The 230686-nt window shown below is 67.8% G+C and carries 171 protein-coding genes, 1 tRNA gene and 2 pseudogenes (1 of these 174 running past the window's edge); 85 read left to right on the top strand and 89 right to left on the bottom strand.

What is annotated here, in order from left to right:
• The first annotated feature begins 75 nt into the window (after positions 1–75).
• Together DAT37_RS41070 and DAT37_RS41065 are read left to right on the top strand one after the other, a co-directional pair.
• Positions 76–1233 carry an acyl-CoA dehydrogenase family protein gene (locus DAT37_RS41070; protein WP_109530337.1) on the top strand — a complete coding sequence of 386 codons (1158 nt, stop codon included), beginning with the start codon at positions 76–78 and terminating at the stop codon, positions 1231–1233.
• Positions 1230–2348 (top strand): acyl-CoA dehydrogenase family protein, encoded by a 1119-nt coding sequence (locus DAT37_RS41065; protein ID WP_109530336.1) that lies wholly within the window; start codon positions 1230–1232, stop codon positions 2346–2348. The genes DAT37_RS41070 and DAT37_RS41065 overlap by 4 nt, the downstream gene beginning before the upstream one ends.
• A gap of 66 nt (positions 2349–2414) precedes the next feature.
• On the opposite strand, the gene DAT37_RS41060 is transcribed toward DAT37_RS41065, so the two are convergent.
• The 9 genes from DAT37_RS41060 to DAT37_RS41020 are packed head-to-tail and all read right to left on the bottom strand — an operon-like array spanning position 2415 to position 11581.
• Positions 2415–2972: a tetratricopeptide repeat protein gene (locus tag DAT37_RS41060; RefSeq protein ID WP_157978962.1), complete on the bottom strand. Its 558-nt coding sequence runs from the start codon at positions 2970–2972 to the stop codon at positions 2415–2417.
• 13 nt (positions 2973–2985) lie between these two features.
• Entirely contained in the window at positions 2986–4266 is a 1281-nt protein-coding gene (locus DAT37_RS41055; RefSeq protein ID WP_109530334.1) for an MCE family protein, read from the bottom strand.
• Positions 4263–5372, bottom strand: a complete 1110-nt coding sequence (locus tag DAT37_RS41050) for an MCE family protein (RefSeq protein WP_109530333.1) — start codon at positions 5370–5372, stop codon at positions 4263–4265. Before DAT37_RS41050 ends, DAT37_RS41055 begins: the two co-directional genes overlap by 4 nt.
• Entirely contained in the window at positions 5369–6472 is a 1104-nt protein-coding gene (locus DAT37_RS41045; RefSeq protein WP_109530332.1) for an MCE family protein, read from the bottom strand. The genes DAT37_RS41050 and DAT37_RS41045 overlap by 4 nt, the downstream gene beginning before the upstream one ends.
• Entirely contained in the window at positions 6469–7509 is a 1041-nt protein-coding gene (locus tag DAT37_RS41040) for an MCE family protein (RefSeq protein WP_232840304.1), read from the bottom strand. The genes DAT37_RS41045 and DAT37_RS41040 overlap by 4 nt, the downstream gene beginning before the upstream one ends.
• A gap of 20 nt (positions 7510–7529) precedes the next feature.
• Positions 7530–8567: an MCE family protein gene (locus DAT37_RS41035; protein WP_109530330.1), complete on the bottom strand. Its 1038-nt coding sequence runs from the start codon at positions 8565–8567 to the stop codon at positions 7530–7532.
• The gene (locus DAT37_RS41030) at positions 8564–9859 is read right to left on the bottom strand and encodes an MlaD family protein (RefSeq protein WP_109530329.1); all 1296 of its coding nucleotides are present in this window, start codon (positions 9857–9859) and stop codon (positions 8564–8566) included. Before DAT37_RS41030 ends, DAT37_RS41035 begins: the two co-directional genes overlap by 4 nt.
• Before the next feature lie 4 nt (positions 9860–9863).
• Positions 9864–10718, bottom strand: coding sequence for an ABC transporter permease (locus DAT37_RS41025; protein WP_109530328.1), 855 nt, complete (start codon positions 10716–10718; stop codon positions 9864–9866).
• Entirely contained in the window at positions 10718–11581 is an 864-nt protein-coding gene (locus tag DAT37_RS41020; protein ID WP_109530327.1) for an MlaE family ABC transporter permease, read from the bottom strand. Before DAT37_RS41020 ends, DAT37_RS41025 begins: the two co-directional genes overlap by 1 nt.
• Positions 11582–11974: 393 nt before the next feature.
• Between DAT37_RS41020 and DAT37_RS41015 the strand changes: the two genes are divergently transcribed.
• Positions 11975–12835 (top strand): mycofactocin-coupled SDR family oxidoreductase, encoded by an 861-nt coding sequence (locus tag DAT37_RS41015; RefSeq protein WP_109530326.1) that lies wholly within the window; start codon positions 11975–11977, stop codon positions 12833–12835.
• Between the two features lie 54 nt (positions 12836–12889).
• Here the strand turns inward: DAT37_RS41015 and DAT37_RS41010 are convergent, their stop codons facing one another.
• Positions 12890–14179 carry a TetR/AcrR family transcriptional regulator gene (locus tag DAT37_RS41010; protein WP_109530325.1) on the bottom strand — a complete coding sequence of 430 codons (1290 nt, stop codon included), beginning with the start codon at positions 14177–14179 and terminating at the stop codon, positions 12890–12892.
• A gap of 278 nt (positions 14180–14457) precedes the next feature.
• Positions 14458–15744, bottom strand: a complete 1287-nt coding sequence (locus DAT37_RS41005) for an amidohydrolase family protein (protein ID WP_109530324.1) — start codon at positions 15742–15744, stop codon at positions 14458–14460.
• Between the two features lie 171 nt (positions 15745–15915).
• On the opposite strand from DAT37_RS41005, the gene DAT37_RS41000 reads away from it, so the two are divergent.
• The 11 genes from DAT37_RS41000 to DAT37_RS40950 all read left to right on the top strand — a co-directional run bounded on the left by DAT37_RS41000 (position 15916) and on the right by DAT37_RS40950 (position 29201).
• Entirely contained in the window at positions 15916–16731 is an 816-nt protein-coding gene (locus DAT37_RS41000; protein WP_198654689.1) for a CbbQ/NirQ/NorQ/GpvN family protein, read from the top strand.
• Positions 16732–16832: 101 nt separating this feature from the next.
• Positions 16833–17951: an ABC transporter substrate-binding protein gene (locus tag DAT37_RS40995; protein ID WP_109530323.1), complete on the top strand. Its 1119-nt coding sequence runs from the start codon at positions 16833–16835 to the stop codon at positions 17949–17951.
• Positions 17948–19090: a spirocyclase AveC family protein gene (locus DAT37_RS40990; protein WP_232840303.1), complete on the top strand. Its 1143-nt coding sequence runs from the start codon at positions 17948–17950 to the stop codon at positions 19088–19090. Before DAT37_RS40995 ends, DAT37_RS40990 begins: the two co-directional genes overlap by 4 nt.
• On the top strand, positions 19087–20163 hold the full coding sequence (locus DAT37_RS40985) for an SDR family oxidoreductase (protein WP_109530321.1): 1077 nt from the start codon (positions 19087–19089) through the stop codon (positions 20161–20163). The genes DAT37_RS40990 and DAT37_RS40985 overlap by 4 nt, the downstream gene beginning before the upstream one ends.
• Entirely contained in the window at positions 20156–21640 is a 1485-nt protein-coding gene (locus tag DAT37_RS40980; protein ID WP_198654688.1) for an aldehyde dehydrogenase family protein, read from the top strand. The genes DAT37_RS40985 and DAT37_RS40980 overlap by 8 nt, the downstream gene beginning before the upstream one ends.
• 11 nt (positions 21641–21651) lie before the next feature.
• Positions 21652–22878 (top strand): cytochrome P450, encoded by a 1227-nt coding sequence (locus tag DAT37_RS40975; protein ID WP_109530319.1) that lies wholly within the window; start codon positions 21652–21654, stop codon positions 22876–22878.
• Positions 22875–23777 carry an SDR family NAD(P)-dependent oxidoreductase gene (locus tag DAT37_RS40970; RefSeq protein WP_109530318.1) on the top strand — a complete coding sequence of 301 codons (903 nt, stop codon included), beginning with the start codon at positions 22875–22877 and terminating at the stop codon, positions 23775–23777. The genes DAT37_RS40975 and DAT37_RS40970 overlap by 4 nt, the downstream gene beginning before the upstream one ends.
• A 35-nt stretch (positions 23778–23812) precedes the next feature.
• Positions 23813–25072, top strand: a complete 1260-nt coding sequence (locus tag DAT37_RS40965) for a cytochrome P450 (RefSeq protein WP_109530317.1) — start codon at positions 23813–23815, stop codon at positions 25070–25072.
• 11 nt (positions 25073–25083) lie between these two features.
• The gene (locus DAT37_RS40960; protein ID WP_109530316.1) at positions 25084–26832 is read left to right on the top strand and encodes a nitric oxide reductase activation protein NorD; all 1749 of its coding nucleotides are present in this window, start codon (positions 25084–25086) and stop codon (positions 26830–26832) included.
• Positions 26833–26864: 32 nt separating this feature from the next.
• On the top strand, positions 26865–27854 hold the full coding sequence (locus DAT37_RS40955) for an SDR family NAD(P)-dependent oxidoreductase (RefSeq protein ID WP_109530390.1): 990 nt from the start codon (positions 26865–26867) through the stop codon (positions 27852–27854).
• A 90-nt stretch (positions 27855–27944) separates the two neighbouring features.
• Complete coding sequence (locus DAT37_RS40950; protein WP_109530389.1) at positions 27945–29201, top strand: PucR family transcriptional regulator; 1257 nt, start codon at positions 27945–27947, stop codon at positions 29199–29201.
• On the opposite strand, the gene DAT37_RS40945 is transcribed toward DAT37_RS40950, so the two are convergent.
• Both DAT37_RS40945 and DAT37_RS40940 read right to left on the bottom strand, forming a co-directional pair.
• Positions 29144–30526: an ABC transporter substrate-binding protein gene (locus DAT37_RS40945; RefSeq protein ID WP_109530315.1), complete on the bottom strand. Its 1383-nt coding sequence runs from the start codon at positions 30524–30526 to the stop codon at positions 29144–29146. The two genes, DAT37_RS40950 and DAT37_RS40945, sit on opposite strands and share 58 nt — an antisense overlap.
• 25 nt (positions 30527–30551) lie before the next feature.
• Positions 30552–31382, bottom strand: a complete 831-nt coding sequence (locus DAT37_RS40940) for an enoyl-CoA hydratase-related protein (RefSeq protein ID WP_232840302.1) — start codon at positions 31380–31382, stop codon at positions 30552–30554.
• Positions 31383–31914: 532 nt separating this feature from the next.
• Between DAT37_RS40940 and DAT37_RS40935 the strand changes: the two genes are divergently transcribed.
• The gene (locus DAT37_RS40935) at positions 31915–33024 is read left to right on the top strand and encodes a thiolase C-terminal domain-containing protein (RefSeq protein ID WP_232840301.1); all 1110 of its coding nucleotides are present in this window, start codon (positions 31915–31917) and stop codon (positions 33022–33024) included.
• 21 nt (positions 33025–33045) lie between these two features.
• Here DAT37_RS40935 and DAT37_RS40930 read toward each other — a convergent pair whose 3' ends face one another.
• Genes DAT37_RS40930 through DAT37_RS40920 form a run of 3 tightly spaced genes read right to left on the bottom strand, consistent with a single transcriptional unit; the run spans position 33046 to position 41618 of the window.
• A complete protein-coding gene (locus tag DAT37_RS40930; RefSeq protein WP_109530313.1) occupies positions 33046–33732 on the bottom strand; it encodes a hypothetical protein in 687 nt (228 codons plus the stop codon).
• Between the two features lie 52 nt (positions 33733–33784).
• The gene (locus DAT37_RS40925) at positions 33785–35188 is read right to left on the bottom strand and encodes a condensation domain-containing protein (protein ID WP_109530312.1); all 1404 of its coding nucleotides are present in this window, start codon (positions 35186–35188) and stop codon (positions 33785–33787) included.
• A 28-nt stretch (positions 35189–35216) separates the two neighbouring features.
• Entirely contained in the window at positions 35217–41618 is a 6402-nt protein-coding gene (locus DAT37_RS40920) for a type I polyketide synthase (RefSeq protein WP_109530311.1), read from the bottom strand.
• 264 nt (positions 41619–41882) lie between these two features.
• On the opposite strand from DAT37_RS40920, the gene DAT37_RS40915 reads away from it, so the two are divergent.
• Positions 41883–44138, top strand: coding sequence for an MMPL family transporter (locus DAT37_RS40915; RefSeq protein ID WP_109530310.1), 2256 nt, complete (start codon positions 41883–41885; stop codon positions 44136–44138).
• Between the two features lie 25 nt (positions 44139–44163).
• On the opposite strand, the gene DAT37_RS40910 is transcribed toward DAT37_RS40915, so the two are convergent.
• Positions 44164–45177 (bottom strand): alpha/beta hydrolase, encoded by a 1014-nt coding sequence (locus DAT37_RS40910; RefSeq protein ID WP_109530309.1) that lies wholly within the window; start codon positions 45175–45177, stop codon positions 44164–44166.
• A gap of 366 nt (positions 45178–45543) precedes the next feature.
• Between DAT37_RS40910 and DAT37_RS40905 the strand changes: the two genes are divergently transcribed.
• From DAT37_RS40905 to DAT37_RS40895, 3 genes are all read left to right on the top strand, one after another.
• On the top strand, positions 45544–46020 hold the full coding sequence (locus DAT37_RS40905; protein ID WP_198654687.1) for a GyrI-like domain-containing protein: 477 nt from the start codon (positions 45544–45546) through the stop codon (positions 46018–46020).
• Positions 46021–46068: 48 nt separating this feature from the next.
• The gene (locus tag DAT37_RS40900) at positions 46069–47022 is read left to right on the top strand and encodes an alpha/beta hydrolase (protein ID WP_109530308.1); all 954 of its coding nucleotides are present in this window, start codon (positions 46069–46071) and stop codon (positions 47020–47022) included.
• A 223-nt stretch (positions 47023–47245) separates the two neighbouring features.
• A complete protein-coding gene (locus DAT37_RS40895; RefSeq protein ID WP_157978961.1) occupies positions 47246–51253 on the top strand; it encodes an nSTAND1 domain-containing NTPase in 4008 nt (1335 codons plus the stop codon).
• A 107-nt stretch (positions 51254–51360) separates the two neighbouring features.
• Here DAT37_RS40895 and DAT37_RS40890 read toward each other — a convergent pair whose 3' ends face one another.
• From DAT37_RS40890 to DAT37_RS40875, 4 genes are all read right to left on the bottom strand, one after another.
• Entirely contained in the window at positions 51361–52401 is a 1041-nt protein-coding gene (locus tag DAT37_RS40890) for a hypothetical protein (protein ID WP_109530306.1), read from the bottom strand.
• A 157-nt stretch (positions 52402–52558) separates the two neighbouring features.
• Entirely contained in the window at positions 52559–54112 is a 1554-nt protein-coding gene (locus DAT37_RS40885) for an acyl-CoA carboxylase subunit beta (protein WP_109530386.1), read from the bottom strand.
• Positions 54113–54292: 180 nt separating this feature from the next.
• On the bottom strand, positions 54293–55294 hold the full coding sequence (locus DAT37_RS40880) for a methyltransferase (RefSeq protein ID WP_198654686.1): 1002 nt from the start codon (positions 55292–55294) through the stop codon (positions 54293–54295).
• A complete protein-coding gene (locus tag DAT37_RS40875) occupies positions 55291–56568 on the bottom strand; it encodes an MFS transporter (RefSeq protein ID WP_109530304.1) in 1278 nt (425 codons plus the stop codon). Before DAT37_RS40875 ends, DAT37_RS40880 begins: the two co-directional genes overlap by 4 nt.
• Positions 56569–56634: 66 nt before the next feature.
• Between DAT37_RS40875 and DAT37_RS40870 the strand changes: the two genes are divergently transcribed.
• Positions 56635–57015 (top strand): MerR family transcriptional regulator, encoded by a 381-nt coding sequence (locus tag DAT37_RS40870; protein WP_109530303.1) that lies wholly within the window; start codon positions 56635–56637, stop codon positions 57013–57015.
• Between the two features lie 32 nt (positions 57016–57047).
• On the opposite strand, the gene DAT37_RS40865 is transcribed toward DAT37_RS40870, so the two are convergent.
• Positions 57048–57887 carry a hypothetical protein gene (locus DAT37_RS40865; protein ID WP_157978960.1) on the bottom strand — a complete coding sequence of 280 codons (840 nt, stop codon included), beginning with the start codon at positions 57885–57887 and terminating at the stop codon, positions 57048–57050.
• 875 nt (positions 57888–58762) lie between these two features.
• Here DAT37_RS40865 and DAT37_RS40860 point away from each other — a divergent pair.
• Both DAT37_RS40860 and DAT37_RS40855 read left to right on the top strand, forming a co-directional pair.
• On the top strand, positions 58763–76984 hold the full coding sequence (locus tag DAT37_RS40860; RefSeq protein ID WP_408637492.1) for an amino acid adenylation domain-containing protein: 18222 nt from the start codon (positions 58763–58765) through the stop codon (positions 76982–76984).
• Positions 76985–77192: 208 nt separating this feature from the next.
• On the top strand, positions 77193–78134 hold the full coding sequence (locus DAT37_RS40855) for a PaaI family thioesterase (protein WP_232840299.1): 942 nt from the start codon (positions 77193–77195) through the stop codon (positions 78132–78134).
• Between the two features lie 140 nt (positions 78135–78274).
• On the opposite strand, the gene DAT37_RS40850 is transcribed toward DAT37_RS40855, so the two are convergent.
• Together DAT37_RS40850 and DAT37_RS40845 are read right to left on the bottom strand one after the other, a co-directional pair.
• Complete coding sequence (locus DAT37_RS40850) at positions 78275–78583, bottom strand: hypothetical protein (protein WP_157978959.1); 309 nt, start codon at positions 78581–78583, stop codon at positions 78275–78277.
• Between the two features lie 200 nt (positions 78584–78783).
• Positions 78784–79761 carry a TIGR03557 family F420-dependent LLM class oxidoreductase gene (locus DAT37_RS40845; protein ID WP_109530384.1) on the bottom strand — a complete coding sequence of 326 codons (978 nt, stop codon included), beginning with the start codon at positions 79759–79761 and terminating at the stop codon, positions 78784–78786.
• A 192-nt stretch (positions 79762–79953) separates the two neighbouring features.
• On the opposite strand from DAT37_RS40845, the gene DAT37_RS40840 reads away from it, so the two are divergent.
• Positions 79954–81672 (top strand): hypothetical protein, encoded by a 1719-nt coding sequence (locus DAT37_RS40840; RefSeq protein WP_109530299.1) that lies wholly within the window; start codon positions 79954–79956, stop codon positions 81670–81672.
• A gap of 233 nt (positions 81673–81905) precedes the next feature.
• A complete protein-coding gene (locus DAT37_RS40835) occupies positions 81906–83450 on the top strand; it encodes a sensor histidine kinase (protein WP_408637495.1) in 1545 nt (514 codons plus the stop codon).
• Positions 83451–83512: 62 nt separating this feature from the next.
• On the opposite strand, the gene mbp1 is transcribed toward DAT37_RS40835, so the two are convergent.
• The 3 genes from mbp1 to DAT37_RS40820 all read right to left on the bottom strand — a co-directional run bounded on the left by mbp1 (position 83513) and on the right by DAT37_RS40820 (position 85668).
• Positions 83513–83758, bottom strand: a complete 246-nt coding sequence (gene mbp1, locus DAT37_RS40830) for a microaggregate-binding protein 1 (RefSeq protein ID WP_109530297.1) — start codon at positions 83756–83758, stop codon at positions 83513–83515.
• Between the two features lie 426 nt (positions 83759–84184).
• On the bottom strand, positions 84185–84505 hold the full coding sequence (locus DAT37_RS40825; protein WP_109530296.1) for a LapA family protein: 321 nt from the start codon (positions 84503–84505) through the stop codon (positions 84185–84187).
• Between the two features lie 116 nt (positions 84506–84621).
• Complete coding sequence (locus tag DAT37_RS40820; RefSeq protein WP_232840297.1) at positions 84622–85668, bottom strand: NAD(P)-dependent alcohol dehydrogenase; 1047 nt, start codon at positions 85666–85668, stop codon at positions 84622–84624.
• A gap of 100 nt (positions 85669–85768) precedes the next feature.
• Here DAT37_RS40820 and sthA point away from each other — a divergent pair, with 100 nt between their 5' ends.
• Both sthA and DAT37_RS40810 read left to right on the top strand, forming a co-directional pair.
• Positions 85769–87169, top strand: a complete 1401-nt coding sequence (gene sthA, locus DAT37_RS40815) for a Si-specific NAD(P)(+) transhydrogenase (protein ID WP_109530382.1) — start codon at positions 85769–85771, stop codon at positions 87167–87169.
• An 81-nt stretch (positions 87170–87250) separates the two neighbouring features.
• Complete coding sequence (locus DAT37_RS40810) at positions 87251–88288, top strand: alpha/beta hydrolase family esterase (protein WP_109530295.1); 1038 nt, start codon at positions 87251–87253, stop codon at positions 88286–88288.
• Between the two features lie 92 nt (positions 88289–88380).
• Here DAT37_RS40810 and DAT37_RS40805 read toward each other — a convergent pair whose 3' ends face one another.
• A complete protein-coding gene (locus tag DAT37_RS40805) occupies positions 88381–88971 on the bottom strand; it encodes a TetR/AcrR family transcriptional regulator (RefSeq protein WP_232840296.1) in 591 nt (196 codons plus the stop codon).
• Between the two features lie 63 nt (positions 88972–89034).
• On the opposite strand from DAT37_RS40805, the gene DAT37_RS46595 reads away from it, so the two are divergent.
• The 7 genes from DAT37_RS46595 (at position 89035) to DAT37_RS40775 (ending at position 94401) form a co-directional block, all read left to right on the top strand.
• Complete coding sequence (locus DAT37_RS46595) at positions 89035–89115, top strand: putative leader peptide (RefSeq protein ID WP_353853518.1); 81 nt, start codon at positions 89035–89037, stop codon at positions 89113–89115.
• 108 nt (positions 89116–89223) lie between these two features.
• Positions 89224–89745, top strand: coding sequence for a DUF4242 domain-containing protein (locus DAT37_RS40800; protein ID WP_109530293.1), 522 nt, complete (start codon positions 89224–89226; stop codon positions 89743–89745).
• Entirely contained in the window at positions 89742–90752 is a 1011-nt protein-coding gene (locus DAT37_RS40795; RefSeq protein WP_109530292.1) for an acyl-CoA dehydrogenase family protein, read from the top strand. The genes DAT37_RS40800 and DAT37_RS40795 overlap by 4 nt, the downstream gene beginning before the upstream one ends.
• On the top strand, positions 90728–91459 hold the full coding sequence (locus DAT37_RS40790) for an ABC transporter ATP-binding protein (protein WP_109530291.1): 732 nt from the start codon (positions 90728–90730) through the stop codon (positions 91457–91459). Before DAT37_RS40795 ends, DAT37_RS40790 begins: the two co-directional genes overlap by 25 nt.
• Complete coding sequence (locus DAT37_RS40785) at positions 91456–92610, top strand: ABC transporter substrate-binding protein (RefSeq protein ID WP_109530290.1); 1155 nt, start codon at positions 91456–91458, stop codon at positions 92608–92610. Before DAT37_RS40790 ends, DAT37_RS40785 begins: the two co-directional genes overlap by 4 nt.
• A complete protein-coding gene (locus DAT37_RS40780; RefSeq protein WP_109530289.1) occupies positions 92607–93371 on the top strand; it encodes an ABC transporter permease in 765 nt (254 codons plus the stop codon). Before DAT37_RS40785 ends, DAT37_RS40780 begins: the two co-directional genes overlap by 4 nt.
• A gap of 424 nt (positions 93372–93795) precedes the next feature.
• On the top strand, positions 93796–94401 hold the full coding sequence (locus DAT37_RS40775; RefSeq protein WP_109530288.1) for an SLATT domain-containing protein: 606 nt from the start codon (positions 93796–93798) through the stop codon (positions 94399–94401).
• Between the two features lie 17 nt (positions 94402–94418).
• Here DAT37_RS40775 and DAT37_RS40770 read toward each other — a convergent pair whose 3' ends face one another.
• A complete protein-coding gene (locus tag DAT37_RS40770) occupies positions 94419–95366 on the bottom strand; it encodes a hypothetical protein (protein WP_109530287.1) in 948 nt (315 codons plus the stop codon).
• A 236-nt stretch (positions 95367–95602) separates the two neighbouring features.
• Here DAT37_RS40770 and DAT37_RS40765 point away from each other — a divergent pair, with 236 nt between their 5' ends.
• The gene (locus DAT37_RS40765) at positions 95603–97099 is read left to right on the top strand and encodes a serine/threonine-protein kinase (RefSeq protein WP_157978958.1); all 1497 of its coding nucleotides are present in this window, start codon (positions 95603–95605) and stop codon (positions 97097–97099) included.
• 45 nt (positions 97100–97144) lie between these two features.
• Here the strand turns inward: DAT37_RS40765 and DAT37_RS40760 are convergent, their stop codons facing one another.
• From DAT37_RS40760 to DAT37_RS40745, 5 genes are all read right to left on the bottom strand, one after another.
• Positions 97145–98455 carry a hypothetical protein gene (locus DAT37_RS40760; RefSeq protein WP_109530285.1) on the bottom strand — a complete coding sequence of 437 codons (1311 nt, stop codon included), beginning with the start codon at positions 98453–98455 and terminating at the stop codon, positions 97145–97147.
• A 77-nt stretch (positions 98456–98532) separates the two neighbouring features.
• Positions 98533–98709, bottom strand: coding sequence for a hypothetical protein (locus DAT37_RS44645; RefSeq protein WP_157978957.1), 177 nt, complete (start codon positions 98707–98709; stop codon positions 98533–98535).
• An 82-nt stretch (positions 98710–98791) separates the two neighbouring features.
• On the bottom strand, positions 98792–101032 hold the full coding sequence (locus DAT37_RS40755) for a hypothetical protein (protein WP_109530284.1): 2241 nt from the start codon (positions 101030–101032) through the stop codon (positions 98792–98794).
• Between the two features lie 3 nt (positions 101033–101035).
• Positions 101036–101107 (bottom strand) — tRNA-Gly (locus DAT37_RS40750).
• A 67-nt stretch (positions 101108–101174) separates the two neighbouring features.
• A complete protein-coding gene (locus DAT37_RS40745) occupies positions 101175–102875 on the bottom strand; it encodes an MFS transporter (RefSeq protein ID WP_109530283.1) in 1701 nt (566 codons plus the stop codon).
• 67 nt (positions 102876–102942) lie between these two features.
• Between DAT37_RS40745 and DAT37_RS40740 the strand changes: the two genes are divergently transcribed.
• On the top strand, positions 102943–103305 hold the full coding sequence (locus DAT37_RS40740; RefSeq protein WP_109530282.1) for a MerR family transcriptional regulator: 363 nt from the start codon (positions 102943–102945) through the stop codon (positions 103303–103305).
• A 94-nt stretch (positions 103306–103399) separates the two neighbouring features.
• Here DAT37_RS40740 and DAT37_RS40735 read toward each other — a convergent pair whose 3' ends face one another.
• From DAT37_RS40735 to DAT37_RS40725, 3 genes are all read right to left on the bottom strand, one after another.
• A complete protein-coding gene (locus tag DAT37_RS40735; protein WP_109530281.1) occupies positions 103400–103867 on the bottom strand; it encodes a hypothetical protein in 468 nt (155 codons plus the stop codon).
• A gap of 129 nt (positions 103868–103996) precedes the next feature.
• Positions 103997–104500 carry a cupin domain-containing protein gene (locus DAT37_RS40730; protein ID WP_109530280.1) on the bottom strand — a complete coding sequence of 168 codons (504 nt, stop codon included), beginning with the start codon at positions 104498–104500 and terminating at the stop codon, positions 103997–103999.
• A 28-nt stretch (positions 104501–104528) separates the two neighbouring features.
• Positions 104529–105401, bottom strand: a complete 873-nt coding sequence (locus tag DAT37_RS40725) for a LysR family transcriptional regulator (protein WP_109530381.1) — start codon at positions 105399–105401, stop codon at positions 104529–104531.
• Positions 105402–106014: 613 nt separating this feature from the next.
• On the opposite strand from DAT37_RS40725, the pseudogene DAT37_RS46635 reads away from it, so the two are divergent.
• The 4 genes and pseudogenes from DAT37_RS46635 to DAT37_RS40710 all read left to right on the top strand — a co-directional run.
• Positions 106015–108603: pseudogene (locus tag DAT37_RS46635) on the top strand (type I polyketide synthase); the annotation flags it as partial.
• Entirely contained in the window at positions 108601–113988 is a 5388-nt protein-coding gene (locus DAT37_RS40720; RefSeq protein WP_456320133.1) for a type I polyketide synthase, read from the top strand. The pseudogene DAT37_RS46635 and the gene DAT37_RS40720, both read left to right, overlap by 3 nt.
• 69 nt (positions 113989–114057) lie before the next feature.
• Positions 114058–122424: pseudogene (locus tag DAT37_RS45960) on the top strand (SDR family NAD(P)-dependent oxidoreductase); the annotation flags it as partial.
• A 5-nt stretch (positions 122425–122429) separates the two neighbouring features.
• Positions 122430–128627 (top strand): type I polyketide synthase, encoded by a 6198-nt coding sequence (locus DAT37_RS40710; RefSeq protein ID WP_109530277.1) that lies wholly within the window; start codon positions 122430–122432, stop codon positions 128625–128627.
• Between the two features lie 54 nt (positions 128628–128681).
• On the opposite strand, the gene DAT37_RS40705 is transcribed toward DAT37_RS40710, so the two are convergent.
• From DAT37_RS40705 to DAT37_RS40675, 7 genes are all read right to left on the bottom strand, one after another.
• Positions 128682–129104, bottom strand: coding sequence for an ester cyclase (locus tag DAT37_RS40705; RefSeq protein WP_109530276.1), 423 nt, complete (start codon positions 129102–129104; stop codon positions 128682–128684).
• A 56-nt stretch (positions 129105–129160) separates the two neighbouring features.
• Positions 129161–129952, bottom strand: coding sequence for an SDR family NAD(P)-dependent oxidoreductase (locus tag DAT37_RS40700; protein WP_109530275.1), 792 nt, complete (start codon positions 129950–129952; stop codon positions 129161–129163).
• Positions 129949–131763: a dipeptide ABC transporter ATP-binding protein gene (locus DAT37_RS40695; protein ID WP_109530274.1), complete on the bottom strand. Its 1815-nt coding sequence runs from the start codon at positions 131761–131763 to the stop codon at positions 129949–129951. The genes DAT37_RS40700 and DAT37_RS40695 overlap by 4 nt, the downstream gene beginning before the upstream one ends.
• Positions 131760–132614, bottom strand: a complete 855-nt coding sequence (locus DAT37_RS40690; protein WP_109530273.1) for an ABC transporter permease — start codon at positions 132612–132614, stop codon at positions 131760–131762. The genes DAT37_RS40695 and DAT37_RS40690 overlap by 4 nt, the downstream gene beginning before the upstream one ends.
• Positions 132611–133570, bottom strand: coding sequence for an ABC transporter permease (locus DAT37_RS40685; RefSeq protein WP_109530272.1), 960 nt, complete (start codon positions 133568–133570; stop codon positions 132611–132613). The genes DAT37_RS40690 and DAT37_RS40685 overlap by 4 nt, the downstream gene beginning before the upstream one ends.
• Positions 133555–135249 carry an ABC transporter substrate-binding protein gene (locus tag DAT37_RS40680; RefSeq protein ID WP_109530271.1) on the bottom strand — a complete coding sequence of 565 codons (1695 nt, stop codon included), beginning with the start codon at positions 135247–135249 and terminating at the stop codon, positions 133555–133557. The genes DAT37_RS40685 and DAT37_RS40680 overlap by 16 nt, the downstream gene beginning before the upstream one ends.
• 299 nt (positions 135250–135548) lie before the next feature.
• Complete coding sequence (locus DAT37_RS40675; RefSeq protein ID WP_157978956.1) at positions 135549–135866, bottom strand: hypothetical protein; 318 nt, start codon at positions 135864–135866, stop codon at positions 135549–135551.
• 42 nt (positions 135867–135908) lie between these two features.
• Here DAT37_RS40675 and DAT37_RS46170 point away from each other — a divergent pair, with 42 nt between their 5' ends.
• Together DAT37_RS46170 and DAT37_RS40670 are read left to right on the top strand one after the other, a co-directional pair.
• The gene (locus DAT37_RS46170; protein ID WP_269814835.1) at positions 135909–136043 is read left to right on the top strand and encodes a hypothetical protein; all 135 of its coding nucleotides are present in this window, start codon (positions 135909–135911) and stop codon (positions 136041–136043) included.
• Between the two features lie 163 nt (positions 136044–136206).
• The gene (locus DAT37_RS40670) at positions 136207–136686 is read left to right on the top strand and encodes a nuclear transport factor 2 family protein (RefSeq protein ID WP_109530269.1); all 480 of its coding nucleotides are present in this window, start codon (positions 136207–136209) and stop codon (positions 136684–136686) included.
• Here the strand turns inward: DAT37_RS40670 and DAT37_RS40665 are convergent.
• Positions 136683–137393 (bottom strand): TetR/AcrR family transcriptional regulator C-terminal domain-containing protein, encoded by a 711-nt coding sequence (locus tag DAT37_RS40665; protein WP_109530268.1) that lies wholly within the window; start codon positions 137391–137393, stop codon positions 136683–136685. The two genes, DAT37_RS40670 and DAT37_RS40665, sit on opposite strands and share 4 nt — an antisense overlap.
• Positions 137394–137545: 152 nt before the next feature.
• Positions 137546–138724 carry an acetyl-CoA C-acyltransferase gene (locus DAT37_RS40660; protein WP_109530267.1) on the bottom strand — a complete coding sequence of 393 codons (1179 nt, stop codon included), beginning with the start codon at positions 138722–138724 and terminating at the stop codon, positions 137546–137548.
• Between the two features lie 351 nt (positions 138725–139075).
• Between DAT37_RS40660 and DAT37_RS40655 the strand changes: the two genes are divergently transcribed.
• The gene (locus DAT37_RS40655; RefSeq protein WP_109530380.1) at positions 139076–139912 is read left to right on the top strand and encodes an amidohydrolase family protein; all 837 of its coding nucleotides are present in this window, start codon (positions 139076–139078) and stop codon (positions 139910–139912) included.
• Positions 139913–139961: 49 nt separating this feature from the next.
• On the opposite strand, the gene DAT37_RS40650 is transcribed toward DAT37_RS40655, so the two are convergent.
• A complete protein-coding gene (locus DAT37_RS40650) occupies positions 139962–140417 on the bottom strand; it encodes an ML domain-containing protein (protein WP_109530266.1) in 456 nt (151 codons plus the stop codon).
• A gap of 365 nt (positions 140418–140782) precedes the next feature.
• Between DAT37_RS40650 and DAT37_RS40645 the strand changes: the two genes are divergently transcribed.
• Positions 140783–141385 carry a hypothetical protein gene (locus tag DAT37_RS40645; RefSeq protein WP_109530265.1) on the top strand — a complete coding sequence of 201 codons (603 nt, stop codon included), beginning with the start codon at positions 140783–140785 and terminating at the stop codon, positions 141383–141385.
• Positions 141386–141422: 37 nt separating this feature from the next.
• Here the strand turns inward: DAT37_RS40645 and DAT37_RS44635 are convergent, their stop codons facing one another.
• Complete coding sequence (locus DAT37_RS44635; protein ID WP_157978954.1) at positions 141423–141989, bottom strand: TetR/AcrR family transcriptional regulator; 567 nt, start codon at positions 141987–141989, stop codon at positions 141423–141425.
• A gap of 162 nt (positions 141990–142151) precedes the next feature.
• Here DAT37_RS44635 and DAT37_RS44630 point away from each other — a divergent pair, with 162 nt between their 5' ends.
• Positions 142152–142298, top strand: a complete 147-nt coding sequence (locus DAT37_RS44630) for a hypothetical protein (protein WP_157978953.1) — start codon at positions 142152–142154, stop codon at positions 142296–142298.
• 94 nt (positions 142299–142392) lie between these two features.
• Positions 142393–143214: a class II glutamine amidotransferase gene (locus DAT37_RS40635; protein WP_109530264.1), complete on the top strand. Its 822-nt coding sequence runs from the start codon at positions 142393–142395 to the stop codon at positions 143212–143214.
• A 16-nt stretch (positions 143215–143230) separates the two neighbouring features.
• On the opposite strand, the gene DAT37_RS40630 is transcribed toward DAT37_RS40635, so the two are convergent.
• From DAT37_RS40630 to DAT37_RS40560, 15 genes are all read right to left on the bottom strand, one after another.
• Positions 143231–144583 (bottom strand): diacylglycerol/lipid kinase family protein, encoded by a 1353-nt coding sequence (locus tag DAT37_RS40630; RefSeq protein WP_109530263.1) that lies wholly within the window; start codon positions 144581–144583, stop codon positions 143231–143233.
• 89 nt (positions 144584–144672) lie between these two features.
• A complete protein-coding gene (locus DAT37_RS40625; RefSeq protein WP_109530262.1) occupies positions 144673–146379 on the bottom strand; it encodes a SulP family inorganic anion transporter in 1707 nt (568 codons plus the stop codon).
• 8 nt (positions 146380–146387) lie between these two features.
• Positions 146388–149156 carry a cation-translocating P-type ATPase gene (locus tag DAT37_RS40620; RefSeq protein WP_109530261.1) on the bottom strand — a complete coding sequence of 923 codons (2769 nt, stop codon included), beginning with the start codon at positions 149154–149156 and terminating at the stop codon, positions 146388–146390.
• Positions 149157–149185: 29 nt separating this feature from the next.
• On the bottom strand, positions 149186–150028 hold the full coding sequence (gene ppk2, locus DAT37_RS40615) for a polyphosphate kinase 2 (protein ID WP_109530260.1): 843 nt from the start codon (positions 150026–150028) through the stop codon (positions 149186–149188).
• A 10-nt stretch (positions 150029–150038) separates the two neighbouring features.
• Entirely contained in the window at positions 150039–150281 is a 243-nt protein-coding gene (locus tag DAT37_RS40610) for a three-helix bundle dimerization domain-containing protein (RefSeq protein WP_109530378.1), read from the bottom strand.
• Positions 150282–150381: 100 nt separating this feature from the next.
• The gene (locus DAT37_RS40605; protein ID WP_109530377.1) at positions 150382–151542 is read right to left on the bottom strand and encodes a carboxylate-amine ligase; all 1161 of its coding nucleotides are present in this window, start codon (positions 151540–151542) and stop codon (positions 150382–150384) included.
• A gap of 28 nt (positions 151543–151570) precedes the next feature.
• Entirely contained in the window at positions 151571–152002 is a 432-nt protein-coding gene (locus DAT37_RS40600) for a DUF7144 family membrane protein (protein ID WP_109530376.1), read from the bottom strand.
• Between the two features lie 428 nt (positions 152003–152430).
• On the bottom strand, positions 152431–153837 hold the full coding sequence (locus tag DAT37_RS40595; RefSeq protein ID WP_109530259.1) for an MFS transporter: 1407 nt from the start codon (positions 153835–153837) through the stop codon (positions 152431–152433).
• 4 nt (positions 153838–153841) lie between these two features.
• Positions 153842–155686, bottom strand: a complete 1845-nt coding sequence (locus DAT37_RS40590) for a glycoside hydrolase family 15 protein (RefSeq protein WP_109530258.1) — start codon at positions 155684–155686, stop codon at positions 153842–153844.
• A gap of 205 nt (positions 155687–155891) precedes the next feature.
• On the bottom strand, positions 155892–158237 hold the full coding sequence (locus DAT37_RS40585; RefSeq protein ID WP_109530257.1) for a glycoside hydrolase family 65 protein: 2346 nt from the start codon (positions 158235–158237) through the stop codon (positions 155892–155894).
• Positions 158234–158980: an HAD family hydrolase gene (locus DAT37_RS40580; RefSeq protein ID WP_109530256.1), complete on the bottom strand. Its 747-nt coding sequence runs from the start codon at positions 158978–158980 to the stop codon at positions 158234–158236. The genes DAT37_RS40585 and DAT37_RS40580 overlap by 4 nt, the downstream gene beginning before the upstream one ends.
• A gap of 111 nt (positions 158981–159091) precedes the next feature.
• Positions 159092–159268 (bottom strand): CDGSH iron-sulfur domain-containing protein, encoded by a 177-nt coding sequence (locus tag DAT37_RS40575; protein ID WP_109530375.1) that lies wholly within the window; start codon positions 159266–159268, stop codon positions 159092–159094.
• 10 nt (positions 159269–159278) lie between these two features.
• The gene (locus DAT37_RS40570) at positions 159279–159959 is read right to left on the bottom strand and encodes a HemK2/MTQ2 family protein methyltransferase (protein WP_109530255.1); all 681 of its coding nucleotides are present in this window, start codon (positions 159957–159959) and stop codon (positions 159279–159281) included.
• Complete coding sequence (locus DAT37_RS40565; protein WP_109530254.1) at positions 159952–160950, bottom strand: iron-containing redox enzyme family protein; 999 nt, start codon at positions 160948–160950, stop codon at positions 159952–159954. The genes DAT37_RS40570 and DAT37_RS40565 overlap by 8 nt, the downstream gene beginning before the upstream one ends.
• An 87-nt stretch (positions 160951–161037) precedes the next feature.
• Positions 161038–161880: an RNA polymerase sigma factor SigF gene (locus DAT37_RS40560; RefSeq protein ID WP_109530374.1), complete on the bottom strand. Its 843-nt coding sequence runs from the start codon at positions 161878–161880 to the stop codon at positions 161038–161040.
• Between the two features lie 154 nt (positions 161881–162034).
• Between DAT37_RS40560 and DAT37_RS40555 the strand changes: the two genes are divergently transcribed.
• The 5 genes from DAT37_RS40555 to DAT37_RS40535 all read left to right on the top strand — a co-directional run bounded on the left by DAT37_RS40555 (position 162035) and on the right by DAT37_RS40535 (position 165085).
• Positions 162035–162223, top strand: coding sequence for a hypothetical protein (locus DAT37_RS40555; RefSeq protein WP_157978952.1), 189 nt, complete (start codon positions 162035–162037; stop codon positions 162221–162223).
• Positions 162224–162611: 388 nt separating this feature from the next.
• The gene (locus tag DAT37_RS40550; protein WP_109530252.1) at positions 162612–163025 is read left to right on the top strand and encodes a phage holin family protein; all 414 of its coding nucleotides are present in this window, start codon (positions 162612–162614) and stop codon (positions 163023–163025) included.
• Complete coding sequence (locus tag DAT37_RS40545) at positions 163022–163420, top strand: DUF3618 domain-containing protein (protein WP_109530251.1); 399 nt, start codon at positions 163022–163024, stop codon at positions 163418–163420. The genes DAT37_RS40550 and DAT37_RS40545 overlap by 4 nt, the downstream gene beginning before the upstream one ends.
• Complete coding sequence (locus DAT37_RS40540) at positions 163417–163674, top strand: DUF4235 domain-containing protein (RefSeq protein ID WP_109530250.1); 258 nt, start codon at positions 163417–163419, stop codon at positions 163672–163674. The genes DAT37_RS40545 and DAT37_RS40540 overlap by 4 nt, the downstream gene beginning before the upstream one ends.
• Before the next feature lie 196 nt (positions 163675–163870).
• Positions 163871–165085, top strand: coding sequence for a phospholipase D-like domain-containing protein (locus tag DAT37_RS40535; RefSeq protein ID WP_109530249.1), 1215 nt, complete (start codon positions 163871–163873; stop codon positions 165083–165085).
• Positions 165086–165114: 29 nt separating this feature from the next.
• Here the strand turns inward: DAT37_RS40535 and DAT37_RS40530 are convergent, their stop codons facing one another.
• A complete protein-coding gene (locus DAT37_RS40530; RefSeq protein ID WP_109530248.1) occupies positions 165115–165789 on the bottom strand; it encodes a phosphate signaling complex PhoU family protein in 675 nt (224 codons plus the stop codon).
• 354 nt (positions 165790–166143) lie between these two features.
• On the opposite strand from DAT37_RS40530, the gene DAT37_RS40525 reads away from it, so the two are divergent.
• Positions 166144–167253, top strand: coding sequence for an acyl-CoA dehydrogenase family protein (locus DAT37_RS40525; RefSeq protein WP_109530247.1), 1110 nt, complete (start codon positions 166144–166146; stop codon positions 167251–167253).
• A gap of 12 nt (positions 167254–167265) precedes the next feature.
• Here DAT37_RS40525 and DAT37_RS40520 read toward each other — a convergent pair whose 3' ends face one another.
• Positions 167266–168171, bottom strand: coding sequence for an SGNH/GDSL hydrolase family protein (locus DAT37_RS40520; protein WP_109530246.1), 906 nt, complete (start codon positions 168169–168171; stop codon positions 167266–167268).
• A 284-nt stretch (positions 168172–168455) separates the two neighbouring features.
• On the bottom strand, positions 168456–169094 hold the full coding sequence (locus DAT37_RS40515; RefSeq protein WP_109530245.1) for a peptide deformylase: 639 nt from the start codon (positions 169092–169094) through the stop codon (positions 168456–168458).
• A 168-nt stretch (positions 169095–169262) separates the two neighbouring features.
• Here DAT37_RS40515 and DAT37_RS40510 point away from each other — a divergent pair, with 168 nt between their 5' ends.
• The 10 genes from DAT37_RS40510 (at position 169263) to DAT37_RS40470 (ending at position 178336) form a co-directional block, all read left to right on the top strand.
• Positions 169263–169958, top strand: coding sequence for a type 1 glutamine amidotransferase domain-containing protein (locus DAT37_RS40510; protein ID WP_109530373.1), 696 nt, complete (start codon positions 169263–169265; stop codon positions 169956–169958).
• 167 nt (positions 169959–170125) lie between these two features.
• On the top strand, positions 170126–170998 hold the full coding sequence (locus DAT37_RS40505) for an aldo/keto reductase (protein WP_109530244.1): 873 nt from the start codon (positions 170126–170128) through the stop codon (positions 170996–170998).
• A 202-nt stretch (positions 170999–171200) separates the two neighbouring features.
• The gene (locus DAT37_RS44625; RefSeq protein WP_157978951.1) at positions 171201–171344 is read left to right on the top strand and encodes a hypothetical protein; all 144 of its coding nucleotides are present in this window, start codon (positions 171201–171203) and stop codon (positions 171342–171344) included.
• A gap of 399 nt (positions 171345–171743) precedes the next feature.
• Positions 171744–172328, top strand: coding sequence for a biotin transporter BioY (locus DAT37_RS40500; protein ID WP_232840295.1), 585 nt, complete (start codon positions 171744–171746; stop codon positions 172326–172328).
• Positions 172321–173439, top strand: a complete 1119-nt coding sequence (locus tag DAT37_RS40495) for a class I adenylate-forming enzyme family protein (protein WP_109530243.1) — start codon at positions 172321–172323, stop codon at positions 173437–173439. The genes DAT37_RS40500 and DAT37_RS40495 overlap by 8 nt, the downstream gene beginning before the upstream one ends.
• Positions 173436–174557 (top strand): thiolase family protein, encoded by a 1122-nt coding sequence (locus DAT37_RS40490; RefSeq protein WP_109530242.1) that lies wholly within the window; start codon positions 173436–173438, stop codon positions 174555–174557. The genes DAT37_RS40495 and DAT37_RS40490 overlap by 4 nt, the downstream gene beginning before the upstream one ends.
• The gene (locus DAT37_RS40485; RefSeq protein ID WP_109530241.1) at positions 174554–175234 is read left to right on the top strand and encodes an energy-coupling factor ABC transporter ATP-binding protein; all 681 of its coding nucleotides are present in this window, start codon (positions 174554–174556) and stop codon (positions 175232–175234) included. Before DAT37_RS40490 ends, DAT37_RS40485 begins: the two co-directional genes overlap by 4 nt.
• Positions 175231–175833, top strand: a complete 603-nt coding sequence (locus tag DAT37_RS40480) for an energy-coupling factor transporter transmembrane component T family protein (protein WP_109530240.1) — start codon at positions 175231–175233, stop codon at positions 175831–175833. The genes DAT37_RS40485 and DAT37_RS40480 overlap by 4 nt, the downstream gene beginning before the upstream one ends.
• Positions 175826–177229 carry an AMP-binding protein gene (locus DAT37_RS40475; protein ID WP_109530239.1) on the top strand — a complete coding sequence of 468 codons (1404 nt, stop codon included), beginning with the start codon at positions 175826–175828 and terminating at the stop codon, positions 177227–177229. The genes DAT37_RS40480 and DAT37_RS40475 overlap by 8 nt, the downstream gene beginning before the upstream one ends.
• A gap of 294 nt (positions 177230–177523) precedes the next feature.
• Entirely contained in the window at positions 177524–178336 is an 813-nt protein-coding gene (locus DAT37_RS40470) for a response regulator transcription factor (protein WP_109530238.1), read from the top strand.
• A gap of 51 nt (positions 178337–178387) precedes the next feature.
• On the opposite strand, the gene DAT37_RS40465 is transcribed toward DAT37_RS40470, so the two are convergent.
• Entirely contained in the window at positions 178388–179035 is a 648-nt protein-coding gene (locus tag DAT37_RS40465) for a TetR/AcrR family transcriptional regulator (protein ID WP_109530237.1), read from the bottom strand.
• A gap of 180 nt (positions 179036–179215) precedes the next feature.
• Between DAT37_RS40465 and DAT37_RS40460 the strand changes: the two genes are divergently transcribed.
• Genes DAT37_RS40460 through DAT37_RS40435 form a run of 6 tightly spaced genes read left to right on the top strand, consistent with a single transcriptional unit; the run spans position 179216 to position 187506 of the window.
• On the top strand, positions 179216–181024 hold the full coding sequence (locus DAT37_RS40460; protein ID WP_109530236.1) for a multicopper oxidase family protein: 1809 nt from the start codon (positions 179216–179218) through the stop codon (positions 181022–181024).
• The gene (locus DAT37_RS40455; protein ID WP_109530235.1) at positions 181021–182172 is read left to right on the top strand and encodes an alpha/beta hydrolase family protein; all 1152 of its coding nucleotides are present in this window, start codon (positions 181021–181023) and stop codon (positions 182170–182172) included. The genes DAT37_RS40460 and DAT37_RS40455 overlap by 4 nt, the downstream gene beginning before the upstream one ends.
• A gap of 32 nt (positions 182173–182204) precedes the next feature.
• The gene (locus DAT37_RS40450; protein WP_109530234.1) at positions 182205–183494 is read left to right on the top strand and encodes an oxygenase MpaB family protein; all 1290 of its coding nucleotides are present in this window, start codon (positions 182205–182207) and stop codon (positions 183492–183494) included.
• Positions 183495–183537: 43 nt separating this feature from the next.
• Positions 183538–184602, top strand: coding sequence for a lipocalin-like domain-containing protein (locus tag DAT37_RS40445; RefSeq protein ID WP_109530233.1), 1065 nt, complete (start codon positions 183538–183540; stop codon positions 184600–184602).
• Positions 184603–184642: 40 nt separating this feature from the next.
• Positions 184643–185983 (top strand): homogentisate 1,2-dioxygenase, encoded by a 1341-nt coding sequence (gene hmgA / locus DAT37_RS40440; RefSeq protein ID WP_109530232.1) that lies wholly within the window; start codon positions 184643–184645, stop codon positions 185981–185983.
• Between the two features lie 44 nt (positions 185984–186027).
• A complete protein-coding gene (locus DAT37_RS40435; protein WP_109530371.1) occupies positions 186028–187506 on the top strand; it encodes an aldehyde dehydrogenase family protein in 1479 nt (492 codons plus the stop codon).
• A gap of 46 nt (positions 187507–187552) precedes the next feature.
• On the opposite strand, the gene DAT37_RS40430 is transcribed toward DAT37_RS40435, so the two are convergent.
• Positions 187553–188350: a CPBP family intramembrane glutamic endopeptidase gene (locus DAT37_RS40430; RefSeq protein WP_109530231.1), complete on the bottom strand. Its 798-nt coding sequence runs from the start codon at positions 188348–188350 to the stop codon at positions 187553–187555.
• A 197-nt stretch (positions 188351–188547) separates the two neighbouring features.
• On the opposite strand from DAT37_RS40430, the gene DAT37_RS40425 reads away from it, so the two are divergent.
• Positions 188548–189099, top strand: a complete 552-nt coding sequence (locus DAT37_RS40425; protein WP_109530230.1) for a dihydrofolate reductase family protein — start codon at positions 188548–188550, stop codon at positions 189097–189099.
• Between the two features lie 44 nt (positions 189100–189143).
• On the opposite strand, the gene DAT37_RS40420 is transcribed toward DAT37_RS40425, so the two are convergent.
• The 3 genes from DAT37_RS40420 to DAT37_RS40410 all read right to left on the bottom strand — a co-directional run bounded on the left by DAT37_RS40420 (position 189144) and on the right by DAT37_RS40410 (position 192306).
• Positions 189144–190472 (bottom strand): family 1 glycosylhydrolase, encoded by a 1329-nt coding sequence (locus tag DAT37_RS40420; RefSeq protein ID WP_109530229.1) that lies wholly within the window; start codon positions 190470–190472, stop codon positions 189144–189146.
• A gap of 362 nt (positions 190473–190834) precedes the next feature.
• Positions 190835–191638, bottom strand: a complete 804-nt coding sequence (locus DAT37_RS40415; protein ID WP_109530228.1) for a class I SAM-dependent methyltransferase — start codon at positions 191636–191638, stop codon at positions 190835–190837.
• Between the two features lie 185 nt (positions 191639–191823).
• On the bottom strand, positions 191824–192306 hold the full coding sequence (locus tag DAT37_RS40410) for a GNAT family N-acetyltransferase (RefSeq protein WP_157978950.1): 483 nt from the start codon (positions 192304–192306) through the stop codon (positions 191824–191826).
• Between the two features lie 72 nt (positions 192307–192378).
• Here DAT37_RS40410 and DAT37_RS40405 point away from each other — a divergent pair, with 72 nt between their 5' ends.
• Complete coding sequence (locus DAT37_RS40405) at positions 192379–194646, top strand: molybdopterin-dependent oxidoreductase (RefSeq protein ID WP_109530226.1); 2268 nt, start codon at positions 192379–192381, stop codon at positions 194644–194646.
• Positions 194647–194732: 86 nt separating this feature from the next.
• Positions 194733–195185, top strand: a complete 453-nt coding sequence (locus DAT37_RS40400) for a DUF4231 domain-containing protein (protein ID WP_198654682.1) — start codon at positions 194733–194735, stop codon at positions 195183–195185.
• Between the two features lie 44 nt (positions 195186–195229).
• On the opposite strand, the gene gndA is transcribed toward DAT37_RS40400, so the two are convergent.
• Positions 195230–196675, bottom strand: a complete 1446-nt coding sequence (gndA, locus tag DAT37_RS40395) for an NADP-dependent phosphogluconate dehydrogenase (protein WP_109530224.1) — start codon at positions 196673–196675, stop codon at positions 195230–195232.
• 276 nt (positions 196676–196951) lie between these two features.
• Between gndA and DAT37_RS40390 the strand changes: the two genes are divergently transcribed.
• A complete protein-coding gene (locus DAT37_RS40390) occupies positions 196952–197479 on the top strand; it encodes a TspO/MBR family protein (RefSeq protein ID WP_109530223.1) in 528 nt (175 codons plus the stop codon).
• A gap of 41 nt (positions 197480–197520) precedes the next feature.
• Here the strand turns inward: DAT37_RS40390 and DAT37_RS40385 are convergent, their stop codons facing one another.
• Positions 197521–197985, bottom strand: a complete 465-nt coding sequence (locus tag DAT37_RS40385) for a PRC-barrel domain-containing protein (RefSeq protein ID WP_109530222.1) — start codon at positions 197983–197985, stop codon at positions 197521–197523.
• A gap of 277 nt (positions 197986–198262) precedes the next feature.
• On the opposite strand from DAT37_RS40385, the gene DAT37_RS40380 reads away from it, so the two are divergent.
• Entirely contained in the window at positions 198263–198739 is a 477-nt protein-coding gene (locus DAT37_RS40380) for a nitroreductase family deazaflavin-dependent oxidoreductase (RefSeq protein WP_232840294.1), read from the top strand.
• A 10-nt stretch (positions 198740–198749) separates the two neighbouring features.
• Here DAT37_RS40380 and DAT37_RS40375 read toward each other — a convergent pair whose 3' ends face one another.
• The 4 genes from DAT37_RS40375 to DAT37_RS40360 form a co-directional block, all read right to left on the bottom strand.
• Complete coding sequence (locus DAT37_RS40375; protein WP_109530221.1) at positions 198750–198938, bottom strand: hypothetical protein; 189 nt, start codon at positions 198936–198938, stop codon at positions 198750–198752.
• Positions 198939–199019: 81 nt separating this feature from the next.
• Positions 199020–201122 carry an amylo-alpha-1,6-glucosidase gene (locus tag DAT37_RS40370; protein ID WP_109530220.1) on the bottom strand — a complete coding sequence of 701 codons (2103 nt, stop codon included), beginning with the start codon at positions 201120–201122 and terminating at the stop codon, positions 199020–199022.
• Between the two features lie 56 nt (positions 201123–201178).
• Positions 201179–202369: a glycosyltransferase family 4 protein gene (locus tag DAT37_RS40365; protein WP_408637491.1), complete on the bottom strand. Its 1191-nt coding sequence runs from the start codon at positions 202367–202369 to the stop codon at positions 201179–201181.
• A 322-nt stretch (positions 202370–202691) separates the two neighbouring features.
• On the bottom strand, positions 202692–203435 hold the full coding sequence (locus DAT37_RS40360; RefSeq protein ID WP_109530219.1) for a lysophospholipid acyltransferase family protein: 744 nt from the start codon (positions 203433–203435) through the stop codon (positions 202692–202694).
• A gap of 96 nt (positions 203436–203531) precedes the next feature.
• On the opposite strand from DAT37_RS40360, the gene DAT37_RS40355 reads away from it, so the two are divergent.
• Both DAT37_RS40355 and DAT37_RS40350 read left to right on the top strand, forming a co-directional pair.
• Positions 203532–203984 carry a hypothetical protein gene (locus DAT37_RS40355; protein WP_109530218.1) on the top strand — a complete coding sequence of 151 codons (453 nt, stop codon included), beginning with the start codon at positions 203532–203534 and terminating at the stop codon, positions 203982–203984.
• An 88-nt stretch (positions 203985–204072) separates the two neighbouring features.
• Positions 204073–204789: an oxygen-binding di-iron domain-containing protein gene (locus tag DAT37_RS40350; RefSeq protein WP_109530217.1), complete on the top strand. Its 717-nt coding sequence runs from the start codon at positions 204073–204075 to the stop codon at positions 204787–204789.
• An 18-nt stretch (positions 204790–204807) separates the two neighbouring features.
• On the opposite strand, the gene DAT37_RS40345 is transcribed toward DAT37_RS40350, so the two are convergent.
• Both DAT37_RS40345 and DAT37_RS40340 read right to left on the bottom strand, forming a co-directional pair.
• A complete protein-coding gene (locus DAT37_RS40345) occupies positions 204808–206016 on the bottom strand; it encodes a site-specific integrase (protein WP_109530368.1) in 1209 nt (402 codons plus the stop codon).
• A gap of 71 nt (positions 206017–206087) precedes the next feature.
• Complete coding sequence (locus DAT37_RS40340) at positions 206088–206504, bottom strand: winged helix-turn-helix transcriptional regulator (protein WP_232840293.1); 417 nt, start codon at positions 206502–206504, stop codon at positions 206088–206090.
• A gap of 85 nt (positions 206505–206589) precedes the next feature.
• On the opposite strand from DAT37_RS40340, the gene DAT37_RS40335 reads away from it, so the two are divergent.
• Positions 206590–207417 carry an NAD(P)H-binding protein gene (locus DAT37_RS40335; protein WP_109530216.1) on the top strand — a complete coding sequence of 276 codons (828 nt, stop codon included), beginning with the start codon at positions 206590–206592 and terminating at the stop codon, positions 207415–207417.
• 5 nt (positions 207418–207422) lie between these two features.
• On the opposite strand, the gene DAT37_RS40330 is transcribed toward DAT37_RS40335, so the two are convergent.
• Positions 207423–208319 (bottom strand): RNA polymerase sigma-70 factor, encoded by an 897-nt coding sequence (locus DAT37_RS40330; RefSeq protein ID WP_109530215.1) that lies wholly within the window; start codon positions 208317–208319, stop codon positions 207423–207425.
• A 216-nt stretch (positions 208320–208535) separates the two neighbouring features.
• Positions 208536–209732 (bottom strand): NAD(P)/FAD-dependent oxidoreductase, encoded by a 1197-nt coding sequence (locus tag DAT37_RS40325; RefSeq protein WP_109530214.1) that lies wholly within the window; start codon positions 209730–209732, stop codon positions 208536–208538.
• A gap of 344 nt (positions 209733–210076) precedes the next feature.
• Between DAT37_RS40325 and rox the strand changes: the two genes are divergently transcribed.
• Positions 210077–211504 carry a rifampin monooxygenase gene (gene rox, locus DAT37_RS40320; RefSeq protein ID WP_109530213.1) on the top strand — a complete coding sequence of 476 codons (1428 nt, stop codon included), beginning with the start codon at positions 210077–210079 and terminating at the stop codon, positions 211502–211504.
• 45 nt (positions 211505–211549) lie between these two features.
• Here the strand turns inward: rox and DAT37_RS40315 are convergent, their stop codons facing one another.
• The 3 genes from DAT37_RS40315 to DAT37_RS40305 all read right to left on the bottom strand — a co-directional run bounded on the left by DAT37_RS40315 (position 211550) and on the right by DAT37_RS40305 (position 214039).
• On the bottom strand, positions 211550–211900 hold the full coding sequence (locus DAT37_RS40315; protein WP_109530212.1) for a hypothetical protein: 351 nt from the start codon (positions 211898–211900) through the stop codon (positions 211550–211552).
• Positions 211897–213090, bottom strand: coding sequence for a hypothetical protein (locus tag DAT37_RS40310; RefSeq protein WP_109530211.1), 1194 nt, complete (start codon positions 213088–213090; stop codon positions 211897–211899). Before DAT37_RS40310 ends, DAT37_RS40315 begins: the two co-directional genes overlap by 4 nt.
• Positions 213091–213232: 142 nt before the next feature.
• Complete coding sequence (locus DAT37_RS40305; protein WP_109530210.1) at positions 213233–214039, bottom strand: hypothetical protein; 807 nt, start codon at positions 214037–214039, stop codon at positions 213233–213235.
• Between the two features lie 729 nt (positions 214040–214768).
• Here DAT37_RS40305 and DAT37_RS40300 point away from each other — a divergent pair.
• Entirely contained in the window at positions 214769–215701 is a 933-nt protein-coding gene (locus DAT37_RS40300; protein WP_109530209.1) for a coiled-coil domain-containing protein, read from the top strand.
• Positions 215702–215831: 130 nt separating this feature from the next.
• On the opposite strand, the gene DAT37_RS40295 is transcribed toward DAT37_RS40300, so the two are convergent.
• Positions 215832–216653 carry a class I SAM-dependent methyltransferase gene (locus tag DAT37_RS40295; protein WP_109530208.1) on the bottom strand — a complete coding sequence of 274 codons (822 nt, stop codon included), beginning with the start codon at positions 216651–216653 and terminating at the stop codon, positions 215832–215834.
• A 71-nt stretch (positions 216654–216724) separates the two neighbouring features.
• On the opposite strand from DAT37_RS40295, the gene DAT37_RS40290 reads away from it, so the two are divergent.
• Genes DAT37_RS40290 through DAT37_RS40280 form a run of 3 tightly spaced genes read left to right on the top strand, consistent with a single transcriptional unit; the run spans position 216725 to position 220462 of the window.
• Entirely contained in the window at positions 216725–217327 is a 603-nt protein-coding gene (locus DAT37_RS40290; protein WP_109530207.1) for a TetR/AcrR family transcriptional regulator, read from the top strand.
• Positions 217328–217350: 23 nt separating this feature from the next.
• The gene (locus DAT37_RS40285; RefSeq protein WP_109530206.1) at positions 217351–218943 is read left to right on the top strand and encodes an FAD-binding oxidoreductase; all 1593 of its coding nucleotides are present in this window, start codon (positions 217351–217353) and stop codon (positions 218941–218943) included.
• Positions 218944–218968: 25 nt separating this feature from the next.
• The gene (locus tag DAT37_RS40280; protein ID WP_109530205.1) at positions 218969–220462 is read left to right on the top strand and encodes a S8 family peptidase; all 1494 of its coding nucleotides are present in this window, start codon (positions 218969–218971) and stop codon (positions 220460–220462) included.
• 153 nt (positions 220463–220615) lie between these two features.
• Here DAT37_RS40280 and DAT37_RS40275 read toward each other — a convergent pair whose 3' ends face one another.
• Positions 220616–221230, bottom strand: a complete 615-nt coding sequence (locus DAT37_RS40275) for a TetR/AcrR family transcriptional regulator (RefSeq protein WP_157978949.1) — start codon at positions 221228–221230, stop codon at positions 220616–220618.
• Between the two features lie 239 nt (positions 221231–221469).
• On the opposite strand from DAT37_RS40275, the gene DAT37_RS40270 reads away from it, so the two are divergent.
• Together DAT37_RS40270 and DAT37_RS40265 are read left to right on the top strand one after the other, a co-directional pair.
• Positions 221470–223401 (top strand): linalool dehydratase/isomerase domain-containing protein, encoded by a 1932-nt coding sequence (locus tag DAT37_RS40270; protein ID WP_109530203.1) that lies wholly within the window; start codon positions 221470–221472, stop codon positions 223399–223401.
• Positions 223398–224315: an oxygenase MpaB family protein gene (locus tag DAT37_RS40265; RefSeq protein WP_109530202.1), complete on the top strand. Its 918-nt coding sequence runs from the start codon at positions 223398–223400 to the stop codon at positions 224313–224315. Before DAT37_RS40270 ends, DAT37_RS40265 begins: the two co-directional genes overlap by 4 nt.
• A gap of 90 nt (positions 224316–224405) precedes the next feature.
• Here the strand turns inward: DAT37_RS40265 and DAT37_RS40260 are convergent, their stop codons facing one another.
• The gene (locus DAT37_RS40260) at positions 224406–225260 is read right to left on the bottom strand and encodes an aldo/keto reductase (protein ID WP_109530201.1); all 855 of its coding nucleotides are present in this window, start codon (positions 225258–225260) and stop codon (positions 224406–224408) included.
• A gap of 80 nt (positions 225261–225340) precedes the next feature.
• Positions 225341–225601 carry a hypothetical protein gene (locus tag DAT37_RS40255; protein WP_157978948.1) on the bottom strand — a complete coding sequence of 87 codons (261 nt, stop codon included), beginning with the start codon at positions 225599–225601 and terminating at the stop codon, positions 225341–225343.
• Positions 225602–225769: 168 nt separating this feature from the next.
• On the opposite strand from DAT37_RS40255, the gene DAT37_RS40250 reads away from it, so the two are divergent.
• The 3 genes from DAT37_RS40250 to DAT37_RS40240 all read left to right on the top strand — a co-directional run bounded on the left by DAT37_RS40250 (position 225770) and on the right by DAT37_RS40240 (position 230233).
• A complete protein-coding gene (locus DAT37_RS40250) occupies positions 225770–227623 on the top strand; it encodes a hypothetical protein (protein WP_232840292.1) in 1854 nt (617 codons plus the stop codon).
• Positions 227624–227908: 285 nt separating this feature from the next.
• Positions 227909–229282 (top strand): three-helix bundle dimerization domain-containing protein, encoded by a 1374-nt coding sequence (locus DAT37_RS40245; protein ID WP_232840291.1) that lies wholly within the window; start codon positions 227909–227911, stop codon positions 229280–229282.
• A gap of 117 nt (positions 229283–229399) precedes the next feature.
• The gene (locus DAT37_RS40240) at positions 229400–230233 is read left to right on the top strand and encodes an alpha/beta fold hydrolase (protein WP_109530199.1); all 834 of its coding nucleotides are present in this window, start codon (positions 229400–229402) and stop codon (positions 230231–230233) included.
• A 4-nt stretch (positions 230234–230237) separates the two neighbouring features.
• Here DAT37_RS40240 and DAT37_RS40235 read toward each other — a convergent pair whose 3' ends face one another.
• On the bottom strand, positions 230238–230686 hold the 3' portion of the coding sequence (locus tag DAT37_RS40235; protein WP_109530198.1) for a dienelactone hydrolase family protein. 313 nt of this gene lie beyond the right edge of the window; the window shows 449 of its 762 coding nt (coding positions 314–762); its start codon lies beyond the right edge, outside the window — the gene reads right to left on this strand; it ends in the stop codon at positions 230238–230240.

Genomic DNA, 230686 nt, shown 5'->3' with positions numbered 1-230686 from the left:
TCTACCGTGCGCGACATCGCGATCGGAGATCGAGTGGGAATCCGGCGACGACAGCGAATCGAGTAGGCGGTGCCCATGGAGTTCTCGTTCCCGGCAAGAGTGGAGGCGTTCCGCGAAGATCTCCGGAACTGGCTGGCCGAGCACCTGACCGACGAGATCGTCTCGGCGGGACAGCGCACGTCGAGTGATCCCGCGGCATTCGAGGTGGCGAGGCGGTGGAGTCGCACCATGGCCGACGACGCCTGGGCGGCGGTGTCCTGGCCGGTGGAGTACGGCGGCAGGGACGCGACCCTGCTGGAGCAGATGGTCTATGTCGAGGAGACCGTCCGTGCCAGGGCGCCGATGCCGATCAACATCATCGGCATGAACAACATCGCGCCCGCGATCATGCAGTACGGGACCTCGAGCCAGAAGCAGTCACTGCTGCCCGGCATGATGCGCGCCGACGAGATCTGGTGTCAGGGTATGTCGGAGCCGGACGCCGGATCCGATCTGGCGTCGTTGCGCAGCCGTGCGGTGCGTGACGGCAAGGAATTCGTGATCACCGGCCAGAAAGTGTGGACCTCGCTCGGGCATCGGGCCGACCGGTGTCAGCTCTTCGTCAGGACCGACCCCGAAACTCCTGGTCACCAAGGTATTTCGTGTTTCGTCATCGATATGTCCCTGCCCGGGATCACGGCTCGGCCGCTGGTGACGCTGACCGGTGACGCGGATTTCGCCGAGGTGTTCTTCGACGAGGTCCGCGTGCCGGAGCAAGCGCTGCTCGGCCCACTGCACGGGGGATGGAAGGTCGCCACCACGACATTGAGTCACGAGCGTGCCAATGCCGCGCGGCTCTACGTGGAACAGCAGCTGAGGTTGGGCGATCTCATCGTCGACTCGGCCGAGGGGGGTGCGGAAAGTGCGGCCGCACTGGAAGATCCGGTCATCCTGTCGCGAATCGGCGAGGCGGCCGTTCGGGCCGATCTGCTGGAGATCCTCTGTCAGCGGTCGATCTCCTCGGCGCTGGCAGGCGGCGACAGCTTCCGGACGGCGAGCCTGTGCAAATCGGTCTGGGGCGAACTGGGCCAGGACATCGCCGCGCTCGGCTTCGACGTACTCGGTCCCGGCCACGCGGACGGTCGATGGTTGCGGCACCGTTTGGCCTCCCGCGCGCTCACCATCGCCGGTGGGACGACCCAGATCAACAAGAACATCACCGCACGCCGAGTCCTGGGGCTGACGAACCGATGAATCTCGAATACACACCCGAACAGATCGCGCTGCGGGACTCGGTCCGCGGCTACCTGGCCTCGGTCGCCGAGAGCACACCGTGGCTGCCGCCGAAGGACAGAACCGACGGCTCCGAGACGACGTGGCGCGGCCTCGCCGAACTCGGCGTCACGGGTTTGCTGGTTCCGGAGGAATTCGGCGGGGCCGGGGGCGACATGGTCGATGCGGGAGTGGTCCTGGCCGAACTCGGGCGGGTACTCGACCGTGGTCCGTGGATATCGTCGGCGATCGCCGTGCCTCGCACGCTCCAGCGTCTCGGCGGGAGCGACGCGTCGGCCGAATTGCTCTGCGGCATCGCCGATGGCTCGACCGTCGTCGGGCTCGGCCTGCACCGGGCACACGATCCCGTCGTCACCGCGACCCGACGCGACGGCGCGGTGACGGTGCGCGGCTCGACCGCCGAGGTGCCGGACGCGGACGCGGCCACGGTGCTGTTGGTCCCTGCCCACGACGGTGACCGGATTTCCCTTTTCGCGATCGACGCCACCGCGCCGGGTGTCTCGCGCGTGGCGATTCCCACCGCGGATCGAACCCGCAGGCGGTTCCACGTCGAGTACACCGACACCCCTGCCCGCCCGCTCGGAGAACTACGGGCAGAAATGGTGGACGCGGTCATCGACGACGTGCTGATCGCCACCGCGGCGGACGCGGCGGGCGCGGCCGAACGAATACTCGAACTCACCGTCGCGTATGCCAAGGCGCGCAAGCAGTTCGGCACACCGATCGGCGGGTTCCAGGCGGTCGCGCATCTGTGCGTCGACATGTTGGAGACCGTGGAATTGGCGCGCGGCGGCGCGATGCACGGATTGTGGGTAGCCGACGCCGGTACCGATGAGCAGCGGCATCTGTCGGCGATGCGGGTCAAGGCGTTCTCGGGCCGGCTGGCGACGGTCGGTGACACTGCCATCCAGATATTCGGCGGCATCGGGTTCACATGGGAACACCAGGCGCATTTCTATCTCGAACGGCTCCTGGAGTGGAGCACCTTCCTCGGTCGGCCGGATCGGTATCTGCGTGAGGTGGGCGCGCATCTGGTCCGCACCACCTACCCGGGACTGTCAGCGGTCGACGGGTAGGAGCGCCGCGTGGTCCGCACCCGGGGGTGCGGACCACGCGGGGCGCTATCCCGCTGACTTACGGCATCAGAGGATTTCGACGTTGCTGGTCAGCCAGCGCCCGTCGACGTCGTCCAGCGTCATCAGGATTCGACTGCGGTCCACCCGTGGTCCGCTGGTGGTCGTGTTGGTGACCTCGGCGTCGACGAACATCATCAGCACCACGCGTTCGCGCGACGCGGATTGCACACTCGCGCTCAGCACTCGTCCCTTGCTCACCGACTGTGCCTGCACCAGCAGCGGCTGTAGCTGGACCGCGGACTGGGCGTACATCTGTTTGAACGCGCCGGTGGCTCCCGCGTCGATGGCGGCGAAATCCCGATCGATGTGGGCCGCGTCGATACTGGTCAGTGTCACGGCATACTGTTGACCGACGGCGAGCGCCTGTGTCGCGGCCTGGTCGATTTCATTGTCCCGCTGTACTTTCCATCCGAGAAATCCCGCCGCCGCCATCGCTGCGACGAGTAGCGTCGACAGGCCGATGATCACGGCCCGGTGGGGGCGTGTCGAGGAGACGGTCGGACTGTCATCGGCCGATACCGGGCTCGGCTCCTCGGGCGATTCTGCTGTCTTCTGTGTGGTCACCGTGCGTGGCCCGTCATTTGGGGGGAATGTAGGACGGAGCGGGCGCGCCACCGTACGGCGTCGGAATGCTCAGTGGTCCGGTGGGCGGTGGATCGGCCGTGGCCAGCGGATCGGCGCCGGGCGGTACCGTCGGAACCGGCCAACCCGGTGGTCGAGGCGCGTTGCGGGCACCGCGTGGAATCAGTGTGGGATCGGGATTCCTACAGTCGGAATACAGGTAGGGCGCGGGAAAGTTCGGCACCGAACCCGGTCGTCGCGGTACGTCGTAGTCGCACTGGTAGCGCGGGTAGATACTCGCCAGTGCCCAGACGCCACCGTCGTGGAATGCCGAGGCCACCGCGTCGAGTGTGGAACCGCCGCGCTGCTGCGGGAAGAAGAACTCGTTGAACGCGGGCACCCGCAGGTATGTCATCTGCCCCACCGTGGCCAGATTGCCGAGCAGTTGCACCATCGTGGGGGAGTTCGTAGCGATGATCGCGTCCATGGTGGCGAGGGTGTCGGGGGTGCGGGTCACCAGTTCCTCGAACCCGCCGCTCATCCGGGCGACGCCGCCCAGAGTCGCGGACAGATCCCGCGCCGTCTCCCGCAGTTCCGGCTCGGCGTCGGAGAACGTCGTGAGTACCACCTTGCTGTTGCGGAGGAGGCCGACGGTTTGCGGCAGCACCCCGTCGAGCGTGGAGATCATGAAGATGCCGCCGTCGACGATGTCGGCCAACTTCTCCGGTCCCGCCGCGGACACGCCGAGTTCGTCGGTGATGGTTCGCAGTTTGTCGGGATCGACCTGTATGAGGGTGCTGCTCAGCGATTCGAGCATGCGTGACATCGGTATCGGGCTCGAGGTGCGATCGGACCTGACCACCGACCCATCGCTGAGGTAAGGGCCGTTGTCGGCATCGGGAAGGAAGTCCAGATACTGCTCACCCGCCGCGGACAGTGCCGCGGTGCGCACCTTCCCGCTGTCCGGAATCCGAACCCGCGAGTCGATGGCCGCGACCGCGACCACTCTGTCATCGGCCACCTCGACCGAGGCCACCCGCCCGACCCGCACGCCGCGCAGAGTGACGTCCTGGCCTGGTAGCAGACCGCCGGATTGGTCAAGTTCGACCCGTACCTCGTACGGCGAGTCGAACGGGTCGAATTCCAGGGTCCCGATGCTCAGGTAGCCGCTGCTCGCGACCAGGATCACCAACAGTCCGAATACCGATGTCGCCAAGCGGTGCGCGCGGACGCGGCGGACCCCGCCGACGATCACCTCGGCGGGAAGGTCCCGAATGCGCGGGCCCGGTCGTCTCATCGCGGCGCCCCGTTCAATCGTCCGCCGAGTCGCTCCAGCATGTAGTGCAGTGAACCGGCGAAGGCCGCCAGATCGGTGCCGTCGGGCAACCTGGCGCCCGGGGTGCCGGGGAAGCCGGGATCGGGAACCGCTCCGACGGCGAGTTGCGCGACGTCGACCACGACATGTGCCGAGGAGGAGGTAGTCAACTTCATCACCGTCGCGATGATCGCGTTGAGCGCGTCGAGTTCCGCGTCCGGATTGTGCGCGGCGTCGGCGAGTCCCTTGGCGAGCAGGTCGATGTGCGCGGCCATGCTGCCGTTGTTGGTGCCCTGGATGGAGGGAAACTGCGCCAGCTGTTCGGTGATCGCGTGCACGCGATCGACCAGGTCGATGAGGCCGACGGTGTTGGAACCGACGACCTCGAGCGCGGGCCCGGCGGCGGCGACGGCATCGTTGATCGAATTCTGTTGCCTCGCGACGGTATCGCTGAGGTCCGCGGCTCCGCTTATAACGCCTTGTATCTGTTCGGAGCGCGTGGCGAGGCTGTTCAGCAGCTGTCGAGTGTTCTCGATCAAGCCGGCGAGCCGATCGCCGCGCCCGCCGACGTACTCGCCCAAGGCGGTCACGACCTGCGTGAGATTCTCCAGGGTGCCGCCGCTGACCAGCAGGGACGCGCGGCTGAGCGCTTCCTCGATGGTCGAGGCCGCCGAGGTGTCCCCGATCGGGATGGTCGAGCCGTCGTGCAAGGTGCCCCCGGCGGGGTCGGGCGTCTTCGGCGGGCTCACCGCGACGAAGACGTCGCCCATCGGTGTGGCCGAACGTAGTTCGGCGGTAGACCCGACCGGTAATTCGACGCGGGGCCGTATCCGCATGGTGACCACCGCGGCGTAGTTCCGCGCGACCATCGATTCGACTTCGCCGATATCGGCGCCGTTCATCTTGACTTTCGCCTTCGTCGGCAGATTCAACGCGTTGGCGAACGTGGCGGTGAGTGTGTACGCGTCGGAGTCGAGTCCCGGGGAGGGCAGCGGGATGCGATCCAGGCTCACCGTGCAGCCGGTCGCGGTCAGTGCCGAGGCGACGGCCAGAGCCAGGAGCGGGCCGGTCGTTTTCCGATACTTCATTTCGTCTGCGCCAGTCCTTGCAGTATCGCGGTGATGCCGAAGTCGGGGCCCATGTCACGCATGTCTCCGGTATTGCAGCCGAGGTTCGTCAGATTCAGCAGATTGCAGACCTCTTTGACCATCTGCCCGTCCAGCAGAAGCCGATTGAGGTCGACTGTGGCGCGCAACGCGCCGACATTCTGGTCGATAGCGTTATAGGTGTTGCTGGTGACCAGCGGAAAGACATCCAGGAACTCGGCTATGTTGTTGTTGTAGTCGGCCAGCGAGGTGAATATCGTGTCGGCGTTGCCCGCCAGGTTCGCGAGCGTCTGCTGATTCTTTTGCAGGAGTTCGGTGACCGCGACGAGAATCCGATTGACGGTGGCGCCCGTGTTGCCGCCGCCGATGTCCTGATCCGCCAGTAGGTCACTCAATCGGTATATGCCGGAACCGAATTCGCGCAGCGTCCGGTCGTTGCGCGCGGCCAGGTCGGTGAGCGAGTCGAGGTTGGTGACGACCTCGGTGATGGCATCGCGGGTGGCCGCGCCGTTGTCGTCGCCGGTTCTCATGGCCCGGGCGAGTTCGCTCAGCGCCGCGCGCATATCGTCGCCGTTACCCGAGGTGACCGCGGTACCCAGGTCGACGAGGTCGGCCACCGGCCCTTTGCCCGCGCCGTCGCCACCGAGTGCGCCGGTGAGCTTTTCGACCATTTCCAACAGGCTGTCGAATTCGATCGGCGTATTCGTACGGTCCAACCCGAGGGCGGCGTTCCCACTCAACCTCGGTCCACCCCGATAGACGGGGGTGAGTTCCACATGCCGGTCGGTGAGAATGGAATCGGAGACGGTGACCGCCCTGACATCGGCGGGGATCGCGACATCCCCGTTCACACGGAGCTCGACATCGACACCGGTGCCGTGCGCCCGGACGTCGACCACCTCGCCGACTTTCATCCCCAACACCGCGACCACATTGCCGACATAGATGCCGTTGGCGTTGTCGAAGGTCGCGGTGATCGTCGTGTCGGCGGCCAGCGGACCGATATCGGTCGAACAGCCGCCCAGCGCGGCGCCGAGTGCGACGACCACGGATAGTTTCACCCACGGTGGTACACGGCTCATTTGCAATCCTCGAGGTAGGGGGCTTTGCCCATTTCGATGGCGCGCTTGCTCAGCGCGCACATGAACGAGTCGACGAACGCCCCGTCCGGCGCGGCGGCCGACAACTCCATACCGGTTCCGGTCGCGTTGGCGAACAATCTCCACGGCACGGGCAGGATTTGCAGGATATTGCGCAGCAGCGCGTCGTTGCTCGCGATCATGGTCGTCATCGAGTGCAGGTCGTCGAGCAGCCCCTGCAACTGCGGGCGATCCTCGACGATGATCGGTTCGAGCTGATGGACGAGCGCTGTCGTGGCGGCGAGCAGCCGTCGCAGCGCGTCCTGGCGGGAGTTGATCTCCTGTAGCACGGTGCGTCCCTGGCTCACCAACGACGCGAGATCGCCCTGCTGGTCACGGATCACGCTCGTGACCTGAGCGGTACTCGTCACCAGGGTGCCGATCTGGCCGCGGCGCTGGGCGATGACCGCCGACAGCGCCTGCACGTTGTGCATCACCTCCGGTACCACGGGCGGCAGATCCCGCAGTTTGTCGGAGAGCGTGGTCATCGAGTTCGCGATCTGCTCGGCGTCGAGTTCGCCGAAGGTTCTGGTCGCGTCCTGGAGGGCGGTCTCCAGGTTGTAGGGGACTTCGGTCTGTGACAGGGGAATGTCGTTGTCGCGCAACCGGCCGGTCCCGTTCGAGCGCAGCTCGACATAGCGCGACCCGAGCAGGGTCGTCAGCTTGATCGACGCACGGGTGTCGGCGCCCAGTTTCGCGTCCCGGTCGATTTTCATCGTCACGGTCACGTGGTCGCCCGTGAGTCGGGTGCCGGTGACGGTGCCGATCGGGATCCCGACGTAGGTCACCGCATCGCCCGGGGCTATTCCGGCGGCCTGGACGAAATGCGCCTGATACGTGGATTTCCCGAGATGCAGCGAATTGACGAAGACGGTGGCCGCGAGCACCGTCGCCAAGAGCGCGACCGTGATCACGCCGACGCGCAACGGGGCTGCCGTCCCGGTCGGTCCCGCGACGCGAAGTTTCCGGAGTGTGGGCAAACGTGGTCTTCTCATAGCGATCACCGACAGATCGGGGAGTGTTCGGGTGTGCCGCTCGGACTGGCGATTCCCAGGATCGAGGCGATCAGCGGGTCGATTCCCGGAACCATGCTGAAGCCGATATCGCAGACATAGGCGGTCAGATACGCCCCCTGGTCGACGATGCGTCCCAGCGTCTGGAGCAGCAGCGGAAGGTTGTAGGCGAGATAGGCGAAGGACGCCTTGTTGTGCACGAAATGCGCGGCGAAGCCGGATGGACGTTCGACGAAGCGGTTCATCGAGGGTGCGGCCCCCTGTACCACCCGCGAGGCCCGATCGACCACCGCCGCGATCGCGGTGGTCTGGTCGAGCAGGGTGTCGCGCCGCTCGTACAGGCCGTCGAAGATCTTACGGGTCTGTCCGATCGTGGTCGCCAGATCGCCGCTCTGCTTCGCGAGGTCACCCACCACGCGGCTCAGGTTGTCGATGATCGAGCCGAGGATCTCGTCCGGGCCGGCGAAGGATTGTGCCAGCGTGGCTGTTCGGGCGATCAGGGTGGGAATCGCGCTGTCTTCACCCTGGAGCGCGCGAATCAGCGCGGAGGTGATGTCATCGACATCTTCGGGATCGAGCAGGCCGAACAGGGGCTGGAAACCGTTGAGCAGTCCGGACAGATCGAAGGAGGGTTCGGTGTGTTCGAGCGGGATCCGCGCCCCCGGTTTCAACGGTTCGGGCTCGCCGAAATCGGCCATCGAGAGTCCGAGATAGCGTTGGCCGATCAGATTCTGGTAGGTCACCGCCACTTGGGTGTTGCCGTAGAGAATCTGATCGCGCTGCACCTCGAACGTGACTTCGGCGGCGGTTCCCTCGATCTCGACGGCCTCGACCCGGCCGACCTGCACGCCCGCCATGCGCACGTCGTCACCGACCCGTAGGCCCGACACATCGGTGAACAGCGCCGAATAGCTGTGGGTTCGGCCGGGAACACCCCGTTGCAGAGTCGCACCGACCATCCAGGTCATGACGACCGCGATCACCAGGAACAGCGTCACTCCGACCAATGGCCGTCGGTAACTCATCGGGGTCCTCCCTCGGTCGGAGCGGGTGTGACCTGCACGTCGTTGCCGCGCACGAGCGGCCCGAGCAGGAGTGTCGACAACGCGTCGGGCGTCGTTCCCAGGATTCGCGCGATCTGCGCGCGATCGTCGACGCTGCCCGTCGGCTCACGTCCGCGGGTGGCCGCCGCGGGCGTCGGGCCGGTGTTCGCGGTGCCGAGGACACCGGGGCCCGGTGGTCCGGTGAGGCAACTGGGCCCGGCCAATTCGCCGTAGCGGGGACAGTCTTCGCGCGTGTACTGCTTGTGCGGGGTGAGTTCGACGATGATCTTCGGAACGGCGCTCTGACTTTCCGGACGCCAGAGCACCTGGGTGACCTTCTCCGCGACATTGCGCTGCGAGGTGGTCATCTGCGTGAAGTTCTGGCTTCCTGCGCTGAGTACGTCGAGCACCGGTCCGAAGTCGGCGGTGATGTCGAGCAGCGTGTCGGTGTGGTTGTTCATGGCCTCGGCCACCGTCGCGGTGGTCACCAGTCCGCCGCTGACGAGTTCGGTCAACCCCGCGCGTTGTGCCGCGACGGTGCGCAGGGGGATGACCGCCTGATTGACCGCGTCGAGCAGATCGGGGGAGGAGGACTGTAACCCGTTCAGCGCCGCGGTGAGCACGCCCAGGGTGGATCGGCTGCCGTCGGAGGCGGTCACTTCGCTCATCGCTGCCACGATCCGTTCGAGTTGGGCGCCCGCGCGCAACGCGTCCGATCCCCGGCCGCTGGTGGCGGTTTGGACGGTTTCGAGAATGCCGACCGTCGGGTCGGTGCGTGATCGGCCCGCGGCCGCGGCGATTCGGCTCAACGCCGTCAACGAGGTCTGCAATTGCACCGTCGCGAGTCCGTGATCCTCGTGAATCTCGGTGCCCGCCTTCAACGGTGAGCCCGCGCCGTTGTCGACCAGTTGGATCGATGGGACGGCGAAGACATTGCTGGGCACGACCCGTGCGGTGACCGTGCTCGGTATACCGGGCACGCGTTCGGGCTTCAGGTCGAGCCGGACCCGGGTCGGCGCGCCGTTGGCGGGCGCGACGACCTCCGACACCGAGCCGACGAGTACGCCGCGATACTTCACATCGGATTTGGGCGGCAGCCCGTCTCCGATATCGCTCATCAGCGCCGTCACGGCCACCGAATCCTCGAAACCGCCCTGTGAGCGCACGATGCCCGCGGTGACCACCGCGGCGGCCACGATGGTGAAGGCGATGCCGCGCAGCAGCAGTTTCGTGTTGGTGAGATCTCTGTCGTCGGATTCGAACAGGATGGGCATCGGGTCACCCGCTCAATCTCGAACCGGAGTCGAAACCCCAGAGCGCAAGTGTCATCAGTAGATTCACCGAGATCATCACGGTGATGGCGGCACGCATCGCGCGCCCGGCCGCGACGCCGACACCCTGCGGGCCGCCGGAGGCGTAGTAGCCGTAGTAGCACTGGATCGTCGTGGTGATGACGACGAAGACCAGTCCTTTGAGCAGCGAATAGAAGATGTCGGTGCCGCTGAGCACCAGGTTGAAGTAGTGCGCGTAGGTGCCGAACGAATCACCGCCCGCGACCCAGACGAATGCTTCGACGGCGAGGTAGTCGGCGGCGAGCGCGGCGAGATAGAGCGGAACCAGAGCCACCATGGACGCGAGCAGCCTCGTGGAGACCAGGTAGGGGATCGGTCGGATCGCGATCGATTCGAGCGCGTCGATCTCCTCGGCGATCCTCATGGCGCCGAGTTGCGCGGTGAACCGGCATCCGGCCTGTGAGGCGAAGGCGATCGAGGCCATGATCGGGGCGAGCTCGCGTGTCGCGGCGGTGGCCGCGATCATGCCGGTGGCCGGTTCCATGCCGAGGAGTTTCAGTGCGCTGTAACCCTCGATGCCGACGATCGCCCCGGCGGACGCGCCGAGAACGATGATGACGCCTGCGGTACCGCCGCCGACGACCAGTGAGCCGTTGCCCCAGGTGACATCGGACAGGATTTTGACCGATTCCCGGCTGTAATGCCGTATCGCCAGCGGAATCGAGGTGAAGGCCCGCAGGAAGAAGGTGATCATGTGACCGAGTTGGATGAGGATGTTCACCGGTCCCCGGGTGACGGTCAGTAGCGGTCGGATTCCCGGCGGGAGGTACGTCGCCGCCATCAGAGCGTCGTCCTCGGGAACAGGATCGTGTACATCTCGGTGAACCCGACGTTCACGACCATCAGCAAGATGATCGACGCGACCACGGTGGCGTTCACGGAATTGGCGACCCCGCCCGGCCCGCCCTTGGTGTTGAGGCCCTTCTCGCAGGCGACCACCGTCACGATGGTGCCGAACACCGCGGCCTTCACCATCGCCAGATACAGGTCGCCCGCGGTCGCGAACGACGAGAACGTCGCCATGAAACTGCCCGGCGTTCCGTCCTGGACGTAGACATTGAACAGATATCCGGCGAGAAAGCCGATGAAACAGCTGAATCCGGTCAACGCCATCGCCACGATGATTCCGGCGGCGAGCCTCGGAACCACGAGCCGACGCAGTGCCGAGACGCCCATGACTTCCATGGCGTCGATCTCGTCGCGAATCGTGCGCGCGCCGAGGTCGGAACATATCGCCGAGCCGACAGCGGCGGCCAGCAGAATCGCTGTCACCAGTGGCGCCGATTGCCGGATCACCGCCAGGCCGCTGGCCGCACCGGCCAGTGAGGTCGCTCCGACCTGGCCTGCCAGCAATCCGAATTGGATCGATAGCGTCGCGCTGACCGGGAGCGCCACGGCGACCGTCGGGACGACCGAGGTCTTGACCATGAACGCCGCTTGGTGGACGAATTCACCGAACGGGAATTTCCCGGTCCAGGTATCGGCGACCAGGTAACGGACGGCTCGGCCGCCCAGGAGGACCTGCCTGCCGAGCGTTTCCAGAGACGCCGCCGGATGCCTGCGAACATATCCGCGAGACCAGACCGCGATTTCCTCGCCGGCCGAACTCCGGGCGGGTTCCACGCCGACGGGGTCGACGCTCACGTGCGACACCGATCGCCAGGACGAAACGGGATCATCCGGTAGGTGACACTGTCGCCGATCGTGGTATCGATGAGCGATTCCACGCAGCCTCCTAGGTTGCGACCGAATATTCGTTCCGCGCCACCATAGAGGCGTGACGCTCGGACAGTCAACAGTTGAAAACATGACGGGGGCGGGGGATTCGGAGCGGTCGGGGCTGTCGCTTCCGGGGATTCTCCTGTGGCGTATCCGGTGCGACGGAGAGCCCGTCGGCTCGCACGGCCCCTTGTGAACCGAATTTTCGTTCCGTACTCTGCACACTAGTCGGGGCGTCCGGTCGAGGCGGCGTTACAGCCCTTCTGCTGATGGCCTTTCGGCAATCGCCGATCGCACAATGGTTGAAAGGAAGTCGAGATGGGGCGTGTGGAAGGGAAGGTCGCGTTCATCACGGGCGCGGCCCGAGGTCAGGGACGCAGCCACGCGGTGCGGCTGGCAGAGGAAGGGGCCGACATCATCGCGGTCGATCTGTGCCGGGATGTCGAAACGCTCAGGTACGCGCTGGCGCGGCCCGAGGACCTCGCCGAGACGGCGCGACTGGTGGAGAAGGCAGGCCGTCGGGTACTGACGCGAGAGGCGGATGTGCGGTCCGCCGATCAGATGGAGGCCGCGGTCCTGGCGGGGATAGCCGAGTTCGGCAAACTCGACATCGTCGTGGCGCAGGCCGGGATCGCGGGTATGAAGGGAGAACCGAAAGACCAAGCCTGGTGCGATGTGATCGCCACCAATCTCGTGGGCACGATCAACGCCATCCAGGCCGCGCTGCCGCATCTGAGCGACGGCGCGTCGGTCATCGCGACCGGATCGACCGCGGGTCTCATGCAGACCAAACAGCTGGACAATCCGGGGACCGATCCGGGCGGCATCGCCTACCCGTTGTCCAAACGCATGCTGGCCCAGTATGTTCACGAGTTCGCCGCGCAGTTCGGGCCGCGCAACATCCGGGCCAACGTGATCCATCCGACCAACTGCAATACCCCGATGTTGCACAGCGAGCCGATGTATCAGGCGTTCCGACCCGATCTGCCGAATCCCACCAGGGCGGACGCGGAACTGGCTTTTCCGGTGCAACAGATCATGCCGGTTCCGTACGTGGAACCGGAGGATATCAGCGATATGGTGGTCTTCTTGGCCTCGGACGAGGCCCGCTACGTGACCGGCATGCAGATGCGTGTCGACGCGGGCGGCTATCTGCGGTGGTACGACTACCACCTCTGACCGAACCCTCGGCGGCGAGACGCTGTGGCGTCCGCCGCCGTGCGGTCGGGTCGATCAGTGCGCCACGACGCCGCGCAGCGACGTGTCACGGACCAGTTGCAGCGCGCGGCGGGGGCCCACCTGCCTCAAGATGTTCTCGGGAATCCATTGGACGCCGATGAAACATCTCGCGAGCATCTCGGTCGACCGGCTTTCGACCGAGATGTCACCCGCTCGGATGCCCGCGGTGAGCATCGACTTCATCTGGCGGACGCGAGCGGCGAACGACCAACCGGGATTCGGTGTGTCGGGTGGGGACTGGCGCATCCACGCGAGCTGGATCCGGAACTCGTCGGGAAACCGTTCCAGGGCCATGATATTGATCCAGCTCAACGCGTCCAGCTTCTCCAGCACGCTGGAATCGGAATTCAGCGCGGCGATCCAGCCCGCCCCGACCTTCTCTCCGAATTCCTGCATGATCGACGCCAGTAACTGGTCTTTCGAGCCGATCAGCCGGTACACCGTGCCGGTCGCCATCCCCGCCGCCGCCGCGATATCGCGGGCGGTGGTGGCCTCGTAGCCGCGCCGGCCGAAAACGGCCCGTCCCGCGGCGCGTACGTGCCGCGCCTTGTCGCTGGCGTCCACATCGACCTCGGCCCAGGAATCGATGACCTCCGATACCGCGGCGAACGCGGCGGAGCGATCCAGTTCGGCATCGCCGAGAGGTCCGGAAGCAATACCTTCCAACAGAATTCGGCACAACAGGGTGGCCACGCGAGCGGGCGTCGCCTTGTGCCTGATCACATCGAGGCCCACGTGCAACATCGACTGGCAGATACGATCGGCGAGCACCGGGAGATCGATGTCGGAACGGATGTAGCCACTCCACCGGCCCGCCCGCAGAGTCTGCAACATCGCCTCGTTCAGCCGCACCGGCCGAAGTTGGGTCAGCGCCGTCAGTTCTGTCGTGGCACTTGGCCCTTCGAAGAACGACATCTGTAGCGCCGCCCGATTGCGGACGGCGCATTCGGCGATGGCCGTACCCAGTTCCACGATTCTGTCCGAGGCCGACCGCTCATCGGACTCGTCGAGTTCGGCGACGGCCGCCTCGGCCACCCGGTCGAGGTCGGCGTGGTAGCGCCGCATCAACTCGACGAGGATGGCCTCTTTCGAGTCGAAATGGTGATAGAGACTGCCCGGGAGTATGCCCGCCGCGTCGGCGATCTCCTGTAACGAGGTGCGCAGGCCGGAGGTGGCGAAGAGGGTCTCCGCGGTCATCAGGATCTCTGTCCTGCGCGTACCGTCGTCGGAGGATTCACCGCCCCGGGGCTTCGTCACGGCGGTGGCGCGCTTGGCTGCTGTCATCGCCGTGATCCTCTCGCCGAGGGGTGCCGCGGCGACTCGCCCCGGCGCGGCCGGTCGACGGCCAGCGGAAGGCGCGCACGGCTGGGCGCGGGCGTGCGTAGGTTCATGGTCGGGGCCGACTCGAAACCGAGTCGCCCTGGTCACCGCCGGACATTGTTCTCCCGTCGTCTCGTGTGATCATTCGACAATACCGTCCCGAGACATAAATTTGTTTTCCGGCATCCGAGTGCGGACGAGAGGCGATCCACATCGTGCCGACTCGGCGGCACGGTTCCGGATTACGACGAGGTAGGCAACTTCGCGGCGAGGTCGAGTACGGTGACGGTATCGGTTCCGGTCTTACGCAGCCGTTCCGACGAACGGAAGCCGAGGTCCACGTCCTTCGCGAGGGCGCGCAGCGCGCCGACGTTCGCCTGGTCCTTCGAAATGTGTCGGAACGGATCGAAGGAGAAGAGGCGCAACGCGTTCTGATGGGTTATCCGATCGATATCATGATCGGATACTCCCCGGAAATGATCGGCCAGCCCCTCCGGCGCCAACGGCCAGGTCGAGTCCGAATGCGGATAATCGCATTCCCAGGTGACCATGTCGAGGTTGAGTTTGTTCCGGCTCTCGATACCGAATCCGTCGTCGATGAAACAGGTGACGATACGTTCGAGAAAAACCTCGCTGGGCAGTTTGCCTTTGAAATCCTGGTGCGTCCAGGCGCGGTGCATGGTGTAGACACGGTCGATTCGTTCGAGGAAGTACGGGATCCATCCGATCCCGCCCTCGCTGAGGGCGAAGGTGAGGTCGGGGAATTTCCGCAACACCGGTGACCACACCAGATCGGCCGCGGCCTGCACGATACTCATCGGTTGCAGGGTGATCATGGTGTCGACCGGGGCGTCCAGTGAGGTGATCACGACCTGTGACGACGAACCGATATGCAGGCAGACGACGGTGGCGGTGTCGCTGCACGCCTGCCAGAACGGATCCCAGTGCGGATCGTGCAACGAGGGGTAGTCGAGTTTCGCGGGATTCTCGGAAAAGGTGACGGCGTGGCAACCCTTCTTCGCGACCCGCCGCACTTCCTCCGCCATCAACTGTGGATCCCAGATCGGCGGGAGCGAGATGGGGATCATTCGTCCCGGGTAGGTGCCCGCCCATTCGTCGATATGCCAGTCGTTGTAGGCGCGCAGCACCGCGAGGCCGAGCTCCTTGTCCTTCGCGCGGGCGAAATACTGGCCGCAGAATTGCGGATAGGACGGGAAGTTCATCGCGGCGAGCACCCCGTTGGCGTTCATGTCGCGGATTCGTTCGTGGATGTCGTAGCAGCCCTCACGGATCTCGCTGAGCTTGGTCGGCTCGGCGCCGTACTCGTCCGGGGGGCGCCCGGCGACGGCGTTCAGTCCGACATTGGTGGCTTCCTGACCTTCGAAGACCCACGCGTCGGTTCCGTCGGCGCGTTGAATCAACTTCGGGACATCGTCCTTGTATTTGGCGGGGATGTGATGCTCGAACATGTCCGGCGGTTCGACGAGGTGATCGTCCACCGAGACCAGGATGAAATCGTTCATGTCCATGAGGCGCGCTCCTTCGCGTACAGCAGTTCGAATCCCGTGCGGGTGTGAGAACTTCACATGATTCGTGTCCGGAGATTGACTTGATGTCCCGCCCGACCTTACGTTGGAACAGAAATTTGGTCAATCAGCGCGGAAGCGGGTGGACATGTTCGACCACGAGGTGACTCGACGATGAGCACGATGATCGAGCAAGGAAGGCGGAGCCGGCCGTTCTACGTACCGGTCTCGACGGAGGTCGCCGTCTTCGAGGCGGCCTACCGGCTGGGACTGTCCATCGTGCTCAAGGGGCCGACGGGATGTGGCAAGACCCGCTTCGTCGAAGCCATGGCACACGATCTGGACCGGCCGCTGATCACGGTGTCCTGTCACGACGACCTGACGACCGCCGACCTGGTGGGGCGATACCTGCTTCGCGGGGGTGAGACCGAATGGGTCGACGGTCCGCTGACCCGGGCCGTCCGCGAAGGCGCGATCTGCTACCTGGACGAGGTGGTCGAGGCGCGTCAGGACACGACGGTGGTCCTGCATCCGCTCGCCGATCATCGTCGTCAGCTGCCGATCGAACGTCTCGGCGTCACGGTGGACGCGGCCCCGGGTTTCGGTCTCGTCGTGTCCTACAACCCGGGCTATCAGAGCGTCTTGAAGGATCTGAAGGACTCGACCCGGCAGCGCATGGTGGCGATCGAATTCGGTTACCCGGCAGCACATGTGGAAGAGAACATCGTCGTGGCGGAAGCGGGGGTCTCGGCGGCGTGCGCCACGGATCTGGTCAGACTGGCGCAGGCGGTCCGGCGGCTGGAGACCGGTGGTCTGCGCGAGGTCGCCTCCACCCGGGTGCTGATCGCGGCAGCGCGATTGACGGCCGAAGGTCTGCCGCCACGGGTTGCCGCGCGCGCGGCCATCGCGGGCCCGTTGACCGATGACCCCGTGGTGTCGCGGGGGCTGGTCGAGATGATCGACATCTATCTACCGGAATCGCTCGCCTGAATAGGTGATTGACGGGTCAGGAGACCTGTCGCTACAGTCTGAACAAATCTTAGGTCTGCTCGTGTGCTTGCTGCCGCGAGTGAGAATCATCGGAAGGCGCCATGTCCTACGAAAGCGCAGCACAACCGATCAAAATTGGCTATCTCATGGACTTTCGGCTGCCCGAGAGTTACCCGCAGGAGATGCTGGACGACTTCACGCTCCCGTTCGAATTGGTCTTCGACGAGGCCCTCGCGGCCGGTGAGATCGACCGGCCGGTCGAGGTCGTCTACAAAGAAGTCGAAGGATTGCCGAAGGGCTCGGTCAAGGCGGTGATCGACGGATTCGCCGAACTCGTCGACGAGGGCTGCCTCGCGGTCTTCGGGCCCAACATCACCGACAACTGCGTCGCGGTGAAGGAAGCCATCGAGCAACGATTCCGGGTGCCCGCGATCTCGGTCACCGGAACCGACGACTGGCTGGGGGAGTGGACCTTCTCGTTCCCGCAGGGATCCATGACCGACGAGCCCATCTTCTGGGCGGATCTACTGGCGAAACAGGGCTATTCGACGGTCGGGCTCCTGGTCGAGCAATCGCTGATCGGGCGCAGCTACCAACAGAACTTTCATCGGGCCGCCGCGGCGAAGGGTATCCGGGTCGTGGCCGAGGCTTCGATCGCGCAGACCGCGCAGGATATCGGCGAGGCCGTCCGGGCCCTGCACAAAGCCGAGCCCGAGGCGATCATCCACTGCGGCTTCGGATTCGGCATCGTATTCATCAATCCCGTGCTCCAAGAGCTCGGCTGGGATCCTCCCAGGTACACCAGCACGGCGTTCCAGAATGCCTGGGTCAATCCGGTGATGTGGAAGGCGTTCACCGGCTGGATCGGGGTCGATCAGTACGACGAGGCCAACACCGTCGGGCAGGCGTACCTCGATCGCTTCGAGAAGCGCTACGGGCGTCGACCGCAGTATGTCCTGCCGATGGTCAATCACGATGTCGCGCAGACTCTTCTGCGCGCATTCATAGACGCGCGGCCGCTGAGCCCGCGCGGAGTCAAAGACGCGCTCGAACGAGTCAAGATGCTTCCCGCCGCCTCCGGTGCACCCGGCACCCGGGTGTCGCTGGGCAAGTGGACCAGGCGGGCCTGGATGGGGGCGGGTTACCTCGTCGCCCGTCGGCTCGACACCGACGGGGTCAACTCGCACCTCGTCGATCGCTTCGGAGAGGACCGGTCATGACCATGGACGAGACGATCGCGCAGGAGCCCCCGGGGAGGCGGGCAGCCGCGGACAGCGGCGCCGCGACGACGAAGAACTACCTGGGGTGGGGACTGCTCGCGCTGGCGATCCTGGTGGTCGGGCTGATCGCGGCGAACGCGCGCCGCGGCGCGGTGTCGGACCGCATCCGAAATCCCGAGGTGACCGGTGCGCCCCGGCCGGTGGAGCCGTTGTTCGGGTTCGATCACTGGATCGCCGTGATCCATATCGGGACGCTGGTCGCGGTACTGCTGGTGATCGCGATATGGGTACGCATGTTCCGTCGCAACCCCCGCGATCCGGTCCTGATCATGGGATTCATGACGACCATGATCGTCTGGCAGGACCCGATCATGAACTGGGCTCCCTTCGCCGTCTACAACCCGGAACTGTGGCATTGGCCCGAGGATTGGCCGCTGGTGTCGCTGTCGCCGACGGTCGAGCCGTTCGTCGTCATCGGCTATGTGATGTTCTACCTCGGCCCCTATTTCCCGGCGATCAGGATTCTGCGCAAGTTGCAGGCCGATCGTTCTCCGGACGCTTTCGTGTGGAGACATCCGCTGATCAGCCTGGCCCTGCTCATCTTGCCCATCGGGTTCGTGTTCGACATGATCCTGGAGGTCTCGCTGGTCCGCACCGGGATGTACATCTACTCGCAGGTGATCCCGTTCGGATCCCTGTTCGCCGGTTCCACCTTCCAGTTCCCGCTGCTGTGGGAGTCGCTGTCGGTCACATTCGTGATGATCCCCGCCGGGGTACTGATCTTCCGAGACGACACCGGGCGGACCGTGGCGGAGAAACTCGCGCAACGGGCCAAGATTTTCGCCGGTCGGCCCTTCGTCGGCATGGTGATCGTGATGTTCGTGACCATGAACGTGTCGTACTTCGTCTACGGCGGATGGTTCGCGGTCATCAAGTGGACCCGTACCGCCACTTCCGTAGCCTGCCCGTGGCCGTATCCGGAGGCGAAAGTGTATGACCCCCAGGGCTTCTACGAGGAGAACGGCGCCGAGGGGCCGTACTCGGTCGGGATCTGGTCGGAGTGGATGAGCGCGCAACCCGACGGCAGGCCCGACGTCGAGGCGCCGGCCGACGGCGGCCGATGCGGGGTGCCCGAATGAGCGAGTCACGCAGTGTCGTCATCACCGGCGCCTCGCGCGGCCTCGGCCTGGCGTCCGCGAAATATCTGTATCACCGCGGCTGGCGCGTGGTCGCCGCGGTGCGGTCGGTGGACAAGGGAATGGCCGCGCTGCGCGAGGCCACCGGCGCCGCCGAGGACGACCCCCGCCTGCTCGGGGTGCGTCTGGACCTGTGCGATCCGGATTCGGTCGCCGCGGCGGCCGTCGCGATAGGTGAGCTGGTCGGCGTGCCGGACGCGGTGGTGCACAACGCGGGCATCGCCGCCGCCGGGGCGGTCGAGGAGACGCCGATGGAGCTGTGGCAGACGATGTTCGCGACGCACCTGTTCGGTCCGGTCGCATTGACCAGGGATCTGCTTCCCGGGATGCGCGAGGCCGGACGCGGGCGCATCGTCCTCATCTCGAGCGCGGGCGGCGTTCGAGGCATGCCGGTGATCGCGGCCTATTCCGCCGCCAAGGGCGCACTGGAGCGGTGGGGCGAGTCGCTCGCGGGCGAGGTAGCGCCGTACGGACTGGGGGTCACGGTCCTGGTGACGGGTGTCTTCGATACCGAGATCATCACCGACGACGGAACGACGAGCTTCCGCGACTTCGAGGGTCCGTACGGGCAGCACCACCGAACCATCGACAAGCGCGGCCGCGCGGCGATGAGAATCGCCAGCCCTCCCGAGAAGTTCGCGGTACGGCTGGGACGCGCGCTCGACGGGAAAGCGCCCTACACCCGTCGGTCGGTCGGGCTCGACGCCACGGCACTGCTGGTGTCGAACCGGTTCCTGCCGACGAAGGCGATGCATCAGATCGTCCGGGTCGCGATGGGGCTGCCCGGGTACAAGAGCATGCGCCCGCCGACGACGCGACTGAGTCCGACAGCACGCACCCTGATCATGCTGGCGAAGGTGCTTCCGGCGCCGGCGATGCAGCGAATCGGATTGTTCGTCATGAAGATTCGTCCACCTACCCCGCCCCCCGCGAATTCCTCGGCGGAAATCGAGGAGCCTTCGGATTCGCCGGTGCGGGAAAGCGATCGCAGCCAGGAGAACTCGATCCATGACTGACACAACGACATCTCGGTCCGAGTCGAGGATGCTGATCGACGGCAGACTCGTGGAGGGCGGGACCGGAACTTTCGTCAATATCAACCCGGCGACCGAGGAAGTCATCGGGCAAGTCAGCGATGGCTCCGTGGCCGATATGCGTCGTGCGATCGGTGCGGCCCGCAACGCCTTCGACAACACCCGATGGTCGCGGGATCACGCTTTTCGGCGGCGTTGCCTGCTGCAACTCCACGACGCGGTGGAGGGCGAGAAGGAACAGTTCCGCGAGGAACTGATCCTGGAGGCCGGTTGTCCGCGAGCGATCACCTACGGCCCGCAGCTCGACGCGCCACTGGCCGAGGGGTTCACCTATCCGGCGAAACTCATCGAAACCTACGCGTGGGAAACCGATCTCGGCGACGCGTTCGTGCCGCTGACCGGCATACAGACGACGCGGAAAGTGCTGCGCGAACCCGTGGGTGTCGTCGGTGCGATCACCCCGTGGAATTTTCCCTTCGAGATCACCGTCCACAAGCTGGGGCAGGCCCTGGCCACCGGTAATACGGTCGTCCTCAAGCCCGCCCCCGACACCCCGTTCACTGCCACCAGGCTCGGGCGTCTGATCGCCGAGCAGACCGATATCCCGGCAGGGGTTGTCAATGTGGTGACAGCGTCGGACCACCTGGTCGGTGAGGAGCTCACGCTCTCGCCCGAGGTCGACCTGATCTCGTTCACCGGCTCCACCGCGGTCGGTCGTCGGATCATGGAGAAGGGCGCCGCGACGATGAAGCGGCTGTTCCTCGAACTCGGAGGCAAGTCGGCCACGATCGTCTGCGACGACGCGGACCTGAATTTCGCGTGCGCCATCGGGATCGCGCCGTGTATGCACGCGGGCCAGGGCTGCGCCAACCCCACCCGAATGTTGTTGCCGCGCAGTCGATATGACGAGGGTGTCGCGTTGTTGAAGGCGATGTACGACAACATCGCCCCGGGCGACCCGCAGGATCCGTCGACGCTGTGCGGTCCGGTCATCTCGGCCCGGCAACGCGACCGGGTACTCGGATACATCCAGCGGGGTATCGATGAGGGGGCCACTCTGCTCTCGGGCGGCAAGGAACAACCGCGGGGATTCGACCGTGGATTCTGGGTCAAGCCCACCCTGTTCGTCGACGTCGACAATTCGATGACGATCGCCCAAGAGGAGATCTTCGGCCCGGTCCTGTCCGTCATCCCCTACGACGATGACGACGACGCGGTCCGGATCGCCAACGACAGCCGCTATGGCCTGGCGGGCAATGTCATGGCCGGTTCGCTCGATCGCGCGCTGTCGCTGGGTCGCCGCCTGCGGGCCGGATTCATCGGCCTCAACGGCGCGGCCGGATACAGCGCCGACGTCCCCTTCGGCGGATACAAGGCCAGCGGTATCGGTCGACAGAACGGCACCGCCGGATTCGACCAATACACCGAGATCAAATCCGTCGCCTACCCGGCCTCGTAAAAGGAGTTACCATGCAGTTGTTCGATGATCTGGAGGACTTCGGGTCCTTCGACGACGTGGTGTCCGGCGACGTTCGCGACCCCTACACCGAGCTGGCGCGCCTGCGCCGCGAGGAGCCGGTTCAGCGCATCGAGTTGTCCACGATGCCGGGCGACAACACCAAACCCCTCTTCATCGTCTACCGGTTCGAAGACGTCCAGCAGATGCTGCGCGACAATCGGACGTTCTCCTCGGCGATCATCATCCAGGCGTTCGGCGACGTCCTCGGTCGTCACGTGATGCTCGGTATGGACGAGCCCGAACACGGACGTCACCGGGCGCTGGTGTCACGGGCCTTCGCGCAGAAGGCGCTGGCGAAATGGGAGGACTCCCTCGTCGGTGGCGTCGGCAACGAATTGATCGACCGGTTCGCGAGCAAGGGCAGCGCCGATCTGGTCACCGACTTCACCTTCCCGTATCCGACCCAGATCATCGCGGGACTGCTCGGTCTGCCCCGTGAGGACTATCCACAGTTCCAGCGCTGGTCGATCTCGCTGCTGAGTTTCACGATCAATCCCGAGCGAGGCAAAGCCGCATCGCTCGCCCTCGAGGAGTACTTCACCCCGATTCTCGCGGCCAGGCGCGTGGAACCCCAGGATGATCTGATCAGCAGACTCGCTGTCGCCGAGATCGAGGGCGAGCATCTGAGCGACGACGAGATCTTCTCGTTCCTGCGACTGTTGTTGCCTGCGGGGGTCGAAACCACCTACCGGGCCCTGGGAAACCTGTTGTTCGGCCTGTTCAGCAATCCCGAACAGCTCGAGGCCGTGCGCGCCGACCGGTCGCTGATCCCGCAGGCGATCGAGGAAGCGGTGCGGTGGGAGCCGCCACTGCTCACGATCACGCGTATCGCGACCGAGGACACCGAACTGGGTGGCGTCGCGATACCCGAAGGTTCCTCGGTCATGCCGATGCTGGGTGCGGCCAACCGACAGGAAGATCGCTACGAGGATCCCGACACTTTCGATATCTTCCGGCCCGCGCGTCCCAATATCGGGTGGGGCTACGGAACCCACGTGTGCCTCGGCATGCATCTGGCGCGGCTGGAAATGCGCGTCGCGATCAATCTGCTGCTCGACCGGTTGCCGAACCTGCGGCTGGACCCGGACGGCAAAGATCCGCACATCCGCGGACAGGTGTTCCGGTCGCCGACCTCGCTGCCGGTACTGTTCGATGCCGATCCGGGGGCACGGTCGTGACCGGGGAACTGCGTTTCGACGGGCGGGTCGCGATCGTCACCGGAGCGGGCAGAGGTGTCGGCAGGAGCCACGCACTGCTCCTCGCGGCCAGGGGCGCTCACGTGGTCGTGGCCGACTACGGTGTCCGGCTGGATGGTTCGGGTTCGTCGAGCGAACCCGCGGCGGCCGTCGTCGCGGAGATCCGCGCCGCGGGCGGACGGGCGGTCGCGTGTTTCGCTTCCGTGGCGGACGAGGAAGGGGCCCGGTCCGTCGTCGACACCGCGGTCGACGCGTTCGGTCGGGTCGATATCGTCGTCAACAACGCGGGGATCTCCGATCCCGACGGTTTCGAGGCGCTGACGGTGTCGCAGTTCCGCGCGATGGTCGATGTCCACTATTTCGGCAGCCTGTTGGTCACCCGGGCCGCGTGGCCGCATTTTCGTCGGGCCGGATACGGCCGCGTCGTGAACACCGTGTCCGAGGCGATGCTCGGCAATATCCCCGAGATGACCAGTTACGGGCCCGCGAAAGGCGCGGTATGGGGGCTCACGCGCAGCCTGGCGACCGAGGCGGCCGGTTCCGGGATACGGGTCAACGCCGTCGCGCCGCGGGCGTTCACCCGAATGTCGGATGCTCAGAGCGCGAAGATCGCCGGTTCCCGCGGTCTGACACCCGAGATGATGGACCAGATCAACGCGGCGATGCCACCGGACATGGTCGCCCCCGCGGCCGCCTTTCTGGCCCACGAGAACTGCGAACTCAACGGCGAGGTGTTGCGTGCCGGACTGGGAGGTGTGGCACGTATCGCGATCGTGGCCTCGCAGGGCATCTACAAGACGCCGCTGACGGCCGAAGACATCGCCGAGAACCTCACCGAGATCATGGACATTCGCGACAGCGCCGCTGTCGAGATCGTCTGATCCGAATCGAAACACGCTACTGCTGAGGAGGATTCGTGTCCGAATTCGAGTCGGTCGACTACTTCACCGACCAGAGCCTGATCCCCGATCCCTATCCCTACTTCGACTATCTGCGAGATCGGTGTCCGGTACTTCCCGACGGCCCGGCGGGCGTCGTCGCGATCACCGGGCACCAGGAAGCGCTCGCGGTATACCGCGACCCGGCCATGTCCTCGGCCAACGCCGTCGTCGGCCCGTTCGCGCCGCTGCCTTTCACCCCCGAGGGCGACGACATCAGCGATCTGCTCGAGGAGCACCGAGGTTCCATCCCGATGGCAGAGCACGTGGTCACGATGGACGCCGACCAGCATTGGCGAACACGTGCGCTGCTGAGCAGCCTGCTGACGCCGAAACGGTTGCGGGAGAACGAGGATTTCATGCTCGAACTCGCCGACCGACAACTCGACTCGTTCCTCGCGGCGGGCCGTGTCGAGTTCATGTCCGGTTACGCGAAACCGTTCTCGACGCTCGTCATCGCGGACCTGCTCGGCGTGCCGACCGAGGATCACGAGGAATTCCGCCGCGCGCTGTCGGATCAGATCGCCGGTCGGCTGGACGGGGAACTGGCATTCAACCCGTTGGAATGGCTCGAGCAGAAATTCACCGACTACATCACGACTCGACGCGAGACACCCCGCTCGGATGTGCTCACCCAACTGGCGCTGGCGCAGTACCCCGACGGGTCGACGCCGGAGGTCGACGAAGTCGTGAAACTCGCGACATTCCTTTTCGCCGCGGGACAGGAGACCACGACAAAGCTTCTGAGTGCGGGGATTCGTAATCTCGCCGAACAATCGGACCTCCAGACGCGAATACGGGGCGACCGGACACTGATTCCCTCGTTCCTCGAGGAAACGCTGCGGTTGGAGAGTCCGGTCAAGAGCCACTTCCGGCTGGCCCGGACGACGACATCGGTCGGTGACTGTCCGATCTCCGCGGGTGCGACGGTCATGTTGCTGCCGGGTGCGAGCAACCGCGATCCGCGGAAATTCCCGAATCCGAACGACTTCCAGGTCGATCGGCGCAACGTCCGCGAACATGTGGCGTTCGGACGAGGCGCGCACACCTGCCCCGGTGCCCCGCTGGCGCGGACCGAGGGACGGATTTCGATGAATCGCATTCTCGACCGGATGGCGAACATCCGAATCGACGAGACCCGGCACGGCATAGCGGAGAATCGCACCTACCAGTACGAACCCACCTTCGTGATGCGCGGATTGTCCGAACTGCATATCGAATTCGATTCCGCGTCCTAGTCGCCGACACCATGGACAACGACGTCGCCACGAACGACGACCCGAGCCGCCTCGCGATGCTCGCCTCCGCGATCGCGGGCCGCACGCTGCGGGTGGCACGGTCGGCGCCGGGGGAACCCGCCTGGACCGATGGCGTCACGCTGTTTCTCGACGGGGCCGCGGACCCACGTCGCGACCTCGAAGCACTGTCGGTTCAGGCGTCGTTGCTCGCCTGCGGCAGCCTGGACCCCGCCATCGTGCGCAAACTCGGCCGGCGCCCGAAATCGGCGGCCCGGTATCTCGCCGTCGAAGCGCATCGCGCTCTGCTGGCCAACGAGGTGCTCTTGCCGCCCTCGGTCCTCGACATCGTGGATCGTGAGTTGGCGCGGTCGGTCGATTCACCGGAGGCGTCGCTGTCGGCCGCCGCCGGTGAGTCGCCGCGCGATCCACCGCGGTGTTTCGGGGTGATCCGGCCACGCCGGGTGGTCGTCGCCGTCGAGAGCGAACAGCGTTCCGGGTCCGCGGCCGCGCACGCCCCGCGTCGAGCGTCATCACAGGAATTGGTGGATATCCCCGATGAATCCTCCGACGGCGACGAGACGGACGGATTCACGAGCCCGATCGGCGGTGGCGGTGCGCTGGGACGACTGTTCCAACGGATGCTCGGGGTCGCCCGTCGCACGGGCGGCAACGGACAACCCGGAGCTGATTCGGCCACCCACCGCATGCGCGGCGGCATCACGGGCGGCGGCACCGTCGTGTCGACCGCGACCGCCGACAGTTCGGATCCGGGTCACGACGACGTGGCCGCGGGAGTCAGCTATCCGGAATGGGATGTGCATCGGGGCCGCTATCGTCCGGCGTGGTGCACCGTGCACGAGGTCGCGGCGACAACCGAATCGGCGGAGTCGGCGTTCCGATCGAACGGCGGGCAGCTCCGACGCCCGCTGTCGCGGCTCGGACTCGGGCTCGGCCGGTACCACCGACAGCCGCAGGGTGACGACCTGGACCTGGACGCGGTCGTCGAGGCCCGCGTCGAGGCGATCGTCGGCGCGACACCCGACGAATCGGTCTATCTCGACAGTCTGCGGCGCCGTCGTGACCTCGCGGTGTTGGTGTTGCTCGACATCTCCGGTTCGGTCGCGGAAGCGGGATCGACCGGACAGACGATTCACGAGCAGCAACGCGCCGTGGCCGGGGCGCTGGCTGTCGCGCTGTCCGAACTCGGTGATCGGGTGGCGCTGTATGCCTTTCGGTCGCAGGGGCGCGCGGCGGTGCAGCTACTGCCCGTCAAGAAATTCGACGAGCGGCTCGACACCACGACGATGCGGCGACTGAGCGGATTGACTCCCGGTTCCTACTCGAGGCTGGGCGCGGCGATTCGGCACGGCACGTCGATCCTGCGCACCGGGGGCGGAACGCCTCGTCGGCTGCTGGTCGTCCTGTCCGACGGCTTGGCCTACGACCACGGGTACGAACGCGCCTACGGCACAGCCGATTCGAGGCGCGCGCTCGCCGAAGCGCGACGGGAGGGGATAGGTGCTGTATGCCTGACGGTCGGCGCCCGGACGGCCGACGACGAGCTCCGTCGCGTGTTCGGCAGTGCAGCGCACGCGCGTATCGAGAATCCCGACCGCGCGAGCGGGGTCATCGGACCCCTGTTCCGTTCGGCCCTTCGGTACACGAACGCACGTCGCAGGGTTGCCCGCAGACCCGCGAGCACGCGCGCCGGAGCCGCCGCGACCGCTCGAATTGCTTATCCGGCTGGCCGGATGACGTGAAGATTCAGTCACGAAGCGACGAGGAGCACAGTGTGATCGACTTCGATGGACAGGTCGCCGTGGTGACCGGAGCGGGGCGGGGCCTCGGGCGGCTGTACGCGATCGAGATGGCCCGCCGAGGGGCGGCCGTCGTGGTCAACGACCTCGGCGGCAGCATGCGCGGTGCGGGCACCGACGACACGGTGGCAGATCAGGTGGTCGAGGAGATCGTAGGAGCCGGTGGCCGCGCTGTCGCCTCGTACGACTCCGTCGATACCCCGGAAGGTGGTCGGGCGATTGTGGATATCGCCGTCGAGACCTTCGGCCGGCTCGACGCGGTGGTCAGCAACGCGGGTATCTTCAGCAGCGTCGCGTTCGACGAGTTGTCCGTCGATGACTGGAATCGGATGCTCGCCGTCCACCTGAGCGGTGGCTTCCACCTGAGTCAACCCGCCTTCGCGGCGATGAAAGCGCAGCGCGACGGTGGTCGTTTCGTCTTCATCTCGTCCTCGGCGGGTCTGTTCGGCCAGCCACTGGAGGCCCATTACGCCGCGGCGAAGGCCGGGCTGCTCGGGCTGAGCAACGTCATCGCCGTCGAGGGTCAGGAGCACGGAATTCTCGCCAATACCGTGCTGCCGACCGGATTTTCGCGAATGGTGACCGAGACGGTCGGCGACGAGAAATTCCTCGCCGAGTCCGGATTCCTCCGAGCCATCCGCCCGGAACTGGTGGTGCCGCTCGTCGTATTCCTGGCGAGCAGGCGATGCGATTTCACCCACCGGAACTATTCGGCGTCCGCGGGGAGGTTCGCCCGTGTGTTCGTCGGTCTCGGCCACGGCTGGCTCGCCGCAGCGGACAGCAGCCCCACCTGCGACGATATCGCGGAACACCTCGACGAGATCTCCGAAACGCAGCCGTTCATCGTTCCCACTTCGATTTTCGACGAGGTAGTGGACGTCTGCGATCGCCTCGGCATCTCCGCGATGCCGGACAATGCCGAGATCGCGATTCCCGAATCGGCGAGATCACGGAGTGCGACGTGAACGCGCACGGCAGGGGAGTCGAGTCATCGACGTCTATCGCGTCGGGCTGTCGGAGAACCTCGGTCGACCCATGAGCGCGGATGGATGTCGATGACTCGGTCGGACCGGGATCTCGTGATCTCCGGGAACCCCGCCTCGGTCCTGCTGCGCGATTCCCCCGCCATCTCTCGGCAGATAGCCCAGCACCTCGTCCGGCATGTCGCCCCCTGCCGTGCCCTGGCCGGTGACCTGATCGATGCGGAGATCGTCGCGGTGACCGGAATCTGCTTGGACATCGCCGTCGCCATGCTCGACGGCGCGGATCGCCCCCCGAGTTCCGGGCGGCTCGAGCTGGCGGCGGCGATGTGGGCACGCGAGGGGGTGCCGATCGAGGCCGTCCACCGTGCCGTCAATGTCGGGCTCGGGATCGCTTTCGACCTGATCGCGGTGCGCGCCACCGTCGATGACTACTCGGCTCTGCTCGAGGTGGCCCGCCGGTTCGTCGACATCAGTGACCACCTCACCGCTGCTGTCGGGGTGGCCTTCATGCGGGAACTTCGGACAGTGGTCGATCGGCGCCACGCTGCCAGACGCACGCTCGCTTCCGCGTTGTTGTCCGGTCACCGCGCCTCGCCCGTCGCCCGTGAATGCGGGGTCACCATCGCGGCCGCCTACTACGTGATGGCGCTCGCGATCTCCCCGCGAGGCGGTAGGGACAAGAACGACGTCGCAGACCCGCCTCCCGCCGCCCGCCGCGCACTGGAGCGGATCGGGACCGAACTCGACGGGCACCGTGACGATCAGGTGCTGGCACTGCTCGGTATCCACGGTGGTGCGGTCTTGATCCCGGTGGGACATCCGGCCGGCGGGGACCTGAACGCGTTCATCTCCCGACTGTCGCGCGCCGGCCGAGTGTCCATCCGTGCCGCGGTCGTCGAGTCGCCGGCCGCCGACATCCCCGAGGCGACCCGGCGAGCACACGACCTGCTGGATATCGTCGACCGCCTGGAACTGATCGATGGGATCTACCACTTCGGAGATCTCGCCGTCGAGTACCAGTTGACCCGCCCCGGGCCGGCACTCGAGCGTCTCGGGGCGATACTGGATCCTCTCGACGAGTACCCGGAACTGATGGAGACGCTTCGAGTGCACATCAGCAACAACCTGATCCGTCAACGCACCGCGCGCAAACTACAGGTGCACGTCAACACCGTCGACTATCGGTGCCGACGCATCGGCCGGATCACCGGCTTCGATCCGAGCGAAGCGAATGGGCAGTGGTACCTGCGGTCCGCGTTGATCGCGCGCACCTATCGGAAATCCGTCATCGACTTTCCGACATCGGCCAGTGTCAGGGGCGCGCCGTAGTCCTTGGTGAATCGGTAGCGTTCGACGTTGCACCGGTAGAGCCCGTTGTCCGGGCCGAAGTCGGCGGGAACCCATCCGTCGGGAGTCGCGCGTTCGATATTGAAACAGGAGATGGGGACCTCGCGGTTGCTCAGATCCACCGGTGCGTGCAGTCCGCCCGCCGTCCAGGATGTCTGCGTCCGGGCGGCTTCGTAGACGCAGCGCCGGGTCAATTCGTCGCCGCAACGAGTGGCGGATTCCGCGAACAGCAGCCAGGACGATATCGCCCGCAATTGCGGGAATGTCATCTCCGAGCCCGGCGCGTACTCGGCGAACATCGCCTCGATCTGACGCAGCGCCGGGACCGTGCTCGATTTCTCGAAGGGCGCGACGCCACCCAGATCCACCACATTGTTCTGGAATTCGAGAGAACGGCCCAGATTCTTCAGGAAGGATTGCGTGTAATTGTTGTTGGTGGCGTCGATCCAATCCGGGCGGTACCCGATCGCGGTCAACGCCTCTTCGAGTTTCGGCAGCTGCGCGGGCTCACCGTTGAAGACCAGGCCGCGAACCTGCTTCTCCTTGATGGTCTGGGCGTAGGGCGTCCAGTTCGAGACACCCGTGATCGGATAGAGATCGTGGTAGATGACCGTCGCGCCCTGGGCCCGGAGACTTTCCTCGGTCTTCTCCCCGAGTGTCTTGGTGATCGGCGAATCGGCGTCGATGATCCCCACCTTGTCGATCGAGGTCGGATAGCCTTCGCGGACGAGCCACCGGCGGAATCCGGTGTAGACATCGTGGCGCGCCAGCACCGAAGGCGATCCGCTGATCTCGAGATCCGCCGCGACACTGCCGGGTTGGGATATCTGCGCGGGGAAGCTCGGCAGCAGACAGCTGAGCCGATCCTTGACGCCGAGGCCGTCGAATCCGGTGCCGCCACCGACCAGGGCGAAGTCGTCCCGGCACGCCTCACGCATCCGCGCGCGGACCTCGGTGAGATTCGTGTCGTGGACATTCACCTGTATCCGGCGGCCGGCGATTCCACCGTGGTCGTTGCACCACGACGCGAATACTTTCGCCGCGTCGACGAATTCGGGATTCTTGTTGAATCCGAAGTCGGTGAAGACACCGACGACGATCGCGTCGGCTGTCACGCCCTGGGCCGAGGCCTTCGTCGGTGCGCCCTTCCCGCATACGGTGCCCAGGTCACCGAATTCGCTGGGAACCGACGTGCCGGAGGATTTACCCGCCGGGGGGTCTTCGGTGCCCGCTACGTCGCGACCGCAGCCGACGAAAAGCATCAGCGAGGCCGCCAGCACGGTGACCGGAATTCGAATGGATCTCATGGTTGTCTCACTTCCTCGTGGACGGTCAGCGGCCCTGCCACACCGGCTTGCGCTTCTCGATGAATGCCAGCGCGCCCTCGCGCGCGTCTTCGCTGTCGAATACGGTTTTCCGCCAATCGCCGAGGCGTTCGGTGGCCTCGGCGGCATCGGTCACCGCGAGCCGGACCAACTCCTTGCACGCCGTCAATGCCAGCGGGGCGTTGTCGGCGATCTGTCGTGCCAGCGACAGCGCCGTGGCGAGCACGTCCTGCGGTGGTACGACGGAATTGATCAGGCCCACCTCGTACCCGCGTTGCGCGGTGATCGGATTGCCGGTCAGGTTCATCTCCAACGCGATGCCGAGTGGCAATCGAGTACCGATGAACGTTCCGCCGGAGGCGGGAAACAGTCCGCGTTTGGCCTCGGGAAAACCGAATTTCGCCGTGGCGGAGGCGACGATGATATCGGCGCCGAGCAACAGTTCCAGGCCACCACCGACCGCGGTGCCGTTGGCCGCGGCGATCACCGGCACGGAGAGCTCGCCGCGGACCAGGCGTTGGTAGGCGGCGCCTTCCTCGCTCGCGGTGTCGAATCGCGCACCGTCGGTGAACGATCGCAGATCCATGCCCGAGCAGAAGGCCCGATCCCCGGCCCCGGTGAGCACCAATACCTGGATCTCGGGGTCGGTCTCGGCCGCCGCGGCCGCCGCGCCGATGCCGCGCAGCATGGAAGTCGTCAACGCGTTTCTGGCGTCGGGCCGAGCGAGTTCGATGACCGAGACCGGGCCGTGCCGGTGTATCGCGAGTTCCTCGGCGATGCTCATCGATTGCTCATCGGACGGGGCGGGATCGGGTGGGTTCGCGGAATTTCGCGTCATGTCGGCTCCTTCGCGTTTCTGTCTCGGTTGTCTCGGTGTCGCCGGTCGAATCGGCCGGCACGTGCGCTCGGCGTGCAGACCCGGGGGCCTCGCGGGTGCTCGTGTATTCGCCGGAATGCACGCGGCAGCGACTCGGTGGTGGTCGCGCCGCGTCGACGAGTGAAATAAACAGTGCGGCAACGTATCCGGAGTTTCGATCGGGACGGACGTCCGCTCGGTGACGAGCTGGAATCGAACCGGATTCGGTCGACCGGTCGGTGTTCGCGGCCGGCGGGGTGATGAAGCGGATGGTTGGTGACAACGGCTTGACGCCGCTGTAGCCGATCGCTACCGTTCACGGAACGAATATTAGGTCATGATCGAGGAGGTTACACGTCGAACGTGGGTGTGGGAATAGGGTCGGCCGCCCACATCTCCGCTCCGACGGGGCGTTTCCGCATGACTTCGGGCGTACTTCTGCGTGAGCGCGAAAGGCCGAGCCGATCGATGAGAAATGTATCGGCGGGCCGATCCGCCGACCGGGAAGGCCTCTGTGTCCGACACGACCCGACGTCCGCTTCCATTGCTCACCCTCGACAACGAGTTCTTCTGGACCTCCGGTGCCGACGGCACGCTCCGATTCCAGCGATGCGACAGTTGCGATGCCTTCGCTCACCCGCCCGCGCCGGTATGCCGGTACTGCCACGGCGACAGGCTCACCGTGGTTCCGGTGTCCGGGAAGGCGACCCTTGTCGGGTTCACGGTCAGCTACGGTTTCCACTGCCCGGGCCTGTCGTCCCCGTATGTGGTCGCGCAGGTGGCGATCGCCGAAGATCCCCGGGTGCGCCTGACAACCAACGCCGTGGAATGCGATCCCGACGAGCTGTGGCTCGGCCGTGGCATGGAAGTCGTCTTCGCTGGGATCGAGGACGTATGGCTGCCGCTGTTCCGTCCCGCCGTCGACAGCATCGAGTATCCGGCACCGTTACCGGAGGACGACGCGGCGGTCGCGATCACCCCGCATGTCCGAGTCCCGTTCCGCGAGGACAAGTTCGAGGACAGGGTCGTGATCAGCGGCATCGGAATGTCGCCGATCGGACGTCGGCTCATGGTCTCGCCCCTGTCGCTGACGATCCAGGCGAGCCACGCCGCGATAGCCGATGCGGGACTCGACTTGGCCGATATCGACGGGGTGGCTTCCTATCCGGGTTTCGGCGATGTCGGGGGCTACGGGGAAGGTATCGATCGCCTGGACTGGGATCAGGGCACGATGACCCACGTGCCACAGGTGCTGGGGCAAGCGGCGCACATGTGGAGCAGAACGTCGTTGCGTCCCGACGATGTGGACGTCGCCGAACTCTATGACGGCTTCACGTTCAATTGCCTGTCCTGGATGGAGGCCCTGGGTTTCTGCGGAATCGGTGAAGCCGCGGAATTCCTCGACGGCGGGCGCGCGATCGCCAGGGACGGCGTGCTCCCGGTGAACACGCACGGCGGTCAACTGTCCCATGGTCGAACGCACGGGATGGGTCTCGTCCACGAGGCCGTCAGCCAGCTTCGCGGCCAGGCGGGTGCCCGTCAGATCGCTGGAGCACGTGTCGGGGTCGTGAGCAGTGGTGGCCTCACACCCAGCGGCGTCCTGCTGCTGCGCGGCGACGGATAGTGACGGGCGAGGCAGGCGTCCTCAGGTCACCAGTTCCATGAGTCCGCGGGCGTCCCACGGCATCGGACCGGTCGGGAATTCGAATCGCACCATCCGATGCGGTGGGGCCGCCTCGATGTGCACGACGGCCGGGGGAAGGAACCCGCTGAGCATCTTCTCGAGGAGGGAGTTCAGACCCGCCAGGCGGGGGCGCAGCCGGAGTTGCCAGCTGTCGAAGGTGCCCGCCGGTACGTCCACCACGGTGCGGTGTTCGACCCGTGCGCTCAGCGGGATGTGTATCGAGAAGGCGAGCCACAGGGGGATATCCGCTTCGGCGTCCTCGGTGAACTCCAGTCCACGTAGCAGGGTAAGGCCGCCCGCGAGCGGCATGAGATCGGTGGGGAAGGGTGCGACCCCGTCGCCGATCTGTAGATGACTGGTGCCGCGGAACTGCGCTTCCTCGCGGCTGACTATCGCGGTGCCGGAACGGGTTTCGGCGCGATAGTCGGCCGCGAGGAGACGGTCGCCCGCCCGCTGGAATCGCTGCTCCACCGTGATCGTGAAGTCACCGTCGCCCGAACCGGCCCGGATGATCGAACGGTAGCCGTCGCTGTCACGGCCGGTCACGCTGACCAGATCGATCGTCGGCGACCGGTCCGCGACGCCGACGGTGTAGACGCATTTCTCTCCGTCGGGAATCCCGGGGTCACGAAAGATGCTGTCGATCATCGCTGTTGCCTGCCCGGTCGGGGATCTTCGTGTGGTCCTCCGCGAGGAATTCTCATCGGTCCTGCTCCCGTGCCGCCGCGTGGAACACCCGGCGTAGGAGCTCGACGTACCGTTCGACGGATCGGTGCGCCACCGGGGTGTCCGGGTAGATGACGCTCAGCGTGGTCTCGGTCGACAATCGGTTGATCCAGATCAGAACCTGTTCCGACGCCGCGCGATTGGCGTAGAGCCCGCATGAGGCCAGGTCGAAGAACTCGTTGCCGAGCAGTTCGCGCGCGTCCACGTAGGAGATCATCGGGCAGGACCACCCGGGTCGCAGGTCCAGATCGGAATCGGCGGGCAGCAATTCGACGACCCGCTGGAACGAGGTGGGCGCGAGTCGCAGGCCGTTCTCGTAGGAGTGCTGCGCGAGGGTGACGACCCGATCGAAGGAGGTGGTGGACCCGAGCGGGAACGCCACCGGCAGCAGCGTCACGTACCAGCCGACCGAGGCGCGCTCGGCGGCGGTGGCCCGGGTACTGACCGGCGTCATGCCGAAGTAGTAGTCGCTGTCGAGGAGTTCCTGTTCGGTCAGGGCCGCCGCCGCGAAGATGCCGCCGACGAACTCCGCGCCGTTCGCACGGCAGCGCCGTTCGAAATCCGATGCGGTGTGCTCGTCGAACAACGTCACCGTGCGGTGCGCGCTGCGGTTGTAGACATCGGTGCGCCTGCCCAGATCCAGGGGGAACGACGGGAGTCGGCCCTCGTTGCCTCGGAGCAGTTCCAGCCACTTGCCTACACCGGGCGAGGTGAGCGACATCTGCCCGGTGTAGGTCCGCTCGACGGTGCAGTAGTCGAGATAGCCGGCCGCGGGGGACAGCATGTCGGGTGCGTCCGGCCAGATCTCGCGGGTGTAGAGCATCGCGAGATCGAAACCGGACAGGTACTGTCCGAAGCCGTCGGTGTGCAGGTGATCGACCGCGAGGTAGACCGTGGTCGAATCCCCGCGCTCGATTGTCCCGAAGGTGAAACAGTCCCAGTCGAACGGACCGGGCGTCGTCTTCTGCACGTGATCGCGGACGGTGCGCGGATCATCGACCCGCCCGCAGTCGACCGGCACGAATTCCACGTCGGCCTCCGGCACCAGGTGCCGTTCGATGGTTCCGTCCGCTCCGGTGCGGAACCAGGTGCGAAAGGTGTCGTGCCGCAACAGGAACGCGTTGACCGCGCGGGTCATCGCGTCCCGGTTCAGGTCACCGGTCGGGATCTCGGCGGTGACCAGGCACAGGCCCGAGTATCGGAATTCCGCCGCCGCGTGGCGGCTCGCCAGACGCAGGTACTGTTCTTGCTGATGCGAAGGCGGGGCCGGGTGGACCGGCGCCAGCCGGGCGCGCGCCACCGATTCCGGTGACGCCACCCAACTGGTCAACCGGCCGGGGGCCGGTTCCCATTCATCGATCAGGCCGAAATCGACCATGGTGCACCCTCGTTTCGATGACGGCCGGTCACGATGTCGCTCCCACCGGAACCGGTTCGGGCGCGCCGTCGCGCGCGTCGTCCACGACCGGGGCGGCCGGGTCCGGCAGCGACCGCCCGTTCGCGGATTCCGCCGCGAGGATCAGCTCCGCCACCTTCGGGCCCGCCTGTTCCAGGCTGAACGACCGGCCCATCTGCAACGACATCAGGTCGATGCCCAGGGTTTTGGTGACCCGGGCGCCGAGTTCCACCGCCATCAACGAGTCCAGGCCCAATTCGGGGACGGGGACCGTCATATCGATGGATTCGACCGGAACCCCCATGACCACGGCGAGTTCCTCGGCCATCTTGCGGGCCACGAAGGCCCCCCGTTTGCCCTCCTCGATCGCGGCCACCTCGGCGCGCAATCCGGCCAGTTCCGAGGTGTCCTTCGCCGAGACCCGCGCGAGCGCGATCGTGCGGCCGGTGCGGGTGAGCTGCGGAAAGGTGCCGGTCAGTTTGGCCCAGTCGGTCGGGATGACGCCCGCGCGCGAAATACCCAGCCGCAGTGTCTGTTCCAGGTAGGCGGTGGCGTCGGCCATGTCGATCGGGTCGAAGCCGACCAGATCGAGGTATTTGACCGCCGTCCGGTCGGCGGCCATACCGCCGGTGGCGCCGGACAGGTGCCCCCAGCCCACGCACAGTGCCCGCTCGCCCGCCGCGGCCCATTGCTGGGCCATGGTCTCCACCGCGACATTGGCCGCGCAGTAGTTGTACTGGCCGTAGATGCCGTACATGGAACCGCCGGAGGAGCAGAGCACGAACATGTCCAGCGAGATCCCGGCATCGGCGACCGCCCGGTGCAGGACCCTTGCCCCGTGCACCTTGGGCCGGTACACGACGTCGAGTTCCTCGAAGGTCATCGCGGACAGGCGATTGTCGGCGACCGAACCGGCCGCGTGGAACACCCCGCGCAAGGGATGTTCGGCGGTATGCGCGCGTCCGACGATCGCGGCGATCGCCGCCGGATCGGTGACGTCGGCCCGTTCCACGATCACCTCGATATCGGCGGCGCGCCACACCTCCAGTTGCCGCCGCGCCTCCTCGGTATTCGCGCCACCCCGGCCGATCAGCACCAGCCGCCGCGCTCCGCGCAGCGCCAGCCACCGACCGATCGCCATACCGAAACCGCCGAATCCGCCGGTGACCAGATACGTTCCGGCCGAATCGATCTCGACCTCGGCCAAGTAGGGACGCACAGACGGCAGCGGTGAGTCCATCCGCAAGGCGATCCGGCTCAGGCCGGTCGAGCGAATGGTCTCCTCGAACGCGCTCGCGACGTCGTCGGTGTCGAACAGTCGATAGGGAAGTGGCTGGTAGGTGCCCGCGAGCACCTTCTCGTAGACCCGTCGCAAGAGCGTGATCAGCCGTTGGGCGTCCACCGCGACCAGGCGATCGAGATCCATCGAGAAGTACGCGACGTTCTTGTCGAAATTGGCCAGCTCCAGCAGACCGCCGGTGTAGATGTCGGCCTTGCCCACTTCGACGATGCGCCCGAATTCGGCGACGGCGTTGAAGTTCTGGCGCAGGATCTCACCCGGCGCGCTGCTCAGCACCACCTCGATGCCTTTGCCGCCGGTCAGTGCCAGTACATCGTCGACGAAGTTCAGCGAGCGCGAGTCGATCGCGTGGTCGGCGCCCAGGTCGAGCACGTGCGCGCGACGTTCGTCGGTACTCGCGGTGCCGATGATGCGCGCCCCGCGATCCTTCGCGACCTGGATCGCGGCCGTGCCCACGCCGCCCGCGGCCCCGTGGATCAGCACCGTCTCACCCGGTTGCAGCCGGGCCAGATCATGCAGCGCGTATTCGGCGGTGCCGAAAGCGATGGTGCTGGTGCAGTATCCGGGATCGGCGTCGGGCGGCAGCGGGATGGCGCGCGCCCGGTCGACGATCACGTAGCGCTGCATCATGCCCTTGGCGGCGATGGCGACCTGATCGCCGACCGCGAGATCGGTGACTTCCGCGCCGACCCGCACCACTTCGCCGACGCCCTCCATGCCGGGCACGGTGCCGAAATAGGTCGGGGCCAGTTCGCGTTCGCCGAGCAGACCGATGACCTTGAGCGGGTCCTTGTAGTTCAGCCCGACGACCTTCATCCTGACCTCGATCTGCCCCGAGCCGGGATCGGGGCGCGGGCACTGCCGCCACGCGAGCGCGGACAGCACCCGGCTGCGCGGCATCTCCAGCCCGAAATTCGCCTCCGCGTCGGCCAGCGGCTCGGCGGTGTCGAGAGCCTCGAGTCGATCCGGCAGCGGCTTGGTCAGCAGCGGGGTCCAGCGGGTGCCCGAACGCAACGCGACCTCGTCGGAATTGTCGGTCCAGAACGCGCCGGGCACCGCGAGCTCGGTGATGAGATCGGTTGTCTCGGTGCCGGATTCGACGTCGATCAGCCGCCACCGCAGCGCGGTCTGCTCGTTGAGCAGCACGCGGTGCGCACCCGCGAGCGCGGCATGTCCGGAATTCGTCGGCGCCGGATGCTCCGGCACCGCGAACGCGTGCTCGGTCACCAGGGTGACGTGGCATTCGCCGTCACCGAATACGCTCTCGGCCCCCTGATCGCCGCTCTCCGGATGTGCGAAGGCGTCGACGGCGACCGCGACCTGCTCCAAGGTCCACAGGGCGGCGATATCGTCCTCGACGCGACCCGCGACCACGACCACGTGCAACCGGTCCGCACCGTCGGCCTTCGCGGCCTCCAGTGTCGCGGTCAGACCGGCGGCGGGCTCCTCCCCGGGCAATCCGACCAGGTGCAGCCTGGCACCGGGGATCGCCTCCGCCAACGCTTCCGCGCGGCTGTCGGCGCCACCGAGCGCGAGGACGACCGTACTCACCGAATCCCGTGGCAGTGCCGTGGGATCGAGCGGGTCACGCCGTTCCATGGTCTCGGTGTAGAAGAAGTCGGCCATCCGGCGCAGCGGGTCCTGCCCCGGTGTGAGCGCGCCGATCTGTAGACCGCTCAGCCGCATGACGAGATTGTGATCATCGTCGAGCAGATCCACGTCGGCCCGCAGCCGGGCACCCCGCGCGCGACGGGCGACGACGGTGATCCGCTCGGGCAGCGGGGCGACCAGCCGCACGGCGGCCACCCCGACCGGTACCAGAGTGCCTTCGTCGACCCGTGATTCGGCGAACAGCAGCGCCGCGGTCTGCATCGCAGCGTCGACCACGGCGGGATGGGCGAGATGGCCCGAGTCCACGGCGATGCTGCCGTCCACGGTGGCGACCACGGTGTCCTGGCCGACCCGCGCGCTGCGCACCCGCTGGAAGGACGGGCCGTACCGCAGACCCGCCGCGGCGAGGCCGGTGTAGAACATCGTCGGGTCGATATCGACGCCGACCTCGATCTCGGGCACATCGACCCGCGTCTGTTTGTGACTGCCGGTCAGCGTGCGGCCCGAGGCGTGCAACGTCCACGCGGTGCCGGTGGCCGAGCGGGACCGGATCGAGAAGCGGCCACTTGCCTCCTCCACGGTCAGCGCGACCAGCGGGACATCCGGTGCACCCATGATCAACGGCGCGACGAAGCGGACCTGTTCCAGCGCGACGCGTTCCACGCCGAGTCGTTTCGCGGTGGCGCTGAGTGCCGCGTCCAGATACGCCGCGCCGGGCATGATCTTGATCCCGTTGACGACGTGGTCGGCCAGCCACGGCAGCAGCTGGGTGCCCACCTGGAGCAGCCAGTCCGGCCTACCCTCGACGTCGGGGTCACCGAGCATGGCGTAGCCGCCCGGACTGCCGAGTCTGGCCTGTTCGAACAGCGGCAGCGCGGAGTGCAGCCGGGTCCGCTGCCACGGGTAGCGCGGCAGCGGCACGTGCGGAGCAGCAGGTCGATCGTCCGGGAACAGCGTGTCGAGATCGAGCACCCCCGCGCCGTACAGGCCGATGACGGTGCGCCTGATGCTCTCCGAGTCGGGCTGTTTGCGATCCAGGGTCGGCACCGTGGTGCCGTTCACGTCGGCGCCGAGCATGGTCTCGCGGATATTGCCCGACAGCACCGGGTGCGGCCCGACCTCCAGGAACACCCGGCGTTCGGCGACGAGTGTCGATATCGCATCGGCGAAGCGCACCGGCTCACGGACGTTGGCGCACCAGTATTCGGCGTCCCAGTCCGGTCCGAACACCTGCTCGCCGGTGACCGAGGAGAACAGCGGGACGGTCGGCGGCTGGGGTTCCAACCTCGCCAGCACCGCGCGCAACTCGTCCAGTATCGGATCCATCAGCCTGCTGTGATAGGGCACTTCGACCCGCAGTCTGCGCGCGAAAACACCGTCCTCGGTGAGCTTCTCGGCGATCTCGTCGAGCCGGTCGACATCGCCGGACAGGGTCAGCGAACTCGCGCTGTTGATCGCGGCGATATCCACCCGGGGATCGTCGGCGACGAGTTCGCGGGCCTGCTCGGGCGACATGCCGACGGCGAGCATGCCACCGGAACCGGCGGTGCTCGCCTGCAACCTGGCCCGGTGATACGCGACGAGCACCGCGTCGCGCAGCGACAGCATGCCGCTGACATAGGCCGCCGACACCTCACCGACGCTGTGCCCGACGATGGCCGCGGGCTCGACGCCGTATCGCGCGAGTTCGCGCACCAGCGCCACCTGCACCAGGAAATTGGCCGGTTGCGCGACTTCGGTACTGGTGACCCGCGATCGCTCCTCGGGTTTGCGCAACTCCTCGATGATCGACCAGCCCGCGATCGCGCGGAACTCGGTGTCGATCAGATTCGCGGTGTCGGCGAAAACGCCTTCGGTGGTGAGGAGTTCGCGCGCCATACCCCACCACTGCGGTCCCATCCCCGAGAAGACGAAGACCGGCTCGGTGGTGCGTGCCACGATGGTGCGCACCGCCTCGCGGCCCTCACCCCCGGCGAAGGCGCGCAGTTCGTGGACCAGATCGTGGGTGTCGCCGAGCAGCATGCCGGTGCGGTACTGGTGATGCGCCATCCGGGTCCACGCCGCTTCGGCGAGCCGCTCCGGGTCCGCGCCCGCGCTGATCAGATCGGCGAATCGGCCCGCCAGCGCGCGGGCCGCGCCGGTGCCGCGCGCCGAGATCGGCAACACACCCAGGTGTTTCGGGGCCGACGCCGGTTCGACGACCGTGGTGGGCCGGTACTCCCGCAGGATGGCGTGCGCGTTGGTGCCGCCGTAGCCGAAACCGTTCACCGCGATGGTCATCGGCTCGGCGTCGGCGGGCAACGGCTCGGCGTCGGACTGGACGTGCAGGCCGAGTTCGTCGAACGGGATATCCGGGTTGGGCTTGTCGATCCAGCCCTGCGGCGGGATGGTGCGGTGCCGGATGGCCAGTGCCGCCTTGATCACGCTGGCGATACCCGCGGCAGCCTCGGTGTGTCCGAGTGTCGATTTCACCGAACCGACACCCAGCGACCCCGACCGCCCGGTCGAAGCACCGAAAACCTTTCCGAGCGCACGTAATTCGACCGGGTCGCCGACCAGGGTTCCGGTGCCGTGCGCCTCGACGTAGGTGATCGACTCCGGTGGCAGCCCCGCGCGGGCGCACACCGAACGCGCCAGCGATTCCTGCGAATCGGCGTTGGGCACGGTGATCGCGGTGGTGCGGCCGTCCTGGTTGGCGCCGGTCGCCTTGACCACGGCGTAGATCCGGTCGCCGTCGCGCACCGCGTCGTCGAGTTTCTTCAGCGCCACCATGCCCGCGCCCTCACCGCGGCCGTAACCGTCGGCGGCGGCATCGAAGGATTTGCAGCGCCCGTCGGCGGCCAGGAAGCCGCCCTTGCACATCAACACGAAGGTTTCCGGCTGGAGCATCACATTGACGCCACCCGCCATCGCCACCTCGCAGTCGCCGTTCTCCAGCGCCTGACAGGCGAGGTGGAACGCGACCAGCGATGACGAGCACGCGGTGTCGACCGTGAGCGCGGGGCCGACCAGGTTGAGCGCGTAGGCGATCCGGTTGGACAGCATCGTGTACGACGCGCTCGCCGGGGTGTGCATATCGGTGTGGAACAGCGCCGGGCCGACCACGCCGATCACCGACTGGTCGACCACGAAACCGCCCACGTACACCCCGACCGGCCCGCCCGCCGCGTGGCGCGCGATCCCCGCGTCGTCGAGCGCCTCCCAGGTGACCTCGAGCATCAAGCGCTGCTGCGGGTCGAGCACGGTGGCCTCACGCGGCGAGATGCCGAAGAAGTCCGGGTCGAATGCCCACGGATCGGTGGTCATGAACGCGCCGCGTTTGGTGTAACTGCGGCCCGGTGTGCGGGGTTCCGGGTCGTAATAGCGGCGGAAGTCCCAACGATCGGCCGGCATGTCGACCACGCCGTCACGTTTGTCCAGGACGAATTCCCAAAAGGTGTCGGGAGATTCGATTCCGCCTGCGAATCGGCACCCTATGCCGACAATAGCGATATCCGACATGCACATCCTCCAGAGCCGGATCGGGTTGAGCGCCATCGATTTCCGGCGACTCGTGATTTGGCCTGCGCAGCTGGCGACGGCCACAGCGTAACGGCCGTCACACGGGGTGATACATGCTTCAGGGACACTTCACAATTCGCGAACGACTCGATTGTGGAATCTCGAACCTGTCCGATCAGGTGGTGTGTAACCAATTGCGGTTGCCTATGTTTCAAGTGTCCGGCGACCTGGGCCAGATCAGGATTTCTCGGTTGGGAGGCGGCATTGTTCGGGGAGTTCACCGGCTGGATCGATCTGATCGTCCGGCGGCGATTCACCGTCGTCGCGGCCGTGGTCGGCGGCCTGATGGCACTGGGCGTCTACGGCCTCGGACTACACGAGCACCTGAGTGTCAGCGGGTGGGACGACCCGGGGTCGGAATCGGCGCGGGCGGCGAAGATACGTGACGAGGCGTTCGGCCACGACCACATCGCCGACGTGATCCTGCTGTTCCACGCGCCGACCGGCAAGACCATCGACGACCCGGAATTCGCCGCCACCGTCGTCGACCACCTGAACGCGCTGCCGCAACGTTTTCCGGACCGGATCGAGAAGGTGAACGGCACCTACTGGACCACCGAGACAGGGCTGGCCGTTCCCGATATCTTCGGCACCGAGCGGGGCGATCACGCCTTCGCCTCGGTCGCCATCCGCGGTGACGACGACACCACGGTGCTGAACAACTACCGCGCCGTCGCCGACGAGTTCCCGATACCCGGCATCGATATGGAGGTCGCGGGCGGCCAGCCCGTCGCGCTCGCGCTCAACGACACCATGGCCCACGATCAGCGACGGATGGAGTTGATCGCGATCCCCGCGGTGGCGGTGCTGCTGTTCTTCCTGTTCGGCGGTGCGGTCGCCGCGTCGCTGCCCCTGATCGTCGGCGGGCTGACCGTGCTCGGCGCCTGGGGGATCGTCCGGCTGCTGACCTCGTTCATGGAAGTGAATTCCTTCGTCTCCCCGGTGGTTTCGATGATCGGACTCGGTCTGGCCATCGACTACGGACTGTTCATCGTGAGCAGATTCAGGGAGGAACTGGCCGCGGGCCGCGACGTGCCCGACGCGGTGCGGCGTTCGGTGGCGACCGCGGGCCGCACCGTCATGTTCTCCGCGACGATCGTGGTGATCGCCTCGGGCGCGATCCTGCTGTTCCCGCAGGGATTCCTGCGCTCGTTCGCGCTGGGCGCGATGGTGACGGTGGCGCTGGCCGCGGCGGTCTCGGTCACCGTGCTGCCCGCGGTGCTGGCGATACTCGGCCCACGAGTGGACCGGCTGGGGTTCAACCGGTTCCACGCGCGCCGGGCCGACACCGATCAGCGCAACAATCCGTGGGGCCGCGTCGCCGGGTGGGTCATGCGCCGACCGATCCTGGTCGCGGTACCGGTGGTCGCGTTGCTGGTCGTGCTCATCGCCCCGGTACGCGACGTCGCCTTCGGCGGTATCTCCGAACGTTTCCTGCCGCCCGAGCATCCGACGCGCACCGCGCAACAGCATTTCGACGAGATCTTCCCGTTGCGCCGGATCAATCCGATCGACCTGGTTGTGATCACCCGCGACACCGCCGATATCGACGCGGTGGTGACCACGGCGAACGGCGCTCCCGCGCTGGAAGCGCCGTTCCCCGACGCCGTGCAGGCGCAATCGGAGCTGGGCGTGTTCACCACCTCGACCGTCGTGCGGGACGCGCACGACGCCGGGCCGACCATCGACTACCTGCGCGCCATGCCGCTGCCGAAAGGGACGATCCTGCTGGTCGGCGGTCAACCCGCGGTGGAGCGCGACAGCGTCGACGCGCTGCTGGACCGGATGCCGTGGATGATCGCGCTGGTCTTCCTGATCACCACGGTGCTCATGGCGCTGGCCTTCGGGTCCCTGATACTGCCGTTGCAGGCCGGATTGCTGAACCTGCTCGGGCTCGGCTCCACCCTGGGCATCCTGACCTGGATCTTCGTCGAGGGGCACGGCGCCGGACTGCTGAATTTCACACCGCAGCCGATCATGGCCCTGGTTCTGGTGCTGATCATCTCGGTGATCTATGGGCTGTCCACCGACTACCAGGTATTCCTGCTGGCCCGCATCGTCGAGGCGAGGGCCGAAGGCGCGACGACCACCGAGGCGGTGCGCACCGGCATCGCGCGCACGGGGTGGATCATCACCGCCGCCGCCCTGGTCCTGCTGGTGGTGTGCGGCGCTTTCGCACTGTCGGAACTGGTCATGATGCAGTACATCGCGATCGGCATGGTGGCGGCGTTGTTCATCGACGCCACCATCCTGCGCGTGGTGCTGGTGCCCGCGACCATGACACTGTTCGGCGAGGCCACCTGGTGGGCACCTGGGTCGGCGCGCCGCGCGGGTCGGGGCGACAAGCCGAAACGGGGAAGCGGCGAATCCGATGATCGAGCGGAATCGGAGGCGCGCCGGGACGAACCCGAACAGTCGGCGATCGAATCCGAGGCGCGACTCGTCGGAGAATTCCGGTAGCGCCCGACACGACAGTCGAGGCGGGCTACCTCGGCTTCTCCTCGGGCCGGTTCAGTGCCGCTTCGAACATCGGCCACGACCTGTGTAGATCCTCTTGCCAGTAGCCCCAGGAATGGGTGCCGGTCGGCCGGAGATCGAAGGTCGCGGGAATTCCCGCCGCACCGAGCCGGTCCCGTAACTGTCGCGTGCACGCGTTCGCGACCATTTCCAGCGGGGCCCCGAACAGGAGTTGGTAGAGCAGATCGACCACACTGCCGCGCGCGCCCGCGAGATTCTCGTTCGGACCGGGCAGGCCGGTTCCGGTGGAGACGTAGACGGCGGTGCCGCGCAACTTGTCGGCCTGGAGATACGGGTCGTTGGCCCGCCAGGCCGGATCACCCGGCGGCCCCCACATATTGGCGACGGTTCCGCGCTGGGTGGTGACCACGGTCTGGACGATGGCCTGGCCGGCGGGGTCGCTGGTGCGCACGCAGCCGCTGTAGGAGCCGATCGCCCGGTAGAAACCCGGCACGGCCAGTGCGAGCTGGAACACGGCTGTCCCCGCCATCGACACCCCGGCGATGGCGTTCGCCCCGGTGCCGTCGAACTCCCGGTCGACCATCGGTGGCAGTTCCTCGGTCAGGAAGGTGGCCCAACGCTGCCTGCCCAGGACCGGGTCGTCGGCGCGCCAGTCGGCGAAATAGCTGCCCGCCCCGTCCATCAGCACCACGACGTTCACCTGTTCGTCGGCGAAGAAATCGGTGAGATCGGTCCGGTCGAGCCAGTTGCCGTCCGTGCCGCCGCTCGACCCGTTGAGCAGATACAGCGTGGGCGCGGGCGAATCGGGGTTCGCCGCGCGCAGCAGCGTCATGTCGACGGTGCGGTCCATCGCGGGCGAATACACCTCGAGTTGGGTCTGCCTGCCAGGTCCCGTTCGCAGCTCCGCGATCCGTGAGACCTGCACCTCGGCGGGCTCGGCGTGCGCGCTCGTCCATGCACAGGTCAGAGAAAGGCATGCGGCGAGCAGTGCCGCACTCGTGCGCCGAAGCTGTTCGGACATATCGACTCCTGGTCCCGGTGGGACGGTTCCGATTCGCAGTCAAGAACATTCGCGGGGTGCGCGATCGATTTCGGAGCGATCCTGTGGACGTTACCAATCGGCCGTGGCGTGCGTTGGTTCCCGAGCCAGCACGTCGGTCGAAGAACTCGGCACCCGGGCCGGTTAGGCGTCGGGAGTGCGGGTATGTCGAGTGCAGCGCACGCTCGGTCGGTGAGCGCGCCGCACGGACGAATCGGCGTCGGTGATGCTCGGTCTCGGAAATCCGGGAACCGGCGCACACCTTGTCGGCACGTGCGTGGAAACCGATGCCGAATGGGGCATCCGCAGCGGAAGAATCTGGGTGTCGGCATGAATTGCACTGCGAATATGGTCGAGCCGCAACTGGTGACGGTACGACCGTGGACAACGGCGGTCGTCCACGATGTCGTCCCGCTGACGGGGCTGCGAGATTTCTACGACGTGTCGTTCCATTCGGTGGTCCAGACGATCGCCGCCCAGCAGCGCGCCATCATGAGCCCGGCATTCGGGCTGTACCGAGGCGAGCCCGGCGACCTGCTCGACGTCGAGGTGGGGTTCGCGACCGAGCGTCCGGTGATTCCCCAGGCCCGCGTCGTCGCCGGATCCCTACCCGGCGGCGCGGTCGCGCGGACGACGCATTTCGGCGGTTTCGACGGCATCGCCGAGGCGTGGGATCGGTTGGGCGCATGGCTCGCCGAACAGAATCTGAGGCCCGCCGCGCATCGGTGGGAGGTCTACGTCACCGACCCCGCCCCGGATATCGATCCCGCCGACCTGCGCACCGAACTCAACTGGCCATTGGTCCTCGCCGACGGCGACCGATAGCCGAAGGTTCCACGTATCACGAGCACACGTGCGGGGCAGGAGAATTCGATGAGCGTTCGCGCACGACCGCGCCCGGTCGGCTTGGTCGCCCTGGTCGCGCTGGCGGCGGCGACGATGCTGTCCGGCGGCACCGGCCACGCCGACCCGGGACCCCGGCACGAATCGCTCACGGTGTACTCGGCCGCGATGGGCCACGATATCCACCTCGATGTCCTGCTGCCCCCGCGGCCGAAGGCAAGTGCGGTGCTGGTCTTGCTCGACGGCGCCGACGCCGCGAACGACAGCGGTAACCGCACCAGCGATTGGATCACCAAAACCGATGCGGCCCAGTGGTTCAGCGACAAGAACATCACCGTCGCGCTTCCGGTCGGCGGTCGCGGCAGCTACTACACCGACTGGCAGCGGCCCGATCCGGTACTCGGGGTCAACCGGTGGGAGACCTTCCTGACCGAGGAACTTCCCGGGGCGATGGTGGCGAACTACGCCGTCGATACCACCCGAACGGCTATCGCGGGCACGTCGATGGGGGGTCACGCGGCACTCACCCTGGCCGCGCGCCACCCGGGCGAGTACCGGTCCGTGGCGGCGTTCAGCAGCTGCCCCTCCACCGCGGATCCGCGCGCGCAGCAGTCCATCCGGCTCACCGTCGCCTCCCGAGGCGGCAACCCCGATCTCATGTGGGGGCCATCCGATGATCCGCAGTGGCGCGACCACGATCCCCTGTTACTGGCCGAGAACCTGCGCGGCACCGACCTGCTGATCACCGTCGGCGCCGGTCGACCCGACCCGAGGGATTCGCCGGGGGACACCTTCGGCGGCGCGCCACTGGAATGGGGTGCGAACATGTGCACCCGAGAATTCGAGGGACGCCTACGCGAACTCGGAATACCCGCGACTTTCGCCTATCGCCCCACCGGACTGCACGCCTGGCCGTCCTGGGAAACCGACCTCCACAACGCCTGGCCGCAACTGGCCGACTCCCTCGACATTCCGGACTCCTGAGCCGACGATCGAAGGCTTCGCACGCCCGCGAATCCCGTTGAGCGGGTGAGCTCTCCACCGACACCGGCGTCCGTGCGGTGTGTCGTGACGGATCCGGTCCGGACACCGATTCGACGGGTACGACCTGCGATTATCCCTCCGCGCCGATACCTTGTCGCCGTGATCGTCCTACTGTCGATGCGAACCGGGGGGTTGCGCTCCGGGGTGGTCGCAGGAGGGGCGGATGGATACGAATTCAACGGAATCACGGTGGCGGCCGTCGCCGCGGGCGGTGTTCTCGCGACAGTTCGCGGCACTGTTCGAGGCGGCGGGCAATCCGACATTGCGGCGGGTGGCAGCGGCGGCCGAGGCGCGGATGCGTGGCGCGCGGGCGGCGGGACAGAAGGGCGCGGTCTCGGTTCAGCGGATCAGCGACTGGAAAGGTGGTCGCAATGTTCCCGCCAGGTTCGAATCCCTGATTCCCGTACTGCTGACGCTCATCGGGGAGGCACGTAAATCCAGTGGGCCGGTGCCCCCGGCGCTGCTGGATATGCAGGAATGGAAGCGGTTGTGGACCGCGGCCGACGATTGGGATCCCGATTCCGAGATGTCCGAATGCCCGTACCTGGGGTTGACGTCCTACCGCCGACGCGACGCGGAGTTGTTCTTCGGCCGGTCCCGGCCCACGGGGGAGTTCACCGAGTTGGTGCGCCGCACCGTCGACGCCGATGGTGGCATCGTCGTGCTGGTCGGCGCTTCCGGTGCGGGCAAATCGTCGCTGCTCGAGGCCGGAGTGATCCCGGAATTGACTCGCGCGGGACAGGATTGGGAGGTGTGTGCGCTGACACCCGGCGTCGACCCGGTGCGCGCACTGCTCGACGCCCTCGCACGCGCGCAAACGGAACCGGACGTTTCGGCGGGCGAGCCGGAACCCGGCGCGGCGTCGGCCGAGACCACCCGTGATCCACGGGGGACCGAAATCGATGAGGTTTCCGCCGAATCGGTGGCCGCGGTCATCGCCGGGTGGGCCGTGGGGCGTCGGCGGCTGCTCGTCGTCGACCAGTTCGAGGAACTCTTCACCCTGTGCGGCGACGAGACCCGACGCGAGATCTTCCTGTCCGCGCTGGAACATGCCGCGATCCGAGGGGAGCGTGAACCGGCCGCCGTGGTGATCGCGATCCGGGCCGACTTCTACGCGCGCTGCCTCGACGTGCCCGTACTGGCGGACGGTCTCAAACACCGCAGCTATCTGCTCGGCCCGATGCGCCTGGACGAACTCGCCGCCGCGATCACCCGTCCCGCCGAACTCGCCGGCTGCAAACTCGACACCGGGTTGGAAGAATTGGTGATCAGCGAACTGTGCGGGCTCGGCGGCCTCGGTGTTCGGCGCGGCTACGATCCCGGGGCGCTGCCGCTGGTCTCGCATGTGATGGAAGCGGTGTGGCGGTGCCGTGACGGCACGCGGTTGACGATCGAGGGCTACCAGAGGGTGGGCGGTGTCCTCGGTTCGGTCGCGGCGACCGCGGAGAAGGCGTGGGGTGAACTGTCGGAATTCCAGCAGTCGGTCGGCAAGCAGGTGCTGCTCGGACTCGTCGCCGTCGGTGACGATTCGCGTGACACCCGCCGCAAGGTGGCGCGCGCCGAACTCGTGCGTCAGACCGTCGAGGCCGCCGAGACCGCGCTCGACGTCCTCGCTCGCACCCGGCTGGTCACCCTCGACGCCGACTCGGCCTACCTCACCCACGAAATCGTGCTCGACGCCTGGCCGCGGCTACGCGGATGGATCGACGAGGACCGGGTCGGATATCTGGAAAGGCAACGACTGCAAGGTGATGCGTCCGACTGGGCCGCGAACGGCCGCGACTCGTCCCTGCTGTATCGGGGTGCGCGTCTGACGACGATGCGCGAGCATGCCGGGCACGGCGCCATCGGACCGGTCGCCGCGGAATTCCTGGGGGCGGCCGAGACGGCGAGGCGCCGCGCCGAACGGCGTGCTACGGGGACGAGGGCCGCCCTGGCACTGCTCGGGGTGGTCGCGCTGGTGTTGGCCGGAGTCGCGTTCGCGCAGAGCAGCACGGCGAAGGAACAGCGTGACGCGGCGGTCTTCACGGCGGTCATCGCCGAGGCCGACCGGTTGGAGACCATCGACCCGTCGCTGTCGGCGCAGTTGAATCTGGTGGCGAACCGGATCAGGCCGGGGGATCCGGATGTCGCCGCACGTCTGGTGAATACCGCGAACATGCCACTGAACACTCCGCTGGCGGGCCACACCGAGTCGGTGGGCGATGTCGCGCTGCGCGCGGACGGCAAATTCGCCGCGTCCGGCGGTTACGACGACACGGTACGGATCTGGGATCTCTCGGATCGGAGAAATCCGCACGCGGTCGGTCCACCGCTCACCGGGCATACGGATTTCGTCACCGATGTCCGGTTCACTCCCGATGGCACCGTGCTCGCCTCGGCCGCCGCCGATGACACCGTGCGCCTGTGGGATGTTCGCGATCCGGCGAATCCGCGCTTCGCGAGCGCGCTGGCGATCGGATATCCCTCCGTGGTCGAATTCGGTTCGGACGGTAGGACGCTCGCGACAACGAACACCGACGACGGAATCTCCTACTGGGATATCGCCGATCCGTTCGCTCCGAAGTTGATCGGCAACCCGGTCGCTGAGAGCCGCGGCAAGGAAAGTATCTCCATCTTGGCCTTCGCGCCGGACCTGCGCACCGTGCTGAGCATCGAACTGGACAGCGTTCGACTCTGGCGGGTAGCCGATCCACGAGTCCCGGCCACATCGTCGATCGTTCCCGCTCACGACGCGGTCTCGGCGGCATTCACCCGCGACGGTTCGCTGGTCGCGGTGGCCGAACAGGACGTCATCAGGCTGTGGGATGTCCGCGATCCGGCCGCGCCGCGTGTGATCGGCGAGCCGCTGCCTTTCACCGAACCGGTGATGGGAGCCGCGCTGGAGTTCGACGCCGCAGGCAGGATACTGGCCGCACGATCCGATCAGGGTGACGTCACGCTGTGGAATGTCGCCGATCCGGTATCGCCGACGCCGTACGGTGCGCCGTTGACCACGGACGCCGCGTCGGTCAGCGCGATCGAATTCGGTGTCGACGACCGGACGGTGCTGACGGCCGGTTCGGACGGAATCGTCCGGGTCTGGTCGTTGCCGGAAACGGTGCTGCCCGAACATGCCGACTGGGTTTACGCTCCGATCTTCGACGCCGCGGGACGGCGGATGGTCGCGGCCACCGAGGGCGCGATCGAGGTCTGGGATATTTCGCATTCGCAGGGGAGTCGGCGAGTCGGCAGGTTCACCATGCGGCCGGGGCAATCGAGTACGGCCGCGGTGAGTCCCGACGGACGGACGGTCGCGGTCGTCGATGCCGACACCGATTCGACCCGATTGCTCGACATCACCGATCCCGCTGCGATCCGTGCGGTTTCGGAGTTGCCACGCGACCGTACGGGATGGGGCGTGGCAGCAGAGTTCTCTCCCGATTCGAGATATCTGGTGACCGGCGGGATTCGGCCGATGTCCGTCGAGAATCCCCGCCAAGGCGACATCGTTCAGATCTGGGATGTGGCCGATCCCGGGCAACCACGCCCGGTCGGTCCCGCGCTGCTGACCGGAGACGAGTACGTCCTCGATCTCGAGTTCGGAACCGACGGCAGGTCGCTGGCGGTGTTGCGTACGAACCAACCGGTGACCATCTGGGATGTCTCCGATCCGGCGAGTCCGCTTGTGAGCGGGACGATTTCGGCGGAACCGAACGCTTCCATCGCTTCGATGGTCGGGCAGCCGGGTGGTTCGGTGCTGGTCACCGTCGGGCAAGATCACGCCCTGCGGGTCTGGGATACCCGCGAGCCGAGCCGACCCGTCCTGATCGCCGGTCCGCTGACCGGTCATACGTCCTACGTCACCTCGGCGTCCTTCAGCGCCGATGGACGAATGCTGGCCACCGCCGAGCGAGATTCCGTGCGGCTGTGGGATTTCTCCGATCCCGCAGCGCCCGTAGCGATTCGGCACGCGGTCGTGCGCTACCCGGATTCCCAGAGTCGGGTCTCGGCGACCTTCTTCGGCAACGACGACCTGTTCGGGGTCGGCACGGGCGCGCAAGCCCACCATTGGAATCTGGATCCCGCGCCCGCGATCAGCCGGATCTGCGATATCACCCGGGTGGTGTTGACCGCGCAGGTGTGGCGTGACCACCTACCGGGATTACCGTACGACCCACCCTGCGATTAGCGGTGGGACGAGCGGAAATGCCCGCCGCCGTCGTGTTCGGCGACGGCGGGCACTCCAGCACCGCGCGGCCCGAGCGTGTCCACTCGGCGGACGCGATCCGGATCCGATCACCATTTCCCGTCCTGGACCGGTTTGTCGCCCAACTGTATGACCGGAAGCGGCTGGTCCGGGACCGGATTGTGGCCCTCGTCGGTCAGCCAATCGCCGGTGGGGCGGACGGCGGCGAGATCGTCGGAGGGCGGGAGGTCTTCGGCGTCGCTGTCGTAGTAGTCGAACCAGGGGAGGCCGTGTTCGGCGTAGGAATGGGCCGTCACGGGGGTGCTCGGCGCCGGTTCGCCGGTGATCTCGTGCCATTCGGCCGCCGAGACGAGGTGGACGAAGATCCGTCCGTCGGCTTCGGATCGATAGTCGGTGACGGGGCGGGGGTCGGTGTAGATCTCCTGGCGCATCGTGCCGCCCGCCCCGAGTCCCATCGCGCGCGCCTTACGCGCGGTCGGGGCCGAGCCCGGACGCGCGGGCGCCGCGCTGTATGCGGGGGACGGCGCTGCTCCGGCGGGTGCGGGCGGCGGGACCGCACCGTAGGCGACCGGGGTCGGTCGCGCGGAGCGGGCCCGCTGTTCGGCCTCCCACGCGGCACGTGCCGTCTCGGTGAGGGTGTGCACCGCGACCTGGATGCCACCCCACTGTTCACTGCCGGTGACCTGGCCTTCGACCGTGGCGCCGAGTCCCAGCGGCATCGCGACGAACTGCCGGACGGTGCCCTTCCCCGAATTGATGCCGTCCAGCCACGGCTGCTGCGGCAGGGGGACATAGTTCTGGGGTTTGCCGACGAGTGTGTCGCTCCATGGTTTGCCGGAGATCGCGCACACCTTCCCGACGCCGACCTTGAGCGCCGCCGGGGCGTGCGCGGAGAACCTGAGCCACATGGCTTCGCGCTGATACACCGGCAACATCACCCCGCCGCGCTCGCGCCACTGTTCGGGGACCGTCTCGGGATAGTCGGCGACCCGGCGCAGCGGGAACGACCCCAGGCCGGGAGGCAACGGGTAGGTGCCGGTTTCCGGCAGTCGCAGGGTGCGGATGAATGTCACCCGGACCTGTCCCGGTAGCTTCAGCGCATCGCCGACCAGTTCTACTTCCGTGGCCATACTCGCACCTCTCGATCGTCGCGGACGGGACTCGACCGGTCGGCCCCCATGCGCGCCCGTCCTCCGTCGGGCACGCGCGACCGCCATGGTGCCCGCGAACGCGATGGCGCGCAAACACCCTCGGCGACCGGTGCGAATGCCGACCTTCGGCCGAGGATCACATCGGGTAGATGGGGTGCTTGCGCGGATTGAATTCCGGCCGGACCGACTGCTTGTCGCGCAACAGGCGCAGCGCGTGCCGGATCTCCAAACGGGTGGTCGACGGTTCGATCACCGCGTCGATGTATCCGCGTTCGGCGGCGATCCACGGGGTGGCGATCGTCTCGTTGTACTGGTTGACCATGAACTCGCGGGCCGCGGCACGGTGTTCCTCGGGGACCGCGGCCAATTGTCGCTTGCCGATGAGGTCGACCGCGCTCTCGGCGCCGATCACCGCGATCCTGGCGGTCGGCCAGGCGAAACTGACGTCGGCGCCGACCTGCCTGGCGGCCATCATGCCGTAGGCGCCGCCGTAGGACTTGCGGACCACCAGGTTGATGATCGGCACCGTCGCCTCGATGATCGCGCGCGGAACCCGGCCGCCGCGAATGATCACGCCGTTGGCCTCCTGCTCCAGGCCGGGCAGCACACCGGGGGTGTCGACGACGAACACCAGCGGGATGTTGAACGCGTTGCAGAGCCGGATGAAATAGGTCGACTTGTCCGAGCAGGCGGCGTCGATGGAACCGCCGAGTACCAGCGGCTGGTTGGCGATCACGCCGACCGGATATCCGTCGACCCGGGCGAATCCGGTGATCAGATTCGGCGCGAACGCGGCGCGGATCTCGTGGAATTCGCCGTCGTCGAAGATCCGCAGCAGGATCTCGTGCATGTCGTATCCGGAACGATCGGAATCCGGGATGATCGAGTCGAGTTCGCGGTCGCTCGCGGTGATCTCCGGTTCGAGGCCGGGGTTGACGATCGGCGGCTGTTCGATGCAGCTCGTCGGCATATAACTGAGGTAGTTGCGGGCCCAGTCGTAGGCTTCCTGCTCGGTCTCGGTCACGTGGTGCAGGGTGCCGCGAGTCGCCTGCACCTCGGCGCCGCCGAGCGCCTCGGCGGTGATGTCCTCACCGTTGACGGCTTTGATCACGTCCGGACCTGTGACGAACATGTACGAATCCTTGGTTCCGATCAGCACATCGGTGTTGATCGGTCCGTATACCGACCCGGCGGCGCATTTGCCGAGAATGATCGACACCTGCGGCACGTATCCGGACAGCTTCTCCAGCACCCGGGAGATATTGCCGAACGACGCGATCGAGCCGACCGCGTCCTGGATGCGCGCGCCACCGGAATCGTTGATGGTCACGACCGGGCAGGCGTTGTCGAACGCGAGTTGCAGCGCGCGCATGAATTTGCGGGCCGAGGTCACCCCGACCGACCCGCCGTACACCGTCTGATCGTGGGCGATCACCACCACCGGGCGACCCCCGATCATCCCGCGTCCGGTGACCAGTCCGTCACCGTAGAGGGCGTCCGGCTGGTCGGGCTGGCGAGCCAGCGCGCCGAATTCGACGAGGGTGCCGGGATCGAGCAGCATGTTCAGACGCTGGCGGACGCTCGGAACGCCCTTCTTCTCCCGCTTGGCGATACCGGCCTCACCCGCTGGCTCCTCTGCGATCGAGAGGATCTTGACGAGTTCATCGAGCTTTGCCTTGGTATCGACCACGCCTACTGCCACCTTCCAGACCAACTGTGTGCTGCTGGCGATGGTAAGCGGTATTTACGGAGATTCGGTCATCGTGCTGGAAGCCCTAGACAGATCACAGTCATCGAGGGCGTGATATCGCGTTCCGAACAATGTGGGCACAAGTGGGGGCACCGCACTCGGACCCGATCGGTTGTCCGGTCAGGTGCCGACGGCGCGGAATTCGAGCAGGCAGCGCTGGTCGGTGAGGTCGACCACGGCGTCGAGTACGAGGCCGTGGGCGGCGGCGAGGGCGCGGAACTCGTCGACGCGGCGTTCACGTCCCGCGAAGGTCACGAGCATGGCCAGGTCGAATTCGGTGTTCGCGCGACGCCCGCCGACGGGTTCGACGACGAGAACGCGGCCGCCGCGACCGAGGGCCTCGACACAGCGCGCGAGTATCCGGTGCGCGTGGTCGTCGTCCCAGTCGTGGAGAATGTCACACAGCAGATACGCCTGTGCCCCCGCCGGGAGCGGATCGAAGAAGCTCTGCGCGCTCACCCGGGCCCGGTCCCGCACCCGGTACGCGATGAGGGTCCGGACCGCCTCGGTCACGGTCGGTTCCAGGTCGATCAGGTGGCCGCGAATCCGCGGATGGGCGGCAAGGATCGCGGCGAGCAGGCTGCCGTGACCGCCGCCGACGTCGACGATGGTGGAGAAGCGGTCCCAGTCGTAGCCGGTGACGATCCGCGGGATCTGGTCTCGGAATCGGTGGGTCATCTGCCGGTCGAACGACTCGCGCAGGTGCGGATACCGGGTGAGGTCGGCCCAGAAATCCCGCCCGTAGCGCCGCGAGTAGCCCGCCTCGCCGGTGGTGACACTGTGCAGGAGTTCGACGAAGGCCAGCTCGGCTCGTCCGCCCGCCATGTCCAGGTGCAGGAAGTTGGTCAGGCCGTTGTCGGCGTCGGCGCACAGTGTCGCGCCGTAGTCGGTGGTCCGGTAGCCGGTGGATGTGCCCTCGACGATCCCGAGGGTTTCGAGGTGGCCGAGCAGCAGGTGCAGCGCCACCGGTGCCACGTCCAGTTCGTGCGCGACGCGGTCGACGGTGGCGCCGTCACCGCGCAGCCGGTCCGGCAGGCCGAGGGTCACCGCGACCCGCAACGCCATCGGTGTGGCCAGGCCCGCGAGGTTTCGGATCGCGGCGACAGGGTTGTGCTCGTTCACCTGTCGAGGGTGGCACGTCCGGCGCATTCGTCTCGAACCGAATCCTGTTCGGCGAGCGCGGGTTCGGCGGCAGCCTCGAGTAGGCGCCGGTCCGCGAAGCCGTGGGCTCTGGCGGCGATGACCACGACGAGTGTCGGGATGAGCAGTGCCAGGACGGTCCACGGAAACACCTCGGGCCCGAAGGCGTCCAACAGCACACCGCCGACCACGCCGCCGCCCGCCATCGCCACGTTCCACAGCGTGACCAGCATGGCCAACGCGGTGTCGGCGGCCTCGCCGCCCGCGATCGCGACCGCGGTCTGCAACAGGGTCGGCACACCACCCCAACCGAGCCCCCACAGGGCGGCCGCGACATACACCGGGACGATCTCGCCGGAGGACACGGCCAGACCCGCGACCGCCACGGCGACCAGAACCGTTGCGGCGATGGTCGATACGCGCAGTCGGCGATCGATGTGCGCGCCGACGAACCAGATGCTCACCAGTGAGGCGATCCCGAAGACGAGCAGTACTTCGCCGACCGCGTCGCCGAGGCTCCGCTGCTCGAGGAAGGTGGACACGTAGGTGTAGAGGATGTTGTGGGCCAGCACGAACGTCAGGGTCACGAACAGCACCGCGCCCACTCCGGGCACCTTCGCGGTGGCGACGAGGGGGATCCGGCCCGCGCGGCCCGGCCCGTCGAAGTCGGGCACGGTCACCGTGATCCAGCCGATCAGCACCACCGCGATCACCGACATCACCCCGAAGGCGACCTGCCAGCCGAGTGCGTCGCCGAGGAAGGTCCCGACCGGAATCCCCAGCGACAACGCCAGCGGAATACCCGCCATGACGATCGCGATCGCCTTGCCCTGCAATGCTTTCGGAGCCATGCGGACCGCGTAGCCCGCCAGCAGTGCCCACACGATGCCCGCGCCGACCCCGGCGACGAATCTGGCGGCGAGGGTGAGGGTGAACACCGGCGAGACCGCGGTCACCGTATTCGCGACGAGGAAGCCGATCACCCCGGCCAGCAGCAGTCGTTTGCGCCGCCATCCGGCCGTCGCGATCGACAGCGGGATCGCCGTGGCGGCGGTGCCGATGGCGTAGACCGTCACCAATTGTCCGGTCGCCGATTCGCTGACGTCCAGGTCGGCGCTCATTCCCGGCAGCACCCCCGCGGGCAGGGCCTCGGTCAACACCGTGAGGAAGGCGGCGGTGGTCAGGGCGAGCAACGCCGCGATCGGCAGCTGTGCGCCGACCCCCGGACTGCTCGGGCTGTCTGTGTGTTCGACCATTTTCGTATGCTCGAACCTTCACATTGATGTGAAGGTCAAGGCTCGTTGGACTGTGAGGTAGGGCACATGCGAATCGGTGAATTGGCGGACAGGACCGGCACGTCCCGCCGTCTCCTGCGGTATTACGAGGAGCAGGGACTGATCGTCTCGCAGCGGGCAGCCAACGGGTATCGCGAATACGACGCCGCGTTCATCGACCGGGTCCTACAGATACGCGGCCTGCTCGACGCCGGTCTGCCGACCCGGATCATCAAGCAGATCCTGCCCTGCCTGAACAAGCCGCGCGTCATCCATTTCTCCGACGCGACGCCGGAGATGATCGCGACCCTGGAACACGAGCGCGACCGGATGACGCGACGGATCGAGGTGCTCGTCCGCAACCGGGACGCCGTGGCCGAATACCTCGAAACCGTCCTCGAAGGTGACCGCATCGCCGCCGAATCCTGACCGGCTCGGTGCCGCGAGGGCCGAACCTCGGCTCAGCCCGCGGGCGGCGGCGGATCGAGCGGTGCGTTCCAGCCGTCGACCGCGCCGACACCCGCGCCGATCACCGCGCCCGCGAGCACCGCGGGCACGGCGACCAGCGCCGCGACCATGGTCGCGCCGACAACCGGCCCCACGACCAGCCCCGTCGGCAGGAACGGGATACCGAAGACGAACCCGGCCACGCCTCCGACGACCGCGCCGACCGCCGCGGCGACGGGGGCGACCACCACGCCGCCGATGACCGCGCCGACCGCGGCGTCGCCGACCATCCGCGCCGCCATCTCGTCGGAGCGCGCCTGATCGACGCCGTTGCTGTCGAGCACATCCGACACCACGTCCTCGACCTCGGCCGCACCCGCGTTGATCTGGGCGGCCTGCTCCGCGGGCACGATACTCGGCCGGGAGAGTTCGATGTTGCCGACGCGGATCTCGTTCGCCTGGGGCAGCGCGTTCGGCTCGGGCTCGTCGACCGCTGTCATGGCGGGCATCGGCTCGGTCGAATCGGTCCATGCCGCCGGTGCCGGTGCGGCGACCTCGGGTGGCATGCCGAGCGCGTCGGTGATGATCCGCGTGATCTCCTCGGCGGGGGCGAGAGGTTGTCCGGCGTCGGTCGGCGGGGCGCCGAACGGGATGGCGCCGATCAGACCGGTGTCGAAGGCGGGCACGGCGAAGGAGAAGGGGAGCTGTCCGGCCGATGCGATGCCCGGCTGGTCGTCGGCGACGGCGGGTGTGGTGCCCGCTACCGCCGCGCAAACGGCACCGCCGAGCACGACGATGGCGGGGCGTAAGAGGGAGGAGCGGTGCGAAGCGGTGGGCCTGCGGTATGTGCCCATGGGCTACCTCATTCCTCGGTAGGACCTACGTTTCTGATTCGGCGGTTCTCGGTTCACGCACGGTGGGGATTGCGGCGTTGCCGAAACCCGATACGACGCCGAGTATCGCGTCGTATCCCACTTCGTCGAGACGACTACCCGGCTGCGCAGTTTACCAACCGTGCGTTCGACGGTCGGTGGATTCATTTATTACCGGCTCCGGGGATGAATTATCGTCGGTAACCGACCGGGCATCCGGTCGCGTATCCCTATATAGTGAGCGTCGCATACCGGGTGCCGTTAATGATCATTGCGGACGGAGTTGCTCCCCGATATGATTACTGATTCAAGCTGTTCGCCGACACAGCTAGCGTGATTCGGCGACTGCCGGTCGGAATGTTTCGGCCAACGGGGTTCGGCAAGTCGGGGAGAAGCGTCCCGCTTGTCAGGGGTGCGACGAATCCGTTGCGCAAAATCGACGACAGAGCTGTCGTTCGATTCGGCACAAATTGGTGCAAGACCCTACTTCTCAGATCTGTGCGGTGCAACCGATGAATCATAACGATATCTGCTTTCCGTCCGACGCATCCCACGGCGATCCGCACGACCGGGGTCGGGCGTCGACCGCCGACGGTCGCCGCTGGAATCGCCGCATACGACTCAAACATTCGGATTCGTGACGATCCGACGCGAGTGACGGCCTCCGGCCGAAACCGCCGACGGTCGCCGCGCGCTCTCCAGCCACCGAGGCCCTGACCTCCGGGTGGCGTCGCGAGCTCTCGAATCGTGCTGATTCCGCCCTCGGCCTGCGCAGATGACGCATCCGGGGCGGTCCGGGGTCGTCAGCGACTCCCGAGGGCCGTTCGCTCCGCAAATGATGAATGCATGGAGGTCAGATGACCACGTCCCAGCGTAACTTCGACAGCCGTTCCGGGCGGTCCAACTCATCGCAGGTCGGTTCATCCGAATTTTCCGGTCAAATGATTTCCGGTAACGGTTCCGAAGCGCGCAGCGGCAATGGATTCATGAACGATGCATCCTTCGATGTGCTTCGTCTGTCCGCGGCGCAGCGGGGAATATGGTTCGCGCAACATCTCGCGGGCGCCTCCCCGATATCCGTTGCACAATATGTCGAGATCGTTGGCGAATTGAAACCTGAATTACTTGTCGAAGCATGCAAGACCGCTGGTCGAGAATTCGGGTCGGGACATCTGCGCCTCATCGAAGTCGACGGCGAACCGCGTCAGTTCGTCGATCTGACACAGGAGCCCGACGTTGCGGTCACGGATTTGCGTCGGTACGTCGATCCGGTGGCGACCGCGCATCGGCTGATGGTAGAGGATTATTCGAAACCGCTGGATTTACTGAGCGACCGTCTCATGACCTGCGTCGTGTACCGGATCGGCGAGAATCATTTCCTGTGGTACCAGCGCGCGCACCATATCGCTCTGGACGGCTACGCGGCGGTCACGATGATGCACCGGATTCGCGAGCTGTACAACGCTTGGGTAAACGGCGAAGAAGTTCCGCCGACCACGGCGAACGATCTCGCCGATGTCATCGATCAGGACCTGACCTATCCGGGGTCGACACGGTTCGAGAACGACCGCAAGTACTGGACCGAGCATCTCGCGGGCGCGCCGCCGGTGGTGAGCCTGGCCGGTCGGGTCAGCAAACCCACGATTCATCCGACCCTCGTCAGCGTTCCGCTGCCGGAGGACACCGCGAAACTGCTCGACGCCACCGTCCTGGACCGCGGCACGAGCGTCGCGCCGATCATCGTCGCGGCCTTCGCGACCTACCTCGCCCGCATGACCGGTAGCGACGAAGTACTGCTGAGCCTGCCGGTCTCCGGTCGGCATTCGGCGGTGCTGCGACGGTCGGGGGGCATGGTCGCCAATGTCGTCCCGTTGCGCGTGCCGGTCGCGGGCCTCACCGTCGGTGCGGTGGTCGCCGCCGCTCAGAGCGAGCTGACCAGTGCGCTTCGTCGCCAGCGCTACCGCCAGGAGGACATCTTCCACGACATGGGGATCGCGCGCGACGAGGCCGCGTCCTTCGGGCCCGCCGTGAACCTCATGATGCTCGAGAACGAGATGGTGCTCGGTGAGACGACCGGCCGCCTGAACGTCCTGACCTCGGGACCCACCGCCGATCTGTTCGTCAACATCTACCCGGGCGGGGGCAAGGACAGCACCCATATCGATTTCCAGGGGAATCCGAACGTCTACAGCCCGGACGAGCTCGCGGGACACCACCGGCGCTTCGTGATGTTCCTGCACAACTTCCTCGCGGGCGGCGCGGACCACCAGGTCAGCCGGCTGCCCCTGCTCGAGCCCGAAGAACGGTCGGCACTGCTGCCCGTGCGCGGTCCGCGCAGCATCGGAACCCGGCTGCTCCCGGACATCCTCGCCTACAGCGCGCAGCGCGATCCGCGCGCGATCGCGATCGCGTCGAGCGGGCGCTCCGTGACCTACGGCGAGCTCGACACCAGATCCTCGCAACTGGCGCGGCGGCTGATCGCCGAGGGAGCGGGACCGGACACGGTGGTGGCGATCGTGCTGCGACGTTCGGTCGAATCGGTCACGGCGGTGTGGGCGGTCGCGAAGGCCGGGGCCGGGATCGTGCAGGTGGATCCGGAGTATCCGCGCAAGCGCATCGAGCACATGATCGCCGACAGCGGCGCGCGAGTGGTGATCACCATCGGCGCCTACGGTGAACGTCTACCGGATTCGGTGCACCGGATGGTTCTCGACGACATCGACACCGTGCGGATCTGCGCCGACGCCGCGGCGGGCCCGATCCGCGACGAGGAGCGGACCCGCCCGCTACGTGCGGCCAACCTCGCGTACGTGACCTACACCTCGGGATCGACCGGAGTGCCGAAGGGTGTCCAGGTCACCTACACCGGCATCGCCAATCTCGTCGCCGATCGCACCGAGGCCTACGGTCTCGACGCGTCCTCGCGGGTGTCCTACGCGCTCTCGCCCAGCTTCGACGCCTCGATGGAACAGTTCCTGACCTGCTTCGCGAACGGCGCGACGCTGGTGATCGTGCCGCCCGAGGTGATCGGTGGTGAGAAGCTGACCGAACTGCTCGCCGACGAGGGCGTGACCCACCTGACGCTGACGCCGGCGATGCTGGCCACCGTGGATTCGAATCGGCTGACGGATCTGCGCGTGGTGGTGGTCGGCGGCGACGCCTGCCCGCCGCATGTCATCGAGCGGTGGGCACGCACATGTGCCATGCACAACGAGTACGGGCCCACCGAGACGACCGTGACCGCCGCCGGCGCGGTCATGGAACCCGACGGCGAACCGACCGTCGGCACCCCCATCCGTGGCGTATCGGCGATGATCCTCGACCGCACCCTGCAACCGGTGCCGAAGGGCACCGCGGGGGAGCTGTATCTGTCCGGCCCCGGCTCGGCGCGCGGTTACAGTCACCTGGTCGACCAGACCGCGGCGCGATTCGTCGCGAATCCGTACGGCGGTCCGGGGGACCGGATGTACCGGACCGGCGATATCGCGCGCTGGGCGGGCGAGGATTCGGCGATGACGCTGGAGTTGATGGGCCGCACCGACTTCCAGGTGAAGATCCGCGGCTACCGGATCGAACCGGGCGAGATCGACGCGGCGCTCGCCGGACACGAGGATGTGGATCTCTCGGTCACCGTGCCGGTGCGCAACAAGGCGGGCGTGACCGTGCTCGCCTCCTATGTGGTGGCGGTGCGCGGCCGTTGGGTCGATCCGACCGAACTCGAGCGGTTCGCGCGCGAGTCCCTGCCGCCGCATATGGTTCCCGCGGTGATCCTGCCGATGGACAACCTCCCGGTGAACGCGTTCGGCAAGGTCGATCGAAACGCGTTGCCCGAACCTGTTTTCGGCTCCGAAGCGGCGAGCAGGCCGCCCGCCACCCCCGGGGAGACCGTGCTGGCGACGCTGTTCGCCGAGATACTCGGAGTGGAGCGGGTCGGCGCGGACGACAGCTTCTTCGCGCTGGGCGGCGACAGTATCCTGTCGATCCAACTGGTGGCGCGCGCCAAGGCCGCCGGTCTGGCGTTCTCCACGCAGGATGTGTTCTCGCACAAGACCGTCGCGGCGCTGGCCGCCACCGCCACCGACGCGGGAGCCGACCAGCGTCTGGTCGAACTGCCCGGCGGCGGTGTCGGGCCGATGCCGCTGTCGCCGATCATGCACGCGATGCTCGAACGGGGTCATTTCGACCGGTTCACCCAGGCCGCGCTCATCGAACTCCCGGACGGAATCGAGCGCGCGGAACTCGTGCGCGCGCTGACCGCGGTGATCGACCACCACGACATTCTGCGTGCGGTGCTGTGCGGCGTCGACTCCGACGACCCGCACCTCGAGGTGGGCGAACCGGGATCGGTGGACGTCGACGCCGCCCTGGTCCGCGTCGACCTCGACCGGCGCGACGCCGCGGAAATCGACGCGCATCTCCAGGCGGGCGCCGACCGGCTCGATCCCCGTGCCGGTGTGCTCGCGCAATTCGTCTGGATGACCGATCGCGACGGCGCCGCACCCGATCTGTTGTGGCTGGTCGTCCACCATCTCGCGGTCGACGCGGTGTCGTGGCGCGTCATCCTCACCGACCTCGCCCAGGCGTGGCAGCAGATCCACGAGGGCGACGACCCGCGTTTCGCCGCCGCGACGACCTCGGTCCGCCGGTGGGCACACGGTCTGGTCGAACAGTTGCCCGAGCGGCGCTCAGCGGAACTCGAACGGTGGAAAGCCGTTCTCGCCCAAGGTGATCAGCTTCTCGGAGCGCGACCGCTCGATCCGGATCGTGATACCGGGGAAACGGCGGGCAAGATCCGGCTGCGTCTCCCGGCCGAGGTCACCGAGACGGTGCTCACCACGATTCCGGCGCGTTTCCACGGCGGCGCCAACGACGCGCTGCTCGCGGCGCTCGCGTTGGCCCTGGCGCGGTGGCGGCGGACGCGGGATATGACCGTCGGCGGTGAGGTCATCTCGCTGGAGGGACACGGGCGTGAGGAACAGGCCGTTCCGGGGGCCGATCTCGTCGGCACCGTCGGCTGGTTCACCACCCGGTTCCCGGTCCGGCTCGCCCTGCGCGACATCGACCTGGACGACGCGTTCGCCGGCGGCGAGGCCGCGGGACTGGCGATCAAGCAGGTGAAGGAACAACTGCGTGCGGTGCCCGACAACGGCATCGGTTACGGGATGCTGCGCGCCCTGGATCCGCGGGGGCACGCCGAACTCGGGAGTTCACCGGAACCCCAGATCAGCGTCAACTACCTGGGACGCGTTGCCGCGCGCGAACATTCGGGACCGTGGGCCCCGACCGCCGAATTCGACGCGCTGACCGCGACGAGCGATCCGCGGATGGCGCTGGCCGCCGTACTCGATATCAACGCGATCGCCGAACAGGGCCCCGACGGGCTCGAACTCGACGCGACCTGGGAGTACGCCGCACAGGTGCTCCCCGCCGCCGATGTCGAGGAACTCGCCGACCTGTGGGTGCGGGCGCTGGGCGCGCTGGCCCGGCACGCGCGATCCGATTCCGCGGGTGGGTTCACCGCCTCGGACTTCCCGCTGGTCGAGGCGACGCAGGACGATATCGACCGCTGGCTGCGCGAATACCCGTCGATGGTCGACGTGTGGCCGCTGACCGCGTTGCAGTCCGGACTGCTGTTCCACGCCATCTACGACGGCGACGGCGTCGACGGCTACATCGTGCAGGCCGCGCTCACCCTCGGCGGGAAGGTGCACGCCGAAAGGATGCGCCAGGCCGCCCAGGCACTCATCGACCGGCACGACAGCCTGCGGGCCGCGTTCGTGGAGAGCAGCGATGGGCCGCGCCAGATCGTGCTGCGCGATGTCCGGGTCGATTGGCGGCAATCGGATATCACCGATATCGGCGATGCCGGAGACCGCGAGCGCGAACTACGACGACTGGCAGGCGCGGCGACGGAGGCGTTCGATCCGGCCCGTCCGCCGCTGGTGCGTTTCCATCTCATCCGCGTGGCCGACGAGGAGTTCCAGCTACTCATCACCAACCACCACATCGTGCTCGACGGCTGGTCGATGCCGCTGATCGTGCACGATCTGCTCGCGTACTACATATCCGACGGCGAGACACCCGAACTCGCGCAGACGCGCTCCTACCGGGACTACCTACAGTGGCTGCACGCACAGGACGGTGAGGCCGCGACGAACGCGTGGCGGCAGACGCTCGCGGAGATCGAGAGCCCGACGCGGGTCACGGGCAGACCGGATCGCACGGTCACCGCCCGCAACGGCGAAGTCGACCTGAGCCTCGATCCGGAGACCACGGCCGCGGTGTTCGGCCTCGGCCGCTCCCACGGCGTCACCGCCAACACCTCGCTACAGGTGGCGTGGTCGCTGCTGCTCACGGTCATGACCGGACGGTCGGATGTGGTCTTCGGCAATACCGTGTCGAACCGCCCGCCCCAGATCCCCGGTATCGAGCGCATGATCGGTCTGTTCATCAACACCCTGCCGGTGCGGGTCCGGCTCGACCCCGACGAAACCGTGGCCGAACTGCTCGTGCGCGCGCAATCCGAGCAGGCCGCCATGCTGGATCACCTGCACATCGGTCTGTCGGAGTTGCAGCGCGCCACCGGGATCGCCGACATGTTCGACACGGTGACGGTGCTGGAGTCCTACCCGCTCGACCGGGAGGGATTGAAGCGCAGTCTCGCCGACGCCGGACTGCAATTCGTCGATCTGGTCGCCCACGATGCCACGCCGTATCCGCTGAGTTTGCAGGTGACCCCGCCGCGCCCGGTGCGCGCGGGCCGGTCCGACCCGGGCGAGCCCGGCTGCTACCTGGTGACCTTGCGATTCGCCACCGACCGGCTCGGGCAGCAGGAGGCCCGCACGCTGCTCGAACGGTACGAATTGATCCTGCGGCAGATCGTCACCGCCCCCGCCGAGAAGGTCGCGGCCGTCGCCTCGTGCTGGGATTCCGAACGCGCCGAACTGCTCTCGACCGAAAGCGGCTCGCCCGCGGCCGAACTCACCCTGCGCGACATCCTGTCCGCGACCGCGCGCCGGTATCCGGACGCGCAGGCGGTGCGCTGCGGTGATATCGCGCTGACCTATCGCGAACTGGAACACCGCGCGGACCGGGCAGCCGCCGAATTGATCGACCGTGGCGCCCGTCCCGAGTCGTTCGTCGCCTTGGCCGTTCCGCGCTCGGTCGAACTGGTCGTGGCGATCTGGGCCGTGGCGAAGACCGGCGCCGCCTTCGTCGCGCTCGATCCGGGCAACCCGCCCGAACGGATCGCGGAGCTGCTGTCCGACTCCGGGAGCAAGCTGGGGGTGACGGTCGACGCCGTCGCCGCGCGCCTTCCGGAATCGGTCGACTGGTTGTACCTGGACGACATGCCCGCGGTGCACCGCTCGACCGGCGAACCGGTGGTGGCGGGCGCGATCCGGCCCGACAACGCGGCCTACATGATCTACACCTCCGGATCGACGGGCAAGCCGAAGGCGGTCGAACTCAGTCACCGAGGTCTGGCCGATCTCGTCGCCGCGCAGGCCGAAGCCTTCGGCGCGGACGCCGATTCGGCGGTCCTCCAGGTCGCCTCGCCGGGGTTCGACGCCTGCTTGTCGGAGGTACTGCTCGCCCACAGCAGCGGCGCCTGCCTCGTGGTGGCGCCGCCGCACGTGTACGCGGGCAGTGATCTCGCGGAACTGATTCGGGCGGAGAAGGTTTCGCACGCCATCATCACCCCGTCGGCGCTGAATACGATGGATCCGTCCGGACTGCCGTCGCTGCGGGCCATCGCGGTCGTCGGTGAGGCCACCGGATCGGACACCGTGAACCGGTGGGCGCCGCGGCGCAGGCTGATGAATCACTACGGACCCACCGAAACCACCATCTGGGCAACCGGTTCGGAGATGCTGCGGCCCGGTGAACCGGTGACGATCGGGCGTCCGATCCGCGGTGTCACGGCGGCGGTCCTCGATATGTGGATGCGTCCGGTGCCGGTCGGGGTGGTCGGCGAACTCTATCTCGGCGGACCGGGACTCGCCCGCGGCTACTTCGATCGCCCCGGGGTGACCGCGTCGCGATTCGTCGCCGACCCGCGCTCGGCAGGCGGTGAGCGGATCTACCGCACCGGCGATTCCGTGCGCTGGGTGCGTGGCCGGGACGGATTGGAACTGGATTACCTGGGCCGCAACGACCAGCAGGTCAAGATCCACGGCCTGCGGATCGAGCCGGGCGATGTCGACGCCCACCTGGCACGACACGGCGCGGTGTCCAGTGTCGCCACCGTCGCCCAGCGGGGACCGGCGGGTCAGCCGGTCCTGGTGTCCTACATCGTCGCCGCGTCGGGCGCCACGCTCGACGTGCGAGCACTGCACGAAGACCTCGCCGACACCCTCGCTCACTATATGAACCCGACGGCGATCGTGGAACTGGATTCGATGCCGCTCACGCCGACCGGCAAGATCGACCGTAAGGCATTGCGCGAGCGCGCCTTCCGCTCGGAGAGCGAGGGCGGCAGGCCGCCGTCGACGCCCGCCGAACATCTCATGGCGCAGTTGTTCGCGGATGTGCTGCATCTGGAGAACGTCTCGGCCGACAGCAACTTCTTCACCCTCGGCGGCGACAGCATCGTCTCGATGCGGTTGGTGGCGCTGGCCAGGTCCGCCGGACTCACCATCACCCCGCGCAATGTGTTCGAGGGCAAGACGGTCGCCGCCCTGGCCGCGATCGCGCGCGGCGAACCGGCCCCCGTGCCGATCGAGGAACGTCCCCTGCATCGGACCGGCCACCGCGGCGAGGCACGCGCCTACCGACCCTCGGATTTCCCGCTCGTTGCCCTCGCGCAACCCGATATCGAACGACTCGAGCAGCAGTATCGTGCGCTGGCCGACGTGTGGCCGCTCTCGCCGATGCAGTCCGGCATCCACTTCCACTCGATGTTCGACCAGGACGCCGTCGACAACTACACCGTGCAGACGATGATCGGTTTCTCCGGCGAGGTCGACGGTGAGCGCCTGCGCCGCGCCGCCCAGGCGCTCGTGGACCGGCACGACATCCTGCGGGCCGCGTTCACCGAGACGGCCGCCGGGCCGTGCCAGATCGTGCTGAACCACGCCGACGTCCCGTTCCACGATGTCGATCTGACCGAGGTCGGCGATGCGGAATCTCCCACCGACATCGCCGCTTTCGCCGCCGCGGACGCCGCGGCGGGCTTCGACCTCGCGGCCCCGCCGCTGATCCGGTTCACGCTGATCCGTGTCGATGCCGGTACGTTCCGGCTGCTGGTCACCAATCATCACGTGATCCTCGACGGCTGGTCGATGCCGCTGCTGATGCGGGAACTACTCGAGTACTACGGGTCTCCGTCGCAGATCGAGGCGACCGGCCCCGCCCCCTCCTATCGGGACTACCTCGCCTGGTTGCGTCGACAGGATGCCGCCGCTTCCAGGGCCGCGTGGGCGCGGGCCTATTCCGATATCGACTCGCCGACCCGCGTCGCCCGTCGCGGCGCCGCCGGAGGTTCGACGGCGGCGGGCGAGATCGTCGCCGAGCTGTCGGCGCAGCGGTTCGGACAGTTGCGCGCGGTCGCGGCCGAAGCGGCCGTCACCCTCAACACCGCCCTGGCCGCGGCCTGGGCACTGAACCTGCGGGTGCTGACCGGTGACACCGAAGTGATCTTCGGCTCGGCGGTATCGGGCAGGCCGCCGGAGCTGCCGAGGGTCGAGCAGACGCTGGGCATGTTCCTGAACACGGTGCCCGTCCGGGTGCGGCTCGAACCGGATCTCTCGTTGCGGCAGTTGCTGGTTCACATTCAGGAACAGCACGCCGCCATGTTGGACCACCACTACATCGGTCTGCCCGATATCCATCGCAGCGTCGGGGTGTCCGAACTCTTCGACACCGCGCTGGCCTATCAGTCGTTCCCCCTGCACCAGGGCGCGCTACAGCACCTCGTGGAATCCGCGGGTCTGCGTATCGACGACATCACCGGCATCGACGCCACCCCGTATCCGTTGAGCCTGGTCGTCGCCCCGCAGCCCGCCGACAACGGCAACGCGCAGGGTTTGCAGATCACCCTCAGGTTCCTCGTGGACGAATTCGACACGGCGCGAGCGCGGAAGATACTCGACCGGTTCGTCGAACTGCTGAACAGGGTCGCCGCGGAACCGGCCACCCGGCTCGGTGCGATCACACTGGAGGAACCGGGTCCGTCGTGGCCTACCGCGGTCGAACACGTCTACCCCGTACCGCTGCCCGACATCCTCACCGGTTCCGCCTCCCGCGAACCCGCCGCGATCGCGGTGACATGCGGTGAGGTCGCGACCACCTACGGCGAACTCGACGAGCGCTCCAACCGCCTCGCCCGAATCCTGCTGCGGCGCACCGGTGGACGTCCGGCGGTCGTCGCCTGCGCGTTCCCGCGCTCGCTGGAGGGGATCGTCACGATCTGGGCCGCCGCGAAGGCGGGTGCCGCGTTCGTGCCGATCGACCCGAATCTGCCCGCCGAGCGCATCGGATTCCTGCTGTCGGATTCCGGCGCGTCGATGGGGCTGACCGTCACCGCCTCCAGGAAATCCCTGCCCGATGTCGTCGACTGGCTGATCGTCGACGACGAGGACACCCTCGCCGTCATGGCGTCGGTGTCCGACGCCGCGATCACCGATGCCGATCGCGGCGGCCCGATCAGGATCGATCGCACCGCGTACGTGATCTACACCTCCGGTTCGACCGGAACACCCAAGGGCGTGCTGCTCGGTCATCGAGGTCTGGGCGATGTCGTCGCGGCGCAACGCAAACTGCTCGGTGTCGACCGCGCGTCGACGGTACTCCAGGTCGCCTCGCCCAGCTTCGACGCCTCGATCTTCGAACTGCTGATGGCGCACGGCTCCGGCGGCAGGCTGGTGCTGTCGCCGCCGGAGGTCTTCGGCGGTCGCGAACTCGCGGATCTGATCCGGCGAGAACAGGTTTCACACGCCGTGCTGACACCGTCGGCGCTGGCCACGGTCCCGCGCGAGGGCCTGGACGGGTTGCGCGTACTGGCGACGGCCGGTGAAGCGGTCGGACCGGAACTGGTCGATCGGTGGGCGCCGGACCGGACCATGGTCAACCTCTACGGGCCGACCGAGTCGACCATCTGGGCCACCGCGAGCGAAGCGCTCAAGCCGGGCGCGCCGATCACCATCGGCGGGCCGGTCGGACCCGTCGCGACCGTCGTGCTCGACACCTGGCTGCGTCCGGTGCCGCTCGGTGTCGCGGGTGAGCTGTATCTGTTCGGGCCGGGACTGGCCGAGGGATACATCGATAGGCCCGGGCTCACCGCAGCGAGGTTCGTCGCCTGCCCGTTCGGCGAGCCCGGACGTCCGATGTACCGCACCGGCGATATGGTCCGGCGAAACGCCGACGACCAATTGGAATTCTTGGGGCGCAACGATTTCCAGGTGAAGGTACGTGGCACCAGGGTCGAGCTGAGCGAGATCGACGCGGCGCTGGGCGCGCACGCGAACGTGGCGTTCGCGGTCACCGTGCCGCGCAGCGACGATCGCCGCCCGTCGATCCTGGTGTCGTATGTGACACCGTCGCCGGGCACCACCCTGTCCGGTGAGCAGTTGCGCACGGCGCTGACCGAGGTGCTGCCCGGTTACATGGTGCCCGCCGCCGTCATGGTGCTCGACGAGGTTCCTTTGACCCAGACCGGGAAGCTGGATCGGGACCGTCTCCCGGAACCGGTCTTCGCCGTTCGGGAGTTCCGGGCGCCGTCGACGTGGCTGGAAGCCGTCGTCGCGACCGCCTTCGAGCAGGTGCTCGATGTCCATCAGGTCGGCGTCGACGACGATTTCTTCGCCCTCGGTGGTGACTCGCTGACCGCGTCGCTGGTCGCGGCGCGGGTCGGCGCCGCCTTGGACGTCCGGGTTCCGGTGCGGTCGCTGTTCGAGTCACCGACCGTCAAGGATCTGGCCGAACTCGCCGAATCGCTCAGCGGGGGTGGCCGGGTGCCGTTGACCGCGACGGTGCGGCCCGATCCGGTGCCGCTGTCGCTGGCGCAGCAACGGATGTGGTTCCTGAACCGCCTGGAGCCGGAATCGGCCGCGTACAACATTCCGGTGATGCTGCGGCTGTCGGGTCAATTGGACACCGCGGCCCTGGAAGCGGCGCTGGACGACGTGATCGGACGCCACGAGGTGTTGCGCACGATCTATCCGGAGACGGCCGGTGAGCCGCGACAGTCGGTACTCGACGATCCGCAACTGGTGGTGGAGACCACGCGTGTCTCGGCGAATTCGGTCAGGGAGGTCGTCGGCGAATTCGTGCAGCGCGGATTCGACGTGACCACCCAGGTGCCGATGCGGGTCGGGCTGTTCGAGGTCGACCAGGAGACCGACGGCGGCATCGGACAGTTCATGCTGGTGCTCGTCGTCCATCACATCGCCGGTGACGGCCAGTCGATGGGTCCGCTGGCACGGGACGTGATGGCGGCCTACGCGGCGCGTCTGGCCGGACACGCGCCGGTGTGGGAGCCCCTCGAGGTGCAGTACGCCGACTACGCGCTGTGGCAACGCCAGGTGCTCGGCGCGGACGAGGATCCGGAATCGTTGATGCACGCGCAACTGGCTTTCTGGCGTTCGACGCTGGACGAGGCCCCGGATCGACTGGACCTGCCCGCGGACCGGCCTCGCCCCGCGGTGGCGTCGCTGGCGGGCGGCCGGGTGCCGGTGGAGATCGGGGCGAGACTGCACGGTCGACTGCTCGCACTGGCACGTTCGCGCGGATCGTCGCTGTTCATGGTGGTACACGCCGCGCTGGCGGTGGTCCTGGGGCGTTTGAGCGACAGCGACGACGTCGTGATCGGCACGCCGGTCGCGGGCCGGGGTGAACCGGGGCTCGACGCGCTGGTGGGAATGTTCGTCAACACGCTGGCACTGCGGACTCCACTGCGCGGTGACGAAGCCTTCGCCGACCTGCTGGAACGGATCAGGGAAACCGACCTACTGGCGTTCGAACACGCCGATGTGCCGTTCGAGCGGGTGGTGGAGGAACTCAATCCGGTGCGCTCGAAGGCACAGCATCCGCTGTTCCAGGTCGCGCTGGCATTCCAGAATCTGTCGACCGTCGAGGTCGTACTCCCCGACGTCGCGGTGTCGCGGGCCGATTTCGACTCCGGGATCTCGCAGTTCGACCTGCAATTGATCGTCTCCGATTCGTACGCGAAAGCCGGTGTGACACAGGGAATCTCGGGCATGATGATGTTCGCTCGGGATCTGTTCGACGAGGCGACGGTGGTGGGATTCGTCGCGCGGTTGCTGCGGGTACTGGAAGCTGTCGCCGACGACCCGACGGTCGCCGTCGGGGATATCGACTGGCTCGACGACGACGAACGGTCCGCGCTGCTGTCGCGGTTCGGTCCGCACGCGGCGACCGCGCCGACACTGTTGCCGGAGGTGTTCGCCTCGGCCGTGCGGGACAATCGTGACGGTCTCGCGCTGGTGGCGGGAGATGTCGAACTGTCCTACGCCGAACTCGACGAGCGGTCGAATCGATGGGCGCGGATGCTGATCGGTGCCGGGGCCGGACCGGATCGCCCCGTCGTCGTGGCCGTCGCGCGGTCGCTGGAATCGGTGGTCGCGTGGTGGGCGGTGGTGAAATCGGGTGCGGCCTACGTGCCGGTCGATCCTGGCTACCCGGCCGCCCGGATCGAGCAGATGGTGGCGGATTCGCACGCGGCACTCGGGGTGACGGTGTCCTCCGCGCGCGCCGCGCTGCCCGATTCGATGGAATGGATCGTCGTCGACGACCCCGAGGTGTCGGCGCGGGTCGACGCGCTGGACGGCGCGACGGTCGAACAGGGAGAGCGGTTGCGCCCACTGCGGGCCTCGAACGTGGCCTGGGTGATCTTCACCTCGGGATCCACCGGTGTGCCCAAGGGCGTCGTCGTGAGCCATGCCGGCATCGCCGACTACCTCACGGCACAACGCGCGGATACCGAACTCGGGCCCGACTCGCGGGTACTGCATTTCGCGTCGCCCTCCTTCGACGCCTCACTACTGGAGATCCTGCTCGCGGTCGGTGCGGGCGCCGCGCTGGTGGTGGCGCCCTCGGAGATACGCGGTGGCGACGAACTGGCCGAATTGCTGCGCGCGCGGCGGGTCACGCACGCCTTCGTCACTCCCGCCGCGCTCGCCTCGGTGGATCCGGCCGGGCTCGACGAGCTGCGGGTCGTGATGTCCGGTGGTGACGAGGTCCCGACCGACCTGATCAACCGCTGGGTGCGCACCGACAGCGCGGGAGCCAGACAGTTCCGGGTGCTGTACGGCCCGACCGAGACCACGATCGTCGCCTCGGCGACCGAACCGCTCCGCCCGGGTGAGCCGTCGACGATCGGCGCTCCGTTGCCCGCGATGCAGGCCCTGGTACTGGACAACCGGCTACGGCCGGTCCCCGCGGGGGTGAGCGGCGAGCTGTATCTGGCAGGCCCCGCGCTCGCCCGCGGATATCTGAACAGGCCCGGCACGTCGGCCACGCGGTTCGTGGCGCACCCCTTCGGCGCGCCGGGACGGATGCTGTACCGCACCGGTGACGTGGTCCGCTGGAATACCGACGGCGACCTGGAATTCGTGGGACGCAACGATTTCCAGGTGAAGATCCGCGGCTTCCGAGTGGAACTCGGCGAGATCGACGCGCTGCTCGGCGCGCACGCGGACGTGGGATTCGCGGTGACCGTGCCCCGGCGCGACGGGGCGGCGCCGCTGATGTTGGTGTCCTACGTGGCGCCGGTCGCGGACGCGACGATCTCGGGTGAGCGATTGCGTGCCGAACTGGCCGAGTCCCTGCCCCCGTACATGGTGCCCGCCGCGGTCGTCGTCCTCGACGAGATCCCCCTCTCACCCAGCGGAAAACTCGATCGCAAGGCGCTGCCCGCCCCGATCGTCGCGGTCAAGCAGTTCCGCGCCCCGGCCTCGCCGGTGGAGGAGATCGTGGCCGGAGTGTTCTCCGAGATGCTGGGCATCGGCCGCGCGGTCGGCGCGGACGACGACTTCTTCGACCTCGGCGGCAACAGTCTGGTGGCGACCCGGGTCGCCGCGCGGATCGGCGCCGCGCTCGACACGAATGTGCCGGTGTCGATGATCTTCGAGGCGCCGACCGTCGAGAAATTGGCGGCGCGCGCCGAAACCCACACCGACACCGCCCGGCTCGCGCTGACCGCCCAGCCGCGCCCGCGACACATCCCGCTGTCGTACGCCCAGCAGCGGATGTGGTTCCTGAACCGGTTCGAGCCCGAATCACCCGCCTACAGCATCCCGATCGTGCTGCGCCTGTCCGGTCGGTTGGAGATCGACGCGCTGCACAGTGCGGTCGGTGACGTCGTCACCAGGCACGAGGTACTCCGGACCGTCTATCCCGAGATCGCGGGCGAACCCGTCCAACTCGTCCTCCCCGCCGCCGAAGCCGTCGCGCCGGCGATGGCCGTGACCGGGGTCGCCGAGATCGAACTGGCGCAAGCGGTCTCGGACCTGCTGGCGACACCGTTCGATGTGACCACCGAGGTGCCGTTCCGGGTCCACCTGTTCGAACTCGGCGCCCAGGAGTGGGTGCTGGCCGTGGTGATGCACCACATCGCCGGTGACGGGTCCTCGCTCGGGCCGCTCGCGCGGGACATGATGGTCGCCTACGAGGCCCGGCTGCTGGACGAAGCGCCCGGCTGGGAGCCGCTCACGGTGCAATACGCGGACTACTCGATCTGGCAGCATGCCGTGCTCGGCACCGAGGACGACCCCGAATCGCTGCTGCGCGCCCAGATCGACTACTGGACGCGGCAATTGGCCGATATGCCCGCGCTGCTGGAACTTCCGGCGGACCGGCCGCGGCCGCCGAGCCCGTCCTACGCGGGTGTGAGTATCCCGATCGATATCGGCGCCGACCTGCACGCCGGATTGCAGCGGATCGCGCGGGCGCACAACACGACGCTGTTCATGGTGTTCCACGCCGCGTTGGCCGCGACGCTGGCGCGGCTGGCCGACACCGACGACATCACGATCGGCACCCCCTACGCCGGCCGTGGCGAGCCGGAACTCGACGGTCTGGTCGGCATGTTCGTCAACACCCTCGTGCTGCGGACCCGATTGCGTCCGGGGATGTCGTTCAGCGAACTGCTCGAGCAGGTGCGTGAGAACGATCTGGCCGCCTTCGGCCACGCCGACGTGCCGTTCGAACGGCTGGTTCAGGAGTTGAATCCGGCCCGGTCGCACGCGTACCACCCCCTGTTCCAGGTGATGCTGGCATTCCAGAATCTCGCCAGGACCGACCTCGAACTACCGGGACTGTCCATGTCCGGACTCGACGCCGACACCGGTACCTCGCTGTTCGACCTACAGGTCACGGTGTCGGACACCTACGACGAGACCGGCGCTCCCTCGGGCATCACGGGCGGATTGACCTACGCGACCGACCTGTTCGACTCGGGTACCGCCGCGAAACTGATCGCCCGCCTGCTGCGGTTGCTCGACGCGCTGGTGACCGACCCCGCTCGGCCGGTGCACGACGTCGACCTGCTCGACGCCGCGGAGCGGGACACCGTGCTGGTGCGGTGGAACTCGACCGACCACCCGCTCCCGGACGAGACACTGGCCTCGGCCTTCGCCCGCGCGGCGCAGCGCTACGCCGACCGCACCGCGGTGCTGTTCGGTGACCAGTCGCTGACCTACGCCCAGTTCGCCTCGCGCGTCAACCGATTGGCGCGCTGGCTGATCACGCGCGGGGTCGGTCCGGAGTCGTTGGTGGCGCTGCGGATGCGGCGTTCGCTGGATCAGGTGGTCGCGATGTACGCGGTTCACGCCGCGGGCGGCGGATACGTGCCGATCGACCCGGACCACCCGGCCGAGCGCATCGAGTACATGCTGGCGACCGCGGGCGCGGTGGTCGAACTGTCGACCCTGGACGGGCTGGATCTGTCCGGATTCGACGAGGCGCCCGTCACCGACGACGATCGTCTCGCCCCGCTGCGCCCGTACAACCTCGCCTACGTGATGTTCACCTCCGGTTCGACGGGCAGGCCGAAAGGCGTGGCCGTGCCGCATCATTCGGTGCTCAACCAGTTGAGCTGGGTCAGCGGGACCTACGCGCTGACATCGCGGGACGTGGTGTTGCAGAAGACACCGGCGACCTTCGACGTCTCGGTGTGGGAACTCTTCGGCACCCTCGCGGCGGGCGCGCGGCTGGTGATCGCCCGTCCCGACGGCCATACCGATCCGGCCTACCTCGCGGAAACCATCGCCGCACACGGGGTCACGCTGACCTCGTTCGTGCCGTCCATGCTGGCGGTGTTCGCGGACGCCGCGCCGACGCATTCGCTGGATACCCTGCGGGCGGTACTCGTCGGCGGCGAGGCGTTCGGCGCGGAAGTCGTGGCGGCGGCGCGGCCGGTGATGCCGGAGACCGAGTTGCACAATCTGTACGGTCCGACCGAATTCACGCTGCACGCGACGGCACATCGGGTGAGCGAGACCGACACCGGGAGTATGCCGATGGGCGTGCCGGTGTGGAACGCGCGAGCCTATGTGCTCGACTCCAGGTTGCGGCCGGTTCCGCCCGGTGTCGCGGGCGAACTGTACCTGGCGGGCACCCAGATCGCGCGCGGCTATACCGCACGGCCCGGCCTGACCTCGGAACGGTTCGTGGCCGACCCGCACAGTCCGGGTGGACGGATGTACCGCACCGGTGATCTGGCGCGCTGGCAGCACAGCGGCGAACTGGAATACCTGGGCCGCACCGATTTCCAGGTGAAGTTGCGCGGCCTGCGTATCGAACTCGGCGAGATCGAGGCGGTATTCGCCGAGCACAACGCCGTCTCCCGCGCCGTGGCCGCGGTGGTCGCCACCGACACGGTGGACTACCTCGTCTGCTATCTCGTCCCGATCGCGGGCGCGACGGTCGACACCGAGGAAGTACTCGCGTACGCGGCGACCAAACTGCCGAAATACATGGTGCCGACCACCGTCATGGTTCTCGACACGGTGCCGCTGACCATGTCGGGCAAGCTGGACCGCTCGCGGCTGCCGAAGCCGGTGCTCGCGGTCGGCGAGTTCAGGGCGCCGTCCTCCCGGCTCGAAGAGGAGGTCGCGCGCGCGTTCGAGCATGTGCTCGGTGTGGCGCGGGTCGGCGCCGACGACGATTTCTACGCGTTGGGCGGCAACTCGCTGCGATCGGTGCAGGTGGTGAGCGAATTGAAGAAGGAACTCGATGTCGAGATCCCGGTTCGCTGGATGTTCTCCGACCCGAGTCCCGCCGATCTCGCCAAGCGGATCGAGGCCGGGGTCCCTTCCGGTCACGATGGCTCGACCGCGAACGCGCTCGGAATCGATGTCCTGCTTCCGATCCGAACGTCGGGCGAACGCGCGCCGCTGTTCTGCGTGCATCCCGCCTCCGGTCTGGCCTGGTGCTACCACGTACTCGACCAGTACGTCGCCGACGGCAGGCCGATCTACGGGTTGCAGGCGCCCCAGATCGGCGGGGAGGATCCCGGCCCGACGACGATCGGCGATATCGCCCACCGGTACTTCGAGGAGATCCGAAAGGTCCAGCCGCACGGCCCGTACCACCTGCTGGGCTGGTCGCTGGGCGGGCTGATCGCCCACGCCATCGCCGCCGAGATGCGCGCCGAGGGGGAGGAGGTCGCGCTGCTGGCCATGCTCGACGCCGAATCCAGTGGTATCGACGCCTCGTCCGTCTCGACCATCACGGCCGGGGAACTGATCAGCAATCTCGGCCCCGTCCTCGGCATCGATTTCGTCAGTGCCGACGCGACAGCGGAGGAAGCCGCCGAACAGATCGCGCGGCATATGGGTGACGGCATCGATATCGACGCCGCGACGATCGAACGCCTGACCGCCGCCTACAACCTCTCGATCCGGGCGGCCGCCGCCTGGCGACCCCCGGTCGTGGATACCGACCTGGTGTACTTCACCGCGACCAGGGACCGACGCTCCGATGCCGAGGGACATCGGGGATGGACGCCCTTCGTCGACGGCCGGATCTCGGACTTCGATATCGACGCCGAGCACCTGGAGATGACCGCGCCCACGGCGATCGCCGAGATCGCCGGGATCCTCAACGCCCGACTGGAATGATCGGGTTCGGCGCGAAGGATCACTCGTCCGCCGACCCACCGCACCGCATCCGACAGAGCCGCCCACTCCGGGCGGCTCTGTCGGCGTCACGCGATCCGACCGAGCAGTGTGGAGAATGTTATTCTCGCAAATGGAAGTGATCTTTCTATAGGTGTTCGAAACCAGGAGGCCCGGTGCGCTTCGCTTCAGCCGACAGTCGTGACCTCGCATGAGCGATCCCGCGAACCGGAACGGAATCGCGTCGACCGACAGCGTGGCCACGTCGACCCAGGGCGTGCAGTTGCTGGTGTCGGAGACGAACAGTTTCATGTCCGACTTCGGCCTGGTGTCGGTACAGCTGGACCGGACGCGTTCGTTGCTGCGATGCGATCTCACCGACAAACTCCGGTCCCACGCCGGGACCGCCCCCGTCGGACTCCAAGCCACCGTCATGGATTTCGTGACGTCCGACCCGGCCCTGGTGGCCGCCGCTCCCGATTGGACCGCGACACAGGACCTTTCGCTGCACGGCGCCGGATGGGTGACCGTGGGTCCGATCGTGGTGGACAGCACACTGGTCCGGGTCGGTAAGAAGGTCGTCGTGGTGGCCGCCGATGTCTACGACGGAAACGGCTGCGAGGATCTGCACGAACTGGCGGCGGCGATCGACGCGGCGGATCCGCGGTCGCGGCCGACCCTGGCCGCGCGCGGTCTGGTCACCTTCGCCCGGTTGCCGCGCGCCGCCGCCCACGGCGCCGACGAGTACACCCCCGATCGGTGGATCGGGCAGATCCGCAGCCGTCCCATGGTGCCGATCGAGGACGCGCTGTATCCGCGCCTCGGCATCCGGGTGATCGACGCCGCAAGGGGCGAACTCGAACTCGACCGCACGCCGTTCGTCGCGAATCAGATCGGCACGATCATGGGTGGGGTGCAGGCACTGCTCGCGGAGTACGCGGCCAACGCCATGCGCCCCGAACTGGTCGCCTCCGATATCCAGATGAATTTCCTCGCGCAGGTCCGTGTCGGGCCCGCGCGCACCTACGGCACTGTGATCCGCGACGACGCCGATCACAGTGTGGTCAGCGTCCGGCTCGTCGACGCCGGGGCCGACGAGATGATTCTGGCGCTGGCGACCGTCACGCTGAGAAAGCCTCCCGCGCACCACTGATCGTCGGGTCGTACCCGGCGTCGACCGTCGCACGTGACGACGGTCTCGGCCGAGTCGACCGCGCATCCGTCCCGGTCGGGGAGCGGTCACCGTCGCGTGACGGCTACCGGCTCACCTCGTGTCGGGACGGGCCGTGTCCGTCAGGGCGCTTTGGTGCACGGACTCGGCAGCGCCGACAGGGTGGCGAGATCGCACACGCCACCGGTCAGGATCGCGAACGGCGTGGTGATCAGAAGTACGAGAACTCCGATGACGTCGCCGTGTCCGAGAAAGTACAGGGCCGAATTGCCCGCCGCGGACCCGGTGTCCACCGCCGAGGATCCGGTTCCGGCCACGGCTGTCGCGGGAACCGGGGCGGATCCGGTCGGCTCGGCCGTCGCTCCGGCCGCGGTGACGACGAGAGTCGCCGCGGCTGCGGAGGCGGCGGCGAGACGAAGTGGGGTACGCATCATTGCGCTCCTCTGTTGAAGAATAGTCGGTAACATCTTAGCGAGATGTGTACCACTACGCGGAGGATCGCGATAGATCGGGAGCCCATGATGCACCACTGATAACGATATGTATCTGCGTTCGGCGGCTGCACGAACAGGATGGAATGGTTGGTTACATAGAGTGATGTCCACGTCGGCCGGGAGCCGAGCAGAGCGGATCAGTTCGCGGCGGGCGTGAGGGAAGCGCGCAGTTCGCGGTCGAGTTCATCGCGGTAGAACTCGAGGAAACCGTCGGGGTCCGGCCCGGCGTTCTGGAGCACGAGGTGGTCGTATCCCGCGTCGGCGTAGGTGCGCACGGCCCGGATGTACTCGGCGGGATCGGTGCCGCAGGTGAAGTGATCGCGGATGTCCTCTTCGCGAACGGTGGCGGCGGCAGCGGCGAAATTGACGGGATTGGGAAGTTCGCTCATGACCTTCCACCCGGTCAGCGCCCAGCGCGTCGTCTCCAACGCGGCCCGCGCTCCGGTGTGTTCGTCGCGGGCCCAAGCCACCGGGATCTCGGCGTAACACGGGCCCTCGCCGCCTCGTTCGCGGTAGCGCCGCACGATGGCGGGATCGGCGTCGGTCGCGAAGAGACCATCTCCGAGGTCCGCGGCGATCTCGGCCGCGTCGGGCCCACCCGCCGCGACGGCGATCACCGGGAGTTCGTCGGGGAGATCGAAGATCCGCGCGTCCGACAGGTTCAGATACCGGCCGGAGTACGACCGATAGCCGCCCCGCCACAGCAGCCGGATGATCTCGATGGCCTCGCGCAGCATGTCGTGGCGCACCCGCACGGCGTCGGGGAATTCCAGGCCGACGACATGTTCGTTGAGTCGTTCCCCGGAACCGACGCCGAGGGTGAAACGTCCGTCGGAGACCAGGGCCATGGTGGCGGCGGCCTGGGCGACGATGGCCGGGTGATAGCGCAGGATCGGACAGGTCACGCCGGTGGCCATGCCGATCCGCTCGGTGGAGGCCGCGATCGCGCCGAGCACCGTCCACGCGAACGGCGAATGGCCCTGATTGTCGAGCCAGGGATGGAAATGATCGCTGATCTCGACGAAATCGAACCCCGCCTGCTCCGCGGCTTTCGCCTGTCGAATCAGTTCGGCAGGGCCGAAACCCTCCGCTGCCAGTTTGTACCCGATCTGCATCGTTACCTCCATGGCCGAGAGCCCCCGCGGACAACCGACGCCTACCCCTGTCGTCGGTGTGCAAACAGTGCGCGCGGTCCCGACTCGAACAGGTCCGAATTGTGAGGTGTGCCAGAGTCGGGCCGAACCACCGGCCGGGACGCTCACCGAGCGGTTCGATGAGCGCGATCGGCGGTGTGAAGGGATGGGCGGATGCGACTGCGGCGAAACGGTCTCTTCGCGGTGTTGGTGGTGTTGGCGGGTACGGGGGTGGGGGTGTCCTCGGCGACTCCGGTAGCGGGCGGTGGCGCGCCGGGCCGGACGGAGTCGGTCTACGAGTCGTCGTCGCCGGTGACATCTGTCGTCTCCTCGGTGGTGACCCTCGCCGCGCCATTACCACCGGGGAGTCCGCCTCACCCCGCGGCCTGCGACACGGTGTCCTATCTGCGGTGGCGCTCTGTCGACGGACCGCGTGACTCCGCCGACGCCGATCGCGTCCTGGTCGCCCAACCCGGTGTCTTCGAGGGTGCGGGCGCGTTCGAAAGCGTTGCCCGCAACACGGTTTCGCGGGCCGCCGAATCGGGGAGCCATATCGAGTTCTGGGCGCTGGACCGTCGGTCGAACTGCCTGGAGGACCATACGGGGGTCCGCGCGGCCCTGCGCAGCGGTTCGTTCGACACCGCCGCGGACTACTACTTCCACGGCGCCGAGGCGGTGGGGCGCCGCTTCGCCGGTGTCGCTGAGGGCGCGGCGACGGCATGGCTGCGCGATCAGGGACTCGAGCAGACACTGCGCGACGAATACGACGTGCTGCGCGCGGAATTCCCGGACCCGGCGGTGCGCAAGCGCAAAGTCGTCTGCGGCGGACACTCGCTGGGCGGATTCGTCACGGGCTATTTCGCGGAATGGGATTTCGACGGCGACCCGGCGACCACCGATGACGCCGGATACAACCAGTGCTCCGGCTATTTCGCGCTCGACACCACCATCTCGGCCGGATTGAGTCTGCGCGGCCTGCAAGTCCCCGACCTACCCGCGCCGATCGCCGCGGTGGTGGAAGGCGTTTCGCTGCGACTTGATACCGCCGCGCCGGTCCTTCGGCTGCCCGCCGTCATCAACCCCGAGACCACCAACCTGCTGGCACTGGCCGGGCTCGCGGCCAGACTCAACCCCGACGGTGTCAATGATCTCGTCCGACGGCTGCCTGACAATCCGAATATCACCGCGACATTGCGGACACTGCTCTCACAGAACGCGGGCATCTTCGCCACCGGAGTTCCGGATGTGCGGGATCTGAACGCCACCAACGAAGCCGTGCTCGGGGCGATTCTCGACGACAATTCCCAGCCGTTCGGATTCCTGCAGACCAGTGCGGGATTCGTCGGCGGCGGACCGGTCGGTCCGAAGACCTTCCCGGTTCCCGACGCGGTCGCGCGCAGCCCGCTCGCGATGGGCATGTTCGGTGACGCGCCCAAGGTATCGCCGACGGTGTTCGACCCCGGCACGGTCTACCGGTGGCTGGACTACGACGACATCGCGGCGCTGACGACGCCGGAGGCCCGCCCGTACACCGACCCGGGCAGCGAAGTGACCGCCATCGCCGAACTCGCTCGCGATCTCAGCGAACCGCCGCTGGATTTCACCGAATGGTATTTCCCGACGCGGTTGTCACTGGACCTGCAACAGACCGCGGCGCCGTCGTTCGCGCGCAACCACATTCATCTCGACGGGGTGGACCGCAACCCGATACTGACCTTCCGCGGCAGCGGCGGAATTCCGGTCGCCGATTCGGGTAGTCCGCGCGACGAGGTCATCGAATTACCCGGTTACAACCACATCGACGTGCTCACCGCCGCCGCGCGACAGAACAACGGACAACCCGAGGCGGTGTCGACCGGGCTCGCCGAATTCGCGACACGATCCGGCGACTGACGCGGCGTCGAATCGAGCGCCCCCCGCGAGCGAACGGTCGGTTACGCTATCGGCGCCTCCGGTCCGATTCGTGCGACCGCGTGGTTCGAGGGGCGGTCCGTGCCGAGCGCGCGCCGCATGGGATGGAGGCGTCGGTGTCGGAGACGGAATCCGCGGTGGCCGTGGTGCGGAACGGGACTCACGGCGTCGGACGCTTCACCGTGCAGACCTGGTTCCAGCTGGTGCTGGCGGCGATGGCGATCGTGGTGCTCATCGGCGCGGCGGCGGGCGCGCAGGTCATCGCCAACACCAACAGCGCCACCGACCGGGTGATGAACCACACCCAGCCCGCGCTGACCCGGGCGTACCAATTGCAGGCGGCGTTGCTCAATCAGGAGACCGGAATCCGCGGCTACGCCATCAGCGGCGACCGGCAATTCCTCGACCCGTACAACGAGGGACAACGAATCGAGGTTCAGGCCACCGACCGCATCGCCGTGCTGTTGGCCGAGCGTCCCGAACTGCTGACCGATCTGGACGCGGTCCGGGCCGCCGTCGAGAAATGGCGCACCGACTACGCCCGCCCCGTCGCGGCGGGCCCGTCGGCCTCGGTCTCAGCCGCGTCCACGGCACAGGGCAAAGCGCTGTTCGACGAGGTACGTGCGAGTCTGGCCGCCCAGAACACCGACCTCGTCGCCGCGATCGCCGCCGACCGCGAGTCGCTCGACCAGGCCCGCACGTTGCGCAATATCGTGCTGCTGGTGATGGTCGTGCTGTTCCTGACGACCGGGGTGGTATTGACATTGCTGGTGCGCCGGCTGGTCGCCGGCCCGCTCTCAGCGCTGACGAAAGCGTCGCTGCGGGTGGCCGACGGCGATTTCGACCACCACATCGACGTCGCCGGACCGGCCGACGTCGCCACCGTCGCCGCCGCGGTGGAGAGCATGCGCAGGCAGGTGGTCTCGGAGCTGGAATCCTCGCGCGGACAGGAAGCGGTGCTGGCCCGGCAGAAGGCCGAGTTGGATGTGCAGACCGAGGAGTTGCGCCGCTCCAATACCGAACTCGAGCAGTTCGCCTACGTCGCCTCCCACGACCTCCAGGAACCGTTGCGCAAGGTCGCCTCGTTCTGTCAGCTGTTGGAGAAACGCTACGGTGACCAGCTCGACGCGCGCGGCAAGCAGTACATCGACTACGCCGTCGACGGTGCCAAACGCATGCAGATCCTGATCAACGACCTGCTGACCTATTCGAGGGTCGGGCGGTTGTCGGAGACCACGGCCAGGATCGGCCTGGGCACGACGCTGGATTCCGCGCTGTCCAATGTCTCCGCCGCCATCGATGACACCGGCGCCCGCCTCGAGTTGCCCGCGCGGCTGCCCGAGGTGGTCGGCGATCCGACCCTGTTGACGATGCTGTGGCAGAACCTGATCGCCAACGCGATCAAATTCCGTGCCCCCGACCGCGCCCCGGTGGTCCACGTCGACGCCGAACTCGACGCCGAATCCGGCCGATGGCAATTCGCGGTGGCCGACAACGGGATCGGGATCGAGCCGGAGTTCGCCGAGAAGGTGTTCGTCATCTTCCAGCGTCTGCACAATCGGGAGGAATACAGCGGCACCGGAATCGGTCTGGCGGTGTGCAGGAAGATCGTGGAGTATCACGGCGGCAAGATCTGGATCGACACCTCCTACCGCGACGGAACGTGTTTCCGGTTCACCCTGCCCGCGCCCGCGCCCGCGCCCGCCGAGGACGACCCCGGCACCACCGCCGATACGGCGGTCGAAGGAACGTCGGTGTGACACGACCGAGGGGCCCAGGCGGTTTCGCCTGAGCCCCTCGAAGGTCGTCGTAGACCTATCCGTCAGCGGTCGTGCTGATACGCGGACTGACGCGCTTCGTCGACATCGGCCTCCGCGCGAGCCTTCTCCGCCGCGGCTTCCTTGCTCGCGGCCTCGCGCTGGGATTCGGCCTTGTCCTGCTGGGCACGCCCCTCGCTCTTGAAGTTCTCTTTGCCGGTGACGATGCCGACAGCTTCCTTGGCTTTGCCTTTGACGTCCTCGACGACGCCTTCGACACCTTCACGGATTCCGCTACCATGCTTGGGCACTTGTGTGACCTCTCGTCGGAAATGGCTGACAACAGAGGCCTACCCGGACTCGGTCGGCTCAATCAGCACGGTCGGCGAATCGCTTGTCCGCCGCACGAATTCCCCCGACGACCGCATGAGTTCCTCGATAACGGGTAGCCGGTCACTGGGTGCGCCACCACGTGATGGGCGCCTTCGGGCCGGCAAGTCGGCGCCGCGTTGACACGCGGTCTCAGACCCGCGCCCGGTGTCCGACCTCGGCCGCTGATCCTGGGACCGGTGACAGGCCGGGGTCGGACACCCGTCACCGCGGTCTCGCGGACCGTCATCGGTGAAATCGAAATGTCTTTCCTGCCTCCTGTTTCAGCGCATCGCGCGGTGGCAGGACGGGCTCGGCCCGGTGCTCGCGCGCGGAGGACGCGCGCGGTCGGACAGGTGAACGTGAACCTAGCGCTTCGCGACGCGGCGCAACTGGATGATGCGCGCACCACCGACCAAAGCCATGACGAGTGCGCCGCCGAGGGCGGACAGCAGGACCGCGACGCCGGTGGGGAGCCCGAAATCCCAGAAGAACAGGCTGACCTGGATGGTTTCCAGGTTCTGCAGGATGAAGATCAGCAGGACGACGAGGATGACGATGCCGACGACCAAACCGTCCCAGGCGCGACCGGTACGTGAGCCGGTCGACTTTCGGGTCGACGCGGCAGGCACCGGCTGCTGCGGCGGGGTCGATTCGGATCCGGGCAGATCTTCACTGTGTGTGGACATATAGGGGCGATAACCCCAGAAGCAGCAAAGAAACCCGTCAGCCGGATTGTTATTGGGCTCGAGCGGCGATTCTCCGCCGAATCGCCGCCCGAACATCCCGACCGCCTGACGCGAGCTCAGGGGCCCTGGACCGTGAGGACGATCTTCGCGCGCGCGTGCTCGGTTTCCAGGTGGCGGATGGCCGCGGCGGCCTCGCCGAGCGGGTAGGCGCGCTCGATCACCGGCCTGAGTTTTCCCGCTTCGGCCAGCTCGCCGAGCACGGTCAGGTTCTCGGCGGACTGTACCGCCTCCAACACCTCGACCCAGCTGACGAAACGGGCCGCCAGCTTGCCCGCGATGATGAGCGCCATCGGCCCGAAGACCGAGCCACCGCGATACACGCCGCCGCCGGACAGTACGATTTTGCCGCCCGGTGCGAGAACTCCTCGCATCCGGGTCAGCGAGTGGTTGCCGACGAGATCGAAGATCAGGTCGTAACGTGCTGCGCCGGTCGTGAAGTCGTCGTCGGTGTAGTCGATGACGTGGTCGGCCCCGAGCGCGCGAACCTGGTCGACATTCCTGGTGCTGCACACCGCGGTCACCTCGGCGTCGAAGGATCGGGCGATCTGCACGGCGAAGGTGCCGACGCCGCCGGACGCGCCGTTGATCAGCACGCGGTGGCCGGACCGGATCTGCCCGAGATCTCCCAGCCCCATCAGCGCGGTGTTGCCCGCCAAGGGAATCGCGGCGGCCTGCTCGAAACTCAGGCGGGCGGGTTTGCGGGCGAGCGCGTTCTCGGGGGCCGCCACATATTCGGCGAAAGCGCCGTCGGCCTCGCCGAACACCTCGTCACCGGTTTCGAACCGCTCGACGCCGGGGCCGACCGACTCGACCGTGCCCGCGAAATCGCGGCCGCGGATCGTGGCCCGTGGCGCGCGCAGACCCATCATCGGTCGGGCCAGGTAGGGATCGCCGCGCATCATGTGCCAGTCCAGGGCGTTGACGGCGGCGGCGTGCACCCGTACCAGTACTTCACCGCGAGCGGGTACCGGCCGTGCGGTGTCCCGGAATTCGAGAGCCTCCGGTGATCCGTACCGCTCCTGCATGATCGCCTTCATGGTCTCTCCCGTTCGCGCCGTCCGCTCCTTGCCGAAACCGTAGATCCGCACCCCCGGCACCCACATCGGGGAAATCCCTGAAACAGCGCGGCGGCCGCGTCGCGCCGCTTTCGGATGTTGACCGAACAGCCCTGTGGATTTCACATTCCACTGTCAGGCTCGGTATGTGTACGACTTCGATGTGCTTGTGCTCGGATCCGGTCCCGGCGGACAGAAGGCCGCGATCGCCACGGCCAAACTGGGCAGGCGGGCCGCGGTGGTGGAGCGGCGGGACATGGTCGGTGGGGTGTGTATCAATACCGGCACCATTCCGTCCAAGACCCTGCGCGAGGCGGTGCTGTACCTGACCGGCCTCAGTCAGCGCGAGATGTACGGCCGGAGTTACCGGGTCAAAGAGGACATCACGGTCGCGGATCTGCTCTCGCGCGCGAACCACGTGATCGGCCGAGAGGTCGATGTGGTCCGAAATCAGTTGTCCCGCAACCGGGTAGCGATGCTGCCCGGTATGGGCGCCTTCGTGGACGAGCACACCGTCGAAGTGCTCGACGGTACCGGCCGCGAGACCGAGGTCACCGCGGACAAGATCGTGATCGCCACCGGCACCCAGCCCGCGCGTCCGGACGCGGTGGATTTCGACGGCACCACCGTCATCGACTCCGACGGCATCCTGCGCCTGGAGCGCGTACCGCAATCGATGATCGTGGTCGGAGCGGGCGTCATCGGCATCGAGTACGCGTCGATGTTCGCCGCGCTCGGCTGCAAGGTGACAGTGGTGGAGTCGCGGGACCGGATGCTGGATTTCTGCGATATCGAAGTGGTGGAGGCGCTGAAATACCATCTGCGTGATCTGGCGGTCACCTTCCGTTTCCGTGAGACGGTCGCCGCCGTGGAACGCCGCCCGTCCGGGGCCATCGCGATCATGGAGAGCGGCAAGAGAATTCCGGCGGAGGTGGTCATGTATTCGGCCGGTCGGCAGGGGATGACCGCGAGCCTGCGGTTGGAGAAAGCGGGACTGAGCGCGGACCGGCGCGGTCGGGTCGCGGTGGACGAATTCTTCCGCACCGAGGTTCCGCATATCTACGCGGTCGGCGACGTGATCGGTTTCCCGGCGCTGGCGGCGACGTCGATGGAACAGGGACGGCTGGCCGCCCACCACGCGTGCGGGGAATCGGTGCAGGCGCTGTCGTCGTTGCAGCCGATCGGCATCTACACCATTCCGGAGATCAGTTTCATCGGAAAGACCGAGGACGAACTGACCGCGGCGCGAATCCCGTTCGAGGTGGGCGTTTCGCGTTACCGGGAATTGGCCAGGGGGCAGATCATCGGCGATTCCTACGGTGTGCTGAAACTGCTCGTCTCGTGCGCGGACAGGTCGATTCTCGGTGTGCACGTGTTCGGCACCGGCGCCACCGAGTTGGTGCATATCGGCCAGGCGGTCATGGGATGTGGCGGCACGGTCGACTATCTGGTCGACGCGGTGTTCAACTACCCGACGCTGGCCGAGTCCTACAAGGTCGCGGCCCTGGACGCGATGAACAAGATCCGCCAGATCGAACGCATGGACTGAATTCCGGACCGAGGGTTGGAGATCTCCACAAAGAGTGTCCGATTTCCGAGAATGACGCTTCCGCTGTGAGAATGTCATTTCATGTTCGAGTTCCTCTCCACCGACCGGAATCGCCGCTCGCGGCTGATGCGACGCCTGATCGGTTCGGCGGCGGCCGTGGCCTCGCTGACCGCCGCTGTCAGCGCCGTCGAGACGACAGCGCAGGCCGCGCCCACCGCCCTCGCCTCTTCCGGATGCTCGGCCCCCGCGCCCGCCGAAGGTGAGTCCACCCTGGAATTCGCCGCGGCAGGCAAGGCGGGTACCTACATCCGCGACATCCCGCCCGCGACGGGTGCGCCATTGCCGGTCGTGCTCGACCTGCACGGGCTCATGGAACCGGCGTTCATCGAGCGTTCCAGTACCGCTCTGTCCGAACTCGGCAAGAGCCGCGGGTTCGTGACGATCACCCCGCAGCTCAGCGAGCTCCGCATCCCGCAATGGGATTTCACCGAGAACAGCGCGGATATCACCTTCCTGTCGACACTGCTGACCCACGTCGAGGAAACGCTGTGTGTGGACCGGCAGCGGATCTACGCCACCGGGTTGTCCATGGGCGGGTTCACCAGTTCCTCGCTCGGATGCCAGCTCTCGGATCGGATCGCGGCCATCGCGCCCGTCGCGGGCCTCCAGGATTTCACCTGGTGCCACACCGTCCGGCCGGTGCCGGTGATCGCGTTCCACGGTTCCGACGATCCGATCATCGCCTACACCGGCGGTGAGGGCCCCAACGCGCAATTCTTGCCCACCCCCAGCAAGACCGGGTCCTCCGGCAATTCCAAGCCGGGGGTGAACGGTCCCAACAACCGCAGCATCCCCGACAACGCGGCCGGGTGGGCCCGGCGCAACGGGTGCAAGCCCGAACCCGCGCAACGGTCCGTCGCCCCCGACGTGAATCTACAGAGCTACGACTGCCCCGCCGACGCCACCGTCCAGCTCTACACCGTGCTCGGCGCGGGTCACGTCTGGCCGGGAAGCCCCTCCGACACGTCGCCCGTACCGCTGGTCGGCGAGAACACGAAATCCATCGTCGCCTCCGAGCTGATCTGGGACTTCTTCCAGGCCCATCCGTTGCGCCGCTGAGCGAGACGGTTCGCCGAACGGGAGTTCGCCACTGGCGGTGGCGAACTCCCGTTCGCGTTTCTGGGGTAGCCCCGGTTCGATCCGCGGCCGGTTCACCCGGGTGGGATGAGTTCGGCGGCGATCGCGCGGCCCAGCCGTAGCGGCTCGGCGTCGTGGTCGAGTTTGGAACCGGCGAGCGCGCCGTCGTAGATCAATCGGATGCGTCGGGCGAGGACCACCGCGTCGGCGGCGCCTCGGGCACGCAGCAGATCGGTGAGGGTATCGAGCATCCAGCGGCGATGCTCGATGACGGGCGCCAGTGCCTCGTCCGGGAATTCGGTTGCGGCATTGGCGTATTGGCAGCCGCGGAAACCCCGGTCCGGTGCCGAGGCGAGGGCGAGATCGAAGAAGGCCAGGATCCGGTCCGCCGGGTCGGCGACCTCGGCGACGGCCTCGTTCCATCGGGCCCGATCGCGGCGGTCGAGGTGTTCCAGATAGGCGATCACGAGCCCGTCCTTGGAACCGTAACTCGAATACAGGCTGGCACGGGCCACGCCGGACTCGGCGAGCACCCGGTCGATGCCGACCGCCCGGATGCCGTGCCGGGCGAACAGGGTTGTCGCGGTGTCGAGCAGGCGTTGCGCCGGCGCCGGTTTGCCGCGACGGTCGGCGGAGGACACCGCGGACTCCGTTGTTGTGGCCACGCAGACCACTGTAGCGATTTCCACGTATAGACAGATCGTTCTATCTATGTTTAGTCTTGTTCCGTGACCCGCAGCAACCTCACTCGTCGCCTGCACGTGGACCTCGTCCGCGTGGCGACCGCTGCCTGTCCGTTCCAGCGCTGACTCCCGCTCCGCGAATCCCGGAGCCGAACCACTCGCGCGCCCTTCGGTCGAGCCCGCTGGGCCGACCGCGCACCCTCGCAGATCCCACTCCTCGGAAGGCGGCTGCCCATGTCCCTCTACCTGTACGAACTCGTGCCGACCGGTGCACCGGGCCGGACCATCGACGAATTCGGCGCGCGGGCCGAGAAAGAAGGCGGCGCGCTGATCGAGGCGCAGGTCACCGGCGGTTCGCCGCGGATATTCGCGATCGCCGAATTCACCGACTGTCGTGCGCCCGTGCTCTCGGCCGACGACCTGCTCGCAGGCACCGTCGACGGACCGCACCGAGTGCGCCTGGTCGGCGCCGACCTCGCGGCGATCAGGGCCGCACGGCCCGCCGCCGGATATCTGGTCGAGTGGGATATTCCGGCCGAGATCGATATGGACACCTACCTGGCCCGCAAGAAGGCCAATTCCCCGAAATACGCCGACGTGCCCGAGGTGAGTTTCCTGCGCACCTACGTTCGCGAGGACATGGACAAATGCCTGTGCTTCTACAACGCGCCCGACGAGGCCGCCGTACTGCGGGCCCGCGACGCGGTGAACACGCCGGTCGACCGGCTACACGAACTGACGGATCCGCGGATATGACCACCGCTGTCACCGAATTCGTCCGTGCCAGGGCCACCGATCTCGACCTGGGCCGCACCGATATCCGCGCCGATATCGCCGAGATAGGCGGTCGAGGATTGCTGGCCACCGGACTCGGTGGATCGGATATCGGTGAGATCGCCACGCTCATCGAGCAGGTCGCCGCCGAAAGCCTGGCCGCGGGATTCTCGCTGTGGGCACAGCGCATGGCGCTGGAATACCTCGTCCGCGCCCCGGATCCGATACGCGAACAGTATCTGGACGAGCTGGCCTCGGGCCGCCGGATCGGTGTCACCGCGATGGCGGCCGCGCTCAAACACCTCGCCGGACTCGGTGAGCTGCCCCTGCGCGCCGAGCAGGAGGACGGACGGGTGGGCGGCCCGATCGCGTGGGCCTCCAACGTCTTTCCCGATTCGCTGATCGTGTTCCCCTTTCGCGGGCAGGACGGACGCGGCCGCGTCGGGGTGGTGCGCGCCGACGCCGACGGCGTGCGGATCCGCCCCGCGCCGCAACTGCTCGCCCTCGACGCTACCGCGTCGACCTCGCTGACCTTCGACGATGTCGTGGTCGGTGACGATCAGGTCGTCACCGCCGATCTGACGGCGTTCTGCGCCACGATCCGGCCGATATTCCTGCTGTTGCAGACCGCGTTCTGCACCGGTGTCGCCGAAACCGCCGTGCGCGAGTCGAGTACGCGCCTCGACGGTCTGGGCGCGCAGTTCCGCGACGAATACCGGGAACTCGCGCGACGGCACGAAACGACCCGCCGTCGCCTGCACGACCATGCCGCCGCCGCGCACGCGACGGAACCCGCCGAGTTGCTCCGGCTGCGCCTGGACGCCGCACGCAACGCCGTCGAGGCGACGCGACTGGAATCCACCCTGTGCGGCGGAGCCGGGTACGCGCTGCACAGCCACACCAACCGACGGTTCCGCGAAGCCGCGTTCCTCCCTGTCCAATCACCCTCGGAAGGCCAATTGCGGTGGGAACTGTCGCAGTACAACTAACGCACGCCCGCAAAACCTATTCCGGTCGCGACGAACCGGTGCTCGACGGAGTGGATCTCGAGATCGGGGTCGGCGAACTGCTCGTGGTGCTCGGCGCGAGTGGCAGCGGCAAATCGACACTGTTGCGGGTCGTGGCGGGACTCGACCGGCTCGACGGCGGCGAGATCAGCTGGGGTTCGGATGTGACCGAGAGCCCCGCCACCGGCATGGTGTTCCAGCAGCCACTGCTGATGCCATGGCTGACGGTGCGTGAGAACGTCCGATTCGGCGGCCGGTTCGCCAGGCACCGAACAGGTTTCGATCCCGGCCACGCCGACGCGCTACTGGACCGCTTCGGCTTGGCCGGACTCGCCGACCGACGCGTCGATCAGCTCTCCGGTGGACAGGCGCAGCGGGTGGCGGTGGTCAGGGCGGTGGCGGTGCGGCCGCGACTGCTGTTGCTGGACGAACCGTTCAGCGCGGTCGATCCGGCCGTCCGCGCCGATCTGCAGGACTGGCTGGCCGATCTGGTGCGCGATATCGGCTGCACCACCGTGCTGGTCACCCACGACATCGACGAGGCGTTGCGGCTCGGTGACCGGATCGTGCTGATCGGGCCGGGCGCCACGGTCCGCGAGGAATTCCGTGACATCGGCGACGCGGACGACCGGGACCCACTGCGGCAGCGCATCATCGAGCGCTACCGGGATTCGACGGTGACGGTATGAGGACCCCGGCGATATCCCGGCGCGGATTGCTCTGCGGCTGCGCGGGATTGGTCGCGACGGGCGGTGTCGCCGGACTGGCGGACCTGGGCCGCGCGGCGGCTCAGCGGCGCGGTGGCGGCGGCGAACGTCTGCGGATCGGATATCTGCCCATCACCGACTCCGCGCCGCTGCTCATCGCCGATCGTGGCGCCGCGGCCGCGGATCTGGCCGAACCCGTCCTGTTCCGCAGCTGGGCGGCGCTCGCCGAGGCGTTTCTCACCCGCCAGGTCGATATCGTGCATCTGTTGATGCCGCTGGCCGTGCAGTTGCGTTTCGGTCTTGGCGCACCGGCGCGGATTCTCGGGTGGAATCACACCAACGGCTCGGCGTTGACCGTCGCCCCCGGAATCACCGAACTCGGACAGCTGGCCGGAACCCAGGTCGCCATTCCGTTCTGGTGGTCGATCCACAACATCCTGATTCAGCAGTTGCTGCGCGCGCACGGATTACGGCCGGTGATCCGTGGTTCGGCATCGCGGTCGGCGGGCACCGTGGAACTGGTCGTGATGAGTCCTTCGGATATGGTTCCGGCACTGGCGAACGGCTCCATCAGCGCGTTCACGGTGGCCGATCCCTTCAACGCCGCCGCCGAACTACGCGGTGTCGGCCGGATCCACCGGTTCCTGGGCGACCTCTGGCGCGATCACGCCTGCTGCGCGCTGGTCGTGCACCAGCAACTGCTCGACCGGCGTCCCGACGCCGCCACGGCGGTCATGGACGCGGTCGTTCGTGCCCAGCTGCGGATCGGCGGCGATCGTCCCGACGCCGCGAAGCAGTTGGCGGGCGCGTACCTCCCGCAGCCCCTGCCCGCCATCACCAAGGCCCTGACCTATTCCGATCAGCTCCCGGTCCGCCACCCCGAATGGCGTCCGCAGCGAATCGGATTCCAGCCCTTTCCTTTTCCGAGTTTCACCGGCGCGCTGGTCGCGGCCATGCACGACACCGTCGTCGACGGCGACACCGGGTTCCTGTCCGGCCTCGACCCGGACCGGGTGCACGGCGCGCTGGTCGACGACCGGTTCGTCCGCGCCGCCATCGACAACGCGGGCGGCCCGGCCGCCTTCGGACTGCCCGACCGGCTCACCCGCATCGAGGAGATCGACCCATCGTGAATACCGTCGACATCCGGCCGCCACGGACTCTCACCTGGCTGCCACGTCTGGCCGCGGTCGCTGCCGCACTGGTGCTGTGGTGGATCCTCACCGACCTGGTCGCAGGCGCGGATTCGCTGCTGCGCGAGTTCGGGCCGCAGCATGTTCCGGGAGCGGCCCGGCAACTACTCGACCGGGGTGTGCTGCTCCCCGATATCGCGGTCAGCCTGTGGCGGCTGCTGGTGGGACTGTTGATCGCCGTCACGGTCGGCATCCCGCTCGGACTGCTGCTGGGGCTGCACGCCGCGACCGAGCACGCGCTCGCACCGGTGGTGCAGTTCCTGCGGATGATCTCCCCGCTGTCCTGGGCGCCCATCGCGGTCGCGCTGTTCGGCATCGGAAACCAACCGGTCATCTTCCTCGTCGCCGCGGCGTCGGTCTGGCCGATCGTGCTCAACACCGCCGCGGGCGTGCGGGCGATCGACCCCGGATTACTGCTGGTCGCCCGGTCGTTCGGCGCCTCGCGCCGCGAACAACTGTCCTCGGTGATCCTGCCCGCGATCCGCGCGCAGGTCCAGACCGGGCTGCGCGTCGCGCTGGGTATCGCCTGGGTGGTGCTGGTGCCCGCCGAAATGCTCGGCGTCCGCTCCGGTCTGGGCTATCAGATTCTCAATGCCCGCGACCAGCTGGCCTACGACCAGGTGATGGCGGTGATCGTGGTGATCGGGATCATCGGCTACGCGCTGGACACGCTGTCGCGGGTGGTACTCGATCGCCGGTGATCCGCGCGACCGCTCGACGCGATCGACGCGGTTTCCGATGACGTGTCCGACGAGTTCGATGACGTGTCGTGCATGTCGCTGTGTAAGCGGTGTGTAAAACGTTGCAGGCCAGTCTGTTTGTCTCGAACGGGCGGCGGGGTCGCCGCCGTGTCCGTGTGGGGTGAGCATGGTCCGCACCCGGGATCGATTGGCGGCCTTGTGGACCCATAGACGCAGGTGAGGGTGTCCGCATGAGTTCGGGTCGATTCCGTCGAGCGAAAACGCCACGCCGATGCCGCTGCCATCGATCACCGCGTGTCCGAGACCCGTTGCGGCACCGTAGCTCACGGTTCCCACGCGGACCGCACAGTCGGAATTTCGGCGGTGCCGAGCACTCGACCAGTCCGGGCGCGCGCGTCGTGGCGACGGGCGCTACAGTACCGCCGTGACAGAGCACCGATTGTCCATCGGAGGGGATCGCTTGCAGGACCTCGGAGTACCGCCTTCGCTGGACCTCCGTTCCGCCGATTGGTCGAGTACCGACGAGACCCTGGCTTGGCTGTTCCAACGAGTCGAGACCTACGCGATGGACGCGCGCGATTGGTATTCGAGGGATCGACGCATCAAACAGCGGACGAGCCTAGCGCTCACCGCGGCGATGCTCTTCCTCGGTCTGCTCGGAATCCTGGTGCCGCTGATGACCACGGCGGGAATCGACGCCGTCGACCCCAGCTGGGGCTATGTACTGCTGGCCTGCGCCGCCGGATGTTCGGCGGTCGACCGGTTCTTCGGCATATCGACGGCCTGGCGCCGCGATATCCGCAGCGTGCACGCGATCAACGCGATGATCTGCGACCTCCAGTTGGAGTGGGCCTCGATGTCGAGGGCCTCGGCCAATTCCAACGGCGAGATCGACCGTCGCATGGGACTGCTGCGAGATTTCTCCTATCGGGTGAACGAGGTGATCATCCGGGAGACCAACACCTGGGCGACCAACCTGCCGATCCCGGCGGAAGCCCGGGGCGGCAGGTCCGACCGCAGGCATACATAACCGCGGCCGGGTGGAATTCATTCCGACACGGACTGTTTCGGCTCGGCCTCGGGCAGCGCGTCCCGCGTGTCGACATCCCAGAGTTCGATCGACTGGATGATCCAGAACGCCGCGAATTCGAGTATCAACGCCCATTCCAGCACGAGGAGGTCGTGCTGGAATTTCCACCCGGGAAACCATTGTTCGTTCCACAGGTGAAAGGCCGCGACGAGTATCACCGTGACGATCATGACGACGCCGATCACCAGGTATCGAAAAGCGTTGGAACGTAATCCGAGTGTGCGCGCCGACCATCCGTTGAGCCCGACGACGGCGATGATCCCGACGAACATCAGAATCGCCGCCACGTTGTGTCGATTGTCGAGGAACTGCTCGCCCCAGGGCAGGCGCAGGAAATCGTTCAGCCCCACCGGTGCGCAGAAGTAGACCACCAGCAGCGCGGAGATCGCGAGTCTGGTGAATCGAAGCGGTGTCGTATAGGCGGCGAAACCCCTTGTCCGCCAGACGAAGGCGAAGTATCCGACTTCGGCGACGACCCACACGCTGACCAGCGCCGCCAGACCGGTCGACAGGACCCGGTCGTAGTCCTGGCAGCCGGGTAGCGCGGTGAACCCGGTGCCCGCCGGGTCTTCGGGCGCGCAGATCCGCATCGGCTGGGTCGGAACGACGGCGACGAAGAACGCCATGAATCCGGCGAAATTGAGAACCGAGTCCTCGCGGTCGGAATTGCCGCGGTAGATGATCAGGCAGGTGCCCGTGGCGAACAGCGCGCCGACGAAAATGGCGTGCACGGAGGTGTAGAAAGATCCGCTGATCGACTGTGCCACATCACCTGTCACCCGATATTCGTCGATCTGCGCGACGGCGATGAGCGCGATGACCACGACCGTCCCCGCGCGTAGTCCCCGATAGGTTTCGAGCGCGACCCGTGGATGTGCGATGGGTGGATTGCCGGTGCTGTGCACGTACGTCCTCCTGCCAGAGAAACGATCGGACACATAGTGTGCGCCGCCTATGCGATTCCAGCGGGAAAACGGCGTGAACATACGCCGGGATCGGAATCAGCCGACCGGTGGGCGTTTGCGAGGCGAATGGCGAACCCGCCTTTGGATCCGCGCGCGTGCGCGGTGACGGTTCGGCTCGGCGCGATACCCGGGACAGGGCGTATCGTCGGCGCCAGCAGGACATCTGGAGGAACGCGGTGGGGTCAGTGCTGGTGCCGGGGCAGGTATTCGCCGGGTACAGGATCGAACGGCTGTTGGGAGCCGGGGGAATGGGGGAGGTGTTCCTCGCCCGCGACCGCGGTCTGCCGAGATTCGTGGCACTGAAAGTGCTCGCGCGTGCGGTGGGCGAGAACGAGGATGTGCGACGGCGCTTCCAGCGGGAGGCGGATACGGTCGCGCGGTTGTCGCATCCGAATATCGTCACCATCTACACGCGGGGTGAAGAAGAAGGTCTGCTGTGGATTTCGATGGCCTACGTCGACGGTCTCGATCTGGCCGCGGCGCTGTCCGCGGGCGCGCTCACCATCGAGCGGACCGTGCGGATCGCGGGGGCCGCGGCCGACGCGCTCGACCACGCGCACGACGCGGGCGTACTGCACCGCGATGTGAAACCGGCCAATATCCTGTTGACCGGGGGCGCCTCGGAGCGGGTGCTGCTCACCGATTTCGGGATCGCGAAGGGGCTGGGCGACAGCGTCGTGCTGACCAGGACCAACGAGGTCTACGCCAGTTTCCAGTACACCGCGCCCGAACGCCTGGACTTCGGCGCGGAGGTCGATCGGCGCGCCGATGTCTATTCACTCGGCTGCACCGTCTACCACATGCTCACCGGCGAAATCCCGTATCCGGGCACCAGCGCCGCGCACCTGATCCACGGTCACCTCTACCGGCCCGTTCCGAAGCCGAGTGAACGCAATCCGGCGGTTCCCCCTGCCTTCGACGCGGTCGTCGCCCGCGCCCTGGCGAAGAATCCCGGCGACCGGTTCCCCGACTGCGGCCGGTTGGCCGAAGCCGTCGCGGCGGCGGCGACCGGGAGCCGTCCGACGGTGATCGGCGGAGCTCCGCCGCGACCCGTCGAACTGTCGCAGACGCGGCCCACCGGAGGATACGGCGGTCTCGCGCGTCCGGTCGCCGAAGCCGGGCCGGCCGCCGGGGACGGTGCGGGCAGGCACACCGTCGGAGACGCCGCCGATCCCGGAATCCGATCCGCGCGCCGCGGTCGGACGGTCGCGGCGATCGTCGGCGGTCTCGTCGTTCTCGTGGCCGCCGCGGCGGCGATCTTCGGACTTGTGCGGTCGGCGGATGGCGACGAACCCGAGCCGACGCGTGCGATGGGGACCGATCCTGCTCTGGTCGGCACCTGGCAGGGGGTCGCGGAGCAGGACGATCAGGGGACCGTGTCGCGCTATCGGATGACGATCACGCTACGACCGGGCGCCGTCGGCACCGTCGGCGGCAGCACGACCTACGAAGTGCAGGGCGGAAACTGCTCGGGCGAACTGACCCTGCGCCAGTCGGGATCCGACGGGATGTCGGCGTCGTTCTTCGAACGGATCGTGTCGGGACCGTGCATTCCCAATGGCAATGTCACCGTGTCCGCCGCAAGCGTCGACCGGCTGGACTTCTCGTATTCCGGGGTTACGCGCGAGGGGAAAGCGCAGCGGGTGACGGCGGCTCTGGACCGGGTCGGGTGAGTCGGCGCGGTCGAGGAATACCCCGTCCCCGCGCGGGCGTGGGGACTACGCGGGTTCGTGGCCGTCCGGTTCGGCGACGGCGGGTGGCAGCACCGGTTCGACCACGGCGATCGAGCGCTTGCGCAGCAGTATCACGTTGATCGTGCAGCCCGCGGCGACCGCGAGGGCGATCAGCCCCGGGGTGGAATTGTCCAGGGCCGAATCCGGGTCCGTGGTGAACATGCGCCCGCGCAGGGCGATCACGACGCCGGGGACGAACAGCACCGCGACCCCCAGCATGACGCTGGGACTGTGGCTCGGCAGGGTCGCGGCGAAGCTGTATCCGGTGGCGAGCCCGAGTGCCAGGGTGCCGCCGATCGCCGCGCCCGGCCAGATATTTCCCGGCGTGGCGGCCACGACCGCGAAGACGGCCAGTGCCAACAGGGCGAGCATGGCGACGAACGGCATGGCCCAGCGTCGCCCCAGCGACATTCCGACGGCATTGGCGATCAGCGACAGGGGGATCATCCAGGCGGGCAGCGGAAGCGGCACGATCACACTACCCACCGCACCGATCGTGATACTGGCCTGCAACAGCATGCCGTCGCGTCCCGGCAGTAGCAGTCCGGCCATCAATGTCGCGACCACCGACGCCACCGTGACCAGCACGATCTCGCCGACGGTCGTCCCGTGTCTGACCATCCACTCCGAACCGAAGACTGGCACGCTCACCGCGATCACGGCGGCCAGGATCGGGCCGAGCGGGAGTTCCCCGGTGGCCAGCGTGAGGCGTTTGCCGAGCCGCGCCCGCGCCGTGCACCACCCGAGCAGCGCCGTGCCTGGCCACAGCAGCCACAGCGGTGGCGAGTCGACGAACCACGCGGCCAGACCATGCGGGGCGACATCCAGCCCGGCGAAGACACTGACTTCGCCGATGACGACGCTGATGAGAATTCCGAGGAGGAACGCGAGCATCATCGACGTCCGTACCGCCGCGGCCGCGGCCAGGCCACCGAGCAGTATTCCCGCGGCGAGGGTGTCGAGGTAGGTCAGCGTGCTCAGCGGCGCGACCGAGGACAGGCGTGGCCCGAGCTGATGGTTGACCAGCAGTACCACGGTGCCGGCCAGCGCCGCCGCCCACGGCACGATCGTGGACTCGGCGCTGCTGGTGAAGACCGTGATGACGACCGCGGCGATACATCCGATGGCGGCGGCCCTGGGCATATTGGTCGCGAGCAGTTCGATCTGCATCGTCGCCGTGCCGCCGCGCGCCCACTCGAGCGAGACGGGTGTGGCGAGCGCGAGTCCGCCGATCACGGCGGAAAGGAGAACCGCGACCAGTTCGACCAGCTCGACCGACCAGGTGCACCGACGCACCTGATCAACCTATCCGACCCAAGATCGTTTCCCCAGACTTTGCGATCAGGGTCGGGCATCGGTATCGGGGAAGCCGCTCAGGAGTAGTCGCGGAAGGTCATCACGAATCCGACCGCCGCGATCACGAACAGACCGATATAGGCGGCCACCCGCAGCGCGAGCCACGGCAGATCACGAACGAACAATCCGCTGATCATGGTGGTCAGCAGCATCAGCGTCCCGTAGAACACCGTTCGTCGGGGATGTTTGCCCATACTGCCGGTATACGCCGATCCCCGAGCCTCGGCGTCGATCGTTCGTGACGTCGGTCGGGAGCGGGAAGTCCGTGCGTCGGGACTATCGCCGGGCGAACGGATTCGGGCGCAACCAGTGCGGCTCGGTGGTCCAGCCGAGAAACCGCCGTGATCGGCCCCTGTCGGCCGAGCCGGTCCGATCGAAGGTGCCGCCGTCGACCACCAGGCGCAACCCGTTCAGTGCGGGCGCCAGACGGGCCGCGACATGCGCCGGATATTCGAGGGCCGCGGAGGCGAGTCCGCGCACGATCATGTCGCGTTCCTCCGGTGTGCACAGCGACAGATGGAAGAGCATCTGACGCCACGCGTACGCCGCGTCCTTGATGGTGGCGAGCGGACGCGGGTTGTTGTGGACGCGCGCGGTCAGCACGCAGACCGTGCGGAAGCAGCGTCGCGCGGATTCCGGGGTCGGCTCGACGCCGATCACGTGGACGAGGGTCGCCAGGTTGTGCGTGGTCAGGATCTGGGCCTGCTCGATGACCTTGCCGTTCGCGGCGACCGAGGATCCCGCACCGCCCGCGCGCTCGGCGCACAGTCGCGCGAATTCGTCCGCGCCGTTCGCGCGTGTCGCGAGAGCGCCGACCTCGGCGTAGTCGATGCCGTAGTAGCGCTCGTACAGGGTGCCGCCGAGCAGTTCGCTCGCGATCACCGCCGCGTCGAGGAATTTCGGCGTGAAGGTGCCCATGAAGATATCGGCGGCCAGTTCCTCGACCAGCGGGGCGCGCAGTCCGGTGTGGCGGGCGAGCACGTCGAGTTCACGGACCAGCGGATTGGGCAGGATGGTGCCGGGAAATCCTTGGACCGCGAGTTCTCCGAGTTCGCGGAGGGCGGACCGGACGGGCGCGGTATCGGTTCGATGCGCGGCGAGCGCGTCCATCCACGGCAGTTCCTCGACGCGTACCTGATGGTGCAGGTTCAGCAGCAGTAGTGAACGTCGGTTGCGGAACGCGCGGTAGGTGGCGGCGACGAGGGTGCGCGCGGCGGCGTCCGGATAGGCCGCCGCCGTTGTCGCGGCGACCAACTGCGGTACCAGTTCGGCGAGTACCTCGGCGGACGGGATGACTCCGCGCTCGATCAGCGTGCCGAGCGGCGCGCTCAGCGCGGACTCGACGACTCTGCGCAGTGTCGTCGGAAACCGCACTCCCGCGGGGATTCCCGATGTCGACGCCTCGGATTCGTCGACGGGGACGAGCAACGGCGCGATATCCCGCACGCCCACCTGCTGCGGCAGCTCCGCGAGCCGTCGCAGCAGCAGCGCGGCCAGCGCGTGGTAGGACGGCCGCGCCGTCTGTTCCGCCTGGGCGCGGCGCAGGGCGGTATGCGCGGCGGAGCCGGGCACGCCACGGCGGCGGACCATGGACGCGACGGCGTGGCGGAGCAGACCGAGCCGACGCGGGTCGAGTGTGCGTCCGGCGACGACGTCGGCCAGTGCGTCGTGCAGGATCGCGAGATTCTGCTTGGGGTCGCGGTGCTTTCCACACAGCCGGTGCGCGGCCGCGAGACTGCGGTACCGGGTGAGCAATCGGGCAGCGTCTTCCAGCCACGGGCCGTCGGGAGCCTGTTCGAGGACGCGGACGCGCAACCAGTGCGCGAGCAGTTCGTCGGCGAACGGCTGCCAGACGGTGAGCGCCTCGCGCTGGGTTTCGACGGCCCTGTTCGGCGTGCGTGCGGCCAGCGTCCGGCTCACGTCCGCGACGGTGCGTCGGTGCGTGGCGTCGGTGTCCGGCACGGGTCGCTCGGTCGGGCGGGGGGTGAAGCGCAACTGGTCGGCGAAGGGTTCGAGAGTGTCGACCAGCTCGGCGGCACCCCGCACATCGCCGACGCGCACCAGCCACGCCATGGTCAGGAGCGCGGCCTCTTCGGGGACGGTGACCTCGTACCGGCCGCTGTCGAGCAGTGCGTCGAGTTCGGCCATACCGGTAGCGGTGAGGCTGTGGGCGAACAGCGCCGCACGGCGCTCGGGTACGGCGGCTCGGCGCGCGGCCGTGATCTCGTAGGGTTCGAGCGCGCCGCCCGCGCTCGCCCGGCCGGTGGCGAATCCGCCGCGCACGACATCGAGTGTCACCCAGGCCGGGAAATCGGTGGGTGTCCGCGACCCGATCCGCAGCGTGCCGTCGGCGAGACCCTCCAGCACCTGCCACCACTTGCGGATTCGCGATTCCGCGCGATTGCGCGTCGCCGCGTCCCGGTGCGTGACCGCGGTGACGAAAGCGGTTGCCAGCAGGCCACCGGCGTACTCGGAACCCACCGTCGTCGGAAGCTGCTGACCAGCGTCGTCGTTCATAAGCCGACGTGGCGGGTGCCGCCCCCGCGCCCTCCGGGTTGGAAGCCCGGTGCTCTACTGCTGAGCTACACGTCGATGACCGCACTGTAGCCAATGGAAGTCGCCCGCGCCAAAGCCTTTTGCTGACCACGAAGGCCGTTGTTCAGCAGCGGCCGCTGCCGGCTCGGCAGCCGTCCCGGCTGGGCGCGCCATGTGTGCGGGAGGGCTGTCGAGGTCCGAAAACAGCCGGTGCGGTGGCGATCAGGATGGTTCCGGCCGCCAGCGCGATCCCGGACCACAAGGGCAGGGACGCGGCCGGGCTATGGCTCAGCAGGGCGGCTCCGAGTGCGGAGCCACCGCTGATACCGAGTTGGTAGGACACGACGTAGGCGCCGGACGGGATGTCCGGGGCGTCCGGAGCTGTGCCTATTGCGGCGTGTTGCAGGATGACCGGCAGGGCCGCCGCGGCGGCGCCCCACAGCACGACGAGGACGAAGACGACCCAGCCGAGGCGCGCGATGCCGAGCGCCGTCACCCCGCATGTCAGCGTCGTGGCCACGATGAGAGCGGTGCGGCGCGGATGGGTATCGAGCGCGCGTCCGACGAAAGTGACACCGAACAAGCCCGCGATGCCGTACCCGGCCAGCACGACCACCAGCAGCGATCCGCCCAACCCGGCCGGTGCGATCAGCAGTGTCAGGTAGGTGTAGCTCACATAGTGACCGACGACCAGTGTGGTCGTGACGAGGCAGACCACGAGAACTGGTCCGAGACCGGAGGTGTCGCGGACGCGTATCTCACGCGGCGGTGGGGGAGTCGCGGGTAGCGAGGCTCGCAGCAGGACCGCGGTGGCCCCGGCCGCACCGGCGAGCACGAGTGCGGCTGCGCGCCAACCCAGTTCGTGTGTCAGCCCGGTGACTATCGGCGCACCGGCGATCAGACCCAGCGAAGAGCCCGCGAAGACCGCCGCCGTCGCCCGGCCACGCATTCCGTCCGGTGCGTACCGTGCCGCTACCACGGGGATCTGCGACCAGACCAGGCCGTGTGCGATCGCCGCCACACCGCGTGCCACCGCCGCGACCGTGAAGTTCGGAGACAGACCGAACATCACCTGCGAGAGGGCCAGCAGCACAAGGGACGCGGTGCAGGGGTATTCGATCAGTTCGGCGCCGGCGATGCCGGACGCCAACTGGCGAGCGGTATCCGGCAGCACGACCCGGTCCTCGCCACTCACGACGACGAGGGTCGGCACATCGACGGCGGGGAGCAGCGGCCGAATATCGGTGCGGCTCACCAGCTCTACGTGATCGGCTCCGCCGATCGGGTAACCGGTGCGGATCTGCCGGACCGCTACCGCGTGCTCGTCCTCGGACAGATTCGTGAGCGTTCCAGGAGAGTTGGCGTAGAACAGCAACTCGGCCAAGGCGTCGAAATCGCCGCGCTCGGCCAGATGCCGCCACACCCGAACCAGCGCACGTGCCTGCGCGTCCGGATACACCAGCCCGACCGTGAGTACCAGCGCGCTGACGTGCTCGGGATGCCGGGTAGCGGCGGTGACGGCGACAGCGGACCCCAGCGAGAGCCCGACGATCGGGAATCGTTCCGCACCGGCCGCCAAGGCGGTCGCGACCACGGTGTCGGCGAGTACATCGATCGACAGCGGCGCGGTCGCCTTCGGTGTTTTGCCCGCGCCGGGATAGTAGGGTCCGACGAAACGCCGATCGGCAATGGTGTCGATGAGTGGTGCGAAGTTCTCGCGGACACCACCACCGGCGCCGTGGGCGAGGGCGACCACCGGACCGGTACCGCTGTCGACGACGTCTACCCGGTCCAACAACTGTTGACGCTGCGCATCGGAAATCATCGCGCGAACCTAAGCGTTCACGTTGGCGTGAAGGTCAAGACGAACTCCGGACCACGCGGGGCACAGCATGCGGATCGGTGAACTCGCCCGCCGCTCGGGCACGACGACGCGCGCATTGCGCTACTACGAAGAACAAGGCCTGCTCGCGCCCGAACGGACAGACAACGGCTACCGGGACTACAGCGAGACGTGTCTGGTGCGAGTTCGCCAGATCCGGGCACTGCTCGACGCCGGATTCAACTCGCACACCGTGGCGCGACTACTGCCCTGTGCCAGCGGGTCGCGCCCAGAGCTCGAACTGTGCCCCGACATCGTCGCAGCCGTGCGGACGACCCTGCGGCGCATCGAATCCGACCTGGAGGCCCTCAGCGGCCGCCGTGCGGCGGTGTCCTCGTTCCTCGCGGGTGAATCGTCCTCGGATTCCGCCTGAGAACCGCCCGGCGTGGCGCGTCGGTTCATCTCCGCCACACCCGTAAGTCGCGAATCCGGGCGGAGTCACCGACCCCGATCGCACGTGTGCGAGGTCACCGCGATGACCCGTTGTTCGCCGTGGGTCCCGCCTCGTGCCCGAGACGCCCGCGAGTGCGGCGCTCCTCCTTGAGTTCGGCTTCGTAGATATGCCGTACCCCGCCGGCGAGTTCCTCGCGGGCGGCGCGTTCGACGGCGCGGAACACCGACCAGTAGCCGTCATCGAACTCCTCGACGACCTGGAAGGTCCACCGGCCCTCGAGCACGTTGAGGCCGATCAGTTCTTCGCGAACGCGCCGCGCCCATCCGTCCTGCCCCGCCGCTTCCAGCGAATCCGCGGCGTCGGAGAGCATGAAGTCCGCGCCGCCGATCAATTGGTGCATCGAGTACAGATGGCCACGAGCTCGCTCGACAGCTTCGAGGGCTTCGGACAACTTGCCCAGCGCCTGTACGGTCTCGTCGCTGACGCCGTCCGGACGAACATCCACCGACGATTTCGCTATCGGCCATTCGTGGTGTTCCATCGCGCACCCCTTCGCCTCGGCACTCGGTTACCGACCGGCTACCCTCCTGTCCCTCGGGCAAACCGGCTGTACGCGACGGCCGAGCGACGGTCGAAGGCGTGCAGAGTCGAGGCTGCGGGTTGGGCGCGTCTACTCGCCGGGTCCGGGATGCCGATGGATGGGATCCACCCAGTAGACGGTGTCCGGTTTCTCCACCGGATCGATATCGAGGTTGACCACGACCGCCTCGCTGTCGCTCCGGACGAGTACGCATTCCAACGGTTCGTCGGTGCTGGCGTTGATCTCCTGGTGAGGAACGTAGGGCGGGACGAAGATGAAATCGCCCGGATCCGCCTCGGCGACGAATTCGAGCCGATCGCCCCAGCGCATACGCGCGCGCCCGCGCACCACGTAGATGACGCTCTCCAGCGCCCCGTGATGGTGGGCACCGGTCTTGGCGTCGGGATGGATCGTCACCGTCCCCGCCCAGATCTTCTGCGCCCCCACCCGCGCGGCGTTGATCGCCGCCGCGCGGTTCATGCCCGGTGTCTGCGCGGTATTCGGATCGAGACGGTCGGCCTTGATCACCCGCACACCGTTGTCCCGCCAGCGGTGCTCGCCGCTCGCGTCGTGGCCGGGGTCGTTCGCGGTCATGGGTGGATTCTCCGTCCCGGGCGGTCGGTCACGCGACTCCCTTGAGTTGCCGTTCGGTCACCGATCGGTAATGGGTGGTGATCGCCTCGACCGCGGTGAGTTCGATATCGGGACCGAGTCCGCGCCTGGCCACCAGACGGACATCGATGCAGCCCATTGCGGGCAGGTCGCTCACCTCGGTGAGGGTCTGCGGAATCGCGGCGTGGAACGGCAGCAACGCGATGCCCAACCCGGCCTGAGCGGCGGCCATGACACCGTCGAGCGTGCCGGACTCCGCCGCGACGGTGACGTCGTACCCCAGTTCGGCAAGTCGGTGCAGCGCGCGTTTGCGCAGACTGCACGGCTCCTCGAAGGCGACCAGCGAGATCGGCCCCGGCGACAGTCGCCATTCCGGCGCCGCGACCCATCTCAGTTGCAGTTCGCCGACTTCGGCGCCGAGCGGTTCGGCGCTGCCGCCCAGCACCACCGCGAGGTCGAGCGCGCCCTTGATCACCGATTCGGCGAGGCTGGTCGATCGGTCGATACGAAAATGCAGGTACACATCCGGGTACGCGCCGCGCAGGACACCGAGCAGTTCCGGCAGCAGCCGGTCGGCGGCGTGTTCGGTCGACCCGATCGAGATCCGGCCGGGGTTGGTGGCGACGAAGCGCTCCAACAGCCGGTCGTGCGCCGCGAGCAGGGTGCGCGCCTCGAGCACGAACCGCTCCCCGTCGGGTGTGAAACGTGTACCGCGACCGTCTTTTTCGACGAGAATCCGCTTCAACCGGCGCTCCAACAGTCGAACGTGCTGGCTGACGGTCGGCTGGCTCAGGTGCAGCGCGTCGGCCGCACGCCGGAATCCGCCGGTGTCGGCGATCGCCACCAGAGTCCGTAGGTGCACAAGGTCCAAGGGATCTGCCATGCCGCTCATCTGCCTCCACGTAGACATCCGGTTGCCATCACGGTCCTACACCGGGCCTTCGGTACGCACACTTTGAATCTGTGAGATCGAAACATTCGATTCGGCAAGGCATTCGAGCCGGAGGCGCGCTCGATCGAAGTCGGCGAGCGCGGCGAACCGGTTTCCCGCGCGGCTCCCGCGCCGGGATTCCGAATGTGCTTCCGGTGCAGTGTCTTACGAATATCGAGATCTCGACGTGACAGTGCGACGGCTGGATCCGACGACGAGTTCGGGTCGGGGTCGCCGCGTAGGGCGGCCCGGCCTTTCACGCATTGTGAAGCAAATGCTTATGGATATGCATCCGATCGACTACCTGCCTGTATTATTCGGGACGCGGGGTGGGAAATGGGTCGTGTTGCGCGAGGTCCGTCGAATTCGATCGGAATTCCGGATGGGTGCGTATCGGACTTTCCGATGCGTCTCGCGACAGTCACTGTGCCGCAGGGGATTACGCTGGTGTCCGGGTGATGTGAATCGGAGATCGTCGAGTTGTCGACACTTCGGAAGTCACCGGGACGTGTAGGCGATCGATGTTTCCGGAATGCGCGCTATTCCCCCGATCAAAGGGAGATGAATGTCTGTGGCTGAAACACCAGGGAATGGATCGGAGTTTTCTCCGGTCGCGGTGATCGGACTCGCGTGCAGGCTGCCGGGCGCGAACGGTCCCGCCGAGTTCGAGCGGCTCCTGCGTCACGGCGAGAGCGCGATCGGAACTCCGTCGGCCGGTCGCCTCACGGCGGATCCTCGTATCGAAGGGCTCGTCGGCGGCTTCCTGGATAAGGTCGACGAGTTCGACGCCGAGTTCTTCGGCATCGCCCCGCGCGAGGCTGTCGCGGTCGACCCTCAGCAACGCCTCCTGCTGGAATTGGCTTGGGAGGCAGCCGAAGACGCGAATATCCCGATGACCGCGCTGCGTGGTTCCGACACCGGCGTCTATGTGGGTGCGATCGCGAGCGATTACGCCGCGCTGGTGCAGGAGGCCGGTGACGCCGCCGTCACCCGTCATACCCTCACCGGTCTGAGCCGAGGAGTCCTCGCCAACCGGATCTCCTACACCTTCGGTCTGCGCGGGGCGAGCCTGACCGTCGACTCCGCGCAATCCTCCGGCCTCGCCGCGGTACATCTGGCATGCGCCTGCCTCGGCAGCGGCGAGTCGACAACGGCATTCGTCGCCGCCGCGAATCTGAATCTCGGTCGTGGCAGCGCGGTGACGGCGCAGCGGTTCGGCGGTGTGTCCGCCAGCGGCCGCGCCTCGGTGTTCGACGCCGACGCCGACGGCTACGTGCGTGGTGAGGGGGCGGTGGTACTGCTGCTGAAATCGCTGGAACAGGCACGGGCCGACGGCGACCGCGTGCACGCGGTGATCCGCGGCACCGCGCTCAACAACGACGGCGCGAGTCCCGGGCTGACCGTGCCGACGGCGGCCGCGCAGGCGGCGGCCATCGAGCGGGCACTGCGGCGGGCGAATCTGCGCGCCGAGGATGTGCGGTACGTCGAGTTGCACGGCACCGGTACCAAGGTCGGCGATCCCGTCGAAGCCGAGGCCCTTGCCCTCGCCATCGGGCGTGCGCGACCCTCGGACGATCCGCTGCTCGTGGGTTCGGTCAAACCGAACGTCGGTCACCTCGAAGGGGCGGCCGGTCTGGTCGGACTACTGAAAGCCATTGTGAGCGTACGCGGTCCGGAGATTCCGGCGACGCTCAACCATGATCGGCCCCATCCCGGCATCGATCTCGAAGGGTCGAACCTGCGTGTGGTCACGGCCGCCGAGCCCTGGCAGCACGCCGATCGACGGGTGATCGCGGGCGTCAGCTCGTTCGGAATGGGCGGCACGAACGTGCACGTGGTCATCGAGAGAGCCTCGGCCGGTGCGGAACTCGAGACGAGGCCGGGGGTTGTCGGCGCGGCGCAGGCCGATTCGCGACCCGGGGACGTGACACCGTTCGTGATCTCGGGGGTGTCGGCTGCGGCGTTGGCGGGTCAGGCGGCGCGGCTGGCCGAATTCGCCACGCGCGATGACGCGGACCCGACCTCGATCGCCTCGGGCTTGGCCCGTGACCGTGTCGTCTTCGGGACGCGCGGTGTCGTGCTCGCCGCCGACCGGGCCGCTTTGGTCGCGGGGGCGACCGGGCTGGCCCGGGGACGGACGGTTCCGGGAATCGTCACCTCGGCCGGGGCAGTGGGCGGCGTCGGCGTCGTCTTCGGCGGACAGGGGAGCCAGCGGGCCGGAGCCGGAGCGGCTCTCTACGAACGGTTTCCGGCCTTCAGGTCGGCGTTCGACGCGGCGGCCTCGGCCCTGGACCGGCATCTCGCGGGTGCGGTCGAACACACGGTGCGCGAGGTGGCGTTCGGTGCCGACGGCACGGCGGGACTGATCGATTCCACGGTCTACACCCAGGCGGTCGTCTTCGCGCTGGAGACCGCGCTGTACAGCCTGCTGCGGTCGTGGTCGATCGAGATCGCGGCGGTCGCCGGGCATTCGATCGGTGGCGTTGTGGCGGCGCACGTCGCGGGGGTGCTGTCGCTCGACGACGCCGCGCGATTGGTGGCGGCCAGGGGCAGACTCATGGGATCGTTGCCGTCCGGCGGTGCCATGATCGCGGTCGAGGCCACCGAAGCGGAAGTGCTGGAGACGATTTCGAGCGTCGCGGGCGACGCGCACCGGGACGTGTCCATCGCCGCGGTGAACGCCCCGCGCGCGGTGGTGATCTCCGGATCGGAGGATGCGGTCAGCCGGGTGGCCGACGCGCACTCGGCAGCCGGGCGCCGGACCAAACGGCTCGCGGTCTCGCACGCGTTCCATTCGGCGGCGATGGAACCCGTGCTGGCCGAATTCGAAACCGTGGTCGCCGGATCGACGTTCGCCGAACCGCACGGACCCGCCCTGATCTCGGATGTCACCGGCAAGGTGGTCACCCGCGCGGAATTGGCCGACCCGACGTACTGGACACGGCACCTGCGCGGCACGGTCCGCTTCGCCGACACCGTCGCCACCATGCGAGCACTGGGCGTCGGGGTGTTCGTCGAGGCGAGCGCCGACGCTGTGCTGGCCCCCTCGATATCGGCCGGACTCGACCAGGCCGATGGTGCCGTCGCGGTGATCCCGACACTGCGTCGAGGCCGCGACGAGATCGCCACGACAGCGACAGCCGCCGCGACCGTGTTCACCAACGGTCACCATGTCGACTGGGCGGAGATCGTGCCGCCGGCGCGACGAATCCAATTGCCCACCTATGCGTTTCAGAGGCAGCGGTACTGGATCGATCTCCCCGCACGGTCCACGGAACCTGCCGCGACGGAAGTATCGGACGTGACGGATCCGGCGGATGGGGTTGCCGGTCCGACGGTTCGCGTGAACTCCGATGTCGTGGTCGCCTCGGTTCGGTCCCACGAGACCGAACTTGTCACCGCCACGACCCGGCCCGATGTGGTGCCTGCGACACCGGCCACGGACGCGGCGCGGGTGAACGCCCCCGTGGAACCCGCGGGGGCCACCATCGCGCACTCCGCGCTCGCGGAAACGGTTCTCGGCACGACCGCCGCGGTTCTCGGATACGCCGATCCCTCCGCACTGTCCTCGGACCGGACATTCAAGGAACTCGGGCTGGACTCGCTCGGCGCCTCCGAACTCGCCCGGGGACTGAGCGGAGAACTCGGGATCCGAATCGCCGCGACAGCGGTCTACGACTTCCCGACACCGGCCGCGCTCACGGCGCATCTGGACGCCCGACTATCCGGGACGGCTCCTGACGATTCGGCCACGGTTCGTCACGAGCGTGCCCGACCCGACGACTCCACCGATGATCCGATCGCGATCGTCGCGCTGAGCGGACGGTTCCCCGGTGCGGACACACCGGAGCAACTCTGGGATCTCGTCGCCGGAGGGGGCGAGGCGATCGGCGACTTCCCCGACGACCGCGGCTGGGATCTCGCGGCGCTGTTCGACCCGAGCGGGACCGAATCCGGGTCGAGCTACGTGCGGCACGGCGGGTTCGTCAGGGACGTGGCTCATTTCGACGCGGCCTTCTTCGGTATCTCACCGAGGGAAGCCGCCGCGATGGATCCGCAGCAGCGGCTGGTGCTGGAAGCGGCTTGGGAGCTTTTCGAGCGTGCGCGCATCGTGCCGGGGACGCTGGCGGGCAGTCGCACCGCCGTGTACCTGGGCGCCACACCGCAGGAGTACGGACCCAGGTTGCATCAGATGCCCGACGTGGCCGAGGGATATGGACTGACCGGCCTGTCGCCGAGTGTGCTGTCCGGTCGCGTCGCCTACACGTTCGGCCTGGCGGGGCCCGCGATCACCGTGGACACGGCGTGCTCGTCGTCGCTGGTGGCGCTGCATCTGGCGGTGCGGGCGCTGCGTGCGGGCGAGGTGGATCTCGCGATCGCGGGCGGGGTCACGGTGATGTCGAATCCCGGCATGTTCACCGAATTCTCCCGGCAGCGCGGACTGGCGCCCGACGGTCGCTGCAAGGCGTTCGCGGCGGGGGCGGACGGGACCGGCTGGGCCGAGGCGGTGAGTCTGGTGCTGGTGGAGCGGCTGTCGGACGCGCGGCGGCTCGGGCACGACGTCCTGGCGGTGGTGCGCGGTTCGGCGGTGAATCAGGACGGGGCGTCCAACGGTCTCACCGCGCCCAACGGTCCCGCGCAACAGCGGGTGATCCAGGAGGCGCTCGCCGATGCCGGGTTGCGTGCCTCGGATGTCGACGTGGTCGAGGCGCACGGGACGGGAACCGCTCTGGGTGATCCGATCGAGGCGCAGGCACTGCTGGCGACCTACGGCCGCGATCGGTCCGAACCGCTGTGGCTCGGCTCGCTGAAGTCCAACATCGGCCACACCCAGGCCGCGGCGGGAACCGCGGGGCTCACCAAAGCGGTACTGGCACTGCGCCATCGGACGATTCCGGCGACCCTGCACGTGGACGCGCCGTCGCCACACGTGGACTGGTCGGCCGGCGCGGTCCGGCTGGTCACCGAGGCGCGACCGTGGCTACCGGGCCCGCGTCCACGCCGAGCGGGTATCTCCTCGTTCGGCATCAGCGGCACCAACGCCCACGTGATCATCGAAGAAGCGCCGGTCGCGGTGATCCCGCCCGCCGCGTCCCCGGACGAATTCCATGGCGGCCAGCTGCCCTTCGTCCTCTCGGGTGGATCGGCGGAGGCGCTGCGCGCACAGGCCGGGCGACTGGCGGCCGGCGATATCGGGTCGAATATCGCGGAGTTCGCGTCCGCGCTGGTCCGTGACCGAACGGTATTCGGGACGCGGGCGGTGGTGACGGCCGACGGTGTCGGCGATCTCGTGGCGGGTCTGACCGCGCTGGCCGACGGGCGTTCGGCGCCCGAGGTGACGGTCGGCCCCGGGTCCGCCGCCGGTGGGAAGGTGGCCGTCGTCTTCGGCGGACAGGGCAGTCAGCGTGCCGGTGCCGGTCGCGAACTGTACGAGCGCTTCCCGGTGTTCCGCGCGGCATTCGACCGGGCGGTGGAGTTGCTGGACGGTCACCTCGACGGTGTGGGGCAGCACTCGATCCGCGATATCGCGTTCGGCGCCGCCGGAACCGAGGGGCTCATCGATGCCACGGTGTTCACCCAGCCCGTGGTCTTCGCGGTGGAGACCGCGCTGTTCCGGTTGATCGAATCGTGGGGTATCGACGTCGCCGTCGTGGCGGGCCATTCCATCGGCGGTGTGGTGGCCGCGCATGTCGCGGGCGCGCTGTCGCTCGAGGACGCGGCGCGGCTGGTCGCGGCCAGGGGGCGGTTGATGGGGTCGCTTCCCTCGGGTGGCGCGATGGTCGCGGTGGAGGCCACCGAAGGTGAAGTGCTCGAGGCCATCGCCCGCTCGGTGGTCGACCATCGCGGCGGCGGGATCTCGATCGCCGCGGTGAACGGTCCACGGTCGCTGGTGATCTCGGGGGCCGACGCGGCGGTGCAAGCGGTCGCCGCCGAACTGTCCGACACCGGGCGCAGGACGAAACGACTCCCCGTGTCACACGCGTTCCACTCCTCGCTGATGGAACCGGTGCTCGCGGAATTCGACGCGGTCGTCGCCGGATTGTCCTTCCGCGCGACACAGCTGGTACTCGTCTCCGATTCGACCGGGGAAGTGCTCGCCGACGACGAACTCGCCGATCCACGCTACTGGGTGCGCCATCTGCGCGGCACGGTCCGATTCGCCGACGCGGTGCGCACCGCCCGCGACGCCGGAGCGGAGTTGTTCCTCGAACTCGGCGCGCAGGCGGTTCTGACACCGGCAGTGGCGAGCACGCTGGAGGAACACGACCGCGGCGGCGTCGCCGTCGCGGCACTGCGGGGTGATCGTGCCGAAACACTCGGCCTGTTCCGGGCGGCCGCCACGGTCTTCACCCACGGCCACGATGTCGACTGGACCGCGATCGTCGCTCCCGCGCGTCCGATCACCCTGCCCACCTACGCGTTCCAGCGACAGCGGTACTGGTTGAACGCGCCGGCGATCACCACCGTCGAGAAGCGCACGGGCGAGGACTGGTTCTGGGAGCGCGTCGGTGCGCACGATGCCGCCACGTTGGCCGACGAGCTCGGCGTCGACGCGGCCGCAGCACCATTGAGTGCGGTATTGCCCGCGCTCGATGCCTGGCGTGCTCGCCGCCGCGACGGCGAGACCCTGGATTCCTGGACCTACCTGGTGCGGTGGCGCGCGATCTCGGTAACCGGTCAGCGACCCTCTCGAGGAGACCACTGGCTCCTCGTCGCGCCCGGGACCGGCGGCGCGAACACGTGGGTCGCGGCCATCTCCGAGACGCTGGAGCGATCCGGCGCCACCGCGTCGACCGTCTTCATCGATACCGAGGCGGATCGGGCCGAAATCGCGACGGCGCTCGCCGCCCGCGAACAGCCGACCAGGATCGTGTCACTGCTGCCGCTCGCACCCGAATCGGACGCGCGGGCGACCGGTGTCGCGCTGGTGCAAGCCGCGGCCGATCTCGGCCTGACCGCCGACTTCCAGGTGGTCACCTCGGGCGCTGTCGCCGTCGTCGCGGACGAATCCGTTCGCGAACCGTGGCGGGCATGGCACTGGGCCTTCACCGCCGCGGCGGTGGCCGAGGGAGCCGTGCGCGGCGGTGGGCTGGTCGACGTGCCCGCCGAGCCGGACGACGCACTCGCCGCCCGCGCGGTCGCGGCACTGTCGAATACCGTCGGCGAACGGGAACTCGCTGTGCGCGAGAGCGGTACGTGGACCAGACGACTGGTTCGGGCGACCCCGTCCCGGTCGACCGCGCGGGTGTGGCGTCCGACCGGCACGGTTCTGATCACCGGCGGCACCGGGGCGCTCGGCGCTCGGGTGGCCCGCCGACTCGCGAGCAACGGCGCGACCGGGCTGCTGCTGGTGAGCCGACGCGGACTCGACGCTCCCGGCGCACGCGACCTGGTCGACGAACTCGAACGACTCGGCGCGCACGTGACGGCGGCCGCCTGCGATATCGGCGATCGATCCGCCCTGTCCGCCGTCCTGGCCGACATTCCCGAGGAACGGCCACTGACCGATGTGGTCCATACCGCCGCGGTACTCGACGACGCGCTGATCGACGGGCTCGACCGCGAACGGATCGAGCGGGTCCATCGGGTGAAGGCTGGCGGCGCGGAACACCTGCACGCGCTGACCGCGCATCTGCCCCTGTCCTCGTTCGTGCTGTTCTCCTCGGTCACCGGGACCGTCACTACGGCGGGGCAGGCCAACTACGGTCCCGGCAACGCCTTCTCCGACGCGTTCGCCGAGTACCGCCGCTCGCTCGGGCTGCCCGCCACCGCGATCGCCTGGGGCCACTGGGACGGTGCGGGGCTCGCGAGTCCGGAGGCGCAAACCCATTTGCGCAGAGCCGGTCTGCGACCCATGGACCCGGAGCTGGCGATCGACGCACTCGAACGCGCGGTCACCTCGGACCACACCCGGATCGTCGTCGCCGACGTGGACTGGACCGCGACAGCGCGCACGGCGCACGCGCGGCTGGTCGAAGACCTGCTGCCGGTCACCGGTGACACCGACGAGCCGACGCACGCGGGCGGATTCGCCGAGCGGATCACCGACACGGACCCGGCCGAGCGCGTGCGCGCCGTACAGGCGATGGTGCGCGCCGAAGTGGCCGCCGTGCTCGGATTCGGCTCGGCCGCCGCCGTCGCCGACGAACGGAGCCTGCGCGATCAGGGCTTCACCTCGCTGTCGGCGATGGAACTGCGCAACCGGCTGCGGGAGGTCACCGCACTCGACCTGCCCGCGACCGTCGTCTTCGATCACCCGACGGTCCCCGAACTCGCCGATCTGATTCTCGGCCTGCTGATTCCGCACACACCGACGGTGCTGGAATCGGTGCTCGGCGACCTGGAACGGATCACCGCGCTGCTGTCGGGAGCGGACCTCACCGGCGACGAACGCGCCGTCGCGGCGGAGCACCTGCGCCGCGTGGTCGATTCGTCGGTGCTCGCCCCGACCGGGGCGGTCGGTCGCGCCGTCGAGTTGTCGACGGCGACCGACGACGACCTCATCGATTTCATCGGCACCGAACTCGGCATCTCCTGATCCGTCACCCCTCGGATCTGTCACATCTCGGGCAGTGGCGCCCGGCTCCACGCGTGGATTTCGAAAGGCACAGCTGTGAACGACGTTGCGAACGACGAGAAACTCCGACATCTGCTGCGGCGGGTGAGCGCCGAGTTGTACAAGACTCGGGAAGAACTGCGTTCGGTCACCGAAGCCGAACGCGAGCCGATCGCCATCGTCGCCACCGGATGCCGATTCCCCGGCGCCGACTCGCCCGCCGCGTTCTGGGATCTGCTCGCTCGCGGCGCAGACGCGCTCAGCGAATTCCCCGAGGATCGTGGCTGGGATACCGCGGGGCTCTACCATCCCGACCCTGAACACGTCGGCACCTCCTATACCAAGCGGGGTGGATTCATCGACGGCGCAGCCGATTTCGACCCCGACTTCTTCGGCATCTCCCGTCGCGAAGCGCTGGCCGTCGACCCCCAGCAGCGCCTGCTGTTGCAGACCACCTGGGAGGCTTTCGAATACGCCGGTATCGACCCGAAGACCCTGCGTGGCAGCCGCACCGGCGTGTACACCGGAACCAACGGGCAGACCTATGTCACCGGGCCGGGGCACGTGCCCCCGGCGGTGGAGGGCTATCTCGTCACCGGTACCGCCGCGAGCGTGCTGTCGGGACGGATCGCCTACACCTTCGGATTCGAGGGCCCCGCGCTCACCGTCGACACCGCGTGCTCGTCGTCGCTGGTGGCATTGCATCTCGCGGTGCGGGCGCTGCGATCGGGCGATATCGACTTCGCGGTCGCGGGCGGTGCCACGATCATGTCCTCGCCGTCGATCTTCGTCGAATTCTCGCGACAGCGTGGACTCGCGGCAGACGGCCGGTGCAAGGCGTTCGCGGCGGGCGCGGACGGCACCGGATGGGCGGAGGGCGTCGGCGTGGTGCTGGTCGAGCGACTGTCCGACGCGCGACGGCTCGGGCATCCGGTGCTCGCCGTCGTGCGCGGCACGGCCGTGAACCAGGACGGGGCGTCGAACGGTCTGACCGCGCCGAACGGTCCGGCGCAGCAACGTGTCATCCGCGAAGCGCTGGCCGATGCGGGACTGAGCGCGGCGGAAGTGGACGCGGTCGAGGCGCACGGAACCGGCACCGCGCTCGGCGACCCGATCGAGGCACAGGCCCTGCTCGCGACCTACGGGCAGGAGCGGTCCGAACCACTGTGGCTCGGCTCGGTGAAATCCAATATCGGGCATACGCAGGCCGCCGCGGGCGTGGCGGGAGTGATCAAAACCGTTCTGGCGCTGCGATACCGGGAACTGCCGCGGACCCTGCACGTGGACGCGCCCTCACCGCTGGTGAAATGGGAATCGGGCCGCGTCGCCCTGTTGTCCGAGAAGCAGGTGTGGCCGGAGACGGGCAGGCCGAGGCGCGCCGCGGTGTCGGCATTCGGCGTGTCGGGGACCAACGCGCACGTCATCCTCGAGCAGGCGCCCGATATCGCCGCACCGGAAGCGCCATCGCCGGGCGCGGCGGGGGTGCTGCCGTTCGTGGTGTCCGCCGCGACACCGACGGCACTGCGGGCGCAGGCTCGGCGACTCGGCGCGTTCGTGACCGGCCTCGGCGAACCCGATCCGCATTCGGTCGCCTCGTCGTTGGTGCGTGAGCGCGGTGTGTTCGGGTCGCGCGCGGTGGTGATCGGCGCGGACCGGACGTCGCTGGGATCGGCGCTGGACGGGGTGGCCGACGGTACGGTCACCCCCGGTGTGATCCTCGGCCCCGATGCCGCCGTTTCCGGTGCGGTGGGTGTCGTCTTCGGTGGTCAGGGCAGCCAGCGGGCAGGTGTCGGGGCCGACCTGTCCGCCCGATTCCCGGTATTCCGGGAGGCGTTCGACGCGGCGGTGACGGCGCTGGACCGGCACCTGGGTGAGGCGGTGGAGTTCTCCGTGCGCGCGGTCGCCTTCGGCGAATCCGGCACCGAAGGCCTGATCGATTCGACCGTCTACACGCAGTCGGCGGTCTTCGCGATCGAGGTCGCGCTGTTCCGGTTGATCGAATCGTGGGGTGTCGAGGTCTCGGCCGTCGCGGGCCATTCCATCGGTGGCGTGGTGGCGGCACATGTCGCCGGTGCGCTCACCCTCGAGGACGCGGCCCGATTGGTGGCCGCGCGCGGTCGGTTGATGGGTGCGCTGCCGGTCGGCGGCGCGATGGTGGCGATCGGCGCGACCGAAGGCGAAGTCCGCGAAGCGATCTCGCGCTCGGCGGGTGACACGTCGGAGCGGGTGGCGGTCGCCGCGGTGAACGGGCCGAGGGCCGTGGTGATCTCGGGCTCCGAAGCCGAGGTGCTGGCCCTGGCGGCCGAACTCGTGGCGGCGGGCAAGCGGGTGAAGCGGCTGGTGGTCTCGCACGGCTTCCATTCGCCGCTGATGGATCCGGTGCTCGCCGAATTCGAGAGTGTGGTCGCCGAGACCACATTCTCCGAACCGACCGGCGCGACGCTGGTCTCGGATTCGACCGGCGCGGTGCTCACCGGCGCCGAACTCGCCGACCCGACGTACTGGGTGCGGCACCTGCGCGGCACGGTGCGCTTCGCCGACGCCGTACGCACCATGCGCGAGGCGGGAGTGGCCGCGTTCCTGGAGTTGGGGGCGGGTGCGGTCCTGACACCGTCGGTGTCGGCGACACTCGACGAGACCGGCGCCGACTGGGGTGTCGCGACGGCGTCGGTGCGCAAGGGCCGCGACGAGGTGTCGACGGTGCTGTCCGCGGCGGCGACGCTGTTCGTCCACGGTCACCACGTGGACTGGACCGTCGTCGTGCCGCTCGCGCCACGGGTCGAACTGCCCACCTACGCGTTCCAGAACGAGCGATTCTGGGCGACGGTGGAAACCACGCACGGGACGGCACGCGGCGGGCATCCGCTGCTCGGCTCGCCGCTGCTGCTGGCCACCGGCGACGGCGCCGTCGCCACCGGACGACTGGCGACGACCATCCAGCCGTGGCTGGCCGACCACGTGGTCGCGGGAAATATCTACGTGCCGGGGACCGCGCTGGTGGAATCGGTCGTCCACCTCGCCGATTTCCTCGCCGTCGACACCGTCGACGAGCTGATCATCGAGTCACCGCTGATCCTGCGCTCCGACGCGGTACTCGACGTGCAGGTCGCCGCGCGCCGTATCGGCGCGGAATTCGCCGTCGAGATCCATTCGCGCCCCTCGGACGAGCCCGATGCCCGCTGGACCCGCCACGCGGTGGGAAAGGTCGTGGAACGGGACGGGGAACCGGCGTCGACGACGGATCCGTGGCCGCCGGTGGGTGCGACGATCCTCGACACATCGGACGCCTACGACCGACTGCGTGCGACCGGACTCGACTACGGACCGCTGTTCCGCGGCCTCGGAGCGGCGTGGCGGCACGGCGACACGATCCACGCCGAGGTGGCACTACCGTCCGAGACGCCGAGTTCCTACGCGGTACACCCGGCGCTGTTCGACGCGGCGCTGCACCCGATCGCCCTGCTCACCCCCGACGCCGACACGCCACGGATTCCCTTCGTGTGGAACGGGGTCCGCGTCCATGCCTCCGGCGCGACGGCGCTGCGGGTGAGTTTCACCGTCACCGACGACGGCCTGCGCGATCTGACGGCGACCGACATCGCGGGCCTGCCCGTGCTGTCGGTGGACGCGCTCACCCTGCGGACCGCGGCTGCCCCGCGTCCCGCGCTCGATGACGGACTGTTCGAGGTGAGCTGGATCGAGCGTCCGGCGGGGACCACCGGTTCGGCGGCACCGATATTCCGGGTCGCCGACGCGGCGTCGGGTTCCTCCGCCCACGCGGCGCTGGCCGCGCTACAGGCGCACGACGGCGTCGAACCGCTGATCCTGCCCACCCGCGACGCGGTCGCCGTACTCGATGGTGACCGGCCGGATCTCGACGCCGCGCCGGTCTGGGGGCTGGCGCGGGTCACGGCCGCCGAACGTCCCGGCACGGTCGTCGTGATCGACACCGACGGCACCGACGCGTCGGCCGCGGCCTTCGATCGCGCGGCCGCCGACGCGCTGGCGGCGGGGGAGTCCCAGCTCGCCCTGCGACACGGCCGCGGCTACGTGCCGCGCCTGACGCGCTCGACCGAGAGTGTGTCGCGCCCGGAGTGGGATCCGGACGGCACGGTCCTGGTGACCGGCGGCACCGGCGGCCTCGGCGCGCTGCTGGCCCGTCATCTCGTGACACAGCACGGTGTCGGGCATCTGCTCCTGGTCAGCAGGCGCGGTTCGGCGGCGCCGGGCGCCGATCGACTCGTCGCCGACCTGCGGGCCCACGGTGCCCACGTACTGGTCGTGTCGGCCGATATCGCCGACCGCACCGCCGTGGAACGGGTCGTGGCCGCCGTGCCCGCCGACCATCCCTTGACGGCGGTGGTCCACACCGCGGGCATCGTCGACGACGGTGTCCTGGAATCGGTGACACCGCGACGTCTCGACGCGGTGTTCGCCCCCAAACTCCTCGGGGCACGCCACCTGCACGAGCTGACCCGCGACCAGGACCTGGCCGCCTTCGTGCTGTATTCCTCGGTCGCCGGGCTGCTCGGCACCGCCGGACAGGCGGCCTACGCGGCGGCCAACACGGGCCTGGACGCCCTCGCCGCGCTGCGCCGCGCGGACGGACTGCCCGCCACCGCGCTGGCCTGGGGTCTGTGGGACGAGACAACCGGTGTGACAGCCCATCTCACCGACGCTGACCGGGACAGGCTGGCCAAGCAGGGGGTACGCGCCCTCGCCACCGCCACCGCGCTGGCACTGTTCGACGCGGCGGTCTTCCACCGCGATCGCACGCTGTTGGCCCCGGCCCCGCTGGACCTCGCGCGATGGCAGGGCGCCGATACCGCGCCGCCGTTGTTGCGGGCGCTGATCCGTCCATCCCGCCGCCGCGCCGACACCGAATCGCGCCCCGCCGATTCGGGACTGGCGGGACGACTGGCCGCGCTGCCCTCCGAGGAGCAGGCGAGTGTGCTGCTCGATCTGGTCCGCCGCGAAGCCGCCGCGGCACTGGATCATCCGGACCCCGCGGGTATACGCGGCGATCGAGGACTGGCCGAACTCGGTCTCGACTCCCTGACCGCCGTCGACCTGCGCAACCGGCTCGCCGCCGCCTCCGGTCTGCGCCTGCCCGCCACCCTCACCTTCGATCACCCCACACCGGAGGCCATCGCGGCACACCTGCGCGAACGCCTGCTCGGCACCACCGCGACCGCGAGGACCGTGGCCCACGGCACCGGTGCGGACACCGATCCCGTCGTGATCGTCGGTGTCGCGCTGCGACTTCCGGGCGGCATCGAGAGTCCCGAATCGCTGTGGCGGCTGTTGGAACGCGGCGGCGACGCGGTCTCGGAATTCCCCGACGACCGAGGCTGGCACCTGGCGACGCTCTACCACGAGGATCCGACGACACCGGGCACGTCCTACACCCGTCACGGCGGATTCCTCACCGACGCGGCCGATTTCGACGCCGGACTGTTCGGGATGTCGCCGCGGGAGGCGCTCGCCACCGATCCGCAACAGCGGCTGCTGCTGGAGACCTCGTGGGAGGCATTGGAACGAGCCGGAATCGACCCGACCTCGTTGCGGGGCAGCCGGACCGGCGTCTTCGCCGGAACGATGTACCACGACTACGCGCCGCATATCCAAGACGCGCCCGCCGACCTGGAGGGATACCTGGTCAACGGCAGCGCGGGCAGTATCGCCAGCGGTCGCATCTCCTACACCTTCGGATTCGAAGGCCCCGCCATCAGCGTCGACACCGCGTGCTCGTCCTCGCTGGTCGCCCTGCACCTGGCCGCCCAATCACTGCGGTCGGGGGAGAGCGATCTGGCGCTGGCGGGCGGGGTCGCGGTCATGTCGAGTCCGGCGACCTTCGTCGAATTCTCCCGTCAGCGCGCACTCGCGCCCGACGGCCGGTGCAAGGCGTTCGCGGCCGCGGCCGACGGCACCGGATGGGGCGAAGGCGTGAGCATGCTCGTGCTGGAACGACTCTCGGACGCGCGGCGGGCGGGTCATCCGGTGCTGGCGGTGGTGCGCGGGTCGGCGATCAATCAGGACGGCGCGTCGAGCGGGCTGACCGCGCCGAACGGACCGGCCCAGCAGCGAGTCATCCGACAGGCGCTGGCCAATGCCGGACTGTCGGCGTCGGAGGTGGACGTGGTCGAGGCGCACGGAACCGGCACCACGCTCGGCGATCCGATCGAGGCGCAGGCCGTCATCGCCACCTACGGCGCGGGACGCACCTCGGACACACCGCTGTGGCTGGGTTCGCTCAAATCCAACGTCGGCCACACCCAGGCCGCGGCGGGCGGCGCGGGCATCATCAAAATGCTGCTCGCGCTGCGCAATCGGGTACTGCCCGAGACACTGCACGTGGACGAGCCGACCCCGCACGTGGACTGGTCGGCGGGCACGGTCCGGCTGCTCACCGAGGCGCGCCCCTGGCCGCGTGCGGAAAGGCCGCGGCGAGCGGGTATCTCCTCGTTCGGTGTGAGCGGCACCAATGCCCACGTCATCATCGAGGAACCGCCGGCGCCGGAACCCCGGCCCGCGTCCCCCGACGACGCGGCGGGCCCGCTGCCGTGGATCCTGTCCGCGCACAGTCCCGCCGCGTTGCGTGGACAGGCGGTGGCACTGGCCTCCTACCTGCAATCACGCCCCGAGGTGGACGCCGCCGATATCGCGCGCACGCTGGTCGAATCCCGTGCCGCCCTCGCGGAACGGGCCGTGGTCCTCGGCGCCGACGACGCCGAACTGCGCGCGGGCCTGAACGCCCTCGCGGCAGGCGATCCGCTGCCCGAGCACATCGTGCGCGCCGGCGCGGAGGTCGCGGGCAAGACGGTCTTCGTCTTTCCCGGCCAGGGCGGGCAGTGGCCGGGCATGGCGGCCGAGCTGTACCGGACCGCGCCGGTATTCGCGCGCCGCCTCACCGAATGCGCGAAAGCGCTCGAACCGCATGTCGATTGGCCGCCGCTGTCGGTCCTGCTCGGGGATTCCGAGGTCGACCTCGACCGGGTCGACGTCGTGCAGCCCGCGCTGTGGGCGGTGATGGTCGCCCTCGCAGCGCTGTGGCGGGCGCACGGGGTCGTGCCGGACGCGGTCGTCGGCCATTCGCAGGGGGAGATCGCCGCCGCGGTGGTCGCGGGCGCGCTGTCGGTCGAGGACGGCGCCCGGGTGGTGGCACTGCGCAGCAGGACGATCGCGGCGGGTTCGGCGCCCGGCGCGATGGCGGCGGTATCGCTGTCGGAACAGAGCGCCGCCGAACTGGTGCGCGACGGCCGGATCTCGGTGGGGGTGGTGAATTCCCCGACCTCGGTGGTGCTGTCCGGCGAAGTCGCCGCGATCGAGGAGACGTTGGCGCGACTGGACGAGGACGGGATACGTGCTCGCAGGGTCGCCGTCGACTACGCGTCACATTCGGCCGCCGTGGACGCGTTGCGCGGCGAACTCGCCGACCTTCTCGCGCCGATCGCGCCCGGAGCCGGCGAGATTCCGATCCTGTCCACGGTGACCGCGGGCTGGATCGAGGGGGCCGCGCTGACCGGCGACTACTGGTTCGACAACCTGAGGAACACCGTGCGATTCGAGGCCGCGACCCGGGAACTCGTCGCGCACGGATACCGGTCCTTCCTCGAGATCGGCCCACATCCGGTGCTCTCCGGCGCGATCGAGGAAACCCTGGAAGCCGTGGACGCGCCCGCGACGGCCGTCGTCGGCACGCTGCGTCGCGACGAGGGCGGGCCGCGCAGGTTCGCGATCTCGCTGGCGTCGGCGTACGCCAGGGGGCTACCGGTGGATTGGACCGTCGCGCTGGCCGCGCGCGGACAGCGGATCGAACTGCCCACCTACGCCTTCCAGCGCACCCGCTACTGGATCGACGCGGACCGATCGGCCTCGCGCCGTGACGACCGCCGGGTGAGTTCGACATCCGCCACGGAGGAAGCGACGGCCCCGCCGACGATCCTGCGTTTCACCGGTCTGGACGGCCCGGCACGGCGCACGGCGGTGCTCGAGCTGGTCCGCGGTGAGACCGCGGCGGTGCTCAAACACGCCAGCGGCGCCGAGGTGAGTTCGACCAGGGCCTTCCGCGAACTCGGTCTCGACTCGCTGACCGCCGTCGACCTGCGCAACCGACTGCGCGCGGCGACCGGGTTGTCGCTCCCGACGACGTTGATCTTCGACCACCCCTCACCCGAGGCGGTGACCGATTACGTGGTGTCCGTGCTGCCCGCCGACACCCCGAGCGGACCGACATCGCTCGATGACGTGCTGCGACTTCTCGAAACATCGCTGACCGGTGCCGACGCGGGCAGCGATGCCATCGCCGACCGGTTGCGCGCACTGGCCGATCGCCTCGCGGCCGAACCCGATATCGAGTCGGTGGATCTGGATTCCGCCTCCGACGACGAACTGTTCGACTTGGTAGACAGGAACTGACGGCAATGGCCACCGAAACGAAACTCCGCGAATACCTGAAGCGTTCGATCGCGAAGGAACAGAAGCTGCAACAGCGGCTCGACGAGGTGCGGGCGCGGGCACACGAGCCGATCGCCGTCATCGGCACCGCCTGCCTGCTGCCCGGCGGCATCAGCAGTCCCGAACAACTGTGGGAGCTGGTCTCGGAAGGACGCGACGCGGTCGGTGAGTTCCCCGCCGACCGCGGCTGGGACCTGACGGCGCTCTACGACCCCGACCCCGATCGCCCCGGCACCTCTTACACCAGGCACGGCGGATTCCTGGACGGCGCGGCCGATTTCGATCCCGACTTCTTCGGCATCTCGCACCGCGAGGCGCTGTCGATGGACCCGCAGCAGCGGCTGCTGCTCCGGACCGCGTGGGAGGCGTTCGAACGCGCGGGTCTGGATCCGAACGCGTTCCGCGGCAGCCGAACCGGGGTGTACGCCGGGTTGGCCGGGCACGACTACGGCTCGCGGCTGGACCCCGTTCCCGAGGATCTGGAAGGCTACCTGGCGATCAACAACCTCGGCAGCGTGGTCTCCGGGCGCATCGCCTACACCTTCGGATTCGAGGGGCCCGCGGTGACGGTGGACACCGCGTGCTCGTCGTCGCTGGTGGCATTGCATCTCGCGGTGCGGGCGCTGCGATCCGGCGAGGTCGATCTGGCCGTGGCGGGCGGGGCGTCGGTCATGTCCACGCCGATCGGCTTCACCGAGTTCTCGCGCCAGCGCGGACTCGCGGTCGACGGACGCTGCAAGGCGTTCGCGGCGGGCGCCGACGGCACCGGCTGGGCCGAGGGCGTCGGAGTGCTGCTGGTGGAACGCCTGTCCGACGCGCAACGGCACGGCCACGAGGTGCTGGCCGTGGTGCGCGGATCCGCGATCAACCAGGACGGCGCGTCGAACGGACTGACGGCCCCGAACGGCCCCGCCCAGCAACGGGTCATCCTCGCCGCGCTGGCCGACGGTGACCTCGAGGTCGGCGACGTCGACGCCGTCGAAGCACACGGCACCGGGACCGTGCTCGGCGATCCCATCGAAGCGCAGGCCATCCTCGCGACCTACGGCGCGCGCACCGGTGGTGAACCGCTCTGGCTCGGTTCGCTGAAATCGAATATCGGCCACGCGCAGGCCGCCGCGGGCGTGGCCGGTGTGATCAAGACGGTCGAGGCGATCAGGAGAGGACGTCTACCCCGCTCGCTGCACCTGGACGCACCGTCGCCGCTGGTGGACTGGGATTCCGGACGGGTGGAACTGCTGAGCGAGGCGCGGGCGTGGCCCGAGACCGGGCGACCGCGTCGCGCGGGAGTGTCCGCGTTCGGTGTCTCGGGGACCAACGCGCACGTGATCATCGAGCAGGCGCCCGTTTCCACGGAAGCGGACGCGGACCCGGTGGCCGCGGAGACGCACGAATCGAACGGCCTACTACCGTTCGTCTTCTCCGGGGTCACCCCGGAAGCGTTGCGCGCGCAGGCAGCACGGCTGGCCGATTTCGTCGCCGCACAGGACGCACCGGATCCGGGGTCGATCGCGTCGTCGCTGGTGCGCGATCGCGTCGTCTTCGAATCCCGCGCTGTCGTCTTGGCGACCGACCGCGAGCGGGCGCGGTCGGCGCTGCTGGCGGTATCGGAGGGCAACGGCGTGGCAGGCGCCGTCACCGGTGTCGGCGACAATCCCGGCGGCGTCGGGCTCGTGTTCTCCGGCCAGGGCAGCCAGCGGGCGGGCGCGGGATCCGAGCTGTACCGGCGCTTCCCGGTCTTCCGGTCCGCTTTCGACGCGGCCGTGGAACTGCTCGACCGATATCTGGGCGACGCGGTGGCGCACTCGGTCGCCGATGTCGTCTTCGGCACGCCGGGTACCGAAGGGCTCATCGACACGACGGTCTACACCCAGTCGGTGGTGTTCGCCGTCGAAACGGCCCTGGTCGCGCTGCTGCGGTCGTGGGGTATCCGGATCGCGGCGGTAGCGGGCCATTCCATCGGCGGCGTTGTCGCGGCGCACGTGGCCGGTGCGCTCTCGCTCGACGACGCCGCCCGGCTGGTGGCCGCGCGGGGACGGCTGATGGGCGCGCTGCCGACCGGTGGCGCCATGGTGGCGGTGCAGGCCACCGAAGCCGAAGCCGTCGAATTCATCGAGCGGTCGGCGACCGGGGCGTCGGCCGTCTCCGTGGCCGCCGTGAACGGTCCTCGCGCCGTGGTGATCTCGGGTGACGACGCGGCGGTGTCGGAAGTGGCCGCGGCCCTCGCGGCCGCGGGCAGGCGGACCAAACGCCTGCCGGTTTCGCACGGTTTCCATTCGGCCCTCATGGATCCGGTACTGGCCGAATTCGAGAGCGTCGTCGCCGGGCTGACCTTCACCGAACCCACCGACGCACAGGTGGTCTCGGACGCGACCGGTGCGGTGGTCACCGGCGCGGAACTGGCGGACCCGCGGTACTGGGTGCGTCATCTGCGCGGCACCGTACGCTTCGGCGAAGCGGTGCGCACCCTGCGCGACGCCGGCGTGACCACGTTCGTCGAAGTCGGCGCGGACGCCGTGCTGACTCCCATGATCTCGGCCAACCTCGATTCCGGCGACACCGTGGCGGTGACGGCGACACTGCGTCGCGGTCGTGACGAGATCACCACGGCGCTCACCGCGGCGGCCACCGTATTCACCAACGGCGGCGAGGTCGACTGGTCGGTCATCGTCGCGGCCCGGCCCCGAACGCCGCTGCCCACCTATGCCTTCCAACAACAGCGCTTCTGGGCCGCCCCGACCGCGCTCCGATCCGACACCGCCGCCCGTGGCGTGGCGAATATCGGTCATCCGCTGCTCGGCGCGGCGATCACACTCGCCGCCGACGGCGCAGTCGTGCTCACCGGCAGACTGTCGCTGCGGACCCATCCGTGGCTGGCTGATCACGCCGTGCTGGGCACCGTGATCGTGCCGGGCACGGCGCTGCTCGAGCTGGCGTCGCGGGCGGGTGAGGAAGTCGGCGCACCCGGTATCGACGAATTGATCGTCGAAGCGCCGCTGGTGCTGACCGACGATCCGGTCGACATCCAGGTCACGGTGAGGACCGGCGACGGCGCGGGCGAGGTCGGTATCCATTCCCGTGCCGCGACCGGCGCGGACGGTGCCTGGACCAGGCACGCCGTCGCGGCACTGGCGACCTCCGCCGTCGAACCCGGCTTCGATTTCACCGTGTGGCCCCCCGAAGGCGCGCACCCGGTCGACGTCGACGACATCTACCCGACCCTGCTCGCCACCGGCCTGGACTACGGACCCGCCTTCCGGGGACTGCGCCGGGCGTGGGAGCGCCACGGTGACCTGTATGTCGATGTCGCCCTGCCGGATTCCGAACGGCCCCACGCCGAGAATTTCGCGATCCACCCGGCGTTGCTCGATGCCGCCGTCCACCTGCCCGCCCTGCGCGCGCTGGCGGAGGTACCGCCCGGATTCAACCGGCTTCCCTTCGCTTGGAACGGAGTGCGGGTGCACGCGGTCGGTGCGGCGGCGCTGCGCGTGCGGATCGCGCCTGCGGGCCCGGATACGGTGACCCTGCACGCGGCCGATCCGGCGGGAGCGCCGGTGCTCACCATCGACAGTTTGGTCGCCCGCCGCGTCTCGGCCGAGCAATTGCGTTCGGCGCGTTCGGAATTGCGCGACGTGCTGTTCGAGCCGACGTGGACGGCCGCGTCCACCACGTCCACGGCTCCCACCTCGTGGGTGATCCTCGACGGCGCGGGCACCGACCTGCCCGATCGGCTCCGCCTGATCGGCCATCGTGTCGATCGCGTCTCGGACGTGACAGGCCTGGCCGCCGCGGTCACCGCGGGCGAGGTCACGCCGGGCGTCGCCGTCCTGCCCACGAAGACCGTCGAGCACCTTCTACCTGTGCTGCGGAACTGGCTGGCCGACAGCGTGTTCGAGACGGTGCCGCTGATCGTGCTCACCCGGCGCGGGATCGCCGCGGACGACGACGAGATCCCCGAATCCGGCGTCGCCGCGGTCTGGGGACTGGTGCGTTCGGCACAGGCCGAACAACCCGGGCGGATCCTGCTCGCCGATATCGACGATGCCGAGGAATCGCTCGCCGCACTGCCGGGCGTCGTGGCGCTCGGGTCCGAGGGAGACACCCAGACCGTCGTGCGCGCGGGCCGGGTGCTGGTGCCCCGGTTGAGCCGATGGGATCCGCCCGAAGAAGCCGGGACCGCGCCGTGGGATCCGGCGGGCACCGTGCTGATCACGGGCGGGCTGGGCGGTGTCGGCGCGGAGATCGCCAGACATCTGGTGTCGGCGCACGGGGTGCGGCACCTGTTGCTGATCGGCCGGCGTGGCATCGACGCGCCGGGCGCCCGGGACCTGGTCGCCGAATTGGAGAACGAGCACGCGACCGTCGATGTGCGCGCGGTGGATGTCGCGGATCGCGAACGATTGGCGGCCGTGATCGCCGCGATTCCGCCCGCGCGTCCACTGTCGGGGGTCGTGCACGCCGCGGGCGTGGTCGACGACGGATTGTTCGGCGCCCTCACCGCCGACCGTCTCGCGGCCGTGCTCGCGCCCAAGAGTGTCGGTGCCCGCAATCTCCACGAGCTGACCAGGGATTCGGCCACGCTGACCCGGTTCGTGCTGTTCTCGTCGGTGTCCGCGCTGCTGGGCGGACCGGGCCAGAGCGCCTACACCGCCGCCAACGCCGAGTTGGACGCGCTCGCCGCCCGCCGCAGGGCCGACGGCCTGCCCGCGGTGTCGGTGTCGTGGGGGCTGTGGGAGCGCGAGAGCGGCACCACCGCCCATCTCTCCGCCGCCGACCGGGCCCGTATCGCCCGCGGTGGCCTGCGCTCACTACCCACCGCGCTCGCGGTGGCCCTGTTCGACGCCGTGGTACGCGCCGATCGGGCCGTGCTGGTGGCGGCGCGATTCGATATCGGCGCGCTGTCGCGCCGCGCCGAGGTCGAGCCCACCGCGCCGGTGCTGCGTTCGCTCGTGCGCGCACCGCGCCGGACCGCCGGGTCCGCCGGGCAGCAACGGCCGGTGCTGCGGGAGTTGGCGGGCAAGGATGACGCCGAACGCCACCGGGTACTGCTGGGACTCGTTCGCGCCGAGATCGGCGCGGCACTGGCGCATCCCGATCCCGACGGTATCGCGGGCGATCGCGCACTCGTGGAACTCGGTCTCGACTCGCTCAGCGCCGTGGAGTTGCGCAACGGCCTGGTCCGGGCGACGGGGGCGCGGCTGCCCGCGACGCTGACATTCGATCATCCGACACCGGACGCGATCGCGCGGTATCTCTCGGAGTCGATCGACGAAGACCCGGCCACCTCGGCGACCACGGCCACCTCGGCGACGCGGTCCACGGCGACGGGCCTCGCCTCCGTGCACCGGCGCATGCACGACAGTGGCAAACACGTCGAGGCGGCGCAGTTGCTGATCGCCGCCTCCCACGTGCGGAGCACCTTCACCGTGGAGGACCGCAAGAAGCACGCGCTGAACCCGATCCGGCTCACCTCGGGGCCCGCGCCCACCGCCGTGGTCGCGTTTCCCGCGTTGAGCGCGATCTCCGGACCGCACGAATACTCCAGGATGGCCAAGGAATTCGGTGGCGAACGTGATTTCCACGTCGTCCCGTGGCCCGGATTCACCGCGGGCAGCGACGAACTGCCCGATTCGGTCGAGACGGTGGTTCGCCTCGGCATCGACGGACTGAAGGCCGCGGTCGGCGATCGGCCGTTCGTGGTGCTCGGCCGGTCGATGGGCGGGTGCGCCGCGCACGCCGTCACCGTCGCGCTCGAACAGGAGGGACTGTCCCCGCGCGGGATGGTGCTCGTCGACAGCTACCCGATCGATGCCGCCACCGAGCCGGGCATGGAATGGTGGATCGGGTCGATGATCACCGGAATGCTCGACCGCGTCGACCGTTTCGATCTGACGGTCCAGGACGAGCGGCTCACCACCATGGGCACCTACAACCGGGTGTTCGCGCAGTGGCGGCCCACGCCGGTGCGCACCCCGATCCACCTGCTGCGGGCACTGAATCCGCTGCCGGGGACAACGGTCGACGGCCCACGGGACTGGCGCGCGTACTGGCCGGAGCCGCACAGCGTCACCGATATCCCGGGCGACCACTTCACCGCGCTCGAGGACGACGGCCCGACCACCGCGGCGGCGGTTCGGGCATGGCTGGAGAGTCTGGAGCGCTGAACGCCGCGAGGTGGCATCCCGGACTCCGGGATGCCACCTCGATTCGGGATCGGCTCAGGCGACAGCGCCGGTGAGCTGGGCGATGATGCCGAGTCGGTCGGGCAGGACGGAATATTCGGTGATGCGGCCGTCACGGAATCGGATGGTGCTGATGCTGACCCCGGTGAAATGCCTGCCGCTGTTCGGCACACCGAAGATCTCACCGCGCTGGGTGCCGTCGATGGTCCAATACACGACGACGCGGTCGTCCTCGGCGATGACGTCGGTGACGGTCGCGGTGACGTTCTCGACATTGGCGCGCAGCCAGGTGATGTGTTCGACGAATCCGTCGCGGCCCTTGACATCGCCCGCGGGCACGGCGGAATCGTGCCCGTCCTCGGCGATGATCTCGTCGAGCAGTCCCAGATCGCCCTTGGTGACCACTTCGTCGTAGAAGCGGCGGGCGACGGTCTTGTTGGTTTCCGATGCGCTTGTCACGGTCTGTCTCCTTCGTATCGGGGGCGATCCACCGGGGTCCGGCGGTCGGTACTGCGTCAGAGGGATTGGCCGGGCAGCGGGAGGATGCCGAGATTGGCGTCCAGCCCGCCGTCGACCACGAGCGTGGTGCCGGTGATGTATCCGGCGGCGGGGGAGGCGAGGAACCAGATGGCCTCGGCCTGCTCGCGGGGTTCGGCGAAGCGGCCCAGCGGGATCCGGCGTTCGATCGCGGCGAGCAGCGCGGGGTCCTGGTGCACGTTGGCCGTGATCGCGGTGCGGGTCAGTCCGGGGGCCAGGGCGTTGATCCGGATACCCTGCGCGGCATAGTCGATCGCGAAGGCCCGGACGAGGTTGATCAGAGCCCCCTTGGAGGCGTTGTAGGCCCAGTTCCCGGGGTCGCCGCGCAATCCGGCGACCGAGGCGGTGAAGATCGCCGAGCCGCGCGAGCGGCGCAGCGCGGGCACGGCCGCCTTGAGACCGTGGATCGGTCCGCGCAGGTTCACCCCGAAGATGCGGTCGGCCGAATCCACCGCGCCCGCCGATTCCAGCGGTGGGGTTCCGCCGGTTCCCGCGTTGAGTACCACGGTGTCGAGGCGGCCGAAGCGCTCCAGTGCGGTGTCGACGGCGGCGCGGTTGATCGCCTCCGCGGAGACGTCACCGGTCAGGGTGACGATTCCCCCGCCCAGTTCGGCGAGACCGCGCGCGGCGATATCCACGGCGATCACGTGATGTCCGCGCTCGGCGAACAATTCGGCGGTGGCGCGGCCGATACCGGACGCGGCGCCGGTGACGATCGTGACGGGGCGGGCGGGTTCGGTCGCCGGGGTGGTGGATGGGAGTTCGGTCATCGAATACCTTTCGGAACGAGATCGACGAGGGTGGACCCGGTGGGGGTCGGTGTGCGGGGTATCGCGTCGAGCAGTTGCCGGGTGTACGGGTGTCGCGGATCGTCGAATATGTCTTCGGTGCGACCGGTTTCGACGATCCGGCCGTGCTGGACGACCGCGACGCGGTCACACAACTGCCGGACCACCGCGAGATCGTGCGAGATGAACAGCAGGGCCGTTCCGGTCTCGTGCTGCACCCGCTCGAAGAGTTCGAGGATCTGGGCCTGGATGGTGACATCGAGCGCCGAGACCGGTTCGTCGGCGACGAGCAGATCGGGCCCACCGGCCAGCGCGCGGGCGATGGCCACCCGCTGACGTTGACCGCCGGACAGTCGTGCGGGCAATCTGTTCCGCAATCCGGGGTCGAGCCCCACCGAGTGCAGGAGTTCGACGATCCGCCCGGCCCGCGCCGTCGACGACGGGAGTCGGTGCAGCGCCTCGGCGATGATCTTCTCCACGGTGTACCTGGGGTCGAACGCGCTGAGCGGATCCTGATCGATGAGCTGGATGCGGTGTCGTGACGGTCTGCGGGCACGTTCGCGCAACAGGCTCCACGGTCGTCCGTCGAAGGTGACCGTGCCCGTCTCCGGTGCGATATGTGCCATCGCGAGCCGCGCCAGTGTGCTCTTGCCCGATCCGGATTCGCCGACCACTCCCAGCGTTTCGCCGCGAGACAGGGTCAGCGAGACCGAGTCGACGGTGCGCCGGGCGGTGCCGTCCGGCCGCCGATAGTGGTGTGAGACGTCGGTGAATTCGAGTAGTGGCCGTGATGAGTCCTCCTCGGGTCGTCCGATGCGGCGGTGGGTGGTGCGCTCCCGTGGCACGTGCTCGCCGGGGTGCAGGCAACGGGTGGCGTGCTGGTCGCCCAGGGCGGTCAGCTCCGGCAGGCGCTCCCGGCAGCGGTCCTCGGCGAGCGGGCAGCGCGGCGCGAACGGGCAGCCGGTGCGCGCCGCGGGGGCCCATGGCGTGACCCGGCTACGCCGCGCGGGTCCGTCGATACGCGGCGCCGCGGCGAGCAGTTCGACCGTGTAGGGGTGCGCCGGATTGCCGAAAACAGCCGCCGCACTGCCTTGTTCCACCACGACGCCCGCGTACATGACCGATACCGTGTCGGCCATATCGGCCACCACCGCGAGGTCGTGGCTGATCAGCAGGACCGCGGTGCCGCCGGTGCGATAGGTGTCGAGCAGCCGCAGGATCTGTTGCTGTACCGACACGTCCAGCGCGGTGGTCGGTTCGTCGGCGATGAGCAGCGACGGCTTCGCCGCGATGGCCGAGGCGATCAGCGCCCGTTGGCGCAGTCCGCCGGACAGTTCGTGCGGGAACTGCAACAGTCGGTCGCCGGGGTCGGGGATGCCGACGGCCTCGAGTAGGTCGAGTACCGCGTCGTCCAGGTCGTCGGGGGATACCAGCCGATGGATCCGGAGTGGTTCGGCTACCTCGTGCCCGACCCGGCGCAGCGGATCAAGTGAGGTCAGCGCGTCCTGGAGGACGAAGCCGATCCGTCTGCCGCGGAGGCGCCGCCAGTGCCGGTCGGGCAGGTCGCGCAGGTCGGTGCCATCGAAGTCGATGGTGTCGGCCCGCACGGTCGCGCCGGTTCCGGCCAGGCCCAGGAGCGACCGGGCCACCACGCTCTTGCCCGAACCCGATTCGCCGACCAGGGCGAGGCATCTCCCGGCGTCCAGGCGCAGGCTCACGGTGCGCACCGCGGGCGCGTCGACCGACCCGAATTCGACCGACAGATTCCGTACCGACAGCAGGGGTTCGGTCATCGCGGGCCTTCCTCGGTGCGTACCCGCAGCCCACGCCCGAGCACGCTGATCGACAGCACGGTGGCCGTCACGGCCAGTCCGGGGAACACGGCGAGCGTCCACGCGGCGGACAGGTAGTTGCGAGACTGGGCGAGCATGGAACCCCAGTCCGGTACGGCGTTCTCCGGCCCGAGGCCGAGGAAACTCAACGACGACCCGATGATGATCGCGGTGCCGATATTGATCACCACCAGCACGCCGATGGGCAGCAGGACATTCGGCGCGATGTGCCGCCAGGCCACCCGCCACGGCGCGATGCCCTGATCCAGGGCCGCGCGGACATAGGCGAACTGGCGCACCAGGTGCGTGCGGATCCGCACGATGCGCGCGAAACCCGGTGCGAGAGCGACCGTCACCGCGATCGTGACGTTCACCGTGCCCGGTCCGAGCACCGCGACCACCAGTAACGCCATCAGGATGGCAGGAAAGGACAGGAAGACATCGGCGACCCGCATCGCGATCTGATCGACGACACGCCCGCCGAGCGCGGCGACCAGCCCCCATACGGCCCCGGTGACGCAGGCCAGCACGGTCGAACCGATCCCGATCAGCAGGGTGGTTCGGGCGCCGTGCACCACCCGGGCGTAGACGTCGCGTCCGAGCCAGTCGGTGCCGAAAGGATGCGCGCCACCGGGCGCGTGCAGCGCGACGGCGGGATCGATCGCGTCGGGCGAGCCCGCGAGCAGCCCCGGCGCCACCGCGGCCACCAGGATCGCGGCGAAGACGATTCCGGCGACCGCCGTTCCCAACGGCGGGACCCGGCGGCCGGGTCGGCGTCGCACCACCTCCGGTGCGTCGACGGCGCCGGTCACCGGGCCGACTCCCCGATACGGGGATCGACCACGCGATAGAGCTGGTCGAGCGCGATGCTGATGAGGGAGAACGTCGCGGCGGTGAGCACGACGACACCGGTCACCACCGGATAGTCGCGCCCTCGCACCGCCGTCACCAGTACCTGCCCCAAACCCTGTCTGGCGAAGACGGTTTCGACCACCACCACCCCGCCGAGCAGATTCCCCAACATCCAGCCCGACATCGTCAGCACCGGCAGCGCGGCGTGCCGCAGGGCGTGGCCGACACGCACCCTGGTCTCGGTCGCGCCCCTGGCTCGGACCGTCAGCGCGAAGGGTTGCCCGAGTGCCTGTTCGATACCGTCGCGCGCCACCTGGGACAGAACGCCGGTGATCGCGATGGCCAGGGTGATCCACGGCAGGATCAGCGCCTCGACGCCGTCGTTGCCCAGGACGGGGAACACCTGCCAGCGGAAGGAGAACAGCGCGAGCAGGACGAAGCCGATCCAGAACGTCGGCATCGACAACGCGGTGAATTCGGCCAACCGCGCGACCGAGCGCGAGCGCGGCCGGTCCGCGGTCAGCACGGCGAGCGTCATCGCGATCAACGCGCCGATCAGCATGCCCCCGACCGCCAGACTCAGTGTGGCCCAGAGCTGTTCGGTGATGATCGACTGCACCGGCCGGTTCTGCTGATACGACGTGCCGAGGTCCCCGCGCAGCAGCCGCGCCAGGAAACGCAGATATTGCACGGCGACCGGATCGTCGAAGCCGTATTCGGATCGGATGCGGGCGAGCACCTCGGGGGAGGCGGTCGCCGCCACCCCGCCCGCGACGGCGCGGGCGGGGTCGCCGGGAATCAGCAGCAGTCCGGCGAAGGTGACGGTCGCCGCGCCCCAGATGACGACGAGCGCGAGGGCGAGGCGACCGATCAACCAGCGCAGCGGCTCCGGCACCCGATTCAGGACGCGAGCCATGCGTCGTAGAACCTCGGATAGGTCTGCGCGTCGAAAGTGATGCCGCGCACCGTGTTCGCGAATCCGGTCAGACTGACCGGGGTGTACACGGGAATGATGTAGGCCTGTTTCAGCACGTCGTGCTGCACCGAAGCGTAGTTGCGCGCCGCCCGTGCCGGATCGGTGGTCGACGCGGCATCGGTCACCCAGGTGTCGATCTGCGGCGAATTGACCAGCGCCACATTGCCGCCCGCCTTGGCGTAGGTATTGGTGGAGAAGAAAGCGAAACGCAGCACGTCGGGGGTCGGGCGGGCGAAGCTGACGTCGACGAGGTCGTACTCGCCGCCGATCAGGTACTCGTCGATATAGGTTCCGGTATCGACCTTGGGACGCTGGATCTCGATGCCGACCGAACGGGCCTGGGCCTGGATGCCTTCGGCGACCACCTCGCGCTGTTCCCGGGTGCCCTCCGGCCAGTACGGCCACACCAGCGACAGCCTGCGACCGTCCTTGACCCGGTAGCCGTCACCGTCGAGGCGGTTCCAACCCGCCTGATCGAGAAGCTGTTTCGCGAGCTCGGGCTGGTAGGTGGCGAGCTCGCCGCGCGCCGACGCGTCGTAGGCGGCGGTGACGCGGGTGAGCGGATTGTCGGCCACCGGATAGCGACCGAAGTAGACGTTGTCGACGAGTTTCGGGACGTCGATCGCCGCCGACAGCGCCCGGCGCACCGCGACATCCTGGAGCGGCCCACGGGTGCCGTTCAGGTAGACGTTGTAGTTGAGGCCGGGGGTCTCGGTGCTGTGCAGGGTGAAACCGGCTCGGTCGGCGAGCTGTCCGGCGGAGACCGGGGGCACCCCGGCGATGCCCTGGAGCTGACCGCTGGTGAGCGCGCCGAAGCGGGTCGCGTCCTCGGGCACGAATTCGAAGACCAGCTTGTCCAGATAGGCGGGCCCGGTGTGTGCCGCACCGTCGGGCGGTGACGAATAGGCGGCATTGCGCACCAGGGTCTCCCTACGGCCCTGTTCCCACTGCTCGAACGCGAACGGACCGGTACCGACCGGCCGGTAGCTCGTGCTCGGCTCGGCGAGCGCCTTCGGACTCTGGATGCCGAGGCTCGGAGTCGAAAGTGCTTGCAGCAGTGGGGTGAACGGCTGCGCGAGAACTACCTCGGCGACGTTCGGGGCGGTAACCCTGGTCTCCCGGTACGGGGTGATCAACGAGGCGGCGTAGGCGGATTTCGTCTTCGGGTCGACGACGTGGTCGAGGCTGGCCTTGACCGCGGTGGCGTCGAACGGGGTGCCGTCGTGGAAGCTGACGCCGTCACGCAGGGTGAAGGTGTAGGTCGTGCCGTCCGGCGAGACGGTCCACTTGGTCGCCAGCCAGGGCGCGAAGGTGTCGGGGCCGGTCTGCACGATCAGGGAATCGAAGATGTTGCGGTTGATCACGCTGGTGACGGCCGTGGCCGCGACCGCGGGATCCAGCGAGACCTGGGTCCCGGCGACCCCGTAGACCAGGGTGCCGTGATGCGTCGGGGTGTCACCGGCCGCGTCGTCGGAATCCGACCGGGTCACCGCGACGACGACGCTCACGGCCACCAGTGCCGCGACGACGACACCGGCGACCAGCCACCGCCCACGGCTGCGGCGCAGAGTGCCGCGTGCCCGGCGGTCGGGACGCGCTGATTCATTGTCTGGAGACATGGCACCTGTTCTCGGAAAGGAAGGTTCGCGAATTCGTGCACGCACGGAGAAACGCCATCGATTCGGTTCCGGACTGCCGATCGGTGACTGCTATGACTTCAACACGCGGTAGTCGACGTTGTCAATGATTGCGGCACAGGCAGATTCGAGAAAGTCGCGGTATTCCGACCTGTTCGGCGCAGAATTCGAAATTCGTATCGGTGTCGATCGGATACTTATATCGGTGAAATGGAATCATCACGATCGGAACGGTTCGAATTCGGCACGCGCCGTGAAATCATCGCCTGTTCCGCGAGAGATCAGCGATCTCCATCGGCCAGGTCGATCAGGCGCTCGGCGTTGGAGAGCGCGGTGACGACACACGTGCCGAGCGCTCGCGCGCGGTCGTAGAGCGTGGCGGTGCCGACCGAGATGCCCGCAGAGGCGACGGCATTCTCACCGCGCAGGCCGAGTTCTCCTCCCGACGGTAGTCGTGACAGTGTCAACGTGACGTCGGCGTTGATGTAGCCGACACCGCGTGAACCCCAATGACATACCTGGTTGGTCAGATCGGCGGCCATGGCGGCGCATTCGAAAGGGCTCGTCGGCTCGCCCGCCACCAGCGGCAGTACCGCCATCCAGCAGATCTTCCGATCGCCGTTCTGATGATCGGCGTTGTCGTGGCTCCAGTCGCGATCGCCGCTGCGGAGGCGAATCCGACCGTCGCGATCTCGATCGTCGACCCGGACGATCCGACGGACGCGCCGGATCGCGTCATCTTCGTCGTCCGTCCGACAACCGTCGGCAAACGCTGACTGCGAGGTCCGCCCAACTCATCATTTCCCCTTGGGGAAAAATACTCTAGGCTCTGGAGATGTCGGGCTCGCCGGCCGGAAACCCGACGGTTGCCGGTCGGGGATTCCTTCGCCCAATGTCTCCGGCGCGCGACCGCCGCCCAGGTAGCAGCAAAGGCAACACATGGCACATTCGGACAGAGTCGAGGCCTACTACGAGCTCACCCAGGCCAAGGCCCAGTACTGCTACAACCTGGACGCGCGTGACTGGGGGGCGTTGGCGGAACTGATGACCGAGGACGTCGAGTTCGACGTCGGCGACGGCGATCCGCGCATCCCGGTCCTGTACGGCGCGGAGAACGCGATCAGGATGCTGCGGGTGTCGCTGGCCGGTTCCCGCTCGGTGCATCAGGTGCACACACCGCTGATCGATCTGGACGGCGACGAGGCCCGCGTCGTGTGGACGATGCACGACCGCGTCATCTGGGAGGACGGGCGCAGCAGGACCGGATACGGCCACTACCGGGAACGGTGGGTGCGTGCCGAGCGCGAGTGGAAACTGGCGTCGTTGCGGCTCACCAGGCTGATCACCGATCTGGACCGCGCGCCGGTGACCATCTACGACATGGGTGATTGGACGACCCGGTCGACCGCCGACATCTAACGCCGACGGCGTGACCCGAGGAGCTGTTCGAGGCCCGAGATGATCAGGTCGAGTTCGAAGGCGAACTGCGTGCCGAGCTGAGTGCGGTTCCTCAGGGTCGACGCCGCTTCCCTGAGCAGGGGGAAGGCGTCTCCCGACGTGCCGTCCAGGGTGCGCAGTACGTGCTCGGCCTGCGGGTCGATGGGATCGTCGACCGCCTCCAGCGCCTCGCCCGCGGCCGAATGCGCGACTTCGGCGAGGAGTTTCATCGTGCGCCCGGCTTGGGCCTCGTCGAATCCGGCGTCCATGAGCGACCGGATCATCCGCTCGATCACCGCCAATGTCGTGAGACCGGCCTTGCCGGTGAACCGAACGGTCGGAATCAGCACGCCGACGTCGATGAGCGCCTGCGCGACCGACGTGGTGAACACGCGAAGCAATTCGCGCCAGTCGGCATCGCGATCGAGGTCGACCAAGGCGACCTCGCGCTCGAACGCGTCGAAGGCGATCAGTTCCAGCAGGCCGTCCCGATCGATGACGTGGTAGTTCAGCGATTTGCGGTCCACGCCGAGTACTTCGGCGACGGCTTTCATGGTGAGCGATTCGGGAGGCAGCGTGCGGGCCGCGGCGACGATCCGTTCCCGGCTCAGCAGCGGTCTGCGGCCCCGCCGCCGCCCCGCCGCGACCACGGTTCCGGCCTCCGGGCCCAGGGAAATCTTGTCGCTCACCCATCCAGCGTACGAACCCCGCGCTCGAGGTGGGACGCCCCGTCGGTCATAGAGCGATATTTCCCACTCGGACAGGACGATCGAACAGCCGGTGGACCGCGGGGCGCTCGCGCCGGCGCGCGTGGGAAACACGCACCGGCGACGCGCCGAACTCAGACCGACAGGATCATGGCGATGCCCTGACCACCGCCGCCACAGAGCGCCGCGGCGCCCTTGCCGCCACCGGCGGTCTTGAGCGAATGGGCCAGCGACAGCGCGATCCGCGCGCCCGACATGCCGACCGGATGACCCACCGCGATCGCGCCGCCGTGAATGTTCACCTTGTCGGCGTCGAGGCCGAGCTGACGAATCGAGGCGATCGCGACGCCCGCGAAGGCTTCGTTGATCTCCACGAGCGCCAGATCGTCGAGAGTGGTCTCGTCGTCGCGCTTCAGCGCCGCCTCGATCGCGTTCGCGGGCTGGTGCAGCAGGGAGGTGTCCGGACCCGCGACGAGCGCGTGCGAGCGGATCTCGGCCAGCCATTCGATGCCACGGGCCTCGGCGAGGTCCTTGCGCATCACCACGACCGCGGCCGCGCCGTCGGACAGCTGCGAGGCGGCGCCCGCGGTGATCGTGCCCTCCTTGGCGAAGGCCGGGCGGAGTTTGCCGAGGGATTCGACCGTGGTCCCGGCCCGGATGCCCTCGTCGGCGGCGACGGTGACCGAACCCTTGCGCGAGGCGATCTCGACCGGCGCGATCTCGGCGGCGAATGTTCCCGACTCGGTCGCCGCGGCGGCGAGACGGTGCGAGCGGGCGGCGAATTCGTCCTGCTCGGCCCGGCTGATGTCCTCGGAGGCCTGGTAGCGCTCGGTGGACGCGCCCATCGAGATTCCGTCGAACGCACAGGTGAGCGCGTCGCGGTCCAGGGTGTCCTCGAAACCGGTCGAGCCGTACTTGAGGCCCTGCCGCGCGCCGCGCACCACATACGGCGCGTTCGTCATCGACTCCATACCGCCCGCGACGACGACATCCGCCGCACCGGTCGCGATCAGACGGTCGGCCTGCATGATCGCCTCGAGTCCGGACAGGCACAGGTTGTTGACCGTCGTCGCGGGGACCGTCATCGGCAGGCCCGCCGCGACCGCGGCCTGGCGTGCCGGATTGGGGCCGACACCGGCCTGCACGACGGTGCCCATCACGACGGCGTCGATGCCGTCGACATCGAGGCCGCTGCGCTGGATCGCCGCGGCGATGGCGTGGCCGCCGAGGTCGGTCGCTGTCAGCGACGCCAACGCGCCCGATAGTTTGCCGATCGGGGTTCGCGCCCCCGCGACGATGACACTGGTGCTCACGATGTGCTCTCCTTCTTCCGGCTCGCGCGCTCGGATTGCCGGCGAGTCCGCGGGTTCCGGCGTGCGGTTCCCGTCTCTGGATATTCCCATCCTGCTTCGTCGGCGGTGCGTCCAGACCCATGGCAGCACGCCGCGACTCACGGTGGGATGCGTGCGCGGGTCCCTGGTTCACGACGGCGCGCACGCCGTAGCGTTCGGTCGGTTACGCGGGACTTCGAGTTCCTGTCGCCGCAACGGTAATATTAACTATAGTGTTGTCGGTAGGAACTTCCGGTGCTAATGTCCGAAATGCGAGGAAATGCCTCGGCGGATTCCCCCGGGGGCGTGCGCGTCACCGAGAAGGGAGCGTCGATGCGACGAGTTGTCGATTGCCTCGCCAATGTGCATTTCGGTGAAAGCGAGCAGCCGGACTGGATGATGAAGGTCCGCGACGATTACTTCCGCGGTCCGACATCGATGTACTCCCGGGTGGATCTGTCCGAGATGCTGGCGGAGATGGACGAGCAGGGCGTCGAAAAGGCGATACTCATGTATTCGCTGCGACAGCCTTCACCCACGGTGTCGAAATTCGTCGATGCCAGGCCGGACCGGTTCGCGATGGCGGTGGGCGGATTCGATCTGGATCGCCCGGTAGCGGCACTGCGCGAATTCTCGGCGATGATCGACGATCTTCCTGTCGCCTACGCGTGCACCGGTCCCGGATTCTGGGGTGACGGGCGATATCGGCCGACCGACGGCATCTACTTTCCGCTCTACTACAAATGCGCCGAACTCGACCTGCCGCTGTGTATGAACACCGGCCTGCCCGGGCCGCCCATACCCGGTGAGGCGCAGGACCCCATCCATCTGGACCGGGTGTGCGTGCGCTTCCCCGAATTGCGGTTGTGCATGGTCCACGGCGCGGATCCCTGGTGGGACACCGCGATCCGGTTGTTGCTGAAATACGACAACCTCCGGCTGATGACCTCGGCGTGGTCACCGAAACGACTACCGGAGAGTCTGCTGCATTACATGCGGACCCGCGGCGCGCGCAAGGTGATCTTCGGATCGGACTGGCCCGTCCTGCCGATGCGCCGGGTGGTCCCGGAAGTGCTGGCACTGGACCTGCCCGACGATGTCCTGGACCGCTACCTCGCCGGTAACGCCGAAGAGTTCTTCTTCGCCGCACGGGCTCCGCTGGGGCGGTGAGCCGCGAGCGCGCCGACGAGAGCCGCCGCGAGCTCCGCGGCGTCGGCCGTCAGGGCTCGAAGGTCATCGGAACCAGGACGCGCACCGCGATCGCACCGCTGTCGTCGGTCAAGGTCCACGTGAGGTCCTGGTGCAGGGGTTCCCGGAACATGCGGATCGAGCTCATCAGGCGCGGATAGTTGGCGGGCAGGGTTCTCACCAGGCCGCGGTAGGTGTAGTGCTTGCCCGCCGTCATCGGGCAGCTCACTCCGGCCGCGGCGGGATCCGGCGGCACGCCGTGGGGCACGGGCGCGGTGTGTCCGAGGGTGTCGGTCAACGTCACCTCGGCCCTGAGTTCTCGCGCGTTCCTGGTGGGAGTGAAATGGACGGCGAGTGTCAGTTCTGCCCCGTAGCGCACACCGCACCGATCGGGTAGTTCCGGCCGATGTCCCGACAGATCGATGCTGTGCACTGTCGAGTACCCGTCGGCGCGGGCATACGGCGCGTTACCCGTGATGGCAGCCATGGCGATATCTCACCATATCCGCGGCACTCCGCGTGTCTTCTCCGGGATGCGCGACACCGGTTGTTCGCCTCCGAGTCGCGCGTTTCGAACCCGGACCGCATAAGCTCTGCGGTGCAAGACTATTCGTCGGTGCGGATCGGTATCCGGATCGTAGGTCCCGACGTGCCGCCGGAACTTGGTAGAGTCTCGCGCAACCGGACATTGTAGTCCGGTGCGTGCGACGCCGGGAGAGGTCGGTTCACGGACCTGGTTACGCGAGAGCATCCGGCCGATCTCCCCACGCACGGTAGGCATTTGCCGCAACGACGCGGTGCTGACACGTCATGTCCGCGACTCACCGCACACGAGCGGAGCCAGGAGACTCCATGGGATCATCGGGGCAGTCCACCCTCCTGCAGGTACAGACGCTTTTCGCCGGCGCCGCGGCGGTGATCGTCGAAAGCGCGTCGATACTCACCGAATTCAGCGACCCGCCGGTCGATCCGGGGAATATCCAACGCCGCCTGCGCATTCTGGAAACCGACAGCGCCGTGATCGCGCGTCGGATACAGGATCTGCTCGACGCCGATCAGGCCGACACGAGTCGCCATTCGGAATTGTCGCGGCTGTCCTACATGCTCGATCTCGTCATCGATCACCTCGGGGTGGTCGCCGACGTCGCGCGCATGCACGATCTCATCGCCGTTCCCGACGAACTCGTCGATCTGATCACGATCCTGTTGGGCTGCGCTCAGCTCACGGCCGTGTACATCGCCGCCCTTCGCGGCCGACATCGCGAATTGCACTGCGCGACGATGCGATACCGCGCCGAGGACGGGCTTCGCATCGGCGAGGAATTCCTGTTGCACCGCCCGGCCAGGGCCTACACCCAGTCCGCCCTGCTCGAGATCTGCGGGGCACTCAACCGCGCCGCCCACTCCTTCCATCAGGTCGCCGACGCCCTGCACACCATGGACACCTTGGCGTAGCGGTGCGACGACGCGTCAGCGTGTGCGGGTCGGGATGTCAGCGATCGTCGACGGGATCGCGGAGTCCGTCCATGAGCAGTTCCCAGGCCTCGTCGGCGACCGCGCGTCGCATCGGCTCGGGGGTCTTGGTGAGCAGGGCGGCGACGAGACCGATAGCGAGCATCAGCTGGCGGGCGCTGGTGCCGGGCCGGAAGGTGCCACTGGTGTCGGCGGCGAGTTTGTCGGTGAGTAGTTCGCTCACCGTGAGTGCGAAACTCGCGTGCACCGGATCGCTGTCGTCGGGACGCAGGGTCGCGACGAAAGCGGTGCATTCGACGAGTTGATCCAGGAACCTGGCGAGGAGTTCCCGAAGGCTGCTGTCCTTCCGGTAGGCGACCTGCTCCAGCGCCCGGATGTCTTCCTCGAACACCGCGCGCGTGAGGCTGTCCCGGTTGGGGAAGTGACGGTAGAGCACGCCGGGGCTGACGTTCGCGGTCGTCGAGATCAGCGACATGGGTGCGGCGGGTCCGTGCTGGCTGAATACCGCGCGGGCCGCGGTCAGAATGGCGGCCCGGTTCTCCGCCGCCGCGGCGGGCCCCCTGTTGACGCGCCCGGGAGATCTCACGCCCACCACGGTACTACCGGAGATGGCGATCCGTTCGTCGGGCGGAGACGGCTCGGTTCGCCGACCGGCGCGAGGAAGTCCCGCCACGCCGTGTGGCACCCACACTCCGGTCGAAACCGGAGATCGGTCACCATCGAGGCCGATTCTCCCGACACTGGAGTAATGACCAATCCCCTGGAAGACCCGAACGAATTCCCCCTGTTCGCACCGCTCGACGCCGACGACACGGCCGAAGCCCTCGCCGAAGCGATCATCGCCGACGACGACAACTGGATCCGCGTGTTCGGCATCGAGGATTCGAGCGACTGAACTTCCGGTGACATCGCCGCCCGAGAAATGTTTGCTGATCGTTTCCTGACCATCGCGTGCCGAAGTCTGTTCCAATGAATTCATGTGCAGGTGGATGGCGTATTCAGGAGAGCCGATCCTCGTCGAGGATTTGCTGTTCAAACCCAAGCACTCGTTGATCGACCAGAGTCTGCATTCGACCATGGGCGCCACGACGACCAACGGTGACGGCTTCGGCATCGGCTGGTACGGCGAGGGCGCCGAACCGGCGCTGTTCAAAGGCACCGAGCCCGCGTGGAACGACCGGAACCTGCGGGAGATCGCCGGTCAGATCCGAACGCCGTTGTTCTTCGCGCACGTTCGCGCCTCGACGGGGTCCCCGGTGCAGCGCAGCAACTGCCACCCCTTCCGACGCGGTCGCTGGCTCTGGATGCACAACGGCGCGCTGCGCGGATTCCATGACGTCCGGCGCGACCTGGTCACCGCGATCGATCCGGGATTGTTTCCCGATCTCGAGGGGTCGACCGATTCCGAGACCCTGTTCTATCTCGCGCTGACCTTCGGTCTCACCGACGATCCTCTCGCCGCGGTCGCACGCGCGGTCGGTTTCGTCGAGGACGTGGGTCGCGCCCACCAGGTGGAGAACCCGGTGCAGATGACCGTCGCGACCACCGACGGCGAATCCATGTGGATCTTCCGCTACTCGAGCGAGCGGCAGTCGAGATCGCTGTTCTTCTCCACCGAGATCGACAAACTTCGGGCTCTGCATCCGGAGGTGGAAGTGCTGTACCACCTCGGCGACGAGACCCGCTTCGTGGTGTCCGAACCGCTGCGCGACCTGCCAGGCGCGTGGAACGAGGTGCCGGAATCGTGTGCGGCACTTGTTCGCAACGGTGCCGACGAGCTGCGCGAATTCCAGCCCGTCTCGCCGGTCTGAGCGTCCGCGACGCGAATCAGTCGGCGTGCGTCGAGGATTCGGGACGCGAGCGGGTGTGGCGGTGAGTCGCCAGGTCTCGCAGGCGGATCCAGTCGACGGCGGGCGCCGAGATCCGTGTTCCGGGCCTGGTGCGCGGAACCCGAACCCGCAGGGCGTCGGGTTCGATGACACAGCGCACCGGGGTGTCGAGCATCAGTGATTCGCCGTCGACCCCGACCGGGATCTGCGCGGCGTCGGCGTCGACGACGACGTCGACCGCCGTCCGCTGCGTCAGTCCGCGACCGCGGGTGCGCCGGATCAGGCCGACGGCGTCGCGGGTATTGGCTACCGAGAGGGTCACCGCGCCGAGCACACCCCGGTCGAGGCGGTCACGGCGACTGAGTCCGGCGAGATCGCCGGTGCCGTAGGGATTGTTGCTGACCAGGATCGCCTGCGGTCCGTCGACCGTCGTGTCACCGATGTGTGCGACGAGCCGGGTCCCGGTGTGCCCGGCGAGCAGATCGGGGAGCAGCCGAAGTACCGTGGCCGTCTTGTCGTCGCGGTAGGCGGGGCTGCGCACGATTTCGGCGTACACCCCGAACGAGGCGTTGTTGACGAAGGGCAGCCCGTTGATCCTGCCGAGGTCCACCCGCATCTCCGCGCCGTCGCGCAGCGCGTCGAGGCCCGCCGCGGGGTCGGCGCGATCCAGACCGAGGTCCATCGCGAAGTGATTGCGCGTACCCGCGCTGATCACCAGGAACGGCAGGTGATGTTCGGCCGCGACGCCGGCGACGAGGGCCTGGGTGCCGTCACCGCCCGCGACCCCGAGCAGATCCGCGCCACGGGCGACGGCGTGCCGTGCCAGCTCGACCACGTCGACGACGCCCTCCAGCAGCACGACCTCCGCGCCGAGTTCTTCGGCTCTGCGCGCGAGATCGAATTTCGTGACCTTCCCGCCGCCGGAACGCGGATTCATGATCAGGAAGGGTTGTCGCGGCGCGGGGGCCGGGTATTCGGTGGCCGCCGTCGGCGGACCTCCGGCGCGAAGCGCCGCCCGCGCGCAGACGACGGCGACCAGGGCCGCCGCGCACGCGAGCACGACCACCCACAGCAGGTGCGCGCGTACGAACAGTACGAAGACCACGATCGGCGCCAGGACCGCGATAGCGAGCGAGATCCACCGCAGAACCCCGTGCCTGGTCAGGAACCAGTACAGCGCCGCCAGGGTGACAACGACGCCTCCGACGCCGGTGACGAGCAGCCCGATCGTGCCGATCAGCCCGGCGAAGAGCACCGGCACCGCGGCGGCCACGGCGGCGAACACGAACGCGGCGCGGGCCGACCAACATCGGGTCCGGCTGTCGGCGGCGTCGTTCACCGCTCCGCCCACCGGTCATCCGGCACGGGGTCGGTGGTTCGAATCGGTCGGCGGGCGCGGTTCTCGTGGCCCATGGTGTTCCTCGCTTCCGGTGGGCGTGGTCAATGTTCGGCCGCGCGGTCGGTTCGATGGTGGAATGCGTCCACGGCGGCCTCGACGGTGGGGAAGAAATGCGTCCCGTCGAATCGGTCGCCGACGCCGAAGCGGATCAGTTTGTCCTTGATCGGTCCTTTCATCTCGGCGAACGCCAGTCGAATCCCTTTGCCCTCCAGGTAGTTGTCGAGATCGACGAGTTCGTCGACGGCCGTGGTGTCCAGACCCGTGATCGGCTCGGCGGCGACGATCACCCATTCCACCGGTGACGAAGCCTTCGCGACGACCGAGCGCACGTATTCGTCGAAGATCTGACCGTTGGCGAAGAACAGCGGCGCGTCGAAGCGGATCAGCACCAGACCGGGAATTCGGTGCCCACCGGGATGGCGTTCGATGTCGTGGAAGCCGGGACGATCCGGTGTCGGGACCAGTTCGGTGCGGTAGGGCTGCCAGGCCCGCGCGACGACCGCGACGAACGACAGCCCGATCGCGACGAGAATCCCTTGCAGTACGCCTGCCAGCGCCACCCCGAGGAACGCCGCGATCGCGAGCGCGAATTCGACACCGCTCATGCGCCACAAGCGGACCATGCCGCGCACATCGATCAAGGCGGTCGCCGCGACGATCACGACCGCGGCGAGCGCCGCGTCCGGCAGGTAGGCCGTCAGTCCCGGGGCCAGCAGAACGAACAGCAGGACCGCGAGCGCGCCGACGACACCCGCCAATTGCGTATGGGCGCCGCTCTGTTCGGCGACCGGCGTTCGCGAGCCGCTCGCCGAGATCGGGAACCCGCCGAAGAGGCCGCCCGCCACATTGGCGACGCCGATGGCCTTCATCTCGGTGCTTCCGTCGACGTCTTCGCCGTGTCTGGAGGCGAACGTGCGCGACAGGACGCCACTGTCGGCGAAGGCGATCAGCGCGATGCCCACCGCGGGTCCGAGCAGATGTCCCACGTCGGACCAGTCGACGCCGCCGATCGACGGCAGCGGCAGACCTTCCGGTAGGGCTCCGACCATCCCGATATCGTCGGTGAGGCCCGCGGCCGCGGCGACCGCGATGGCACACGCGACCGCGACCAGTACGCCGGGCACCACGGGCAACCACAGCCGAAAGGCCACGATGATCGCGAGTGCCCCGACGCCGACGGTGGCCGCGATCGGGTCGATGCCGCCGTGGATCACCGCGCGGCCGATCTCGCCGATCTCGGCGAGCAGACCCGACGCGTCGACGGAGAGGCCGAGCAGTTTGGGAAGTTGTCCGACGACGACGATCAGCGCGATCGCGTTCAGGTATCCGAGCCGGATGGGTTTGGAGAGCAGTTCGGTGACGAATCCCAGGCGCAGGAATCCGCCGACCAGCAGAATGAGGCCGACGAGGACGGCGAGTACCCCGGCCAGCGCCAGTGCGCTGTCGGGATCGTCCACCGCGGCCAGCGGCAGCACCGCCGCCGCGATCAGCGGGGCCAGTGAGGAATCCGGGCCGAGCACCAGAATTCTCGACGGCCCGACCACCGCGTAGGCCAGCAGCGGCACGATGGTCGCGTAGAGCCCGGCGTAGGCGGGCAGCCCGGCCGCCTCCGCGTAGCCCATGCCCGCGGGGATCAACAGCGCGGTGAGAACGAGCCCCGCGGTCACGTCGGTCCGCAACCACTCCCGCCGATATCCCCGGGCCGTCACGATCCCGGGTAATCCGCCCACACTGTCCTTCCACGACACGGCGGATCTCAGTGCGCTCGTGCGCGCTGCGGGGTGACCGCGATCGGGGCGGGCAGGGGAGCGGGTGGCTCGCTCCGCAGTAGCCGTCGGCGGCGCAGCGCCTTCTCGGATTCGATGGCGATCGGGATGAGGAGCGACCAGCCCAGGCAGGCCAGCCATTGGCCGCCCGTCAGCGATGTCGTCATCAGCAGGTCCTGGAGGAAGCCGAGTTCGACCGCGAACACGGTGACAACGACCGGGACCGACAGAATCTTCAGCGCGCCGAGAATCGGTGCGGCGAAACCGGATTCGGGATCGCGGCGCATCGCCAGACCGCTGAGAACGGAACCGAGCGACAGCACGACGAACGCCGTCGTGATCGGTACCGAGGCCTCGGTGGTGCTCATGTCGCCGGGAGCGAGGAGCATCGCGGCGAGGGTGACGGCGAATTGCAGGATCCCGTAGGCCAGCCACTGGGTGAACGCGCGCCGATTGGCGATAGGCACGGCCGGATCGCGCGGTGGTTTGCTCATGAGATTCGGTGGCGGCGGATCCATCATGATCACGGCCACCGGGAACAGCGTGATGAAGAAATGCTGGAACAGCACCATCAGCGGGGTGAGCGCGACACCGTCGTTGATATCGAAGACGCTCGCCGCGAGGAACAGCAGAACCAGCGAGAACAGTTTCGACATCTGGTAGCGGATATAGGAGACGATCTTCTCGTAGATGTTGCGGCCCAAGCGGATCGCGGTGATCAGGGTGCCGAAGTTGTCGTCGGTGAGCACCATCTTGCCCGCCTGTTTGGTGACTTCGCTGCCCGAACCCATCGCGACTCCGATATCGGCCTTCTTCAGCGCGGCGGCATCGTTGACGGCGTCACCGGTCATCGCCACCACCGCGCCGCCGCGCTGCATGACATCGGCCAGGCGCAGTTTGTCCTGCGGTGTCACCCGGCCGAACACATGCAGATTCGGCAGTGCCGCCGACAACTCCTCGTCGGTCATCGCCTGGAGTTCGGCGCCGCTGATCGCTCCGGGGCCCAACCCGAGTTCGGCCCCGATCGCCGACGCGGTGATCGCGTGGTCGCCGGTGATCATGCGGACGTCGATACCCGCTTCGCGCGCGGTGCGCACCGATTCGATCGCCTCGGGTCGCAGCGGGTCGATGATGCCGACCATGCCGACGAAGGTGAGGTCATCGACCAGGGACATGGGGTCGGCCTTCGCGGCCTCTTCCCGACCGTCGAGTCGCCGGGCGGCGAAGGCGAGCACGCGAAGTCCCTTCTCCGACATGGTCCGCATGGCCGCGGTCACCTCCTCGCGCACCTCGTCGATCGGGACCGCCCTTCGGCCCGGCAGGAAGGCTGTCGCGCATCGCGCCAGGACCATATCGGGCGCGCCCTTGACCAATTCGACGAATCGCGTGTCGCCGTCGACGCGCAGGTGGTGGAACGTCGCCATGAATTTGTACGCGGAGTCGAAGGGGACCGCCGCGACCCGGGGATAGGTCTGCCGGGTCAGCGGTGCGTCGACGCCGATCTTGGCCGCCAGCACCACCAGCGCGGCCTCGGTGGGGTCTCCGACGATCTCGCCGGAGTCGGAGACGGTGGCGTCGCTGTCGAGGCACAGACCGTAGGCGAGCAGCGTGAAATCCGGGGTGTCCGAACCCGCGACCCGGGTGATCTTCCCGGACTTGCGGTAACCCTCGCCGTCGACCGTGTACCACCGGCAGTGGAAGTACAGCGATCGCACGGTCATCTGGTTCATGGTCAAGGTGCCGGTCTTGTCCGAGTTGATCACGCTGGTCGCGCCGAGCGTCTCGACATCGGTGAGGTTCTTCACCACGGCTTTCGCGTCGGCGAGTTGCCGTGCGCCGTAGGCCAGCATCGCCTGGACGAAGGTCGGCAGTCCCGTCGGAATCGCCGAGACGCCCATCGAGATGCCGAGCAGCAGCAGCGTGGTCATATCGTCGCCGCGCAGCGCGCCGATCATCACGATGACGGCGACCGCCGTCCACGCGATGACCCCGAGCACCTTTGTCAGCGCGTCCAGTTCGCGTTGCAGCGGCGACGCCGCGGGCGCGACCGCCGACAGCATCGACGCGATCCGGCCCATCTCGGTGTTCATTCCGGTCTCGGTGACCACGATCGTCGCGGTGCCGCGGGTGACCGAAGTGTTCTGGTAGACCATGTCGGCGCGGTCGCCCAGCGCGGCGTCGGCCGCTTCGAGTGTGCCGGGATCCTTGGCGACGGGCGCGCTCTCACCGGTCAGTGCCGCCTCCTGGGTTTCCAGGGTGGCCGAGGTGATCAGTCTGCCGTCCGCGGGCACGATATCGCCGGATTCCAGCCGCACGATATCGCCCGGCACGAGCTGCACGGCGTCGAGTTGCGTGAGGTTTCCGTCGCGGATCACCCGCGCCTGCGGTGATTGCATCCTGGCGAGCGCGTCGACGCTGGCCCGCGCCTTGCGCTCCTGTCGCGTGCCGAGGACGACATTGAGGACGACGAGTACCGCGACCACGATCGCCGTCGGGACCTCGCCGATGACGACGCTGACGATCGCCACCACGATCAGCATCAGATTCATCAGGTCCTTCACCTGGCGCAGCGCGATGGACCACAGCGACGGCGTGGGCTCGGAAGCGATCTTGTTGGCTCCGTAGCGCAGCCGGAGTTCGGCCGCCCTGTCCGCGCTGAGTCCGGCCTGCGCGTCGGAGGACAGCGCGGACACGACGGATTCGACATCGCGCGCATGCCAATTCGTCGGTTCTCGGGTGGCGGTGTGCGTGGCGGCCATGACGCTGGTCCTTTCCCTCGCGCGGAACCTCAGTACGGCGTCGGAATCCAGTGCAGTGGTTGCAGGGGAGCCCGGTAGCCGTGCGCGCTCTGCCGTTTCGGCAGGACGACGTCGGGACGATCCAGCGGCTCGTAGGGGACCCGGCTCAGGAGATGGCTGATGATGTTGAGTCGTCCCCGCTTCTTATCGTCGTTGGTCGCGACGTACCACGGCGCCCAGCCGGTATCGGTGAGACGGAACATCTCGTCCCGCGCTCGAGCGTAGTCGTACCAGCGGCTGTAGGACTCGAGATCCAATTCCGACAGCTTCCAGATCTTGCGGGGGTCGTCGATGCGGCTCTGTAGGCGCAGGGTCTGTTGCTCCTCGCTGACCTCGAGCCAGTACTTGACCAGGATGACCCCCGAGTCGACGATCGCGCGCTCGACCGCGGGAATCAGCTGGAGGAAGTGCTGGGCCTGCTCGTCGGTGCAGAATCCCATCACCCGTTCGACACCCGCCCGGTTGTACCAGCTGCGGTCGAAGATGACGACCTCCCCGGCCGCGGGGAGATAGGACAGGTAGCGCTGCACGTACATCTGGGATTTCTCCCGTTCCGTCGGCGCGGGCAGCGCGACGACCCGGAAGACGCGTGGGCTGACCCGCGCGGTGATCGCCTTGATGACGCCGCCTTTCCCCGCGGTGTCGCGCCCCTCGAAGACGACGCAGATCCTCGCGCCGGAGGCTTTGACCCATTCCTGGAGCGCGACCAGTTCGGCGTGCAGCGGTCGCAGCAGGCGACGGTAGTCCTTGTTCTTCAACGGCGCGTCGCGCTGTCGCGTCCCCGGTTCGAACAGCTCGCCCGTATCCGCTCGGTGATGGGACTTCTTTCCCACGAAGGTCCTCTCAATTCGCTATCAAGGTGTCGGTGCCGTCGCGGGAATCCGGTTCGGCCAGGCGATCGCTGATGGATTGCCGCGCCGCCTTCTCGACGAGAAGTGGTACGAAATCATGGATTCGGACATCGGCGAAACGTTTGTGAACGGTACGCACGATGAGTTCGATATCCGCCGGGGGAAACGACGGGTACCGAGTGATGAGACGTTCGATGACTTGCTCGACCTGAAGCAATTCGTTATCGCCGGTCATAGATCTATCGTCTGCCCGTTGCGGAATATTCGTCAAGGCACGAATCGGATGCGAAATACGGGTGTCCGCGCGGAATTCGACCGCCCGTACCGTCACAGCGTCATGTCATTCGGCGGTCTTCGGTGATTTCGCATCCTTCGGTGGTCAGCCGTGAGACGACGTCGAAGACGTTCGACGGTCCGCCCGAATATAGTGCGTTGCGCTGTCGAACGGCGCCGTTGCCGCGCGTGAGTACCGTCGCCAAGGCGTCGTGGGTGAATTCGTCATCGCCGGATTCCTCGAGTGCCGAGCGGATATGGGCGAACAGTTCGGCGATCGATCCGGAACCCGGTACCGGATGCCGTGTGGCCGTGTGGAATTGCGGACCGGACAGACCGTCGCGGGCGGCGTTGCGGCAGGCCGACCGTAGGCGGTCCTGGTCGATCACCGGTGCGGGTCGACCGCTCTCGACGGCGGCCACCGAGGTGACGACCAGCGCCCGGACCAGGCTCGCGAGCAAGGTGGTTTCTCCCACCGTGGCGGGGACGTCGCTGATCCTGATCTCGATCGTCGGCAGATGCGCCGACAGTCGCACGTCCCAATAGACCATCGCGGAGTCGAGGATCCGGCCGTCCTCGACGAGTTTCGCGACGATGTCGTCGTAGTGGGCGGCCGACCGGAAATACGGTGGGGGTCCGGCGCTCGGCCATCGCGCCCACAGCAGGTGACGCCAGCTGGCATAGCCGGTGTCGGCGCCCTCGGCGATAGGGGAATTCGCGGTCAGCGCCAACAGTGCGGGCAGCCAGGGGCGGAGATGGTTGCTGACCTGTACCGCCAGGTCGCGGTCGGGAACGCACACGTGGACGTGGCAACCGCAGATCACCTGCTCGGCCAGGGAGCCGAAACGCTCGGCCATGCGCTGGTATCTCGGTGTGTCGGTCATGGAGCCGCCCGGCGGTCCCCAGATCGGAACCCCGACCGCCAGAGGTCGGGAGCCCGACCGTGTGGCTGCCGCCACGGCCGAGAGCCGCGCCCGCCGGAGTTCTCGGTGCACCTCCGGAATGTTCGCGCACACCGGCGTGCAGGTTTCGACCTGGCACCGGGAGAGCTCCAGTTGCAGTTCGACACCGCAGGCGCAGGCCGCCACCGCGGCATTGGTGAGCGAGGGCAGGCCGGTGGCCGGATCGACCAGGACGAACTCCTCCTCCACGCCGACCGTGAAAGGACGGACAACGTTGCCGTGCAGCGGATCACGTGGATCTATCGACACCGTGGACGCCACGACCACCTCCTTGCCCTCGGACGAGGAATCAGCGTTCGGGCTGCCATGTCGTGACCGCCCAGGTGACCACCACGCTCAGTGCGATGATCACCATCGACCAGGCCGGGTAGTAGGGCAGGGACAGGAAATTCGCGATGATCACCAATGCCGCGATCCCCAGCGCGGCGTATCGGCCCCATGTCCTTCCGAACATCAATCCGAGCGCGCAGATCAGTGCCACCACGCCGAGAACCAGATGGATCCAGCCCCAGGTCGTGGTGTCGAACCGGTAGACGTAGTCGATACCGGCGACGTAGAACTCGTCGTCGACGAGTGCGGAGATGCCTTCCAGGATGGAGACCGCCCCGAGGATCAGCAGCATGAACGCGGCCGTGATGGATATGCCCGCCGCGACGCTCTGCTGCTGGAAGGGTTCCGCCTCGGGAACGACATCGTCGACACCGGAAGTGTGGTCGGTCATGTTCGACTCCTCGCCGATTCCGAATATGGGTTCACTGGAATTGATGGCGCCGACCATCTGTATTACGCCGTGGGTCGCGGCGTTTCGGGATAATTCGAGTGGACGGTTTCCTTGCCATTTCTCCATGAGGATTCGCAATCCTATCCGGTGTGCCCGTCGTCGCGGAAGCGATCGTATCGATTCGTATTCATTCGGGACGTGCTACCGGAAATCGCATGCAAGGGTTCCGCAACCGGGGGATCGGATGCTGCATTCCAGTGGTCTGTCGAAGTGATCGAAGTTTACCGGAAAATTGCCCGGTAAAAAAGACCGGTCGGTGTCCGGCTCGAGCCTATGCGAGGTCGGGGATACCGGGATCGACATGGCGTTTCGAATTCATCACGGCGGGCGGCGCCCGGTCGGACCACGGTGCCGAGCCGATGTCGGCCTCACCGGGCTCCCGGGCCGGAGTCGTTGTCGGCGATGACCCGGTGCGGGAGAAACGTCGCGGCGAGAAAACCGGCGAGACCGACACCGGCCAGTGTGACCATCGCGTCGGCGTAGGCGTGGCCGGTGAGATTCGCGACGAGGATGGTGCCCGCCACGGCGGTGCCCAGCGACGAGCCCAGATTCGACGCGCTGCGCGACAGGCCGGAGATCTCGCCCTGCTCGTCCTCGCCGAAGCTGGACTGCACCACGGTGACCGACGGGGTGAGCATGAGTCCGAGTCCGAGTCCGATCAGCAGTAGTCCCGGTGCGAATGCCCATGGCGACAGCGAACGGTCGGCCAGCGTCAGCAGTATCGCGACGCCGAGAATGCCGACGAGGAAGCCGGTGCGGATCAGGGTCCGCTGGGGATGTCGGCGTGCCAGACGTGCGGCGGCCAGCGAGGTCGTGAGCAGTCCCAACGTCGCGGCGGTGAAGATCACGCCGGTTTCGACGGCGTTGTACCCGCGCACGACCTGGAGGTAAGCGGCCACCACGAACGATGTCCCCATCAGCAGAAGCCATTGGGCCAGCTGGGTGACCAGGCCCAGGTTCGCGACGCGGTCGGTGAACATCCTCGTGGCGATGAGCGGTTCGCGCCCGGCCCGCTCCCGCGCGCGGATATGCCCCACGAAGCACGCCAGGACCACCGCGCCGAACGCGATCGTGGCGACCATGAGTCGAATATCGTTGTCGGCGAGCTGAATACCCAGCACGACGAGTGTCAGCCCCACCGCCGACAGTATGGCGCCCATGACGTCGAAAGGGCGGGTGGGGTCCGGTGGCAGCGGGTCATCGACGCGGCGGCCGAGTACGGCGATGCACAGTACGACGAGCGCCTGGAAAAGGAAGGCCGCCCGCCAGCTCAGCGCCGTGGTGATCAGTCCGCCGATCAGTGGTCCCGCCGCCGCGCCGATACCGCCCATGGCCATGATGACGCCGAATGCTCGTGCTCGGGAAGCTGTTTCGGTGAAGAGCAGCGTTGTCAGAATGTAGACCGGTGGGATGAGCAGTGCGGTCCCGACACCCTCGAGTATCGAATTGCCGAGGATCAGGATGCCGAGTCCGGGCGCCGCCGCGCTCAACAGGGCGCCGATACCGTAGATCAGCAGACCCGCCTGGAAGCAACGCCTGCGACCGTATCGGTCGGTGAGTTTGCCGCCCGGGATCATCAGCGCGGCCATGACCAGCAGGAAGATCGTGATCGCCACCTGGACGCCCTGCACGGTGGTGTCCAGGTCGGCGCTGATGTCGTTGATCATCACATTCATGTTCGAGCCCGCGAAGCTACAGATGAACTGTGCGAGCGCGAGCGGAACGAGCACCCCGCGCGGGGCGCTCGTCGCCGCGGAACCGGTCGGCGGTGCCATCGGATCAGTCGGTCGACGGCGCGGAGGCGGCCTCGGCGCGATCGAGTTCGTCGTCCAGGGCGATGGCGGCGGCCACCAGCGCCAGGTGGGTGAATGCCTGGGGGAAGTTGCCCAGTTGCTCACCGGAGGGGCCGATCTCCTCGGCGAAGAGTCCGACATGGTTGGCGTAGGTGAGCATTTTGTCGAAGGCATAGCGGGCCTGCTGTAATCGTCCGGCGCGGGCGAGCGCTTCCACGTAGAGGAAACTGCACAGGTTGAAGGTGCCCTCCACCCCTTCCAAGCCGTCGGGGGAGGCCTCGGGGTCGTATCGGTAGACCAGGCTGTCGCTGACCAGTTCGTCGTCCATCGCGTCGAGAGTGCTCAGCCACATCGGATCGGTCGGCGACAGGAAACCCATGCGCGGCATGAGCAGCAGCGAGGCGTCGAGCACGTCGGTCGCGTAGTGCTGGACGAAGGCCTGCCGTTTCGCGCTCCAGCCCCTGTCGAGTATCTGTTCGAATACCGCGTCTCGTTCGCGCGTCCACCGGGTGATGTCGGCCGGGCGGGCGTTCGCGGTGGCCAGGCGGATACCGCGTTCGAACGCCACCCACGTCATGAGCCTGCTGTAGGTGAATTCCTGCTTGCCGCCGCGCGTTTCCCAGATGCCCTCGTCGGGACGGTCCCAATTGTCGGCGAGCCAGTCGGTCAGGCCCGCGAAGGTCCGCCACCCCGCGATGCCGCCGATATCGGAGGCCAATGCCAGGGCGTCGGCCGCCTCACCGTAGATGTCGAGCTGGATCTGGTCGGCCGCGCCGTTGCCGACCCGCACCGGCGCCGATCCCCGGTACCCCTCCAGATGGTCGAGGATCTCCTCTTCCAGATGCGGGTCGCCGTCGATGCGATACATGATCTGTAGCGGCTCGCCGGACGCCGCGCCCCCGGCTTCCAAACGGTCGCGCAGCCAGCGGCGGAACGCGAAGGCCTCCTCGGTGAAACCGAGATCGATCAGCGCCCGCACCGACAGCGAGGCGTCGCGGATCCAGGTGTAGCGGTAGTCCCAGTTGCGTTCGCCGCCCAGTTGCTCGGGCAACCCCATGGTGGCCGCGGCGATCGGTGCCCCGGTGGGGGCGTAGGTGAGCAGTTTGAGCGTGATCGCCGAACGGTTGACCATGTCGCGCCAGCGCCCGCGATAGGTGGACGAGCGCAGCCAGGTCTGCCAGAAGGCGCGGCACCGCTCGAATTCCTCGGTGACCGCCTCGGTCGTCGGTCCGGCGTCGACCGGACCACCGCTCGCCGTGGTGGTCAGCACGACGACCGCGATCTCGCCCGCCGACAGCGTGAACAGGGCGGTCATGTCGTCGCCGTCCGGCTCGAGGGTGACGGCGTCGGTCACCTGGAGGTGTAGATCGGCCTCGGGGGAGCGGAATACGGCGGTGTGGTCGTCGGCGCGGTCCACGGTGTGGGTGGCGCGTCCGTAGTCGAACCTCGGACGGCACGCGAGGGCGAACGTCAGTGTTCCGCGCACCACGCGCACGACCCGGACCAGTCGGTGGCGATCGGTGGGTTCCCGGGCCGGGATCGGATCCATGAAGTCGGCGACCTCACCGACGCCGTCCGGGCCGGCGAAGCGGGTCACGAGGATCGCGGTATCCGAGAGGTAGAGCTGCCGGACCGTCACATGATTGGTGGTGGAATCGACCGCGATCCGGCAGTATCCGCCACGTTCGCTGTCCAGCAGCGAGGCGAAGACGCTCGGTGAGTCGAATCGCGGGGCACACCACCAGTCGATAGTGCCCGCCGAGGACACCAGCGCCGCCGTCTGGAGATCGCCGACGATACCGTGCTCGGCGATCGGTGGATACTCGCTCACGAGTACTCCTCTGTTCGGGAAGATCCGGCGACGGATTCAGACCGGCGCGGCCTGATCCGTCCGCACCCGGCTCGTCTCGGACCCCGTCGGCCGGAGCGGGCGCGGTGAGTCGGTTCCAGCGAAACATTCGGCGCGCGGCGCGGCGTCATCCGGAACGGGTGAATCTCGTGGTGGTGCGGGACCGGAGTGCTGTCCGGGCGGCAGGTCAGCCGCGTCGGTAGGGCGGGCGCCCCGCGGGGATCCGCGGCGGCGTCGGCGGCGTGTGCTCCGGTATCTCCCGCACGACCGGATCGTCGGCGAGGGTGAATCGGTGGCCGTGGTGGCCGAGCGTGACGGGGTCGCCCGCGAGCAGTCGGTAGGTGGCCTTGTCGGCGGTGACCTCGACCGAGATCCGGCTCTCGCGCCACAGAATGCGGAATGTCAGCTTGTCGAGCGCGGCGGGCAGTCTGGGCGCGAAGGTCGCGCCGTCGCGGTGCACGCGCATACCGCCGAATCCGGCGACGCAACTCAACCAGGTTCCCGCGAGCGAGGCGATATGCAGCCCGCCCGCGACATTGTCGTGCAGATCGTGCAGATCGGTGAGACCCGCCTCGACGAAATAGTCGTAGGCCAGATCCAGATGGCCCACCTCGGCCGCCATGATGGCCTGCGCGCTCGCCGAGAGGGAGGAGTCGCGCACGGTCAACCCTTCGTAGTACTCGAAGTTGCGGGCCTTCTGCTCGTCGGTGAACTCGTCGGGGCACAGGTACATGGCCAGCGTGAGATCGGCCTGTTTGACGACCTGCCTGCGGTAGAGGTCGAAGTACGGGTAGTGCAGCAACAGCGGATAGTGGTCGGCGGGTGTGGCCTCGAAATCCCACCGCGCGTGCCGGGTGAACCCTTCGGACTGCTCGTGGACCCGCAATTCCTCGTTGTAGGGCATCGCCATTTCCTCGGCGCATTCGCGCCAGCGGGCGATCTCGTCCGCGCCGACCCCGAGACGTTCGGCGAGATCAGTTCGCCGCGAACAGGTTTCGGCGGCCTCGCGCATGTTCTGCCTGGCCATCACATTGGTGTAGATGTTGTTGTCGGCCAGCGCGGAATACTCGTCGGGACCCGTCACGCCGTCGATCCGGAATGTCGCGTTGCTGTCGTGGTGGCCCAGGCTCGCCCACATCCGCGCCGTCTCGACCAGCAGTTCGGCGCCCGCCTCGGTCTCGAAATGCTCGTCGCCGGTCGCCGCCAGGTACCGGACGGTCGCGTGGGCGATATCGGCCGACACGTGCACGGCGGCGGTTCCGGCGGGCCAGTAGCCCGAACCTTCCTCGCCGTTGATCGAACGCCACGGGAACATGGCGCCGGACTGGCGCAGTTCGTGCGCGCGCCTGCGCGCCTGGTCGAGGGTCGAATGCCGCCAGCGCAGGGCATCGCGTGCCGCCATCGGCATCGTGTGGGTCAGCACGGGAAGGACGAATATCTCGGTGTCCCAGAACGAATGCCCGTCGTAGCCGGGGCCGGTCAGTCCCTTCGCCGGAATCGCGCGTGTCTCGCCGCGCGCGCCCGCCTGGAGGACATGGAACAACGCGAACCTGATCGCCTGCTGCATCTCGGGATCGCCGTCGATCTCGATATCGGCGTTGGCCCAGAATTTGTCCAGGTACGCGCGCTGACGCTCGAGCAGTTCGTCCCATCCGGTTTCCATACCGGCGGCGAGTGCGGCGTCGACCTGGGCGCGCAGCGCCGGTGTCGAACGCTGACTCGACCATCCGTAGCCGAGATATTTGGTCAGGCGCAGACGATCGCCCTTGGCCACATCCACCGCGAGAGTCAGCCGCGCGAGATCGTCCTCGGCGTGGATATCGCAGCGCGGGGTGCGGTGCGCCTCGAGTTCGTGGTCCATACCCGCCGCCATACGCAGGCCGGAGGCGGCGGTGTGGTGCGCCAGCAGCGCCGAATAGTTCCGCGTCACAGCGAGATCGGCGATCAGCGGCCGATCGAGCGCGGCGGCCAGCCGGGGGTCGCGGCCGGGGGCCGCGATCGGTTCGTTGGTGAGCAGATCCGATTGGAGGACCAGATCCAGATCGTCGTCGAGCGGTTCCACCTCGTAGCGGATGACCGCGAGTGCGCGCTCGGTGAACGACACCAGTCGTTCGCTGCGGATGCGCACCCGCCGTCCGGTCGGTGAGGTCCACACGGTGTTGCGGCGCAGCGTGCCGGATCGGAAGTCGAGCACCCGGTCGTGCTCGGCGGTCTCGCCGTAGCGGACATCCACCGGCTCGTCCTCGACGAAGAGCCGGATGATCTTGCCGTTGGTGACATTGACCAGCGATTGGGCGTGCTCGGGATACCCGTATCCGGACTCCGCGTGCGGGAACTGCCGCTTCTCGTAGAACCCGTTGAGGTAGGTGCCCGGTGTGTCGACCGGTTCGCCCTCCTCTAGCCCGCCGCGCAATCCGATATGGCCGTTGGACAGGGCGAAGATCGACTCCGTGCGTGGCAGCGCGGTCAGATCGAGCCCGCGCCAACGCAATTGCCAATCGTCGATCTCGAATCCCTGGCTGTGCGCGCTCATCGGGTCGCCCGCAAACTCGACAGGTCGGGAATCACGATATCCGCGCCCACCTCGAGCAGTGCCCGCGCGTGTTCGGAATCGCGCACGCGGTCGACCCCGACGACATAGCCGAACCGACCGGCGCGGCCCGCGCGCACCCCCGAGATGGCGTCCTCGAACACCGCGGCGTGCTCGGGTCGAACCCCGAGCTGCTCGGCGGCCGCGAGGAAGGAATCCGGCTCGGGTTTGCCGCGCAGCCCGCGGGCGGCGATCGTCGCGCCGTCCACGCGGACATCGACGAATCGGTCGAGCCCGGTCGCGGCGAGGACCGCCTCGGCGTTCGTCGACGATGTCACCACACCGACTCGCAGCCCCTGATCACGAACCGCGCGGACGTAGGCCACCGATCCCGGATACGCCTGTACCCCTTCGTTCTCGATGATCGCGAGCAACACCTGGTTCTTGCGGTTTCCCAACCCGTACACGGTCAGCGCGTCGGCCGGGTCGCCGGGATCGCCGGGATCGCCGTCCGGCAGGGTGATGTCGCGCGATACCAGGAAGGCGCGCACACCTTCCTGGCGGGGGCGACCGTCCACGTACTCCAGGTAGTCGCGCTCGTCGAACGGCCGTTCATCCGGCCCCGCGTGGTCGGCCAGATAACTGTCGAAGACCTGCTTCCACGCGCGCCGATGTAGTACGGCAGTACTGGTCAGCACCCCGTCGAGATCGAACAGCACCGCTGTCACCGAATCCGGCAATCCCATCACCACGCCGATACCCCCGTCACCACGGAAACGACCATGTCACCGCGATACCCGAAACTCCGAAGTCCAACCCCTGCACCGCCATCCGGCCACGGTGGATACGGTGGCGCCTCATTCGAGGTGGCGCTCGCGGTGACGGTGGCTCGTGTCGCAGAGCGGATAGTTCTTCGACCGGCGGCACAGGCAGATCGCGACCATGAATCGGTCGCAGTGGATGGTGCGACCGTCGGCGGTGACCAGGTCGATCGGGCCTTCGACGAGGGCGGGGCCGTCGTCGGTGAAGGTCATTCGTGGGGGATCATCGCCGGATGCGGTCACCACGGATCACCACCAGATCCTCGGTGTCGTCGCTCGGGTCGATGCGTTCGGTTTCGGTCAACCAGGCCGCGCGGGCCCGCAGTACCGGTCCGAACGGAACGGTCGCGCGGGCGACGACCGCGGCCTTCAATCCGTGTTCGCGCAGGGTGTCCAGGGTGCGGCCGGGATCGGACAGGGCCGAATGCACGATCAGGGCGGTGCCGCGTGGGGCGAGCGCGGCGGGGACGAGGTCGCAGAGCCGGTCCAGGATCGCGCGTCCGTCCGCGCCGGCGTCCCAGGCGCGGGCCCGGCCGACGGCGGTGTCGTTCGGCGCGGGGACATACGGAGGGTTCGCGACGACGAGGTCGTAGTGGTGGTGTCCGAATACCGAGGCGAAGTCTCCACAGTGGACTTCGGCGGCGACGCCGCGCAGGCGCAGGTTGAGCCAGGCGGCCGCGGCGGCTCGGCGGGAGATGTCGACGGCGGTGACCGTCGCGGCGCCGATGCGGGCGGCGGCGATGGCGAGTGCGCCGGTGCCGGTGAAGACGTCGAGTGCGTGCGCGCCGCGTGGGATTCCGGCTTCGACCAGGGCGCGGGCGAGCAGCCAGGTGTCGGCCTGTGGTGGGTAGACCCCCGGCGGACGAAGCAGGACTCGGTGCGGGATTCGCAGCGGGTTATGCATCGGCCGCCCCTTCACGCAGCGAGCTGCGACCGGCTCGCCAAGCATCCAGCATATATTCGGCAAACCGATCCTCGAGCAGATTCGTCACCTGGATGCCGAATACCATCGCGGCGCGTTGCTCCGGTTCCTGCACCAGCAGGTCGGCGATGACGCCGTGGCGCATCACCTGTTCGTGGACGGCGTCGGCTTCGACGTGCTCGGTGTAGAAACGGATGCACGCGGGGTCGGCGTCGAATCGACGCAGGGTGTCCACCATGCGCCGAGCTCCCGGCGGCGAGGTGATCTCGACCGCGGCCAGATGCCCGACCAGGGCGCCGCGATGGCGGCGATGCAGGCCGAACAGCGACATCATGTCGACCAGCGCGAGCATCGGCGCGCCGACCACATCGAGGTAGTGCAGATAGTCGGGGTTCAGACCCGCGCCCGCCAGCAGATCGGCGTACAGCTGCGCGTGGACGCGGTCGCCGCGCCCGCCGCCGAACTCGTCGAATTCCACCGCGACCAGCGAGGCCTTGGCCTGCCCGCGCAATCGCGGGATCATCCACGCGTAGGGATCGGCCTCTTTGTGGTGGTAGATCGACCGGTGCAGGAAATATTCGCGGACCTGCCACCAGTGACCTTCGTCGAGCAGGTAGGCGCCGGTCCCGGAAGGCTCGTCGGGGACGACCAGCAAACGTTCGAGTTCGGTGTCCAGATCGTCACCGCCGGGGACGGCCTCGCGCAGGGCGTCGAGGAACACCCGCTCCATCTCCGCGCGCAGCGTCAGCAGCCCCGGATCCCATTCCCACCCGGGATCGACCTCGGGAAATCCCTGGTAGTGCAACTCGTAACAGGTGTGCAGCGCCAAGTGCAGGTCATCGCCGAAAGGGTCGACCGAACCGAGCCCGGGCAGCGGGGAACCCGGTGACCGGCCGAGCGCATCGATGACGGCGCCGGACAGTTCGCCCCGCTGGGCGAATCGCGTTCGTGTCGGAGGAACGGCGATCGTCATGGCACATCCCTGCGGTTCGAAGTTGATCAAGGTTTCTGCGTGATACCCCGGGCACTCATCGCGAAACCGCGGTAAGGGTGCCGTACCTCACGCTGTCGCCGCTTTACGGTTCGTCGGCGATTCGGCGAGGGCCTGTTCGCGCAGGCCGCTCAGGACGCGGTTGAGGATCCGTGAGACCTGCATCTGGGAGACGCCGATGCGCTCGGCGATCTGGGCCTGGGTGAGTTGGTCGAAGAATCGCCACGCGAGGATCTGACGCTCGTGTTCGGGAAGGGCGGCGAGCAGCGGACGTACCGCCATGCGGTCCTCGATGAGCCGGTAGGAGGGCTCGTGTGCGCCGAGGGTGTCCAGGACGCTGGCGGCGGAGACGTCGTCGTCCTGGCCTCCGGTGTTGTCGAGCGAGTTGGCGCGGTAGGCGTTGCGGGCGATCAATGCCCGGGTGACCTCGGTGACCTCGACGTCGAGTTCGGCGGCGATCTCGCGGGCGGTGGGACCGCGGCCGAGGCGTTGGGTGAGGGTCTCGGTGACCGGCCCGAGCCGCTGCTGGAGTTCCTTGGTCGCGCGGGGGACACGGACGGACCAGGTGTGGTCGCGGAAGTAGCGACGGACTTCGCCCATGATCGTGGGGATGGCGAAAGACAGGAACGACGCGCCGTGCGCGGTGTCGTAGCGGTCGACGGCGAGGACCAGTCCGACGCGGGCGATCTGGAGCAGATCGTCGAGTGCTTCGCCGCGGTTGTTGAACTTGCGGGCGATGTTCGCGGCCAGCGGGAGGCACAGGTCGATGATGTGGGCGCGGGTCCGCGCGTGCTCGGGATCGGTGGGGTCGAGTGCCGCCAGTTTGTCGAACCAGGGCTCGATATTGTCGTAGCTGTCACCGACGGACCGGGAGGTCCGGGGGTGTTCGGTGTCGTTCGTGGAGGCAGTCATCAGGGCGTTCCTCGTTTCCACCGCGGGGGTCGGGCTGGATCCCCGGCTACCCCGATCCCCGAGGATCAAACGGTGCGACCCGGTGAGATCTCGGCCACTCTCACCGGCCGATCGGGCCGTGTTTGGATCCGTGTTCGCGGGGGATACGAACCGCATGGCTGTGAAACCCACCAACTCCACCGGCCCCTCGCGTCTCGCCACCGGTGCGAGCTGGCTCCTCGGCTCGATCATCGCGTTGTCGAGCATCGGCGTCGGGCTGATGACCACCTCCGTGCTCGGGCCGGTCGTCGTCGCCTTCGGGATCACCGTCGGCCTCGCGATGGCGCTGGGTTTCCTGATCTGAGAAGAACCGCCCTCCGTCTCATCGATGGTCGCCGGACCGAGGTTTTTACGGTCTGCTGCGGTATTCGAGAAGAATAATCGCTGATCAGACGGATCGAATCGGAAATAGCCGATTAGTTGCTCTCTCAACGGGGTAGATCTCTGATGAGTGGGAGTACTGCCGACAACGCCCACTCTCCGGTGGAGTCGACACGGCCCATCCTGCTCGGGGGCGTGCGCGACTACCGCCTCGGCTCCGTCCGGCCATCCGGTCGGACGGAGCTGATCACTGCGTTTGCCGGGCCCGGGTCCGGGTATCGCCCTCTCGATCGAGAGGTGACGCGCAGGTGTGGCGACGCCGCTGCCGAACACCTCCCATGTCCAGGCATCGGAACGAAGGAGGTATCACGATGACGGACACCGAGAATGTGCCGTCCGCGCAGTCCCGATCGGTCACCGAACTGGTCGAGGACGCGAGTGCTCAGATCACCGGACTGGTGCGTGACGAGATCCGGCTGGCCGGACTCGAAATGCGAACCAAGGGGCAACGTTTCGGACGCGGCGCGGGACTGGCAGGCGCCGGGGCGCTACTGGCCTGGTACGGCGGCGGCGCCCTCGTCGCCGCGGTCGTGCTCGCCCTGGCGCTCGCGGTGCCGGGCTGGGCCGCCGCGTCGATCGTCGGCGCGGTACTGCTCGTCGCGGGCGCGCTGCTGGCGTTGGCGGGCAAGAAAGACGTACAGCAGGCGAGTCCGCCAGTGCCCAGCGAGGCGATTGCAGGCGTCGAAGCAGACATCCGAACCGTCAAAGAGGGGAGAAACCAGTGAGTGACGAAACGCGTCCCGGCGGCATCCCGGCCGAGCAGGAGGCACTGCGGGCCGATCGCGATCACCTGCGGGAGGAACTGGGACAGACCGTCTCGGAGCTGACCGACAAACTCGACGTGCAGGCGCAGGCGAAGAAGAAACTGCACGGGGTGGCCGACGCCGCGCGCACGACGGCCGCCGACGCCGGACACAAGGCCGAAGAGCGCGCGCACCAGGCGGCGGAGCAGGCCAGGCAGCTGGCCGACAAGGTCGAGTCGGCGACACCGGAGCCCGTGGTCGAGCGGGGTCGGCAGGCCGCCGAGGTCGCCCGACGCCGACCGGTCCCCCTGGTCGCGGTCGCGGCGGTGGCGGGCGGACTGGCGGCCTGGTGGGTGCTGCGCGGGCGGCAACGATGAAAACCCTGTACAAACCGCTGGGAATGATCGTCGGTGTGCTCGGGGGCGTGATCGCCAACGCGGCCTTCAGCCGGGTGTGGCGCTCGGCGACCGGCGCGGATCACGCCCCCACCGCGACCGCGAAGGATTACGGATGGCGTGAGGTCCTGATCGCGGCCGCCGTGCAGGGCGCCATTTTCGGGCTGGTCAAAGCCGCCGTCGACCGGGCCGGCGCGGCCGGATATCAGTCCCTGACCGGTACCTGGCCGGAATAGGTCACACCCCCATCGGAAACCGCGCCGCACGCACCGCGTGTGGCGCGTGTGGCGCGTATCGCTCGTTTGAGTGGCGGTAGGCGGGGAATGTTCTCCCGGGCCGGTCCGGATCAGTGGTGACAGTCGGTGCGCACATGCGGCCCGTGCACGATCGGGCCTGCCGGATCGGAACGAGCGCACCGGCGGAGGAGACAGCATGACCAGCATTGCGGAAGTATCGAATTCGGTTGCGTCGGTGTCGGAACCGGAAATCGCCTCGGCTCGCGCCGCACGTCTTCGGCGGCGGCTGGAACGGCTCATCGGTATCGCGGCGACCGAGGGCAACGCGCTGGTCGCGCTGCGCAACGGGGACGAGATCTTTCCGGCGATGCTCGACGCCATCCGTTCGGCCGAGCACACCGTCGACATGATGACCTTCGTGTACTGGCAGGGCGATATCGCGCGGCAGTTCGCGCACGCGCTCGCCGAACGCGCTCGCGCGGGAATCCGGGTGCGACTGCTGTTGGACGGTTTCGGCAGCAGACTCATCGAGAAGGATCTGCTGGAGGATATGGATCAGGCAGGCGTGCAGGTCGCCTGGTTCCGTAAACCGCTGTATCTGTCGCCGCTCAAACAGAATCACCGCTGCCACCGCAAGGTGCTCGTCGTGGACGAGCGGGTGGCGTTCACCGGCGGCGTCGGCATCGCCGAGGAATGGAGCGGCAACGCGCAGGACGAAAACCACTGGCGCGACACCCACGTTCGGATCCAGGGCCCGGCCGTCGACGGTGTCGCCGCGGCCTTCGCGCAGAACTGGGCCGAATGCCACGACGACCTGTTCGACGACAACGACCGTTTCGCCGGTCACGAGAGCACGGGCGGAGCCGTCGTCCAGGTGGTGCGCGGTTCTGCGAGTTTCGGCTGGCAGGACATGCAGACGCTGTTGCGGGTCGTGATCGAATCGGCCGAACAGCGGTTCCGGTTGGCGACGGCCTACTTCTCCCCGGACGCCTATTTCGTCGAATTGCTGTGTGCCGCCGCGCGTCGGGGCGTGGAGGTCGAGATCCTGCTGCCGGGGCCGCATACGGATAAACGCGTCTGCCAACTGGCCGGTCAGAACTTCTACGAGGATCTGCTGGCCTGCGGTGTGCGCATCCTGCAATATCAGCCGACCATGATGCACGCCAAGATCATCACCGTCGACGGTATCGCCGCGCTCGTCGGATCGACCAATTTCAACCGGCGCTCCCTCGACCACGACGAGGAGATCATGCTGGCGGTACTCGACGAGGAATTCACCGCGACACTGGACGCGGATTTCGACGCCGACGCCGCGGTCAGCGAACCCATCGGTGAAGGACGCTGGAAGCGGCGTTCACTGATGCAGCGGGCGCGCGAAGCGGCCGTGGTGCCGATCCGCCGCTTCCTGTGAGGTGACTCGCGCGAACGCAGGTCGGCCGATCACTGTCGGTCGGCCTTCTCCGATCGCCAGGTCTCGGGGGTCTGTCCGGTCGCCATGAAAATGGTGCGACGCCCCACCTCGACGGCATTGTCGGCGAAGCGTTCGTAGTAGCGGCTGATGAGGGTGAGGTCGACGGCGGCGGAGATCCCCTCGGTCCACTCCGGGGCGAGAACGGCGGTCAGCAGGTCGTGTTGCAGGCCGTCCATGACATCGTCCTGGTCATCGAGTGCGGCCGCTTCGTGCGGATCACCGGAGCCGAGCACTTCGATGGCGCCGTCGGCGATGGTGACCGCGGCCGCGCCCATCCCCGCCACGATCGGGTGCACCGGCTCCGGGATAGCGGGGAGCGGGTGCCTGCGACGGGCTATATCGGCGATATGTCCGGTCAGGACGCCCATCCGGGTCAGATGTCCGGCGAGCTGGATCGCGGTGACCACCTGGCGCAATTCACCCGCGACGGGTGCCTGCAACGCCAGCAGCGACACGGCCGTCGTCTCGATCCGGTCGCGGAGCACGTCGAGATCGCCGCACAGATCCAGCGCCTGCTCGGCCAACCCGACATCGGCCGCGAGCAGGGCGTCGGTCGCGACGGCGACAGCGTCACGGTCGCGTCGACACATCACCTGTAGCTGCCCGGCGAGGTGATCGAGGTTGTCGTGGAACTCTGTCCGCATACCCCCTATCCTGCCCCTGCCTCGCAACGGGCGTCGGTCGCACCCGGGTCGCGGTGACGGCTCGGCCTCGCGAACCCCGATTCGCCGCTCGCGGGTGAGGGCGGACCGGGTCGTCGTGTGACGCGGAGTTCCGATCCGGCGGCGGTGCGCGACGATCACTCCCGCGGCGCTGGAATCGGTCGGAATTTATGTCGATCCGGGACGAATAAGACCTTGTGAGAGCCTGTTTCGAGGGTGCGAACGCCACCGGCTCCTACGGCTCGTCGCGTCGGTGCGGGCCGATAATTTCGTTGTTCGGATGATCGTCGCGCTGCGCACGGGCTCGTGTCCCGGTGGCAGTACGGAAGGTGCGCAATGACAGCGGTGGAAACAGCGACCGGTCCGGCCGCGGCGGTGACGGCCGCGGACCGACATCCCTTCGTCGCGAAGGTGCGCGAATACGCCGAGACGCGACTGCGGCCGCGAGCATTGGTGACCGACCGGGACGGCGTCGCGGAGCAGCGCGTCGGCGAACTCGCCGCTCTGGGTCTGCTCAATCACGCGGCCGCACCGGAATACGGCGGCGCGGGCGTGGACCGCGCCGTCGATCGTCGCGTGCACGAGATCATCGCGGGCGCCTGCTTCAACACGTGGCTGGTCTGGGCCCAGCACGCGTCGCTGTCGCAGCGGATGGTGGAGACCACGGCGGCAGGCGCGCCGGTCTCCGCGCTCGCCCGCCGGATTCTGCGCGGAGAACTTCTGCTCGGCGCGGGCGTGAGCGACGTGCGGCGCTTCCCCGACCACTACATCGCGGCGCGCGAGACCGAGGGCGGTTGGATATTCGACGGCACGGTGTCCTGGGTCAGCGGCTGGGGTCTGAACTCGGTGCTGACCATCGCCGCCGTGGACAAGGACACCGAGACCGTCGTCACCGCGCTCGTCCCGGTCGACGAACGTGTCAGCAGTCCGGGGCCGCTCGAACTGGGCGCCGTCGGCGGCAGCCGAACGGCGCGGGTCCGCCTAGAGGATGTCTTCGTACCCGACGAGAACGTGCTCACGAAGGAGACTTTGGAGCGAGCGCGTTTCGTCGATCTCGGGGTGGCGAGCGATGCCCGCTCGCACCATTTCGGTCTGGCCGAAACGGTACTGGGCGAACTCGAGTCGACAGGGCAACCCGAAGCCGCGGAAGTCGCCGCGATCTGGCGGCCGCGCATCGCTCGGATCCGTGCCACGGCCTACGCATTGACCGACGAGGCACGGGTGAACGGCGGCGGTCCGTACCGAATCGAGGAGCGCCTCGCCACCAAGGTCGCCAGCGGGGAAGCGCTGTCCGCCATCACCCGCGCCCTGCTCATCGCCAGGTCCGGCCGCGGACTCGCGGGCGACGACACCGCCCAATTGCACGCGCGCTCGGCCCTGTTCATCCTGGTCCAGGGCCAGACCCCCGACGTCCGCCGAGCCCAGCTCGCCCGACTGGCGAGCTGAACGCGGTCCCGTCTACGGTCTCCGGTTGATCTCGTCCAGCACCAGTTCGGCGATCGCGCCGCTCCCGGTGGGAGTCGGGTGCCGATCCGGTGTCGTGTCGGTGGAGTAGTTCCCTTCGAACCACCGGCTCTCCCGTGGCGCGCACGCCTCGTGCCCGGCGGCGGCATTGCGCACGTCGACGAACCGGGCGTTGTGCGCCAGGGCTCGGCCGCGCAGCACGTCGTCGATCCGGGCGAAGAAGTCGGCGACCCAGGCGGCGTCGTCCGGGCCGAAGGTGGCAGCGCAGCCGCAACCGTATCGCCCGTAGACGCCGCCGTGCCCGACCACCACGATCGTGGCGTTCGGAGCCTTCGCCCTGACGGCGATGAGGTCGGCTTCGATCCATCCGACGAGTTCGGCGAGTTTGCGGTCGACGCGGGCGCGCACGCCCGGGTCGAATCGGCATCGGGCGTCGATGCCCTGTTCCGCCGGGAAGCACGACGAGATCAGGTTCCACCAGTTCAGATCATTGCCGCCGATGCTGATCGTCACCAATGTCGTGCTCGGGCGCAACGCGGAGATCTGGGGTGCCCTGCGGTGCCGATTACCGTCGGAACTCGTGGTGACCTGCGCGGTGAGGAGCAGATTCTCCGACGTCGCGCCCGAGCAGGTCACATCGACGAAGGAGCCGGGGCTGATCATGTCGGCGATCCGGGCGGGATAGCCGGTCGCGCTGCGCCCACAACCGTCGAATCCGGAGCCGATCTCCTTGTCCGGCGCCGCCGCCCGGGAATCGCCGATCGCGACGTACTCGATGACGCGGTCGGTTCCGACGTACTCGATCGCCCCGTCCGTTCGTGGGCAACTGCTGACGATCAGCGCCAGCGCGGCGGTCATCAACCCGAATCCCGGAAGTAGTCGTCCGGCCGTTTCTCTCATGATCGGAACGCGTGTGTCTCGCCGTACCTGCTCGACCTGCCGCGGCTAGCCGATGGTCCCGATCGTGACGCGACGTTCGTCGCGGGCTGCCCGCGTCGTTACCGTGGCAGCGGGCGGTGTACCGAATCGGATATTTCTCATCGCGGTGTAGCAGGTCTTCCTCGAGATCGGACGCCCAGCGTAGAACGCGGGTGCGCTGTCCTGCGAGTCGACCATCCCGATCCGCTCCGGAGCGAGAGGTCGGCTCACACTGATTCCAACCGCGCACCCGCACCGGCGGTGTCTCACGGTCGGTCGGGCAGCGGAAAGCCCAGGGCGGCAGCGGCTTCGTGCGGCGTGGGCTGGGACCACCGGTCGACGATCGCGGCGTTGCTGGACAGCGATCGCGTTTCGGCGCGGTCCAGGTACAGGATTCCGTCGAGATGATCGGTCTCGTGCTGCACGATGCGCGCCGCCCATCCCTCGACGACCTCGTCCACGGCGCGGCCGGATTCATCGAGGGCGGTGAGGTGGACCGCCGCGTGCCGGGCGACGACCGCCTGCCATCCCGACACGCTCAAGCAACCTTCGAAGAAGCCGACGGTGGCGTCACCAGCGGGCGAATATGTCGGATTGACCAGCACCCGCAACGGCACGGCGCGCCGGTCCCGCGCGCTGCGAACCTCGTCGGACACCTGCGCGGAATCCTCGATCACGGCGATCCGCAACGGGACCCCGATCTGCGGCGCGGCCAGTCCGACTCCCGGCGCGGCGCGCATGGTGTCGCGCATGGCCGCGATCAGCCGGGCGAGAAGACCGTCGTCGAGTTGTCCGTCGAAGGGGACGGCGCGTCGGCGCAGCACCGGGTCGCCGGCCTGCACGATGGGCAACGGCCCGTCGTCGTCGAGGAGTCGCGTCACCAGGTCGACCAGCGAGATTGCCATGCCGACAGCATCGCAATCGGTCCGGTCGCCCCACACTCCGGGACGCCGTTCGCGGCCGACGAACCGGAACTCCGGGTTTCACCGGTCGAAATGTGGAATACCGGTACCGGGAGCACCACGATGATCCGACCTTGACGCCGCCTACGAAACCGAATCCGGAGGTTGATGATGTCGAAGATCCTGTTCGTAATGACCGGTGCCGACCACTGGACCCTGGCCGACGGAAGCAAACATCCGACGGGGTACTGGGCCGAGGAGGTGGTGGCGCCGTACCGGGCGTTCAAGGCCGCCGGGCACGAGATCGTGGTGGCGACACCGGCGGGGGTGGTGCCCACCGTCGACCTGGGCAGTCTCGAACCCGATGCCAACGGCGGCCCCGAGCGGGCGGAGGAGATCGCCGCGACGCTGCGGGCCGCCACCGAACTCGCCCACCCGATCCGCCTCGACGAGGTGATTCTCGGCGATTACGAGGCCGTCTACTACCCGGGCGGACACGGACCGATGGAAGATCTCGCCGTGGACACCACCTCCGGGGCGCTGCTCAGCGCCGCGCTGGCCTCGGGTACGCCGTTGGGTGTCGTCTGCCACGCGCCTGCCGCGCTGTTGGCGACCGTCGACGCCGAGGGACATTCGCCGTTCGCCGGGTATCGGGTCGCCGCGTTCACCAATGCCGAGGAGAAGCAGGCGGGTCTGGCGGACAAGGCGAAGTGGCTGCTTCAGGATCGGCTGGTCGCGATGGGGGTGCAGGTGCAGGAGGGCGAGCCGTGGGCGCCGAATGTCCAGGTCGACCGCAATCTCTTCACCGGACAGAATCCCGCGTCGTCGGCCCCGCTGGCAGCGCTGATGCTGCAATCGCTGCGCTGAGCCGAGGTTCGTCCGGGGTGCCGGAGGGCGGTGGCGCGGAATGACCGGCGCGGTCGCGGTGTTGCGGCAGACAGCACGCCGCGATCGCGTGCCGCATGTCCGACCTATCCGACGAGAGCGGTTCCCGCCGTCTCGTCGAGCCGACTCCCGCAGAGGATATGACGTTTATGACAACCGAAACCGCCACCCGGCCCGCCGACGCCTCCGGAACCTTCGCTCTCGGCGGTGACCTTCCGGTCAACCGGCTCGGCTACGGAGCCATGCAGATCACCGGACCCGGCGTGTGGGGCGATCCCGCCGATCCGGACGAGGCCGTGCGCGTCCTTCGCCGCGCGGTCGAACTGGGTGTGAATTTCATCGATACCGCCGATTCGTACGGTCCGTTCGTCAGCGAGAACCTGATCCGCCGGGCACTGCACCCGTACGCGGACGATCTGGTCATCGCGACCAAGGCGGGGTTGACGCGGTCGGGCCCGGGGGACTGGCGTCCGGTCGGACGGCCCGAATATCTGCGTCAACAACTGGAATTGAGCCTGCGCCACCTCGGCCTGGACCGGATCGACCTGTATCAGTTGCATCGGATCGACGCGAAGGTGCCTCTGGCCGACCAGATCGGCGCGCTGCTGGAATTCCAGCAGGAGGGCAAGATCCGGCATATCGGCCTGTCCGAGGTGAGCGTCGAACAGCTCGCGCAGGCACGCGAGATCGCGGAGATCGTGTCGGTGCAGAACCTGTACAACCTGGCCAACCGCCGTGCCGAGGACGTCTTGGACTACGCGGAGACGAACGGTATCGCCTTCATCCCGTGGTTCCCCATCGCGACCGGTGAACTGGCCCGTCCCGGCGGCCCGCTCGACACCTTCGCCAAGCAGCACGAGGCGACGCCGTCGCAGTTGGCGCTGGCCTGGCTGCTGCGCCGCTCACCGGTGCTGCTGCCCATTCCCGGCACCTCGTCGGTCGCCCACGTCGAGGAGAACACCGCGGCTGCCGCGATCACCCTCACCGACGAGCAATTCGCCGCCCTGGCCGACGCGGTCTGATCCGTCCGGACACCGAACCTGGAGGGAATGGCACGGTGCCATTCCCTCCAGGTGGCGGCGGGTCAGTCGGCGTCCTCGAGCGAGGTGATCCGGTGGTCGAGGCGATTCCCGGCCCGGCGCACATCGCCGCTGCGATGTTTGATCGGCCGAGTGTGGGTAGCCGTTGTGTGGCAAGCGCATTCGACTCTGGAGGACCGTCGGAATGGTTACCCGTACGCACTGGTCGACTCGCCGCGACCACGAAAGACATGATCGGGCCTCGTCCCGCTCGGTGCCCGCACCGCTGCTGCTCGGTGTGTGGATCCTGCTGATCGCGGCGGTGAGTATCGCACTGGCACTGCTCTGATCGCGGTTTTCCCGCGATAATCCCCGTGAGAACAAGTGATCCGCCCGGCAACGCTGTCGCGTCACCGGGCGGATCGCTTCCCCGTTTGCCGTGGACGCCGCCACGTCTCACGGCCGAGATCAGCATAGAAGGTCGCCCCGCGCGGCGCGTGACGCCACGCCGAAAGTGACTGTGTTTCACACCGTGTGGGCGTTTCCCTCGAGCGGACGTCGGCGGGGTGCGCGCATCGCGCGCGAACTCGCAGGGAGTGCAAGAACATTCGGAGCGCGTCGGTACGGTCGCGCGACGCGGGTTTCGGTCGCCGCGCGGCGGCGGCGTGTCGATCGGACCTGGCTTCCCCGCCGGACCCGCCGACCTGCTATCTTGAACGCCGTTCAAGTCTGTAGTGGAAGGTCGTCCATGGAGGGTGTCGAGAAGTCGCGCACGCGGCGGGCCCGGATTTCCGCGCGGGATATGGCGCAGATCGCCGTATTCGCCGCGCTGATCGCCGCGCTCGGTTTGCCGGGGGCGATCACGGTGGGTTTCAGCGGCGTCCCGATCACGGTACAGACCCTCGGCGTGATGCTGGCGGGGGCGGTGCTCGGCGCCAGGAAGGGCACCGCGGCCGCGGTCGTCTTCCTCGCGCTGACCATGATCGGACTGCCGCTGCTCTCCGGCGGCCGAACCGGCCTGACCGCGATGGCCGGACCCAGCGCGGGCTACCTGATCGGGTGGATTCCCGCCGCCTTCGTCATCGGTCTGCTCACCGAACGCATCCTGCCGAAGTATCCCGTCGCGCTGGGCGCGGCGATCAATATCCTCGGCGGAATCGTGGTGATCTACCTGTGCGGGACCATCGGACTGCTGTTGCGCACCGATCTGGGATTCCGCGAATCGATCACGACCAATTTCGCCTTCATCCCCGGCGACCTGGCGAAAGTTGCCGCGGCAACGGTAGTGGCCAAGGGAGTGCACCGCGCGTATCCGGGCCTGACCGGTGCCTGAGCCGCTGCTCGGCGGCACGGGTGATCGGCCCGCGATACTCGCGAACGGCCGGAGCTACACCTACCGGGAACTCGACCGCCTGATCGAGGACCACAACCGGGATCGCGACGCCCCGGTCGACGACGCCTCCGGTCTGGACCTGGCCGCCGCGTTGATCCGCGTCCTGGCCGCCGCGCGTCGCGGCGTCGCCGTGCTGGTGGAGGATCCCGAACACCGCCCGCGGCGGACCGAGATCCCCGAGTCCGCCTTCCTGCTCGTGGCGACATCCGGCTCGACCGGGACCCCCAAGCCACTGGCCAGGACGGCGGCCTCCTGGTACGACAGCTTCCCGGCGTTCACCGAGATCACCGGGGTGACCGAGGACGACCGGGTACTCGTGACCGGGCCGCTACACGCCACCATGCACCTGTTCGGCGCGTTGCACGCCCTGTGGTGCGGCGCGTGCGTCACCGACGATCCGGCCGTGGCCACCGTCGTGCACGCCGTCCCCGCCGTGCTGCGCGAGGTGGTGGCCGCCGCGCCCGGACTGCGGACCGCGATCGTCGCGGGGATCGCGCTCGACGGCGGCGCGATCGCGGCGGCGGACCGGGTTTCGATCGTCGAGTACTACGGATCGTCGGAAGTGTCGCTGGTGGCCGCGCGCCGCGTGCCCGACCCGCTGCGACTGCTCGACGGCGTCGAGGCGCGAATCCGCGATGGACTGCTGCACGTCCGGTCGCCGTACACGGTCATCGGCGCACCGGACTGGTATCCGGTCGGTGATCTGGCCGAACTGGGCGAGAACCGGGAACTGGTGGTGCGCGGACGCGGCGATTGCGCCATCAATGTCGGGGGCACGACGGTCCTCGCCGAGGACGTCGAGCGCGTGCTGGAATCGGTCGACGGCATCGTCGCCGTCGCGGTCATCGGCGCCCCGCACACGGTATTCGGTGAGATCGTCACCGCCGCCGTCGAACTGGACGACGAGGTGGACCTCGACCGTGTCCGCTCCGCCGCGCGGGCGCTGCTGACCAAGGAGGCGATGCCGCGACGCTGGCTGCCCGTGCCCACGCTGCCGCGCACGGCATCGGGCAAGGTCGCGCGGTCGCGGGTGCGGGAACTGCTCGGATGAACCCCGTCCTGATCGCGCCGTGGCGGACCCCGATCGGCAATGCCGGACACGGTTTCGCCGACCTGACGACCACCGACCTGGCCGCACCCGTCCTGCGCGCGGTCCTGTCGACCGTGCGCGCTGGTGGCGTCGACGCCGAGGTGGACGACGTCGTGCTCGGCAACTGCCTCGGTCCCGGCGGGGACCCCGCGCGCGTGGCCGCACTGCGGGCGGGGTTGGGTATCGGTGTGCCCGGTGTGACGGTCGATCGGCAATGCGGTTCCGGTCTGGACGCGGTGATGCAGGCGGTGCTGCGGGTTCGCGGCGGCGCCGACGACCTGATCCTGGCCGGTGGCGTGGAATCGGCGAGTACCGCGCCCTGGCGTTTCTGGCCGCCGGTCGCCGGAGCCGACCCCGTGCGCTACACCAGGGCTCCCTTCGCGCCGCCGGAATTCCCCGATCCCGATATGGGTGCGGCCGCCGACGAGTTGGCGCGGGTGCGCGGAATCGGCCGCGAACGGCAGGACGCCTACGCGGCCCGTTCGCACACGCTGGCCGCCGCGACGGATTTCTCCGCCGAGATCGTGCCGATCGGCGCGGTCACCCGCGACGAACGGATCCGCGCCGGGATGACGGTGGCCCGCCTGTCCAGACTGCGCCCGAGCTTCGGCGCGCAGGGCACGGCCACCGCCGGGAATTCGTGCGGCATCTCCGACGGCGCCGCCGCACTCGCCGTCACGAGTGCGGCGAGGGCGTCGGGAATGCCCGCGCTGCGCGTGCTCGGCTGCGCGGTCGCCGGATCCGACCCGGCGCTCCCCGGTCTCGGTCCGGTGCCCGCGATCCGGAAAGTGCTGCGCCGCAGCGGTCACGCTGTCTCCGATCTCGGCATCGTGGAGATCACCGAGGCCTTCGCCTCGGTCGTCCTCGCCGTCGCCGACGAACTCGGCCTGGACGAGACGACGATCTGCCCGCAGGGCGGCGCGATCGCGATGGGCCACCCGTGGGGCGCTTCCGGGGCGATCCTGCTGGTTCGCCTGGCGAGTCAGATGCTGTCCGCAGACGGTCCGGAACTCGGCCTGGCCGCGTGCGCGATCGGCGGCGGACAGGGGATCGCCGTGCTGGTGGAGCGGGTGTCGTGAGCGAGATCGTGTTCGAGGCGGTGAGTCACCGCTACGGCGAACGGCACGTCCTGCGCGATATCGATCTGCGCCTGAGCGAACGCCGCATCGGCGTCATCGGAGCGAACGGATCGGGCAAATCCACCCTCGCTCGGATGATCAACGGCCTGCTGACCCCGACCGCGGGCCGGGTCACGGTCGACGGCGTCGACGCGTCCAAGAAGGGCGCGCAGGTCAGGCGGAAGGTCGGATTCGTCTTCACCGACCCCGACACCCAGATCGTGATGCCGACGGTGGGGGAGGATCTCGCGTTCTCGCTGCGGCGCAGCGGGTCGAGCAAGGCGGAGATCGCCGCGCGGGTCCAGGAGATCCTCGAACGGTTCGGGCTCGAAGAGCACGCCGAACATCCCGCCCATCTGCTCTCGGGTGGGCAGAAGCAATTGCTGGCACTGGGCGCGGTACTCATCCGCAGGCCGTCGGTGATCGTCGCCGACGAACCGACCACCCTGCTCGATCTGCGCAACGCCCGCATCGTCGCGAACGCGCTCGACGCCGTCGATCAGCAGGTGATCGTGGTGACCCATCAACTGGCGCTGCTGGACACCTTCGAGCGCGTCGTTGTCGTCGACGAGGGCGCGGTGGTTTTCGACGGCACCCCCGAGGATGCCGTACCCGCCTATCGCGGGATCGTCGAATGATCGGCTACTACCAGCCGGGACGGTCGATCGTGCATCGGCTGCCCGCGGGCACGAAGCTGATACTGCTGATCGTCGCGATCGTGGCGAGCACGATATTCGTACGGACGCCGGTCCAGGCGCTGGCCGTCGGGGGCGGTGTCGCGGTGCTGTTCGCGGTCGCGGGCATCGGCTGGCGCGTCGCCGCGGCGCAATTGCGGCCGATGTTCTGGATGCTGGTGGTGATCGCGGTATTCCAGGTGCTGATCACCTCGTGGTCGCGGGCCGCGGTGGTGTGCGGCGTGCTGATCGTCTCGGTCGCGCTCGCGGCGCTGGTCACCCTCACCACGCGGGTGAGCGACATGCTCGACGCGGTGACACGCGCACTGGGTCCGCTGCGCCGATTCGGGGTCGACCCCGAACGCGTCGGACTCCTTCTCGCCCTGGCTATCCGGTGCGTTCCGTTGCTGAGCGGGATCGTGCACGACGTGGCACAGGCCCGGCGTGCCCGTGGACTCGAATGGTCGGTCACCGCGCTGGTCACCCCGGTACTGGTCCGCGCGTTGCGGACCGCCGACGCCATGGGCGACGCACTCGCCGCGAGAGGAGTCGACGATGACTGACCTGCTGACCGACCGTATCGCCGCGCGGGTCGCCCGCGATCCCGACGCGCTCGCCGTCGTCGCGGCCGCGGACAGCGTCGACTACGGACACTTCTGGTCGCGCGTCACGCGCTGCGCGGCGGGGCTGGACGGTATGCGCCGTGTCGCGGTGCTGCCGACCTCGGATATCGAATCGCTGGTCGTGGTCGCCGCGGCGATGCGCGCCGGGGTGAGCGTGGTGCTGCTGCACCGTCATCTGCTGCCGGAACAGCTCGCGCGCGTTGTCGCCGTCGCCGCACCGGGCGCGGTGGTCGCCGCGACCTCCCAGCACCGGCGGCTGCGCCGACTCGGCCGCGACGATGTGATCACCGCGTCCGATCTGGAGAGCGCGGGAACTTCCGGATCCGCGACGCCGGATTCCGAACTGCTGGTCGGTATCACCTCCGGCACCACCGGCGAGCCGAAACTGTTCGTCCGCGACCAGAAATCGTGGTCGGCGACGCTGGACCGCTCCGATCGGACCTTCGACATCGGCGCGGGTGACCGCGTTTCGGTGCCCGGCGTACTCGACCACACCCATTTCCTCTACGGGGCCCTGCACGCCCTCACCCGAGGCGCGGCCGTCGACCTGCGACCCGTGCTCACCGCGCTCGCCGACGAGGTGACGCACCTGTATTCCGTGCCCACGATCGCCTGGGACGTGGCCCGGTCCGGGATCGCCCCGGCTGCTGGCGTGCGGGAGGTGCTGTCCTCGGCGGCGCGCTGGCCGAAATCGGGTCGCGAGGCGCTGCGCCGTGTGCTGCCGAACGCGTCGCTCGTGCACTTCTACGGCGCTTCTGAACTGAGTTTCGTCTCCTACGACCGCGATCTGGGAGCCGACGACGAGAACGCGGCGGGCGAACTGTTCGACGGTGTCGACGCCCGGATCCGCGACGGGCTGGTACACGTCCGCAGCGATATGTTGTTCGACGGATACCTCACCGACGACGGAATCACCGGGGGTCCGGTCGACGGCTGGATGACGGTGGGCGACCGCGGCCTGGTCGACGGAAGACGGCTCACCCTGCTCGGCCGCGACAGCGAAATGCTCATCCGGGCGGGCCTGAATGTCGAACCGGCCGCGGTCGAAACGGCGCTGACCACACTCCCCGGCATCACCGACGCCGCGTGCATCGGTATACCCGACGCCCGCATGGGACAGGTCCCCGTCGCCGCCGTCGTGGTCGAGGACGCCGCGCCGAGTTCCGCCGAGATCTGGCGTCACCTGCGCGCGACGGTGCCGAGCCCGAGTATGCCGGTGCGCCTGGTGACGGTGCCGGAACTGCCACGGACACCGCGCGGAAAACTCGACCGGCGCGCGCTCGCGGAACTGCTCACCTCCGACTCGCGAACGGAACCGGGCGGCCGGGATTCGTGATCTGGCGACGGTAAGCCGGGGGCCGCAGTGCGCGGACCTCGCCCCGTCGATCTCACGGAAGATCCGCACGTGGTCGGGAGATTTCACAACCGCAGAATCGGCCGCACTGTGCGAACCCGATGGTCGAATCGTGGCTACCCCACGGTGTTCGGGCCTGTGATAGCGTCACGCCTGCCTACGACCGGTGACGCCTCAGCGTGGAGTGCGTCCGAATCCGGCTGTCGGTGTCGGCTGACCGTCGGGCTGGTCCGACTTCGCCCGTCGTGCCGCGAATTGTCCCCCGGGGGTGTCCACATGAGATCCACGCACGCGGCGGGCCGCGTTCGGACCGATCTCGCCGACCGCGCGCCCACCGTGCCGCTACGCCCCATCCCGTCGACGCCGTTGCATATTCTCGTCGTCGATCACGAAGTCACAGCGCGCGGAGATGTGGCGAAAGCGCTGACACGGCAGGGCCATACCGTACTCGAAGCCGATTCCGGCCGCGGCGCGATCGACCTCTGCGGCTCGTGTGATCTCATGATTCTCAACCTGGATCTGCCGGATATCGATGGCCTGCGACTGTGCCGGATCATCGGTACCGACCGGGGAATTCCGGTCATCGCCTCGGCCGAGCGACGGTGCGAAATGGATTGCGTGCTCGCGTTACAGGCCGGGGCCGACGACTACATCGATCGAAACTGCGGATCGCGGGAACTGGTCGCGCGTATCGACGCGCTGATGCGCAGAATGACCGCCGCGGGTCTGGTGAAACCCGCCGAGATCATCGACAAAGGACCGCTCCGCATCGATATCGGGGCCCGACGGGTCACGGTGCGAGGACGGTATGTCGAGTTGACGCGCAAGCAATTCGATCTGCTCGCGCTGTTGGCGCTCAACCACGGTGAGGTCGTCGCGCGCGGCGAGATCATGCACAAGGTCTGGGATGATTCCTGGTCCCGACGCACGGTGGACACCCACGTCAGCAGTCTGCGAGCGAAACTCGGTGCGAGTACGCGGATCGTCTCGGTGCGCGGGGTGGGTTTCCGTCTGGTGACCTCCGACGAGGTTCGCGCGGTCGCCGATCACGTGCCCGAACTCTCCGAATCCCGCACCGGCACTTGCTGATCGATACCGTATCGCCGGTGTGAGTCGGGGACCGAGGTCCGGGAGAACGGGTCATTCCGGTACGGGAATGGTCAGCAGCCCCAGGATCGCGCGGGCTTCCTCCGGGGTGGGCGTCGGCAGACTGCCGCGGCCGTGGATGAAGCCGATACCGAGATACACCATCGCACCCGCGCGCAGCCGCGCCTGTTCGGGGTCGAAACCCAGGTCGAGCATCGCCTGCCGCACCGTGTCGAAGATCTGCCGATCCATGGCGCGCACCGTCTCGGCCACCGTCTCGTCGGTGCGCGCCCATTCCCGGACGGTTGCTTCGGTGGCCCAGGTGCCCTGGTCGATGAGATTGGCCGCCATATTGGCGATGCGTTGTTCCACCGGGATCGATTCGATCGCGCCGAGTGCCCGGATGATCTCGCTCTGTCTGGCGCTCCAGCGGTGCGCCATGGCCGCCATGAGTTGGTCCATATCGTCGAAATGCCAGTAGAAACTGCCCTTCGTGACACCGAGTTCCTGGCACAACCGGGGAATCTTCACCGCCGAGACACCCTCGCGCGCAAGTAGTCCCAGCGCCCCGTCGACCCACGCCTCATAGGACAGCCGCGGTGCGCGGCCGCGCTGCTGCGCCGCCGCCTTGCGCGAGCGCCGTGGCTGCGGGGCCGCGTCGTCCGGGCTCGCGTCGTCGGCCGACGGGCTGTCGGCCGTCATCGGTGCGGCTGCGCTTCGGTGGGAATCACGTCTCGATGGTAGGGGAGCGGCGCGAATCGCCGACCGCGCGCGTCGATCCGTTCCGCCGCCTATCCATTCGATCAGGTACCGATCACCATACTTAATGGTATGGTCGGCGCTGCGGGGCGAGCGATGAGGCCGCCCGAGAGGGGTTCGACGATGAGGCAGCCGATCGGGCGGCGCGGTCTGCTACGGGGTATCGGTGCGGGCGTGCTCGGCTCGGCGCTGACACGGGGTTCGGCCGGGGCCGCCCCGATGCCACCGCCCGGTGTGGACAGCCCGCTGATATTCCATTCCCCGAAGGTCGAACCCTTCGTGGACGAACTCCCGCGCCTGCCGGTCGTGCGTGGCGATCGCCTCGACATCGTCGCGTCGTCGACAACGCACCGGTTCCACCGCGACCTGCCGGAATCACCGGCTCTCGGCTACAACGGGATGTCCTACCTCGGTCCCACCGTCGAACATCCGGCCGGTCGCCCCCTGCGCGTGCGTTTCACCAATCGGATGGGCGCGCATCCCTTCGCTGCCGATATGGACACCAGCCTGCACGGCGTGTCCGAACGGTTCCGGACCGAACCGCCCGCGTCGCTGCACCTGCACGGCGGGGTCACGCCACCGGACAGCGACGGGCACCCCGAACAACTCATCTTCCCCGGCGGGGGCATCGACCACGATTTCCCGCTCGCGCAGGACCCCGGACACCTCTGGTACCACGACCACGCCATGGGTATCACGCGGACCAACGTGTACGCCGGTCTGGCCGGAATGTTCCTGCTGCGCGACGAATTCGACTCCGGACAGCCCGGGAATCCACTCGGCCTGCCCGCGGGCGAATTCGAGATCCCACTCGTGCTCCAGGAGAAATTGTTCACCGCGGACGGGCGACAATCGATCCGCTCCACGTTCATCGTCCCCGAAGGCGGTTGGGAAGGTGGGGCGGTCGGCGACATCGGCCTGGTCAACGGAAAGATATGGCCGCGACTACCGGTGGCGCGCGGTCTGTACCGCTTCCGGGTGCTGAACGCCGCGTCGTTCAGCGTGTGGAATCTGTTCTTCGGCAACCGAATGCGGTTCTGGGTGATCGGCAACGAACACGGACTGCTCGACGCGCCGGTGCCGGTGGAGCAGCTGCGGCTCGCCCCCGGCGAACGCGTGGACATCCTCGTCGACTTCTCCGCTCTGGCCCCGGGCGAGTCGGTCGAACTGTGCAACGACGAGGCCCCGGTCTTCCAGGCCGCGATCCTCGGCGAGGTCGCCATGCCGGTGTTCTGCCGGTTCAGCGCCGAGGACCGTCGCGGGTTCACCGGTCCTGTCCCCGAGCGACTACGCGGAGGGACGGGTCGGCCCGCTCCGCTTCCGGCGCTCGACACCCCGACGGTGATACGCGAGGTCACGGTCAGCCAGCCCTACGAACTACGCAACCCGCCCGCGATCATGTCGCTGAACAACATCACCTTCGCGAGCCCCGATATCGAAATGCCGAAACAGGGCACCGTCGAGCAGTGGAACATCATCAACGTCACCCCGGATCCGCATCCGATCCACCTGCACCTGGTCACCTTCCGGATTCTGGGCCGGGTGCCGCTGCGCACGCTGGAGTATCAACTCGCGCACCCGCAACCGCCGGTCGGAGTGAAATGGGCTCCATCCCCGCGAGATTTCCTCGCGGGCCCGATGCTTGCGCCGCAACCGTGGGAAGCCGGATGGAAGGACATCGTGCGCGTCGACGGGGGCACCGTCACCAGCATCATCGTCCGCTTCCCGACCGCCGAGGAACTCGGCTTCGACCCCGACGCGACCTTCCCGCGCCTCGGCGCGGCACCGGTCGCGCACGGCCCGCACGATCACTCCGGCACGCACGCGGCCCACGGCGCCGAATCCACTGTCCTACAGGGATATGTCTGGCACTGTCACGTGCTCGATCACGAGGATCACGACATGATGCTGAAGTACCGGGTGGTGCGATGAGAGTCGAGCCGGTCGAAGACCACTTCCAGCGCATCCCGTACCGGCCCGCTGTCGACGGCAAGGTGGAAATCCACTCCGGCCTCAGTCGACACTACCCGACCCTGCACGGCAATCTCGTTCTACCCGAACGATATTCAGCACGCACGGCCGTGCTGATGGCGCATCCGGCGTCGAATTTCCTTTCGCACTTCCTGCTGCGTGCCTTCGCCTCGGCCGGAATCCCGATCATGGGGATGAACACCCGATACGCGGCCAACGAGGCAGCGCTGCTGATGGAGCGTGCCGCCGAGGATCTCGGCGCGGGTGTGCGATGGCTGCGCGAGACCCACGGATTCGAACGGGTGGTGCTGCTGGGATTCAGCGGCGGCGGCCCGCTGATGTCGTTCTACCAGTCCCAGGCGGAAAGCCCGACGATCGCCGCGACGCCCTCCGGTGACCCGGTCGATCTGGGCGACTTGATTCCCGCCGACGGGTTGATGCTGGTCGGGGCACACCCGGGACGTGCACGGGTACTGCGGAATTGGATCGACCCCGCGGTTGTCGACGAGAACGACCCGTACCGGACCGATCCCGCCCTCGACCTGTACGCCCCGGACCGGGAACTCCCACTGGCCGACGAATGGGTCGCCGAATACCGTGATGCGCAACTGCGACGGATCCGCCGCATCGACGCCTTCGCGCAGGACCAGCTGACCCGGTCGGCGGACCGGCCCGGCGCCGATCGCGCGTTCGTGGTGCATCGCACCGTCGCCGATCCTCGCTTCGTCGATATCACCATCGATCCGAGCGATCGTGAACCCGGCAGCCTCTACGGCGATCCGGAGGCCGCGAACTGGGCCGCGGGCGGGCTTGCCCGTTTCGTCACCGCGCGCAGTTGGCTGAGCACCTGGAGCGAGGACCACACCAACGCCGCCGCGCCCACCGATCTCGGCACCGTGACGACGCCGACCGTGGTGATGGCGCTGTGCGGCGACCAAGCGGCATTCGTGAGTGAATCCCGCGAAATGTTCGCCGCCAGTGCCGATCCGCACGGGGAACTGATCGAGATGCCCCTGCTGACCCACTACCTCGTCGATCAGCCGGACGGCGTCGCGAACATCATCGACCGTCTGCGGTCGTGGCTGGTCCGACGTCGGTTGACGGACTGAACCACCCGGCCCATCCGATCAGGAGAAATCAGATGTCCGTAGAACTCCCGCCCGTACGCGGCGGTATCGGCGATGAGCAGCCGGTGAGATGTCCGACTGCCTTCCGGTACTGGGAAGCGCGCGGCACGCCGGGCGTCGCGCGACTCGAGCGGATCTTCCGGGCGATCACCCGCCGCGAACTGTTCCCCACCGACGACCAGGCCGTGGCTTTGTGTGAGGACCTGTTCTCCGGCGACCCCGTCGCCGAGCGATTCGTCGCGGAGGTCATGCACGGCCCGATCGGCGCGCGCGCCGGGCGAACGATGCTGGAAACTGCGCTCACGCACGGAATCGACGCCGTCGACGACGTGCCCGAATCGATGCGGGTGCTGTTCGAGGAATTCGAGACCGTCCCCGAATGGGTGGTACCCGAACTGGTCGAGCAGGGCGCGGCGATCTGGCGGCGCTGGGGCACGATGCTGTTCGGTTTCGCCGGCGCGGAAACCCTGGAGATGTACACCGAGGCCGCCGTCGCGACACCGCTTTCGCTGGCGGGCGGATACGCCGGCGACAGCGCGCTGCGGCGGTTTCTGGAAACGACCCGCTTCTGGATGGATGTCTCCGAGCCCATGGCCCTGCTGACCGCCGGCTCGGCAGGACGTGCCACGGCATTGAAGGTGCGCGTCATGCACGTCTCCATCCGCGCGCGGGTCGCCGGGCATCCGGAATGGGATCTCGACCGATGGGGTCTGCCGATCAGCCAGACCTACCAGATGCTCACCCTGCTCGGAGGCAGCGTGACTCCCGGACTCGGTCTCTGGGCGCTCGGGTACCAGACCACCCCCTCGGAAATCCGTGCGCTGCTGCACTTTCAGAAGTACATGGGCTATCTGCTCGGCGTGCGGCTGCGCTGGTATCCCGAGACGGTTCTCGATTCGTTGCGGGTGCTGGCGATGACCATCGCGTCGCGTTCCTACGACGCCGGAGCGCAGGGCGCGGAACTGATCGAGTCCTACCCGGCGGCTTTCGCGCCTCGCGACGGCCATCGCGGTCTCACCAGACTGCGCGCGCTGTACAACTTCCGAATCAATTCGGTGTATTCCGCGATGTACATGGCACCGAGAACCCGCCGTCGCTACACGATGCCGCCCGCGTTCCCCTGGATCGTGATTCCGTTGCTGCGATTCCCGTTGATCACCGTCATGGAAATACTGCGCAGGACGTGTCCGCCTTTCGCCCGCGTCCACGAGAAGATCATGCTCCGGCATCGCGAGAACTGGTATCGAGCCCAGATGCAGGGCCGCGAAGCCGAATTCGACGCCAGTGGAGCACTACGCCGATGACCGAGGCAACTCCCCACCTGGTCCACCTACACCGAAAGCAGCCATGAGCACCGCAGAAATCGTCGAAGTCTGGAACGGCCCCGGCCGCCGCGATGGAGTCCTGACGCCGGTGGAACCCCGGCACAACGGATTTCATCCCTCACCGAGCAAACTCGCCTTCGAACACTGGTATTTCGACGCGCACCTCGACACCGGGCACGTGGTGATCGGATTCCTCACCAGGAGACGACCGGAGGATCTGCCGTTCGCCAGACCCTGGGTCGAGATGATGGTGTACGCACCGGACGGAACCCGTCGCCAAGTGTCCAAGCGCTACCCGAAATCGGCGACCGTATTCGCCACCGACGCCTGCGACGTACGAATCGGCGACAACCGCGCCCACACCGAATATCCGCCGGACGGTCTGCCGATCCACCACCTGCACATGGCAGAGGACGGAATCGTCTTCGACCTGCGATTCCACAACGAGACGCCCAGTTGGATGCCGGGCAAGGGCGAGACACGTTTCGGGGCCGAGAATTCGTTCGGGTGGATGGTCGGCGCACCGCGTGCCGCCGTGAGCGGCAGGATCGAACTCGACGGCACCGGGCACGAGGTCACCGGACGCGGATATCACGACCACAACTGGGGCGTCGGTGATATGAAGAAGATCATCGACCGGTGGCATTGGGGGCGTCTGTACGTCGAGGACTACTCACTGCTGTTCGCCTCGGTTCTGACCCAGCAGAGCCAGGGCGGACACGAGATCAGCCCGCTGATGCTCGCCCGCCACGGCGATATCGTGTTGTCCACGGGGGAGACGGTTCTCACCGAGGGCCCCGCGCGTTTCGATTCCGTCGCCGGTCGCACCTTCCCGGAATGGGTCGAACTCGAAGTGCCGGGCAGCGTCGAATTGCGCCTGGTGGTCGACAAGGTCATCCACGCCCACGATCTACTCGACGACGTCCCCGTTGTTCGCACGCGCCTGATCAAACCGCTGGCGCATCGGCTGGTCGGGCATCCCGGCTATTTCCGGTTCGAGTCGTCGTTCGAATTGACCGTGCATACCGACGCCGGTCCCGAGAAACGCAGCGGCTCCACATTGCACGAACTCGTCGCGCTGGCGTGAGACCCGCGGGCGGGCCTGCTCCCGAACACGGAGACAACCCATGACGAATAACAGGAACGCGCCGATCACGGACCCCTCCGAACCCGCCGCGAAATTCACCTACCTGAGCGGATTCGCCAACCAGCACCAGAGCGAGGCGATTCCGGGCGCACTACCGGCAGACCAGAATTCACCACAGCGCGCGCCGTTCGGCCTGTACGCCGAACAGCTCTCGGCGACCGCGTTCACCGAGCCGCGCGCGGTCAACCGGCGCAGCTGGGTCTACCGGATCAGACCGTCGGCGCGGCATCCGCTCTACACCAGGATCGACAACCGGACCTTTCGCAGCGCCCCGATTCTCGACGGCGCCGCCGACCCCAACAGGTTGCGATGGAATCCGCTTCCCGATTCGTGGCCCGGCGGCGATTTCCTCGACGGTATCTACACCATCGCGGCCAATGGCTCGGCATTGCAGCGTCAAGGTATCGCGGTGCACATGTACCACGCGACCGAGACCATGCGTTCGCGCTATTTCGGCGATGCCGACGGTGAACTGCTGCTCGTTCCCCAGCGCGGCGACCTGGTACTGCATACAGAATTCGGAAAACTGGCGGTGGGCCCCGGACAGTTCGCTGTGATAGGTCGCGCCGTACGATTCCGGGTCGAACTGTTCGGCGCACGAGCCGTCGGATACCTGTGCGAGAACTACGGTTCACCCTTCGATCTGCCGGAACTGGGCCCGATCGGCGCGAACGGCCTGGCCCACGCCCGTCACTTCCGCTACCCGGTCGCCGCCTACGAAGATCTCCGCGAAACGGTGCAGGTGGTGCAGAAATTCGGCGGCAACCTGTGGTCGGCCGAATACGACCACTCACCGCTGGATGTGGTGGCCTGGCACGGATCACACGCCGCCTACGTCTACGACTTCCGGCATTTCAACGCGATGGGAACGATCGGCTTCGACCACCCCGACCCGTCGATCTACACGGTGCTGACCTCGCATTCGGATACCCCGGGTCAGGCCAATGTCGATTTCGTCGCCTTCCCCGCGCGCTGGAACGTGTCCGAACATTCCTTCCGGCCACCGCATTTCCATCGCAATGTGATGACCGAGTTCATGGGACTGGTCGAGGGCGCGCACGATTCGAAAGCGGAGGGATTCGTGCCGGGCGGCGCGAGCCTGCACAACATGTGGGCCGCGCACGGACCGGATCGCGAGACCTTCGACAGAGCCGGGGCGGCGGAACTCGTGCCGCAAAAGATAGAGAACTCCCTGGCATTCATGTTCGAAACCCGGTGGCCGCTCGTGGTGACCGATTTCGCGCACGCGGCACCGCATCGTCAACCCGATTACGACCATTCCTGGGCCGATCTGCCACACCGATTCGCACCCCCGATCTGATGTCACTCCCATCCGAGCTCGACCCGCTGTCACCGGAGAACACAATGACCGCCGTTTCCTGGCCCCGCCCGTCCTTCGACCTGCCCGAACCGACCCTGCGTATCGACGGCGAACACACTGCCGCGCAGGGAAACCAGACCTACGATTCGTTCGATCCGGCGACCGAGGAACTCGTCACATCGGTGGCCGCCGCACAGCCCGCCGATGTCGACGCCGCCGTGGCCGCTGCCCGCAGGCAATTCGAGGACGGGCCGTGGTCGCGGACCAGTGGCGCCGAGCGTGGCCGAATCCTCACCCGCGCCGCCGACCTCATCGCCGCCGACGCGGAAAACCTCGCCTTCCTCGAAGCGATCGAAATGGGCAAACTGTTCCACGACTCGGTCAACGGCGATATCCCCGCGGCCGCGGAGGTCTTCCGGCATTTCGCCGGGTGGGCGGACAAGATCACCGGAACGACCGCGCTGCTGCCCGCCTTCGGACCGCAACGACGATTCGGCTACACCATCCGCCAGCCCCTCGGGGTGATCGGCGCGATCACCCCGTGGAACAACCCGGTCCTCATCGCGGCGTGGAAGCTCGCGCCCGCCCTGGCCGCGGGCTGTACCGCGGTGGTGAAGCCCGCCGAGGACGCCTCGCTGTCGACGCTGCGTCTGGTCGAATTGCTCAGCCAGGCAGGTCTTCCCGACGGCGTAGTCAACGTGGTGCCCGGGCTCGGCACCGTCGCCGGAGCGGCATTGGCCACACATCCCGGAATCGACAAGGTGTCGTTCACCGGCAGTCCGCGGGTCGGCAAGCAGATCCAGAGTCTCGCGGGCGACACCTTTCGCAAGATCACCCTCGAACTCGGCGGGAAATCCGCGCAGTTGATCTTCGACGACGCCGATCTCGAAGCCGCGATGCCGTGGATCGCGATGGGCAACTTCTACCACCAGGGCCAGGTCTGCGCCGCGGGCACCCGCGTACTGGTCCACACATCGATCGTCGACAAGGTGGTCGACGGACTCGTCGACGCGGCGGGTAAGGCACAGATCGGCGATCCGTTCCTGCCGACGAGCACCATGGGATCCATCGTCAACCAGCGCCAGCTCGACCGGATCCTGCGCTATATCGACATCGGCCGCGCCGAGGGCGCCGAACTGGTCACCGGCGGGAGCCGCGTCGCGCGTCCCGGCTACTTCGTGGAACCGACCGTCTTCCGCGGCACCAACGACCTGACCATCGCTCGGGAGGAGATCTTCGGCCCCGTCGCGACGGTGATCGGTTTCGATACCGTCGAAGAAGCGGTCCGACTTGCCAACGACACCCGATACGGCTTGAACGCCATGGTCTACACCAGCGACCTGTCGCGGGCACTCACGGTAACCGAACAATTGCGTGTTGGGACGGTGTGGGTCAACGGGTGGGGTGTTCCCGACCCGTCGCTGCCATGGGGCGGACGCGGTGGCAGTGGGATCGGCCGCGAACTCGGCCGCAGTGGAATCGAAGCCGACACGGAGGAGAAGACCGTGCACGTCGGGCTGTAGCCGCCGCGCCCACCCCGACCTGAACGGCCGTGTGTGACATGCGCCCTCAGACGGCCACGAACGCGGCGTTCTGGATGACGGACGGCGTGAACAACGCCCAGTCGTTGATGATATGAGCGCCCGTGGAGACCCAGAGATTCTTCGTGCGGATATAGGCCAGCGTGAGCACCACGCGCGCGCCGCCGATGACGATGAACGCCTGGGCGACATTCCAGTCGTAGGTGGGTAGATGCGCCGCGCCGAACCACAGCGAGCTCACGATCCACGCCACCACGATCGCGGTCTTGCGCGACACCTTCACCTTGGCGAAGAAGATGTACAGCAGTGCCAGCAGCGGGATCATGGTGAAGATCTCCTCACCGACCAGCTGGATTCCGGTGCCGACGTAGAACGCGATCACATCGACGACGCCGTCGCTTCCGACGTCGTCGGTGGCCTCGTTGGCCGCCGGGTCGGAGAACAGTCGGACGAGCAGTGCCAGCGACGAACTCACCAGGAGATTCAGCACCGCGAACCCGACCATCGTCAGCACGTCACGTCGGGTGACCCGCCGGAACAACGCCGTCCAGTACGGCCGCGTGATCAGCGCCAGCGTCGCCAACGGGATCACCACGAACAGCGTGCGCGGTATCAACGCGACGAGGTTGTTCGGCTGCGGTATGAAGACCAACGCGGCGAAACCGACGGCCACCGACACCCACGCGAGAATCCACTGGGGCACCGACAGAGTGGTCGGTTCACCGTTGTAGAAGGGGAAGTCGGCGTCGTCGCGACGTTCGATGAGGTGTCCGAAGCGTTCCGCGCGCGGTGCGTGCGATAGGTCGGGGTCTGCGGTCTCACTCATCGATCACGTCCTTCATCGAAACGGAACAAGCAATCAGCGAACTCGTACATGCCCGCATCGTTCGTCGTGGGAACCCGGATTCGCGATGCGGACTGTTTGCCGATCCTCGCATACCGAGAACGCCGAAAAACCGATCGATATGGCCTAACGTCTGGTGAGCACCGATGAGTTTCGAGGGCGTAGGAGGTCTACCCGTCATGAGGAAACTGATCTACGGGTTCGGCGTGTCCTTGGACGGCTACGTCAACGACCGCGACGGCGGCATCGACTGGACCGACCCGGACGACGAGTTGCACCAGTTCCACAACGACCGCTACCGAGATCTCGAGATCTCGCTGCACGGCCGCCGACTGTACGAGTTGATGGCCGAATACTGGCCGCACGTGGCCGAGGACGCGCCGCCCATCGAGCGCGAGTTCAGCGAGCTCTGGACGAACAAGCCCAAGGTCGTCTTCTCCCGGACGCTCACCGAGGTCGGGTGGAACAGCAGCCTGGTGCGTGAGAACGCGGTCGAAGAGGTCCGCAGGCTCAAGGCCGAAGGCGACGGCGTCATGGAGGTCGGCGGCGCGAACCTGGCGTCCTCGCTGATCCCGCACGGGCTCATCGACGAGTACCAGCTCTACATCTCGCCCGTGATACTCGGTGGCGGCACACCGATGTTCCCGGCCCTGGACAAGCGCATCGGGCTCCGATTGGCCGAGACGAGGCATTTCGACACCGCGGTGTTGCTTCGGTACGTCCTCGACTGATCCGGAGACATGTCAGAGGGCCATGACGGGTCGTGGCGGGCGGTTCACCGTGGGACGGTGACCGGGTCGGCGCAGCTGGCGATCGCGTCGACGAACGAGCACGGCGCGGGTGCTCGCGTGGGCCGATAGTCGGCGGGAACGCCGTTCTCGGCGGTGATCCGGGTATAGGCGGCCACGGCGTCCGTCGGTCTGCGCGTGAGGCTCGGGTCGGTCAGTACATCGACGGTGTACAGGCCGAACCGCGGTGTGTAGGAGCCCCATTCGTAGTTGTCGGTGATACTCCAGTAGTTGTAGCCCATGATGTCGATACCGTCGGCCTCGGCGCGCTGCAACCAGTAGACCGTATCGCGCAGATTATCGGCGCGGGTGTAGCCGTCGGCCCGGGGCAGACCGTTCTCGGTGGGGATGCCGTTCTCGACGATGTAGAGCGGTTTGTTCGGGAACAGGCGCGCGTAGTGCTGCAACGCGTAGTAGATCCCTTCCGGCTGCAACGGGTTCTTCCACAGCTCGGTGAAATTGGTGGTGGTGGTGAGGGTGTCGGGCGAGAGCCCGTAGTAGTAGTCGATGCCCACGTAGTCGAGACGGTCGGCGATGCGGCCCACGAGGGTCGCGCCGTTGACGGCATCCTCCGCCGCCGGGATGTAGGCGACATTGCTGGTGACCATGGCGCCGGGTTGGACGCGATGGATGTACTCGTAGATGCTGTTGTGCGCCTGCGTGATCCGGTCGAACATGGTCGGCACGGCGGTGGGGGAGAGGCCACCTTGGCGTGTTTCGTTGAGCACGTAGACTGCCGGTTCGTTGAAGGTGACCCACAGGGGGTCGGCGCTCGCGTATCGGTCGACGACGGTTCGGGCGTTGGCTAGCCAGTCCTCGACGATGCCGGGGTTCGCCCAGCCGCCACGGTCGACCTCCCAACCCGGGTACACCCAGTGGTCCAGTGTGATCATCGGCCGCATGCCCGCGGCCTCGATGGCGGCGACGACTTGGTCGTAGAAACGGAATCCGCTCTCGTCCCAGACTCCGGGCGCGGGTTGCACACGGGCCCATTCGATTCCGATGCGGTACACCTCGACGCCGAGTCGGGAGGCCAGCTCGATGTCGGAACGGAATCGAGTGAAGAAATCCACCGTGTCGAGGTACGGGTCGGTCGTCTTGCCCGCGGCGACGTATCGGGACCAGTTGCTGTCCGGAGCGTGCCCTTCGGACTGGTATCCGGAAGCCGCTACGCCCCAGAGGAAGTCGGGACCGAGTGGCGCGATCAGCGCCGGTGGGGCGGGACGGGCATAGGCGGGCGCCGTCGCGCCCATGAGGAGCGCGGTGGTGGCGGCCGCGAGGGCTACCAGGGGACGGCGTCGACTCTGTGACCGCATGCGAATCCTCTGTGGCTGTGATGATCGGGAACCCGACGCCCTTCGTACTGTCGGGGCGTCCGTGGATATCAGGGGTCAGGGTAGTGGTCGGTTGTCCGGATCGGAACGCAATGCCCGAACGTGTCGGGGTAGGGGAGCGGTGTTCGCGCACGGCGCCGATTTCAGCTGGCGGGGAAGCCGTCGCGACTGTGGCTCGGGAGGTGATGACCAGAGCGGGAAGCATCGAGTCGGTGACTCACACCTAAAAAACATCCCGATACGTAGATATGCGCATCTACTAATGAATACCCTCACCTCTTGTTGAACCTCAGACAGCAAACAGCAGACTTCAACAAGAGACGCAACGACAAGGAAGGCGGCGATCAGCCCTCGTCCACGCGCGCCGCGACTACCACGTACCCCTTCGGGTCACGCCATTTCTCACCGGGGTGCGCCGCGAACCAGTCGTCGACGTCGTCGCGCAGGTCGTCGAGGATCGCGTCGCGTTCGGGATGGTCGGCGGGGACACCGTAGAGGCCGAACAGCGACTCGGCGAAGCGGACGAGCGGTTCGGCGCGGTCGAAGACGAGTGCGTTGTCGGATCGGTGCACACGTACGGCGCCGAAGACCTCCGACATCAGAAGCGGGAGACTGTCCGAGTCGACCGAGGCGCGGAACGTCTCGGTCTGTTCGATCCCGTAGGTGTCGGCGTGGGCGGTGACCAGCTCGACGGTGCGCGGACAGTTCTTCGGGTGGTTGACCACGACCGCCACGGTGCCGCCGGGCCTGGTGGTCCTGCGGAATTCGTCGAGCGCCGACCGGGGATCTTCCACGTGGTAGAGCATGTGACGTGCGGTGAGCGCATCGAAGGTGTTGTCGTCGAACGGGATCCTTTCGGCATCGGCCAGTACCCCGAGGACGCCGGGGACCAGGTCGGCGGCGGCGACCATGGCGGGAGAGTTGTCGATCCCCACGAGTCGGCCGTGGTGGCCCGCGGTCACCAGTTCGGCGAGGAAGCGGGCGTCACCGCATCCGATATCGGCGAGATGTTCGGTACCGGATAGTTCGAGTGCGGCCAGGACGTCGGCGGTGGGGTGGTTCGCGCCCTCGGAATAGTGCTCGTGGATGTCGATCCGCACGCGTAGCGGGGTGGGGTCGGCGTATTCGGCATCGATACGACTGGTCATCGGTGGTCGTCCTTCGGTCCAGTGGCCGTGGTGACTCCGGTCTGCCGGGCCCCGTCGGGTCCGGTTCTGGCGCAGAGCGTACCCGTCCGGATACGGTCACGAGCGCTTTTCGACCGAGTGAAAGCGCGCCGACCCACCGTAGATGTCGCTATGGGGCGGTCACCGTCGATAGCTGCCGCAGCGCGCTACAGGATCAGCAGCATCTCGAATTCGGTGCGTGGATCGTCGGGCGCGACCGTGCTCCGAATACCTGTGCGGCGGAACCCGTGGCGGTGGTACAGGCGTTCGGCGGCACGGTTGCCTTCGGTGACATCGAGTCGGATCCGGTGATGACCGGCGGCGACGGCATGGTCGACGGCGGTCACGACGAGCAGGTCGGCGACGCCGGTGCCTCTGGCTTCGGGCGCGACCCACATCGAGATCAGACCTGATTCGTCGGCCTCGGGTACCAACCCGACGGTGCCGATACCGACGTCATCGGTGGTGGCGAGGAATTGGGTGCGGGTGGCGAGCATTTCCCGCCAACGCGGCTCGGTGTGGTGGCGGGCCGTGCTCAGGGTGGAACCGAAGGCATACGGTGCGTCGGCGAGCGCGCGCAGGCGGATGTCACGGAAGGTCGCCCAATCGTCCGCGTCGAGGTGTCTGATGTCGACGGTCGCGAGATCCATCTCCGCATCCTGAGGGAATGAGGTGGGCCACGAACGGCCGGGGGTGCGGATATGCGGCGCTACGGTGGAGGGATGACGACGCATCTCACGCACTGGGGCGCGTTCGACGCCGAGAGCGATGGTCAGCGTTTGACGTCGGTGCGCGGGTGGGACGGCGATCCCGAGCCGTCGCCGCTGCTCGCGAATGTGGCGTCGGCGCAGCACGATCGGACCCGCGTCGACCGTCCGTATGTGCGGCGCGGTTGGCTGGAGTCGGGGCCGGGTGGTGTGGGCCGCGGCGACGAGGAGTTCGTGCCGGTCTCGTGGGAACGGGCGCAGGAGTTGCTCGCGGGGGAATTGGCGCGGGTGTATCGGGAGTACGGTCCGGCCGGGGTGTACGGCGGTTCGTACGGGTGGGCGAGTGCGGGGCGTTTCCATCACGCGCAGAGTCAGGTGCATCGGTTCCTGAATTGCCTGGGTGGCTATGTGCGTAGCGTGAACAGCTACAGCCTCGGCGCGGCGGAGGTGTTGTTACCGCATGTCATGGGCAGCATGGATTGGCTCGAGCGGCATTCGACCGCGAAGTCGGTGATCGTTGGTCACACCGAGTTGCTGGTGGCGTTCGGCGGTATCTCGCCGAAGAATTCCGTTGTCGGCGTGGGCGGCGTGTCGCGGCACAATACGGCGACGTGGGTGGGCGCGGCGCGGGAGCGCGGGTGCCGTTTCGTATCGATTTCCCCGTTGCGTGACGATATGCCCGCGAACGCGGAGGCGGAGTGGATCGCCCCGCGTCCCGGTACGGATGCCGCGTTGATGTTGGCTTTGGCGCAGGTGCTCGACGCGGAAGGTCTGGCGGACAGCGCGTTTCTGGACCGGTACACCGTGGGTTATCCGCGTTTCGTCGAGTACGTGCGCGGTGGGGTGGACGGGATCGTGAAGGATCCGGGGTGGGCCGAGTCGGTGACGGGTGTGCCCGCCGAGCGGATTCGGGGGTTGGCGCGTGAGATGGCGGCGTCGCGGACGCTGATCACCGTGAGTTGGTCGTTGCAGCGGGCGCGTCACGGTGAGCAGCCGCTGTGGTTGGGGGTGGTGCTCGCGGCGATGCTGGGCCGAATAGGTCTGCCCGGTGCGGGATTCGGTCACGGTTACGGGTCGACGTGGGCGGTGGGGGAACCGGCCCGTGCGTATTCGGTGCCGCGCTTGGCGCAGGGACCGAATGGGATCGACCGTTTCATTCCGGTGGCTCGGATCTCGGACATGCTGTTGAATCCGGGCGCCGATTTCGATTACGACGGTAGGCGGCTGACCTATCCCGATATCCGGCTGGTGTATTGGTGTGGCGGTAATCCGTTCCATCACCATCAGGATCTGGCTCGTTTGCGGGAGGCGTTCACGCGTCCGGACACGGTGGTCGTGCACGACGCGTTCTGGACCGCTACCGCGCGCCATGCCGATATCGTGTTGCCGGCGACGATGAGTATCGAGCGGGACGATTTCGGCGCGGGTCAGCAGGATCGGACGCTGTTCGCGATGCCCGCGCTCACGCGCCCGCACGGTGAGGCGCGCGACGATTACACGATTTTCGCCGGTGTGGCCGAACGTCTCGGTGTGGGTAAGGATTTCACCGAGGGCAGGTCGTCGGCGGAGTGGTTGCGTCATCTGTATTCGGAGTGGCGTCGGCCGGGTGTGCCGGATTTCGACGAGTTCTGGGCGCGGGGTTCGTGGGAGATTCCGGTGCCGGACGAGGAGCAGGTGTTGTGCGCGGATTTCCGCGCCGATCCGGAGGCCGCGCCGTTGTCGACCCCGAGTGGGCGGATCGAGATCTTCTCGTCGGTCATCGACGGGTTCGGTTATGCGGATTGTCCGGGGCATCCGGTGTGGCTCGAGCCCGAGGAGTGGCTCGGTGGTGCCGCGGCGCGGCGTTTTCCGCTGCAATTGGTCGCGAATCAGCCGCGGGCGAAGCTGCACAGTCAGCTCGATGTGGGTGAGTTCAGTCGGTCGGTGAAGGTGGCGGGGCGTGAGGCGCTTCGTCTGCATCCCGATGATGCCGCGGCGCGTGGTGTGCGGGCGGGTGAGGTGGTGCGGGTGTTCAACGATCGTGGCAGCTGCCTGGCCGGTCTGGTCGTCGACGACGCGGTTCGTCCCGGGGTCGCGCAATTGTCCACGGGGAGTTGGTACGACCCGGATCCGTCCGATCCGTCGTTCTGTCGTCATGGCAATCCGAATGTGCTGACCTCGGATCGGCCGGCGTCGTCGTTGAGTCAGGGTTGTGCGGGGCAGTTGGCGTTGGTGCAGGTCGAGGCGTTGCGAGGGGTGGTGCCCGCGTTGCGGATCGATCGGCCGCCGGTGACGGCGGAGTAGGGTTTGTCGGCTCCGGGTGCGGTCCGGGCGGTCTCGGTGATGATGGGGGTATGAGGTTTGGTGCCCCTTGGCGATCCGCGCATTGGATGCGTACTGCCCGTCGTGACGATCAGGAGCTTCCGGTCCCGGTGACCGCGAAATGGGAGTGGTATCGCAAGAGCGGTAAGCGGCATCGGCGTTCGTACGGGTTGACCGAGTTGTCGGCGATCGTCGGGGCGGCGGCGATTCCGGTCGTGGCGGTGACGGATCTACCGGCTCTGGTCGTCGCGTTGCTCGGGGCGGCGGTGCTGGTGGCGACGGGGGTGCGTACGGCGTTCGGTCTGCACGAGAGTTGGGTGCAGGACAGTCAGATCCAGTACGCGATCGAACGTGAGGTCGCGCTGTACCTGGTGAAGGCGGTGCCGTACGCGGACGGGTCGGCGGCGGTGCGTCTGGTGGAGGCGGTGGAGGCGATCACCTGGGAGGGGGGCAGGCAGTGGGCGTCGAGGAGGTTGCAGATGGCGCCCGCTCCGGCGGTGTCGGTGGAGAAGGGGAGTTGATATCCCTCGGGACCGGCGTGTGTGTCGGTCCCGAGGGATGTTGTTCAGCCCGCGTCGATTTCGCTGCGGTCACCGCTCCACAGGGTGTGGAATTTGCCTTCGGTGTCGATGCGTTCGTAGGTGTGGGCGCCGAAGAAGTCGCGCTGACCCTGGGTCAGTGCGGCCGGGAGACGTTCGGCGCGCAGCGCGTCGTAGTACGACAGCGAGGAGGCGAACGCCGGGACCGGGATGCCGAGCAGGGTGGCGGTGGAGACCACGCGCCGCCAGCTGTCGATGGCGGTTTCGATGGCTTCGCGGAAGTAGGGCGCCAGGATCAGGCTCGGCAGGGCCGGGTTCTGCTCGTAGGCGTCCTTGATCCGGTTGAGGAATCGGGCCCGGATGATGCAGCCGCCGCGCCAGATGGTGGCCAGATCGCCGGGGTGCAGATTCCAGTCGTATTCGGCGCTGCCCGCGGCGATCTGGTCGAATCCCTGCGCGTAGGCGACGACCTTGGACGCGTAGAGGGCCTGGCGGATGTCTTCGGTGAATTGCGCGACGTCGGTCGGCTTGTCGGCGAGGGTTCCTGAGGCCAGGCCGACCGCGGCTTTGCGTTGGGAGCGCGAGCCCGACAGGGCGCGGGCGAAGACGGCTTCGGCGATTCCGGTGACGGGTACGCCGAGGTCGAGGGCGGATTTGACCGTCCAGCGGCCGGTGCCCTTCTGTTCGGCGGCGTCGACGATGACATCGACCAGTGGCTTGCCGGTTTTCGCGTCGACCTGGTTGAGGACTTCGGCGGTGATCTCGACGAGGTAGCTCTCGAGGTCGCCCGCGTTCCATTGGGTGAACACGTCGGCGATCTGCTTGGCGTCGAAGCCGAGCGCGTCGCGGAACAGGTGGTATGCCTCGCCGATGAGCTGCATGTCGGCGTATTCGATGCCGTTGTGCACCATCTTGACGAAATGTCCCGACCCGTCGGGGCCGATGTGGGTGCAGCAGGGAGTGCCGTCGACCTGGGCCGCGATGGATTCGAGCAGCGGACCGAGTGATTCGTAGGATTCGACGGGCCCGCCCGGCATGATCGACGGTCCGTTGAGCGCGCCTTCCTCGCCGCCGGAGATCCCGGCGCCGACGAAGTTGAGGCCGCGCGCTTTCATGGCGGCTTCGCGTCGGATGGTGTCGGTGTAGAGCGCGTTGCCGCCATCGATGATGATGTCGCCGGGTTCCATGACGGCGGCGAGTTCGGCGATGACGGCGTCGGTGGGATCGCCTGCCTTGACCATGATGAGCACGCGGCGCGGCTTTTCGAGCGCGGCGACGAATTCCTCGATCGTCTCGGTGCGCACGAAATCGCCGTCGCCGCTGTGTTCGGCCAGCAGTGCGTCGGTTTTGGCAATGCTGCGGTTGTGCAGGGCGACGGTGTACCCGTGCTTGGCGAAGTTTCGGGCGATATTGCTACCCATGACCGCGAGGCCGGTGACCCCGATCTGTGCGCGCGCTGCAGAATTCGCCATCAATCAGCTTTCCTTCGTCGACGGGTGGTGTGGCATGCCCGCGCGAGGTGCTGGGCGCGGAACTGTCCGGGCGACCCCCGCTGGGCTGCCTGAACCTTATCTTTCTACTCCCTCTGCCTTCGGGCCCCGCCACCGCGCCGCCACTGGTATATCAACGGGCCCGGTGGCGGTCGGTGGATCTCCGCGGAGTGTGCATCGTTTGTGCATCGTCATGGGGGGTACTTCGCGGCTGTCACACGAAATAAATTCGGCACGATCCCCGGGAGGTCGATTCGGATGACCACGCAAGTACCGACGCGGACGAGTACGTTTCTCGGCGGGTCACCGTATTCGCCCGCGCGCCAGGCGGGCGGATTGATCGTGTCACTGCTGTTGGTGATCGTCGTGGCCGCTGTCGGGAATCTCGCCGCGGTGTCCTCGGCCGATCAGTATCGGCGGTTGAACCAGCCCGGGTGGGCGCCGCCGAGTTGGCTTTTCGGGCCGGTGTGGACGGTGTTGTATGTGCTGATCGCGGTGGCGGCGTGGTTGGTGTGGCGGGGTGAGCCGTGGCGGGCGGTGCGGGTGCCGCTGGCCGCTCATGTCGTCCAGTTGATCCTGAACGCGGCGTGGACGCCGTTGTTTTTCGGCGCGGAACTGCGCGGGCTCGCGTTCGCGGAGATTCTGGTGCTCGTGGTGGCGATCGCGGTGACGTTCGTGCTGTTCCTGCGTCACAGTCGAGCGGGGGCGGCGTTGTTGCTTCCGTACCTGGCGTGGACGGTTTTCGCCGCGGTGTTGACGTTCAGCGTGTGGACGATGAATTCCTGATCGCCTTCGCCGGTGCGCGCCGAGCGCACCGGCGAATTCGCTCACTGCCCGCGGCGCAGGTTCTTGTCGATGCCCTCGGTTCGCGCACGTGCGGCGCGAGGGATCGGATCGCCTGCGGTGTTGCCGTAGGTCATCGGCGCTTCGTCGCCGGGGCGGATGTGCTGGGGGCGCTGGTTGGTCAGTCCGGTGTAGCGGGGGTCGATGCCGTAGTGCGCGAACAGTTCCCGTTCGGTTTCGGGGCTGATGGCGCGGTCGTCGTCGTGGTGCGGCGCGGACTTCACCTGCTCCTTGTCGACTTTGACCTGCAACATCTGGGCGTCGGCGTGGTACTCCGCGCCCGCGAGCGGGACCAGCGAGTCGCTGCTGAACAGGCCGGTCGACACCGCGGCCCAGGTGGGGGTGCCCGAGGCGTTGTCGAGGTAGATCTGCTTGATCTTGCCGATCTTGTCGTTTCGTACGTCGTACGCGGTGGCGCCGATCAGTGAATCCGACGTTGCCTTGGTCATGATCCCTCCTACCTGGTCGGGGTGCCGGCACCGGCCCGCTGTGCCGGACCGGTGGCAGCTCCCTCGGGTCGCGGTGGTGGCTACCGCTGGTCACCTTATCCATTTCAGCAATATATCGGCAACTATCATTTGTGTCTCGAAACCGAAGGCATACCAAGGAATTACCAGGAGACATTCGTGATGAAATAGTGATGTTCCATCATTCAGCTATCGCTGGTGTGACGGGAGGTGAACACCGCCGCGCGCGAGCGTGTGCCGGGTCTGCGAGGATTCGACGGTGGTGTCCAATCCTCTGGCCGGCCTGGGTCGATGGCTCGGCACGCAGCCGTGGGTGATGCGGACGGCGCGTTTCGTGCTGCCCGCCGAACGGCTGATCCGCGCGCTGAGCCGCGACCGGTTGGGTGTACTCGACCTCGCCGGACTGCCGTCGCTGCGGATCACGGTCAGGGGTCGCAAAACCGGGCAGCCGCGCCGGACCTCGCTGCTCTACGTACCGCGCGGCGAGGATTTCCTGGTCATCGGCTCCAACTGGGGCAGTCCGCGCCATCCCGTCTGGTCGGCGAATCTGCGCGCGGTCGAGACGGCGCTGGTCGGGTTACACGGCGAGACGTTCCCGGTGCGGGTCACCGAATTGACAGGCGTCGACCGTGAGCGGGCGTGGCAGCGCGCGGTCGAGTTCTGGCCGGGTTACCGCGTCGAGGAACGGCTCGCGGGTGGGCGCGAGTTCAGGATGTTCGAACTGCGCCGCCTCTGAGGCCGTCGCCTTACCGTGCGGTGTTGCCGTAGCAGAACGCGGCCGCCGCCAGGTACTGACGGCATTGCGGTCCGTGGCCCGCGTGGGTGCTGCACAGAAAGCGCGCCAGATCGAGATCGAGATTGAGATCGGTGGGGTCGGCGCCGCAATCACGGTGTCTGGCGCTCCACAGATCCCTGGTGTCCCGTGATGTCTGCATGATCCATCTCCAACCCGCATGTCGGTGGAGCGTGATGGTGTCCTGTGTCGTGCGGCGTGACCGGTGCGAACGCGGCGCGGGTCATTGCGTCACGAATCGCCATTCGTCGGGCACGCGTGCCGTGGTGACCTGGTCGCCTTCGGCTTCCAGGTCCACGGTCACCGACCCCAGTCGCAGATCGCTGAGTTTGATGCGTCCCCATCCCCGCGGTACCCGGGGGCGGACGGTGAGGGTGCGTCCGGGGACATCGGGGTCGAGCCCGAGGAACGAACGGACCAGAAGCAGCGGTGCCGCGCTCGCCCAGGCCTGGGGCGAACACGATGTCGGATACGGCACCGGGACCGGGAACTGTTCGCGGGAGAAACCGCAGAAGAGCTCCGGCAGTCGGCCGCCGAAGGACGCTGCCGCGTCGAGTAGTCCGCCCGCGAGTGCGGTCGCGAGGTCCACCGCGCCCGGTAGGTGGCGGTAGCGCAGCAGTCCGGCGACCGCGATCGCGGTGTCGTGCGGCCAGATCGAACCGCAGTGATAGCTCATCGGGTTGTACGCGCCCATCGACGAGGAGAGGGTGCGCATTCCGAATCCGGTGTTCATCTGTTCGCCCGACAGCCGCTCGATCAGTTCCTCGGCGTGCTCGTCGGTGACGATGCCGGTCCACAGACATTGCGCCGCGTTGCTGGTCAGGGCGTCGACGGGGCGTTTGGTCCCGTCGAGGGCCACGGCGAACCAGCCGCGTTCGGGCAACCAGAACTGCTCGGCGAATTTGACCCGCAATTCGGCGGCGCGTTCGCGCATCAGTCCCGCGGTGCGTGTGTCATCGAACGCCTCGGCCAGTTGCGCGCGCGCCAGGTAGGCCGCGTACACGTAGCCCTGGACCTCGCACAGCGCGATCGGCGCTTCGGCGAGATGTCCTGCCGCGTCGTTGATTCCGTCGAAACTGTCCTTCCAGCCCTGGTTGATCAGGCCGCGGTCGGTGGCGCGTTTGTACTCGACGAATCCGTCACCGTCGCGGTCACCGTGTTCGGTGATCCAGTAGATGGCGGCGTCGGCGGCGGGAAGCAGATCCCGGATCGCCTCCGGATCGGCGCCCCACCGGTGCGATTCGGCCAGGAGCATGACGAAAAGCGGTGTGGCGTCGACGGTTCCGTAATAGGTGTCGCCGCCGAGGACCTGACCGCTCGCGGGCCCGCGGCGCATCTCGTGCATGATGCGGCCCGGTTCTTCTTCGGTGAGCGGGTTGAGGTCCTGGCCCTGGAGTTCGGCGAGTTGCTGCAAGGTGCCCACTGCGAGGTCGACCTCCAACGGCAGGGTCATCCACGCGGTCAGCAGGCTGTCGCGGCCGAAGAGGGTCATGAACCAGGGGGCGCCGGCGGCGACGAACGGGCGGCCGTCGCCGGTCTCGTCATGGATCTGGAGCGCGCCGAGATCGCTCTCGGACCGGCGCAGTACCTGGGTCAGCGTCGGATCGGTGGCGATGATCTTGGTCGCCGTGTCGCGCCATGCCGCGATCTTGCGACACGGCGCGCTGCGCCCGTTGTGTTCCCCGGACCCCGACGGGCTCAGGGTGTGCTGATTGCCGACCGTCGGCTGGGCGATGATCTCGGTATGCCAGCGGCCACCGGGTGGCACGACCACCCGCCAGTGCAGGGTGCCGGGCAGCACGGTGGGTTCGACGGTCGAGGAGATCGAGATGCCGCGCATCCGATCCACCCGGTCGTGCAGCAGCAGTTCACCTTCGGCGACGGTGATATCGGAGCGGGCGTGCCCGGCACGCCCCTCCTTGACCGCGAAGAGATCGACGAAATCGGCGTCGACGTGGAGTTCGAGCGCGACCGCCGTCGGCTCGCGGCCCATGTTCTCGAGCGTGAGCCGTTCGTGCATGCCGTCGGCGATCAGGCGTTCCCGCACGACCAGCAGGGTGCTGTCGGCATACCCCGTCTGCGGTGGCCTGCGCAGCACGAAGCGCGCGGTGAACGCCTCAGGACTCAGAACCGAAAGCGATTCCGCGGGTTTACCGTCCACCAGCAGTTCCCACCGGGACAGCACTCGGGCGTCCCGGAAGAACAGCCCGTGCGGGCGTCCCGGCTCGACGTCGCCGAGCCGGTTCGACAGGCAGAAGGTGCCGCCTTCGACCAAGGTCACCGAACCACCGCAACCGCCGAGTCCGGTCGGCTCGCCCGCGTTCATGGGGGCGGGCGCCTGATTCGGCGTCGCGGGGTCCGGTGCCGTCCCGGGATCAGGGCTCATACGCGTTCGCTCGCCACCGTACGGATGGGCACCGTCCTGTCCAGGCGTGCCATGCGAGTCCTGTTGCGGCCGCGCAGGAGCTGGGAGTAGACCCGCTCGTAGCCGCGGCCCAGTGTGCCCGAACCGAAGTTGGCCTCGACGTGGGCGCGGCACGCCGCGGGATCCATGCCGCGTACCTCTTCGATGGCGGCGGGCAATTCGGACGGGTCATCGCAGATGCGGCCGGTCACGCCGTCGACGATCACCTCGGAGACCGCGCCGCCGCGCAGGGCGACGACCGGCGTTCCGCAGACCATGGATTCGATCATCACCATGCCGAACGGCTCCTCCCACCGAATCGGGAACATCAAGCACCGTGCGTTGGCAAGCAGTTTGCGCTTGGCCGTCGCGTCGGCGAGCCCGAAGACGTAGTCGTTCGAGGTGAGCAGCGGACGGACTTCACGTTCGAAGTACGCCTTCTCGATGGCTTCGCTGCACTTACCCGCCAGCACCAGAGGAATATTAGCCTCGTGCGCGGCCTGCAGGGCCAGATGTGGCGCTTTGTCCTCGGTGAATCGCCCGAGGAACAGTGCGTAGTCACCTTTTTCGGCCTGGAACGGCCACTGGTCGGCGTGCAGCGCGTTGTGCACGCGGCCGACCCAGTTCAGGTCGGGTGCCAGTTCCTGCTGCCGGTCGCTGATGGCGACCAGCGACACCTCGGCGCCCAATTCGCGGTAGTAGGTGTAGCAGTCGCCCTGCACCGGACCGTGCACGGTGAGCACGGTCGGCAGTCCGAGCCCGAAATAGGCCGGGGCGTTGAGGGGTCCGGCGAAGGTGTGATCGTGGACCAGGTCGATGCCGTCGGTGGTGGCGAGCTTCTCGATGGCTCGGCGCACCTTCAGCGCGTGGACGACTTCGGGGAACGGCTCGCCGAGACGTTCGGGTAGCGCGCGATCCCACACGGGAACGAATTTCGCTTTGGTGCCCGGTTCGCCCGCTCCGATGAGGGTGACATCGTGGCCCCGGGCGACCAGGGAATCGACCAGATCCGCGACGACGGCCTCGACCCCGCCGTATGCCTTGGGCGGTACGTCGAAATACGGCGGAACGACCATCGCGATGCGGAACCGTTCGCCTACGTGATCGGTAGAAAGCAAGTCGGACGAGGTGATATGGGTCGTCACCGACTCGGATAAACCAGCGCTCATGACCATCCTTCCAACCGTTTGCACATCCACCCAGCACTCGGTGCGCTGGGCGCCGAACGTGGTGGCCGCCGCGGCGGAGGTGAAGACTAGAGCCTGCACCGCCGTCCATAGGGCTTGGTTGGCCTGGTCACGCTGTCGGCGCGGCCAGGGGGGCCGAGAGAAACGTACCTCGAAACGAAGTCTCGAAACCAGCCGAATGGTCTCAGAATTTCTCTACTGGCAAACCTCGGGCGCGTTAGAGCAGCTCCAGGTCACGCGGTTATCCAAATGTAATTCGAGGATAGGGTGTCGACACAGCGAATTTCAGGCAACGGGGTGACCATCACGTGTCGCGCGAGGGTCGGCGAGGCTGTTCGGCACGCGATCGGTTCGCCCGCGACGACTCCGCGCGCAACGATTCGATCCGGGTGCGCAGATGGTCGAGCAACTTCTCGACCGACTCGAAATCGCCGGGATCGATGGGTTCGCCGAATCGGATGGTGACCGGATGCCTGCGGTCGACCCGCGGCCCCGATCCGGAGCGCCCACGCAGCGGGAGAAGTCCGTCGGTGCCGGTGGTGGCGACCGGAACGATCGCGACGCCGGTCGCCATGGCCAGCCTGGCGACACCGGGTTTGTAGGGTTCGGTCTCGCCGGGCGGCACGCAGCGGCCCTCCGGATAGATCAGCAGCACACCACCGTGACGCAGAACCCATTCGCCCGCGTCGAGCGCCTTGCGGCCCGATTCGGCGTCGCGGCGCACCACGGGAATGTGGCCGAGTCGGCGCACCAACAGCCCGACGACCGGCCAGGTCCACAGCTCCGCCATCGCGACCGCCATGGCCCGACGGCGCAGCGCACCCCACAGGAAGACGGCGTCGACCATCGAGATGTGATTGCTCGCGACCAGCACCGCACCCTTCGCCGGAACGATCTCGCGATCGATCACGGTGACCCGCACGAACCGCGACCACGCGAGAAACCGCAGCAGCCTGCGCACGAGATGGGTGGTGACCCACGCCCGTTTGCCCAATCCGATCGGGCGCCGGCGAGAGCCCGAAGCTCCGGAATCATCGTGGCGCGTCATCGAATTCCTCCTCCGGCCCGGCCGACACCGGTCTCCGGGTCCAGCCTATGGCAGTCGCGTTCGGCGACGACCTCGCGCGGTATTACACTGCGCCGCATGAGTGCCGGATTGGTCGTCGCGATGGTGATCGGCATCGTGGTCGTCGTGCTCGCGGTGGTCGTGTTCGTCGCCCGATTCGCGCTGGCCGGGATGCGCCGCGCGGCCGAAGCGACTCTCGCGAAGACCTTCGCGCCGGGTGAGGCCGTGCGCAGCGACCCCGTCGCCAATTTCTTCGGGCTCGCGTCCAAGGGCGGGGCGCAGGTGCGCGGAAACGGCGCGCTGGTGCTGACCGATACCCAGCTGTGGTTCCAGCGCGCGGGATCGCATGCGCCGCTGGAGATTCCGCTCGCGTCGGTCACCTCGGTCGATATCGTGCGCTCGCACGCGGGCAAATCGGTCGGCCGCGACCTGCTGCGCGTGAGTTTGGACGCCGACAGCGCCGCCTGGTACGTGCGAGATCCGGCGGGATGGCGCGAGGAAATCCAGCGCCGCTGCGCCGGCGCGTCCTGACGGCTTCCGGCGAGTCGGTGTCGGGAGTAAACTGCGAGGTTGCGCGTGGTTTCGATGCGGGGGGGCGGCACTATCACGGGACTGAGTCATGCAAACCCACACCGATGAGATCGCAGACGGTATCTATCGCATCTCCACCTGCGTTCCCGACATCGGACCGACCGGATTCACCTTCAACCAGTTCCTCGTCGACGCCGAGGAACCACTGCTGTTCCACACCGGCATGCGGGCAATGTTCCCGCTGGTGTGCGCGGCGATCGAACGAATACGGCCCGTCGAGCAGTTGCGCTGGATCACCTTCGGCCACGTGGAAGCCGACGAATGCGGCGCGATGAATTCCTTCCTCGCCGTCGCGCCACGAGCGCAGGTGGCACACGGAGAACTCGGGTGCATGGTCTCCATCGACGACATGGCCGACCGGCCGCCGCGACGGCTCGCCGACGGTGAGGTGATCGACCTGGGCGATCGTCGGGTGCAGCATTTCGACACACCGCACGCGCCGCACAACTGGGAGGCACGGGTGCTCTACGAGCAGGCCACCGGCGTGCTGTTCTGCGGTGACCTGATGACGCAACTGGGCGACGGACCCGCACTGACCGACGACGACCTGGTGGAACCGGCCACCGTCGCCGAGGACCTCTTCCACGCCACGTCACTCGGCCCCGCCGTGCCCGCCACCCTGTATCGGCTGGCGCTGCTGCGCCCGACCACGCTGGCGATCATGCACGGATCGAGCTACAGCGGCGACTGCGCGACGGCATTGCGCGACCTCGCCTCGGTCTACGACGACCGGATGAAGGTCTGAGCGCGCGTATTCCGCTTGTCACAGGCCGAGTTTGGTGACGGCGTTGTCCTCGAGCGGGTTGGCGGTGCGAATGTAGCCGTGCACGGTGCGCGGATTGGACCAGCGGCCCTGGCGCATGATCTCGCGGTCGCTCGCCCCGCCGAGCGCGGCCTGGGTGGCGAAACCGGCGCGCAGTGAATGTCCCGAGAACAGAGCGGGATCCAGTCCGGCGCGCGCGGCGTATCGTTTGACCAGTTCGGCGACCGCGCGCCCCGACATCGCCTCGGTCCCGATCGTGCCGTGGCGGGTGATGGTGGGGAACAGGGGCAGTTCGGTGACGTCCGCGAGTGTGGTGCCGGTGAATCCGTGGCATCGGTGGATGGCCGCGTCCGGACCCGGTGTCGTCGTGAGCCAGCAGCGCAGTCCCGAGATCCCTTGTGCCGCGTGAATTTCGAGCAATCGGATCCAGTCGGCGAACGCGCAGACCGGGCAGGTGCGCGGACGGGTACCGCGCGGCAGCGCGACCCGCTGTTCGGCGGCGCCGGTCGGATCGGTCTTGGTGCTCGGCAGGGCCACGATCAGCACCGGTTCGCCGGTGGCGTGATCGAGATTCACCCGCACGTCGGCGATACGCAGCGCGGCGAGTTCGCTGCGGCGCAACGCGCCCGCGAAGCCGATGAGCAACGCGAGTCCGTCACGGCGGCGGGCGGGTTCGGTGGGCCATCCCGATTCGGGCAGTCCCGCGAGCAACTGGTCGAGGGTGTGCAGCAGCACGGGACGTTTACGCGTCGGCGGTGTGCGACGGGTGCGCCGCATACCGCGCAGGGTCAACCGGACCACGTCGCTTCGGGTCGGTGAGGCCAGACCGTTGGCCGCGTGCACCGCGGCGATCGCGGCCGATTTGCGCTCGAGTGTGGCCGGACTGAACGCCCATCGGCCGTCCTCGCGGCGCGCGTCCGCCGCGGCGGCCAGATACACCGCGACATCGAGGGCGTCGGCCGGTAACGCCCGGCGACCTTCGGCCGCGCACCAGCCCGCCCACGCGATCCAATCGGTTCGATAGGCGCGCAACGTATTCGCCGACTGCGAGGCCTCCAGATACCGTCGCAGCGACGCCGCCTGGACATCGTCGAATCGTTCCCGCACCAGACGTAACGCGGCGGCGTCGACCAGCACGCTACGCACCCCGCGCCGCAGTTCGGTGCGTACCGATTCCGGCACCGCGACCACCGCGTCCCGCTCACCCACGCGATCCACCTACCACCCGATCCGACCTTCTTGTCAGCAACACTATGCCGTGGATTCGCCGTCGCGCGGTGTCAACGCCGCGGTCGTGTCAGCGGTTTGGCGTCGTAGGTTCGACGCGCGCGCTCGACCTCGTCCAGATTGCGCGACCAGTCGGCCAGTGCGGCGAACAGCGGCGACAGGCTGCGTCCCAGATCGCTGATCTCGTAGACGACCCGAGGTGGCACTTCGGCGTAGTAGGTGCGCACGACCAGTCCGTCACGTTCGAGTTGCCGCAGCCGCTGGGTCAGCACCTTCGGGGTGATCGAGGCGATGAGTCGCTGCAATTCGACGAATCGTTGCGGCCCGTAGGTGTGCAGCGCCCACAGGATCGGGGTGGTCCAGCGACTGAAGACCACATCGACCACCGGGGCGATCGGACACGCGTTCTCCGGCGTGACCCCCGTCGCCATCGGCCACGCCACCCGCCTGTTCGCCACGGAATCACTCATCGCCCGTTACTTTCCTCTAGGTACCTAGTACCCCCACGATAGTAACGTTCGCCTCGACCGAACAGGCGAAGAGAGGCGAGCGAAAATGATCGTGGTGACCGGAGCAACCGGCAATGTCGGACAGCCGCTGGTACGCGCGTTGGTGGACGCGGGAAAGCGGGTGGCGGCGATCTCGCGGTCGGTGACATCCACGGATGTCCCGGACGGTGTCGCCATCCGTCGGGTCGACCTGGCTCGGCGCGAGGACCTGGGCTCGGCCTTCGACGGCGCCGAGGCGCTGTTCCTGCTGACGTCGGGCGATTTCGTCTCCGACGGAGGCGATATCGAGGCGGTCGTGAAAGCCGCGCGCGGCGCGGGTGTCGACCGGGTCGTCCTGCTGTCCTCACTCGGGGTGGGCACGGGAACGCACGGCACGGACATGGAGGACGCCGTCGAGCGGGCCGGGGTGGAATGGACGATGCTGCGACCGGGCGGCTTCGCGTCCAATGCGCGGCAATGGGCCGGGACCGTTCGCGCGGAACGAATGATCGCCGCGCCGTTCGGCTCGGTCGGGTTGCCGGTCATCGACCCGGCCGATATCGCCGCGGTGGCCGCGGTGACCTTGCTCGAGGACGGTCACGGCGGCAGGGCCTACGATCTGACCGGGCCCGAGCTGATCTCGCCGCGACAACAGGCCGCCGATATCGGTGCGGCGCTCGGAGAGCCGGTGCGGTTCGTGGAACTGTCGCGCGCGCAGGCGAAAGCGCGGATGGTCGAGTTCATGCCCGAGCCGATCGTCGAGAACACCCTCGACATCCTTGGCTCGCCCAAACCCGGTGAACAGCGCGTCTCTCCCGATGTCGAACGACTGCTGGGCCGGGCACCGGGAACCTTCGCCGAATGGGCGGCGCGCAACGTCGCCGTCTTCCGCTAGGGGATTCAGCGCAGCGTGAGCGAGGTCTCCGATCGGATGCGGGTCAGTTTCTCCGGGTTGCGGACGTAGTAGAGGCCGGTGATGCCGCCGTCGTCGACGCGGATGGCCATCACACCGTCGATCTCGCCGTCCAGGCGGATGAGCAGGGCGGGGTTGCCGTTGACCACGGTCGGGGCGGCGGTGAGCTCACCCGGGTTCTTGCCGAGGCCGCCGATGATGAGGCGGGCGACCTTGTCGGCGCCGAGGATCGGGCGCAGCACGGCCTGTTTGATACCGCCGCCGTCACCGACGAGCACCACTTCGGGTGCGAGTACGTCGAGCAACCCTTGGATATCCCTGGACTCGACCGCGCGCTGGAACGAGGCGAGGGCGGCGCGAATCACGCCGGGGGAGACGACTTCTCGGGGACGGCGGGCATCGACGTGCTTGCGGGCGCGCGAGGCGATCTGGCGGACCGCCGCCGGGGTCTTGTCGAGGGCGGCCGCGATCTCGTCGTAGCCGAAGTCGAAGGTCTCGCGCAGGACGAAGACCGCGCGCTCGGTCGGGGAGAGCGTCTCGAGCACCAGCATCAGCGCCATCGACACGCTTTCGGCGAGTTCGACGTTCTCGGCCACGTCGGGTGTGGTGAGCAACGGTTCGGGCAGCCAGGACCCGACATAGGATTCCTTGCGGCGTGCCATGGTGCGCAGGCGGTTCAAGGCCTGGCGGGTCGTGATCCGCACCAGGTAGGCGCGCCGGTCCGACACCCGGTCCAGGTCGACCTTCACCCACCGCAGCCAGCTCTCCTGCAACACGTCCTCGGCGTCGGCCGCCGATCCGAGCATCTCGTAGGCGACGGTGAACAGCAGGTTGCGGTGCGCGAGGAAGATCTCGGTGGACGGGTCGGTGGTGTGGTCGTTCACTGCGCGGCCCCTTCACTCGGCGGTTCGTGTCGGCGATCGACGGCCTGCTGGCATTGCATCATGCGGGGTTCTCCCGGAGTCGATCCGTCTCGCGATCGGAGTGGCGGGGCCGGTGGTGTCGGTCCGGTTCGGACCTTCGGCGGGATGCGTGAGACGTTGTCGGACAACGGGTCTCACGCATCCCGGGGGCGAGAGGCGCCGGTGCGGCGCTGTCGTTCAGTGAGTGGCCTTCGCCCTGGCCGCTCGGGCTGTCGCGTCGGCGAGCAGCCGCTGTCGCTTGCGGTCCTCGAACGCCCAGGTGAACGAGCCTGGGTCGCGTGCCTCGTCGGCCAGTTCCTCGACGACCTTCACGCAGGCGCGCTCCTTGATACGCGCGGCCAGGCGACCGCCGAGGGAGAACCGGTTGGCGATGTCGTCCCTGGAGGCCAGCTGCACCCTCGCCGCGTGACGGCCCAGGCCGATGCACTGACCGAACGAACCCACCTCGATGACGGCGGGGCGCGTGCCCGCGATCCGTGCCAGCACCGTGTCCGCGGCGTGCGCGCCCAGCGGACGCGCGGTCTGGCAGCTCATCCGCAACGGCATATCCGACGGTGCCGCCGAATCCCCGGCCGCGACGACGCGCGGATCGTCCACGCTGGTCAACGTCTCGTCGGTGCGCAGCCGTCCGATGGCGTCGGTGCTCAACCCGCTGCGCGCGGCCAGGTCGGGCACACCGAAACCCGCCGTCCAGATCGTCACCGCGCTCGACAGCGAGTGCCCGCCACTGAGCCGCACCGACTCCGAAGTCACCGCCGTGACCTGCGCGTCGGGACCTTCGAGTATCACCACACCGAGGGCGCTCAGCCGTTCGGCCACCGAGCGTCGCACCCGTGGATGCAGATAGGGGCCGAGGACCCTGCCGCACACCAGGTTCACCCGGCGGCCCTGCTCGGCCAGTTCCGCGGCGACTTCGATGCCGGTGGCGCCCGCGCCGACGACCGTCACCGCCGCCGTCGGTGACGCCGACTCGATGACCGGACGCAACCGGCGCGCGTCCTCCCACGTCGCCATCGGGTACGCGAACTCCGCCGCTCCGGGCACGTCCGGGTCCGCGCTGCGGCTGCCCACCGCGTAGACCAGGTAGTCGTAGCCGATGCGGCCGGAGTCTGTCGTGGTCACCGTGCGCTCGGCCACGTCGATACGGGTGGCGGTGTCCACGACCAACCGCACCCGATCGGACAGGATCTCCGCGAGGTCGACGACCGCCTCGTGTGATCGGGCGACCAGTTGGTGCAGCCGGACCCGGTTGACGAAGATCGGGCGCGGATTGATCAGGGTCACGGTGACGTCGTCACGTCGGGTCAGGCGATTGGCCGCCAGCACGCCCGCGTATCCGGCGCCGACGACGACCACATCGGTGTTCTCGGTCATTGGTGTCTCCTTCGTGTCCGAGGGGTTCGGGCACAAGACACCGCGTGAACGGAAGTTGTGACAGGCAGTGCGAAGAATCGTCGTCGGCCGTGATGATCTCTCCGGTGACGGTCTCCGGTTGATCAACAGCGTTCGCGAATGCGGAGAAGGAGGAAAAACACTCTCTTCCACTTTCAATATATAGCGGACCCGGGGCCTTGCGGCAAGACCCCGGTGGTGATGCACAATCTCCAGCCGAAGCCGGTACCTGCCGAAATACGGTTCGCGAACCTCCGATCGCGGGGCGCGCTCACGCCGTCGACCGGGACCGGCGCATACGACACACCTAGCCGAATGGGGACTTCATGGTCGACGTGATCATCGCCGGTAGCGGGCCGACGGGGTTGATGCTCGCCGCCGAGTTGCGGTTGCACGGCGTGCGGACGCTGATCCTCGAGAAGGACGCCGAACCGACGAAGATCGTGCGCGCGCTCGGCCTGCACGCGCGCAGTATCGAGGTGATGGCCCAGCGCGGACTGCTGGAACGATTCCTGGCACTGGGCACGCGATACCCGCTCGGCGGTTTCTTCGCGGGTATCCGCAAACCGCAGCCCGAACGGCTCGATACCGCGCACGGATACGTACTCGGCATCCAGCAGACCGTCAGCGATCGACTGCTGGCCGAACACGCCGTCGAAGTCGGCGTCGAGATCCGGCGCGGCTGCGAACTGGTCGGCCTGGACCAGGACGACGCCGGGGTGACCGTCGAACTCGCCGACGGCACGCGACTGCGCGGGCGGTATCTGGTCGGCTGCGACGGCGGTCGCAGCACGGTGCGCACACTGCTCGGCATCGATTTCCCGGGCGAGCCGAGCAGGGTCGAGACGCTGCTGGCCGAGGTCGCCCTGACCGAAGAGCTCGACACGATCAACGCGGTGATGACCGAAGTTCGCAAGACCCAGTTGCGTTTCGGCGTGATGCCGCTCGAGGACGGGATGTACCGGGTGGGCGTGCCCGCGGCGGGGGTCGCCGAGGACCGCACCGTCGCTCCGACCCTCGACGAACTCAAACAGCAGTTGCTCGAGGTCGCGGGCACCGACTTCGGCGCGCATTCACCGCGCTGGCTGTCCCGATTCGGTGACGCGACCAGGCTCGCCGAGCGATACCGCGGCGGGCGGGTGCTGCTGGCAGGCGACGCGGCCCACATCCATCCGCCGACCGGCGGCCAAGGCCTCAACCTCGGCATCCAGGACGCGTTCAATCTCGGCTGGAAACTCGCCGCCGTCATCGACGGCTGGGCGCCGCGGGGACTGCTCGACAGTTACGAGTCCGAACGGCGTCCGGTGGCCGCGGCCGTGCTGGAGAACACCCGCGCGCAGATGCAGTTGATGTCGCTGGACCCGGGTGCCCAGGCGGTACGCAGACTGGTGGCCGAGCTGATGGACTTCGAGGACGTCAACCGGTTCCTCACCGAGAAGATCACCGCCACCGCGATCCGCTACGACTTCGGCGAAGGTCACGAGCTGCTCGGTAAACGGTTGCGCGACATCGGGTTGAAACGCGGACGGCTCTACGACCTGACCCACCGCGGGCGCGGGCTCCTGCTCGACCAGACCGGACAGCTCTCGGTCACCGGATGGGCCGACCGCGTCGATCACGTGGTCGACGTCAGCGAGGAACTGGACGCGCCCGCCGTGCTGTTACGCCCCGACGGCCACATCGCCTGGGTCGGCGACGACCAGCGGGATCTGCTCGAACACCTCCCGACGTGGTTCGGTGCCGCCGTCGCCTGACGGGTCCGCCCCTGGAATCACCTGCCGCCCGCCGTTGTCGAGTGATCACAGCGGCGGGCGTTCGGGGACCCGAACCGCTTCGCTCGTCGTCGGCGCATTCGATACCTTCGCGGGAATCGTCGCATCGGCCCGGCGCGCGATGTGGGTGACCGCGAAGACGACGGCGCGATAGGTGAGAACAGCGGGCACGACGACCAACAACACGATACGCAGCACCATCAGTGCGGCAGCGACAGCCAGGTAGACCGGACCGAGGCCGTCGGGTGAACCGAACCCGTGCCGATCCGACAACGCCGCCATCACCCCACGCAGGATCACGTAGGCGACGAGGAGGATCGCCGGTATGCGAACCTTGCGCAGGACCGCGCGAAACCGTTCGGTGGCAAGAGGTTTCATCGCGCCAGCTCCGGTCCGGATGTGAGGAATGCCAGCAGCAGGGCATTGCCGATCACGCCTCCGGTCGCGAAACGCACGCGGTCCCCGGCCCGTAGTGGCAGACCGGCCAGATCCGTTGTGCGATACACGCGGGTGAACACCTCGCGCTGTCCCAGCGAACGGGCGGGAGCCAGCGCGAAACCGGTGGCCGAGATCGATATCCCCAACACCAGGGGACCGCTGTCCATATCGCCGACGCCGTCATAGCCGTCGCCGTACTCGTGGAACGCGCCGAAGCCGAGAAAACTGCGTTCCTGACGAAACAACCCGGCCGCCAACTCCTCGAGCAACCCGCGATCGGCGAAACCCGCGAAATAGGCCGCCAATCCGGTACCGGAGGTGCGTGGAGCGTCGTGCGCGCGCCCGTCGGCACCCATGCGCTGCACGACGAGTCCGGTGTCGCGATCGATCTGTACCGCGCGTACCTGCCGCGCCCAGTGAGCCAGGACCACCGTGTGGTCGACTCCGGTCACACGGGTGTGTACCGCGATCGCCGCGGCGACGGCCGCTACGTCGGTGGGGTAGGCCTCACCGGGAAAGGTGTCGAGCAGCGCGGTCGGCGAGGCGAGCAACCGCCGTTCGTAGGAGCCGATCAGCGCGTCGTGCCATGACGCGAGGTCGGTCGGAAACCCGGGATCGACCAGCCGCGCCATCCCGAGCGCCAGCGCGGGATAGGAAAGATATGCGTGGCCGTTCGGACTGTCGAGATGGACCGATCCGTCCTCGCCGTGCCAGGCATCGGTGAACGCGACACGCATCTCGGGCAACAGGCTCTTGACGGCAGCGCGGGTCACCACAGGTGCGTAGCGCTCGCGCCATTCGGGGTGATCCAGGCATACCTGCGCCAAACCCAGCGCCGTCATCTGGTGGGCGAGCAGACCCCACATACCGTCGATCACCCCACCCGAGTCGGTGGCTCGGCGTCGGTCGTCGTCGTCTTCGAAAGCCGCCAATTCCTCGGCGAGCCCGCGCACCCGCGTCGGATCCCCTCGGAACCACTCGTCGGCGTCACGACCACACCACCACCCCGGTAGCACCGCCGCCACCAACAATGCCGCCACGATCCCTGCGACGATCGCGAGCGGACGCCGAAACCGGGTGATCGACGCCTGGGACCGGTCGGATTCCCCTATGCCCGAACGTGTTTCCATATCTCACCGTACCTGGCAGGCGGATCTCACCCGACCTCGTCGAACCTTGGTTCAGGCCTGGGAAGATGCCGACAGTCGGCCGTCGGAAAGCCGGGCGTCGCCGCACTGGATGGCGGCCGAACTGCTCGAAGGCTGAGCAATGTCACTCGTCCATGGGAAGTCGTGGTTTCGCGTCGGGTGACAGACGTTCGTCCGTTGAAAGATCCTCAGGCTCCGGGGGATTGATAACCAAATTCCGCATCGCCCGCCGGACCGCCTCTTCGGGGGAAAGCGGTTCGCTTCCGGGAGGATAGATCGGCTCCGGGCGATCGCCGGACACGTAATCGCGGAAGGCTCGCAGGTACTCCTCCAAATCACGCTGGTCGGCGAACCTGATACCGGTCGGATCGAACCACTCGTCCGGTGTCGGCTGCCACGCGATCATGAAATCGAGGGCTTCACGCAGCATGTACCCGTAGGTCGGATCCGCAACGCAGTGGGTGCGCACATGCGGGGCGTCGTACCGCATTCGACGGGCGTTTTCGGCGTTGTGCATCTGTACCAGCGGCCACAGCAGGTTGCCGATGTGTGGGATCTCGTCCCACCACGTGTTCTTCGTGCGCAGAGTCTCGCTGGCCCGCACGCGGCGTTGCGTGACCGGCGTCGGGTAGTCGACGGGCGCGCCACGGCGGTCGATATCGCGGTTCGGCCCGGTCTCGAGGTTCTGGGGTGGATACCACACGCCGCGCCACACCGAGACGCCGAGATAGCGACGACTCACCGAGGGCGGTTCGGCCAATGAGATGTCAACGGTAATTCGGCGCACGGGTGGCATCGGTTCGTCGCCGAACAGTTCGGCCACCATCGACAAGCAATCCCGCACATCGAATGCGGTCACGCCGATGCCTTGGCCCAACCACGACAATGCCGGTAGGTCGAGTTCGATCCAGAACCGCCGCAGAGTAGCCATCCGCGACTCCTCCCCTTGCCGTCGATCTCGAACGCCGACTCGATGATCCCAGAGTTGAGCAGTGCCCACCAAAGTCGTTATTTCGGACCGCGGGTGAAGTGCCGCGCGGCGACGGTGGCGGATCCGAGAGCTCCTCGACCGTGCTCGGCGGCAGATGGTCGCCCGGTTCCTCGAGCAGGGTGGAGTTGCCTGCGCCGTTCTGGCCGGTGATCAGCAGGCAGTCGCTCGCGGCGAGCGCCAGCTGGTCGGCTCGAGTCTGCCCGCGACGGCGGTGTCGGTGGCCTGGGGAGAGAGGAACGTCCAATAGGCGTGGATAGTACGGGCGTACCACCGGTCCCAGTTTTCAGTGTGATTCGTGGCGGTTACGTTGCGTCGCAAAAACGAAACGTAACGAAATAGAACCGGCCACCGATCGGGGAGAGCTCGACGTCTGACCGCCGATAATGTTCACTTATCGGCGGTCAGAAACGCGACCAGCGGTTTCGAGAGTTCCCGCGACAGCGCATATTTCGTTGCGCGTCGATACGTTGTATATAACGAAACAAACGCTACGATTCTCCGGTGTCCAGCGTATGTAACTACCCCGGCTGTGTTCGCCCGATCACGAGAGGCGGTGGACCCGGACGCCCCTCGGAATACTGTGATCACCCCGACCACACCCGATGGCGCGCGTGGCGGGAACGTCAACGGCAACAGCAGGAGTCGGAGACAGGCGACGCTGCCGTCACTGTGACGCCGCACGGGCCGGTGACGGTCGCCCGACTGCGCGCCGACGAACTGCTCGCGCAGTTCCGCACGCTCGCAGAACAACTCGGCACCAATCTGAATGCCGCGGTCGTGGAACTGTCCACGTTGGCCGACCCGTCCGTCGCCGAACAGCAGGTGCAATCGGTGCAGGCCGATGCCGCCCGAAGGATCGCCGAGGCCGAGATGGCCACCGTCGCGGCGGAACAGGCGCGGCGCGAAGCCGAAACAGCCCGCGTCGCGGCCGAAGCCGTGGCCGAAGACGCGGTGACCGCGGCAGAAGAGGCCGAGAGCCGCATCGCCGAAGCACACGCGGCCCGTGACGACGCCATGGGCGAAGTCGAACGGGTGACCCGCCGCGCCGCCGACGACGTCTTCGCCGCACGCAGCCAAGCCGAGGCCGAGGTCCGTGCCGCACGGCGCGAAGCGGGCGACGATATCGCGCGAGCACGTCAGCAAGCCGAAGAAGACGTCGAGACCGCGCGGCGCACAGCGAACACCGAGATCGAGCAGGTCAGGCGAGAAGCCGCCCAGCAGATCACCGCCGCGGGCGCCGAACGCGATCTGGCCGTGCAGCGCGCCGCGGATTCCGAACGTGCCATCGAACGCGCCGAACAGGCGGTAGCCGAACGGAATCGGGCCGTGACCGAAGCTCGCGACGATATCGACCGGCTGCGCGCCGAACTCGAACGCTCCCGGACCGAACTCGCCGACCAGCGCCGCGAACACGCCACCGAGGTGGCCGCACTACGCGCGGAGTCGGTAGCGGCACTCGAGCGGGCGCGCGGCGAAGCGACACAACGGATCACCGCCCTCGACGACGCCCGCATCCAGACACTGGCACGCGCCGAACGCGCCGAACGCCAACTCGACGAACTACTCGCCGAATCGCGTCGCGAGCCGGATCCGGTCGGATAGATCGCCGAACACGATGCGATCTCACCCGACGTGGCCATCCCGATGCGGGCGCTCGCGCTTCTTCGGCGGCGTATCTGCGATCCCGGACCGAGGGTGTGGCATGTGTCGGCATCGCCGCCGAACGCGACCGTCAGGAAGTGCTCGCCCGCACGGCGGTCGCGGCCAGGGTGGTGTATTCCATCGTGAAGGATCCGCCCAGTGAGTCGATGGCGGCACCGACCGCGTCGAATATCTCGGAGAGTTGGTCGCGACGCAGACGGGTCAGGCCGCCGGTGGTGGGCAGCAACTCCAGCCATTGATCGCGCGTATAGGTCTGCCGCCAGTCGAATCGCCACTGTTCGGGCTCGGCGAATTGCGCGGTCTCGCGGAGCTGATCGGCGATAGTCGCGTACCCGGCGAGGTAGAGGTCGAGGGGGCGTCGAGCCGGTTGACCACTGAACGGGGAGTCCGGCGCCACCCGTCGGTAGGCGGCGGCGAAGGGTTCTGCCACCTCGGCGGGGGGCTCGTAGGCGTGACCGAAGATCGCCAGCCGCCCGCCCGGACGCAGCACGGCGGCCGCCTTGGCGGTACCGGCGACCGGGTCCACCCAATGCCACGACTGCGCGGCGACCACCGCGTCGAACCTGCGATCACCGGGCTGCCACGCCTCGAAGGTCGCCACCTCCACCGGCACGTCGTGGACTCGCGCGAAGTCGGCCATCCGCGCATCGGGTTCGACGCCGAGCACCGTACACCCGACGGCCTGGAACTGGCGGGCCGCGATGCCGGTACCGCAGCCCACGTCGAGTACGTCCGTTCCCGGGATGTCGGCGAGGATCCGCGCCACCAATGCCTCGGGATAGCCGGGGCGGGCGTGGTCGTAGCGCTGCGCGTCGGTGCCGAACGATTCGGCCGTGCGTCGGTCCTCCCGCAAGGACGGCGGGGCCGATCGTTCTCGGGGCGATGTGGGCATGCGCCCACTTTAGTGGGCGTGTGCCCACTGAGCAATAATGCTGAGGAATCGACGTACGAGAGGAGCCGTCAGTGCCGACCGGGGTGCACCTACGCGACGCACGGCAGCAACTGTTCGACGCCGCCGACCGCGTACTGCTGCGCGACGGTCCGAACGCACTGACCAGCCGGGCCGTCACCGACGAAGCGGGCTGCGCCAAAGGTGTTCTGCACCGGCACTTCACCGACTTCGACGACTTCCTCACCGACCTCGTGCTCGACCGCGCCGCGCAACTCGAGGCCCGGGCCCGCGAGCTGCGTGCCTCCGCGGGCACCGACACGGTCGCCACCAATCTGACCCGCGCGCTGACCGTTCTGTTCGGCCCCGTTCCCGTCGCGATCCTTCCGCTCATCACCTTCCGCGACGAGCTGCGCGCACGACTGCGCCGCGCCAGGCCCGGCGGGGGCATGGCGATCCTCGCCGAAGCGACCACCGCGATCTCCACCTACCTCACCGACGAGCGCGAACTGGGCCGCCTCGCAGCCGACGCCGACATCGACTCGCTCACCCTCTCCCTGGTCGGCGGCGGCCACCTGCTGTTCACGGACCGCGACCTCGGTCCACCGACCACCGCGGCGGTCGAAAAGTTCGTCGCCGCGGTCATCTCCGACGCTGTGCAACGCCGACCGGCCTGAAGTCGAGGAAAGGGTGAGCTGAGGTGACACGATCGTGGTGGGGCTGGGGGACCGTCGAGGACGCCGCTTCGGAGTCCGAGACGAACGAACTGGTGGCACGGATTTCGGCGTTGCTCCCCGGACACGATCTCACCGACCATCCGCCGCCGGACCCGGCCGCGCTCGAGGTGCCCGCGCCTCGGATCACGCCGCCGGGCTCGTTGGCCCGGCGATGTTCGGCGGATCCGGTGGACCGGCTCGGGCACGCGCGCGGCAAGGCGTTTCGTGACGTCGTGCGCAATCTGCGGGGCGAGATCGGCAATGTGCCCGATCTCGTCGCCCGCCCGCGCGAGGAACAGGACGTGATCGATCTGCTCGACTGGTGCGCGGGCACCGGGATCGCCGTTGTTCCCTACGGCGGTGGCAGTTCGGTGGTCGGCGGGGTCGAACCACGTTTCGACGGACCCGTTCTCACCCTCGATCTGACCGAGTTGGACGCCGTGCTCGAGGTCGACCCGATCGGGCGGGCCGCGCGAATCCAGGCGGGCGCGTTGGGGCCGAGACTGGAGGATCAGCTCCGACCGCACGGGCTGACGTTGCGGCATTTCCCGCAGTCGTTCGGGTTCTCGACGCTCGGCGGTTGGCTCGCCACCAGGGCGGGCGGTCACTTCGCGACGCTCTACACCCATATCGACGATCTGACCGAATCGATGCGCGTGGTCACCCCGGTCGGGATCAGCCAGTCCAGGCGACTGCCCGGATCCGGTGCCGGCCCGGCACCGGATCGGTTGTTCCTCGGCTCGGAGGGCACGCTCGGGGTGATCACCGAAGCGTGGATGCGGCTACAACAGCGGCCGCGCTGGCAGCTCACCGCGTCGGTGTCGTTCGGCGATTTCTCCACCGCCGTCGCCGCGACCCGCGCCATCGCCCAGGCCGGGCTGTATCCGAGCAATTGCCGACTACTCGACCCGGCCGAAGCATTGCTCAACGCGAACACGCACGTCACCGGCGGACTGCTGGTGCTCGCCTTCGAATCCGCCGACCACCCGGTCGACGCGTGGCTCGAGCGCGCGACGCGCATCGCCTGCGACCACGGCGGTCTGGTCCTCGGCACCCGCGCCCGCTCCGATTCCGGCACCGGCGACGCCGCGGGCAACTGGCGCTCGGCATTCCTGCGCATGCCCTACCAGCGCGATGTGCTCGCCCGGCGCTCGATGATCGTCGAGACCTTCGAAACCGCCTGCACCTGGGCGGAATTCGAGAACCTGCACGCGGCGGTGACCACGGCCGCCCAGCAGGCGATCGCGCGGGTCTGCGGCGGTGGCCTGATCACCTGCCGGTTCACCCACGTCTATCCCGACGGTCCGGCGCCCTACTACGGCATCTACGCCTCGGGACGTTGGGGCGACACGGTCGCCCAGTGGGACGACATCAAAACCGCTGTCTCCGAAGCGATCCACACCGCGGGCGGCACCATCACCCACCATCATTCCGTCGGGCGCGACCACCGGCGGTGGTACGACCGGCAACGCCCCGACCCGTTCGCGGCGGCACTGCGCGGGGCCAAGGCTGTGCTCGATCCGGCGGGCGTCCTCAACCCCGGGGTGCTCATCGATCCGATTCGAGTGGCATCGTGAGAACCGAGCGGGTTCACTTGTCTGTATGGCCCCCACCGATCAGGTTCGCAGCTCGGCCCCTTCGGTCCCGGGATCGCTGCGTGCCCCTGCCGAACTGATCGTGGTCACCCACGGCACCTCGGCGCCGCTCGCGCCGAACGTGTTGCGCGACAGTGTCGCCGCCGAGATCCGACTGTCGGCGCTCCTGCCTGCGGGAGCCAGGATGACGAGGATCTTCGGTCCTGCCGCCCGGCTGCGCGGCAGACTCGCCGAGACCGGCGAGGAACCGGTCGCCGCGGAGTTCTTGAACTACTTCGCCGTGCGCGATATCGCCGCCGACCTCGAGGAGGTGGCGCGACGGTTGCGCGAGGACGACGCCGTGGACGGCGCCTACATCAAACCCGGCGCCGAACTGCCGATCGCGCCGGGATCGCTCGCGCGCCGCGCCTTCGCGGAAGCACCCGCCGTGACCCCGAGTTTCGAAGCGCGCCAAGGATATCTGGACGCCGCACCGCACGGTGTCGACGCACGATGGGCGTGGACGCGACCCGGCGGCCGGGGCGCGGGCGTTCGGGTCATCGACATCGAAGGAGCGTGGCGGTTCACCCACGAGGATCTCACCGGCAATCAAGGCGGGGTCATCGGCGGCAATCCGTCCACCGACGCGGGCTGGCGCAACCACGGAACCGCGGTCGCCGGTGAGATCAGCGCAGACGTCAACGCCGTCGGCATCACCGGGATCGCCCCGGAGGCCACCATCAGGGCGGTGTCGATCTTCGGCGGCGGCTCCGCCTCGGCGATCCGGACCGCGGCCGACGCCCTCGCCCCCGGCGACATCATCCTGCTCGAACTGCACCGCCCAGGCCCGCGCTGGAACTTCCGCAACCGGCCCGACCAATCGGGATATATCGCCGTCGAATGGTGGCCCGACGATCTCGCCGCGATCCGCTACGCGACCGCGCGCGGTGTCGTCGTGGTCGAGGCCGCCGGCAACGGCGCAGAAGATCTCGACGACGCGATCTACGATGTGCGGCCCGCGGATTTCCCGTCGACCTGGCGCAACCCCTTCCGCGCGGATGCGGAGGGTTCAGGGGCCGTGCTGGTCGGTGCGGGCGCGCCGCCCCCGGGCACCCACGGGCGCGAACACGGTCCCGCGCGCTCACGTCTGGCGTTCTCCAACTACGGGTCCCGTCTCGACAGTCAAGGGTGGGGGATGGAAGTCACCACCACCGGCTACGGTGACCTCCAGGGCGGAGGCGACGAAGACTACTGGTACACCGACCAATTCAGCGGCACGTCGAGCGCGTCGCCGATCGTCGTCGGCGCCATCGCCTGCTACCAGGGCATTCACGCACAGGGCGCGGGTGTGCGCGGCCCGGCCGAAATCCGTGCCCTGCTGCGGGCGACCGGTTCACCGCAGGCCGCGGCACCGGACCGGCCCACCGCCCAGCGCATCGGAACCCAGCCCGATATTCGGGCGATGGTGCACGATGGCGAGGTTCCGGTGGCAAACGCCGAAAGAACAACGGATATGGCCTAACCGCCACACGTTTCGTACACCATCTGTCACCGCGTCTCTGTAGACCGGGCGCCACCCACGCGGAGCCCATCGCGGCGTCGGTGACCGAGTCCTGATAGGCGCCGGCGTCGATGGGGGACACCAACGGCCCGAGGCTGACAGGGGCGACGGGAGTCAGGCTTCCAGGCGCATCCGCTCCGCGGCGTCGACCCCGATGCCGACGAGCATCGTGATCAGGTCCTCACGCCCCACCCCGGATTCCCCGCGTAGCCACAGCGCCACCACATGGTTGGTGCCCGCGACGAGCAGGTGCCCGAGCAGTCGGGCGGTGGGCCGGGGTGGACCGGTGCCGACCAATCGGACGAGGAGTTGTTCGGTGAGCACACCGACCGCGGTCTCGCGCACGACCATGCCCGCCGGGCTGCCGGTCGACTCCAGATAGAACCGGGCCACCCGGGGGTCATCCAGCACCTCGAGCGCGCTGCGGGCGGCCAACTCCAGCAACCGCTCGGCGGGGTCGTCGGGTTGCAGCCCGGACTCCTCGATAGCCAGGCCGACCTGCTCGAAGATCTGCTGAAGAGCGCCTGCGACCAGCTCGTCGAGGGAGGCGAAGCTCTCGTAGAAGTAGCGCTTACCGACTCCGGCGGCAGCGCAGACCGACGCCACCGTCAACGCGCCGAACCCGCTCACCCCGACGACCTCGAAAACCGCGTCCAGCAACCGCGCACGACGTTGCAGGCGCCGCGTCTCACTGGGCATGCCGCCGTAGGGGCGGGCAGCGGAGGTCATGGAGAGCATCTTGACATGCCGTCCTGCAACCTGTCACCTTGTCAGGAACCGGAACGATCCGGTTCCTGAATTAGCTCTGAAACCGATTATCGGAGGAGACTCGGCATGGTGTGTTGTGTGGCCGCACTCGCGGTGATGGCCGCGTTCGGCAGGCTTGTACGCGCGCTGCGAGGAGGCGGCCGAAACGTCTTCGCCGCAGGTACCGCATTCGCCCCGCCCGCTCGCTACGTGGTGACTCGATGACCGCGATCGGCGGCGCCAACCCGCCGCGTACCACCACCGTGGCGCTCACCCCGCTCGACGACCGCGCGCCGCTTCTGCCGCCGGTCACGCGGCGGACCATGCTGCGTGCGGGCGGCGGCATCGGCCTCGTCTGGCTCCTCGGCGTGGCTCTTGCACTCACGAACGACGACCGGCTCCGACTGCTGGGCGCCGGTTTGATGCTGCCGGGCGGCAGCCATTTCGCGAGCGGCCATCCTCTGCATGTGCTCGGTGCGGTACTAGCCCTTGTCGTGGCTGTGCTGATCTGGTGGATGATCGGCGCGGTCGTCGCACCCGTCGCGGTCTGGGCACTCGACCTCGCGGTCGGCGTGACGATAGGAGATCACCATCCCACGGACGCGGGACTGCTGGCCGTCGCGGTCGCCGGGCCTGCCGTGGCCGTACTCTGCCTCGCCGCGCACGCGGTGCGGCACGCACGGCGTAGGCGTCGGGCCAGGTTCCTCAACGCCGGGGTGCTGGCCCGACCCGCGACCGTCACCCGCGTGCCGTCGCGCGTCGAGCCGCCGGTGCGTGAGGCGAGCACCGACGACCTCGAACGGCTCCGGTTCGCACTCGACCTCGCTCTACAGCCGATAGCGTGCTTCGATGGCTTCGACCGGCGTGACCAATTCCGTGAGGCGGCGCTGCGCTATCAACTCTGCCTGCTCGGTTACGCTCTGGCCGCCTACCGGAACACCTGTGCCCCAGCCTTCGGTGGCTATCTCACCGAAGCGCACGCCCGCTCGATCGAGAAGATCGGTGATCGGCGAGTGTGGGGGTACTGGGCGCTGGAGAACGCCTGGGGCCGATTGTCTCTGCGCCGCGACCCGGTCGACAACGGCGACAACGTCATGCTCACCGGGTGGCAGGGAGTCTCGGCCGGCCTCTTCGAGACCTTCGACGACACACGCTTCTCCGCACCGGGCGCACTCACTTATCGCTGGTTCGACGACGAGGCGTACGCCTACGACCTGCCTACGCTGGCCTCTTCGATCGCCACCAATATGGAGCGCTCGCCGTTCACACTGTTCTGCTGTGAACCGCGGTGGATTTATCCCGTCTGCAACACCTTCGCGGTGAACACCCTCCTCATGGACCGCCGCCTGCACGGCGGCACCGCCTACGACCGGTTGCACGAGCGCGTCCGCACCGCCTACCTCGAGGAGTTCCATCGCCCCGACGGCCGCGTCATCGGCGTCCGCTCCGAAACCCTCGGCCTCTCGTGGAGCCCGTGGGCAGGCGACGCGGTGTGGCTGCCCACGACCTACTGGCTGCACCCCGCCTACCCCGACCTCGCGCACCGCTCCTGGCGACTGCTGCGCGAGACCGTCCTGCAAGAGCGCGACGGCCGGATCGTCCTGCCTCCCACCTTGGCCAACCGCTGCGACTCCGGCTCCTATGCCTTCGGCCGTGCGGCTTTCGGGCAGATCCTGCTGGCGATGGCTGCGCGCGAGATCGGTGACGAGGAGATCGCCGCCCGCGTCCTGGCCGACCTGGCCGACACCGAGACCGTCCACCGCGAGAGCGGGGCTGCGCGCTACGCCGACGTCTCCACCCAGGGCAACCTCTACGAAATGATGGCGCGTTTCGGGCGCGCGTCCGGTTTGCGCGACCTCATCGGACACGGTCTGCCGGACCCCTGGCGTACCGGTCCCCGGCTCGCCGAGGCCGACTACCCCGACGTCCTGGTGGCCCGGGCGCTCACCGATGGCACTGCGCTGCAGTGTGTTCTGCGGCCAGGCGCTGGTCCGGTGCGTACAACCGTCGTCGTCGACCGACTGGTACCCGGACGCTCGTACCACGTGGCGGGAGCACTCGAGCGCGAGGTCGTGGCCGACCGAACGGGATGTACGACGCTCACCCTCGACCTCGGCGGACGACTCCAGCTCGACGTGGAGCCACGAACATGACGCGCGCGAACCCCCGCATCCGCGGGGCAGAGGTGCGACGTCGAATCGCGACACTCGATCCCGCCCGAAACGCCGACGAGATCACCCGCCTCTCACTGGCAATCCTGCACGGCCACAATGCACTGGTGTACGCGTTGTTCACCGTCGCCTTTCTCAAGCAAGTGGCAGTGCCTGCGATGGCGCGCACCCTCTACCGTCACGGCACGGGCGACATCGTCCGAGAAACGTTGCGCCGCAACGACGACACGATCGTCTTCTTCGGACAGCTGATCGAACACGGACCCGACTCCGCCGTCGGCAGCGCGTGGATCGAGCGGCTCAACGAGATTCACGCGCACTTCCCACTGCGTGACCAGGACTCCGTCTATACCCTCGCCACGCTGGCTCTGGACCCACACGCGCTCACCTCCGCCTTCGGCGTGCGGCTCTTCTCCGAGGCGGAGCGAGAGGCGCACTGGCGGTTCTGGCGGGCTGTGGCGGTACGCCAGCACCTCGTCGACCTCCCCGAGGAGCGCGCCGAACTCGCCCGCTGGGCACTGGAATACGAGCGTCGCGAGTACGCGGCCTCCAACGGCGGACGTGCGATCGCCCTTGCCTTGATCGACGCCTTCGGTAAGCGCTGCCTGCCCCGCCCCGTCCGCTCCGCCGCGCCTCGAATGATCGCCGCGTTCTGCCCCGAACCGCTTCGTCGCGTTCACGGTCTGCCCGAGCCCGGCCTCGCGATCCGTTGGCTGGTGGCCGCCGGGTTGCGCGCCTACACGGCAAGCGTCGATTTCCGCCGCGTCGACCCGCATCGGTCTCTCGCCGTCGACTTCGGCGAGCGGCGCTATGGACCCCGCACACCCGACGAGGTCGGCTACCGGCGCGCAAACACCCCCGACCAATCCCGCCGCCCACCGGACGGCAAGTCCTAGATGTCCTTTCGGTTCTGGTCACCGAGAACGCTGTCGATTCGGCCGGACGTAGAGCTGATCGTCGTCGACCAACCCGGGTCCGGGACTGTCTCACTTGCCGCTGTAAACAGGGAAGACGCTGTGGTCGCCGTAGTCGCGGGCTCGCAGGTTCCGTAGTACGTCCATGTCGTCGGCGGTGATCTCGAAGTCGACCTGGGCGTTGCCGCGCATGTGCTCGGGGTTGGCGGTCTTGGGCAGTGACACGGTTCCCAGTTGCAGGGTGTAGCGGATGCAGAGCTGTGGAACGCTCACCCCGTACCGGTCGGCAATCGCCCGGACGTCCGGGTTGTGCAGGATTTCCCCGTGCGCGATGGGTGAATACGCCTCGACGAGGATGTTGTTGCTCTCGCAGTAGGCGATCAGCTCGACAGGGGTGTTGCCCGCGTGGACGAGCAACTGGTTCACCTGCGGCGCGATCGCACAGGCGCCGAGGAGGTTGTCGAGGTCGCGCTGCTCGAAGTTGGAGACGCCGATCGAGGCGAGCTTTCCCGCCTTGTAGGCGTCTTCCAACGCGCGCCATGCCGCGCGGTTGCCTTCGGCGTAGTCCCCGCCGCGGTAGTCGTTCCACGGCTGTGGGCTGTGGATCAGCATCAGATCGATGTGATCGAGCCCGAGGGTGGTCAGCGAGCCGTCGATCGCGGCGACGGCGGCGTCGTAGTTCTTGATCTCGGCCGCCAACTTGGTCGAAACGAACAACTCCTCGCGCACGACGCCGCTGGCGCGAACTCCTTCGCCGACGCCCCGTTCGTTACCGTAGGCCTGGGCGGTGTCGATATTGCGGTAGCCGAGGGCGATCGCGTCGGTGACCGCGTCAGCGGCCTTGTCGTCGTCGATGAACCAGGTGCCCAAGCCCAGCTTGGGGATGCGGACGTCGTTGGACAGCGTGTAGGTCTGTTGCAGGATCATGTGCCGTTCACTCCTCGCTTCGTGTGGGGCGCTGGGTGCGGTGACCGTGGGGGTTCTGCTCGCGGGTTCGCCCGGCGTGCTCATCGGACAGTGGCGGGTCGGGCGCGGTTGTCGTCGTCGGTGACCGGTTCGAGCCAGGTGACATCGTCGCCTTCCCGCTCGGGGATCGTCGCGGTTCCGGGTTCGCGGGCGGTAGAGAACGCGCGCCGGGCCCCGACTCGGTCGCCCACCGACCCGACTGTCAGTAACTGTGCAGCAAACATCAGGATATAGCTGTCGATCACCTGCTGCGGCCCCGTGACCCCCTCGCCGACGTCGGCGCGGATCGCCGCGAGCGTCACGTTCACCACGTCCCCCAGCGTGACGACGATGGGGCGAAGATCGCGGTGGCGAGCGCGGACCGGGTGCGAACACCGGTGAACACCGACGTCTCGGATCGTCCGAAAGTCTCGAATCGGCCATGTGAGGCGCGGCTGTTCCGAAGCCGGGGGTCGCTAGGGTGGAGTTCCATGGACACCGCGCTGGTCGCCCGTTCGGAGCAGATACCCGCATCCGACCACGCGCCACGATCCGAGAATTCGCGCGCGGGCCGGGTGATCGTCGTCGCTGCCCTGTGTCTGATCCTGGCGCAGGCGGGCCTGCGCTGGTGGGTCGCGCGCAACGGCTATTTCTACTGGGACGACCTCGTCGTCGTGAGCCGGGCCGCCCGGTTCCCGCTGCTGTCGCACGACCTGCTGCTCTACGACCACGACGGCCATTTCATGTCGCTGGCGTTCGTCACCGCGTGGATGGTGACCGCGGCGGCCCCGCTGGTGTGGGCGGGGCCGGTGGTGACGATGCTGGTGGGCCAGCTCGCGGTCGCGCTGGCGGTGCTGCGGCTGCTGATCGTGCTCGTCGGCAGGCGGTGGACGATCCTGGTTCCGCTGATCTTCTTCCTGTTCTCGCCGCTGACCCTGCCCGCGTTCGCCTGGTGGGCCGCCGCGCTCAATGCGCTACCCCTGCAATTCGCGCTGGCCTGGGTGATCGGTGACGCGGTGCTGCTGGTGCGCACCGGTCGACGTCGGTTCGCGCTGTCGGGAATCGTGGTCACGGCCACGGCGCTGCTGTTCTTCGAGAAATCGGTCCTGGTCCCGGTCGTCGCCTTCGCGGTGGCGGCGCTGGCTTGCTACGTCGACGGCGCGGGGGACCGGCGGGGCGTGATCGGCGAACTCGGCCGCTGCGCGCGGTCGGTGTGGCGGCGCGGGGCGGCGCTGTGGATCGGATCGCTGATCGCGCTGGTGTGCTGGTTCGCGATCTACCTGACCGTCATCGACACCTCCTCGGTGCACTACAGCAGCAACGAAGTGCGCGGACTGCTGCCGGGCGCGACATCGTTCGGCATGGTGCCGACCCTGCTCGGCGGGCCGTGGACGTGGGAACGCTGGATACCGTCGACGCCGTGGGCCGATCCGCCCGGTTGGGCGGTCGCGGCGGCATGGGCGGGAGTGCTCGCGCTGCTGGTGTGGTCGCTGCGCGCGCGGCGGCGTATGGGGCCGGTGTGGTTGCTGGCCGCGGGGTATGTCGTGCTCGCGCAACTGCCGGTCGCGCTGGCCCGCACCGGACCGAACACCGCGGGCGAGTTGATGCAGTCGCTGCGCTACTTCGCCGATGTCGCCGTGGTCCTGACCGCGGCGGCCGCGCTGTTCCTGCGTGCCCGCCCGCGGGCGGGGTTCACACCGCCCAGGGGGCGCACGGTGCTCGCGGTGACGGCGCTGTTCATGGTGAGCAGCCTGTTCACCACCGTGACATTCGTCCGTTCCTGGCGGGTCTCGCCGACCGAGACCTATCTCGCGAATGTGGCCTCGGCACTGGATGATTGGGACGGCGTCCCGCTGCTCGAGCAGGAGGTGCCGTGGAATGTGCTCAACCCGCTGGCCTATCCGGACAATCTCGCCGGCCGCGTTCTCGCACCCATCGCGCCGCCCGGCCTGTTCGCGGAATCGACACCGCGACTACGCATGATCACCGACGGCGGCGATATCGTCGACGCTGTCGTGTGGTGGAATCGCGCGATCGTGCCGGGACCGGAACCCTCATGCGGTTACCGTCTCACCGGCACCGAGCCGATCGACATACCGCTCAACGGCCCGATGCTCGAACACGAATGGACCGCGCAGCTGAACTATCTCGCCGAACGCGACGGCCGGATCACCGTCGCGCTCCAGACCGGGACACCGGTCGTCGCCCCCGTGCGGCGAGGACTGAACACCGTTTTCGTCCGGATCGTCGGCAGCGGGTCGGCCCTACGAATCGGCTCCGCCACACCGGGTCTCGGTCTGTGTATCGGCGCGGGCCCGGTCGGGGTCGCGTCCTACGATTTCTGATCGACGCCCCGGCCCGGCCGTGAACGACCGGGCAACAGGCGATGACCGACAGTCGAGACCCTCCTGAACTCTGCGAGGCGTCGCCGGACCGATATCGCACACCCCGTCACCACCCGCGCACCGGTCCTGACCTGCGCACCCTCCCGTTCCGAGATATCAACGCCCACAGCCGAATCGACGACAAACAGGCCGCGCGGTCGGATCTCGGCGATGCGGCGATGACGGTATGTTCGGCGCGCGGGCGGCCCGGGATGCTGTCCGAGAGGCGTGACGTCGAGGAGAAGTGTGGCTGTCGATACCGTGCGCGAGGAGAAGGCGATCCGCCGCCTGACCGAGAGGCTGCTCGAAACCTACCGCGACACCCATCCCGCCGAACACGTCCAAACCGCGATCGAGGAAGCCAGGGCGCGATTCGCCGGGCACCCGGTCCGAGAATTCGTTCCCGTCCTGGTCGAACGGGTCGCGCGCCGCGAACTCGAACCCGACAGCGCGCAGGTCGTCGCGGCGGCGGCGGCCATCGACGTCCCCGCCCCGCGACCAGCGCCGTCCGAGCCCCGCGCGTTGCCGCTGCCGAACCGGCGCAACGCCCTGCTGCTCGGTGGAGCAGCCGCGCTGGTGGCCGTCGTCGTGGTGTCGCTGGCGGTACGTCAGCCCGACTCGCCTCCGCCCGCGACGGCCGCTGCGCCCGGGCTCACCCTCGTGCGGGGCGTGGTCGGTTCGGAGAAGATGGCCTTCTTCCAGGATCAGCGAGTGATCGACGCGCTGGCCACCCACGGCGTCCGGATCGAGGTGCACGCGGCGGGATCACGACAGATCGCGACCTCGATCGACCTGGGCGCCTACGATTTCGCCTTCCCGTCCAGCGCGCCCGCCGCCGAACGGATCCAGCGCGCCCGCAACATCACCACCAAGTACACCCCGTTCTCCTCGCCGATGGCGATCGCGACATTCCAGCCGATCATCGACCTGCTGACCCCGGCGGGCGTGGTGAAGCCCGGCGCGGTGCCCGCAATCGACATCGCCCGATACCTGCGACTGGTGCGCGCCGACACCGAATGGGCGCAGTTGCCCGACAACACCACCTATCCGGTGCGCAAGAACATCCTGGTCTCCACCACCGACCCCAGAACCTCCAACTCGGCGGCCATGTACCTGTCGATCGCCAGCTTCGTCGCCAACGACAACGCGATCGTGCAGGGCACCCCCGCCGAACAGGCCGTGCTGCCGACGTTGGCGAAACTGTTCGTCGGACAGGGCTACACCGAGACCACCACCGAAGGCCCGTTCCAGGAATACCTGACCTCGGGTATGGGCGCCTGCCCGCTGGCCCTGATCTACGAAGCGCAATTCGTCGAGGCCACCGCGAAGGGACAGATCACACCGGGCATGGTGCTGGCCTACCCGTCCCCGACGGTGCTGTCCAAACACACCCTCGTCCCGCTGCGCGAGAGCGGCGACACCATCGGACGCCTGCTCACCGGTGACCCCGTCCTGCGCGAACTCGCCGCCGCGCACGGTTTCCGCACCGGCGACACCGCCCGGTTCGCCGCGGCCACCCGCGGCATACCGCTCGCGCCCGAACTCGTCGACGTCGTCGAAACGCCGACCTACGACACCCTCGAACATCTCCTCGACGGCGTCACCGAGTCCTACAACTGAATCCGCCGAACAGGGCATATGGGGGCCGCGGAAAGAAATTTCCGGCTCAGCGATGAGTTCGTGCGGGCCGCGCGGTCAGTACTCGTGGACAGCCACGACAGCCCCAAGGAGACAGCTATGACTGCCGGCCCGGCCACCACGGTCAGTGTGCACACCCTCGACGTCCCCGGCGCCACCCTGCACTATGAGATCCGTGGCGCGGGCCCGCTCATCGTTTTCGTCGGAGCCCCGATGGGTGCGGATGCCTTCGCGCCCATCGCCGACATCCTCGCCTCTACCCACACCGTGCTCACCACCGATCCACGCGGACACCAGCGCAGCCCCCTCGACGATCCGGAACAGGACTCGACCGCCGCACTGCGCGGAGCCGACCTGGCCGCGCTGATCACCCACCTCGGCGCGGGACCCGCCGTCGTCTTCGGATCCAGCGGCGGTGCGGTGAGCGCGCTGGCGCTGGTGCAGCAGGACCCCGATCTGGTGACCACCGTCATCGCCCACGAACCGCCCTCGATCGGACTGCTCGACGATCGTGACAGCCTGCTCGACGGCACCACCGACCTGATCGAGACTTATCGCGGCGGTGACACGGTCGGCGCGTGGCGGAAATTCTTCGCGCAGGCCAATATTCAGATCCCCGACCCGCTGCTCACGCAGATGTTCGGCGGCGACCGGCCGGCGCAAGATCTCGCGAGCGAGAAATACTGGTTCGAACACGAGATCGTGCACACCGTCGGCTGGCAGCCCGATCCCGCCGTTCTCGCCGCCGCGCCCACCCGCGTCATCATCGGCCTCGGCGCGGATTCCGCAGGGCAACTGTGCGCGCGCACCTGCCACGAACTGGCCCGCCGTCTCGGCACCACCCCGACCGTATTCCCCGGTGGTCACACCGGTTTCACCGAAGACATCCCCGCATTCGCCGCCCGGCTGCGCGAGGTGCTGCGCACCGCATGACGCGTTACCGGTGCAGGGCGCGGTCGAACAGGGCCAGTAGTTCGCGGTAGTGCCGTTCGGCGGCCCGCTGGTCGTAATCGGAGGTGTCGGCCTGGGTGTACCCGTGGCGGGCGCCTTCGTACACCTCGGTGCGGTGGCGGACCCCGGCGGCGGCGAGTGCCTCGTCGAAACGGGCGATGTGTTCCGGTGTCATGTGGTGATCATCGCCCGCGTGAGCGAAATACAGTTCCGCCGTGATGTTTCCGACCACCAGGTGCGGACTGTCGGGGGTGTCGGTGACGAGCGGTCCGCCGTGGAATCCGGCCACCGCCGCCACCCGGTCGGGGAACATGGCGGCGGCCAGCACCGCCAGCCGGGCACCCATGCAGTACCCCGTGAGGCCGACTTTGCCCGCGGTGACACGCGGTGACGCCGCCAGCCATTCGAGGTACGCGCGCATATCGGAACGCAGCA

The sequence above is a fragment of the Nocardia aurea genome, assembly GCF_003123685.1.
GTDB classification, from domain to species: domain Bacteria; phylum Actinomycetota; class Actinomycetes; order Mycobacteriales; family Mycobacteriaceae; genus Nocardia; species Nocardia aurea.
Note: the sequence above shows the minus strand (reverse complement) of the source record. Positions and strands in the feature narration are given on the sequence as shown.

Bases quoted from the DNA above. Each gene is read 5' to 3' on its own strand.
- DAT37_RS44645 (WP_157978957.1), bottom strand. From the start codon at position 98,709: ATGGGCAAACATCCCCGACGAACGGTGTTCTACGGGACGCTGATGCTG.
- DAT37_RS40800 (WP_109530293.1), top strand. From the start codon at position 89,224: ATGTCCCTCTACCTGTACGAACTCGTGCCGACCGGTGCACCGGGCCGG.
- DAT37_RS40510 (WP_109530373.1), top strand. From the start codon at position 169,263: ATGTCGAAGATCCTGTTCGTAATGACCGGTGCCGACCACTGGACCCTG.
- DAT37_RS40265 (WP_109530202.1), top strand. From the start codon at position 223,398: ATGACGCGCGCGAACCCCCGCATCCGCGGGGCAGAGGTGCGACGTCGA.
- DAT37_RS40515 (WP_109530245.1), bottom strand. From the start codon at position 169,094: ATGGCAATCTCGCTGGTCGACCTGGTGACGCGACTCCTCGACGACGAC.
- DAT37_RS41030 (WP_109530329.1), bottom strand. From the start codon at position 9,859: ATGCCCATCCTGTTCGAATCCGACGACAGAGATCTCACCAACACGAAA.
- DAT37_RS40580 (WP_109530256.1), bottom strand. From the start codon at position 158,980: ATGGGATTGCCGGATTCGGTGACAGCGGTGCTGTTCGATCTCGACGGG.
- DAT37_RS40675 (WP_157978956.1), bottom strand. From the start codon at position 135,866: ATGGCGGTACTGCCGCTGGTGGCGGGCGAGCCGACGAGCCCTTTCGAA.
- DAT37_RS40505 (WP_109530244.1), top strand. From the start codon at position 170,126: ATGACAACCGAAACCGCCACCCGGCCCGCCGACGCCTCCGGAACCTTC.
- hmgA (WP_109530232.1), top strand. From the start codon at position 184,643: ATGACGAATAACAGGAACGCGCCGATCACGGACCCCTCCGAACCCGCC.
- DAT37_RS40710 (WP_109530277.1), top strand. From the start codon at position 122,430: ATGGCCACCGAAACGAAACTCCGCGAATACCTGAAGCGTTCGATCGCG.
- DAT37_RS40925 (WP_109530312.1), bottom strand. From the start codon at position 35,188: ATGGTCGATTTCGGCCTGATCGATGAATGGGAACCGGCCCCCGGCCGG.
- DAT37_RS40400 (WP_198654682.1), top strand. From the start codon at position 194,733: ATGCGTACTGCCCGTCGTGACGATCAGGAGCTTCCGGTCCCGGTGACC.
- DAT37_RS40275 (WP_157978949.1), bottom strand. From the start codon at position 221,230: ATGACCTCCGCTGCCCGCCCCTACGGCGGCATGCCCAGTGAGACGCGG.
- DAT37_RS40540 (WP_109530250.1), top strand. From the start codon at position 163,417: ATGAAAACCCTGTACAAACCGCTGGGAATGATCGTCGGTGTGCTCGGG.
- DAT37_RS40325 (WP_109530214.1), bottom strand. From the start codon at position 209,732: ATGACCGAGAACACCGATGTGGTCGTCGTCGGCGCCGGATACGCGGGC.
- DAT37_RS40825 (WP_109530296.1), bottom strand. From the start codon at position 84,505: ATGTCCACACACAGTGAAGATCTGCCCGGATCCGAATCGACCCCGCCG.
- DAT37_RS40905 (WP_198654687.1), top strand. From the start codon at position 45,544: ATGGTCGAGCCGCAACTGGTGACGGTACGACCGTGGACAACGGCGGTC.
- DAT37_RS40470 (WP_109530238.1), top strand. From the start codon at position 177,524: ATGAGATCCACGCACGCGGCGGGCCGCGTTCGGACCGATCTCGCCGAC.
- DAT37_RS44630 (WP_157978953.1), top strand. From the start codon at position 142,152: ATGACCAATCCCCTGGAAGACCCGAACGAATTCCCCCTGTTCGCACCG.
- DAT37_RS41010 (WP_109530325.1), bottom strand. From the start codon at position 14,179: ATGACAGCAGCCAAGCGCGCCACCGCCGTGACGAAGCCCCGGGGCGGT.
- DAT37_RS41070 (WP_109530337.1), top strand. From the start codon at position 76: ATGGAGTTCTCGTTCCCGGCAAGAGTGGAGGCGTTCCGCGAAGATCTC.
- DAT37_RS40875 (WP_109530304.1), bottom strand. From the start codon at position 56,568: ATGGTCGAACACACAGACAGCCCGAGCAGTCCGGGGGTCGGCGCACAG.
- DAT37_RS40595 (WP_109530259.1), bottom strand. From the start codon at position 153,837: ATGGCACCGCCGACCGGTTCCGCGGCGACGAGCGCCCCGCGCGGGGTG.
- DAT37_RS40585 (WP_109530257.1), bottom strand. From the start codon at position 158,237: ATGAGCGCGCACAGCCAGGGATTCGAGATCGACGATTGGCAATTGCGT.
- DAT37_RS40455 (WP_109530235.1), top strand. From the start codon at position 181,021: ATGAGAGTCGAGCCGGTCGAAGACCACTTCCAGCGCATCCCGTACCGG.
- DAT37_RS40390 (WP_109530223.1), top strand. From the start codon at position 196,952: ATGACCACGCAAGTACCGACGCGGACGAGTACGTTTCTCGGCGGGTCA.
- DAT37_RS40985 (WP_109530321.1), top strand. From the start codon at position 19,087: ATGAGCGAGTCACGCAGTGTCGTCATCACCGGCGCCTCGCGCGGCCTC.
- DAT37_RS41035 (WP_109530330.1), bottom strand. From the start codon at position 8,567: ATGAGTTACCGACGGCCATTGGTCGGAGTGACGCTGTTCCTGGTGATC.
- DAT37_RS40350 (WP_109530217.1), top strand. From the start codon at position 204,073: ATGCAAACCCACACCGATGAGATCGCAGACGGTATCTATCGCATCTCC.
- DAT37_RS40385 (WP_109530222.1), bottom strand. From the start codon at position 197,985: ATGACCAAGGCAACGTCGGATTCACTGATCGGCGCCACCGCGTACGAC.
- DAT37_RS40755 (WP_109530284.1), bottom strand. From the start codon at position 101,032: ATGAACGACGACGCTGGTCAGCAGCTTCCGACGACGGTGGGTTCCGAG.
- DAT37_RS40315 (WP_109530212.1), bottom strand. From the start codon at position 211,900: ATGAAACCTCTTGCCACCGAACGGTTTCGCGCGGTCCTGCGCAAGGTT.
- DAT37_RS41045 (WP_109530332.1), bottom strand. From the start codon at position 6,472: ATGAGCCGTGTACCACCGTGGGTGAAACTATCCGTGGTCGTCGCACTC.
- DAT37_RS41000 (WP_198654689.1), top strand. From the start codon at position 15,916: ATGAGCACGATGATCGAGCAAGGAAGGCGGAGCCGGCCGTTCTACGTA.
- DAT37_RS40520 (WP_109530246.1), bottom strand. From the start codon at position 168,171: ATGAGAGAAACGGCCGGACGACTACTTCCGGGATTCGGGTTGATGACC.
- DAT37_RS40735 (WP_109530281.1), bottom strand. From the start codon at position 103,867: ATGGAACACCACGAATGGCCGATAGCGAAATCGTCGGTGGATGTTCGT.
- DAT37_RS40635 (WP_109530264.1), top strand. From the start codon at position 142,393: ATGGCGTATTCAGGAGAGCCGATCCTCGTCGAGGATTTGCTGTTCAAA.
- DAT37_RS41055 (WP_109530334.1), bottom strand. From the start codon at position 4,266: ATGAGACGACCGGGCCCGCGCATTCGGGACCTTCCCGCCGAGGTGATC.
- DAT37_RS40340 (WP_232840293.1), bottom strand. From the start codon at position 206,504: ATGAGTGATTCCGTGGCGAACAGGCGGGTGGCGTGGCCGATGGCGACG.
- DAT37_RS40305 (WP_109530210.1), bottom strand. From the start codon at position 214,039: ATGGCTACTCTGCGGCGGTTCTGGATCGAACTCGACCTACCGGCATTG.
- gndA (WP_109530224.1), bottom strand. From the start codon at position 196,675: ATGGCGAATTCTGCAGCGCGCGCACAGATCGGGGTCACCGGCCTCGCG.
- DAT37_RS40865 (WP_157978960.1), bottom strand. From the start codon at position 57,887: ATGGGCACATACCGCAGGCCCACCGCTTCGCACCGCTCCTCCCTCTTA.
- DAT37_RS40850 (WP_157978959.1), bottom strand. From the start codon at position 78,583: ATGCGTACCCCACTTCGTCTCGCCGCCGCCTCCGCAGCCGCGGCGACT.
- DAT37_RS40870 (WP_109530303.1), top strand. From the start codon at position 56,635: ATGCGAATCGGTGAATTGGCGGACAGGACCGGCACGTCCCGCCGTCTC.
- DAT37_RS40560 (WP_109530374.1), bottom strand. From the start codon at position 161,880: ATGACTGCCTCCACGAACGACACCGAACACCCCCGGACCTCCCGGTCC.
- DAT37_RS40295 (WP_109530208.1), bottom strand. From the start codon at position 216,653: ATGCCCACATCGCCCCGAGAACGATCGGCCCCGCCGTCCTTGCGGGAG.
- DAT37_RS40435 (WP_109530371.1), top strand. From the start codon at position 186,028: ATGACCGCCGTTTCCTGGCCCCGCCCGTCCTTCGACCTGCCCGAACCG.
- DAT37_RS40650 (WP_109530266.1), bottom strand. From the start codon at position 140,417: ATGGCTGCCATCACGGGTAACGCGCCGTATGCCCGCGCCGACGGGTAC.
- DAT37_RS40990 (WP_232840303.1), top strand. From the start codon at position 17,948: ATGACCATGGACGAGACGATCGCGCAGGAGCCCCCGGGGAGGCGGGCA.
- DAT37_RS40685 (WP_109530272.1), bottom strand. From the start codon at position 133,570: ATGGCTCGCGTCCTGAATCGGGTGCCGGAGCCGCTGCGCTGGTTGATC.
- DAT37_RS40425 (WP_109530230.1), top strand. From the start codon at position 188,548: ATGAGGAAACTGATCTACGGGTTCGGCGTGTCCTTGGACGGCTACGTC.
- DAT37_RS40845 (WP_109530384.1), bottom strand. From the start codon at position 79,761: ATGCAGATCGGGTACAAACTGGCAGCGGAGGGTTTCGGCCCTGCCGAA.
- DAT37_RS40565 (WP_109530254.1), bottom strand. From the start codon at position 160,950: ATGACGATCGCCGTTCCTCCGACACGAACGCGATTCGCCCAGCGGGGC.
- DAT37_RS41025 (WP_109530328.1), bottom strand. From the start codon at position 10,718: ATGGCGGCGACGTACCTCCCGCCGGGAATCCGACCGCTACTGACCGTC.
- DAT37_RS40355 (WP_109530218.1), top strand. From the start codon at position 203,532: ATGAGTGCCGGATTGGTCGTCGCGATGGTGATCGGCATCGTGGTCGTC.
- DAT37_RS40930 (WP_109530313.1), bottom strand. From the start codon at position 33,732: ATGATCGACAGCATCTTTCGTGACCCCGGGATTCCCGACGGAGAGAAA.
- DAT37_RS40450 (WP_109530234.1), top strand. From the start codon at position 182,205: ATGTCCGTAGAACTCCCGCCCGTACGCGGCGGTATCGGCGATGAGCAG.
- DAT37_RS40725 (WP_109530381.1), bottom strand. From the start codon at position 105,401: ATGGCAGATCCCTTGGACCTTGTGCACCTACGGACTCTGGTGGCGATC.
- DAT37_RS40855 (WP_232840299.1), top strand. From the start codon at position 77,193: ATGAGCGATCCCGCGAACCGGAACGGAATCGCGTCGACCGACAGCGTG.
- DAT37_RS40610 (WP_109530378.1), bottom strand. From the start codon at position 150,281: ATGACCGGCGATAACGAATTGCTTCAGGTCGAGCAAGTCATCGAACGT.
- DAT37_RS40600 (WP_109530376.1), bottom strand. From the start codon at position 152,002: ATGACCGACCACACTTCCGGTGTCGACGATGTCGTTCCCGAGGCGGAA.
- DAT37_RS41050 (WP_109530333.1), bottom strand. From the start codon at position 5,372: ATGAAGTATCGGAAAACGACCGGCCCGCTCCTGGCTCTGGCCGTCGCC.
- DAT37_RS40680 (WP_109530271.1), bottom strand. From the start codon at position 135,249: ATGTCTCCAGACAATGAATCAGCGCGTCCCGACCGCCGGGCACGCGGC.
- DAT37_RS40410 (WP_157978950.1), bottom strand. From the start codon at position 192,306: ATGGATCTCGCGACCGTCGACATCAGACACCTCGACGCGGACGATTGG.
- DAT37_RS40575 (WP_109530375.1), bottom strand. From the start codon at position 159,268: ATGACCTTCACCGACGACGGCCCCGCCCTCGTCGAAGGCCCGATCGAC.
- DAT37_RS40940 (WP_232840302.1), bottom strand. From the start codon at position 31,382: ATGACGCGAAATTCCGCGAACCCACCCGATCCCGCCCCGTCCGATGAG.
- DAT37_RS41005 (WP_109530324.1), bottom strand. From the start codon at position 15,744: ATGGACATGAACGATTTCATCCTGGTCTCGGTGGACGATCACCTCGTC.
- DAT37_RS40490 (WP_109530242.1), top strand. From the start codon at position 173,436: ATGAACCCCGTCCTGATCGCGCCGTGGCGGACCCCGATCGGCAATGCC.
- DAT37_RS40465 (WP_109530237.1), bottom strand. From the start codon at position 179,035: ATGACGGCCGACAGCCCGTCGGCCGACGACGCGAGCCCGGACGACGCG.
- DAT37_RS40655 (WP_109530380.1), top strand. From the start codon at position 139,076: ATGCGACGAGTTGTCGATTGCCTCGCCAATGTGCATTTCGGTGAAAGC.
- DAT37_RS40550 (WP_109530252.1), top strand. From the start codon at position 162,612: ATGACGGACACCGAGAATGTGCCGTCCGCGCAGTCCCGATCGGTCACC.
- DAT37_RS40415 (WP_109530228.1), bottom strand. From the start codon at position 191,638: ATGACCAGTCGTATCGATGCCGAATACGCCGACCCCACCCCGCTACGC.
- DAT37_RS40260 (WP_109530201.1), bottom strand. From the start codon at position 225,260: ATGATCCTGCAACAGACCTACACGCTGTCCAACGACGTCCGCATCCCC.
- DAT37_RS40405 (WP_109530226.1), top strand. From the start codon at position 192,379: ATGACGACGCATCTCACGCACTGGGGCGCGTTCGACGCCGAGAGCGAT.
- DAT37_RS41065 (WP_109530336.1), top strand. From the start codon at position 1,230: ATGAATCTCGAATACACACCCGAACAGATCGCGCTGCGGGACTCGGTC.
- DAT37_RS41015 (WP_109530326.1), top strand. From the start codon at position 11,975: ATGGGGCGTGTGGAAGGGAAGGTCGCGTTCATCACGGGCGCGGCCCGA.
- DAT37_RS40995 (WP_109530323.1), top strand. From the start codon at position 16,833: ATGTCCTACGAAAGCGCAGCACAACCGATCAAAATTGGCTATCTCATG.
- DAT37_RS40270 (WP_109530203.1), top strand. From the start codon at position 221,470: ATGACCGCGATCGGCGGCGCCAACCCGCCGCGTACCACCACCGTGGCG.
- DAT37_RS40820 (WP_232840297.1), bottom strand. From the start codon at position 85,668: ATGTGGGTGCCGGGGGTGCGGATCTACGGTTTCGGCAAGGAGCGGACG.
- DAT37_RS40620 (WP_109530261.1), bottom strand. From the start codon at position 149,156: ATGGCCGCCACGCACACCGCCACCCGAGAACCGACGAATTGGCATGCG.
- DAT37_RS40960 (WP_109530316.1), top strand. From the start codon at position 25,084: ATGGACAACGACGTCGCCACGAACGACGACCCGAGCCGCCTCGCGATG.
- DAT37_RS40670 (WP_109530269.1), top strand. From the start codon at position 136,207: ATGGCACATTCGGACAGAGTCGAGGCCTACTACGAGCTCACCCAGGCC.
- DAT37_RS40900 (WP_109530308.1), top strand. From the start codon at position 46,069: ATGAGCGTTCGCGCACGACCGCGCCCGGTCGGCTTGGTCGCCCTGGTC.
- DAT37_RS40310 (WP_109530211.1), bottom strand. From the start codon at position 213,090: ATGGAAACACGTTCGGGCATAGGGGAATCCGACCGGTCCCAGGCGTCG.
- DAT37_RS40570 (WP_109530255.1), bottom strand. From the start codon at position 159,959: ATGCATAACCCGCTGCGAATCCCGCACCGAGTCCTGCTTCGTCCGCCG.
- DAT37_RS40890 (WP_109530306.1), bottom strand. From the start codon at position 52,401: ATGGCCACGGAAGTAGAACTGGTCGGCGATGCGCTGAAGCTACCGGGA.
- DAT37_RS40445 (WP_109530233.1), top strand. From the start codon at position 183,538: ATGAGCACCGCAGAAATCGTCGAAGTCTGGAACGGCCCCGGCCGCCGC.
- DAT37_RS40335 (WP_109530216.1), top strand. From the start codon at position 206,590: ATGATCGTGGTGACCGGAGCAACCGGCAATGTCGGACAGCCGCTGGTA.
- DAT37_RS40430 (WP_109530231.1), bottom strand. From the start codon at position 188,350: ATGAGTGAGACCGCAGACCCCGACCTATCGCACGCACCGCGCGCGGAA.
- DAT37_RS40420 (WP_109530229.1), bottom strand. From the start codon at position 190,472: ATGCGGTCACAGAGTCGACGCCGTCCCCTGGTAGCCCTCGCGGCCGCC.
- DAT37_RS40950 (WP_109530389.1), top strand. From the start codon at position 27,945: ATGACTCGGTCGGACCGGGATCTCGTGATCTCCGGGAACCCCGCCTCG.
- DAT37_RS40535 (WP_109530249.1), top strand. From the start codon at position 163,871: ATGACCAGCATTGCGGAAGTATCGAATTCGGTTGCGTCGGTGTCGGAA.
- DAT37_RS40525 (WP_109530247.1), top strand. From the start codon at position 166,144: ATGACAGCGGTGGAAACAGCGACCGGTCCGGCCGCGGCGGTGACGGCC.
- rox (WP_109530213.1), top strand. From the start codon at position 210,077: ATGGTCGACGTGATCATCGCCGGTAGCGGGCCGACGGGGTTGATGCTC.
- DAT37_RS40500 (WP_232840295.1), top strand. From the start codon at position 171,744: ATGGAGGGTGTCGAGAAGTCGCGCACGCGGCGGGCCCGGATTTCCGCG.
- DAT37_RS40920 (WP_109530311.1), bottom strand. From the start codon at position 41,618: ATGTCGGATATCGCTATTGTCGGCATAGGGTGCCGATTCGCAGGCGGA.
- DAT37_RS40895 (WP_157978961.1), top strand. From the start codon at position 47,246: ATGGATACGAATTCAACGGAATCACGGTGGCGGCCGTCGCCGCGGGCG.
- DAT37_RS40250 (WP_232840292.1), top strand. From the start codon at position 225,770: ATGGACACCGCGCTGGTCGCCCGTTCGGAGCAGATACCCGCATCCGAC.
- DAT37_RS40240 (WP_109530199.1), top strand. From the start codon at position 229,400: ATGACTGCCGGCCCGGCCACCACGGTCAGTGTGCACACCCTCGACGTC.
- DAT37_RS44625 (WP_157978951.1), top strand. From the start codon at position 171,201: ATGGTTACCCGTACGCACTGGTCGACTCGCCGCGACCACGAAAGACAT.
- DAT37_RS40840 (WP_109530299.1), top strand. From the start codon at position 79,954: ATGCGACTGCGGCGAAACGGTCTCTTCGCGGTGTTGGTGGTGTTGGCG.
- DAT37_RS40945 (WP_109530315.1), bottom strand. From the start codon at position 30,526: ATGAGATCCATTCGAATTCCGGTCACCGTGCTGGCGGCCTCGCTGATG.
- DAT37_RS40555 (WP_157978952.1), top strand. From the start codon at position 162,035: ATGGCTGTGAAACCCACCAACTCCACCGGCCCCTCGCGTCTCGCCACC.
- DAT37_RS40695 (WP_109530274.1), bottom strand. From the start codon at position 131,763: ATGACCGAACCCCTGCTGTCGGTACGGAATCTGTCGGTCGAATTCGGG.
- DAT37_RS40795 (WP_109530292.1), top strand. From the start codon at position 89,742: ATGACCACCGCTGTCACCGAATTCGTCCGTGCCAGGGCCACCGATCTC.
- DAT37_RS40375 (WP_109530221.1), bottom strand. From the start codon at position 198,938: ATGCAGACATCACGGGACACCAGGGATCTGTGGAGCGCCAGACACCGT.
- DAT37_RS40645 (WP_109530265.1), top strand. From the start codon at position 140,783: ATGGGATCATCGGGGCAGTCCACCCTCCTGCAGGTACAGACGCTTTTC.
- DAT37_RS40480 (WP_109530240.1), top strand. From the start codon at position 175,231: ATGATCGGCTACTACCAGCCGGGACGGTCGATCGTGCATCGGCTGCCC.
- DAT37_RS40740 (WP_109530282.1), top strand. From the start codon at position 102,943: ATGCGGATCGGTGAACTCGCCCGCCGCTCGGGCACGACGACGCGCGCA.
- DAT37_RS40530 (WP_109530248.1), bottom strand. From the start codon at position 165,789: ATGCGGACAGAGTTCCACGACAACCTCGATCACCTCGCCGGGCAGCTA.
- DAT37_RS40460 (WP_109530236.1), top strand. From the start codon at position 179,216: ATGAGGCAGCCGATCGGGCGGCGCGGTCTGCTACGGGGTATCGGTGCG.
- DAT37_RS40810 (WP_109530295.1), top strand. From the start codon at position 87,251: ATGTTCGAGTTCCTCTCCACCGACCGGAATCGCCGCTCGCGGCTGATG.
- DAT37_RS40370 (WP_109530220.1), bottom strand. From the start codon at position 201,122: ATGAACGCGGGCGAGCCGACCGGACTCGGCGGTTGCGGTGGTTCGGTG.
- DAT37_RS40360 (WP_109530219.1), bottom strand. From the start codon at position 203,435: ATGACGCGCCACGATGATTCCGGAGCTTCGGGCTCTCGCCGGCGCCCG.
- DAT37_RS40280 (WP_109530205.1), top strand. From the start codon at position 218,969: ATGGCCCCCACCGATCAGGTTCGCAGCTCGGCCCCTTCGGTCCCGGGA.
- DAT37_RS40745 (WP_109530283.1), bottom strand. From the start codon at position 102,875: ATGATTTCCGATGCGCAGCGTCAACAGTTGTTGGACCGGGTAGACGTC.
- DAT37_RS40475 (WP_109530239.1), top strand. From the start codon at position 175,826: ATGACTGACCTGCTGACCGACCGTATCGCCGCGCGGGTCGCCCGCGAT.
- DAT37_RS40365 (WP_408637491.1), bottom strand. From the start codon at position 202,369: ATGAGCGCTGGTTTATCCGAGTCGGTGACGACCCATATCACCTCGTCC.
- DAT37_RS40700 (WP_109530275.1), bottom strand. From the start codon at position 129,952: ATGACCGAACTCCCATCCACCACCCCGGCGACCGAACCCGCCCGCCCC.
- DAT37_RS40910 (WP_109530309.1), bottom strand. From the start codon at position 45,177: ATGTCCGAACAGCTTCGGCGCACGAGTGCGGCACTGCTCGCCGCATGC.
- DAT37_RS40860 (WP_408637492.1), top strand. From the start codon at position 58,763: ATGACCACGTCCCAGCGTAACTTCGACAGCCGTTCCGGGCGGTCCAAC.
- DAT37_RS40980 (WP_198654688.1), top strand. From the start codon at position 20,156: ATGACTGACACAACGACATCTCGGTCCGAGTCGAGGATGCTGATCGAC.
- DAT37_RS40730 (WP_109530280.1), bottom strand. From the start codon at position 104,500: ATGACCGCGAACGACCCCGGCCACGACGCGAGCGGCGAGCACCGCTGG.
- DAT37_RS40975 (WP_109530319.1), top strand. From the start codon at position 21,652: ATGCAGTTGTTCGATGATCTGGAGGACTTCGGGTCCTTCGACGACGTG.
- DAT37_RS40835 (WP_408637495.1), top strand. From the start codon at position 81,906: ATGGCGATCGTGGTGCTCATCGGCGCGGCGGCGGGCGCGCAGGTCATC.
- DAT37_RS40785 (WP_109530290.1), top strand. From the start codon at position 91,456: ATGAGGACCCCGGCGATATCCCGGCGCGGATTGCTCTGCGGCTGCGCG.